The 225,992-nt window shown below is 64.1% G+C and carries 212 protein-coding genes, 1 tRNA gene, 2 other RNA genes and 1 pseudogene (2 of these 216 running past the window's edge); 120 read left to right on the top strand and 96 right to left on the bottom strand.

The window, feature by feature from the left end:
- From urtE to urtA, 5 genes are all read right to left on the bottom strand, one after another.
- Positions 1-27: the 5' portion of an urea ABC transporter ATP-binding subunit UrtE gene (gene urtE / locus ACLI1C_RS13680; protein ID WP_411397606.1), read on the bottom strand. The gene continues 678 nt to the left of window position 1, outside the view; 27 of the gene's 705 nt are visible here — the first part of the coding sequence; its start codon is at positions 25-27; its stop codon lies off the left edge, out of view.
- Between the two features lie 130 nt (positions 28-157).
- Positions 158-916, bottom strand: a complete 759-nt coding sequence (gene urtD / locus ACLI1C_RS13675; RefSeq protein ID WP_411397605.1) for an urea ABC transporter ATP-binding protein UrtD — start codon at positions 914-916, stop codon at positions 158-160.
- A 3-nt stretch (positions 917-919) separates the two neighbouring features.
- Complete coding sequence (gene urtC, locus ACLI1C_RS13670; protein WP_411397603.1) at positions 920-2,095, bottom strand: urea ABC transporter permease subunit UrtC; 1,176 nt, start codon at positions 2,093-2,095, stop codon at positions 920-922.
- Positions 2,092-3,723, bottom strand: coding sequence for an urea ABC transporter permease subunit UrtB (gene urtB / locus ACLI1C_RS13665; protein WP_411397602.1), 1,632 nt, complete (start codon positions 3,721-3,723; stop codon positions 2,092-2,094). The genes urtC and urtB overlap by 4 nt, the downstream gene beginning before the upstream one ends.
- A 73-nt stretch (positions 3,724-3,796) precedes the next feature.
- The gene (gene urtA / locus ACLI1C_RS13660) at positions 3,797-5,041 is read right to left on the bottom strand and encodes an urea ABC transporter substrate-binding protein (RefSeq protein WP_411398335.1); all 1,245 of its coding nucleotides are present in this window, start codon (positions 5,039-5,041) and stop codon (positions 3,797-3,799) included.
- Positions 5,042-5,846: 805 nt separating this feature from the next.
- On the opposite strand from urtA, the gene ACLI1C_RS13655 reads away from it, so the two are divergent.
- The 3 genes from ACLI1C_RS13655 to ACLI1C_RS13645 all read left to right on the top strand — a co-directional run bounded on the left by ACLI1C_RS13655 (position 5,847) and on the right by ACLI1C_RS13645 (position 8,650).
- Entirely contained in the window at positions 5,847-6,869 is a 1,023-nt protein-coding gene (locus ACLI1C_RS13655; protein WP_411397600.1) for an ABC transporter substrate-binding protein, read from the top strand.
- A 207-nt stretch (positions 6,870-7,076) separates the two neighbouring features.
- The gene (locus ACLI1C_RS13650; RefSeq protein WP_411398333.1) at positions 7,077-7,832 is read left to right on the top strand and encodes an ABC transporter ATP-binding protein; all 756 of its coding nucleotides are present in this window, start codon (positions 7,077-7,079) and stop codon (positions 7,830-7,832) included.
- Positions 7,829-8,650 (top strand): ABC transporter permease, encoded by an 822-nt coding sequence (locus ACLI1C_RS13645; RefSeq protein WP_411397598.1) that lies wholly within the window; start codon positions 7,829-7,831, stop codon positions 8,648-8,650. Before ACLI1C_RS13650 ends, ACLI1C_RS13645 begins: the two co-directional genes overlap by 4 nt.
- 3 nt (positions 8,651-8,653) lie before the next feature.
- On the opposite strand, the gene ACLI1C_RS13640 is transcribed toward ACLI1C_RS13645, so the two are convergent.
- Complete coding sequence (locus tag ACLI1C_RS13640; protein WP_411397596.1) at positions 8,654-9,172, bottom strand: MarR family winged helix-turn-helix transcriptional regulator; 519 nt, start codon at positions 9,170-9,172, stop codon at positions 8,654-8,656.
- A 140-nt stretch (positions 9,173-9,312) separates the two neighbouring features.
- Here ACLI1C_RS13640 and ACLI1C_RS13635 point away from each other — a divergent pair, with 140 nt between their 5' ends.
- Entirely contained in the window at positions 9,313-10,203 is an 891-nt protein-coding gene (locus tag ACLI1C_RS13635; protein WP_411397595.1) for a branched-chain amino acid aminotransferase, read from the top strand.
- Between the two features lie 49 nt (positions 10,204-10,252).
- Here the strand turns inward: ACLI1C_RS13635 and ACLI1C_RS13630 are convergent, their stop codons facing one another.
- The 7 genes from ACLI1C_RS13630 to ACLI1C_RS13600 form a co-directional block, all read right to left on the bottom strand.
- The gene (locus ACLI1C_RS13630) at positions 10,253-10,699 is read right to left on the bottom strand and encodes a molybdenum cofactor biosynthesis protein MoaE (protein ID WP_411397593.1); all 447 of its coding nucleotides are present in this window, start codon (positions 10,697-10,699) and stop codon (positions 10,253-10,255) included.
- A gap of 1 nt (position 10,700) precedes the next feature.
- A complete protein-coding gene (gene moaD, locus ACLI1C_RS13625; RefSeq protein ID WP_411397592.1) occupies positions 10,701-10,952 on the bottom strand; it encodes a molybdopterin converting factor subunit 1 in 252 nt (83 codons plus the stop codon).
- Positions 10,949-11,515 carry a CDP-diacylglycerol--glycerol-3-phosphate 3-phosphatidyltransferase gene (pgsA, locus tag ACLI1C_RS13620; protein ID WP_411397590.1) on the bottom strand — a complete coding sequence of 189 codons (567 nt, stop codon included), beginning with the start codon at positions 11,513-11,515 and terminating at the stop codon, positions 10,949-10,951. The genes moaD and pgsA overlap by 4 nt, the downstream gene beginning before the upstream one ends.
- Before the next feature lie 197 nt (positions 11,516-11,712).
- On the bottom strand, positions 11,713-12,786 hold the full coding sequence (locus tag ACLI1C_RS13615) for a 3-deoxy-7-phosphoheptulonate synthase (RefSeq protein ID WP_411397588.1): 1,074 nt from the start codon (positions 12,784-12,786) through the stop codon (positions 11,713-11,715).
- A 307-nt stretch (positions 12,787-13,093) separates the two neighbouring features.
- The gene (locus ACLI1C_RS13610) at positions 13,094-13,447 is read right to left on the bottom strand and encodes a YciI family protein (RefSeq protein WP_411397587.1); all 354 of its coding nucleotides are present in this window, start codon (positions 13,445-13,447) and stop codon (positions 13,094-13,096) included.
- Positions 13,448-13,652: 205 nt separating this feature from the next.
- A complete protein-coding gene (uvrC, locus tag ACLI1C_RS13605) occupies positions 13,653-15,533 on the bottom strand; it encodes an excinuclease ABC subunit UvrC (RefSeq protein WP_411397585.1) in 1,881 nt (626 codons plus the stop codon).
- Positions 15,530-16,315, bottom strand: coding sequence for an SDR family oxidoreductase (locus tag ACLI1C_RS13600; protein WP_411397584.1), 786 nt, complete (start codon positions 16,313-16,315; stop codon positions 15,530-15,532). Before ACLI1C_RS13600 ends, uvrC begins: the two co-directional genes overlap by 4 nt.
- A 190-nt stretch (positions 16,316-16,505) precedes the next feature.
- Between ACLI1C_RS13600 and ACLI1C_RS13595 the strand changes: the two genes are divergently transcribed.
- The gene (locus tag ACLI1C_RS13595; RefSeq protein ID WP_411397583.1) at positions 16,506-16,826 is read left to right on the top strand and encodes a hypothetical protein; all 321 of its coding nucleotides are present in this window, start codon (positions 16,506-16,508) and stop codon (positions 16,824-16,826) included.
- 76 nt (positions 16,827-16,902) lie between these two features.
- Positions 16,903-17,826: a DMT family transporter gene (locus ACLI1C_RS13590; RefSeq protein ID WP_411397581.1), complete on the top strand. Its 924-nt coding sequence runs from the start codon at positions 16,903-16,905 to the stop codon at positions 17,824-17,826.
- On the opposite strand, the gene ACLI1C_RS13585 is transcribed toward ACLI1C_RS13590, so the two are convergent.
- The 4 genes from ACLI1C_RS13585 to ACLI1C_RS13570 form a co-directional block, all read right to left on the bottom strand.
- Entirely contained in the window at positions 17,827-18,222 is a 396-nt protein-coding gene (locus tag ACLI1C_RS13585) for a DUF2177 family protein (protein WP_411397579.1), read from the bottom strand.
- 90 nt (positions 18,223-18,312) lie between these two features.
- Entirely contained in the window at positions 18,313-18,801 is a 489-nt protein-coding gene (locus ACLI1C_RS13580; RefSeq protein WP_411398332.1) for a pyridoxamine 5'-phosphate oxidase family protein, read from the bottom strand.
- A 347-nt stretch (positions 18,802-19,148) separates the two neighbouring features.
- Complete coding sequence (locus ACLI1C_RS13575; RefSeq protein ID WP_411397578.1) at positions 19,149-19,607, bottom strand: SH3 domain-containing protein; 459 nt, start codon at positions 19,605-19,607, stop codon at positions 19,149-19,151.
- Positions 19,608-19,703: 96 nt separating this feature from the next.
- On the bottom strand, positions 19,704-20,126 hold the full coding sequence (locus ACLI1C_RS13570) for a hypothetical protein (protein WP_411397576.1): 423 nt from the start codon (positions 20,124-20,126) through the stop codon (positions 19,704-19,706).
- Positions 20,127-20,370: 244 nt separating this feature from the next.
- On the opposite strand from ACLI1C_RS13570, the gene ACLI1C_RS13565 reads away from it, so the two are divergent.
- The 3 genes from ACLI1C_RS13565 to hemH all read left to right on the top strand — a co-directional run bounded on the left by ACLI1C_RS13565 (position 20,371) and on the right by hemH (position 24,052).
- Positions 20,371-21,270: a LysR family transcriptional regulator gene (locus tag ACLI1C_RS13565; protein WP_411397575.1), complete on the top strand. Its 900-nt coding sequence runs from the start codon at positions 20,371-20,373 to the stop codon at positions 21,268-21,270.
- An 18-nt stretch (positions 21,271-21,288) separates the two neighbouring features.
- On the top strand, positions 21,289-22,932 hold the full coding sequence (locus ACLI1C_RS13560; RefSeq protein ID WP_411397573.1) for a DUF1007 family protein: 1,644 nt from the start codon (positions 21,289-21,291) through the stop codon (positions 22,930-22,932).
- Between the two features lie 94 nt (positions 22,933-23,026).
- Positions 23,027-24,052: a ferrochelatase gene (gene hemH, locus ACLI1C_RS13555; RefSeq protein ID WP_411397572.1), complete on the top strand. Its 1,026-nt coding sequence runs from the start codon at positions 23,027-23,029 to the stop codon at positions 24,050-24,052.
- Positions 24,053-24,088: 36 nt separating this feature from the next.
- On the opposite strand, the gene ACLI1C_RS13550 is transcribed toward hemH, so the two are convergent.
- The 7 genes from ACLI1C_RS13550 to ACLI1C_RS13520 form a co-directional block, all read right to left on the bottom strand.
- On the bottom strand, positions 24,089-24,799 hold the full coding sequence (locus ACLI1C_RS13550; protein WP_411397570.1) for a FadR/GntR family transcriptional regulator: 711 nt from the start codon (positions 24,797-24,799) through the stop codon (positions 24,089-24,091).
- A gap of 115 nt (positions 24,800-24,914) precedes the next feature.
- Positions 24,915-26,114, bottom strand: a complete 1,200-nt coding sequence (locus tag ACLI1C_RS13545) for an aminotransferase class V-fold PLP-dependent enzyme (protein WP_411397568.1) — start codon at positions 26,112-26,114, stop codon at positions 24,915-24,917.
- Position 26,115: 1 nt separating this feature from the next.
- On the bottom strand, positions 26,116-27,003 hold the full coding sequence (locus tag ACLI1C_RS13540) for an ABC transporter permease (RefSeq protein WP_411397566.1): 888 nt from the start codon (positions 27,001-27,003) through the stop codon (positions 26,116-26,118).
- On the bottom strand, positions 27,000-27,929 hold the full coding sequence (locus tag ACLI1C_RS13535; RefSeq protein ID WP_411397564.1) for an ABC transporter permease: 930 nt from the start codon (positions 27,927-27,929) through the stop codon (positions 27,000-27,002). The genes ACLI1C_RS13540 and ACLI1C_RS13535 overlap by 4 nt, the downstream gene beginning before the upstream one ends.
- A 178-nt stretch (positions 27,930-28,107) precedes the next feature.
- Positions 28,108-29,865 (bottom strand): dipeptide ABC transporter ATP-binding protein, encoded by a 1,758-nt coding sequence (locus ACLI1C_RS13530; protein WP_411397562.1) that lies wholly within the window; start codon positions 29,863-29,865, stop codon positions 28,108-28,110.
- A 69-nt stretch (positions 29,866-29,934) separates the two neighbouring features.
- Positions 29,935-31,539: an ABC transporter substrate-binding protein gene (locus ACLI1C_RS13525; protein WP_411397561.1), complete on the bottom strand. Its 1,605-nt coding sequence runs from the start codon at positions 31,537-31,539 to the stop codon at positions 29,935-29,937.
- Positions 31,540-31,908: 369 nt separating this feature from the next.
- The gene (locus tag ACLI1C_RS13520) at positions 31,909-34,299 is read right to left on the bottom strand and encodes a transketolase (RefSeq protein ID WP_411397559.1); all 2,391 of its coding nucleotides are present in this window, start codon (positions 34,297-34,299) and stop codon (positions 31,909-31,911) included.
- Positions 34,300-34,412: 113 nt separating this feature from the next.
- Between ACLI1C_RS13520 and ACLI1C_RS13515 the strand changes: the two genes are divergently transcribed.
- The gene (locus ACLI1C_RS13515; protein WP_411397557.1) at positions 34,413-34,889 is read left to right on the top strand and encodes an Lrp/AsnC family transcriptional regulator; all 477 of its coding nucleotides are present in this window, start codon (positions 34,413-34,415) and stop codon (positions 34,887-34,889) included.
- Here the strand turns inward: ACLI1C_RS13515 and ACLI1C_RS13510 are convergent.
- From ACLI1C_RS13510 to ACLI1C_RS13465, 10 genes are all read right to left on the bottom strand, one after another.
- A complete protein-coding gene (locus ACLI1C_RS13510; protein WP_411397556.1) occupies positions 34,886-35,932 on the bottom strand; it encodes an ABC transporter ATP-binding protein in 1,047 nt (348 codons plus the stop codon). The two genes, ACLI1C_RS13515 and ACLI1C_RS13510, sit on opposite strands and share 4 nt — an antisense overlap.
- A 13-nt stretch (positions 35,933-35,945) precedes the next feature.
- Positions 35,946-36,788 carry a carbohydrate ABC transporter permease gene (locus ACLI1C_RS13505; RefSeq protein WP_411397554.1) on the bottom strand — a complete coding sequence of 281 codons (843 nt, stop codon included), beginning with the start codon at positions 36,786-36,788 and terminating at the stop codon, positions 35,946-35,948.
- A complete protein-coding gene (locus tag ACLI1C_RS13500) occupies positions 36,778-37,698 on the bottom strand; it encodes a carbohydrate ABC transporter permease (protein WP_411397553.1) in 921 nt (306 codons plus the stop codon). The genes ACLI1C_RS13505 and ACLI1C_RS13500 overlap by 11 nt, the downstream gene beginning before the upstream one ends.
- 125 nt (positions 37,699-37,823) lie before the next feature.
- Complete coding sequence (locus ACLI1C_RS13495; RefSeq protein WP_411397551.1) at positions 37,824-39,086, bottom strand: ABC transporter substrate-binding protein; 1,263 nt, start codon at positions 39,084-39,086, stop codon at positions 37,824-37,826.
- A gap of 30 nt (positions 39,087-39,116) precedes the next feature.
- Positions 39,117-40,727, bottom strand: a complete 1,611-nt coding sequence (locus tag ACLI1C_RS13490; RefSeq protein ID WP_411397550.1) for an FAD-dependent oxidoreductase — start codon at positions 40,725-40,727, stop codon at positions 39,117-39,119.
- A complete protein-coding gene (locus ACLI1C_RS13485) occupies positions 40,724-41,773 on the bottom strand; it encodes a LacI family DNA-binding transcriptional regulator (RefSeq protein WP_411397548.1) in 1,050 nt (349 codons plus the stop codon). The genes ACLI1C_RS13490 and ACLI1C_RS13485 overlap by 4 nt, the downstream gene beginning before the upstream one ends.
- 209 nt (positions 41,774-41,982) lie before the next feature.
- Positions 41,983-42,306, bottom strand: a complete 324-nt coding sequence (locus tag ACLI1C_RS13480) for an SH3 domain-containing protein (protein WP_411397547.1) — start codon at positions 42,304-42,306, stop codon at positions 41,983-41,985.
- Between the two features lie 430 nt (positions 42,307-42,736).
- Entirely contained in the window at positions 42,737-43,126 is a 390-nt protein-coding gene (locus tag ACLI1C_RS13475; RefSeq protein WP_411397545.1) for a hypothetical protein, read from the bottom strand.
- A gap of 111 nt (positions 43,127-43,237) precedes the next feature.
- The gene (locus ACLI1C_RS13470; protein WP_411397543.1) at positions 43,238-43,435 is read right to left on the bottom strand and encodes a hypothetical protein; all 198 of its coding nucleotides are present in this window, start codon (positions 43,433-43,435) and stop codon (positions 43,238-43,240) included.
- A 200-nt stretch (positions 43,436-43,635) separates the two neighbouring features.
- Positions 43,636-44,145 (bottom strand): pyridoxamine 5'-phosphate oxidase family protein, encoded by a 510-nt coding sequence (locus tag ACLI1C_RS13465; RefSeq protein WP_411397541.1) that lies wholly within the window; start codon positions 44,143-44,145, stop codon positions 43,636-43,638.
- 260 nt (positions 44,146-44,405) lie between these two features.
- On the opposite strand from ACLI1C_RS13465, the pseudogene ACLI1C_RS13460 reads away from it, so the two are divergent.
- From ACLI1C_RS13460 to ACLI1C_RS13450, 3 genes and pseudogenes are all read left to right on the top strand, one after another.
- A pseudogene (locus ACLI1C_RS13460) lies at positions 44,406-44,555 on the top strand (DUF559 domain-containing protein); the annotation flags it as partial.
- Between the two features lie 59 nt (positions 44,556-44,614).
- Positions 44,615-44,767 (top strand): DUF559 domain-containing protein, encoded by a 153-nt coding sequence (locus tag ACLI1C_RS13455; RefSeq protein WP_411397540.1) that lies wholly within the window; start codon positions 44,615-44,617, stop codon positions 44,765-44,767.
- Between the two features lie 192 nt (positions 44,768-44,959).
- Complete coding sequence (locus tag ACLI1C_RS13450) at positions 44,960-46,825, top strand: cold shock domain-containing protein (protein ID WP_411397538.1); 1,866 nt, start codon at positions 44,960-44,962, stop codon at positions 46,823-46,825.
- A 187-nt stretch (positions 46,826-47,012) separates the two neighbouring features.
- Here the strand turns inward: ACLI1C_RS13450 and uvrB are convergent, their stop codons facing one another.
- Positions 47,013-49,379, bottom strand: a complete 2,367-nt coding sequence (uvrB, locus tag ACLI1C_RS13445) for an excinuclease ABC subunit UvrB (protein WP_411398331.1) — start codon at positions 49,377-49,379, stop codon at positions 47,013-47,015.
- Between the two features lie 476 nt (positions 49,380-49,855).
- Entirely contained in the window at positions 49,856-51,148 is a 1,293-nt protein-coding gene (locus ACLI1C_RS13440) for a PQQ-dependent sugar dehydrogenase (protein WP_411397536.1), read from the bottom strand.
- A 239-nt stretch (positions 51,149-51,387) separates the two neighbouring features.
- Here ACLI1C_RS13440 and ACLI1C_RS13435 point away from each other — a divergent pair, with 239 nt between their 5' ends.
- From ACLI1C_RS13435 to ACLI1C_RS13425, 3 genes are all read left to right on the top strand, one after another.
- Positions 51,388-51,774, top strand: a complete 387-nt coding sequence (locus ACLI1C_RS13435) for a DoxX family protein (protein ID WP_411397534.1) — start codon at positions 51,388-51,390, stop codon at positions 51,772-51,774.
- Complete coding sequence (locus ACLI1C_RS13430; protein ID WP_411397532.1) at positions 51,771-52,307, top strand: GFA family protein; 537 nt, start codon at positions 51,771-51,773, stop codon at positions 52,305-52,307. Before ACLI1C_RS13435 ends, ACLI1C_RS13430 begins: the two co-directional genes overlap by 4 nt.
- Positions 52,308-52,600: 293 nt before the next feature.
- The gene (locus tag ACLI1C_RS13425; RefSeq protein ID WP_411397531.1) at positions 52,601-54,496 is read left to right on the top strand and encodes a diguanylate cyclase domain-containing protein; all 1,896 of its coding nucleotides are present in this window, start codon (positions 52,601-52,603) and stop codon (positions 54,494-54,496) included.
- Between the two features lie 3 nt (positions 54,497-54,499).
- Here the strand turns inward: ACLI1C_RS13425 and arsC are convergent, their stop codons facing one another.
- The 10 genes from arsC to ACLI1C_RS13375 all read right to left on the bottom strand — a co-directional run bounded on the left by arsC (position 54,500) and on the right by ACLI1C_RS13375 (position 60,722).
- On the bottom strand, positions 54,500-54,922 hold the full coding sequence (gene arsC / locus ACLI1C_RS13420; protein ID WP_411397529.1) for an arsenate reductase (glutaredoxin): 423 nt from the start codon (positions 54,920-54,922) through the stop codon (positions 54,500-54,502).
- A complete protein-coding gene (gene arsB, locus ACLI1C_RS13415) occupies positions 54,919-55,977 on the bottom strand; it encodes an ACR3 family arsenite efflux transporter (RefSeq protein ID WP_411397528.1) in 1,059 nt (352 codons plus the stop codon). The genes arsC and arsB overlap by 4 nt, the downstream gene beginning before the upstream one ends.
- 3 nt (positions 55,978-55,980) lie before the next feature.
- Positions 55,981-56,508, bottom strand: coding sequence for an arsenate reductase ArsC (locus ACLI1C_RS13410; protein WP_411397525.1), 528 nt, complete (start codon positions 56,506-56,508; stop codon positions 55,981-55,983).
- A complete protein-coding gene (locus ACLI1C_RS13405; protein ID WP_411397523.1) occupies positions 56,501-56,857 on the bottom strand; it encodes an ArsR/SmtB family transcription factor in 357 nt (118 codons plus the stop codon). Before ACLI1C_RS13405 ends, ACLI1C_RS13410 begins: the two co-directional genes overlap by 8 nt.
- A 94-nt stretch (positions 56,858-56,951) precedes the next feature.
- Complete coding sequence (locus ACLI1C_RS13400; RefSeq protein ID WP_411397521.1) at positions 56,952-57,356, bottom strand: hypothetical protein; 405 nt, start codon at positions 57,354-57,356, stop codon at positions 56,952-56,954.
- Positions 57,357-57,539: 183 nt separating this feature from the next.
- Positions 57,540-58,124 (bottom strand): peptidase inhibitor family I36 protein, encoded by a 585-nt coding sequence (locus ACLI1C_RS13395; RefSeq protein WP_411397520.1) that lies wholly within the window; start codon positions 58,122-58,124, stop codon positions 57,540-57,542.
- Between the two features lie 113 nt (positions 58,125-58,237).
- Positions 58,238-58,894, bottom strand: a complete 657-nt coding sequence (locus ACLI1C_RS13390; RefSeq protein ID WP_411397519.1) for an SH3 domain-containing protein — start codon at positions 58,892-58,894, stop codon at positions 58,238-58,240.
- A 136-nt stretch (positions 58,895-59,030) separates the two neighbouring features.
- Complete coding sequence (locus tag ACLI1C_RS13385) at positions 59,031-59,648, bottom strand: peptidase inhibitor family I36 protein (RefSeq protein ID WP_411397518.1); 618 nt, start codon at positions 59,646-59,648, stop codon at positions 59,031-59,033.
- Positions 59,649-59,733: 85 nt separating this feature from the next.
- A complete protein-coding gene (locus tag ACLI1C_RS13380; RefSeq protein WP_411397517.1) occupies positions 59,734-60,126 on the bottom strand; it encodes an acyl-CoA thioesterase in 393 nt (130 codons plus the stop codon).
- A gap of 2 nt (positions 60,127-60,128) precedes the next feature.
- On the bottom strand, positions 60,129-60,722 hold the full coding sequence (locus tag ACLI1C_RS13375; RefSeq protein ID WP_411397515.1) for a thymidine kinase: 594 nt from the start codon (positions 60,720-60,722) through the stop codon (positions 60,129-60,131).
- Positions 60,723-60,962: 240 nt separating this feature from the next.
- On the opposite strand from ACLI1C_RS13375, the gene ACLI1C_RS13370 reads away from it, so the two are divergent.
- Entirely contained in the window at positions 60,963-61,427 is a 465-nt protein-coding gene (locus ACLI1C_RS13370) for a DUF2147 domain-containing protein (RefSeq protein WP_411397514.1), read from the top strand.
- A gap of 26 nt (positions 61,428-61,453) precedes the next feature.
- On the opposite strand, the gene ACLI1C_RS13365 is transcribed toward ACLI1C_RS13370, so the two are convergent.
- The 3 genes from ACLI1C_RS13365 to ACLI1C_RS13355 form a co-directional block, all read right to left on the bottom strand.
- Positions 61,454-62,359 carry a DMT family transporter gene (locus ACLI1C_RS13365; RefSeq protein ID WP_411397512.1) on the bottom strand — a complete coding sequence of 302 codons (906 nt, stop codon included), beginning with the start codon at positions 62,357-62,359 and terminating at the stop codon, positions 61,454-61,456.
- Positions 62,360-62,524: 165 nt separating this feature from the next.
- Positions 62,525-63,757, bottom strand: a complete 1,233-nt coding sequence (locus ACLI1C_RS13360) for an aminotransferase class V-fold PLP-dependent enzyme (protein WP_411397510.1) — start codon at positions 63,755-63,757, stop codon at positions 62,525-62,527.
- A 168-nt stretch (positions 63,758-63,925) separates the two neighbouring features.
- On the bottom strand, positions 63,926-64,555 hold the full coding sequence (locus ACLI1C_RS13355; RefSeq protein WP_411397509.1) for a Spy/CpxP family protein refolding chaperone: 630 nt from the start codon (positions 64,553-64,555) through the stop codon (positions 63,926-63,928).
- Positions 64,556-64,673: 118 nt separating this feature from the next.
- Between ACLI1C_RS13355 and ACLI1C_RS13350 the strand changes: the two genes are divergently transcribed.
- Complete coding sequence (locus tag ACLI1C_RS13350; protein ID WP_411397508.1) at positions 64,674-65,063, top strand: GNAT family N-acetyltransferase; 390 nt, start codon at positions 64,674-64,676, stop codon at positions 65,061-65,063.
- On the opposite strand, the gene ACLI1C_RS13345 is transcribed toward ACLI1C_RS13350, so the two are convergent.
- Both ACLI1C_RS13345 and ACLI1C_RS13340 read right to left on the bottom strand, forming a co-directional pair.
- A complete protein-coding gene (locus ACLI1C_RS13345) occupies positions 65,060-65,488 on the bottom strand; it encodes a CBS domain-containing protein (RefSeq protein WP_411397507.1) in 429 nt (142 codons plus the stop codon). The two genes, ACLI1C_RS13350 and ACLI1C_RS13345, sit on opposite strands and share 4 nt — an antisense overlap.
- A gap of 133 nt (positions 65,489-65,621) precedes the next feature.
- Positions 65,622-65,924: a hypothetical protein gene (locus ACLI1C_RS13340; RefSeq protein WP_411397505.1), complete on the bottom strand. Its 303-nt coding sequence runs from the start codon at positions 65,922-65,924 to the stop codon at positions 65,622-65,624.
- Between the two features lie 143 nt (positions 65,925-66,067).
- Between ACLI1C_RS13340 and ACLI1C_RS13335 the strand changes: the two genes are divergently transcribed.
- Positions 66,068-66,487, top strand: a complete 420-nt coding sequence (locus ACLI1C_RS13335) for a DUF4864 domain-containing protein (protein ID WP_411397503.1) — start codon at positions 66,068-66,070, stop codon at positions 66,485-66,487.
- Between the two features lie 27 nt (positions 66,488-66,514).
- Here the strand turns inward: ACLI1C_RS13335 and ACLI1C_RS13330 are convergent, their stop codons facing one another.
- Positions 66,515-66,709 carry a hypothetical protein gene (locus tag ACLI1C_RS13330; protein ID WP_411397501.1) on the bottom strand — a complete coding sequence of 65 codons (195 nt, stop codon included), beginning with the start codon at positions 66,707-66,709 and terminating at the stop codon, positions 66,515-66,517.
- 153 nt (positions 66,710-66,862) lie between these two features.
- Between ACLI1C_RS13330 and ACLI1C_RS13325 the strand changes: the two genes are divergently transcribed.
- A complete protein-coding gene (locus ACLI1C_RS13325; RefSeq protein ID WP_411397499.1) occupies positions 66,863-67,930 on the top strand; it encodes a LacI family DNA-binding transcriptional regulator in 1,068 nt (355 codons plus the stop codon).
- A 58-nt stretch (positions 67,931-67,988) separates the two neighbouring features.
- Positions 67,989-69,191, top strand: coding sequence for a pyridoxal phosphate-dependent aminotransferase (locus ACLI1C_RS13320; protein WP_411397497.1), 1,203 nt, complete (start codon positions 67,989-67,991; stop codon positions 69,189-69,191).
- 43 nt (positions 69,192-69,234) lie between these two features.
- On the opposite strand, the gene ACLI1C_RS13315 is transcribed toward ACLI1C_RS13320, so the two are convergent.
- The 6 genes from ACLI1C_RS13315 to greA form a co-directional block, all read right to left on the bottom strand.
- Positions 69,235-70,335, bottom strand: coding sequence for a hypothetical protein (locus ACLI1C_RS13315; protein ID WP_411397496.1), 1,101 nt, complete (start codon positions 70,333-70,335; stop codon positions 69,235-69,237).
- Between the two features lie 719 nt (positions 70,336-71,054).
- Positions 71,055-71,222: a Thivi_2564 family membrane protein gene (locus ACLI1C_RS13310; RefSeq protein WP_411397495.1), complete on the bottom strand. Its 168-nt coding sequence runs from the start codon at positions 71,220-71,222 to the stop codon at positions 71,055-71,057.
- A gap of 627 nt (positions 71,223-71,849) precedes the next feature.
- Entirely contained in the window at positions 71,850-72,569 is a 720-nt protein-coding gene (locus ACLI1C_RS13305) for an HAD family hydrolase (RefSeq protein ID WP_411397493.1), read from the bottom strand.
- 108 nt (positions 72,570-72,677) lie between these two features.
- A complete protein-coding gene (locus ACLI1C_RS13300) occupies positions 72,678-73,571 on the bottom strand; it encodes a LysR family transcriptional regulator (RefSeq protein ID WP_411397491.1) in 894 nt (297 codons plus the stop codon).
- Positions 73,572-73,687: 116 nt separating this feature from the next.
- Entirely contained in the window at positions 73,688-74,638 is a 951-nt protein-coding gene (gene trxB, locus ACLI1C_RS13295) for a thioredoxin-disulfide reductase (protein ID WP_411397490.1), read from the bottom strand.
- A gap of 154 nt (positions 74,639-74,792) precedes the next feature.
- Positions 74,793-75,266, bottom strand: coding sequence for a transcription elongation factor GreA (gene greA, locus ACLI1C_RS13290; RefSeq protein WP_411397488.1), 474 nt, complete (start codon positions 75,264-75,266; stop codon positions 74,793-74,795).
- A gap of 201 nt (positions 75,267-75,467) precedes the next feature.
- Here greA and ACLI1C_RS13285 point away from each other — a divergent pair, with 201 nt between their 5' ends.
- From ACLI1C_RS13285 to ACLI1C_RS13275, 3 genes are all read left to right on the top strand, one after another.
- Positions 75,468-76,613 (top strand): PQQ-dependent sugar dehydrogenase, encoded by a 1,146-nt coding sequence (locus ACLI1C_RS13285; protein ID WP_411397487.1) that lies wholly within the window; start codon positions 75,468-75,470, stop codon positions 76,611-76,613.
- An 86-nt stretch (positions 76,614-76,699) separates the two neighbouring features.
- Positions 76,700-78,868 (top strand): FdhF/YdeP family oxidoreductase, encoded by a 2,169-nt coding sequence (locus ACLI1C_RS13280; protein ID WP_411397486.1) that lies wholly within the window; start codon positions 76,700-76,702, stop codon positions 78,866-78,868.
- Positions 78,869-79,035: 167 nt separating this feature from the next.
- The gene (locus tag ACLI1C_RS13275) at positions 79,036-80,136 is read left to right on the top strand and encodes a methyl-accepting chemotaxis protein (protein WP_411397485.1); all 1,101 of its coding nucleotides are present in this window, start codon (positions 79,036-79,038) and stop codon (positions 80,134-80,136) included.
- Positions 80,137-80,144: 8 nt separating this feature from the next.
- Here ACLI1C_RS13275 and ACLI1C_RS13270 read toward each other — a convergent pair whose 3' ends face one another.
- Together ACLI1C_RS13270 and ACLI1C_RS13265 are read right to left on the bottom strand one after the other, a co-directional pair.
- Positions 80,145-81,038 carry a TolB family protein gene (locus ACLI1C_RS13270; protein WP_411397483.1) on the bottom strand — a complete coding sequence of 298 codons (894 nt, stop codon included), beginning with the start codon at positions 81,036-81,038 and terminating at the stop codon, positions 80,145-80,147.
- Positions 81,039-81,110: 72 nt separating this feature from the next.
- On the bottom strand, positions 81,111-83,297 hold the full coding sequence (locus ACLI1C_RS13265; protein WP_411397482.1) for an AI-2E family transporter: 2,187 nt from the start codon (positions 83,295-83,297) through the stop codon (positions 81,111-81,113).
- A 166-nt stretch (positions 83,298-83,463) separates the two neighbouring features.
- Between ACLI1C_RS13265 and ettA the strand changes: the two genes are divergently transcribed.
- From ettA to ACLI1C_RS13245, 4 genes are all read left to right on the top strand, one after another.
- Complete coding sequence (gene ettA, locus ACLI1C_RS13260) at positions 83,464-85,119, top strand: energy-dependent translational throttle protein EttA (protein WP_411397480.1); 1,656 nt, start codon at positions 83,464-83,466, stop codon at positions 85,117-85,119.
- Between the two features lie 167 nt (positions 85,120-85,286).
- Positions 85,287-85,613 (top strand): hypothetical protein, encoded by a 327-nt coding sequence (locus ACLI1C_RS13255; RefSeq protein WP_411397479.1) that lies wholly within the window; start codon positions 85,287-85,289, stop codon positions 85,611-85,613.
- 10 nt (positions 85,614-85,623) lie between these two features.
- Positions 85,624-85,947: a hypothetical protein gene (locus tag ACLI1C_RS13250; RefSeq protein WP_411397478.1), complete on the top strand. Its 324-nt coding sequence runs from the start codon at positions 85,624-85,626 to the stop codon at positions 85,945-85,947.
- The gene (locus ACLI1C_RS13245) at positions 85,941-86,792 is read left to right on the top strand and encodes an alpha/beta fold hydrolase (RefSeq protein WP_411397477.1); all 852 of its coding nucleotides are present in this window, start codon (positions 85,941-85,943) and stop codon (positions 86,790-86,792) included. Before ACLI1C_RS13250 ends, ACLI1C_RS13245 begins: the two co-directional genes overlap by 7 nt.
- A gap of 158 nt (positions 86,793-86,950) precedes the next feature.
- On the opposite strand, the gene ACLI1C_RS13240 is transcribed toward ACLI1C_RS13245, so the two are convergent.
- Positions 86,951-87,400, bottom strand: coding sequence for a host attachment protein (locus ACLI1C_RS13240; RefSeq protein WP_411397476.1), 450 nt, complete (start codon positions 87,398-87,400; stop codon positions 86,951-86,953).
- A gap of 194 nt (positions 87,401-87,594) precedes the next feature.
- On the opposite strand from ACLI1C_RS13240, the gene rarD reads away from it, so the two are divergent.
- Positions 87,595-88,548, top strand: a complete 954-nt coding sequence (rarD, locus tag ACLI1C_RS13235) for an EamA family transporter RarD (protein WP_411397474.1) — start codon at positions 87,595-87,597, stop codon at positions 88,546-88,548.
- A 6-nt stretch (positions 88,549-88,554) separates the two neighbouring features.
- Here the strand turns inward: rarD and ACLI1C_RS13230 are convergent, their stop codons facing one another.
- Complete coding sequence (locus ACLI1C_RS13230) at positions 88,555-89,448, bottom strand: hydrogen peroxide-inducible genes activator (RefSeq protein WP_411397472.1); 894 nt, start codon at positions 89,446-89,448, stop codon at positions 88,555-88,557.
- Between the two features lie 97 nt (positions 89,449-89,545).
- Between ACLI1C_RS13230 and katG the strand changes: the two genes are divergently transcribed.
- From katG to rnpB, 8 genes are all read left to right on the top strand, one after another.
- Positions 89,546-91,747: a catalase/peroxidase HPI gene (katG, locus tag ACLI1C_RS13225; RefSeq protein ID WP_411397470.1), complete on the top strand. Its 2,202-nt coding sequence runs from the start codon at positions 89,546-89,548 to the stop codon at positions 91,745-91,747.
- A gap of 175 nt (positions 91,748-91,922) precedes the next feature.
- Positions 91,923-93,053 carry a DUF2336 domain-containing protein gene (locus tag ACLI1C_RS13220; RefSeq protein ID WP_411397469.1) on the top strand — a complete coding sequence of 377 codons (1,131 nt, stop codon included), beginning with the start codon at positions 91,923-91,925 and terminating at the stop codon, positions 93,051-93,053.
- A gap of 61 nt (positions 93,054-93,114) precedes the next feature.
- The gene (locus ACLI1C_RS13215) at positions 93,115-94,065 is read left to right on the top strand and encodes an ArsR/SmtB family transcription factor (RefSeq protein ID WP_411397467.1); all 951 of its coding nucleotides are present in this window, start codon (positions 93,115-93,117) and stop codon (positions 94,063-94,065) included.
- 12 nt (positions 94,066-94,077) lie between these two features.
- Positions 94,078-94,977, top strand: coding sequence for a methylenetetrahydrofolate reductase [NAD(P)H] (metF, locus tag ACLI1C_RS13210; protein ID WP_411397466.1), 900 nt, complete (start codon positions 94,078-94,080; stop codon positions 94,975-94,977).
- Positions 94,974-95,327, top strand: coding sequence for a GFA family protein (locus ACLI1C_RS13205; RefSeq protein WP_411397465.1), 354 nt, complete (start codon positions 94,974-94,976; stop codon positions 95,325-95,327). The genes metF and ACLI1C_RS13205 overlap by 4 nt, the downstream gene beginning before the upstream one ends.
- Before the next feature lie 190 nt (positions 95,328-95,517).
- Positions 95,518-96,315: a hypothetical protein gene (locus tag ACLI1C_RS13200; protein ID WP_411397463.1), complete on the top strand. Its 798-nt coding sequence runs from the start codon at positions 95,518-95,520 to the stop codon at positions 96,313-96,315.
- 122 nt (positions 96,316-96,437) lie between these two features.
- On the top strand, positions 96,438-97,193 hold the full coding sequence (locus tag ACLI1C_RS13195) for a TerB family tellurite resistance protein (protein WP_411397461.1): 756 nt from the start codon (positions 96,438-96,440) through the stop codon (positions 97,191-97,193).
- Positions 97,194-97,226: 33 nt separating this feature from the next.
- Positions 97,227-97,618: RNase P RNA component class A (gene rnpB, locus ACLI1C_RS13190), an RNA gene on the top strand.
- Between the two features lie 47 nt (positions 97,619-97,665).
- On the opposite strand, the gene ACLI1C_RS13185 is transcribed toward rnpB, so the two are convergent.
- From ACLI1C_RS13185 to ACLI1C_RS13175, 3 genes are read right to left on the bottom strand one after another with little or no spacing between them, the layout of a single operon-like run.
- Positions 97,666-98,703: a sensor histidine kinase gene (locus ACLI1C_RS13185; RefSeq protein WP_411397460.1), complete on the bottom strand. Its 1,038-nt coding sequence runs from the start codon at positions 98,701-98,703 to the stop codon at positions 97,666-97,668.
- Between the two features lie 2 nt (positions 98,704-98,705).
- Complete coding sequence (locus tag ACLI1C_RS13180; protein ID WP_411397459.1) at positions 98,706-99,152, bottom strand: response regulator; 447 nt, start codon at positions 99,150-99,152, stop codon at positions 98,706-98,708.
- Entirely contained in the window at positions 99,149-100,642 is a 1,494-nt protein-coding gene (locus tag ACLI1C_RS13175) for a sensor histidine kinase (RefSeq protein ID WP_411397458.1), read from the bottom strand. The genes ACLI1C_RS13180 and ACLI1C_RS13175 overlap by 4 nt, the downstream gene beginning before the upstream one ends.
- A 223-nt stretch (positions 100,643-100,865) precedes the next feature.
- Between ACLI1C_RS13175 and rsmH the strand changes: the two genes are divergently transcribed.
- From rsmH to ftsA, 13 genes are all read left to right on the top strand, one after another.
- Positions 100,866-101,867: a 16S rRNA (cytosine(1402)-N(4))-methyltransferase RsmH gene (gene rsmH / locus ACLI1C_RS13170; protein WP_411397457.1), complete on the top strand. Its 1,002-nt coding sequence runs from the start codon at positions 100,866-100,868 to the stop codon at positions 101,865-101,867.
- Entirely contained in the window at positions 101,864-102,247 is a 384-nt protein-coding gene (locus ACLI1C_RS13165) for a hypothetical protein (RefSeq protein ID WP_411397456.1), read from the top strand. The genes rsmH and ACLI1C_RS13165 overlap by 4 nt, the downstream gene beginning before the upstream one ends.
- Positions 102,247-103,956, top strand: coding sequence for a peptidoglycan D,D-transpeptidase FtsI family protein (locus tag ACLI1C_RS13160; RefSeq protein ID WP_411397454.1), 1,710 nt, complete (start codon positions 102,247-102,249; stop codon positions 103,954-103,956). The genes ACLI1C_RS13165 and ACLI1C_RS13160 overlap by 1 nt, the downstream gene beginning before the upstream one ends.
- A 25-nt stretch (positions 103,957-103,981) precedes the next feature.
- Positions 103,982-105,424 carry a UDP-N-acetylmuramoyl-L-alanyl-D-glutamate--2,6-diaminopimelate ligase gene (locus ACLI1C_RS13155; protein WP_411397453.1) on the top strand — a complete coding sequence of 481 codons (1,443 nt, stop codon included), beginning with the start codon at positions 103,982-103,984 and terminating at the stop codon, positions 105,422-105,424.
- Between the two features lie 183 nt (positions 105,425-105,607).
- Positions 105,608-106,999 carry a UDP-N-acetylmuramoyl-tripeptide--D-alanyl-D-alanine ligase gene (locus ACLI1C_RS13150; RefSeq protein ID WP_411397451.1) on the top strand — a complete coding sequence of 464 codons (1,392 nt, stop codon included), beginning with the start codon at positions 105,608-105,610 and terminating at the stop codon, positions 106,997-106,999.
- Positions 107,000-107,027: 28 nt separating this feature from the next.
- Complete coding sequence (gene mraY, locus ACLI1C_RS13145) at positions 107,028-108,113, top strand: phospho-N-acetylmuramoyl-pentapeptide-transferase (protein ID WP_411397449.1); 1,086 nt, start codon at positions 107,028-107,030, stop codon at positions 108,111-108,113.
- A gap of 155 nt (positions 108,114-108,268) precedes the next feature.
- Complete coding sequence (locus ACLI1C_RS13140) at positions 108,269-109,054, top strand: DUF4394 domain-containing protein (protein ID WP_411397447.1); 786 nt, start codon at positions 108,269-108,271, stop codon at positions 109,052-109,054.
- 162 nt (positions 109,055-109,216) lie between these two features.
- On the top strand, positions 109,217-110,386 hold the full coding sequence (locus ACLI1C_RS13135; protein WP_411398329.1) for an FtsW/RodA/SpoVE family cell cycle protein: 1,170 nt from the start codon (positions 109,217-109,219) through the stop codon (positions 110,384-110,386).
- Positions 110,383-111,495 carry an undecaprenyldiphospho-muramoylpentapeptide beta-N-acetylglucosaminyltransferase gene (murG, locus tag ACLI1C_RS13130; protein ID WP_411397445.1) on the top strand — a complete coding sequence of 371 codons (1,113 nt, stop codon included), beginning with the start codon at positions 110,383-110,385 and terminating at the stop codon, positions 111,493-111,495. Before ACLI1C_RS13135 ends, murG begins: the two co-directional genes overlap by 4 nt.
- Entirely contained in the window at positions 111,492-112,910 is a 1,419-nt protein-coding gene (gene murC / locus ACLI1C_RS13125) for a UDP-N-acetylmuramate--L-alanine ligase (protein ID WP_411397443.1), read from the top strand. The genes murG and murC overlap by 4 nt, the downstream gene beginning before the upstream one ends.
- Positions 112,911-113,106: 196 nt before the next feature.
- The gene (locus tag ACLI1C_RS13120) at positions 113,107-114,027 is read left to right on the top strand and encodes a D-alanine--D-alanine ligase (protein WP_411397442.1); all 921 of its coding nucleotides are present in this window, start codon (positions 113,107-113,109) and stop codon (positions 114,025-114,027) included.
- A complete protein-coding gene (locus ACLI1C_RS13115; RefSeq protein ID WP_411397440.1) occupies positions 114,015-115,007 on the top strand; it encodes a cell division protein FtsQ/DivIB in 993 nt (330 codons plus the stop codon). Before ACLI1C_RS13120 ends, ACLI1C_RS13115 begins: the two co-directional genes overlap by 13 nt.
- A gap of 11 nt (positions 115,008-115,018) precedes the next feature.
- Positions 115,019-116,317, top strand: a complete 1,299-nt coding sequence (gene ftsA / locus ACLI1C_RS13110; protein WP_411397438.1) for a cell division protein FtsA — start codon at positions 115,019-115,021, stop codon at positions 116,315-116,317.
- Here the strand turns inward: ftsA and ACLI1C_RS13105 are convergent, their stop codons facing one another.
- Genes ACLI1C_RS13105 through ACLI1C_RS13095 form a run of 3 tightly spaced genes read right to left on the bottom strand, consistent with a single transcriptional unit; the run spans position 116,318 to position 118,310 of the window.
- Entirely contained in the window at positions 116,318-117,121 is an 804-nt protein-coding gene (locus tag ACLI1C_RS13105; RefSeq protein WP_411397437.1) for a nucleotidyltransferase domain-containing protein, read from the bottom strand.
- 21 nt (positions 117,122-117,142) lie between these two features.
- The gene (locus tag ACLI1C_RS13100; protein WP_411397436.1) at positions 117,143-117,778 is read right to left on the bottom strand and encodes a LysE family translocator; all 636 of its coding nucleotides are present in this window, start codon (positions 117,776-117,778) and stop codon (positions 117,143-117,145) included.
- Between the two features lie 58 nt (positions 117,779-117,836).
- Positions 117,837-118,310, bottom strand: coding sequence for a VOC family protein (locus ACLI1C_RS13095; RefSeq protein ID WP_411397435.1), 474 nt, complete (start codon positions 118,308-118,310; stop codon positions 117,837-117,839).
- Between the two features lie 234 nt (positions 118,311-118,544).
- Here ACLI1C_RS13095 and ftsZ point away from each other — a divergent pair, with 234 nt between their 5' ends.
- The 8 genes from ftsZ to ACLI1C_RS13055 all read left to right on the top strand — a co-directional run bounded on the left by ftsZ (position 118,545) and on the right by ACLI1C_RS13055 (position 128,929).
- Positions 118,545-120,209: a cell division protein FtsZ gene (ftsZ, locus tag ACLI1C_RS13090; RefSeq protein WP_411397433.1), complete on the top strand. Its 1,665-nt coding sequence runs from the start codon at positions 118,545-118,547 to the stop codon at positions 120,207-120,209.
- Between the two features lie 111 nt (positions 120,210-120,320).
- A complete protein-coding gene (gene lpxC / locus ACLI1C_RS13085) occupies positions 120,321-121,277 on the top strand; it encodes a UDP-3-O-acyl-N-acetylglucosamine deacetylase (RefSeq protein WP_411397431.1) in 957 nt (318 codons plus the stop codon).
- A 90-nt stretch (positions 121,278-121,367) separates the two neighbouring features.
- Complete coding sequence (locus tag ACLI1C_RS13080) at positions 121,368-122,204, top strand: outer membrane protein assembly factor BamD (protein WP_411397430.1); 837 nt, start codon at positions 121,368-121,370, stop codon at positions 122,202-122,204.
- A 350-nt stretch (positions 122,205-122,554) separates the two neighbouring features.
- The gene (gene recN / locus ACLI1C_RS13075; protein WP_411397429.1) at positions 122,555-124,225 is read left to right on the top strand and encodes a DNA repair protein RecN; all 1,671 of its coding nucleotides are present in this window, start codon (positions 122,555-122,557) and stop codon (positions 124,223-124,225) included.
- A gap of 103 nt (positions 124,226-124,328) precedes the next feature.
- On the top strand, positions 124,329-126,530 hold the full coding sequence (gene ligA, locus ACLI1C_RS13070; protein WP_411398327.1) for an NAD-dependent DNA ligase LigA: 2,202 nt from the start codon (positions 124,329-124,331) through the stop codon (positions 126,528-126,530).
- A 19-nt stretch (positions 126,531-126,549) separates the two neighbouring features.
- Positions 126,550-127,836 carry a hypothetical protein gene (locus ACLI1C_RS13065; RefSeq protein WP_411397428.1) on the top strand — a complete coding sequence of 429 codons (1,287 nt, stop codon included), beginning with the start codon at positions 126,550-126,552 and terminating at the stop codon, positions 127,834-127,836.
- A 25-nt stretch (positions 127,837-127,861) separates the two neighbouring features.
- The gene (locus ACLI1C_RS13060; RefSeq protein ID WP_411397427.1) at positions 127,862-128,329 is read left to right on the top strand and encodes a DUF3828 domain-containing protein; all 468 of its coding nucleotides are present in this window, start codon (positions 127,862-127,864) and stop codon (positions 128,327-128,329) included.
- Between the two features lie 102 nt (positions 128,330-128,431).
- Positions 128,432-128,929 (top strand): hypothetical protein, encoded by a 498-nt coding sequence (locus ACLI1C_RS13055; RefSeq protein ID WP_411397426.1) that lies wholly within the window; start codon positions 128,432-128,434, stop codon positions 128,927-128,929.
- Between the two features lie 417 nt (positions 128,930-129,346).
- On the opposite strand, the gene ACLI1C_RS13050 is transcribed toward ACLI1C_RS13055, so the two are convergent.
- A complete protein-coding gene (locus tag ACLI1C_RS13050; protein WP_411397424.1) occupies positions 129,347-131,170 on the bottom strand; it encodes an aminopeptidase P family protein in 1,824 nt (607 codons plus the stop codon).
- A 112-nt stretch (positions 131,171-131,282) separates the two neighbouring features.
- Between ACLI1C_RS13050 and ACLI1C_RS13045 the strand changes: the two genes are divergently transcribed.
- Positions 131,283-131,417 carry a hypothetical protein gene (locus ACLI1C_RS13045; RefSeq protein ID WP_411397422.1) on the top strand — a complete coding sequence of 45 codons (135 nt, stop codon included), beginning with the start codon at positions 131,283-131,285 and terminating at the stop codon, positions 131,415-131,417.
- A gap of 120 nt (positions 131,418-131,537) precedes the next feature.
- A complete protein-coding gene (locus ACLI1C_RS13040) occupies positions 131,538-131,669 on the top strand; it encodes a hypothetical protein (RefSeq protein ID WP_263574796.1) in 132 nt (43 codons plus the stop codon).
- A gap of 200 nt (positions 131,670-131,869) precedes the next feature.
- On the opposite strand, the gene ACLI1C_RS13035 is transcribed toward ACLI1C_RS13040, so the two are convergent.
- From ACLI1C_RS13035 to ACLI1C_RS13025, 3 genes are all read right to left on the bottom strand, one after another.
- Entirely contained in the window at positions 131,870-132,739 is an 870-nt protein-coding gene (locus ACLI1C_RS13035; RefSeq protein WP_411397420.1) for a 50S ribosomal protein L11 methyltransferase, read from the bottom strand.
- A 128-nt stretch (positions 132,740-132,867) separates the two neighbouring features.
- The gene (locus ACLI1C_RS13030) at positions 132,868-133,185 is read right to left on the bottom strand and encodes a heavy metal-binding domain-containing protein (protein ID WP_411397419.1); all 318 of its coding nucleotides are present in this window, start codon (positions 133,183-133,185) and stop codon (positions 132,868-132,870) included.
- 18 nt (positions 133,186-133,203) lie between these two features.
- Positions 133,204-135,630 (bottom strand): ATP-dependent helicase, encoded by a 2,427-nt coding sequence (locus ACLI1C_RS13025; RefSeq protein ID WP_411397417.1) that lies wholly within the window; start codon positions 135,628-135,630, stop codon positions 133,204-133,206.
- A 208-nt stretch (positions 135,631-135,838) separates the two neighbouring features.
- On the opposite strand from ACLI1C_RS13025, the gene ACLI1C_RS13020 reads away from it, so the two are divergent.
- Positions 135,839-139,468 carry an AsmA family protein gene (locus tag ACLI1C_RS13020; protein ID WP_411397416.1) on the top strand — a complete coding sequence of 1,210 codons (3,630 nt, stop codon included), beginning with the start codon at positions 135,839-135,841 and terminating at the stop codon, positions 139,466-139,468.
- Here ACLI1C_RS13020 and ACLI1C_RS13015 read toward each other — a convergent pair.
- The 3 genes from ACLI1C_RS13015 to ssrA form a co-directional block, all read right to left on the bottom strand.
- A complete protein-coding gene (locus ACLI1C_RS13015) occupies positions 139,465-139,680 on the bottom strand; it encodes a ribbon-helix-helix domain-containing protein (RefSeq protein WP_411397414.1) in 216 nt (71 codons plus the stop codon). The two genes, ACLI1C_RS13020 and ACLI1C_RS13015, sit on opposite strands and share 4 nt — an antisense overlap.
- A gap of 10 nt (positions 139,681-139,690) precedes the next feature.
- Positions 139,691-140,179, bottom strand: a complete 489-nt coding sequence (locus ACLI1C_RS13010) for an SspB family protein (RefSeq protein WP_411397413.1) — start codon at positions 140,177-140,179, stop codon at positions 139,691-139,693.
- 96 nt (positions 140,180-140,275) lie between these two features.
- Positions 140,276-140,633: a transfer-messenger RNA gene (gene ssrA, locus ACLI1C_RS13005) on the bottom strand.
- A gap of 48 nt (positions 140,634-140,681) precedes the next feature.
- Here ssrA and ACLI1C_RS13000 point away from each other — a divergent pair.
- Positions 140,682-141,236 (top strand): hypothetical protein, encoded by a 555-nt coding sequence (locus ACLI1C_RS13000; RefSeq protein WP_411397412.1) that lies wholly within the window; start codon positions 140,682-140,684, stop codon positions 141,234-141,236.
- Between the two features lie 5 nt (positions 141,237-141,241).
- Here the strand turns inward: ACLI1C_RS13000 and ACLI1C_RS12995 are convergent, their stop codons facing one another.
- Together ACLI1C_RS12995 and ACLI1C_RS12990 are read right to left on the bottom strand one after the other, a co-directional pair.
- Entirely contained in the window at positions 141,242-141,481 is a 240-nt protein-coding gene (locus ACLI1C_RS12995) for a YdeI/OmpD-associated family protein (RefSeq protein WP_411397411.1), read from the bottom strand.
- Positions 141,478-141,876 carry a RidA family protein gene (locus ACLI1C_RS12990; protein WP_411397410.1) on the bottom strand — a complete coding sequence of 133 codons (399 nt, stop codon included), beginning with the start codon at positions 141,874-141,876 and terminating at the stop codon, positions 141,478-141,480. Before ACLI1C_RS12990 ends, ACLI1C_RS12995 begins: the two co-directional genes overlap by 4 nt.
- Positions 141,877-142,064: 188 nt before the next feature.
- Between ACLI1C_RS12990 and ACLI1C_RS12985 the strand changes: the two genes are divergently transcribed.
- The 7 genes from ACLI1C_RS12985 (at position 142,065) to hflC (ending at position 147,885) form a co-directional block, all read left to right on the top strand.
- Entirely contained in the window at positions 142,065-142,646 is a 582-nt protein-coding gene (locus tag ACLI1C_RS12985) for a DUF1003 domain-containing protein (RefSeq protein ID WP_411397408.1), read from the top strand.
- Positions 142,647-142,655: 9 nt separating this feature from the next.
- Complete coding sequence (locus ACLI1C_RS12980) at positions 142,656-143,450, top strand: thymidylate synthase (RefSeq protein ID WP_411397406.1); 795 nt, start codon at positions 142,656-142,658, stop codon at positions 143,448-143,450.
- A 149-nt stretch (positions 143,451-143,599) separates the two neighbouring features.
- Positions 143,600-144,607, top strand: coding sequence for a DUF4424 domain-containing protein (locus ACLI1C_RS12975; RefSeq protein ID WP_411397404.1), 1,008 nt, complete (start codon positions 143,600-143,602; stop codon positions 144,605-144,607).
- Between the two features lie 19 nt (positions 144,608-144,626).
- Complete coding sequence (locus ACLI1C_RS12970; protein ID WP_411397403.1) at positions 144,627-145,112, top strand: N-acetyltransferase family protein; 486 nt, start codon at positions 144,627-144,629, stop codon at positions 145,110-145,112.
- Entirely contained in the window at positions 145,109-145,633 is a 525-nt protein-coding gene (locus ACLI1C_RS12965; protein WP_411397401.1) for a dihydrofolate reductase, read from the top strand. Before ACLI1C_RS12970 ends, ACLI1C_RS12965 begins: the two co-directional genes overlap by 4 nt.
- 59 nt (positions 145,634-145,692) lie before the next feature.
- Positions 145,693-146,796, top strand: coding sequence for an FtsH protease activity modulator HflK (hflK, locus tag ACLI1C_RS12960; protein ID WP_411397400.1), 1,104 nt, complete (start codon positions 145,693-145,695; stop codon positions 146,794-146,796).
- Positions 146,797-146,799: 3 nt separating this feature from the next.
- The gene (gene hflC / locus ACLI1C_RS12955) at positions 146,800-147,885 is read left to right on the top strand and encodes a protease modulator HflC (protein ID WP_411397399.1); all 1,086 of its coding nucleotides are present in this window, start codon (positions 146,800-146,802) and stop codon (positions 147,883-147,885) included.
- A 74-nt stretch (positions 147,886-147,959) separates the two neighbouring features.
- Here the strand turns inward: hflC and serB are convergent, their stop codons facing one another.
- A complete protein-coding gene (gene serB / locus ACLI1C_RS12950) occupies positions 147,960-148,832 on the bottom strand; it encodes a phosphoserine phosphatase SerB (RefSeq protein WP_411397397.1) in 873 nt (290 codons plus the stop codon).
- 24 nt (positions 148,833-148,856) lie between these two features.
- On the opposite strand from serB, the gene miaA reads away from it, so the two are divergent.
- Complete coding sequence (gene miaA, locus ACLI1C_RS12945; protein ID WP_411397395.1) at positions 148,857-149,738, top strand: tRNA (adenosine(37)-N6)-dimethylallyltransferase MiaA; 882 nt, start codon at positions 148,857-148,859, stop codon at positions 149,736-149,738.
- Here the strand turns inward: miaA and ACLI1C_RS12940 are convergent.
- Positions 149,735-151,147, bottom strand: coding sequence for an MATE family efflux transporter (locus ACLI1C_RS12940; protein WP_411397394.1), 1,413 nt, complete (start codon positions 151,145-151,147; stop codon positions 149,735-149,737). The two genes, miaA and ACLI1C_RS12940, sit on opposite strands and share 4 nt — an antisense overlap.
- Positions 151,148-151,226: 79 nt before the next feature.
- On the opposite strand from ACLI1C_RS12940, the gene ACLI1C_RS12935 reads away from it, so the two are divergent.
- The 4 genes from ACLI1C_RS12935 to ACLI1C_RS12920 all read left to right on the top strand — a co-directional run bounded on the left by ACLI1C_RS12935 (position 151,227) and on the right by ACLI1C_RS12920 (position 153,072).
- Entirely contained in the window at positions 151,227-151,595 is a 369-nt protein-coding gene (locus tag ACLI1C_RS12935) for a DUF423 domain-containing protein (protein ID WP_411397392.1), read from the top strand.
- Positions 151,596-151,678: 83 nt separating this feature from the next.
- On the top strand, positions 151,679-151,954 hold the full coding sequence (locus ACLI1C_RS12930) for a hypothetical protein (protein WP_411397391.1): 276 nt from the start codon (positions 151,679-151,681) through the stop codon (positions 151,952-151,954).
- 292 nt (positions 151,955-152,246) lie between these two features.
- Positions 152,247-152,462: a cold-shock protein gene (locus ACLI1C_RS12925; protein WP_332691226.1), complete on the top strand. Its 216-nt coding sequence runs from the start codon at positions 152,247-152,249 to the stop codon at positions 152,460-152,462.
- A 136-nt stretch (positions 152,463-152,598) separates the two neighbouring features.
- The gene (locus ACLI1C_RS12920) at positions 152,599-153,072 is read left to right on the top strand and encodes an NUDIX hydrolase (protein WP_411397389.1); all 474 of its coding nucleotides are present in this window, start codon (positions 152,599-152,601) and stop codon (positions 153,070-153,072) included.
- A 12-nt stretch (positions 153,073-153,084) separates the two neighbouring features.
- Here ACLI1C_RS12920 and ACLI1C_RS12915 read toward each other — a convergent pair whose 3' ends face one another.
- Positions 153,085-154,587, bottom strand: coding sequence for an inorganic phosphate transporter (locus ACLI1C_RS12915; RefSeq protein ID WP_411397388.1), 1,503 nt, complete (start codon positions 154,585-154,587; stop codon positions 153,085-153,087).
- 392 nt (positions 154,588-154,979) lie between these two features.
- Between ACLI1C_RS12915 and ACLI1C_RS12910 the strand changes: the two genes are divergently transcribed.
- The 3 genes from ACLI1C_RS12910 to ACLI1C_RS12900 all read left to right on the top strand — a co-directional run bounded on the left by ACLI1C_RS12910 (position 154,980) and on the right by ACLI1C_RS12900 (position 158,164).
- Complete coding sequence (locus ACLI1C_RS12910) at positions 154,980-156,749, top strand: acetolactate synthase 3 large subunit (protein ID WP_411397386.1); 1,770 nt, start codon at positions 154,980-154,982, stop codon at positions 156,747-156,749.
- Between the two features lie 21 nt (positions 156,750-156,770).
- A complete protein-coding gene (gene ilvN, locus ACLI1C_RS12905) occupies positions 156,771-157,325 on the top strand; it encodes an acetolactate synthase small subunit (RefSeq protein WP_411397384.1) in 555 nt (184 codons plus the stop codon).
- A 95-nt stretch (positions 157,326-157,420) separates the two neighbouring features.
- Positions 157,421-158,164, top strand: a complete 744-nt coding sequence (locus tag ACLI1C_RS12900) for a pyridoxine 5'-phosphate synthase (protein WP_411397383.1) — start codon at positions 157,421-157,423, stop codon at positions 158,162-158,164.
- 45 nt (positions 158,165-158,209) lie between these two features.
- On the opposite strand, the gene ACLI1C_RS12895 is transcribed toward ACLI1C_RS12900, so the two are convergent.
- Positions 158,210-158,536 (bottom strand): hypothetical protein, encoded by a 327-nt coding sequence (locus ACLI1C_RS12895; protein ID WP_411397382.1) that lies wholly within the window; start codon positions 158,534-158,536, stop codon positions 158,210-158,212.
- Between the two features lie 313 nt (positions 158,537-158,849).
- On the opposite strand from ACLI1C_RS12895, the gene ACLI1C_RS12890 reads away from it, so the two are divergent.
- Both ACLI1C_RS12890 and ACLI1C_RS12885 read left to right on the top strand, forming a co-directional pair.
- Positions 158,850-159,464, top strand: coding sequence for an NADPH-dependent FMN reductase (locus ACLI1C_RS12890; RefSeq protein WP_411397381.1), 615 nt, complete (start codon positions 158,850-158,852; stop codon positions 159,462-159,464).
- Between the two features lie 154 nt (positions 159,465-159,618).
- Positions 159,619-161,553: a potassium transporter Kup gene (locus tag ACLI1C_RS12885; protein WP_411397379.1), complete on the top strand. Its 1,935-nt coding sequence runs from the start codon at positions 159,619-159,621 to the stop codon at positions 161,551-161,553.
- A gap of 82 nt (positions 161,554-161,635) precedes the next feature.
- Here the strand turns inward: ACLI1C_RS12885 and ACLI1C_RS12880 are convergent, their stop codons facing one another.
- The gene (locus ACLI1C_RS12880; protein WP_411397377.1) at positions 161,636-162,064 is read right to left on the bottom strand and encodes a hypothetical protein; all 429 of its coding nucleotides are present in this window, start codon (positions 162,062-162,064) and stop codon (positions 161,636-161,638) included.
- 119 nt (positions 162,065-162,183) lie between these two features.
- Entirely contained in the window at positions 162,184-163,317 is a 1,134-nt protein-coding gene (locus tag ACLI1C_RS12875) for an NADH:flavin oxidoreductase/NADH oxidase (RefSeq protein WP_411397375.1), read from the bottom strand.
- A 191-nt stretch (positions 163,318-163,508) separates the two neighbouring features.
- Between ACLI1C_RS12875 and ACLI1C_RS12870 the strand changes: the two genes are divergently transcribed.
- The 6 genes from ACLI1C_RS12870 to ACLI1C_RS12845 all read left to right on the top strand — a co-directional run bounded on the left by ACLI1C_RS12870 (position 163,509) and on the right by ACLI1C_RS12845 (position 171,513).
- The gene (locus ACLI1C_RS12870) at positions 163,509-164,399 is read left to right on the top strand and encodes an alpha/beta hydrolase family protein (RefSeq protein WP_411397373.1); all 891 of its coding nucleotides are present in this window, start codon (positions 163,509-163,511) and stop codon (positions 164,397-164,399) included.
- Between the two features lie 337 nt (positions 164,400-164,736).
- Complete coding sequence (locus ACLI1C_RS12865; protein WP_411397371.1) at positions 164,737-165,222, top strand: molybdopterin-dependent oxidoreductase; 486 nt, start codon at positions 164,737-164,739, stop codon at positions 165,220-165,222.
- A 48-nt stretch (positions 165,223-165,270) separates the two neighbouring features.
- The gene (locus ACLI1C_RS12860) at positions 165,271-167,205 is read left to right on the top strand and encodes a putative bifunctional diguanylate cyclase/phosphodiesterase (protein ID WP_411398326.1); all 1,935 of its coding nucleotides are present in this window, start codon (positions 165,271-165,273) and stop codon (positions 167,203-167,205) included.
- A 148-nt stretch (positions 167,206-167,353) separates the two neighbouring features.
- On the top strand, positions 167,354-169,633 hold the full coding sequence (locus ACLI1C_RS12855; protein WP_411397369.1) for a putative bifunctional diguanylate cyclase/phosphodiesterase: 2,280 nt from the start codon (positions 167,354-167,356) through the stop codon (positions 169,631-169,633).
- 78 nt (positions 169,634-169,711) lie between these two features.
- Positions 169,712-170,608, top strand: a complete 897-nt coding sequence (locus tag ACLI1C_RS12850; protein WP_411397367.1) for an amino acid ABC transporter substrate-binding protein — start codon at positions 169,712-169,714, stop codon at positions 170,606-170,608.
- Positions 170,605-171,513, top strand: a complete 909-nt coding sequence (locus ACLI1C_RS12845) for an amino acid ABC transporter substrate-binding protein (RefSeq protein WP_411397366.1) — start codon at positions 170,605-170,607, stop codon at positions 171,511-171,513. The genes ACLI1C_RS12850 and ACLI1C_RS12845 overlap by 4 nt, the downstream gene beginning before the upstream one ends.
- A 62-nt stretch (positions 171,514-171,575) precedes the next feature.
- On the opposite strand, the gene iolB is transcribed toward ACLI1C_RS12845, so the two are convergent.
- The 5 genes from iolB to ACLI1C_RS12820 all read right to left on the bottom strand — a co-directional run bounded on the left by iolB (position 171,576) and on the right by ACLI1C_RS12820 (position 177,633).
- Positions 171,576-172,376 carry a 5-deoxy-glucuronate isomerase gene (iolB, locus tag ACLI1C_RS12840; RefSeq protein ID WP_411397364.1) on the bottom strand — a complete coding sequence of 267 codons (801 nt, stop codon included), beginning with the start codon at positions 172,374-172,376 and terminating at the stop codon, positions 171,576-171,578.
- Positions 172,321-172,572, bottom strand: coding sequence for a hypothetical protein (locus tag ACLI1C_RS12835; RefSeq protein WP_411397362.1), 252 nt, complete (start codon positions 172,570-172,572; stop codon positions 172,321-172,323). The genes iolB and ACLI1C_RS12835 overlap by 56 nt, the downstream gene beginning before the upstream one ends.
- Positions 172,573-172,633: 61 nt before the next feature.
- Complete coding sequence (iolE, locus tag ACLI1C_RS12830; protein ID WP_411397360.1) at positions 172,634-173,551, bottom strand: myo-inosose-2 dehydratase; 918 nt, start codon at positions 173,549-173,551, stop codon at positions 172,634-172,636.
- Positions 173,552-173,724: 173 nt separating this feature from the next.
- The gene (iolD, locus tag ACLI1C_RS12825; RefSeq protein ID WP_411397357.1) at positions 173,725-175,572 is read right to left on the bottom strand and encodes a 3D-(3,5/4)-trihydroxycyclohexane-1,2-dione acylhydrolase (decyclizing); all 1,848 of its coding nucleotides are present in this window, start codon (positions 175,570-175,572) and stop codon (positions 173,725-173,727) included.
- 123 nt (positions 175,573-175,695) lie between these two features.
- Positions 175,696-177,633: a bifunctional 5-dehydro-2-deoxygluconokinase/5-dehydro-2-deoxyphosphogluconate aldolase gene (locus ACLI1C_RS12820; RefSeq protein WP_411397356.1), complete on the bottom strand. Its 1,938-nt coding sequence runs from the start codon at positions 177,631-177,633 to the stop codon at positions 175,696-175,698.
- 288 nt (positions 177,634-177,921) lie between these two features.
- Here ACLI1C_RS12820 and ACLI1C_RS12815 point away from each other — a divergent pair, with 288 nt between their 5' ends.
- From ACLI1C_RS12815 to ACLI1C_RS12760, 12 genes are all read left to right on the top strand, one after another.
- Positions 177,922-179,040, top strand: coding sequence for a Gfo/Idh/MocA family protein (locus tag ACLI1C_RS12815; RefSeq protein ID WP_411397354.1), 1,119 nt, complete (start codon positions 177,922-177,924; stop codon positions 179,038-179,040).
- Positions 179,041-179,128: 88 nt separating this feature from the next.
- Positions 179,129-179,776 (top strand): TetR/AcrR family transcriptional regulator, encoded by a 648-nt coding sequence (locus ACLI1C_RS12810; protein ID WP_411397351.1) that lies wholly within the window; start codon positions 179,129-179,131, stop codon positions 179,774-179,776.
- A gap of 24 nt (positions 179,777-179,800) precedes the next feature.
- A complete protein-coding gene (gene ilvC, locus ACLI1C_RS12805; RefSeq protein WP_411397349.1) occupies positions 179,801-180,820 on the top strand; it encodes a ketol-acid reductoisomerase in 1,020 nt (339 codons plus the stop codon).
- Between the two features lie 160 nt (positions 180,821-180,980).
- On the top strand, positions 180,981-182,753 hold the full coding sequence (locus ACLI1C_RS12800; RefSeq protein WP_411397348.1) for a B12-binding domain-containing radical SAM protein: 1,773 nt from the start codon (positions 180,981-180,983) through the stop codon (positions 182,751-182,753).
- 79 nt (positions 182,754-182,832) lie between these two features.
- Entirely contained in the window at positions 182,833-183,303 is a 471-nt protein-coding gene (locus ACLI1C_RS12795) for a GFA family protein (RefSeq protein ID WP_411397346.1), read from the top strand.
- 1 nt (position 183,304) lies between these two features.
- Entirely contained in the window at positions 183,305-183,796 is a 492-nt protein-coding gene (locus tag ACLI1C_RS12790) for a heme-degrading domain-containing protein (protein WP_411397345.1), read from the top strand.
- 8 nt (positions 183,797-183,804) lie between these two features.
- Positions 183,805-184,698 (top strand): PhzF family phenazine biosynthesis protein, encoded by an 894-nt coding sequence (locus ACLI1C_RS12785; RefSeq protein WP_411397343.1) that lies wholly within the window; start codon positions 183,805-183,807, stop codon positions 184,696-184,698.
- Between the two features lie 67 nt (positions 184,699-184,765).
- Positions 184,766-185,194, top strand: coding sequence for a hypothetical protein (locus ACLI1C_RS12780; RefSeq protein WP_411397342.1), 429 nt, complete (start codon positions 184,766-184,768; stop codon positions 185,192-185,194).
- Between the two features lie 96 nt (positions 185,195-185,290).
- Entirely contained in the window at positions 185,291-185,416 is a 126-nt protein-coding gene (locus ACLI1C_RS12775) for a hypothetical protein (RefSeq protein WP_411397340.1), read from the top strand.
- Positions 185,417-185,528: 112 nt separating this feature from the next.
- Positions 185,529-187,088, top strand: a complete 1,560-nt coding sequence (locus ACLI1C_RS12770; RefSeq protein WP_411397338.1) for a 2-isopropylmalate synthase — start codon at positions 185,529-185,531, stop codon at positions 187,086-187,088.
- 110 nt (positions 187,089-187,198) lie between these two features.
- Positions 187,199-187,600: a GNAT family N-acetyltransferase gene (locus ACLI1C_RS12765; RefSeq protein ID WP_411398325.1), complete on the top strand. Its 402-nt coding sequence runs from the start codon at positions 187,199-187,201 to the stop codon at positions 187,598-187,600.
- A gap of 48 nt (positions 187,601-187,648) precedes the next feature.
- Positions 187,649-188,632 carry an endonuclease/exonuclease/phosphatase family protein gene (locus tag ACLI1C_RS12760; protein ID WP_411397336.1) on the top strand — a complete coding sequence of 328 codons (984 nt, stop codon included), beginning with the start codon at positions 187,649-187,651 and terminating at the stop codon, positions 188,630-188,632.
- 5 nt (positions 188,633-188,637) lie between these two features.
- On the opposite strand, the gene ACLI1C_RS12755 is transcribed toward ACLI1C_RS12760, so the two are convergent.
- Entirely contained in the window at positions 188,638-189,744 is a 1,107-nt protein-coding gene (locus ACLI1C_RS12755; protein ID WP_411397335.1) for a pyridoxal phosphate-dependent aminotransferase, read from the bottom strand.
- A 403-nt stretch (positions 189,745-190,147) separates the two neighbouring features.
- On the opposite strand from ACLI1C_RS12755, the gene ACLI1C_RS12750 reads away from it, so the two are divergent.
- On the top strand, positions 190,148-190,354 hold the full coding sequence (locus tag ACLI1C_RS12750; protein WP_411397334.1) for a hypothetical protein: 207 nt from the start codon (positions 190,148-190,150) through the stop codon (positions 190,352-190,354).
- A 51-nt stretch (positions 190,355-190,405) separates the two neighbouring features.
- On the opposite strand, the gene ACLI1C_RS12745 is transcribed toward ACLI1C_RS12750, so the two are convergent.
- Entirely contained in the window at positions 190,406-191,296 is an 891-nt protein-coding gene (locus ACLI1C_RS12745) for a mechanosensitive ion channel family protein (protein ID WP_411397332.1), read from the bottom strand.
- A 94-nt stretch (positions 191,297-191,390) separates the two neighbouring features.
- Here ACLI1C_RS12745 and ACLI1C_RS12740 point away from each other — a divergent pair.
- The 4 genes from ACLI1C_RS12740 to ACLI1C_RS12725 all read left to right on the top strand — a co-directional run bounded on the left by ACLI1C_RS12740 (position 191,391) and on the right by ACLI1C_RS12725 (position 194,996).
- Positions 191,391-191,466, top strand: a tRNA-Lys gene (locus ACLI1C_RS12740).
- Positions 191,467-191,677: 211 nt separating this feature from the next.
- A complete protein-coding gene (locus ACLI1C_RS12735; protein ID WP_411397331.1) occupies positions 191,678-192,382 on the top strand; it encodes a YjbE family putative metal transport protein in 705 nt (234 codons plus the stop codon).
- A 110-nt stretch (positions 192,383-192,492) separates the two neighbouring features.
- Positions 192,493-193,674, top strand: coding sequence for a lipid II:glycine glycyltransferase FemX (locus ACLI1C_RS12730; protein ID WP_411397329.1), 1,182 nt, complete (start codon positions 192,493-192,495; stop codon positions 193,672-193,674).
- On the top strand, positions 193,671-194,996 hold the full coding sequence (locus ACLI1C_RS12725; RefSeq protein WP_411397327.1) for a lipopolysaccharide biosynthesis protein: 1,326 nt from the start codon (positions 193,671-193,673) through the stop codon (positions 194,994-194,996). The genes ACLI1C_RS12730 and ACLI1C_RS12725 overlap by 4 nt, the downstream gene beginning before the upstream one ends.
- Positions 194,997-195,008: 12 nt before the next feature.
- On the opposite strand, the gene ACLI1C_RS12720 is transcribed toward ACLI1C_RS12725, so the two are convergent.
- Positions 195,009-195,578 carry a hypothetical protein gene (locus tag ACLI1C_RS12720; RefSeq protein WP_411397326.1) on the bottom strand — a complete coding sequence of 190 codons (570 nt, stop codon included), beginning with the start codon at positions 195,576-195,578 and terminating at the stop codon, positions 195,009-195,011.
- Positions 195,579-195,757: 179 nt separating this feature from the next.
- On the opposite strand from ACLI1C_RS12720, the gene acs reads away from it, so the two are divergent.
- On the top strand, positions 195,758-197,704 hold the full coding sequence (gene acs / locus ACLI1C_RS12715) for an acetate--CoA ligase (protein WP_411397324.1): 1,947 nt from the start codon (positions 195,758-195,760) through the stop codon (positions 197,702-197,704).
- Here acs and ACLI1C_RS12710 read toward each other — a convergent pair.
- The gene (locus ACLI1C_RS12710) at positions 197,701-199,710 is read right to left on the bottom strand and encodes a hypothetical protein (protein WP_411397323.1); all 2,010 of its coding nucleotides are present in this window, start codon (positions 199,708-199,710) and stop codon (positions 197,701-197,703) included. The two genes, acs and ACLI1C_RS12710, sit on opposite strands and share 4 nt — an antisense overlap.
- 332 nt (positions 199,711-200,042) lie before the next feature.
- On the opposite strand from ACLI1C_RS12710, the gene ACLI1C_RS12705 reads away from it, so the two are divergent.
- The 4 genes from ACLI1C_RS12705 to ACLI1C_RS12690 all read left to right on the top strand — a co-directional run bounded on the left by ACLI1C_RS12705 (position 200,043) and on the right by ACLI1C_RS12690 (position 204,768).
- On the top strand, positions 200,043-201,134 hold the full coding sequence (locus ACLI1C_RS12705) for a glycoside hydrolase family 3 N-terminal domain-containing protein (RefSeq protein ID WP_411397321.1): 1,092 nt from the start codon (positions 200,043-200,045) through the stop codon (positions 201,132-201,134).
- Between the two features lie 84 nt (positions 201,135-201,218).
- The gene (locus ACLI1C_RS12700) at positions 201,219-202,016 is read left to right on the top strand and encodes a UDP-2,3-diacylglucosamine diphosphatase (RefSeq protein ID WP_411397319.1); all 798 of its coding nucleotides are present in this window, start codon (positions 201,219-201,221) and stop codon (positions 202,014-202,016) included.
- 261 nt (positions 202,017-202,277) lie between these two features.
- Entirely contained in the window at positions 202,278-203,471 is a 1,194-nt protein-coding gene (locus tag ACLI1C_RS12695) for an MFS transporter (protein WP_411397317.1), read from the top strand.
- Positions 203,472-203,565: 94 nt separating this feature from the next.
- Positions 203,566-204,768, top strand: a complete 1,203-nt coding sequence (locus ACLI1C_RS12690) for an MFS transporter (protein WP_411397315.1) — start codon at positions 203,566-203,568, stop codon at positions 204,766-204,768.
- A gap of 181 nt (positions 204,769-204,949) precedes the next feature.
- Here the strand turns inward: ACLI1C_RS12690 and ACLI1C_RS12685 are convergent, their stop codons facing one another.
- On the bottom strand, positions 204,950-205,483 hold the full coding sequence (locus ACLI1C_RS12685; protein ID WP_411397314.1) for a GNAT family N-acetyltransferase: 534 nt from the start codon (positions 205,481-205,483) through the stop codon (positions 204,950-204,952).
- A gap of 212 nt (positions 205,484-205,695) precedes the next feature.
- On the bottom strand, positions 205,696-210,873 hold the full coding sequence (locus ACLI1C_RS12680; protein ID WP_411397312.1) for a hypothetical protein: 5,178 nt from the start codon (positions 210,871-210,873) through the stop codon (positions 205,696-205,698).
- 368 nt (positions 210,874-211,241) lie between these two features.
- Between ACLI1C_RS12680 and ACLI1C_RS12675 the strand changes: the two genes are divergently transcribed.
- The 6 genes from ACLI1C_RS12675 to ACLI1C_RS12650 all read left to right on the top strand — a co-directional run bounded on the left by ACLI1C_RS12675 (position 211,242) and on the right by ACLI1C_RS12650 (position 218,159).
- On the top strand, positions 211,242-211,634 hold the full coding sequence (locus ACLI1C_RS12675; protein WP_411397311.1) for an Hpt domain-containing protein: 393 nt from the start codon (positions 211,242-211,244) through the stop codon (positions 211,632-211,634).
- A 318-nt stretch (positions 211,635-211,952) separates the two neighbouring features.
- Positions 211,953-212,939 (top strand): GlxA family transcriptional regulator, encoded by a 987-nt coding sequence (locus tag ACLI1C_RS12670; RefSeq protein ID WP_411397309.1) that lies wholly within the window; start codon positions 211,953-211,955, stop codon positions 212,937-212,939.
- Between the two features lie 65 nt (positions 212,940-213,004).
- Positions 213,005-214,786 (top strand): putative bifunctional diguanylate cyclase/phosphodiesterase, encoded by a 1,782-nt coding sequence (locus ACLI1C_RS12665; RefSeq protein ID WP_411397308.1) that lies wholly within the window; start codon positions 213,005-213,007, stop codon positions 214,784-214,786.
- A 217-nt stretch (positions 214,787-215,003) separates the two neighbouring features.
- Positions 215,004-216,605, top strand: coding sequence for a peptide chain release factor 3 (locus ACLI1C_RS12660; RefSeq protein WP_411397306.1), 1,602 nt, complete (start codon positions 215,004-215,006; stop codon positions 216,603-216,605).
- A complete protein-coding gene (locus tag ACLI1C_RS12655) occupies positions 216,539-217,789 on the top strand; it encodes a class I SAM-dependent methyltransferase (protein WP_411397305.1) in 1,251 nt (416 codons plus the stop codon). The genes ACLI1C_RS12660 and ACLI1C_RS12655 overlap by 67 nt, the downstream gene beginning before the upstream one ends.
- A 49-nt stretch (positions 217,790-217,838) precedes the next feature.
- Entirely contained in the window at positions 217,839-218,159 is a 321-nt protein-coding gene (locus ACLI1C_RS12650; RefSeq protein ID WP_411397303.1) for a 2Fe-2S iron-sulfur cluster-binding protein, read from the top strand.
- A 7-nt stretch (positions 218,160-218,166) separates the two neighbouring features.
- Here ACLI1C_RS12650 and ACLI1C_RS12645 read toward each other — a convergent pair whose 3' ends face one another.
- Entirely contained in the window at positions 218,167-218,604 is a 438-nt protein-coding gene (locus tag ACLI1C_RS12645) for a hypothetical protein (RefSeq protein ID WP_411397302.1), read from the bottom strand.
- Positions 218,605-218,810: 206 nt separating this feature from the next.
- Between ACLI1C_RS12645 and cysG the strand changes: the two genes are divergently transcribed.
- The 7 genes from cysG (at position 218,811) to ACLI1C_RS12610 (ending at position 225,812) form a co-directional block, all read left to right on the top strand.
- Positions 218,811-220,211: a siroheme synthase CysG gene (gene cysG / locus ACLI1C_RS12640; protein WP_411397300.1), complete on the top strand. Its 1,401-nt coding sequence runs from the start codon at positions 218,811-218,813 to the stop codon at positions 220,209-220,211.
- Between the two features lie 4 nt (positions 220,212-220,215).
- Complete coding sequence (locus ACLI1C_RS12635; RefSeq protein ID WP_411397299.1) at positions 220,216-220,539, top strand: DUF2849 domain-containing protein; 324 nt, start codon at positions 220,216-220,218, stop codon at positions 220,537-220,539.
- Positions 220,526-222,184 carry a nitrite/sulfite reductase gene (locus tag ACLI1C_RS12630; RefSeq protein WP_411397297.1) on the top strand — a complete coding sequence of 553 codons (1,659 nt, stop codon included), beginning with the start codon at positions 220,526-220,528 and terminating at the stop codon, positions 222,182-222,184. The genes ACLI1C_RS12635 and ACLI1C_RS12630 overlap by 14 nt, the downstream gene beginning before the upstream one ends.
- A complete protein-coding gene (locus ACLI1C_RS12625; protein ID WP_411397295.1) occupies positions 222,171-223,445 on the top strand; it encodes a phosphoadenylyl-sulfate reductase in 1,275 nt (424 codons plus the stop codon). Before ACLI1C_RS12630 ends, ACLI1C_RS12625 begins: the two co-directional genes overlap by 14 nt.
- 75 nt (positions 223,446-223,520) lie before the next feature.
- Entirely contained in the window at positions 223,521-224,546 is a 1,026-nt protein-coding gene (locus ACLI1C_RS12620) for an NAD(P)/FAD-dependent oxidoreductase (protein ID WP_411397294.1), read from the top strand.
- Between the two features lie 77 nt (positions 224,547-224,623).
- Positions 224,624-224,944, top strand: coding sequence for a 2Fe-2S iron-sulfur cluster-binding protein (locus ACLI1C_RS12615; protein WP_411397292.1), 321 nt, complete (start codon positions 224,624-224,626; stop codon positions 224,942-224,944).
- 103 nt (positions 224,945-225,047) lie between these two features.
- A complete protein-coding gene (locus ACLI1C_RS12610; RefSeq protein WP_411397290.1) occupies positions 225,048-225,812 on the top strand; it encodes an EAL domain-containing protein in 765 nt (254 codons plus the stop codon).
- 16 nt (positions 225,813-225,828) lie between these two features.
- Here ACLI1C_RS12610 and ACLI1C_RS12605 read toward each other — a convergent pair whose 3' ends face one another.
- Positions 225,829-225,992 carry the 3' end of a YcjF family protein gene (locus tag ACLI1C_RS12605; RefSeq protein ID WP_411397289.1) on the bottom strand. The gene runs 847 nt beyond the window's last position, so only the last 164 of its 1,011 coding nucleotides appear in the window; its start codon lies off the right edge, out of view; the stop codon is at positions 225,829-225,831.

The following is a 225,992-nucleotide window of genomic DNA, read 5'->3' as shown; positions in this document are numbered from 1 at the left end:
GGCGTTGATGGAGAGGGCGGTGCTCATTGCTCTTCCTTCTCCCTCCCCCTTGTGGGGAGGGCCGGGTTGGGGGTGATGGTGGGCCTGGTGCGTGTGGCCCACCCCCACCCTTGATCCCTCCCGACAAGGGGGAGGGAGTCTACTGCGAGTTCTGCCCTCATCGTCCCAGATACCTCTCGATCACCACCGGATTGGCGCTGACCTGGTCGAGGCTGCCTTCGGCGAGGACCGCGCCTTCGGCGAGGCAGGTGACGCGGGAGCCGAGTTCGCGGACGAAGCTCATGTCGTGTTCGACGACCACCACGGAGCGGGTTTTGGCTATGTCCTTGAGCAGCTTGGCGGTTTCGACGGTTTCGGCGTCGGTCATGCCGGCGACGGGTTCGTCGACCAGCAGCAGCTTGGGGTCCTGCGCCAGCAGCATGCCGATTTCGAGCCACTGCTTCTGGCCGTGGCTAAGATTGGCGGCATAGTCGTCCTTGCGGGCGATGAGGCGCACGGTTTCGAGGATTTCGGTAATGCGGGCGATGTCGGCATCGTCGGCGGTGTAGAACAGGGTGGCAAAGACGCCGCGCGGCTTTTTCAGTGCCATTTCGATATTGTCCCAGACCGTGTGGCTCTCGAACACGGTGGGCTTCTGGAACTTGCGGCCGATGCCGAGATTGGCGATGGCGGCTTCATCGAGCTTGGTGAGGTCTGTGCGGCCATCGAACAGCACCTGGCCGTCATCGGGCCGCGTCTTGCCGGTGATGATGTCCATCATGGTGGTCTTGCCGGCGCCATTGGGGCCGATAATGGCCAGCATTTCGGCCGGGTGGACGATGATGGAGAGGTTGTTGATGGCCTTGAACCCATCGAAGGCGACCGAGACGCCATCGAGATAGAGCATGGTGCCAAGCTTTTCTGCGGCTTCAGACATGGCTTACTCCGCCGGCTTGGGTTGGGGATCGGCGCCGGCTTCCACCTGCATGGGGGTGGGCGCGTCGCGATCATGCTGCTCGCGCCTGGTGGTCGCGGCGCGGTACTGGCCGATGAGGCCGACAATGCCCTTGGGCAGGAACAGCGTCGTCACCACGAAGAGCGCGCCGAGGGCGAAGAGCCAGTATTCGGGGAAGGCGCCGGTGAAGTAGGACTTGCCGACATTGACCAGGATGCCGCCGATGATCGGCCCGATAATGGTGCCACGCCCGCCGACCGCGGTCCAGATCACCACCTCGATGGAATTGGCCGGGTCGAATTCGGACGGATTGATGATGCCGACCTGGGGCACGTAGAGCGCCCCGGCAATGCCGGCGATGATGGCGGACACGACGAAGGCGAAGAGCTTCACATATTCGACGCGGTAGCCGAGGAAGCGGGTGCGGCTTTCGGCGTCGCGCACGGCGACCATGACCTTGCCCAGCTTGGAATTGACGATCATCGAGCAGGCGAGCACCGCAATCGCCAGGGCAATAGCCGAAGCGGCAAAGAGCGCGGCGCGGGTGGTCGGCGCCGAGATGGACTGACCCAGGATGTCCTTGAAATCGGTCAGGCCGTTATTGCCGCCAAAGCCCATGTCATTGCGGAAGAAGGCCAGCAGCAGGGCATAGGTCATGGCCTGGGTGATGATGGAGAGATAGACGCCGGTGACGCGGCTGCGGAAGGCGAGGAAGCCGAAGACGAAGGCCAGCAGGCCCGGAACGAGGACCACCATCAGCATGGCGATCCAGAAATTGTCCATGCCGTACCAGTACCAGGGCAATTCCTTCCAGTTCAGGAAGACCATGAAATCGGGCAGGATGGGGTTGGCATAGACGCCGCGGGTGCCGATCTGGCGCATGAGATACATGCCCATGGCATAGCCGCCGATGGCGAAGAAGGCGCCGTGGCCGAGCGAGAGAATGCCGCAATAGCCCCAGACCAGATCGAGCGCCAAAGCGAGCATGGCGAAGGTGAGGTATTTGCCAAAGAGAGGCACGGCATAGTTGGGTAGCCGCAGCGGGTGACCCTCGGGCAGCATCAGATTGGACATCGGCACCGCGATGGCGACGACCAGGAGGATGGCGACGATCCAGATGGCCTTCTTGTCGAGGGCGCGGAAGAGGGCCTGCGTAATCATGCTTCGATCGACCTTCCCTTGAGCGCGAAGAGGCCGCGGGGACGGCGCTGGATGAAGAGGATGATGAGGACGAGAATGATGATCTTGCCCAGCACGGCGCCGGCATAGGGCTCGATGAACTTGTTGGCGATGCCCAGGGTCAACGCGCCGACCAGGGTGCCCCAGAGATTGCCCACGCCGCCGAAGACCACGACCATGAAGCTGTCGATGATGTAGCCCTGGCCGAGGTTGGGCGAGACGTTGCCGATCTGGCTGAGCGCCACGCCGGCAAGGCCGGCAATGCCCGAGCCGAGGCCGAAGGTCATGGCGTCGACCAGGGGGGTGCGGATGCCCATGGCGGAGGCCATGCGGCGGTTCTGCGTGACGGCGCGCATGTGAAGGCCAATGGCGGTGTATTTGAGCACCAGCAGCAGGGCGACGAAGACCATGAGCGCGAAGATGACGATGTAGAAGCGGTTCCAGGTGATGGCGAGGCCGCCCAGCTCGAAGGAGCCGGACATCCATGTGGGATTGCCCACTTCGCGGATATTTGCGGTGAAGATGCGCTGGACGGCCTGCTGTATGATCAGCGACAGGCCCCAGGTGGCGAGAAGCGTTTCCAGCGGCCGGCCATAGAGGAAGCGGATGACGCCGCGCTCGATGGCAATGCCGATGAGGCCGGTGACGAGGAAGGCCAGGGGCAGGGCGATGGCCAGCGACCAGTCGAACAGGCCGGGGAAATTCTGGCGGATGACTTCCTGAACCACGAAGGTGGTGTAGGCGCCCAGCATGACCATTTCGCCATGCGCCATGTTGATGACGCCCATGACGCCGAAGGTTATGGCGAGGCCGATGGCGGCCAGCAACAAGACTGAACCAAGGGAAATCCCGAACCAGACATTCTGCGCCACATCCCAGACCGCGCGGTCGCGCGCCAGGCCGTCTATGGCGGTCTGGATCAGGGGTTTGACCGCTTCGGGCGCGGTGTTGAGCGCGGTGGTCAGCGTATTGAGCGCATCGCGGCCGCCGATGGCCTGGACCACGGGAATGGCGGCCTGCCAGTCCTCGACCGAGGCGTCCGGGGTCTTGAGGATAATGGCGGCGCGGGCCTGCTCCATGACGCGCCTGATGCCGGCGTCGGTCTCGGCGGCGATGGCGCTGTCGAGCAGTTCAAGCTGGGCCGGATCGGCATCGCGCAGGATGGACTGGGCGGCAAAGAGGCGGACGCCGGGGTCTTCGCTCAGCAGGGTCATCTGGCCGATGGCGGTGCGCAGCACGCGGCGCAGGCCGTTATTGACCTTGACCTTGTCGAGGCCGTCCTCGGTGAGATCGGGCAGTTCGGCGCCGGTGACCGGGTCGGAAATGGTGCCTTCGCCGCCGGCCTCCGACGTGAAGACGACCTTGCCGCTGGCCTCGTCGAAATAGAGTTCGCCCTCGAGCAGGACCTCGAGCACGGGCACGACGCGCGGATCGCCGGTGGCGACGAGAACGCCGATGGCGGCTTCGCGATCCTTGAAGTTGCCGGGGGCGAGAGCGTTGACCAGGGGCGTGAGCTCGGCGTCGGCCACCTGCGCCTGGGCGGGGGTGGCGAGGCCGAGAGTGAGAGCAAGGAAGAGCGCGATAGTGCGGAGAAGGCTGATTGCGTTCATCGTTGGCCTCATGCGTCGATCAGTCGGAAGACGAGGGCGGCAAGGCCGCCCTCGTCGGATGCAGCAGGCGGGCTTAGCTGGCGCCGCCGCAGGTCTTGGTTTCGGTATTGTAGTTGCCGCAGGAGATCGGGGCGGTCCAATCGGCCTCGATCATCTTGGATTCGGGCAGGAAGTCGGACCAGGCATCGCCGGGGACGAGTTCGGATTCCGACACGACTTCGAACTGACCGTCGGCCTGGATTTCACCGATCAGCACCGGCTTGTTGATGTGGTGGTTCGGAAGCATCTTGGCGACGCCGCCGGTCAGGTTCGGGGTTTCGAGGCCGATGATGGCGTCGAGCACGGCATCGGTGTCGGTGGTGCCGGCCTTTTCAACAGCCTGAACCCAGAGGTTGAAGCCGATGACGGTGGCTTCCATCGGGTCGTTGGTCACCTTGTCCGGGTTGCCCATGAAGGTCTGCCAGGATTCGATGAAGGCGGCGTTTTCCGGCACATCGACGGACTGGAAGTAGTTCCAGGCAGCCAGGTGACCGACCAGCGGGGTGGTGTCGAAGCCGGCGAGTTCTTCTTCACCGACCGAGAAGGCGACGACCGGGATATCCTCGGCCTTGATGCCCTGGTTGGCGAGTTCCTTGTAGAACGGCACGTTGGCGTCGCCGTTGATGGTCGAGACCACGGCGGTCTTCTTGCCGGTCGAGCCGAAGGTCTTGATGTCGGAGACGATGGTCTGCCAATCGGAATGGCCGAAGGGCGTGTAGTTGATCATGATGTCTTCGGCGGCAACGCCCTTATCCATGAGATACTGCTCAAGGATCTTGTTGGTCGTCTGCGGATAGACATAGTCGGTGCCGGCGAGCACCCAGCGCTCGACGCCTTCGTTTTCCATCAGGTAGTCGACGGCCGGGATGGCCTGCTGGTTAGGAGCAGCGCCGGTGTAGAACACGTTGCGCTGGGATTCTTCACCCTCGTACTGCACGGGGTAGAACAGGATCGAGTTCAGTTCCTCGAAAACCGGCAGAACCGACTTGCGCGAGGACGAGGTCCAGCAGCCGAACACGGCGGCAACGCCGTTGACTTCGATCAGCTCGCGAGCCTTTTCGGCAAAGAGCGGCCAGTCGGAGGCAGGGTCGACCACGACGGCTTCAAGCTGCTTGCCCAGGAGGCCGCCCTTCTTGTTCTGCTCGTCGATCAGGAACAGCATCGTGTCCTTGAGCGTGGTCTCGGAAATCGCCATCGTGCCCGACAGCGAATGCAGGACGCCGACCTTGATGGTCTCGTCCTGGGCGAATGCCGGAACAGCAATCGCGCCCATAGTCATAGCCACGCCCAGCCCCAGAGCCGCAAAGTTGCGGTTTACTACTGTCATGTTTTCCTCCGACAGATGTGTGTTTGCACCGCCGGACAAATTGCAAAGGCCGTGCCAGCACCTGGCATCGGTCCCTAAGGTGTTGATTCAATTCAGAACTAGTGGCGACTGAGTGGTGGCAAGCCGGTTTCATTGCATACACTTGCCCTAACAACTGCCAGTTCGGTGGGCAGGTGTCGCGGTGTCTGATCAATGTTTAGGCAGATGCCCGGCCCTGTGCTTTTTGAATGGGTAAACCGGAAGCGGCCGGCGTGACCTGTGCCACCGCCTGCGCTAAGCTGGCTTCACCGAAGGATTTACTTCGGCAGAGGTCGTTTGCACCGACAACCTCGGCCCCACGCCCCGGCGTGGGGCTTTTTGCTGCCGCCCGTCGGGCCTGGCCAGCATTGCTCGCACCAAAACCTCGATCACAGATTGCCTTGTTGGGAACCCTTGTCGGATAGCCCCGTTAATGGACCGAACCGGATGGTCGCAATTGCCTCCGGACCCCGTTTTGGTGTTCGTTCCCTCCGCGAACGCCAAGCGATCGGTGGACTGCTGCAGAGGCTGACGCTCCTTTGTGGTGTCTCCGGTGGGGGCGCGAAGCTTCGGCTTCGCGCCCTTTTTCTTGTGCGCTATCTGTCATCATCAAATCTTGCGCATAATGCCTGAAATTTGTGCAGGTGCCGCATTTGATGTCTTTATGGGCGATTTTTCTTGCGTGCCGCGCTGGGCTGCGCTTGTTTTCCGGACATAACAATTTCCGGGGACGTGTTTCATGCTCAATCGCAGGCTGTTTACTGCATCCATAGGGGCTGTTGCCCTGGCTGGCCTTGCCCAGCCGGCCTTCGCCCAGACCGCCGTCAAGCTCACCCTCGACTGGCGCTTCGAAGGGCCGGCGGCAGGCTTCCTGCTGGCGCAGGACAATGGCTATTTCGCCGCCGAAGGGCTCAACGTGACCATCGACACCGGCAATGGCTCGGTGGAAGCCATTCCGCGCGTGGCCACGGGGGCCTACCAGTTCGGCTTCGGCGACATCAATTCGCTGATCAAGTTTCTCGATGAAGATCCGGCCCAGCCGGTGACCTCGATCATGATGGTCTATGACAAGCCGGTGTTTTCGATCATCGGCCGCAAGTCGCTGGGCATTACCGACGATCCGAAATCGCTCGAAGGCAAGAAGCTCGGTGCGCCGCCGCCCGATGGTGCCTTTGCCCAGTGGCAGGCTTTCATTCCCGCCGCAGGGCTCGACGCTTCCACCATCACCATCGAGAATGTCGGCTTCCCGGTGCGTGAGCCGATGCTGGCATCGGGCGATGTCGATGGCGTGTTCGGCTTTGCCTTCTCGGTCATCCTCAACCTGATCGCCAATGGCGTGCCGGAAGATGACATCTCGACCATTCTCTTTGCCGATCATGGCCTCAATCTCTATGGCAATGCGATCCTGGTGAACGAGACGTTTGCCGCCGAGAACCCGGAGGCGGTTAAAGGCTTCCTGCGGGCTCTGAGCAAGGGCTTTGCCGATGCGGTGGCTGATCCGGCAGCCGGCGCCGCCGCCGTGCTGGCGCGCAACGAGACGCTCAATCTCGATACCGAGATTGCCCGCCTGACCATGGCCAACGAGATGAACATCAAGACGCCCTATGTGGTCGAGAATGGCTTTGGCGGGATCGACGAGGCGCGCCTGACCGCCTCGCTGGAAACGCTCAAGCTGTCCATGGGGCTCAAGGGCGCCGTGACCGCTGCCGACGTGTTCGACGCGCAATACCTGCCGCCGGCTGCGGAACGCATGCTGCCTTAGGCTTTCGTGCCTGTAGCACCCCCACCCTCATTCCCTCCCCACAAGGGGGAGGGAAGCCTGGTCGGTGGATGGTTACATATCGAGCTGAACCAAGGCACTGGTTGCGCGCCTCCCTCCCCCTTGTGGGGAGGGACCGAGGGTGGGGGTGGCCCCACGCACTGCACAAGGGATGATCCGATGCCCCTCGTTTCCATCGACAATGTCGACATGCGCTATGGCGGGCCCAATGGCACGCTGGCGGTCAGCGGGCTCGACCTGCATATCGACCGCGGCGAATTCGTTGCCGTGGTGGGGCCATCCGGATGTGGCAAGTCCACGCTGATGAAGCTGACGACGGGGCTGCATATTCCGCAAAGCGGTACGGTGATCGTGGCAGGGCAGGAGGTGACCAAGCCGGTTTCCATCGTCGGCATGGCGTTCCAGAACCCGACCATGCTGCCGTGGCGGACGACGCTGGAGAATATCCTGTTGCCGCTGGAAATCGTCGAGCGGCACCGCCACCGTTTGCGCAAGCACAAGCGCGAATATGTCGAGAAGGCCGAGGCGCTGCTGGAGACGGTGGGGCTCAAGGGGTTTGGCGACAAGTTTCCCTGGCAGCTCTCGGGCGGCATGCAGCAGCGGGCCAATCTCTGCCGGGCGCTGATCCATGAGCCGGAACTGCTGATGCTGGACGAGCCATTCGGGGCGCTCGACGCTTTTACCCGCGAGGAGCTCTGGTGCGTCATCCGGGACCTGCATGCCAGCCAGGATGTCACCATCGTGCTGGTGACGCATGACCTGCGCGAGAGTGTGTTCCTGGCCGACAAGGTGGTGGTGATGAGCGCGCGGCCTGGCCGCGTGGTTTCCGAGCATGTCGTGCCATTCGAGCGGCCGCGGCAGCTCGATATTCTCTACCAGCCGGCGTTCAATGACATGGTGCAGGCGCTACATGGCGAGATTGCCACGGCGAGGGCCGCAGCATGACCAGTCCTGAAACCGTCCTCGCCACCTCGACGCTGCTGCCGCCGCGCGACGCCTACAAGATCAGCTGGATCCGCCTGGCGCCGTTTCTCTACACGGTCGGGCTGTTTGTCGCCTGGGAGATCGGGGTGCGGATCTCGGGGCTGCCTCATACGATATTGCCGACGCCGAGCCGCATCTTCGAGGCGATCGTGCAGTACTGGTCGCCGATCTGGAAGAACTCGCTGCAGACGCTCTACACCACCGTGCTGGGCTTTCTGATCGCCGTGGTGGCCGGCCTGGGGATCGGGCTGTTCATCGGCTGGTCCAAGACCATCTATGCCGGGCTCTACCCGATCATGATCGGGTTCAACGCCATTCCCAAGGTGGCGCTGGTGCCGATCCTGGTGATCTGGTTCGGCATCGGCACCGTGCCGGCGGTGCTGACGGCCTTCCTGATCTCGTTCTTTCCCATCGTGGTCAATGTGGCCACGGGCCTCGCGACGATCGAGCCGGAGACAGAGGACGTGCTGCGGGCGCTGGGGGCGAAGAAGCTCGACATCATGCTCAAGGTGGGCATTCCACGGTCGATGCCGTATTTCTTCGGCTCGCTCAAGGTGGCCATCACGCTGGCCTTTGTCGGTTCGGTTGTCAGCGAGACGGTGGCCTCCAACAACGGGCTGGGCAATATGATGGCTTCGGCGCAATCGAACTTCAATGTGCCGCTGGTGTTTGCCGGGCTGCTGATGCTCGCGCTGGAGGGCATCGTCATGTATGCGCTGATGGCGTGGCTGGAGAAGCGCATGACCGGCTGGGCGCACCGCTCGACGATGAGCAATTAGCTTCTAGAGGCCCTTGGTGAGGTTGAGCCGGTCGAGCACGATGCGGTCGGCGGGATCGACCATGCCGACGAGAAAGCGCGTCACCACACGGCGGGAGTCGGGCGGCAGGCTGGCGATGGCGGCATTGATGCGGCTGGCCTGGCTGGTCGAGAGCGTGCCGAAGAACTGCTTGCCCTTGTCGGTGGCGTGCAGCAGGCGCTGGCGACGGTCAGCGTGACCGGTCTTTTGCTCGATATAGCCGTTGTCGATCAACTGCCGCAGCACGCGCGCCAGGCTCTGCTTGGTGATCTTGAGGATATCGAGCAGGTCGGCAACCGGCATGCCGGGGCGCAGATTGACGAAATAGAGCACCCGGTGATGGGCCCGGCCAAAACCCTGGCGCTCGAGCAGGGCGTCGGCGTCGCCGGTAAAGTCCCGATAGGCGAAGAAGAACAGGCCCATAATGTCGAGGGGCAGGGCCTCTCCGCCGGGCGGGGCGGAATTTATGTCAGCTATGTTGACATTTTTTTGGTGTGCTGCCATTGTCTTCCCATCAGGACGCCGCTGATGTCTTATCCCCCAGCCTTTGTGGTTTGCCAAGGCCTTGGGCCTGGGGCATGATTGGCGCCAAACAGGCGACGGTGCAAACGGCACCTCAACAAATGAGATTGCGGGAGAGGATCATGGCAGGCGTGCCCATGGACCAGCGTGAAGGCTGGATCTGGTTTGATGGCGAGTTCAAACCCTGGAAAGACGCAAAGATTCACGTGCTGACGCACGGGCTGCACTATGCCAGCTCGGTGTTCGAGGGTGAACGCGCATATGGCGGGGAAATCTTCAAGTCGCGCGAGCATACCGAACGGCTGATCCGCTCGGGCAAGACGCTGGATTTCACCATTCCCTGGTCGGTCGAGCAGATCGAGGAAGCCAAGCGCGAAGTGCTGGCCAAGAACGGCCTGGTCGACGCCTATGTGCGTCCCGTGGCCTGGCGCGGCTCGGAAGAGCTGAGCGTTCCCGCCCGCAACAATACGGTGCATCTGGCGATCGCAGCCTGGGTGTGGCCGAGCTATTTCTCGGTCGAGGAAAAGCTCAAGGGCATAAGGCTCGAATGGAGCAAGTGGAAGCGGCCTTCTCCCGAGACGATCCCGTCCTCGGCCAAGGCTGCCGGCCTCTACATGATCTGCACCCTTTCCAAGGACGCGGCGATGGCCAATGGCTATGCCGATTCCATGATGCTGGACTATCGCGGCTACGTGGCGGAAGCCACGGGCGCCAATGTGTTCTTCATCAAGGGCAAGGATATCACGACGCCGACGCCCGACTGCTTCCTCAACGGCATTACCCGGCAGACGCTGATCGAGCTGGCCAAGCGCAATGGCTATACGGTGACCGAGCGTCACATCATGCCTGAAGAGCTGAGCCAGTTCGACGAATGCTTCCTGACCGGTACTGCGGCCGAGGTTACGCCGGTCAGCGAGATCGGGGATTACAAGTTTACGCCGGGTGAGGGATGCCGCACGCTGATCGACGCGTATTCGGCAGAGGTTCAGCCCAAGCGGGTCGCGGCCGAATAGGCGGAATCAAGTTCTGAGGAAGCCGGGCCAAGTGCCCGGCTTTTTTTGTTTATTCCCAACGCGCCTTTGCCGCGTCGTCCTCAGCCTTGGCTTCGACCCAATGCGTTCCCCCAGGGCCGGTTTCCTGTTTCCAGAAAGGGGCGTCGGTCTTGAGGTAGTCCATGAGGAACTCGGCGCCCCGGAAGGCGGCTTCGCGGTGAGGCGACAGGGTCATGACCTGGACGATGGGTTCGCCCGGCGCCAGGGTGCCGTAGCGGTGGATCACCGTGGCGGCGAGGAGGCCGAAGCGGGTGGTGGCCTGCTCGACGATGGCGGTCAGCTGGTTGATGGCCAGTTCGGGGTAGCATTCGAGGGTCAGCGCGGTGACCGGGTCATCGGGCAGGGAGCGCACCACGCCGGTGAAGGTGACGGCGGCGCCCGCGCCCTTGCCGGCGGCCAGGAAGGCGTTGGTTTCGGCGCCGGGATCGAAGCGGGCAGTCTCTACGCGGACGGTCATGTCAGCCGCCGGTCATGGGCGGGAAGAGCGCCACGACAAGGGCTCCGGTGATGGGGGCATCATGGTTTACCAGTCTGGCGTCGACCGCCGCCTTGATCAGGGCGCGCTTTTCGACAGCAAGGGCGAAGGCCTCGTCGCGGGCGGCGAGCCAGTCGATCAGGTTGCCCACGGTGGCGACCTCGGCGGGGGGCGACACCTCTTCCTCGCCGCGATTGAGGCGTTCGCGCAACCAGGCGAAATAGAGGATCTTCATTTCGGTTCGTCGACCAGATGCGGCCAGCTGGCGCGGAGATATTGCCAGCCCGTCCACAGAGTGAGGGCGCCGGCGACCCAGAGCACGATGTCGCTGGCGAGGCCGAAGCCCGGGACGATGCGCTCGAACAGCACGATGGCGAGAGCCACCAGTTGCAGCGTGGTCTTCCACTTGGCCAGCCAGCTGACCGGCAGCACGACCTGGGTATTGCCGAGGAATTCGCGCAGGCCGGGGATGAAGAATTCACGGAACAGGATGGCGCAGGCGGGGATCATGTCCCAGCCCGAAAAGCTGCCGTCCCAGGCAAGGGCGGCGATGAGAATGCCGACCAGCAGCTTGTCGGCTATGGGGTCGAGCATGCGTCCGAGCGGGGAATACTGGTTCCAGGCGCGAGCCAGATAGCCATCGAGCCAGTCGCTGGCGGCGGCGATGACATAGATGATCAAGGCGACCAGGCGCAGGACGATATCGCCCTGCATGACCAGCCAGACGATGGGAATGATCGCCAGGATGCGGGCAATGGTGATCAGGTTTGGAACGAGGAGAAGCGGGTTTCTGGCCATGGGGGGAGAGAACAGGAATGGGGGTGGGGGGTCAAGGATTGAGTGGACTTGTGGGGCGGGCGCCTCCCTCCCCCTTGTGGGGAGGGATTGAGGGTGGGGGTGTCACACACGCCGTGTTCGTGAACGTCCCCCACCCGACCCCTTCGGGGCCACCCTCCCCACAAGGGGGAGGGAGGGTGTCGACTGCTAGCTTCGGCTCACGCCACGGCCTGGTTGGTTGCCGCGCGGCGTTCGGTGACGGCTTCGGCCAGAGCCTCGAGCGCAGTCACCGTCGTGTCCCAGTCGATGCAGCCGTCAGTGATGGACTTGCCGTAGACGAGGCTCCGGCCCTCGACGAGGTCCTGGCGGCCGGCGACCAGGTTGGATTCGACCATGACGCCGATGATGCGGCGGTCGCCCGCGGCCATCTGGGCGCCGATATCGGCGAGGACCAGGGGCTGGTTTTCCGGGTTCTTGGACGAATTGGCGTGGCTGGCGTCGATCATGATGACGGGCGGCAGGCCGGACTTCTCGGCGGCGGCTGCGGCGGCATCGATGCTGGCGGCGTCGTAATTGGCGGTCTTGCCGCCGCGCAGGATGATGTGACAGTCCTCATTGCCGGTGGTGGCGGCGATGGCCGAGCGACCGTCCTTGGTCACGGCCAGGAAATGGTGCGGCTGGCTGGCCGAACTCACCGCATCGAGCGCGATCTTCACATTGCCGTCGGTGCCGTTCTTGAAGCCGACCGGGCAGGAGAGGCCGGAAGCCAGCTCGCGATGGATCTGGCTTTCGGTGGTGCGGGCGCCGATGGCGGCCCAGCTGACGAGATCGGCAATGTATTGCGGCGTGGTCATGTCGAGGAATTCGCAGGCGGCGGGCAGGCCGAGGTTGGCAATGTCGAGCAGCAGGGCGCGGGCGGTGTGGAGCCCGGTATCGATGTCGAAGCTGCCGTCGAGGTTGGGGTCGTTGATCAGGCCCTTCCAGCCGACCGTGGTGCGCGGCTTTTCGAAATAAACCCGCATGATGATCTCGAGCCGGTCGCCCAGAGTCTCGCGCAGCGCCACGAGGCGTTTCGCGTAGTCCAGCGCCGCGGCGGGATCGTGAATGGAGCAGGGGCCGACGACGACGGCGAGGCGGTCGTCATTGCCGGCAAGGATATTGTGGAAGGCGTGGCGGGCGCTGAGCACGGTGCGGGTAGCGGCGTCTGTGCGCGGATGCTGGCGCATCACCTCGATCGGGGTGGTCAGCGGCTTGATGGCGGTGATGCGAAGGTCGTCGGTGGATTTGAGCACTTGATGGTCTCCTCGGGAACTTGTCGAATTCTGGGGAGGCGGCCAACAAAAAAGCCGCCTCGGGTGGGGCGGCTGGCTTCGGGTTTGGTCGTATCTTTGGAAGATCAGATCAAGCGCACGGTAGCCTCCGCCGGGAGCGGATAGCTAAACCAAAACGAAACGGTGGCGACTGAACGGATCATGGCGAGATGTGTAGCGCGGGATTCTGAGGTTGTCGACTCTGACTTTGGTAGGGGCGCGCGGAAGCGCCGCCTGGGGGGCGACCGAGTCACTTCCGCTGAACGGCGCCCCATCATGGAGGGACAGTTCAGCCGGGCATGCTGAAGGCGTGCAGTTGCTGGATGGTGATTTCGCCTTCCCATTGGGGCCAGTGCTGGCGGTGGAGGTCGGCGAAGCGTTGGGTCCAGGAGACGATGTCGGCCTGGTTGGGCAGGTCGTAGATGGCGTAGCCGCCGACCAGTTCCTTGGCCTCGGTGAAGGGACCGTCGGTGATGAGCTGGCTGCTGAGCACCTTGATGGTGGCGGTGTCGGACATGCCGCCAGATTCAACTAGGCCGGCGCCGGCCTCCATGCCGAGGGCGATGATGGCCTGCATCAGGGCTGGCGGGGGCGGGCCGGCTTCGGCTGGATTGGTGGTGGTGACGAAGGTGATGAACTTCATGGCTCTGCTCCGGTGTGTTCAACCTGGCGACGAATGGGCGGGGTGAATTTCGACAGTCTGCCAAGCACCCAGCGAAAAAGTACCCGCGATCTATCACGCGCAGGCGGATTATCGGGGCCCTTGGACAAGCGGCTCCCCCTCCACCGCCTATTGGCGGTCCCCCTCCCCCGCAAGGCGGGGGAGGTCGGGCACCGAGCGTGGGGGCTCAGGCCCGGTTGAAGTGGTCGTAGACCAGTTGGGCCATGGCTTTGGAGATGGTGGGGACGGCCTCGAGGTCGGCGAGTGAGGCGCGGCCGACGGCCTTGGCGGAGCCGAAGTGGTTGAGCAGCGCGCGCTTGCGGGTGGGGCCTATGCCCTCGATCTCGTCGAGCGGGTTCTTGATCTGGTCCTTCTTGCGCTTGGCGCGGTGGGTGCCGATGGCGAAGCGGTGGGCCTCGTCGCGCAGGCGCTGGACGTAATAGAGGACGGGGTCGCGATGGGGCAGCATGAAGGGCTCGCGGCCCTCCATGTGGAACTTTTCGCGGCCGGCATCGCGCTCCTCGCCCTTGGCGATGCCGATGAAGGTCACTTCCTTTGGCAGGTTGAGCTCGGCGATGACTTCGCGGACGGCATTGAGCTGGCCGGCGCCGCCGTCAATGAAGACCACGTCGGGCCAGTCGGGCATGCCGGTGGCCTCGTCTTCGGCGTCATCATCGCTTTCACTGGCGAGGCGGGTGAAGCGGCGGGTCAGCACTTCGCGCATCATGCCGAAATCGTCGCCGGCGGCGATGTCGGACTTGATGTTGAAGGTGCGGTAGAACTTCTTGGCAAATCCTTCCTCGCCGGCCACGACCATGGCGCCGACCATGTTGGTGCCCGAGATATGGGAATTGTCATAGGTCTCGATGCGGCGCGGCACGGAATCGAGGCCGAAGGTCTCGGCGACGCCTTCGAGGAGGGTGCGGTTGGTGGCGCCCTCGGCGAGCTGGCGACCCAGGGCCTCGCGGGCATTGTTGAGGGCGTGATTGACCAGATCGCGTTTTTCGCCGCGCCTGGGCTGCTCGATATAGACGCGGCGGCCGGCGCGGGTGGAGAGGGCCTCTTCCATCAGGGTGTGCTCGGCCAGCTCGTGGCTGATCAGCACGAGGCGGGCCGGGGTGCGGTTTTCGTAGAACTGGCCGATGAAGGCCTCGAGCACTTCGGCATCGGTGAGGCTGGCATCGGCGCGCGGGCGATAGGGGTAATTGCCCCAGTTCTGGAAGGCGCGGAAGAAGAAGACCTGCACGCAGAATTGGCCGCCTTCGTGATGGATGGCGAAGACGTCGGCCTCCTCGACGGTCTTGGCGGTGCCATCGCCCTGGGACTGGATGAGGGCCAGGGCCGAGAGGCGGTCGCGGAGCAGGGCAGCGCGTTCGAAATCGAGCTGTTCGGCGGCCTGGTTCATGTCGCGCTGCAGGTGGTCGCGCACGCCCTGCGACTTGCCGGAGAGAAACTGGCGGGCATCCTCGACCAGCTCGGCATAGCCTTCGAGGCTGATCTCGCGGGTGCAGGGGGCGGCGCAGCGCTTGATCTGGAACTGCAGGCAGGGACGGGTGCGGGCGGCGTAGAAACTGTCCGAGCAGTTGCGCAGCAGGAAGGCCTTTTGCAGGCTGGCAATGGTGCGGCCGACGGCGGTGGCCGAGGCGAAGGGGCCGAAATAGTGGCCCTGGCGGCGCCGGGTCCCGCGATGCTTGGTGAGTTCGGGCGCCTCATGATCTGTGGCTATAAGGATATAGGGGAAGCTCTTGTCGTCGCGCAGCAGCACGTTGAAGCGCGGCTTGAGCCGCTTGATCAGGTTGGCTTCAAGCAGCAGCGCTTCGGACTCGGTCTCGGTGCGCACGAATTCCATGCTGACCGTGGCGGCGATCATGCGCTGGAGGCGGATTTCGAGGCCGTCGGGGCGGGTATAGTTGGTGACGCGCGCCCTGAGGTTGCGGGCCTTGCCCACATACATGACCTCGCCCTGCGCATCGAGCATGCGATAGACGCCCGGGGCGGCGGGCAGGGTGCGCACGAAGGCCCGAATGACCTCGTGGCCGCTGGGCTTGGGTGTGGCGTCGTCGGTCATGCGCGCGGGGTCGGCTTGCTCTTGGGCAGATATTCGAGATGTTCGCCACCATCGAGGGCGAGCATCTGGCCGGTCATGGCGGGCGTGTTGAGCAACATTATGACGCCATCGGCAATGGCATCGGGCCCGGCATGGCGCCGCAGCGGCAGGGCGGCAACGGACCTGTCGAACTCGGCCTGGCTCTGCCGGCTATGGGGCAGGACGGGGCCCGGGCCGATAGCATTGACGCGGATGGACGGGGCCAGCGACTGCGCCAGGGTGCGGGTGGCAGTCCACAGCACGGACTTGGACAGGCTGTAGCTGAAATAGGCCGGCGTCGGATGCAGCACGCGCTCGTCGACGAGGTTGACGATATTGCCGAGCTGACCCTGGGGAAGCTGGGCAGCAAAGTCGCGGGCAAGGAAGATGGGCGCCTCGGCATGGATGGCGAAATGCTGGTCCCAGAGCTTTTCATCGACATCGCGGGCGCTGTCGGGGTCGAAGAGGGAGGCATTGTTGACCAGGACGGTCAGCGGCCCGAAATAGCCGGCCGCCTTGCCGATGAGGGCGGCGCGCTGGGGGCGTCTGGCGAGATCGGCCTTGACCATCTCCGCCTGGCCGCCATTGGCGCGGATGGCGGCGCGCACGGCGCGGGCGCCATCGGCATTGGAGCGATAGTGGATGACCACGGCATGGCCCGCGCGGGCAAGGGCTAGGGCGATGGCCGCTCCGATGCGGTCGCTGGCTCCGGTGACGAGCGCGACGGGCTGAGATGGCGATGGGGAGGCGGAACGATTCGACATGACGGGGACCTTGTGGCCGGACCATAGGCTGCTTTGGCGGGGTTCTTCAATGCCGGGAAGCCCGGATTTAGGGCCTCCTGCTGACAGGAACGGACAGCAGGCTTGTCCTTTTGTTGCACAAAATTTAGGCGTAAACTCGCGGTGTCGCCGCAAGGCTGACGGCCAAGCGGCATCCATGAGGGGGACTCAAATGGAAGTCATCGTGCCTATTCTCGTGCAGCTGGTTGCCGGCGGCGTCGGCGGCAACATCCTTGCACAACTCTCCAAATCGCTCAGCCTCGGGACGACTGGCAATTCGCTTGTCGGCGCGGTGGGCGGGCTTGCCGCGACCTGGCTGGCCGCGATGATTCCGGGGCTCGATGGCCTGGTGGGCGCGACTGCGGGCGCGGCCGGTGCGGCCGGCGGGCTCGACTTCGGCGCGCTGGCGGGTCAGGGCGTGACGGGCCTGGTCGGGGGCGGCATCCTGACCGCCATTGCCGGCCTCATCAAGTCGAGCATGGCCAAAGCCTGAGCTTTGCGATAGCGCTTCTGGCGCCCCGGCACCCTGAAGGGTCGGGGCGTTTTCATGTCCAGCCGATTGCACAAACATGTCCTCTTCCATTGCCGACAGCCGCACCGACAATGTCGGCCGGGCCATTGTCCTGACCCTGATCACCATTGGCGTGTTCGGCATTCAGGACGCGGTTTCCAAAGTGCTGGTGCAGACCTATTCGCCATTCCAGATCACCATGATGCGCTATTGGGGCTTTGCGGCCTTTTCGCTGGTGCTGGTGATGCGGCAGGCGCCCCTGCGCCAGGCGCTGAACTCGAAGGTGCCGCTGTGGCAGGTGCTGCGCGGCGTGTTGCTGATGGCCGATATCTGGCTGTTCGCGCTGGCGCTGAAGACGGTGCCGCTGGGCGAGTTGCAGGCCATTACGGTGGTCTATCCGCTGCTGGTGACGCTGTTTGCCATTCCCATCCTGGGGGAGAAGGTCGGCATCTTCCGCTTTGTCGCGGTCGCGGTGGGGTTCCTTGGGGCGCTGGTCATCGTGCGGCCGGGCGGGCTGCCGCTGGATTGGGGCGTGGCGTTCGCGCTGAGTTCGGCGACGCTTTATGCGATCTATATCGTCATCACCCGCAAGGTCAGCCAGTATGACAGCGCGGCGACCAGCATGACCTATGTCTCGATCATCGGGCTGGTGCTGTCTGGCATGATCGGGGTGTTCTTCTGGCAGCCGATGGGCTGGGGCGATGTCCTGCTGGTGGTCACCATCATGGGCACGACCTGCGCCGGGCACGGCCTTATGGTCTTTGCGCTGTCCATGGCCCCGGCCAGCGTGGTGCAGCCGTTCAACTACTTTTCGCTGCCCTGGGCCATCGTGCTGAGCGCGGTGGTGTTCAATCACTGGATCGACCCGATCTCGCTGATTGGCGCCGCCATCATCGTGGCGGCGGGACTGGTGGTGATGGCGCGGGAACGGATCAGGCGCGTGCCGGTGGTGGCCGACCCGCGCCTGCCGGGGAAGGAATGATCAGGCGAAGAACTTGGCGATCCAGACGCCACCCGCCGCGCTGACGGCGGTGAGGGCCGTGCCCCAGGCCATGTCCACCATCGCAACGGCGGGGGTGAAGCCGTTGACGGTCGACAGGTTGGTGAGGTCATAGGTGCCATAGGCGACAAAGCCGAGGACGGCGCCGAACAGCAAAGCCTTGAGCACATCGCCTTCGGCGGGCGCGGCAACAAGGGCCACCACGCCGACGAGGTAGGCCAGGTAGAACAGGCCGGCAATGACGAGATTGGGATTGGGCAGGAGCAGGCTGCCGAGTTCGCGCTGATAGAAAGTCTTGCCCATGGTGGACAGCCAGACGAAATCGAGCGGAAAGAATACGACAGCACAGGCTGCGTAGAGGATCAGGTATTTGGTCACTATGCAGTCTCCGCGCCGGGGTGATGGGCCAATCGTTCTCCAGCTGATGCTGGCCATTGGCTTTTGTTACGCATCACCCCGGCGGGAAGATCACAAGACGACTTTGGCGTTTTCGCCGATCTTGGGCGAACGGCCGGTCACGGCGGCGGTCAGCATGGACAGCGTCGTGACGATGCGGCCCGGGCTATCCCACAATTCGGCATCCTGCGGGACCATCTTGATGACGCGGATGGCCGGATCTTCCGGGCTGTCCCACCAGGCCTTGGCGAAGGGAGTCCAGAGCTCCTTGATGCGGGCGCGGTCATTGGAGACGGTCGCCTTGCCGGAGAGCGCCACATATTTGGAGTGCTTGTGATCGGCGAAGCTGACGCTGACATGGGGGAATTCGGCGAGTTGATCGTCCTTTTCGCCATTCACGTCGATGAGGAAATAGATGGCGCCTTCGTCCTTTTCGACGGTGGCGGCCAGCGGGCGGGCGCGCTGTTCCTTGCCATCCCAGGTCACGAACATGGCGATGCCGATGCGCTTGGCGAGCTCCCAGACGCGATCGACGTGATCGTCATGTTCCTTGCCGGTCATGCTGGAATCGCGGGACTGGCGATTGGCGGGCTGGGCGGCCCGATTGGCCGCGGCGGGCTTGGATGGCTTGGCAGTCTTGGGCTTGGACGCCGCCGGTTTGGTGGCCGGCTTGGCTGTCGCGGCCTTGGTGGTGCTGGACGATTTGGCGCTGGCTGGCTTGCTGCTGGCGGGCTTGGCGCTGGCAGTCTTGGTCGCGGCGCGGCGGGCGGGCTTCTTGTCGTCGGTGGTTGCGGCGGTGGCCATGGGGCAATCCTTCCTGCTGGTTGGTTGGACAACGAAAAAGGCAGGAGCAGGTTGCGCGGGACGTGAAAACGCCGCCCCGAAGGGCGGCGCATGTTTGGCGGCGCTTAGTTGCCCACGCAGAAGTAGCCGTTGGGGCCGTTGAAGCAGACGCTGCCGCCACTACCACCACCGTAGCCCGGCCAGGGCTGGGGACGCGGCGGACGCGGGTTCCAGTGTGGCGGACGCGGGGGACGCGGATTCCAATGCGGCGGGCGCGGGGGCGCGGGGTTCCAGTGGGGCGGGCGATCCCAATCGTCATCCCAGCCGGTGCGGCTGAGATAGTTGGCCGACACCCAGCCATCGGGGCCGCGCTTTTCGACATAGCACCAGCTGCCGCGGCACTGCTGCACATCGACGCGTTCGCCACGCTGAAGCGTATCGACGCGGCTGTAATGCGTGCCGGGGCCCGAGCGCACATTGACGTTCCCTGTCGCGTAGGCCGGGGCCGCGAAGGCCGTTGCAGTCGTCGCGAGAAGCGCCAGCGCTGCGAGGCCACCAGCCATGAGTTTCTTGCTCAATGCCATAGTAGATCTCCTTTGCCTGTTGGGCACCAAATGCCTGTGAGCCCAGAAGACAACTTTGCGGATGAACCCTAGCTGAACGGTCCGCTCAGAATTCGATCAGAGACGCAGCAGCTCCACAAAGCGCTTGAGACGCTCGCCCAGCTTCTTGCGGCTCTTGGGCTTGAGTTCGCCCATCAGGGCTTCCTCGAGCTGGGTCCAGTGATCGGCAAGGCCATTGCGGATACGGACGCCGCGCTCGGTCAGCGCCACGCCGGGGGCCAGTTCGGGGCCGACCGCCTGGCGGGTAACAAGGCCGCGATCAAGCAGCCGGGACAGGCGGATGGTGAGGGCGACTTCGTCGAGGCCCAGCTCGGCCGCGAGCTCGATCTCGGTCGTCCCGGCCCGGCCCAGCTCGAACAGGATGGCGTCATCACCGGGTTCGAGGCCCCGTTCGAGCAAAGGCAGCAGCAGCGCCTTGTGCGCGAGCTGCCCGGCTTCGATCAGCCGGTAGAGTGTGGAACGGGATGAAGGTCTGGACATAAGCGGGAAAATAGTCCGAACTCCTTGGGGACGTCGATTGGCCATTCCATCCTATCGTTAATCGAGGAAGGACCAAGACCAGTTATTGTTCGCTCCATGCAGATGAGTTATGCGTCCCTTACGCCGCTAGAGCCTTATGCGATTTGACTAAATCATGTCGCCGGCTCCTGGTTTTGGGTCGCAGGGTTGCAAGCGAAAGGCCGTTTCGCATCGTTTCGCGCCTTGCTCATGTGAACGGAACATCATGACGCAGGACCTCGCCCGCATCCGTGCTTTCGTCCAGGTCTTTGATTCTGGCGGGTTTTCTGCTGCGGCGCGGCAGCATGGCCGCTCCAAGGCGCTGCTCAGCAAATATGTCACCGACCTGGAAGATTATCTCGGCGTGCGGCTGATGAACCGGACTACGCGCAAGCTCAGCCTGACCGAGGCTGGGGAGGCTTATTACCGCGAAGCTAGCGCTCTGTTGCAGCAGCTGGACGATCTCGATGCCACGATCACCGACCAGACGGCCGAACCGCGTGGCCTGCTGCGGGTGTCGGCGCCACGCAATTTCGGCGAGACGACGCTGGCGCCGGCCATCTACGACTATCTCAAGAAGCATCCCAAGGTGACGCTCGATCTGCGGCTGGAGGATCGCTATGTCGACCTGGTCGATGAAGGGATCGATGTGGCGCTGCGGATATCGACGATGGCCGATTCATCGCTGATCGCGCGCAAGATTGCGGACATGCATGTGGTGGCCGGCGCCGCGCCAGAACTGCTCAAGCAGCATGGCGTGCCCAAGCATCCCGAAGACCTGCGGCACCTGCCATGCATTGTCGACGTGAACCTGCAGGGGCAATCGAACTGGCGCTTCATCGAGGATGGCAAGACCATATCGGTGCCGGTCAATGGACCGCTGCGGGTCAATTCGCCGCTTGCTGCGCGCAAGGCGGCGATAATGGGTCTCGGATTTGTCGTATTGCCGTCCTATCTGGCCGATCCCGCCGTGGCGAGCGGGGAACTGGTTTCGGTGCTGGAGGACTTCCTGCCGACCGGGCAGACGCTGCAGGCGGTCTATCCGCATCGGCGGCATCTGGCCGGCAAAGTGCGGGCGCTGATCGACCACCTGGTTGAGTGGTTCCAGGTTCATCCTATCCACTAGGCGACGTTGGGGCATGACTTGAATATTCGCAGCATGGGACGGCAGCTGGTCGCCGGGGCACTCGGTCTGCTTTGCCTGACGGCACCGGCACTGGCGCATCCACATATTCTGATCGATGCCAAGGTCGCGGTGATGTTTGACGCCAATGGCGCCGTGACGGGGCTGCGGCATGACTGGAGCTTCGACACCGCCTTTTCGGCCTGGATGATCCAGGGGCTGGACACCAATGGCGACCGGCAGACCAGCCCGGAAGAGCTGCAGGGCCTGGCGGACGAGAACATGGTCGGGCTGGCCGACTATGGCTTTTATACATATGCCGGGGAGGGGGACGCGCTCATGGCTTTCACCCCATCTGGCGACCAGCGCATGGTCTATGAGGACGGGCGGGTGACGCTGTCCTATTCGGTCGCGGCGGAAACGCCGCTGCCGGTTACGGGGCGCTTCGAGCTGGCGGTCTATGACCCGGAATATTACGTGGCGATCAGCTTTGCCGATGTGAGCGCGGTGACGCTGGACAATGCGCCCGCTGCCTGCCGCGCCGAACTCGAACCGCCCAAGCCGATGGACCCGGCCGTGGAAGAGCGGCTCTATGCGCTGGGGCCGGAAGTGCTGGAGTTGCCGCCGGACCTCGCCGCTGCGATGCGCGGCACCCAGGGGCTGATCGTGGTGACCTGTGATGGCGCCGTTGCCGCGGCACCGGCCACGGCGCTGGAGGCCACGGAAGAGGTGGCGCAGGCCAGGCCCAGCCTGCCATTTGGCGGGCCGCCTGCCGAGCCCGGCCTCAACCTGCCGCGCACCGGCTTTTTCGGCTGGCTGCAGGATCAGCAGCGCAGCTTTTATGGGGCGATGACCACTTCACTCGACGCGCTGCGCACTGACTGGACAGCCTTCTGGGTGCTGGGCGGGCTGAGTTTTCTCTATGGCGTGTTCCACGCGGCGGGGCCCGGCCACGGCAAGGTGGTGATCTCGTCCTACATGCTGGCCAATGAAACGCAGCTGCGACGCGGCGTTACGCTGAGCGTGGTGTCGGCACTGCTGCAATCGCTGGTTGCGGTAGTCTTCGTGCTGATTGCGGCGGGGTTGCTGGGCATGACCAGCGTGGCCATCGGCGACGCGGCCAACTGGATCGGCATTGCCTCCTACGCTCTGGTGGCGCTGCTGGGCCTGTGGCTGGTGGCGCGCAAGCTGTTTGGCTGGGGCCATCACCATGGCCACGACCTAGCCGACAAGGCGCATGCGCATCTGCATGCCGATGAACACCACCATCACGACCATGCGCACGAGCATGCCCATCATCACCATGACCATGACGAGCATGTGCATGTGGTGACACCGCAGGCGACCACGGGCAGCCTGCGTGAACAGCTGGGCGTGGTGCTGGCGGTGGGGCTGCGGCCGTGTTCGGGGGCGCTGGTGGTGCTGGTGTTCGCGCTGTCGCAGGGGCTGCTGGCGGCTGGCATCGCGGCGGTGTTCCTGATGGGCGTAGGGACGGCGATTACCGTGGCGGCGCTGGCGACTATCGCCGTGACGGCCAAGGGGCTGGCAAGCCGGATCGGGGGTGTGGACAATCCGCTGACGGCGGCCGTGGTCTGGTGGGTGGAACTGCTGGCGGCGGTGGCCGTGCTGGCGTTTGGCGTGCTGCTGCTGATCGCGAGCCTCTAGATCACCCAGGCATGCGCGACCCATCGCCGCCTTGCGGTTGGCGGGGGAGACGCTATGGTGCGGCCAGCCTAGAACCCCTCCAAACTGGCAATCCATGTCCGATCACCTGCCGCCCAACCACCCCGTCGTCAAGGCGCCCAAGATCGGCGTGCTGCTGCTCAATCTGGGGACGCCCGACGCTACCGACTATTGGAGCGTGCGGCGCTATCTCAAGGAATTCCTCAGCGATCCGCGCGTCATCGAGACGCCGAAATGGCTGTGGTGGCCGCTGCTGAACCTGGTGATCCTCTCGGTGCGGCCGCAAAAGAGCGGCCATGCCTATGCGCAGATATGGGACAAAGAACAGAATGCCAGCCCGCTGCTGGTGATCACGCGGCGGCAGACGGCGGCGCTGGCCGAGCGGCTGGCCGGGCATGACAATGTCATGGTGGATTTTGCCATGCGCTATGGCAACCCGTCGACGCAGAGCGTGCTGGAGCGGATGCATGCGGAGGGCTGCAGCAAGATCCTGCTGGTGCCGCTCTATCCGCAGAATTCGGCGACGACGACAGCCACGGCCAATGACAAGGCCTTCGATGTGCTCAAGACCATGCGCTGGCAGCCCGCCGTGCGTACGGCGCCGGCCTATTTCGAAGACCCCAAATATATCGAGACGCTTGGCAATTCCATTCGCGACGGCGTGGCGGCGCTGGACTTCGAGCCGGACGTCGTGCTGACCAGCTATCACGGCATGCCGGTGACCTATCTCGAGCGCGGCGATGTCTATCACTGCCAGTGCTACAAGACGACGCGACTGGTGCGCGAATATCTCGGCTGGCCCAAGGAAAAACTGATGGTGACCTTCCAGTCGCGCTTCGGCCCGACCAAGTGGCTGGAGCCCTATACCGACAAGACGCTGGAAGCGCTGCCGGGCAAGGGCATCAAGAAAGTCGCCATCCTGGCGCCGGCCTTTTCGGCCGACTGCATCGAGACGCTGGAAGAGATCGCCATGGGGGGCAAGGAAACCTTCATGGAGGCGGGCGGGGAGCAGTTCGCCTATATCCCGTGCCTCAATGACAGCCCGGCGGGCATGGACATGATCGAGGCGATGGTGCGGCGGGAATTGAGCGGCTGGCTCTGACTTACCTCTCCCGGGGGGTGGGCGCGGTAGGCAGAGTCAGATCAGCTTGCCGCCGTCGATGATGGCTTTGACTTCCACTTCCACCGTGTCGAGCAGGCGGTTGATGGCTGCGACGGCCTGCTCGGCGTCCTCGGCGAGGATGGCATCGGCCAGTTCGCGGTGGATGGGGAAGGATTCGAGGCCGAAATTGTCGGCGGCGAAGGGCGAGGTGCCGCCGCGCTCCAGAGCGTGGTCGAGATTGACCAGCAATTGCCCATACATGGGATTGCCCGAGGCGTCGTAGATGGCGCCGTGGAAGGCGTGGTCGGCCTTGCGCCAGGGGCGGCCGGCATTGACCTCAATCAGCAGCTGGTCGCACAGCTCGGAAATCTGCCGGCGCTGGCTGGCAGTGGCATTGATCGTGGCCTTGCGGACCACGTCGTTTTCCAGCGTGCGGCGGATTTCCATGAGACGGAGCAGGGCTTCGCCCTCGAGCCGCACCATGGTGGGCACGAGGCCGCGCGAGGTCTGGACGCGGGCGGAGAGATAGGTGCCGTCGCCGCGGCGGCGGCGGATGATGCCAAGGCCTTCCCAGCGGTTGAGCGCCTCGCGAATGGTGGAGCGGCCGACGCCGAGCGTGGCGGCCAGCGAGACTTCGGGCGGCAGGCGATCGCCGATCTTGAGGCCGGAGCGCTCAACCATGTCGGCCAGCGCGTCGAGCACCGCGACCCCCCTGGTGCGGGTTTCGAGCGGCTCAAGATAGCTCAATGCCCCTTGTCTCACTGCGCCATATCCTCCGGGAGCGGTTCACCGAACCGCGCCAATAGCTGTGCCATGCAATCGATACGACACACACCACAGTTCGCGCCGTTTGTCAGCCTCGCTATGAAACCCGGCGCTCGGCGGCGCCCTCGAGATGCAGCAGATCGGTCAGGGCCGTGAGCAGCAGGTCCATCTGCGGCTTGGAATTGTAGCCCTGCACCGACAGGCGGACGATGCAGGTGTCCTGCCATCTGAAGACGGGGATCTCGATGCTGTATTTGTCGAGCAGGGCATCCTTGATGGCGTCGACGTCGCAATCGGGCACCGGCATGGCGACCATCTGCGGGGCGCAGAATTCGGGGGCGCTGAGCGGGGCGAGGCCGGTCAGTTCGCCGAGGCGCCTCGCGGTGTCCTGCGCCAAAGCGTGGCAATGGGCCTGGACGCTGGTCCAGTCATTGTCGCGGCGATAGGCGAGCGCGGCGGGGACAGTGAGCCAGGGGGCGGGGTCGCGGGTGCCCTGCATTTCGAGTTCATCGATGAAGGGGGAATTGCCGAAGGCGCCCTTGGCGCCCGGTGTCTTCGAGTCGGCGGTCCAGCCGTGGCTGATGACGAGCGGGTTGATCAGGCCCTGAACTTCGGGGCGGGCATGGAGGAACGCGGAGCCCTTGGGAGCCATCATCCATTTGTGGCAGTTGCCGGAATAGAAATCGGCGCCGAGGGCATCGAGTTCGAGCTTGATATGGCCGGGCGTATGGGCGCCATCAATGACACTCCAGATACCGCGTTTGCGGGCCTCGGCGATGGACCGCTCGATGGGGAAGAGCAGGGCGGTGGGCGAGGTGATGTGGCTGAGGAACAGCACGCGGGTGCGGTCGGTCATGCCGGCGATGACCGTATCGGTGAACTGTGCCTCGGTGGTCAGCGGCATGGGGATATTGACCACGACGATCTCGGCGCCGGTGCGGCGCGCGACATAGGCCCAGGTCTTTTCGAGGGCCGAATATTCGTGGTCGGTGGTGAGGATCTGGTCGCCGGGCTTGAGGTCGAGCGACTGGGCGACGATGTTGAGGCCGAGCGTGGCATTGGTGAGGCCGACAATGTTCTCGGGGACGGTGCCCAGTTCGGCGGCCAGCGCGATGCGCGGCTGGCGCATGGTCTCGGTCAGGTGGCGGCCGAGGAATTCGACGGGCTGGCGCTCAAGCTCAAGCTGCCAGTTCTGATAGGCGGCAAAGACCGGGCGCGGGCAGGCGCCGAACGAGCCATGGTTGAGGAAGACGACGTCCTCGCGGATGAGGAACTGCCGGGCGAGATTTTCAGACACTTCAGCGGCCTTTCAAAGTCGGGTCGAGGGCATCGCGCAGGCCGTCACCGAAGAGCGTTGTCGCCAACACGGTGATGGCAAGCGCAGCTGTCGGGAAGACGGCCATGTGCCAATAGAAAAACATGAAATCGATGCCTTCATTGATCATCTGGCCCCAGGTCGGCGTGGGCGGGGGCACGCCGATGCCGAGGAAGCTGAGGCTGGCTTCGAGCATCATGGCCAGTGGAATGGCGAGCACGAAGCCGACAATGATCGGGGAGATCGAATTGGGGATGAGGTGGCGGCGGATGATGTACCAGGGCGAGGCGCCAAGGGCCTGCGCGGCGCGGACGAATTCTTTCTCGCGGAAGGCCTTGATCTGGGCGCGGACGAGCAGGCACACCTGCACCCAACCGAAGAGCGCGGCGATGAGCACGATTGTAAAGTAGCCACCGCGGGTGAGGGCGCCGAGCAGCATGGCGGCAAGCAGTGGCGGGACCACCGAGAACAGCTCGATGACGCGCATGATGAACCAGTCGGTCTTGCCGCCGAAATAGCCGGCCAGCGCACCGAGCGGAATGCCGATGAGGACGCTGAACAGGGCGGCGGTGAAGCCGATGGTCAGGGAGACGCGGGCGCCATAGACAACGCGGGTATAGAAATCGCGGCCCAGATCGTCGACGCCGAACCAGTGCTGCGCCGAGGGGAAGGCCAGCGCTTCGGTGAGGAAGAGCTGGGCCTCGGGCGGGCTGGGGGTGATCAGCGGGGCGAAGATGGCCATCAGGATGAGGATGGCCAGGACGACGCCGGCGGCGATGGCGGCTTTGTTGCCGATGAAGCGCTGCCAGGCGAACCAGAGCGGGTTGCGCTGACGATATTTCGGGGCGATGGCGGCACTATCCACGGTCATTGGCCGCCTCCGACGCGGATGCGGGGATTGATGAGGGCGTAGACCACGTCGCTGAGCAAGTAGGCGATGCAGTACATGAAGGTGATCATCAGCATCAGGGCCATTTCGAGCGGGTAGTCGCGCGTCTCGATGGAGGAGACGAAATAGGCGCCGAGGCCCGGCACGCGGAACATGGCTTCGACGAAGATCGAGCCGGTGGCGGTGCCGATGAACATGGGCAGGAAGACGGTGACCAGCGGGATGGCCGAATTGCGCAGCACATGCTGGAAGACGATGCGGCTTTCGCTGAGACCTTTGGCGCGCAGCACGGTGACGAACTGCTTGTTGAGGGTGTCCAGCATGGCCGAGCGGGTATAGCGGGCATAGGTGGCCAGCGGGATCAGCGCATAGGCGGTGATCGGCAGGATCCAGCGCTCGGGCTTGCCCCAGCCGCTGGCGGGGAGCCAGCCGAGCCAGACGGCAAAGACCAGGATTAGCAGCATGGAGGTGACGAAGACGGGGATGGTGAGGCCCAGCGTCGCCAGGGTCGAGGCGAAATAGTCGATCCAGGTGTTGCGGTTGAGGGCGGCGGCCATGCCGAGCAGGATGCCGAGCGGCGCGCCAATGAGCACGCCCAGGCCGCCGAGGACCAGGCTTGGAATCCAGGCGCGGGAGAGCAGCTGGGTGACGGTCTCGCCGGGGCTCTGGTAGGGCACGCCGAAATCGAACTGCAGCACGCCCCACATGTAGCGGGTGTATTGCACCCAGAGCGGCTGATCGAGGCCGAGCCGGGCCATCAGCTTGTCGCGCACGGCCTGGGAGACCGGCATGTCATTGCCATCGAAGGGGCCGCCGGGAATGGCGTGCATCATGAAGAAAATGATGAGCGAGACGACGAAGAAGGTGACGGCCACGGAGACGAGGCGGCGGAGGATGAAGAGGATCATTGTGGCAGTCGCTCCGCTGTTTCGAGCGCGTGGCTCCACCCCTTCCTACCTCCCCCATCAAGGGGGAGGTTTCTCTCCACTCCTGGAACGCTATAGAGGCCCAGCCACGGAACGGCACCTCGCCCTTGATGGTGGAGGCTGGGAGGGGGCGAACCGGGATGTTGCATCATCATCTCCCTCATGTCGTCACCACCGCTTCAACCTTGTGGCCTGGGGCGATGGTGACCAGTTGCGGGGTGGCGTTGGGGGCGAGGCCGGTCTGGATGGTGGTGTAGCGCGGGGTCTGGGCCTCGAGGTCGGCGGCGGCGAGGAAGGTGCGTTCGCGCTTGTCGCGCGGATTGGCGGCCGGGATCGCGTCGAGCAAAGCGCGGGTATAGGGATGCTGGGGATCCGAGAAGATACGCTCGGTGGGCGCCTGCTCGACGACGCGGCCGCGATACATGACGACGACGCTGTCGGTGAGCGATTTGACCGTCGACAGGTCATGGCTGATGAACAGGATGGAGAGGCCCATTTCGGCCTGCAGCTCCTTGAGGAGTCCGATGATCTGCGCCTTGACGGTGACGTCGAGGGCGGAGGTCGGTTCGTCGGCGACGAGGACGGAGGGGCCCAGGATCAGGGCGCGGGCGATGGCGACGCGCTGGCGCTGGCCGCCGGAGAGTTCGTGCGAGTAGCGCGAGCCGAAATTGCGCGGCAGGCCGACGCGTTCGAGCCAGTCGAGGGCCTTCTCGGTCTGCTCGCGGGCCGAGCCGATGCCATGGATATGCAGCGGCTCAGCAATGATCTGGCTCAGCGTCATCATCGGGTCGAGAGCGGAATAGCTGTCCTGGAAGACGATCTGCATGCGGCGGCGGAAGGATTTGAGTTCGTCGGGACCGAGGCCGGAGATGTCAGCGCCGTCGACGAGGATCTGGCCGGTGCTGGGTTCGGTGAGGCGCATGGCCATCATGCCGGTGGTGGTCTTGCCGGAGCCGGATTCGCCGACGAGGCCGACAATGCTGTTGCGGGGCAGCACGATGTCGACCGGGCGCACGGCGTGGAAATCGGTGTAGGTGGTGAAAAACCCGGAGCGGCGCTTGATGCGATAGGCCTTGGCAAGGCCGCGCAATTCGAGGGCGGGCGCGGTAGCGGTATCGTCCTCGCGCGAGGGATCGAAACTGGTGTTGAGGCTGGCGAGGAGGGCCTTGGTATAGTCGTGCCGGGGTGCGTCGAAGATCTGCTGCACCGGGCCTTCTTCCATCACCTCGCCGCCATACATGACCAGGACGCGGTCGACGGTTTCGGCAATGACGCCCAGGTCATGGGTGATCATGATCAGGGCCATGCCGAATTCGGCCTGCACCTTCTTGATGAGCTGGAGGATCTGCGCCTGGATGGTGACGTCGAGCGCGGTGGTGGGCTCGTCGGCGATCAGCACCTTGGGGCGGCAGGAGAGGGCCATGGCAATCATGGCGCGCTGCAGCATGCCGCCGGAGAGCTGGTGGGGGTAATAGCCAAGGATGTCCCTGGCGTTCTTGATCTCGACGCGGAGCAATAGCTGCTCGGCTTCGGCGAGGGCTTCGCGCTGGCTGACCTGGCGGTGCGCGCGGATGGTTTCGGCAATCTGGTGGCCGATCGTGAAGACCGGATCGAAGGCGGTCATCGGATCCTGGAAGATCATGGCGGCGGTGCGACCGCGCAGGCGAATGAGGTCTTCCTTGCCGGCCTTCAAGACGTCGATGCCGTCGAGGGTGATCTTTTTGGCGCTGACCCTGGCGGTGGCGGGCAGGAGGCGCAAAAGCGCGCTGCAGCTGACCGACTTACCGGACCCGGATTCGCCGACAATGCCGAGGCTCTCGCCTTCATTGACGGAAAAGCTCACGCCGCGGACCGCGTCGACCTGGCCGCCATACTGGCTGAAGCTGACCTTGAGATCTTCGATTTCCACGAGGGGCATGGGCAACCTGACTTTGGGGTGTGGGGCGCTTCCCGGCCTGGACGCCGGGAAGCGCATGCGCGATCGGGATTACTGCTTCGTCAGGTGCGTGAAGAAGTAGTGGCCGAGACGATCGAGCGAGGTAAAGCCCAGACCGTTGGGCGTCGAGGCATCGCCACCGAGTTCGTCGGAGATGACGGCGATGGTGATGGGGTGGACGAGGGGGACGATCGAGGCATTGTCGATCAGCACCTGCTCGGCCTGGGCATAGAGGTCGTAGCGCTCTTCCCAGACTGGGTTGGAGTCGGCGGCGGCAACCAGTTCGTCATAGGCTTCGATATGGTGATCGTGGCGACCGCCATTGTAGAAGATGCCGTAGAAGTTGGACGGATCAAGATAGTCGTATTCATAGGGCGCGATGAAGATGTTGTTCTCCTTGTTGAGGAGACCCTGCATCCAGTCCTGAGTGGGCAGGACGCGGATGTTCATGGTGATGCCCAGAACTTCCTTGAACTCGGCCTGCAGATACTGCGCCATGGCCGGGATGATAGCGCCGTTATAGCCGCCCTCTTCGCGATACCAGATCTCGATCTCGGGGAAGCCTTCGCCACCCGGGAAGCCGGCAGCGGCCATATGCTCGGCAGCCTTGGCAGGATCGAACACGGCCTGGGCGACGACCTCTTCATTGTAGCCAGGATAGCCGGGCGGCAGGATGGAACCGGCCGGGATGGCGATATCCTTGAGTACGGTCGAGGTCAGCTCGGCTCGGTCGACGGCATAGTAGAAGGCCTTGCGCACATCGACATTGTTGAACGGCTCGGAGTCGAGATCGAACGAGATATACGAGGTGGCAAAAACGGCATTCTTGCGGATGCCATCGGGATAGCGCTGCGTCGCCACAGGCACCTGGCCGGTATTGAGGAAGGAATAGTCCGCATCGCCGGCGAGGAAGGCTGGCAGGCCGACTTCCGGAGCACCGAGGGTGGGATCGACTTCGAGACGGTCGATCTGGGCTTGCCAGGGACCGGTATAGGTCTCGGACTTGGTCAGCACGACCGAGTTGTTGGACTTTTCCCAGCTCTCGAGATCGAAGGGGCCGGAGGAGACGATGGTGTCGACATTGACAGCCCAGTCATCGCCGAGCTCGTCCACCTTGTGCTTGGGCACCGGGTACCAGAGGCTGGTGACGGAGGGCAGGTAAGGCTTGGGCGCGACGGTGGTGACCTCGATGGTCAGGTCATCGACGGCCTTGAGGCCGAGGGTGGAGACGTCGGCAGTGCCTTCGGTGACTTCCTTCCAGCCCTTGATGCCGCCGGCAAAGTCCCAATACCAAGCAAAGTCATAGCCGGTGGTGGCGGCGCGCTGCAGGGCGAAGACATAGTCTTCGGCAGTCAGTGGCTCGCCATCGGACCAGACGAGGCCCGGGCGCAGCTTGAAGGTCCAGGTCAGGCCATCCTCGGACTGGCTCCAGCTTTCCGCCGCCATGGGCGTGAGCTCGAATTCCTTGTCGAAGGTCGCGATCGGCACCTGCAGCAATTCGGCGAAGGTGGCGCGGGCATAGACCGTCTTCATGTAGTCCATATAGGTGCCGGACGTGGACTGTCCGGGCGCGACGATGGTGGTCTGGGCCAGCGCCGGTATGGTCAGGGCCGTGGCGACAGCCAGTGCCGCGGTGATCTTCAGAGTTAGGTTCATTTAGAGACTCCCTCCTTGTTGCAGAGCCAGTTCTTGGACGTTTCCCATGCGCCGGTCCCTTGCCGTGGGGCCGGTCATTCTGCGTGCAGCAGAGCTGCGTTCGACAGATCGATTTCCCCTCGAAATCTGTCCAATGACATATGTCTGACAAATGCGAATGGGGTTGGCAAGGCGGTCTGTGGATAGAGTGCTCATTTCCTATGCCTCAGCGGTTGAGCGATGCGGAAATGGGCAAAGGGTGGCGGTAGTGTGGCTTGTGTTGGCCGCCGAGCCATTCCCGCGAAGGCCCGACCTGCTGTTCAGCACACGAGCGGAGCGAACCGAGATTCCCGCTCTCGTGGACACCGTGGTGGTGGGCAATTTCGTGCATCATCTGGGGCCAGCGATCAGGCTGCGAGCTGCCACCTCGATGGCGGCGGCGTCGATGCCGAAATGGGCGTAGAGGTCGTTGACGGTGCCGGTCTGGCCGAAATGTTCGACGCCCAGGGTGATGGTGCGGTGGCCGAGCACGCTGCCGAGCCAGCCCATTGTGGCGGGGTGGGCGTCGATGGCGGTGACAAGGCCGGCGCGGAAGGGGATATCGGCGAGCAGGGTCTCGATATGGCTGCGGGCGGCGGGGTCGCCATGGAGGCGCGCGCGCTGGGCGGCGTGCCAGCCGGCATTGAGGCGATCGGCGGAGGTGACTGCGAGAACGGCGACGTTGCGGCGGTCACCACCAATGCGGCCCGCGGCCTCAATCGCTTCGTTGGCGAGGACGCCCTGATAGGCGATGACGACTTCGCATTGCGGGGTGGGCGGATTGAGCCAATAGGCGCCGCGGATGATGCCATCCGACAGGGGCTTGTCCACGCTGCGGGACGGCTGCTCTATGCTTCTGGTGGACAGCCGGAGATAGACCGATCCGCCGGTGACGTCGCGCGGCCAGTCGGCCAGGTCGGGGCGGGCATCGCCGGAGCGCTGCATGTAGTCGAAGGCCCAATCCATGATGATGGAAAGTTCGTCGGCAAAGGCGGGCTCGAAGCTGGCGAGGCCATCCTGCGCCATGCCGATCAGCGGGCTGGCGATGGACTGATGCGCGCCGCCCTCGCCGGCCAGCGAGACGCCGGAGGGCGTGGCGACGAGCAGGAAGCGGGCATCCTGGTAGCAGGCATAGTTGAGCGCATCGAGGCCGCGGGAGATGAAGGGGTCGTAGAGCGTGCCGATGGGCAGCAGGCGCTCGCCGAAGAGAGAATGGCTGAGGCCGGCGGCGCCAAGGGCGAGGAAGAGGTTCATCTCGGCAATGCCGAGTTCGAGATGCTGGCCTTCGGGCGTGAAACGCCATTTCTGCGCGCTGGGGATGGCTTCCTTCTGGAAGACGTCGACCATTTCGCGGGCAGCGTAAAGATTGCGTCGGTTCACCCAGGTACCGAGATTGGTCGAGACGGTCACGTCGGGCGAGGTGGTGATGATGCGGCGGGCGAGATCGCTGTCGGTCTTGGCGATGGCGTCGAGGATCTTGCCGAAGGCGGTCTGGGTCGAGGTGGGCCCGGTGCCGACGAACTGGGGCCCGATGGTGGCCACGGCGGGCGAGGTGTGGCGGCGGCTTTCGGTGGTGTTGAAGGGCACTTCTGCAAGGAAGCGTTCGATGCCGGCCGGGTCAGCCATGCCTTCGAACTTGTCCCATTCGTGGCCGGGGCGGACATGCATCGACTGGCGCAGGGTATCGATCTGCGCGCCGGTCATCTGGCCGGCGTGATTGTCCTTGTGCCCGGCGAGCGGCGTGGCCCAACCCTTGACGGTGTAGGCGATGAAAACGGTGGGCCTGTCACTGCCGGCGGCTTCGAACTGTTCGAGCAGGCTCTCTGTGCAATGGCCGCCGAGGTTGGCCATGAGCTCGGCGAGCTCGGCATCGCTGCGGCGGGCCAGCAGGGCCGACACGTCGCCCTGGTCGCCGATCTCGTCATTGAGGCGCTCGCGCCAGGCGGCGCCGCCGCGGAACATGAGGGCTGAATAGATGGCGTTGGGGGCGGCATCGATCCACGCCTTGAGCTTGTCACCACCGGGTTCGGCGAAGGCGGCGCGCTGCAGGGCGCCGTATTTGAGGGTGACGACATCCCAGTCGAAGGCGCGGAAGATGGCTTCGATGCGGTCGTAAAGGCCCTCGCGGACGACGCCATCGAGGCTCTGGCGGTTGTAGTCGATGACCCACCAGGTGTTGCGCAACCCATGCTTCCAGCCTTCGAGCAGGCATTCGTAGACGTTGCCCTCGTCGAGTTCGGCATCGCCGACAAGCGCCACCATGCGGCCCTCGGGACGGGATTTGTCGGCCCAGGGCTTGGCGCGGACATAGTCCTGGATCAGCGAGGCGAAGGCGGTGAAGGCCACGCCCAGGCCCACCGAGCCGGTAGAGATGTCGACGTCGTCGGTGTCCTTGGTGCGGCTGGGATAGGACTGCGCGCCGCCGAAGGCGCGGAAGTTTTCCAGCTTTTCCAGAGTCTGCTTGCCGAAGAGATACTGGATGGCATGGAAGACCGGCGCGGCATGCGGTTTGACGGCGACGCGGTCCTCGGGCCTGAGCACGCCGAAATAGAGCGCGGCCATGATCGCGGCCATGGAGGCGGAACTGGCCTGGTGGCCGCCGACCTTGACGCCGTCGACATTGGGGCGGATGTGGTTGGCGTGATGGACCATCCAGTTGGAGAGCCACAGGGCTTTCCTGGTCAGCGCCGCGATGGAAGCGATACGCGTGTCCGTCGATCCGCCAATGCCGCCGCTATCCATGAGACCTCCCCAGTCATTGTCATGACTTTGCGCCTTGTCCAATGGCAGTTCTCGTCTATTTTGACCCTCCAAGTGCAGGTTTGCGCAGGATTTGAACAGTTCGGAGCACGAAAATGGCGGAAACCTCCAAGATCGAGCTGACGACCATTGACCGGAAGATCCTGCGGGCGCTGCAGGAGGATGGGCGGATGACCGTACAGGCCATCGCCGACCGGGTGGGGCTCAGTGCCTCGCCCTGCCTGCGGCGGATCCGGCAGATGGAGACGGCGGGGATCATCGCCGGCTATAGCGCCACGGTGGACCAGAAGGCGGTGGGGCTGCCCGTCTCGGTGTTCATCTCGATCAAGCTGGAGCGGCAGCGGGCGCATGAGCTGGATGCCTTCGGGGCGGCGATCAGCCGGTGGCCGGAGGTGATGGAGTGTTACCTCATGACCGGGCAGTTCGACTTTCTGCTGCGTGTCGTCTGCGCCGATCTCGAGGCCTATGAGCATTTCCTGCGCGAGAAGCTCACGCAGGTGGAGGGTGTCGCGTCCATCGAGAGCAGCTTCTCGCTGGGGCAGGTGAAGTATTCGCGGGTGCTGCCGCTCTAGTTGAGGCGCTGGCCCGTGTCGGCGTCGAACAGGTGGACCAGGTCGAGATCGGGCAGGACGTAAACGGTTTCGCCCGGCCTGGCGCGGAGGCGTTCGCGGAAGATGCCGATGACCTGGTGTTCGCCGATCTGCATGCTGACCTGGGTTTCCGAGCCCATGGGCTCGACCAGCAGGACTGTGGCGGGGATGCCTGCATCTGTCAGCGCGAAATGCTCGGGGCGGATGCCATAGACGGCATTGCTGGCAGGCAGGTTGCCGGCGGGCAGGGGCAGGGTGATGCCGGCAGCGGCGAAGCCTTCGGGCGTGATCCTGCCGCCGATGAAGTTCATGGCGGGCGAGCCGATGAAGCCGGCGACGAAGAGATTGGCCGGCCGGTCATAGAGATCGAGCGGGGCGCCGATCTGTTCGACGCGGCCGGCATTCATCACCACGATCTTGTCGGCCATGGTCATGGCTTCGATCTGGTCATGGGTGACATAGACCGTGGTAACGCCGAGGCGCTGGTGCAGGCCCTTGATTTCGCCGCGCATGACGACGCGCAGCTTGGCATCGAGGTTGGAAAGCGGCTCGTCGAACAGGAAGACCTGCGGATTGCGCACGATGGCGCGGCCCATGGCAACGCGCTGGCGCTGGCCGCCGGAAAGCTGGCGGGGATAGCGATCGAGCAGCGGCTTGAGGCCCAGAATGTCGGCGGCCCAGTTTACCCGCTCGGCGATTTCGGCCTTGCTGGCGCCGCGATGCTCCAGCGAGAAGGCCATGTTGGTGGCGACGGTCATGTGCGGGTAGAGCGCGTAGTTCTGGAACACCATGGCGATGTCCCGGTCCTTGGGCTCGAGCTCGTTGACGACGCGGTCGCCGATGGAGAGTTCGCCCTCGGTGATGGTTTCGAGGCCGGCAATCATGCGCAGCAGGGTGGACTTGCCGCAGCCCGAGGGGCCGACCAGCACGACGAATTCGCCATCGGTAATGTCGATATCGACGCCGTGAATGGTGGCGACGTTGCCGTAGTTCTTCTTGATGGATCTGAGGCTTACGGGAGCCATGGCAATCTCCTTGTCAGCCTTTGAGGCCGGTATGGGCAAGGCCCTCGACGAACTGCTTCTGGGCGATGATGAAGACGACCAGCACGGGAATGGCCGTCATGGTGGCGGCAGCGAGTTGGATGTTCCACATCGCGCCGCCATAGGCGTCGGTGAACTGGGTCAGGGCCTGGGGCAGGGTGAACATCTGTGTCGAGGACAGGAACACGATGGGTTCGAGATAGAGGTTCCAGGAATGGAGGAAGGTGAAGATGGCCACGGCGCCGAGCGCCGGCTTGGCCAGTGGCAGGGCGATGAGCCAGAAGATCTTGAACCGGCCCAGGCCATCGACGCGGGCGGCTTCCTCCAACTCGCCGGGCAGGGCGATGAAGAACTGGCGCATGACGAAGGTGGCAAAGACCGAAGGCGCGCCGAATACCGGCACGAGGATCAGCGGCCAATGCGTGTTGATCATGCCCCAGCCCAGGAACATCTGGAACAATGGGACGATGGTCACCTCGGAAGGGATCAGCAGGCCCAGCAGCACAATCATAAAGATGGTGTTGCTGAAGGGGAATTTGATCCGGGCGAAGGCGTAGCCGGCCATGGACGAGACGATCATCGTGCCAAGGGTGACGATGGCGGCGATATAGGCGGAATTCCAGTATTGCCGGGCAAAGGGCTGCAGCTCGAACACCTTGGCATAGGTGGAAAAATCGAACCGTCGCGGCCAGAGGTCCGGCGGGAAGGCAAAGATGTCGCTGATCGGCTTGACCGAGGACGTCAGCATCCACCAGGTCGGGAAGACGAAGGGGATGAGCAGCACGCAGAGCAACCCGTAAAGCGCGACCCGCAGGCGGGGGGAGAGGTCAGTTTTCATAGAAGACGATCCGCTTGCGCATCTGCCACTGGACGAAGGTGAGGACCGCCACGATCACGAAAAGCAGGATCGACAGGGTCGAGCCATAACCGAAGAAGTGAAACTGGAAGGCCTGCTGATAGAGGTAGTAGACCAGCACGGTGGTGGTCATTCCCGGGCCACCCTGGGTCAGCACGGCGATCTGCGCGAAGACCTGGAGCGAGCCGACAATGGTGATGATCGAGGTCAACAGGATGGTCGGCGAAATCATCGGCAGGGTGATGCGGCGGAACTGCTTGAAGTGCCCTGCGCCATCGACGCGCGCGGCTTCATAGAGTTCCTTGGGCACGCCCTGCAGCGCAGCGAGGAACAGGATCATGTTCAGGCCGACATTCTTGAACACCTGGACGACGATGACCGAGATCATCGCGGTTGTCGGATTGCGCAGCCAATTGGGGCCTTCGACGCCGATCATGGCGAGCATGCCATTGATGCCGCCATTGTTCTGCAGCAGGAAGCTCCAGACGATTGTCCAGGCGACGAGCGACACCACGACGGGCGAGAAGAACAGGGTGCGGAAGACGGTAATGCCCTTGAGCTTCTGGTCGAGCAGCACGGCCAGCAGCAGAGCCAGGCTCATATTCAGCACGACGAGGCCCACCGAGAAGATGGCCGAGGAGAGCAAGACCTGGGGCAGGGCGCGGTCAGCGAGCAGCATCTGGTAGTTGGCGGCGCCGACGAAATTGAAGGTGTTGGCGAGCACGTTCCACTCGTGCAGCGAATAGTAGAACACCAGGCAAAGCGGGATCAGCACGAAGGCGATGATGCCGATGAGCTGCGGCGCGATGAAGAGATAGCCGGCAGCGGCGTCACGGCGCGCCATCGTCCAGAAGGGACGTTTTCTTGGGGGTGTCTCTGTCATCAGGCTCATTTTCGGTGGTTCCAGCGTCTTCTTTTCCTGAGGGGCAGAGGTGGCAGCCAGGAGCATAGATTTTGCATGCCCACCCGACCCTTCGGAACCACCCTCCCCACAGGGGGAGGGTGTCGACTTTGCGATCAGCGCGCGAGCAGTGGGCCGACGCTGTCGCAAACCGATTGCAGGACGGCAGGAACGTCGGCATCGGCGACCCAGAGCGCGTCGAGCGAGGAGCGGACGGTCTGCTGGATCTGGGCAAAGTTGGTATGGCCGGGCAGGACCATGCCATAGGAAATGCCATCGATCACCACGTTCTCGATCTGCTCGGCTGAGAGCAGGGGATTGGTGGCGCCCAAGGTCTGGGCGTTGAGCAGGCTGGCACGGGCGGGCGGGAAGAACTGGGCCAGCTTCTGGCTGTTTTCCGGATTGGTCATGTAGCCGAGAAAGGCAACGGCCGTTTCCACATTGGGGCTGGCGGCGAAGGCGCCGACGCCGGCCTGGCCCACCACGGCATAGGTGCCGACCGGGCCGCTGGGCAGTGGGACCAGATCCCAATCGAAGGGATTTTCCTTGGGCAGCAGCGAGGCGCGGCTGATCTGGGTTATGGTCATGCCGGTCTCGCCGGCAAAGAAGTCGATATCCTCGCCGGGACCGGGCATGGCACCGTCAACGAAGATCGCCTTGTGGATGGCGGTCATGGCGTCGACCATGGGCTGGTCGGCAAAGGTGCAGGTCTTGCCATCGGCGCTCCAGGGCGTGGCGCCCCAGGCGTTCCAGATCGACGCCATGTTCTGCCAGACCTGATACTTGAAGTCGCGGACGACGAGGCCCGTCTTGCCGGAGTGGCCAATAGTTGCCGCAGTGGCAAAAGCGTTGTCCCAGGTCCAGGCATCCTCGGCGATCAGCTCGGCCGGGGTTTTGGCGCCCGCGGCCTTGATGACGTCGTTGTTGACGAAGATGGCGAAGGGCGAGGTGGAGAAGGGGTAGGCGTAGAGCTGGCCGTCCTTCTGCCAGAGCGCCGTGGCCTGCTCGCTGACATCGGCCATGTCATAGCCTTCGGTAGCGGTGAAGGCTTCGGTCAGCGGGGCCAGCGCGCCGGAATTGACGAAGTCGGCGGCGGTGGATTCCAGGATCCAGGCCAGATCGGGCGGGTTGCCGCCGGCGATCTGGGTGGTCAGCGTCGTGGTGTAGTTCTCGAACGGTATGGGTTCGAAGGCTATGCTGACATCGGGGTTGCTCGCCTTGAAGCCCTCGGCGATCTCGTTGAACATGGCCAGATGCGCCTCGTTGGCGCTCCAGATGGTCATGCGCAGGTTGACTGCGTCCTGCGCGAAGGTGGGGGCGGTGAGCCCGGTGGTGATCGCCAAGGCGACGAATATAGAGCCTAGGATAGTCCTGCGCATGGTTGTTTCCTCCCTGTTCATGCGTATTAGCTAGTAGCCGCGAATATCGGGCCAGTGCAGTTCGACGCCCTGGTATTCGAGGTGAGACTGGAATTCGGAGAGCCGTGTATCGTCGGCCTGCACGCCGTGCGGGGTGGTGCCGGCGTCGAGGCAGTGGGCGGCCAGCATGCCGGCGACTTCGCCGATGTTCCACTCGACCGGATGGAGCCGGTAGCAGCCATTGGTGATGTGGGTGGTGCCGACATTCTTGCAGGCCGCCAACAGGTTGGTCATGCGGCGTGGAATGAGTGCGCCCAGCGGGATTTCGAAGGGGCAGGCACCGACGTCGATATAATTGTCACCACCTGTCGATGGGTGCAGGTCGATGCGGTACATGCCGACACCGACACTGTCGCGATAGCGGACGGCGCCGCGATCGCCGCGCACGGCCAGGGACAGGTCCTGCTCGACGACGGTGGTGACGGCGCGGATGCGCCGGCTTTCGCGGATATAGGGGGCCATGGCAAGGCCATGCTCGGTGCCGGTGATATCGCCGCGCAGGCGCAGGCCCGGAAAGCCCTGGCCGCCATCGAGACGCGGCGCCTCGGTCTGCATCCAGTAGAACATGGAATAGGACAGGCTCGCCGCATCGGCGAGGCGATCGGCATATTGCTGCTCGCTGACATCGATGATGGGCTGCTCGAAATAGTCGATCATCGGCCAGTTTACGAGGCAGATATCGCTGTTGTAGGCGCCAGGGCGGAAGTTGCTGCGCGCGGCGATGCGGCGGAAGATCCACAGGCTCATGTCGCCCGCATCGCGACGCTGATCGGCAACCATGCGCGCGCCGCTTTCGACCGGGTTGGGGTCAAAGGAGCGGCGACTGCGCTCGAGCGTGCGCGGATTGGGCGAGTTCCAGTCGATCAGCGGGCCGCCCCAGAAATCGGGAGCGACAGCACGCCAGTGCTCATACTTGGCCGGCTTGTCGATGGTGTGATTGCCATCGACATGGTCGACGGCAAAGCAGATCGACACGGCCTGCTGGTTGTGCGGCTGGGCCTCGGCCGGCGCGTTGGGTTCGCCGGTTTCGGACTGGGCCTCGAAGCCGGTGACATATTCGGTGCCGGTCAGCGGCAGCAGGTCGCCCAGTTCGGTGGCGTCGATGACATAGTGGGCCGAGCAGGTGACAGTGCGGCCGGTGTCGCGGTGGCGCAGGGTGACGGCGCGGACCTTGTCGCCATCGACATCGGCCGACACCGCGCGGTAGGGCTTGAGAATGGTCAGCTTGCCGCCGGCGGCATAGGGCGCGAGCCAGGCCTGCATGACGGCGAGCGACACGCGCGGTTCATGGCAGAGGCGGGAGACATTGCCATTGCCCGGATTGAGCGTGGGATTGGCGCGGGCGGCATCGGTCAGCGGATAGTGGTCGCGGTAATACTGGCGCACGCCTTCGCGCAGGGCGCGGTAGCTGGCGGTGACGCCGAACTGCTCGACCCAACTATGCTCGTCGGGCGGCACGGCCTGGCTGGTGAGTTGCCCGCCAATCCAGTCATGTTCCTCGGTGAGGATGACGGTCCGGCCATTGCGCAGGGCGCCAAGGGCCGCCGCGACGCCGCCGAGGCTGCCGCCGACGACCAGGATATCAGCATGGTATTCGGTCAATTCGGGAAATCTTTCGTGGTTGTGGGTGGCGCGAGGGTTTCGCCGAGAACGAGCGCGCAATCGAGCAGGGTCTGCTGCACGATGGTGGGATCGACCAGGGTCTGGATCAGCATGGCGGTGGCCTGGCGACCCATGTCTTCGCGCGGGATGGCGTAGCTGGCGAAGGCGCGGCGGTTGCGTTCGATGCGCAGGCTGCTGCCGAGCGCGACGATGGACAGATCGCCCGGGACGGAAAGGCCGCTGGCACGGGCGCAATCATCAAAGGCGATGGCGTCGGCCAGTTCGCCGAAGAAGACGATGCTGGCGCCGGCCTGCCGAACGGCGGCCAGTTGCGCCTGCGGGGTCGAACCGGTCTGGCTGTCGAGATGCACCAATTGCCCCTGGCCCTGCAGCGCGGTCTTGAAACCCTGCCAGCGGTCGCGGACGGATTCGCTGATGTCCGTCTGGCCGATGAAGGCGAAGGCGCGGTGGCCCATGACGAGGGCGCGTTCGACCAGGGCGGCGGTGGCGGTGACATAGTCGGCGCCGACATAGCGCACCGGGCCACCGGCATCGTCGCGGCGGCCGACGGCGACATAGGGATAGTCGCTGGCGACCAGCTGGGCGAGCTCGTCGGGATCGAACTGGGCGCCCAGGATGAGGCAGCCATCGGCGAGGCGCAGGCGACTGTTGTCGCCGAACATGCGCTTGCGACCGGCGGCGTCGCGGCCGGCGCCGGTCATCAGCAGCAGGTCATAGCCGAACTGCTCGGCCGCCTCCTCGATGCCCAGCAGGAAGGGGGTGTAGAAATCGGCCTGGGCGGACGGAAAGGCGGGTTCGTAGGTGAAGACGCCGAGGATGCGGTTGAGGCCCTTGACCATGCGGCGGGCCACCGGATCGGCGACATAGCCGGTTTCGCGGATGACCTTGATGACGCGGTCGCGCGTCTCGGCCGGGATGCGGCCTTCGGCGGAGCTGGCGCCGTTGAGCACCAGCGAGACGGTGGCCTGGCTGACGCCGGCGAGGCGGGCGATATCGCGCTGTGTGAGGCGTTTGACGGCGGCCACGCGATCCTCCCCGATCCCGGTTCCATGCGCTAATGCGTATTAGCAAGTTATGCGTATTAACAGCATGGGGTGGGTGGGAGTCAAGGGGGAGGGAGGGGTATTTGCGGGTGGGTATATCTGCGGCGGCGGCGAGGGGGCGGCGAGGGGGGCGGCGAGGGGGCGGGCGCGGTGGTGGATCGCCCGCGGGGCCGGACCGGGGGTGAGCCGGGTTACCAGCCGAAGAAGCTGTCGTCGTCGTCCGGGCCGAGCAGGGGGCCGCTGAAGGTGGGCGGGGTGACGGGGATCTTGGCGGACCAGCCGACGAGATAGGAACTCAGCACCCAGCCGGTTCCGGTGACGAAGCACCACTGGTCGTCGCGGGTGCAGTAGTCGAGCGTTACCTCGCTGCCATTGGCGAGGCGCCCAATGGCGGGATAGTGGTAGCCCGGCCCGGTGCGCACCGCGATATTGCCGCCGCTGACCCGCGCAGTGGGCGCGGCCAAAGCGGGCGCCACGAGCAGCATACAGGCAAGGACAGCGAGGATCGCGCGCATCGAGGGCTCCGGAAACGGGGTTCCGGAGTCATGCATCGGGCAGGCGGCGGTTTCAAGGCACGGCGCGACGACGCACGGCGCGGACGCCTGCGGTTTCACGGTATGAAGCGGCTTTCGCCCCGACGGCTTGCGCCGCCTGTTTGTTCAGTTTGAAGAGGCGAAAGCCGCTTCACACGATCCGGTTTTTCCGGCGCACGCATCGAGCGGCCACCCGCTATCGGGGTTGAGCCCGGCGGGGTGGGGCGGTTGCCAATCAGGCCGAAGCCATCCCGGACCTCCTTTCTGCAAGGAGCCGCAGTTCCCCACACGCCAGACCGGCCGGTGGTCAGCATACACGCCGGTGCCAGGCGACCCCGGCTGCCAGTCCCCCCGCCCGATGCTTCGTCGGCACCGCGTGACTGGCGGGGATGGGTCCATTATGCGCCCGGCTTCAGAAGCGGGGATAAGTTTTTCGGTCTTCCCGAAAAGCCTCGATGCCCTCGATGGTTAGCCACTCATCGCCATAGTCGTTATCGTGGTCGCGATGGGCGTATTTGAACAGGTCGAGCTTGAGATCGGCATCGCGCAGCATGGTGGCGAGTTGCCGATGCGTGACGGCCTGTCGCGGATCGAGGCGGGGCAGGGTGCGGGCGCCCGGTTCGCGCGAAATCAGGCGATAGGTGTCGGCCAGCAGGGCGGCGGCGGCCGCAACGAGCGTGGGGCTGGCGACCGGCCCGGTGCCGTCGGTGGCGGCCCGGCCCAGTTGCCGGCGCAAAGCGACCAGCCGCTCGGAAAGCCGCTCATGCTCCAGGACTTTGAGAAATGAAATGATCTCGACCATAGGGGGTCTCCTTTCGCCCACAGCATGGGGGCGGAAAGGGCGAGGGGGATAAGTTTTTTCCTGGGGGCGGGAGAGCGGGCGGTGGCGGGGCGCCCGTTACCCGGCCGGCAATCACGACTGGCTTATGGTCAGCGTGTTGCGCTCGGGGACGATCACCAGCTCATAGGGCCGGCTGATGCGATAGCGGTTCTGCTCGGGATTGAATTCGGCGAACCTGAAGCCGGCCTCGGCCATCTGGCTGGCCTCGGCCAGGGTGAGCGGCAGCTCTCGGGTGGTGCGGTTGGCGAGTTCGGTGGTGAAACTGGGCATGGCGGCCTCGACAGGTTGTGTTCTGGTTTTGTTCTAATATGGGCTGAGGTGAGAGTCGAGTGGGGCGGTGATCACAAGATGTATAAGCTGGTTCGCCCGTCGGTCCTGTACGAGGTCAACCCAGCCGTTGATCCCGGCCTTCCCCGGAAGGACATCGCGTGCGGTCAGGCCGTCCCGCGTGGGCGGGGCGGCCTCAGCCGCTAGAGCTTGACCTCGGCATTGTCGCCCATTTTCGGGGCGGCGCCGGTGACGGCGGCGATGGCCATCTTGGCGAAGGTGACGGCGGCATTGGGGCTGTCCCACAGTTCGCCATCCTCGGGAGTGACGGTGATCAGGCGAATGGCCGGATCGTTCTCGTCCTCCCACCAGGCCTTGTCCCAGTCGGACCAGAGTTCGGCGATCTTGGCGCGGTCATTGCTGAGCTTGGCCGTGCCCGCGATCACCACATATTTGTGGCCGCCGCTATCGACCCAGGCGAGCGAGACGGTGGGGAAGCGCTCGATCTCGCCATTCTTGTGGCCTTCCACATCGACCAGGAAGTGGATGGCATTTTCTTCGCGGAAGACGCGGGCGGAGAGCGGTCGGCTGCGCTGGTTCTGCCCGTCCCAGGTGGTGAACATGCAGATGTCGATCTTCTTGGTCAGTTCCCAGATCCGATCGGTCACTTCGGCCGGGGTCTTCTGGTTGTCGTCGGGATGTTCCTTGGCCATGTCTGGGCCTCCTGCTGTGGACAGGGGTAATGGCCGGCGGGACGGGTGGTTGCCGGGGATATTTTTGGCAGGCGGGTGATCCAAACGGGGGGGTGGGTGCAACCCCCACCTAGCCTCCCCCTGAAGAGGGGGAGGGACCGATCCGGGGTGGGGCTCGGGCGGTGGCGAGCCCCGATGCCCCTCCTCCCCCTTCTTGAGGGGGAGGCCGGGTGGGGTTCTCTTTCTGCACCACTCATGCCAGCCTTCACCCCGGAGGCGCCATGGACGATCCCATCAGCTTTGCCCGCCGGTTGCGGCGCGACCAGACGGCGGCGGAGCGCCGCTTCTGGGCGCTGATCCGCCCCTGGCGCGACAGCGGCTGGCACTGGCGGCGGCAGGCGCCGATCGGACCCTATGTGGTGGACTTCGTCTGCAAGCGCATCAAGCTGGTCGTCGAGATCGACGGCGACAGCCACTATGCGCGGCGGGGATGGCCCATGATGCGCGGCGGACCGATGCTCTCAGCGGGCTCGGCTACACCGTGCTGCGCTTCACCAATAGTGACATGCTGGAGAATGCGGATGGCGCGTTCGACGTGCTGCGCGGCGCGCTGGGCGAGCCCGAAAAGGGACCCCCACCTTAGCCTCCCCTGAAGAGGGGGAGGGACCGGTCGGTGATGCGGCTCGGGCGGTGGCCTGGCCACGTACAAAGGGGAGGCCGAAGGGCGCCTTGTATTAGTGATCTCTAGATGCCCCGAACGCACCACAACAAACCAACCGTTGATGTTGTGGCTCGCCAATTCCCAAAACCCAATTTTTAGGCGACATTGAACAAAATGAATCTGACGCGAGGGCACAGGATGAAGCCGCTAAAGGACATAACGTTTGGCTTCTCAGATGCGGAGAATTACAAGCGGCGCGAAAATCGAGAGCTGTTCAACAAAATTTTTCTTCGGACAGATGCGCTTGACGAGATATGCGAGCCAAATATCTTTTTTCTTGTTGGTGAGAAGGGTACAGGCAAAACAGCGTATGCGGTACATTTCTCAAACACGACATATCGAGAAAATAGGTCCTTTCACAAATTTATTAGAGAAACTGACTACCTAAAGTTCATCAGTCTGAAGAATGACAACAGATTGGAGCTTTCAGACTACACTAGTATTTGGAAGGTGATCGTCTACCTTCTAATGGCAAAGGAAATCGATAGCGACTCTGGTCTTGTTAGGAAAATTTCGTCAGGTTGGAAATATTCTGCGATCAAGAGCGCAGTGGATGAGTATTACAGCAGTGCGTTCGCCCCCGAAATTCCGTCCGCACTGCAGTTTGTCGAGAACTCTAAGATTTCGGCGGAGATGCTTGCGAAGTACTTAGGCATCGAAGCGAAGGCTAACGCGTCAAACGAGTACACCGCCAAGACAGACAGCAGCGTATTTCAGACAAATCTACTCTATATCGAAAAGCATCTTGAGGACGCGCTAAAGTCAATTAAGCTGTCAGAAAACCACATATTGTTTATCGATGGCATCGATATTCGACCAGAAACTATCCCGTTTGGCGACTATCTCGACTGCGTCAAGGGTTTGGCGAATGCGGTTTGGGCCATCAACAATGATGTATTTCCGTCAATTAATGACTCAAAAGGGCGGATGCGGGTTGTTCTCTTGTTGCGCCCGGACATTTTTAACTCGCTGGGCCTTGTGAACAGAAATACCAAGCTGAAAGACAATTCGGTCGTTTTGAACTGGAATACGAAGTACCCAACTCATCGAGGTTCGGACCTGTTCAAATTAGCGGATAGGATGTTCCTGTCCCAACAGGATGAGCCGTCAGAAACAGGAGCGTGCTGGGATCACTATTTTCCATTTGACGCCGCAAATTTGAGTGCTGAAATCAGTGGCCGATCATCGTTTGTCGCGCTGCTTCGTTATTCTTTTCACAGGCCGCGAGACATTCTTACCATTCTCGATACGTTGTATGAGCTGTACGTAAAGAAATTTCCGGAGAAGCGCAGTTTTGAGTTACGCGATCTGAACAGCCCAGAATTTCGTGACTCCTATAGTAACTACTTTCTTGGTGAGATACGCGATAGTCTTTCGTTCTATTACAACACTGAAGAATTTGAGACATTCTTAAAATTCTTTGAGTATTTGGAGGGGAAGAAGGGTTTTACGTATGAGCAATTCTTGGATTGTTATACTCAGCTTACTGGTTTTCTCGCGGGCCAAGGGAAAGCGCCTCCAAGCTTTATGAAAAATCCAGAGGAATTTCTACAATTTCTCTATGATGTAAACGTAATTTCTTACATAGAACGCGCAGATGAAGAGCGATTTATTCACTGGTGCTTCATCGACCGGACTATCACTAATATCTCGCCAAAGGTAAAGGCGGGGCTCGAATATGAAATTCACTATGGATTGACTTCCGCACTAAACTTGGGGAAGCCCCTACACGAGCGCCAGAATTCTAGAAGTGCGGCGAAGCGGGAGAAATTCTTCTCCGCAGTAATCCAAAAGTACTTCCCTAAGAAAGGTTTTGGTTTTTTGGAGGCTGACGGTTTTCCGGCTCCTATCTTCTTCCATAAGACGGGGCTGTCTGTGGGATACGACGTAAAGGCTGGCGATAGCGTAGTGTTCGAGATGAAGCAAGACGGCCAGGGTCGGCTAGTAGCCACGGGGATTGGAAGGAAGGGATCGCGGTAGGTGCCATTTGGCGGATGCTGAGCTCCGCCGGAATGTCATTGTGAGTTGGCGCAGTCAGTGTCATGAACCCTCGGGTCGAGCCAGAGAGTAGGGCCGTCCTGGTTCGACAGCCTTCCTTCTCGTGATGTCTGCTAGAAGAACAAAGACCCCTCGGGTCAAGCCCGAGTGTGATGAGCGGTGGTTGGGGCTAACTTACCTCCCCACTCAACGTATCCAACTCCATCTCCCGTAGCCGCTTGACCTCATCGCGCAGCCGCGCCGCCTTCTCGAACTCCAGGTTCGTCGCAGCCTCCCGCATCTGGGCTTCCATGTCCTTGATGACGGCCGCCAAATTCGCGCCGACCTGGACCTGTTCCTTGCCGTCGCGACCCTTGCCGATCGAGATCGTGACGTGGTCCTGTTCGTAGACGCTGTCGACGATGTCGTGGATGTTGGAGCGGACGGATTGGGGGGTGATGCCGTTGGCTTCGTTATAGGCGAGTTGTTTCTCGCGGCGGCGGTTGGTTTCGGCGAGGGCGCGTTCCATCGAGCCGGTGATGCGGTCGGCATAGAGCACGACCTTGCCGTCGACGTTACGCGCGGCGCGGCCGATGGTCTGGATCAGCGAGGTTTCGCTGCGCAGGAAGCCTTCCTTGTCGGCGTCGAGGATCGCCACGAGGCCGCATTCGGGGATGTCGAGGCCTTCGCGCAGCAGGTTGATGCCGACAAGGACGTCGAAGGCGCCCAGGCGCAGGTCGCGGATGATTTCGATACGCTCGATGGTATCGACGTCACTATGCATGTAGCGGACGCGGATGCCCTGTTCGTGCAGGTATTCGGTGAGGTCCTCGGCCATTTTCTTGGTGAGGACGGTGAGCAGGGTGCGGTAGCCGGCCTTGTTGGTCTGGCGGATTTCGTCGACCACGTCATCCACCTGGGCCTTGGCGGGGCGGATTTCGACCGGGGGATCGATCAAGCCGGTGGGGCGGATGACCTGTTCGGCGAAGACGCCGCCGGTCTGGTCCATTTCCCATGAGCCGGGCGTGGCGGACACGTAGACGGATTGCGGGCGCATGGCGTTCCATTCCTCGAAGCGCAGGGGACGGTTGTCCATGCAGGAGGGGAGGCGGAAGCCGTATTCAGCCAGGGTCGCCTTGCGGCGCAGGTCGCCGCGATACATGGCGCCGAGCTGGCCGATGGTGACGTGGCTTTCGTCGACGAAGACCAGGGCATTGTCGGGGAGATATTCGAACAGGGTCGGGGGCGGCTCGCCCGGCTTGCGGCCGGAGAAGTAGCGCGAATAGTTCTCGATGCCGGCGCAGGAGCCGGTGGCTTCCATCATTTCGAGATCGAAAAGGGTGCGCTGCTCGAGGCGCTGGGCTTCGAGGAACCGGCCGGCGCCGTTGAGCTCCTGGAGGCGCGCCGCCAGCTCGGAGCGGATGGCCTTGATGGCCTGGTTCATGGTGGTGCGCGGCGTCACGTGGTGGCTGTTCGCGAAGACGCGGATGAAGGTGAGGTCGGCGGATTTCTTGCCGGTCAGCGGATCGAATTCGGTAATGGATTCGATCTCGTTGCCGAAGAGGCTGACGCGCCAGGCGGCGGCTTCATAGTGGGCGGGGAAGATTTCGACCGTATCGCCGCGCACCCGGAAGGTGCCGCGCACGAAGCCGGTGTCGCCGCGCTTGTATTGCAGGGCCACGAGCTTGGCGAGCAGCTCGCGCTGGTCGATCTTCTGGCCCTTCTGTACGTCGATGGTCATGGCGGTATAGTCTTCGACCGAGCCGATGCCGTAGATGCAGGAGACGGAGGCGACGATGATGACGTCGTCGCGCTCGAGGATCGCCCGCGTCGCCGAGTGGCGCATGCGGTCGATCTGCTCGTTGATGGTGGATTCCTTCTCGATATAGGTGTCCGTCCGCGGCACATAGGCCTCGGGCTGGTAGTAGTCGTAGTAGGAGACGAAGTATTCCACCGCATTGTCGGGGAAGAAGGACTTGAACTCGCCATAGAGCTGGGCGGCGAGGGTCTTGTTGGGGGCGAGGATCAGCGCCGGGCGGTTGGTGGCGGCGATGACCTGGGCGGCCGTGAAGGTCTTGCCCGAGCCGGTGACGCCGAGCAGGACCTGGTCGGTCTCGCCATTGTTGATGCCCTCCACCAGCTCGGCGATGGCGGTGGGCTGGTCGCCGGCGGGCTGGTAGCTGGTCTGCATGCGGAAGGGGCGGGCGGGGCTGCGCTTTTCGAGCCGGTTCTGCGCCTTGTGCGGCACCCAGGGGGATGAGCCTTCCACCTCCTTGCGGCCATGCAGGATGATCTGCTCGAGCGCCTTGACGGTGGCGGTGACGCCGACGGTCTGAGCGTTTTCGAGGCTCTCGCCCTTGCGGGCCTTGTTCTTCTTCACCGAAGCGTCGAGCGCCTCGCGCAGGCGGGCCTGGGCTTCCGGATCGGCCGCGGCGGCGCGGGAAATCTCGCGGGCCGATGGCTTGTGGCCGAAGCCGGCCTGGGCCGGTTCGCCCATGCCGTCGAAGTCGATGCGATCGACGGAGTTGATCTTGGTCTTGCTGGTCTTGGCCGACATGCCGGTGGCGGTGTCGTTGTTGGACTTGGTGGAGCGGCGCTTTTCCAGCGCGGTCTTCTTCTTTTCCGCCTGCTGGGCTGCCTTCAGCGCCGCCGCCTCGGCTTCGGCAGCGTCGGATGCCAGCTTCTGGTCGGCGCGGTCGAGCGCGCGCTTGTTGCGCATGCGCTCGGCATAGAGCGGCTTGGACGCGGCGATATCCTCGGCCTTCTCGATCTCGCCGAGGAAGTCGTCGATGGAGAATTCGGCTTTGCCGGGGCGGGCGGATTTGTCGGCCATGGGGATTGCTCGCGTTCGAGTTGTCGCGCTTCCGAACCGGATGACCGGTCACCACTTTACCTGGAAGCGCTCCAGCGCTGGATAAGGCGACTCAGATGGGGAACGAGGCGCGGTTGTGCAATGTCCCGGGCAGCATAACGGGTCTCTAACGGAGAGGGAACGGGGGCTGCTGACAGACGGTGGCAGCAGCCCGCGTGGGGTCAGTCGGCGCGGGTGACGCGGACAATGGTCGAGGTGCCGGCTTCCGGGTCCTCGGTTACGGCATAGACGGCGCCATCGGGGCCGACGCGCACGTCGCGGACACGGGCGTCGAGCGGCACACGTTCCTCGAAGGCAACGCGATCACCCTCGAGATGCGTAACGACAATGCCGGTCGCGACCAGACCGCCGATGAGGAAAGCGCCATTCCATTCGGGGAATTCCTCGCCCTCATACCAGGCCATGCCCGATGGGGCGATGACCGGATCCCAGTAATAGACCGGCTGCTGGGTGTCGGCATCGGCGGTGATGCCCTCGCCGATCGCCTCGCCGCTATATTCGATGCCATAGGCTACATCGGGCCAGCCATAGTTGAGGCCGGGCTCGGGCCGATTCAGCTCATCGCCGCCGCGCGCGCCGTGTTCGACCAGCCAGAGGCGGCCGTCACCATCGAGCGCCGCGGCCTGCACATTGCGGTGGCCGAGGCTCCAGATTTCGGGCAGGGCGCCCTCGGTGTCCGCAAAGGGATTGTCCGCCATGGGCTGGCCGTCGAGATCGACATGGAACACCTTGCCGAAGCCGCTGGCCAGTTCCTGGGCCTGGACGCGCGTCACCTCGTCGGAGCGCTCGCCGACGGTGATGTAAAGGGAACCGTCATCGGTCGGCACGATGCGGGAGCCAAAGTGCTTGTCGCCGTCATAGGTGGGCTGCTGCTGGAAAATGACGGAGACATCTTCGAGCGTGCCGCCGCCGGCATCGTCGAGGGCCAATGTGGCGCTGGCAACCGCGGTGCCGTTGCCGCCATCGCGCGGCTCGGCATAGGACAGGAAGATGCGGCCCGAGCTGTCGAAATCAGACGCCAGCGCCACGTCGAGCAAGCCCCCCTGGCCGCGCGCATCGACTTCGGGCACGCCGGGGATTTCCGGACCAAGCTCGCCGTCTTCGCCGACAATGTGCAGCGTGCCCTGCTTGGCGGTGACCAGCATGCGCCCATCGGGCAGGAATTCCATGGCCCAGAGCTGTGGCAGGCCTTCGGCCACCACTTCACTGGTGGTCTCGACCAGGTCGGCCGGCTGGGGAGCGCGGGTCTGGCCGGGGAAAGCCGGAACCTGATCGGGGGCATTGGCAGGCTGGGTCTCGACGGGTTCGCCCGCCGGGACTGCATCGCCTTCGGCAGGTGCGCTGCCTTCGACTGGTGCTTCAGGAGATGTCGCATCGGTCTGCGCCAATGCGGGAGTGACCAGCAGGGCCACCGAAAGTGCGGTGCCGGCCAGAAGGCGTGAGGTCTTCAGCATGATATATCCTATCCGGAATCATCAAATTGAGGGGCTTTGGCAGTCGCTGCATGCAGCGTGTGAGAGACCTAAGGCGTGAGGGCGCGGTCCGTTGCAGCGCCGGCGATCACTAATCCTCGAACGAGCGCAGGCGCCGCTGCAGGGCCGCCGAAGGAATTCGGCTGGGGCCTGTCGAAGGCGGCGGGGGCCGGTCGTCGTGGAAGCAGAGGGCGGCATGGGCTGCCGGTTGGGAGATGACGATGAAAACAGCGGGATGGGTATTGAGCGGGCTGATCGGCCTGTTCCTCGCGGGGGCCTCGGCGGCGCCGAAATTGCTGGGTCTGGCGGTGGCGCGGGAGCCCATGGAGGTGGTGGGGTGGCCGGCAAAGTACCTGGTGCTGATCGGCCTGATCGAGCTGGGATGCATGGTGCTGTTCCTGATCCCGCGCACGGCGCTGCTCGGCGCGGTGCTGACCACGGGGCTGCTGGGCGGCTCGCTGGCGGCCAATCTGCGGGTGGACAATCCGCTGTTCAGCCATACCTTGTTCTCCATCTATCTGGGGGCGGCGGTGTGGCTGGCGCTGTGGCTGCGCGACACCAAGGTCCGGGCCGTGTTTCCAGTGATCAAGAAGGGGGAACGGGCATGACCGACCTGCATTGCGGCTGCGGCAAGGTGCATCTGGACGTGCGCGAGGCGCCGATCATCGTGGCGGAATGCCACTGCACGTCCTGCCGCGAGGCGAAGCGGCGCATGGAGGCGCTGCCCGGTGCACCCAGGGTGACGGGCCAGAACGGCGGCTCGCTTTACGTGCTCTATCGCAAGGATCGCGTGCGCATCGTGGCCGGCAAGGAATGGCTGCGCAATTTCCGCCTCGGGCCCAAGTCGCATACGCGGCGGGTGATCGCCAGCTGCTGCAATACGCCGGTGCTGACCGAATTCCAGGGTGGCCACTGGGCGAGCCTATACGGCAATCTGTGGCCGGCCGGGACGCTGCCGGCGCCCGACCTGCGCACCCAGACCGGCAATGTGCCGGCGGGCGTGACGCTGGATGACAGCGTACCCGCGGGCGGCTGGGAGACGACGAAGTTCTACTTCGGCCTGCTGCTGGCCTGGGCGGCGATGGGTTTCAAGTCGCCGGCGCTGGCGCTGGATACGCCGGAGGTCGAGCTGCGGGGGTAGGGGTGTTTCGTCGACTGAATTCGCCCCTGGGCGCACCCTAAACAGCCGAAGCCGGACGGCTTCCGGAAGATGCCGGACGAGGCCCGGCCCGGGACGGACGGCTTGGCGCGGTTCCAAGTTGTCGGCACGTCGCGATGTGGTTCGCCAACAGCGATTACTGCATGCCTCGCTTGCTCGAATGAGCACGGTCTGGTTTAGGAATAGCGAACACTTCAATGATACTCATGCAGGCTAGCCCGGGTCTTGCCCGGGCCATGCGGGCCGTGGCGGTCCGGTGCGCGAGGTGAAGTGGTTTGACGTCCACTTGGCAAATCCTGATCGGCAATGTCGCCGTGGTGATGCTGGTCGTATTCGGCTGGGGCTATGCCCGCTCGCGGCTCTTTGGCCTGTCCGGCGCGATGCGCGGCGCGCTGTTTGGCGCGACCATGGGCGTTGGCGCCATTGCCACTATGGCCATGTCGGTGGAATTCGAGCCGGGCATGTATGTGGACATGCGGGCGACGCTGCTGGTGGTTGCCGGCCTGTTCGGGGGCCCACTGGCGGCTGTTATCAGCGGTCTGCTAGCGCTCGGCTGGCGCATCGGCATGGGTGGCGCCGGCATGGTGCCGGGCATCGTGGTCATCACCCTGTTCGTGCTGGTGGGCCTCGTTGGACGGCTGCTGATCGGCCGTCGCAGAACGAAAGTATGGCATTGCCTGGTGGCGGGGGGCGTTGCGGCCCTGGTCTGGATCGGGGCGCTGGTGGCAGTCTCGCAGGGGCCCATCGTGCCGCTGCTGCTCAATATCAGCGTGCCGCAGATGCTGCTCAATGTGGTGGCGACGGGGCTCGCCGGCATGGTGGTGCTGGAGGCGCGGCGGCGCTCGGCGGAACGCGACCTGCTGGCCGCCGCCTTGGCCCAATCGCCCGACTTCAACTATATCAAGGACCGGCATGGGCGCTTTGCCGCGGTGAACAATACGGTCGCCGAATTCAACGGCTTTGCGCGGCCGGCCGAAATGGTCGGCAAGACCGATTTCGACCTGACCACGCCCGAGCGGGCCAGCATGCTGTCGGCGCATGAGCGGGAAATCCTCAGCGGCGAGAAACCGCGGGTGGATTTCGAGGAATTGTTTGTCGACAAGAGCGGGCGGGAGCGCTGGTTTTCCACCTCGAAGGTGCCGTTGCACAATGCGGCCGGGCAGATCATCGGCCTAGCCGGCGTGACGCGGGACGTGACGGTGGACAAGACGCTGCGGCAGGAGCTGGTCGAGAGCCGGGATACGCTGTCCTATGCGCTGGCGGAGATGAGCGACGGGCTGGCCATGTTCGATGCCGAGGGGCGGCTGGTGTTCTGCAACGAGCAGTATCGCGCCTGTTTTCCCCACACCGGAAAGTTGCGGCAGCCGGGCGCCTATCTGCGCGACATCCTGCAGGCAGTGGTGGAGACCGGGGAGCAGATCACCGTGCCGCGGCACAATCCGGAAGCGTGGATCGACGCCATTGTCGCCAACCTCGCCGTGGAGAGCGAGGAGGAGATCAACCTGTTCGACGGCCGCTGGCTGCAATTGCGCACGCGGCCGACCAGTTCGGGCTCGACCATGGTGGTGATCGCCGATGTAACGCGCATGAAGCTGGCCGAGCTGGCGCTGCACACGACAACCAACCAGCTCAAGGAACTGGTGCGCACCGACAGCCTGACCGACCTGCTCAACCGCCGGGCTTTCGACGAGGCCATCGAGACCGAGACACGGCGCAGCGCCCGGGCGGGCACGGCGCTCAGCCTGTTGCTGGTCGATGTGGACCACTTCAAGGCCTTCAACGACCGCTATGGCCATCCGGCGGGCGACGAATGCCTGCGGCTGGTGAGCCAGCATCTCAAGGCCAGCATCAGGCGGCCGACGGACCTTGCCGCGCGCTATGGCGGCGAGGAGTTCACCGCCATCCTGCCCGATACCGATGCCGAGAGCGCCCAGCAGATTGCCGAGGCCTTCCGCAGGGCGCTGGCGGAGTCTCGGCTGCCCCACGAGTCGATCGAGCGTGGCTATGTGACGGCCAGCGTGGGGGTGGCCACTTATCCGCCGGAAAACCTGCATCGCGACCCGCTGGAGCTGGTGCGCACGGCCGATGAGGCGCTGTACCGGGCCAAGGCGGCCGGCCGCGACCGCGTGGTGGGCACGCGGATCATCGGCAAGGATCGCACGGCGGCCTGACGGTCAGACCAGGCGCCGGCCGGTCGCGTCGATGATGACTTCGCCATCTTCCTTGGTGAAGGGGCCGATGGCGGAATTTTCGAGGATATCGAGCACGACTTCGGAGGGCCGGCAGAGGCGTGTGCCCAGCGGCGTTTCGACGAAGGGCCGGTTGAGAAGGATGGGATGGGCCGCGATGGCGTCGAGCAGGGTATCGTCGCCCAAAGCGGGATCGGCCAGGCCCAGTTCGGCATAGGGCGTGTCCTTCTGCCGGATGGCGTCGCGCAGGCGCAGGCCGGCGGCGGTCACCAGCTGCATGATGCGCTCGCGGGAGGGCGGGGTCTGGAGATATTCGACTACGACCGGCTCGACGCCGGACTGGCGGATCATGGCCAGGGTGTTGCGCGAGGTGCCGCAACCGGGGTTGTGGTAGATGGTGACGGTCATTGCGCCGGCCTTTCCTTTTGCTCTTCGCGGGCATTGGCATCGAAGGCGGTGCGCGTCCGGTTGGCGAGGGCCACGAGGGAGAGCATGACCGGCACCTCGACCAGTACGCCGACCACGGTGGCCAGGGCGGCGGCCGAGGACAGGCCGTACAGGCTGATGGCAACGGCCACGGCCAGTTCGAAGAAGTTGGATGTGCCGATCATGGCGCAGGGGGCCGCGATGCGGTGCGGGATGCGCAGCAGCCAGGCGGCGCCGTAGGCGATGGCGAAAATGCCGTAGGACTGGATCACCAGGGGAACGGCGATCAGCAGGATCAGCAGGGGCTGGGCCAGGATGACATTGCCCTGGAAGCCGAAGAGCAGCACGACGGTGGCGAGCAAACCGGCCATGGAGGCAGGCTTGAGCCGGGCGGTGAAGGCATCGAGGCGGGCGGAGGAGGCGTCGGCCGCCAGCAGTTGCCGCCGCGTGACTATGCCGGCGGCCAGGGGCACGACGACATAGAGCAGGACGGACAGGAGCAGGGTTTCCCACGGCACGGGAATGTCGGTGACGCCCAGCAGCAGGGCAACGATGGGGGCATAGGCAAAGACCATCACCACGTCGTTCACGCTGACCTGCACCAGGGTATAGTTGGCGTCGCCGCGGATCAGTTGTGACCAGACGAAGACCATGGCCGTGCAGGGAGCAGCGCCGAGCAGGATCAGCCCCGCGATATAGCCATCGGCGTCGGCCGGCGGAATCCAGCCGGCGAAGACCCCCTTGAAGAAGACGACGCCCAGCAGGGCCATGGTGAAGGGCTTGATGAGCCAGTTGACGACCAGGGTCACGATCAGGCCGCGGGGTTGTTCGGCAATGCGGTGCAGGCTGCCGAAATCCACCGCGATCATCATCGGATAGACCATGGCCCAGATCAGCAGGGCGACAGGCAGGTTGACCTTGGCCACTTCGAGGGCGGCAAGAGCGGAAAAGACGCCCGGGAACAACTGGCCCAGGGCGATGCCGGCAACAATGGCCAGACCGACCCAGACGGAGAGATAGCGCTCAAATATGGACATGGACTAGGCGACTTCCCCGTGGCTGCCGGTGGTGCCTTCCATGGCGCCGATGTTGCGGAGCCTCGAGGCCATGGTCAGGCGGTCGATGCTGGACAAAGGCAGGCTCATGAAGGCGGTGATGCGGTTGCGCATGAAGCGGAGGGCAGCGTCGAAGGCGGCCTGCTGCTGGAAGGGCGTGCCATGAACCGCGGCGGGGTCCTCGATGCCCCAATGGGCGGTCATCGGCTGGCCGGGCCAGACCGGGCAGGTTTCGCCCGCGGCATTGTCGCAGACGGTGAAGACGAAATCCATGTTCGGAGCGTCCGGCTTGTCGAACTCGTCCCAGGCCTTGGACCGCAGGCCGTCGGTGGCGATGCCGGCGGTGCGCAGCGCTTCGAGCGTCAGGGGATGCACGTCGCCCTTGGGGCTCGATCCGGCGGAGAAGGCGCGAAACTGCCCCTTGCCGAGATGGTTCATGATCGCCTCGGCCATGATCGAGCGGGCGGAGTTGCCGGTGCAGAGAAACAGGACGTTGTAGATGCGCTCAGGCATGGCTGGAGACCTTTGGCGGACAGCACGGGGTGAAATCGGCGACCAGGGGCTCGCACAGCTGGGGCCGGCCGCCGCAGCAATCCTGGACCAGGAAGCTGGCGATCTCGCGCACCCGGTCGATGACGGCGCGATAGACGATTGAGCGGCCCTGGCGATCGGCCTCGATCAGGCCGGCGCGGGTGAGAATGGCCAGATGGGTGGACATCGTGTTCTGCGGCACATCGAGCCGGCGCGCGATCTCGCCAGCCGGCAGCCCCTCGGGCTCCTGCGCCACGATGAGCCGGAAGGCCTCGAGGCGCGTCGGCTGGGACAGGGCGGCGAAGATCTCGATGGCGATGCTGGATTCCATATATCGAGATTAATCGATATATGTGAGGTGTCAAGACGGGCTGATGGGCGGGAGGATGGTGATGCAGGCGGGCATTCCGCCTGCATCGGTGCAGCTATTCGGCTGCCCGCGGGGTGGCGTGAACCCCCGCGCCGGCAGGCATGAACACCACCCAGGCGAAGAGCAGGACGCCGGCGAAGGTGATCAGCGAGCTGGCGGCCACGATGGGCTCCATGCCCAGATTGCCCTGCAGGAGCAGGTAGAGAGAGCCGCCCATGATGACGACGCCAATGGTGTAGATGAAATACTGCACCATGGGCAGGCGGCCGGTGGCCTTGGCCGGGTTCAGCGCATAATAGCCGCCAAACAGGGCGCTGGTGACCCAGCCGAGCAGGTTGATATGGGCGTGGGCGCCGATGACATTGTGATTGCCGCTGACCGACATGTGGATGCCGACGCTGATGCCGACAATCAGGAACACAATGGCGCTGCGAAAGTAGAGATGTGACAGTCCTGGCATGCTGAGAAATCCCCCCTTGATGGCGCGAGGCGCCAGGATGGCGACTCGGGCGCACCAGCAGAAGCTAGCGCCGTCGCGGGGCGGGTGGAAGATGGTCGATTCGGGGTGCTGTGCCAGCGCAGTTACATCGGGCAGGCTGCGGAGGGCGGCTGCCGTGCCGCCCCCGAGTGTGGGCGAGACTGACTAGTAGACCCGGATGGAGGACAGGCTGCGGCGCAGGTAGCGGTCGAGGACCGGCTGGGAGGCGATGATGCGCTCGCAATAGCTCTGGAAGAAGCGGTCGCGGCAGACGGCGGCGGAAACGTTGCCGTCGATGCGGACCGAGGAGAAGCCGTTGTCGAGGCCGAGCAAAGCCAGATCCTGGATGACACGACCAGAGCCGACGCACAGCGCGGTGCCGGTATAATTGGTGCCCTGGTAGAAGCAGACACTGCCCGGGCCGCCGGAGGGGTAATCGGGATTGACGCCGCCGGGCCAGGGGGTGGGCGTCTTGCCGAAGGAAATGTGCCGCTTGTAGGTCCAGCCACGTCCGCCGTGGCCATCGACCAGGCACCAGAGCCGCTGGCAGCGCAGCACCTTGATCTCGAGCTTTCCGGCGATCTCGCCCGTCAGGTCATAGGCCATGCCCGGACCATTGCGCAGGGTCAGCGTGTCGGTACTCCAGGCGTGGGTCCCTGACAGCGACGCGGCCATGGCAGGTGCCTGGCCGAGAGCGAGGATGAACAGGAAGCTGGTAAGGGCGGTCAGCAGGCGGCCGAAGTGACGCATCGCAATAATCCTGTGCCTTGATGGGTGTTTACACTATCGCGGGAAGGGCTGGCCTCATAGGGGACAAAAAAGGGCGCAGCCGAGGCTGCGCCCTGTTGGTCCGGAGCGCTGGATCAGCGCACGCGAACAGAGACGACATAGTCGTCGAAATCGCCCAGCGAGGATGCGCTGGTGGTGTAGGTGCGGCAGTTGCGGAAGCTGCTCTCGGAGCAGACCTGAACCTGCAGGCCATCCTGGTTGTCGATCGAGGAAATCCGGTCGGCCCAGTCACCCAGGTTGCGGATGCTCTCACCCTCTTCGAGGCAGAAGCTGGCGCCGCGGAAGCGGGTGCGATCATAGAAGCAGGCTTCGCCGAAGGTCGGCTGGACGACCGGCGGACGGATGACCGGCGGCTGCGGCTGCTGGCCGATGCCGAAATTGAAGGTCGGGCCGCCCGGGCCGGTCGAGAAGCCGAAGGAGAGGCCGGGCTGCTGCGGATTGACGGGTGCACCGCCGCCAGCGCTCAAATAGTTGGCCGAGACCCAGCCATCAGGACCGGGCTTGGCGATATAGCACCAGGAGCCCTGGCACTGCTGCACGTCAACGGTGGTGCCGCGACGGACGGTATCGACCACGCCGTAATTGGTGCCCGGGCCGGAGCGCACGTTGACATTGCCGGTCACGGTGCCCGGCGCCGCATTGGCGGCAGGCAGGAAGACCACGACGGCGGTGGCGGCAACGGCGACGCCGGTGGCGATGTTCAGCAACATCTTGCGGGTATGGCGGTTCATTTCAGGCGCTCCTCTGCGCTGGGCCGGCCAGTCCCGGGGCGGGACGACGCTTGGTGACCGGAACCAGCCTTGTTTGTCTAAGAAACGGGGAGTCAGATGAAAGAGTTCCGGCTCCCCGGAAATTGCTCTGACGGGGTTAATACACGTCGATGGACGATGCCCTGCGATCAAGCTCGCTCGGCAGGCGCGACGTGTCGCGACGCAAGGTCACGCAGTAGCCGCGATAGTTGGAATCCGAGCAGAGATCGACACGGGCGCCGCCGAACACTTCCACCGAACGGATCATATTGTCCCAGTTGCGAAGGCGGGTGAAGGACTCGCCCTCGTCGATGCAGAAGCTCGTGCCGCGGAAATTGCGCTCGCTGTAAAAGCACGCGCCGGGGGCGTCATCGACGACCGGGGGGGGGGTCGGACGCGGTGGCTGCGGCTGTGGCCAGGGCCAGCCGGGATTGGGTTGAGGCTGCGGCAGGGGTTGCGGCTGAGGCTGCGGCTGCGGCTGGGGCGCCTGGGCAACATATTGCTGCTCGACCCAGATCGTCTGGGTCCCGTAGTAGACCATGCAGAAATTGCTTTCGCAGTGATCGAGCGTGACGGGCGTATTCGCGCGGATGGTCCCGGCATAGCCGGTTTCGAAACCCGGGCCCTTGTAGGCGTTGGTGTTGGCGGTGATGGTGACAGTCTGCTGCGCCATGGCGACAGCCGTGCCAGCGAGCACCATGAGGGCGGAAAAGAGACCAATGCGAACCGGTTTCACGGACAATACTCCGAAACTAAACGGCCAAATTTGACCTTACGTGCTTTGACCACACGCTAGCTGAACGCTGTCTGAACGGATTTGTTCAGGCGCCTGGTTCGATCCGGCGCTTGGAGCCGTCTTCGGCAAGGGCGACATAGACGAAGCGCCCGTCGGTGACCTTGACGCGGTCGGCGATGCGGTTGCGGCGGGCCCAGGCTTCCATGCTGATGGTGATGGAGGTGGTGCCGACGCGCTCGACGGTGGTGTAGACGCAGAGGATGTCGCCGACCTTGACCGGGGCGATGAAGGTCATGGCCTCGACGGCCACGGTGACGACGCGACCCTGGCTGCGCTCGACGGCGGCGATGGCGCCGGCGATGTCCATCTGGCTCATCACCCAGCCGCCGAAGATGTCGCCGGCGGGATTGGTATCGGCGGGCATGGCCAGGGTGCGGATGGTGAGGGCGCCGGTGGGCTCGGTGGCGGCAGGCTGCATGATCAAGGTCCTTTCACCGGCCAGCGGCCGACGGCTTCTTCCCAATGCTTGCGGCAGAGCGAGACATAGACGGACTTTTCGATCGACACCTGATCGCCGTCGGTCAGCACGCGCCCCTCGGTGTTCTGGCGCACCACCATGGTGGCCTTGGCCCCGCATTCGCAGATGGTGCGAATTTCCCGCAGCACATCGGCAATGGCAAGCAGCTGTTGGCTGCCGGGGAAGAGATTGCCCAGAAAGTCGGTGCGCAGGCCAAAGCACATGACGGGAATGCGCAGGCGGTCGCTGACGCGGGCCAGCTGCCACACCTGCTCCGGAGTGAGGAACTGGGCCTCGTCGACAAAGACACAATCGACCTTGCCGGCTTCCTGCTCGTCGCGGATCGACTGATAGAGATCATCGCCCGCCGCATAGAGCGCGGCCGGCTCGGAAATGCCGATGCGCGAGGAGATGAGGCCGACACCATCCTGCACGTAGAGCGAGGACGTATAGAGCAGCGGCCGCATGCCGCGCTCGCGGTAGTTGTATGCAGCCTGCAGCAGCAAGGTGGACTTGCCGGCATTCATCGCCGCATAGGAGAAGTAGAGCTTGGCCATGGCCACGTTGTGCCGGAGCGGATGGCGGTGCGCGAGCGGAAAGACGGGCGCTCCACAAAAAAGAGGCCGCCCAACCGGGGCGGCCAAAGATGCCGATCAAATCGGCGGAGAGCCGGGGTTGGCGGCCGAGCTCTCCAAAAGGCCGGGCGCGACGTTGGGGACGTGGGGCGCGGCGGGGGTCCGGGCCGAGTGGGGGAGGCCGGGAACACGATGACGCTAGCGGGCTTGTATGACGCGGGCATGACGCTGTTTGCTGGCGGCCGTTCAGCTGCAGTTCAGCTTGGCGACGGCAAGCTGATCATCCCCGGTATGGAGTGTGTTGCGATGCGGAAAGCGGTTCTTGTTGGTGGTGCATTGGCCATGCTGGCCCAGCCGGCGATGGCCTCGCCCGAGGGGACCTGGGAAATCGAAATGCGCGATTCCCGCTATAGCGTCGAGCTGTGCGGCGATGGCACGGCGCTGTGCGGCACGCTGATCTGGCTGGGCAATGGCGCCGACAATGCGGAAAACCTGCCCTATCTCAATACGCTGATGATCGACCATGCGCGGCAGGTGAAGCCCAACCAGTGGAAGGGCGACCTGCATATCTATGGGCAGACGGCGGGCGGCACGATCACCCAGGTGAGCGAGGACCAGATCACGCTCAAGGGCTGCGTGGCCTTCGTGATCTGCAAGACCTACCAGATGTATCGCTATCAGGAGTAGGGCGGCCCCCATTTCCTCCTTTTGGGTCAGTTGGTCGTCTTCGCCATATGCGCCTGTCGCCTTGACCAGAGCGGGGGGATGGCTTCGACGGCGACAATCGCCGCAAAGATCAGCGCCGCGCCGGCATAGCCGATGGGCGGCAGACGATCACCCAGCAGCAGTGCGCCGCCAATGGCGGCGAAGAGGCTCTCGGCCGAGAGGATGATGGCCGCATTGGCCGGCGGCACATATTGCTGGCCGATGGCCTGGAAGGTGAAGGCCACGGCGGTGGAGAGGATGCCGGCATAGGCGATCTCCAGCCAGCCGGCGCCGATGCCTTCCAAGGTCGGCGTTTCGATGACGAAGGCGAGGCCCAGCGCCACCGCGCCGGCAAACAGGAAGCTGACGGCGGAGACGAAGATCGGCAGGCCGGTGGCCCGCGCAATGTGGCCCAGCAGGATCACGTGCATGGCCCAGAACACGGCGCTGATGACGATGAGACCGTCGCCGCCATTGAAGCTGTCGAGGCCGCCCCCATTGAGGTAGTAGATGCCAACCAGGGCCAGCGGCACGCCGGCGAAGATGATCGGATGCGGGCGGCTGCGGAAGATCAGGAAGCCGAGCAGCGGCACGAAGAAGACGTAGAGCCCGGTGAGGAAACCGGCATTGGTGGCGGTAGTGGTGGCCAGACCGGTCTGCTGCAGCCAGGAGCCGATGAAGAAGACCAGGCTCATGGCGATGATCAGCGCCCAGTGGGTGGAGCTCAGCGGCGTGGGGCGGCGACGGCGTTCCCACAGGGCCAGCGGCAGCACCAGCAAGCCGCCCAGCAGGTAGCGGACGCCGGCAAAGGTCAGCGGACCCATGGAATCCATGGCGGATTTCTGCGCCACGAAGGCAAAGCCCCACAGCATGGTGCAGACCAGGAGCATGAGGGCGGCGAGAGGGCGGGACATTGGAATCGCCTTGTCAGAAAGGGATCGGGCACTTCACCTCTCCCTTGGGGGAGAGGTCGACCCGTCTTCGGGTCGGGTGAGGGGGCCTTGCTGCGGTGTGATGGAAAGGCCCCCTCACCCGACCTTCGGCCGACCTCTCCCCCAAAGGGAGAGGTGAAGAGGGGTCTACTTCAGTTCCGCATCCAGCGCCGCGATGAGCTGCTGGATCTCCTCCGGCGTGGTGTAGTGCACGAAGGACAATCGCAAGACGCCGTGATTGGGGTCGATGCCGAGGGCCTCGAGCAGGCGGTAGGCGTAGAAGTGGCCGCCGGCGGCCATGATGCCGTGGCGGGCCAGGCGCGCGGCGACGGCGGCGCCGGGTTCGGAGAGGCTGAGGGCGATGGTGGGGGCCCGGCTGGTGGGATTGTCGGGGCCAATGATGCGAATGGAATTCTTCTGGCGCAGATAATCGAGCAGGGGCGCGGCCAGGGCGATTTCCTGCGAACGCATGGCGGCGTGGGCGCGGCGGAAGGGATCGGCGCCTTCGACGCTGTCGCCGGCAATGGAAGCGACGGTTTCGAGATAGTCGACAATGCCCGAGCAGGCGGCGATCTGGGCGTGGTCGGGACCGGCCGGGGTCAGGCGATAGCGCAGCTTGGCGTCGTTGAAGTAGTGACCCTGGTTGGGCAAGGCCTGCGCCAGTTCGGGGCGGATGGCCATGATGCCCTGGTGCGGGCCATAGACCTTGTAGGCGGAGAAGAAATAGATGTCGGCGCCGAGCGCCTGAAGATCGGGCAGGCCATGCGGGGCATAGCTGACGCCGTCGATGGCGGTGACGGCACCGATCGCCTTGGCGCGCGCCGCGATTTCGGCGATGGGATTGATCTCGGCCGCCACGTTGGAGCAATGGGGCGCCGCGATCAGCCTGACCTTGCTGTCGAGCAGGGCATCGAGGGCGGCGAGCGACAGGCGGCCGGTCTGCGGATCGACCTGCCATTCGCGCACTTCGATGCCGGCCCTGGCCAGCTTGCGCCAGGCGCCGGTATTGGCCTCGTGATCCTGATTGGTGACGATGATCGCATCGCCCGGCTTCAGCCAGCCGGCAAAAGCATTGCCCAGCACATAGGTATTGGCCGAGGAGGAGGGACCGAAATGGATCCAGTCGGCAGTGACGTTGAGGGCCTGGGCGAGGCGCTCGTAGCTGAGATCCATCGCGGCGCCGGCTTCCTGGGAGGCCGGGTAGACCCCATAGGGCTGCACCTTGGTGGCGCGATAGTAATGGTCGAGCCGGGTGAGAACCGCCTGGGACGTATAGGAGCCACCGGCATTTTCAAAGAAGGCCTGGCCGCGCAGGGATGGTTCGGCAAAGGCCGGGAATAGCGCGCGGATGCGGGCCGGATTGAGGGGCAGGGTGGTCATGCAATATCCAGTCGGTGGGTCGCCGATTGGTAGAGGATGAGCGGGCAAAAGCAAACCCCGGCCGTTGAGGGCCGGGGCCTGCCCGACGCCTGCTCGGGGGCGACAGGCGTCGTCTGGCGGGTCCGCAGCCGAGAAGGAGGTCGGCAAGCGGCGGCGGACCCGAAGCGGCTAGCCGTTGGTCGGAGCTTCCGGAGCGGTCGCGGGCGCGCCCATCGGGCCCTTGTGCATGCCCTGGTGGCGCATGTTGCCCTTGCCGAAGCCGGGCATGCCATCGCGGCCGGGACGCTGCGGGGCCAGTTCGGCCTTCTGCTCGTCGGTGAGGCTGTCAAAGAAGGCCGTGGCCGCCGGCTGCACGGCCTCAAGGGCGGCCAGCTTGGCAGTCTCGAAGGCGATGCGGTTTTCGAGGCGCTCGGACATGTCGGGCAGCGCAGCGGCCTGGCCGGCAACCGGCGCGGCGGGGCGCAGGGAGTCGGTGGCGGCGGCGAAGTCTGCGGCGGCGTCCAGGGCGGCGGTCTTGAGAGTGTCGAACAGGCCCTGCTGCTCGTCAGTCATCTCGATGGCGTGGCTGAGGCGCACAAGGGCGATCTCGATGGCTTCGGCACCACGCTCGAAGCCGAGGACGTCGCCGCCGCCCATGCGGCCACCCTGGCGGGGGCCGTCATTGTGATGGCGGAAATTGCCCTGAGCTTCGGCCTGCGCGGGCGCAGCCATCTGCTGGGCATAGGTGGGCGCAATGGCGGTGAGGCCAATGGTTGCGGTCATCAGGGCCACAATGGCGGTCATGGGAAGCGTCTTCATGGTAGGTCCTTTGCATGGGAGCCGGGTGATCCGGTATGAGGACACTAGCGGGCGCCACATGGTCACGACCTTGCGGGCGCATGAAGACTTGGTCACATTGGTAAGGGAGGGTGCGCCCGTGCAGGACATTGTCGACGATCCATTTCCCGACGATGAGGCGATGCGCCGCCTGTGGCTGGCGGCCTGGGGTGACGCAGGGCCGGAGAGCTTTCAGCCCATTCTGGCGCGCAGCCTTGCCCATGTCTGCGCCCAGGACGGATCGAGATTGATCGGCTTCGTCAATGTCGCCTGGGACGGCGGCATTCACGCCTTCATCCTCGACACCTGTGTCGACCCCGACTACCGCCAGCGGGGCATCGCGCTCCGGCTTGTCGCGCGAGCGGCGGAGCTGGCGCGACAGCGCGGCGCGCAGTGGCTGCATGTCGATTTCGAGCCGCATCTGGAAGCCTTCTACCGCAAGGCCGGCTTCGGGCCGACGGCGGCAGGGCTGATGCGGCTGGCGCCCTAGCTGGCGATATATTCCTTGAGCACTTCGGCCTCGTGCTCGGCCTCCTCGATCTTGCGCTTGACCACGTCGCCGATCGACACGATGCCGGCCAGCTTGCCGTTTTCGGTGACCGGCATGTGGCGGATGCGCAGGCGGGTCATGCGCTCCATGACGTCGGCGATTTCGGTGGTGCGCGTGCAGGTGATGACGCCGCGCGTCATGCAATCGGCGACCGGCAGGGCAAGGGCGCTGGACACGTCCTCGCCGATGCGACGGACGATGTCGCGTTCGGACAGGATTCCGGTGATGGCGCCACCTGCGCCGACGATCACCAAGGCACCGATATTGTGGGCGTTGAGCGCGGCGACGGCCTGAGCCAGCGTGGCGGTATCAGGCAGGGTGTGGACAGCGGCGCCCTTGGTTTGCAGGATGGTATCGACAAGCATGCTGAAGTCCTCCTTGGCGAGAGTGTGGACCTGTCGCAGGCGGGCGGCAATAGGCTGATCGTCTGAGGAGACGGCAAAGAAAAGGGCCGGCGCGAGGCCAGCCCATGAGTGACTTTGGTCAGGAAACTGAAAGTCAGCCTTCGCGCTGGATGGGGGACCAGTGGCGGAGGGGGCGCCGGCGCGTCGGGGTTGTCTCGTCCGGCAGGGTGCCGCGCAGGGCAATGCGCGCAACTTCATACAAGACGGCGACCACCAGAATGGTCAGCGGCACCATGAATACGGCAATCTGGGCGTCCGGCTGTGCGGCGAGGTTGGCGGCCGTCGCGGGGGTGACCCCAGCCATCAGGGCCGCGGCAGCGCCGCCCGAGAGCAGGAGCGTCGTGGCAATGGCGAAGCGCTTGAAACTTTTCCGCCGGGGAGACGTAGATTTATGCATGGGATCGCCGTCTTCCTGCTCATCACGTTGGCCGCACTTAGCCATGTGAATGCGGTTCGAGTTTGGGTCGAATCTGGTCGGACGGGTACCATTTGAAGGCGAAACTGTGGCGGCCGGCCGAAATCGGCGGCAAGGAGGCGGGTATGCGCGTGCTTTTCGCAATGATGGTCCTGATCGTGTCACTGGGCGCTCCGGCCCTGGCTCAGGATGATGCCGCGCCCTGGCAGGCGACCATTACCGGGCAGGTCGAGGCGTTTCGTGCCGGGGACGGCGAGGCGGCCCTGAGCTTTGCCGGGCAGGGGTTCCAGACTCAATTCGAGGGGCAGCCGGAGGTGTTCCTGGGAGTCATCCTGGCATCGGGCTATGGCGCCATTGCCGAGTCCCGGTCGCACAGCTTTGGCGAATTCAACAAGGTCAGCGACACCGCGGTGCTGCAGGTGGTGAATTTCGTGGGGCGTGACCAAAGCCTCTATGAGGCGCTCTATCAGCTGGCCGACGAGCCGGGCGAAGGCTGGCGGGTGCAGAGCGTGGCGCTGCGCAAGGAGGCCGGCCTGGGCATTTGAGCCGCAGGCCGGAAATTGGCGCGGGTTTCACTCATAAACGTGACGGTGCGGCACGGTGCCGTTGTTTCCGCGGCGCGTCAGGACAGCGGCAATGGCGCTCGCGATAGGCGTCATCAGGCCATCGATGAACCGGCGGTTCTTTTCGATATGGGCCGAAGCTTCCGGGGGCTCCTCCCAATGCTGGTGATAGATGTCCTTGAACAGATAGCTGGCGGGGATCATGTCTTGCTCCAATCTTGAATCGATTCAATTAACAGCCGGGAAGGCGTCTTGAATCGGTTCAATCTGACTCTGCGAACGGGGCTGAGTCAAGCGAAAATTGAACCGATACAAAAGTCGTGCTATTGCGCTCGGTATCGGCAAGAGGAAGCAAGTGTGGCTAGACAGGCCCAGGCCAGTATCAAGCTCAAGGACGTCGCCAAGGCGGCGGGGGTGTCGCAAGGTACGGCGTCCAATGTGTTCAGCAAGCCAGATCTGGTTCGCGAGGAGGTCCGCGATCATGTGCTCACCGTCGCTAGAGAACTGGGATATGCCGGACCAAGTGTCACCGGGCGCCTGCTGCGGCAGGGCAGGGTCAATGCCGTGGGTGTCGCGGCCATCGAGCCGCTGAGCTACTTTTTCGAGGATTTGTGGGCTCGCCAGCTCATGGCTGAGATTTCCGACATCTGCGACGCGCGCGGGGCCGGGGTCGCGCTGGTTTCAGCGCGAAGTGACGAGCGGCTGGACTGGAATATCCAGTCGGCGCTGGTTGATGGGTTCATCCTGCTCTGCGTCGAGGGCGGCGAGCGGCTGGTGGAGATCACCCGGCAGCGGCAATTGCCCTATGTAGCGCTGGCCATCGGGGCTGAAGACCAATCGATTCCGGCCATCGGAGTGGACAACCGGGCTGGTGCGCGCGTGGCGGCCGAGCATCTGCTCGCCTTGGGGCACCGGCGCTTCGGCATTGTCTCGACCATGTTGAAGGACAGTCATGCCGGACGTGCAAACCAGGCGTTGGTGCGGCAGGCCCGGTATTCCACTTCACGCGACCGTGCGCTTGGCTATTGGGATGCGCTGGAAGCGGCGGGAATCGACATCGATGGAGTGCCGGTCTTCGGGACTCTGGAAGACGAGGCCAGTACGCATAAAGCTATGGCAGAGATGTTTGCAGTCAAAGTGGTGCCGACGGCCATACTCGCCATGTCGGACAAAATCGCCATGTGGGCGGTGGACTGGCTTTTCCGGTCCGGCCGGACGGTGCCGGGCGATGTATCGGTCGTGGGGTTCGATGGCGTGCCCGAAGGTGCAGTAGCGACGCCCAAGCTCACCACCATGGCGCAGCCGATGACCGAGATAGCCCGGCTGGCCGTGGAGGCGGCGCTGGAGGGGAGGCAAGTCGAGGGGCGCCGCGTCCTTTCCACCGAGCTGGTGGTGCGCGAAAGCACCGCTCCGCCCAAGGCATAGCTTGCCGGGCACGCCTCGGGGCCTTATCAGTCGGCCCGGCATTTCCGGGAGAGTTGATATGGGTTTTCTGTCCGAGGCATTGGAGCGCGTGGCGCCATCCGCGACGGTGGCGATCAGCCAGAAGGCGCGCAACCTGGCGCAGGAGGGACGTGACATCATCGCGCTCTCGGCCGGCGAGCCGGATTTCGATACCCCGCTGCATGTGCGCGATGCCGCCAAGAGGGCGATGGACGAGGGCAAGACGCGCTATACCAATGTCGATGGCATTCCCGAGCTCAAGGAGGCCGTGGCCGCCAAGTTCCGCCGCGACAACGGGCTGGACGTGACGGCAGCGGACTGTTTCGTCAGCTCGGGTGGCAAGCAGATCATCTTCAACGCGCTGATGGCGACGCTCAATCCGGGCGACGAAGTCGTGGTACCGGTGCCCTACTGGGTGAGCTATCCCGAGATCGTGCGGCTATGCGGCGCCGAACCGGTGTTCGCGGTGGCCGATGCCTCGACGGGGTTCAAGCTCAAGCCGGACGTGCTGGAAGCGGCGATCACGCCCAAGACCAAGTGGCTGATCCTTAACACACCGAGCAATCCGACGGGCGCGGCCTATACGGCCGAGGAGCTCAAGGGGCTGGCCGAGGTGCTGATGCGGCATCCGCATGTGCACATTCTCACCGATGATATCTATGAAGTGCTGGTCTATGACGGCGGCACCTTCGCCACCATTGCGCAGGTGGAGTCGAAGCTGCAGCCGCGCACGCTGACCATGAACGGCGTTTCCAAGTCTCATGCCATGACCGGCTGGCGCATCGGCTATTGCACCGGGCCGCGGCCCTTGCTGGCCGCCATGACCAAGCTGCAGAGCCAGTCGACGACCAATCCGAGCTCGGTCTCGCAATGGGCGGCGGTCGAGGCGCTGAACGGACCGCAGGATTTCCTCGCCGAATGGCGGCAGGTGTTCCAGGCGCGGCGGGACCTGGTGGTCAAGGGGCTCAACGCCAATACCGGGCTCGATTGCCTGACGCCGGAAGGGGCCTTCTACGTGTTCCCGTCCTGCAAGCGGCTGCTGGGCAAGACCAGCGCCGGAGGCAAGCGGCTTGAGACCGACGAGGATTTCGTCATGGCGCTGCTGGAAGAGACCGGCGTGGCGCTGGTGCATGGCACGGCGTTTGGATTGCCCGGGCATTTCCGGCTGAGCTATGCGGCGAGCAATGCCGAGCTGGAAGAGGCGGTGCGGCGCATCCAGGGGTTCTGTGCGGGAATTGTGTAGCGCGCTTTCACCTCTCCCCCAAAGGGAGAGGTGAAAAGAAGGCCTACTTTCCCATCCAGCTCAAGAATCCGGTGCTGTCGCCGCCGGCGTCAGCGAACATCTGCAGCAGCTGGTTGGTGGACTCGTAGCTTGCCGCGGCGGCCTGGTAGAACTGGTCGCTCCACCCGGCGGCCTGGCGTTCCTCGGCGCTCATCGAGGCATAGATGGCCATGATGTTCTGGCTGAAGGCCGTCGGATCGCTGGATTTGGCGGCGTTCTGGAAGCCGGCCAGCAGGGCGGCGCCGCTCTTGCTGCGCAGGGCGGCCTCGGCGTGGCGGACTTCCTCGGTGGTGAACTTGTCGCCGGTATTGAGCGCGATGGCCGAGAGGCTGCGGCTGTCGAACTTTGACAGGTCGATATAGGTGCCGACGGTGGTGGTCTTGTTGAAAGTGGGCGCCTTGCCGGCCTTGATCGCGTCGGCATAGAGGCTGTCGAGCGTCTTGCGGGCGGTGGCGGCGACATCGGCGATGTCAGTGGGCTTGATGGTCTCGCCGGCCTCGACCAGAGCGAGGTAAAGGGCCACCGGGTCCTCTTCGCCGGCGTCGGGCATGGTCTTGGGATTGGACTGCAGCTGCTTGAGCGCGTCGGTGACGGCAGCGCGGCCGGCAATCCAGTCCGCACCGGCCTTTTCCTCGGGGCCCAGGCCATCGAGATATTCCGCGGCGGCCTTGTAAAGTCCGGTTAGATTGCCGGTGACCTTGGCGAGAGCGGCAGGGCCGGCAAGGGCTGCCTCGAAGCGGCGCTGCATTTCGAGGCCGGCAGCCGTGCGCTCGTCCTCGGTGAAGCTGTCGTCGCTCGCCATGGCGAAGAGTTCGCGGGCATCGAGACTCGAGAGGTCGAGCGCCAGCTTGTCGTCCTGCAGTGGCGAGGTGCGTTCAGCCTCCGTCAACAGCGTGGCCAGCTTGGCGCGGGCGTCGGCCACGACAGTGGCAAAGTCCTTGGTCGCCAGGGCCGCAAGGGCGGCGTCAGAGAGGGTGACCGATGTCGCTGCCTGCTCGGTGGTGGTCGTGGCCGTTGTCGCGGTCTTGGCGCTGGCGGCCGCCTGGTTCGAAGCCGCTGCCTGATAATAGGTGTTGGTTGAATAGCCCGTATTGATGGCAACCATCGGACGCTCCTGCGATCGGTCAGAGACCGCCTTGCAAGCTGCGTGCCGACAAAAAACGCTGATGAATCAAGGGGAAGTCGGGGCGTTTGCGCCGTCGCGCGGCAGAATTTGCCGGGGCGAGGAGAAAATGCTGCCGAAAAATAGAAAAGGCCCCGCCCGAGGGGATGGGCAGGGCCCAGGGGTCAGCAGCCGAAGCGACTGACCTTGGAGGAGCGGCGCCACGACCGCCGCTAAACTGGTCGAAGCCACTATCCTATGCCGGGTGGAAACGCACAAACGCGCAATGGGAAGTGCTGCCATGCAGATTTGCAAATGGGCAAAAAAAGAGGCTCCAACCGAAGTTGGAGCCTAATGATAGGGCCGAAGCCAAATCGTAAGTATGGCCCAGCGCAAGGGAGGAGGATATGCGCCGAACCGGTTGGACCCAGGCCGAGGGAGGAGGATACGGCCGAGATCCGGTGTCGCAAGAAGCGGGTCCGAGGGAGGAGGATACGGAGCGGCTTCACCAGCGACATTGGCAATATAGGTTTTGACCGTTTGGTCAGCAATGCATAGGTCAACATGACTGCCATGCATTTTGCACAGCGACAAATTGTCAAGCCGACGCGCTGGCGGCGGGCCCCGGCCATACGGCCAGAGGCCTCAAATCGCTCCAGTGGAGCGATTTGCCCTGCGGGATGACTCCAGGTTCACCGGAGCGAATTCAGTCTTGCCGTCGCCTAGAAGACGGCGAGATACTTCAGCATGGCGATGATGCCGATGACGATGACCACGATCTGAATGATCTGGCGGATCTTGGCCTCGACCGGCAGGCGCTGAACCAGCCAGAGGATGAGGACGATCACCAGGAAGGTGATCAGGATGCTGATAAGGACGGAAGTGCCCACGGAATTCTCCAGGCGCATGGATCGCGCGTTCGGTAACGCGCTCGTGAGCAGATCGTTGCGTTGCTCCCAGCCCCAAGCGCGAATAGGCCCTGGCGCCGCGTGATGAGCAAAAAAAAGCCCTGTCCGAAGACAGGGCTGATGACTGGGCCGAAGCCAAATCCAAAGTGGGGCAGAGAGCAAGGGAGGAGGATATGCGCTCTGCCAGTGAACCTTGATCGAGGGAGGAGGATACGATCTCGGTTCGGTGTCGCGATACGGGGTCCGAGGGAGGAGGATACGGAGCACGCCTCAGCGACGCCGTTAATATGAACTCTATCGGCTCGGTCGACAATACAATGTCTGACATGTCAGCCATGCAGTTGGTGCACAGGCTTGGCCAAAAAAAGTGGCCCCGCTCGAGGGGAGAGCGGAGCCACAAAGTTGCGGGAACAGGTCCCGCAAGGAGGGAACGCAGCAGGGCGCAAGGGAGGGAGGAGAACGCACCCGCTGTGTATGCGGGCATATAGGAGGGTTGATCGTGCCCAACAATTGCGCAGGCAGCATACAAGCTATGCAGCGAGTGCATGCGATTTGGAATAATCGTGATAAATCAAACGACTATGGACGAAATCTTCGATCCTTGCAGGATCAAACCCTGGTGGCCTGGAGCCTGGCCTCGAAGCCTGCAAGGGCGCCTGTGAGTTCGCCCAGATGGTCGATTCTGGCATAGCGGGGTTCGTCGACCGGTTCCTCGGCATGTTCGTAGGACCAGGTCAGGTCGTGCGGGACATGGACGGCAAAGCTGCCGGCCTCCAATGCGGGCAGGATATCGGAGCGCAGGGAATTGCCGACCATGACGGTGTGTTCCGGCCCATCGGTATGGCGCTCGAAGATGCGCGCATAGGTGGCGGCATTCTTGTCGGCAACGATCTCGATGGCGGCGAAGTAGTCGGCAAGGCCGGAAGCGGCCAATTTCCGCTCCTGGTCGAATACATCGCCCTTGGTGACCAGGATCAGTCGATGGGTCTGCTGCAACTGGTCGAGTGCCTGGTCGACATAGGGCAGGGTCTCGATGGGGTAGGTCAGCAGTTCGCGTCCGGCGGCGAGGATTTCGGCAATCACCGTTCCGGGCACGCGATGGTCGGTTACGTCGAGCGCGGTCTCCACCATGGACAGGGCAAACCCCTTCATGCCGAAGCCATAGAAGGAGAGGTTCCTGGTGACGGAGGCGATCAGCCGATCGGTGAGATCGGGTGCGTCGGTATAATCCCGGAGCAGATCGGCAAAGCGCTGCTCGGTCAGGCGGAAGAACTGCTCGTTCTGCCAGAGCGTGTCATCGGCATCGAGGGCGATGGTGGTGATGGGCATGGGCGTGACCCTTGCTTGCGGAAGGAAGCGCTTCGCCATTCGGCCATAGGCCTCATGGCCTTCTGACCGAAGATCACGCCACTGGCGTGATCTTGCGCAAAGCGCCGGTCAGAAGCTCCACTCTCTCGCCTTGGCGACGAGGAAGTCGCGGAAGACGCCGACGCGCTTGGAGTTCTTGAGGGCGGGCGGATAGACGAAATAGGCTTCGTAGGCGGGCAGCTCGATCTCGGGGAGGACCTGGATCAGGTCGTCTTCCTTTTCGGTGACATAGTCGGGCAGCATGGCGATGCCGATGCCGGCGCGGCAGGCCTGCATCATGCCATAGATCGCATTGACCTTGAGGGCGGCGCGGCGCGGGCTGGAATCGGTACGCCCCATGCGCTCGAGGAAGTTGATGTCGCCCAGATAGGACGGAACCGGCTCGCCGAAGCTGATGATGCGGTGATTGTCGAGCTGTTCGGCGCTCGAGGGCATGCCGTGATCGTCGATATAGGCATTGGATGCGTAGAAGTGGTTGTGCACCGTGAACAGCTTGCGCTGGATCATTTCCGACTGGTTGGGGCGATGCAGGCGGATAGCCACGTCGGCCTCGCGCATGGCCAAGTCGAGCTCGGCGTCGTTCAGGCGGATTTCGAGCTGGATCAGCGGATAGAGCTTGAGGAATTCGTCGAGCCGCGACGACAGCCAGGTCGAGCCGATACCCACGGTGGTGGTGACGATGAGCGGGCCGGTCGGGACGTCCTGGCTTTCGGACATCTGGGTTTCGACCTGCTGCAGCTCCCAATGCATGCGGTGCGCAGTGCGGAACAGCTGTTCACCGACTTCGGTGAGAACGAGGCCGCGGGCATGGCGGATGAAGAGCTTGAGGCCGAGATCGTCTTCCAGCGCGGAAATCTGGCGGGACACGGCCGACTGGCTCATGCCCAGCTTTTCGGCGGCATGGGTGAAACTGCCCGACTCGGCGGCGGTGTGGAAGATCCGGAGCTTGTCCCAGTCGAGCATTTTTCTTGACGCTTTCTACTTGTCGATCAGCCGGGGTGCGGAACCTTGCCCGCCATCACGGCGGAGACATGGCAGGATGCAAAATGAGTGGAGCGTGGATCGCACATCCTGGCAATCTACTCCGCCGCTTCGGCAAGTTCGTGTTCGGCCAGGTATCGTTCGGCTTCCAGCGCCGCCATGCAACCCATGCCTGCGGCAGTGATTGCCTGACGGTAAACATCATCAGTCACATCACCGGCAGCAAAGACCCCAGGAACGTTGGTTTCGGTGGTCCCGGCCTTCACCTGCAGGTAGCCGCCCGGCTTCATGTCGAGCTTGCCGGCAAAGATCGCGGTGGCCGGTGCGTGGCCGATGGCGATGAAGATGCCGTCGATGGGCTGCTCATAGGTGCGGTTGGCCGCAATGTCGCGCAGGGTCACCGAATTGACCGAGGGTGGCATCGCAGAGCCGCCGATATCGGCGATCTCGGTATTCCAGCGCACTTCGATCTTGGGATTCTTGAACAGGCGATCCTGCAGGATGCGCTCGGCGCGGAATTCGCTGCGGCGATGCACCAAAATCACCTTGGAGGCGAAATTGGTGAGGAACAGGGCTTCCTCGACCGCGGTATTGCCGCCGCCGACCACCAGGACTTCCTTGTTGCGATAAAAGAAGCCGTCGCAGGTGGCGCAGGCAGAGACGCCGAAGCCCTGGAACTTCTGCTCGCTGGGCAGGCCCAGCCATTTGGCCTGGGCGCCGGTCGCGATGATCAGGCTGTCGGCGGTGTAGATGTCGCCGCTGTCGCCGGTCAGCACGAAGGGACGGCGGTCGAGATCGACGCTGACGATGAGATCATTGACGATCCTGGTGCCGACATGCTCGGCCTGGGCCTTCATCTGGTCCATGAGCCAGGGGCCCTGGATGACGTCGGCAAAGCCGGGATAGTTCTCGACATCGGTGGTGATGGTCAGCTGGCCGCCGGGCTGCAGACCCTGGATCATCACGGGCTCCAGCATGGCGCGCGCCGCGTAGATCGCAGCGGTGTAGCCGGCCGGACCGGAACCGATGATGATGACTTTCGCGTGCATCGCAACGCTCTCCGACAAAAGCGAGTACTCCTCGGCCGCTAGTTAAAGGGCGAAGGAGTAGTCTTTCAAGGCAAACTGTTCCGCCGCTGGACAAGTCCTGTGGAACAGACCGAAATGTCACACCCGACTTGGGCAAATGCCCAAGTTTTGAGCGTCACGCATACTTTATCTTGATGATTTCGTAGCTCCGGGCACCACCTGGAGCGGCAACCTCGAACGAATCGCCCACCGACTTGCCGATCATCGCGCGGGCGATGGGCGAGGAGATCGAGATGCGGCCGGCCGAAGCATCGGCTTCGGGATCGCCCACGATCTGGTAGGTCTTTTCTTCCTCGGTGTCCTCGTCGATATAGGTGACCGTGGCGCCGAACTTGACCTGGTCGCCTGAAAGCTTGCTGACGTCGATGACATCGGCGAGCGCGAGGATGGTCTCGAGTTCCTTGATGCGGCCCTCGTTGAGGCTCTGCTGTTCCTTGGCGGCCGAATATTCAGCGTTTTCGGACAGATCGCCATGGGCACGCGCTTCCGAGATCGCCTCGACAATGCGACGGCGCTCGCTGGCAGTGCGGTGCTCATATTCGGCGGCCAGGGCCTTTTGGCCTCCAACCGTCATCGGGATCTTTTCCATTATCGTCGCCTCCAATCGGCACGGCAGTTCAATAGCTATCCCCAGCCAAAATCCGTTCGGCGTGCGCTTCACGATTAGTTTTGCGGGGAGATGCGCCCAAATTGCCCGCCTGCCGCGTTCCGGTCAAGCGGTGTCGTCATGAAGATGGTCATGTCCACACCCGCATTCAAGTTTTGGGACTCCAAGCGTCGAAAGGCCCCAATGATGACCGATCATGTTTCCGTCGCCGTCGCGACTGCCCTTGCAACCCTCGCGCTGGCCATGCCGGCGCAGGCGCAGACGGTGGAGTCCAGTGCGGGCAATCTCAGTGCCACGGTGATTGCCGAGGGGCTGGATCATCCCTGGGCACTCGGCTTCCTGCCGGATGGCCGCGTGCTGGTCACAGAGCGGAGCGGACAATTGCGGGTCATCAACAACGGCATCGTCGGCGAGCCGATTGCGGGCGTGCCCGATGTCTATGACCAGGGGCAGGGCGGCCTGCTCGACCTGGCGCTGGCGCCGGACTTCGAGACCAGTGGCCGGATCTACCTTACCTTTGCCGAGCGCGCCCAGGATGCCGGCCAGCAGCGCGGGCAGGGTACGGCGCTACTGTCGGCGAGGCTGGTGCTGGAAGGTGAAGGGGGACGGCTGGAAGACCCGCAGGTGATCTTCCGCATGAATCGCTTCACCAATTCGAACCGGCATTTCGGCTCGCGGGTGGTGATTGGCAATGACGGCAACCTGTTCGTGACGCTGGGCGATCGCGGCGACCAGGATCGCGCCCAGGACCTGGGTGATCTGGCCGGCGCCATCGTGCGCATTGCGCCGGATGGTTCGGTGCCCGCCGACAATCCCACGCCGGAGGGCTGGGCGCCCGAGCTTTGGAGCAAGGGTCATCGCAATCCGCAGGGCGCGACGCTGCGGGCGGACGGGGCGCTGTTCACGGTCGAGCACGGCGCGCGGGGCGGCGACGAGGTCAACATGCCCCAGCCGGGCGCCAATTATGGCTGGCCCGTCATCACCTATGGCGTGGACTATTCGGGCATTCCCATCGGCGAGGGCACGGAAAAGCCGGGGCTGGAGCAGCCGCTGCATTATTGGGACCCATCCATTTCGCCGTCGGGCCTCGACTTCTACGAGGCTGAGTTGATCCCGGGCTGGGAAGGCGACCTGCTGTCGGGCGGCCTCAGCGGGCAGGTGCTGGTGCGGCTTGATATGGATGGCGACGAGATCGTGGGCGAGGAGCGGCTGTTTGCCGGCCAGCTTGGCCGCATCCGCGACGTGCGGGTGGGGCCGGACGGGGCGATCTACCTGCTGACCGACGCGGACAATGGGCGGTTGATCCGCGTGGCGCCAGAGGGCAACTAGGCGCCAGGGCAGAATGTGACGTCGCGCGGCTTGCTTGTCGCGCGGCGCCGCCAGACAATGCAGGGGCAGCAAGCCGGAGCAGTGCATTGGCCGATACCAGCCATATCGTCGGGGGCGGACCCAAGAAGGTTCTCTATACGCTGGCCACCATTGCCCGCATGGGCGTGGGCAAGGCGGGCAAGGCGCTGACCGCCAAAAATGCCTGCAAGGCCTGTGCCTATGGCATGGGCGGGCAGCGCGGCGGCATGACCAATGAACTCGATGAGTTTCCCTCCGTCTGCAACAAGAGCGTGCAGGCGCAGTCGACCGATATCCAGCCGGGCATTCCGCATGAGATATTCGCGCATCCGCTTGCCGACCTGCAGGAGCTGACCGGTCGCGAGATGGAGCATCTGGGGCGGCTGGGTACGCCGCTGTGGAAGGCGGCCGGCTCGGACCACTATGTGCCGGTGGACTGGGACTTTGCCATCGACCACGCGGCCAAGAACCTGGCGGCGACTGACCCGAAGCGGAGCTTCTTCTACTCGTCGGGGCGGTCATCCAACGAGGCGGGCTTCATCTTCCAGCTGCTGGCCCGGGCTTACGGCACGAACAATGTCAACAACTGCTCCTACTATTGCCACCAGGCGACCAGCGAAGGGCTGGCCACGACGATCGGCAAGGGTACGTCCAGCGTCGAACTGGAGGACCTGACCGGAGCGGACCTGATCTTCGTCATCGGCGCCAATCCATCGTCCAACCATCCCCGCTTCATCCACATGCTCAAGAACTGTCGCGAGCGGGGTGGCGAGGTCATCGTCATCAACCCGGCAAAGGAGCCGGGGCTGGTCAAGTTCGCGGTGCCCAAGTCGCCCAGTTCCATGCTCAAGGGTGGCAGCGAGATTGCCTCGGACTACGTGCAGCCGCGCATCGGCTCGGATATTGCCCTGATGAAGGGCATCGCCAAGGCGGTGCTGGACATGGGCTATGAGGACCGTGCGTTCATCGCGGCCTACAGCAGCGGCTTTGCCGGCTTCGAGGCCGATCTCAAGGCGCTCGGCTGGGACGAGATCACGGCCGCATGCGGAATCGGGGTCGATGAGATCAGGCATATCGCCACCCGATACGGTGAGGCCAAGCGGGTCGTGTTCGCCTGGGGCATGGGCATGACGCACCACATCCATGGCGTCGCCAATGTGGAGGCCATCGCCAATCTCGCGATTTTGCGCGGCATGGTGGGCAAGCGCTATGCGGGCCTGCTGCCGCTGCGCGGGCATTCCAATGTGCAGGGCATCGGCACGATCGGGGTCAAGCCGGTGCTGGCCAAGGATGTGCTGGCGAAGATGGAGGCCGAGTTCGGGGTGAAGTTCCCCGAGGAGAAGGGCTTTGATACCATGGCCTGCCTCAAGGCGGCCGAAGCGGGCGGGATCGATAGTGCCGTCATCATGGGTGGCAATCTGTGGGGCGCCACGCCGGACCGGGCCTTTGCCAGCCGGGCCATGGAGGCCATTGGTTTCAAGCTGTTCCTCACCACTACGCTCAATATGGGCCATGTGCATGGGCTGGGCGATGGCGACGTTCTGGTGCTGCCGGTGACGGCACGCGACGAGGAGTGGGAGCCCACTACGCAGGAGTCGATGTTCAACTATGTGCGGCTCAGCGATGGCGGCATTCGCCGGCTGGACAATGTGCGTCCCGAGAGCTGGATCCTGGGAGAGATCGGGCAGCGCCTGCTGCCCAATTCGCCGATCGCCATCAAGACATTCTGCGCCCATTCGAAGGTGCGCAATGCCATCGCCGCCATCGTGCCGGGCCTCGAGGAACTGGCCGACATCGATGTGGCCAAGCAGGAATTCCACATCAAGCACCGGGTGATGCATGTGCCCGAATTCGGCACGCCAGACGGCAAGGCACATTTCGTGGTGACGCCGCTGCCGATGTTGCAGCGCGAGCGGCTGACGCTAGCCACGATGCGCAGCGAGGGGCAGTTCAACACCATCATCTACGAGGAGAAGGACAGCTATCGCGGTGGGGCCGGGCGGCAGGCCGTGTTTCTCAATAGCCAGGACATGGCGGCGTTCGGCGTGCATGAGGGGCAGACGGTGACGCTGGCATCGGAGACCGGGCGCATGGCAGCCATTGCCACGGCATTTGACCTGCCGCGTGGCAGTGCGATGGCTTACTATCCCGAAGCCAATGTTCTGGTGGGCACGCAAGTTGATCCGCGTAGCAAAACGCCAGCATTCAAGTCAGTACCCGTGTGGATTGAGGCATAAGTACTGCCTAAATATTGGGCAGATCAGTATTTCCGCCCGTGTTTACAGAAAAGTTACCATAGAGGCGCAGCATCCCCACTCGGAAAGCATCGCGCTGCCGGATTGCCAGCCCTGCTGACAGGCGGTCCTGCACGGCGCGTTGTCCCACGGTGCAACTGGGATCAAGCATGAGCTCGAACGACACGTCAGCGGTCAATGCATCGCCCCGCGCCATGCGCGTGGTGATGGACGGCATCAGCGGGGAATTGCAGAGCTATTCGAACAGCAACCTGCAGATCGTCAAGCAGACCAAGCTCCTGGCCATCAATGCCATTATCGAGGCGGCGCGGGCCGGCGACGCGGGCAAGGGCTTCGCCGTGGTGGCTGACGAAGTGCAGCGACTGGCCGATCGTGCCGCCGATATCGCGGTACGCTTTCAGGACGTGCTGGTGGGGCGGATATCGCTGAGCCGAACCATGAGCGAGACCCTCGTCGACGAAATGGAAGGCGTGCGCCTCATCGACCTGGCGCAGTCGCTCGTCCAGCTGATCGTGCGCAATCTCTATGAACGAACGGCCGACGTGCGCTGGTGGGCCACCGATACGGCGCTGTGGCAGGCGCTGGACGAAGGGGCGGATCCCGACGCGGTGGCCTTTGCCGCCGAGCGGCTGGCCACGATCAACAAGTTCTACAGCGTCTATTGCGACCTCGTGCTGACCAATGCGCAGGGCAGGGTGGTGGCCAGTGCCAATCCGGCGCATGCGCGCGCCCTCATGGGCGTCGACCTGTCGCGCGAAGCCTGGTTTCGCGCGGCGCGCAACACGACGTCGGGCGACGACTATGCGGTGGGCGACGTGATGGAAAGCGCGCATCATGACCGGCAGGACGTGCTGGTCTACAGCACGGCGGTGCGGACCAACGGGCGGGCCAATGGCCAGGTGCTCGGCACGCTGGGGGTCTATTTCGACTGGCAGAACCAGGGCCAGTCCATTGTCGAGACCGAGGCGGCCCTGCCGCCCAAGATCGCCGAGCGAACGGAAGTCATGCTGCTCGATGGCAAGGGCAAGGTGATCGCCTCGACCCGGCCGGCCAGTCGCTTCACCACCTTCGACCTGCGCCATGAGGATCGCCAGCGCGGCAGCTATTACGACGGGCAGGGCAATATCATCGCCTTCGCGCGTACGCTGGGCTACCAGGAATATGACGGGCTGGGCTGGTGGGGCGTCGTCATGCAGCGCACCGAGCAGGATGACAGCATCCGCCAGGCCCTGGGCATCACCAGCCGCTAAACAGGCTCCTAGTGCTTCGGATAGGCGACGTAAGCCAGCCGCTGGCTGTCCGGTGCCCAGCTGTTGACGTTGATGGTGCCCTGGCCACCGAAGAAACTGGCCAGGGTGCGCATGGGGCCACCTTCCGGCGCCATCAGCCGCAGCAACACATCCTTGTCGGCGGGGTGGCCGGTGGTGCCCTGCGGATAGCTCAGCACCGAGACATGCCGGCCATCGGGCGACAGGTGCGGGAACCAGTTCACGTAGCTGTCGAAGGTCAGCTGTTCGAGCCCGCTGCCGTCAGCAGCGTTCATGCGGAACACCTGGGCATGGCCCGGGCGGCTCGCCGCCAGTTCCGAGTTGAAATAGATCCAGCGGCCATCGGGGGAATATTCGGGACCGTCGTTTGGCATGGACAGGTCGGTCAGCCGCGTGTCGGGCCCGCCGGATGCGGGAATGGTGAAGACGTTGACCTGCCGCTCGTCATGGCGCTGTTCCACCGCAACATAGGCCAGCGTTTCGCCATCGGGCGAAATGCCATGCAGATAGTAGTGGAAGGGCGTGTCATGCGTGTTGGAGACGCGGCGCGGCGTGCCACCGGCAAAGGGCACGGCATAGAGGTGGCCGTCGTCGGAGCTGACATAGATGGTGCTGCCATCGGGTGACAGCACATGGTCATTGTTGAGGTCGGCCAGCGCGCCGGTATCAATCTGCTCGGGGTCACCGCCCGTGGGGGCAATGCGGAACAGCCTGCCACCGGCATTGAAGACCAGCCAGCTTCCATCCGCGCTCCAGTTCGGCGCCTCGATCACCTCATCGGCGGTGTAGACCAGTTGCTGGCGGCCAGTCAGATCGATGACGATCAGTTCGGAGCGCTGGTCGGGCGCCAATGAGCGGCCACGACGCGGAAAAATGACGGACATGGAGAACCTGGAAACGAGGGCGAGACGGGGAGCCTAGAGGAGAAGACCCTCGCCCGCCAGCCATTGGCCGATCTATGCGGCTACGGCTCCGCCCTGGCCAAAGCGCTGGACCAGATCATCGGCTGCAGCCTGCAGCTGGGCGATGTCCTCGGGGCCGAATTCGCGAGGCTCGTAGTCGAGCAGCGCCAGGGCACCGATGCAGCTCCCGTCGTCGAGGATCAGCGGGACGGCGGCATAGAGGTCTATGCCATTGGTCTGCAGATAGGCATTGTCCCCCACCAGGGGATGCGGCGTCTGCGACTGGACGATCAGCGGCTTGCGGGTTTCGGCTACGATGGTGGTCAGGCGGAAGGCGGCTTCGTCTTCGGCGTGCCGATCGTCATGCAGCAGGTTGATGGTGGCGAAGGGAATGCCGAAGGCATCGGCAATCTGCTCGATGGCCTGGCCAAGCGCATCGTCCCCGCGGCCGGCGCCGGCGAAAGGCTCGACCTTGCCGCTGGCATGCAGCTCGCTGATTTCCAGCTGGTGCAGGTTGACCAGGGCGCCTTCGACGGCATCATCCATCGTGCGGAAGATGGTGTCCACATGCAGGGTTTCAGCGGATTCCTGGGCGCTGGACTCGTGCAGCGCGCAGACGATGACGCGCGTATCGGGTGCCATGCGACGGATGCGGCGGGCGGCATAGCGCGTCTGGGCACGAATATCGTCGCCCATGAAGACCAGCACGACGGCCTCGACGCCATCGAGATCGAGGCGGCCGATCGCCTCCTGCCGGATCGCCACCGGCGGCAATACGCGGCTGGCAATGCCTTCATTGGCGAGACGGATGCCCAGCAGCGTCGCGGCGCATTCGTCGATCTCAGTGCGGCCGCCGATCAGCAGCAGCGCGCTCTGCTCGGGCCAGTCGACCTTGGCGACTTCATCCACCAGGGCCTCGAAGGACTGCACCAGCTGGCGGCGCTGCGGCAGGGCCTCGGGGCCATCGGCCAGCTCGCTGCTGGCCAGGCGCAGCGCCGGCATCATGACCTCGTCGAGGTAATGCTGGGTGTCGTGCGCCTCGATATGATCCTCCGTCATCTCGATGGCGTCTTCGGTATTGCCCCGCAGCATGCGCTGGTAGAGCCGTTCTGGTGGTGACAGCACCGGCTCGCTGCCCAAGAGGGTTTCGAGGAACTGGAACTGCGGCAGGTGGCGCCCGATCACGACAAGGCACACTGTCATGGGCGTGGCGAGGATCAGGCCCACCGGACCCCACATGGTGGCCCAGAACATGGCAGAGAGCAGGATGGCTATGGCCGAGACGCCCGTGCTCGAGCCATAGAGGCGCGGCTCGATGACATTGGCGGTGGTCAGATCGAGCACCAGAAACAGGCCCACCGACATGAGCAGCATGTTCCAGCCCGGATCGACGGCAAAGGCGAGCAGGAACGGCACCATGGCGATGATCAGCGCGCCGACGAAGGGAATATAGCGGAAGAGGATGATGAGCAGGCCCCAGAGCACCGCGCTGGGCACGCCGATGAGCCAGAGGCCGATGCCGAATATGGTGCCATAGACGGTGTTCACGGCCAGCTGGATCAGCAGGTAGCGCCCGACGCGCTGGCTGGCGTCGGCAATGGCCATGTTGGTCTTCGAATAGCGCCCGGCGCTGACGAGGCGGATGAAACGCTCCTGCAGGTCGCCGCGACCCATGAGCAGGAAGATGAGGAAGACGGCGACGATGGCCACGGTGGCGACCGGGCCGATGATCGACCCCAGCACCGAGCTCAGGATGCCGAGCGGACCGATTTCGTTGGAAATGGTGACGGGAATGGGCGCGCCGGGCCGGGTTTCCCCGGCGCCTTCCATCTCGGTGGTGAGCCGTTCGATGGCGCCATTGATCTGGTCGATCAGGGAATTGTTGCCGAACTGCTCCTGCAGGCCGGACATCTTGGCAATGATGGTTTCCTGATAGCCCGGCAGTTCCGCGGCCAGCTTGGCGACCTGCGTGCCCGAGATGAAGGCGAAGCCGCCAAGGGCGGTAAGCGCCAGGGCCACCGCGAGGATGACCGCGACGGGGTCTGGCAGGTGCAGCCGCCGGTTGAACCAGGTGACGAGCGGCGCCAGGGCGAAAGCCAGCAGGATGGCGAGGACCAGCGGGACCAGGATGCCCGCGCCGAGATAGAGCAAGGCCGCGATCAGCGCGAATGTCGCCACGCTCTCGAATACGGAGGGGCGGTTGGGCATTTCGGACGGGAACGGCAGTTGACGCTGAGGCAAGGCTGTTATCTCCCGGCCACAGGTAACGCGGCAGTGGGGGAAATGTTCCGGCCGCCGGGGGCGTCGTGGTCCTGCCCAATGTGCCAGGGTGCCCGTTGCCCCTGCGCCCCTCTTGGCCTACATAGACGGCCAAATCCACGGAAGTCTCGAAGAGGTCCGCAAGCCTATGGCTCGCCAGTTCATCTACCACATGCACGGAATGTCCAAAGCCTATGCCGGCGGCAAGAAGGTCCTGGACAATATCCATCTCTCCTTCTACCCCGACGCCAAGATCGGCGTGCTGGGCCCCAATGGCTCGGGCAAGTCGACGCTGCTCAAGATCATGGCGGGCATCGACACCGAGTTTCAGGGCGAGGCCTGGGCCGACAAGGGCGCGCGCGTCGGCTACCTGGCGCAGGAGCCCGAGCTCGACCCGGCGCTGAACGTGCTGGGCAATGTGATGACCGGCGTCAAGGAAAAGAAGGCCATCGTCGATCGCTACAACGAGCTGATGATGGACTATTCGGACGAGACGGCCGATGAAGCCACGCGGCTGCAGGACCAGATTGACGCCGAGAATCTGTGGGATCTCGAAAGCCAGGTCGAAGTGGCCATGGAAGCGCTGGGCTGCCCGCCCGCCGATTCCGACGTCACCACGCTGTCGGGTGGCGAGCGGCGCCGCGTGGCGCTCTGCGCCCTGCTGCTGAGCAAACCCGACCTGCTGCTGCTGGACGAGCCGACCAACCATCTCGATGCCGAGACCACGGCATGGCTCGAACGCCACCTGCGCGAATTTGCCGGCGCCGTGCTGATCATCACCCACGATCGCTACTTCCTCGACAATGTCACCGGCTGGATCCTCGAGCTCGACCGCGGTCGTGGCGTTGCCTATGAGGGCAATTACTCGGCCTATCTGGGCGCCAAGGCCAAGCGCTTCGCCCAGGAGAAGAGCGAAGATGCTGCCCGCGCCAAGGTGCTGGAGCGGGAAAAGGAATGGATGGGCCAGAGCCCGCAGGCGCGCCAGACCAAGTCCAAGGCCCGCCTCAAGGCCTATGACGAACTGGTCAAGATCAACGAGGCGCGCACGCAGTCATCCACCGCGCAGATCATCATCCCAGCCGGCGAACGGCTGGGGAACAATGTCATCGACGTCGAGGGGCTGTCCAAGTCGTTCGGCGATCGCCTCCTGATCGACAATCTCAGTTTCAAGCTGCCTCCGGGCGGCATTGTGGGCATTATCGGCCCGAACGGCGCCGGCAAAACTACGCTGTTCAAGATGCTGACGGGCCAGGAACAGCCCGACGCCGGCACGGTGACCGTGGCCGAGAATGTGCATCTTGGCTATGTCGACCAGAGCCGCGACAGCCTCAACCCCAACAAGACCGTCTGGGAAGAAATCTCGGAAGGCGACGAGGTGCTGATGCTGGGCAAGCGCGAGGTCAATTCGCGCGCCTATACGTCCTCATTCAACTTCAAGGGCGGCGACCAGCAGCAGAAGGTGGGCAATCTCTCGGGCGGGCAGCGCAACCGCGTGCACCTGGCCAAGATGCTCAAGAGCGGCGCCAATGTGCTGCTGCTCGACGAGCCCACCAACGATCTGGACACCGAAACCCTGGCCGCGCTCGAAGAGGCGCTCGAGGAATTCGCCGGCTGCTGCGTCATCATCAGCCACGATCGCATGTTCCTCGACCGCCTGGCCACGCATATGCTGGCCTTTGAAGGCAACAGCCACGTGGAATGGTTCGAAGGCAACTTCGCGGACTATGAAGCGGACAAGATCCGCCGGCTCGGCGCCGACGCGGTGAACCCCAAGCGGGCCACTTACAAGCCGCTTACGCGGTAGTGATACTGGAAGGCCGGCGGGGCAACCGCCGGCCTTCATGTTAACGAACGCAGTCGAACCCCATTCCGATAATAGTGCGGGATGGCCAAAACTGTGCGACATAGATTTCAAACGGTATGATGACTGCCGGGCGATCCATTGGGTTCGCGCGTTGCTGTGGGGGCAAAATGAAATTTCTGACGGCGACCCTGATCTGGGCCGCGATGGTGGTAGCGGCCTCAGCGGCGCCGGGGCAGTGTTCGGTGACGGGGTATGACAGCTTCGATTGCGACGTGGCGCTGGATGGTGGCGGGCTGACATTCGAATTGCCCGATGGTGGTATTTTTGCCTTCACGGTGATCGAAGAAGACCTTGGCGAGGTTTACCTTATCGCGGCGGATGCGGCGCCGGGGCAGCCGCCACGGGTCTTGCGCGATTTCCGCCCGCTGGACGGGCAGCCGGGATGCTGGGCCCGCGACGAGGACTATCAGTTCTGCGTGCTGCTCGAGCAATAGGAGGCTTTCGATGAAGGTCTTGATGGCAGCGGGCCTGATGGCGCTGCTGCTTGCCGCGGAGGCGTCCGCCAAGGACGCACTGTGCGAAACCACCGATGATCTGGCCTATCCCTGCACTTTCGAAGTGCTCGACGATGCTGGGAGCTTTGAAATCTCGGCGAAAGGCAAGCCGACCTATCAGGTCTGGGTCGACGCGCCCGGGCTGGCCACGGTCGGCGCGGTGTTCGAGCCGGGCGGGCGCTCGGTGGCGCTGCCGGGTGTCTATCATCGGTCCGAGGACGATGGCGCCTGCTGGGTGAGCGACGCCACCGGGACGCAGATCTGCGCATGGTAGGCGAGGCATTTTCGGTGACGGTCGGCCAGGCGCGCCTGGCCGGTTGGCAGGCGGGCGAAGGCCTGCCCGTGGTGTTCCTGCATGCCGGGGTCTGCGACAAGCGGATGTGGGAAAGCCAGATGGCGGCCGTCGCCGAGGAGGGCTGGCAGGCCATCGCCTATGACCGGCGCGGCTATGGCGAGACCGTGAGTGCCGACGAGGCGTTCAGCCATGTTGACGATCTCGAGGCGGTGCTCAAGGCGCTCGACATTCATGCGGCGGTGTTTGTCGGCTGCTCGATGGGCGGCGGGCTGGCGCTGGACTTTGCGCTGCGCCATCCGGGCCGGGTGATCGGGCTGGTGCTGATCGGCACCTCGGTGACAGGGGCGCCCTGGAGCGCCACCGATGCCGAAAGCCAGATCGAGGCTGCCGAGGAGGACGCGTTCGAGCGTGGCGATCTCGACATGCTCAACCGGGTGCAGGCGCATGAATGGCTCGACGGGCCGCGCGCGCAAAGCGGTCGCGTGGGTGGTGCGGTGCGCGCCCTGTTCATGGACATGAATGCCATTGCGCTGGCCAAGCCGGCCCTGACTTTGGAAGAGCGTTCGCCCCATGCCTGGACGCGTATGGCCGAGGTGGGGGCGCCGACTTTGCTGCTGGTGGGCGACGAGGATTTCACCGCGCTGATCGACCGGCATGAGCATCTGTCGGAGGAAATGCCCAATGCCTTTGCGGCGGTGCTGGAGGGTGTGGCGCATATTCCCAGCATCGAACGGCCTGAACTGGTCAATTCCATGCTGCTCGAATTTCTCGACGCCATCGAAGGTGGCGACGACGAGGAAAACATCGACGATACAGACGATTAGGCAGTGGCGCTTTGCCTGGGCGGGCGGTTGCTTGCGGCCTGATTCAACGCGTTGCCATGCCGATTCAAGTCATTGAGAAGCCGATTCAACGCGATGAAACGTTGAATCGGCTTTTGTGTTTAGTTCGTTGAAAATGAAGCGCTTTTGCGGTCTGCGGTTCAGGCCGCAATAATCCCGTCCAGGTGCTGATCGAGCTCTGCCGTGGGCAGGTTGGTCAGGTCCTTGTTGAGCTCGGCAATGATGGTCTTCTTGACGGCCGGAGACACCGCCTTGCGGATTTCGCCCAGAGCATCCGGGCCGGCGGCGATCACCAAGCGGTCGAAATCGCCCTGCTGCTGATGGCGATCGAGCACGTCGGCCAGCGACTTGAGGAACTCGGCTTCACGATGTTCCACCGGGTCGGTCTTGGGTTCCATGGCGCTGCGGCCATGGCCGACGGCGGAGTGGCTGCGACCGGGCCGGTCGGACATGATATCCTGCGCGGAAAACGCACCGATGGTCCAGTCGAGTCCGCGAACCTGCTTGAGCCCCTTGCCCGGTCCGGTATTCTCGAGGACACGACCCTGCGTGCCGTCGGCGATCAAGACCCAGGTGACGGTTTTTTTCATGATGTGCTCCTGCTGGTGTCGGTCGTGGTGGGAGCGCCGGACTGGCGCTGCCCCCTCAACGCCCTTGCAGGTGAAAGGTTGGCCTTTCCCATCAGCAATGCAAGCCCGGCGGATCACAAACTCTGATTGGCGGCGCGGCGGGCGCCCTGCTATCAGGGCACTTTCAGGCACCCGATACGGGTGCGGAGTTTTTAATGTCTCTTCCCGAATCTGCTCCGGAGGCCATCGCGCCGCCTGCGGTGGCCGCACCCTCCCAACTCGCCAGCACCGATACACGCAATGGCGTGCTCGCGGCACTGGCGGCTTACCTGTTGTGGGGCTTCCTGCCATTGCTGTTCAAGCAGGTCGAGGCGGCCGGCTCGGTGCTGATCGTGGCAGAGCGTACCGTGTGGTCGCTGGTGCTGCTGGCGGTGATCCTGCGCTTTTCAGGTGGCTTCGGCGATGTGCGCGCGCTGCTCGCCGACCGGAAGCGGGCGCTGGGCACGCTGCTGTCGGCCGTGCTGCTGGCCGGCAACTGGCTGCTCTATGTCTGGGCGGTGGAAACCGGACAGGTGCTGGAAGCCAGCTTCGGCTATTTCATCAATCCGCTGGTCAACGTGCTGATGGGCATGATCCTGTTGGGCGAGCGGCAGAACCGCCTGCAGACCGTTTCCATCCTCATGGCTGCGGTGGCCATTGCCATCCAGGCGATAGCCCTGGGCACCATTCCCTTCATCGCGCTGGGCCTGGCCCTGTCCTTCGGCTTCTACGGCTATTTCCGCAAGACGGCGCAGTTGGGGCCTGCCTCCGGGCTGTTCGCCGAGACGGCCATGCTGACGCCGGCGGCGCTGGCCTTTGTCGGCTATAGCCTCATCACCACCGGTCCCGGCATTCATGCCGATCCCTATTTGATGACGTGGATGGTGCTTACCGGTCCGGCCACGGCCATTCCGCTGCTGCTGTTTGCCTTTGCCGTGCGGCGGCTGCGGCTGACGACGATCGGCATGTTCCAGTATCTGGCGCCGTCGATCCAGTTCCTGCTGGCGATCCTGGTGTTCGGCGAGCATCTCGACGGGTTGCGCCTGCTCAGCTTCGCGCTGATCTGGGTTTCGCTGCTGGTGTTCAGCTATGACAGCTTCCGCAGGCGGGGCCGGGCGGCAACGGCCTGACCAGCGTCAGCGCGCCTGGGTGGCCTGGATAACCTCGGCCATGCGTTCGAAGGTCTTGCCGAAGGGGGTCGCCTCGCGCCAGACCAGCGAGAGCACGCGCCCCGCGCCGGGTGAGCCCAGCGCATGAATGGCAATGCGCGGGTCGGTCGCCTCCTTGCGCAGGGCAATGCGCGGCAGCAGGGTGACGCCCTGGCCATTGGCGACGAATTCCACAATGGTCGAGAGCGAGGTTGCGGCGAAGGTGCGGGACGACGGGTCCCCGTTCAGCCGGCAGGCCGCAATGGTCTGGTCGCGGAAGCAATGGCCTTCGTCGAGCAGCAGGATGCGCTCGGGCGCCAGATTGGCGAGCGACACCGGCTCGATAGTGGTTTCGTCAAGGCAGGTGGCCAGGACGAAGGGATCGTCAAACAGCGGACGGCTGACCAGCCGAGGCGTGTGTTGCGGCGCCTCGGTGCCGATCAGGGCCACATCGAGCGTGCCATCAACCAGGCCGGCGAGCAGCGCATCGGTGCGGTTCTCGCTCACGGTGAAGTCGAGGTCGGGCAGGGCTGCGGTCAGTGCAGGAAAAATCTCGGGCAGCAGGTAGGGCGCGACGGTGGGAATGAGCCCGAAGCGGATGGGGCGGCCCGGCTGGCTGGCATGACCATGCGCGAAGGTGGAGAGGGCGTCCGCCAGGTCCACGATCTCCCTGGCCCGGCGCACGAATTCACCGCCAAACGGCGTCAGCTGGGCGCCGGTCTTGAGGCGATCGAACAGCGGCATGCCGCATTGTGCCTCGAGCGCCAGGATCTGCTGGGACAGGGCGGGCTGCGTCACGGCGCAATCCTGGGCAGCGCGGCCGAAATGACCCGTCCGCGCTACGGCGACCGCATAGCGCATCTGCTTGAGCGAAATTTCCAAGATAAGCCTGCCCTATCGAGATCGGAAGAATTATCGATTGGTCTAATCGATCAGGGCTTCCTATAGAAGCTCCCAGAAACAAATTTGGAGCCCCAAAATGGACGATAAGCCAAACGCCGAAGCGCAGGGCGCAGCCGCCGAAGCCAAGTGCCCGGTCAACCATGGCGGCGGCGGGGGCGGCAGCAAGAGCCGCGGCAATCGCGACTGGTGGCCCAAGCAGCTCGACCTGCAGATGCTGCACCGCAATTCGCCCATGTCCAATCCCATGGACGATGATTTCAGCTATGCCGAAGCGTTCAAGACGCTCGATCTTGAGGCGGTGAAGCGCGACCTGCATGCCCTGATGACCGACTCGCAGGATTGGTGGCCGGCCGATTTCGGGCACTATGGCGGTCTGTTCGTGCGCATGGCCTGGCACAGCGCCGGCACCTATCGCATCACCGACGGGCGCGGCGGCGCCGGGCAGGGGCAGCAGCGCTTCGCGCCGCTCAATTCCTGGCCGGACAATGCCAGCCTCGACAAGGCGCGTCGCCTGGTCTGGCCGATCAAGCAGAAATACGGCAACAAGATTTCCTGGGCCGACCTGATGATCCTGACTGGCAATGTCGCGCTGGAATCCATGGGCTTCAAGACATTCGGCTTTGCCGGCGGTCGTGCCGATGTGTGGGAGCCCGAAGAGCTGTTCTGGGGTCCGGAAGGCACCTGGCTGGGCGACGAGCGCTATAGCGGCGAACGCCAGCTGAGCGAACCGCTGGGCGCGGTGCAGATGGGCCTGATCTATGTCAATCCGGAAGGCCCGAACGGCAAGCCCGACCCGGTGGCAGCGGCGCGCGACATTCGCGAGACGTTCAGCCGCATGGCGATGAATGACGAGGAAACCGTGGCGCTGATCGCCGGCGGGCACACCTTCGGCAAGACGCATGGCGCGGGCGACCCGTCGCTGATCGCGGCCGAGCCGGAAGGGGCCGATCTCGAAGACCAGGGCCTGGGCTGGAAGAGCAAGCATGGCACTGGCGTGGGCGCCGATGCGATCACCTCGGGCCTCGAGGTGACCTGGACGCAGACGCCGACGCGCTGGAGCAACTTCTTCTTCGAGAACCTGTTCAAGTATGACTGGCAGCTGACCACCAGCCCGTCGGGCGCCAAGCAGTGGGTCGCCATGACGACCGATGCGGTGATCCCCGATGCCTTCGATCCGGCCCGCAAGCGCCTGCCGACCATGCTGACCACCGACCTGTCGCTGCGCTTCGATCCGATCTACGAGAAGATCTCCCGCCGCTTCCTCGAAAATCCCGACCAGTTCGCCGATGCCTTTGCCCGCGCCTGGTTCAAGCTGACCCATCGCGACATGGGCCCCAAGGTCCGCTATCTCGGGCCGGAAGTGCCGGCGGAAGACCTGATCTGGCAGGACGTGATCCCGCCGGTCGATCATGACCTGGTGGGTGAGCAGGAGATTGCCCAGCTCAAGGACAAGATCAGTGCCTCCGGCCTGACCGTGTCGGAGCTGGTGTCGACGGCCTGGGCGTCGGCCTCCACCTTCCGCGGTTCGGACAAGCGTGGCGGTGCCAATGGCGCGCGTATTCGCCTGGCCCCGCAGAAGGACTGGGAGGTCAACCGGCCGACCCAACTCGCCCGGGTGCTGGCGACGCTCGAAGCGATCCAGCAGGACTTCCAGACGAGCGGCAGGAAAGTGTCGCTGGCCGACCTGATCGTGCTGGCCGGTGGCGTGGGCGTCGAAAAGGCGGCAGCGGCTGCCGGGCATGCGGTCACGGTGCCCTTCACCCCCGGGCGCATGGACGCGTCCCAGGAGCAGACCGATGTGGCATCCTTCGCCGCGCTCGAGCCGCGCACCGATGGGTTCCGCAATTATCTCAGCGGCCGCCAGTTCATGGAGCCCGAAGAGGCCCTGGTCGACAGGGCGCAGCTGCTGCGCCTGACCGGCCCGGAAATGACCGTGCTGGTCGGCGGCCTGCGCGTGCTCAAGGTGGGCGTCAACAACCACGGCATCTTCACCGACCGACCGGAAACGCTGACCAACGACTTCTTCCTCAACCTCCTGGACATGGCCACCCAATGGGCGCCCAAGCCCGGCGAGAAGGGTGTCTATGAGGGGCGTGACCGCAAGACGGGTGCGTTCCGCTGGACCGGCACGCGTGTCGACCTGATCTTCGGCTCGCATTCGCAGCTGCGGGCGCTGGCCGAAATCTATGGCCAGTCCGACTCTGCAGGCAAGTTTGTGCACGACTTCGTCGCTGCCTGGGTCAAGGTGATGAACGCCGATCGCTTCGACCTGCGCTGAGCCTGACTGAATCGAGAACCTATCAAGGCCCCGCCAGCAGGCGGGGCCTTTGCTTTTCCGCTCCGGACACTCGTTAAAATTTGAATCAATTGCCCGCCTTTGCCTTCAGCCTGCGCAAGAAGGTCCCCCTGCATGCTCATGGTTCCTAGTACGGCAGAAGCCGGGAGTATTCAGAATGAGCGAACTTGACGAAGGCCTGCGGGCGTTTTCGAGTTTTCGCGTCTTGAATGGTGAGGACAACCATTCCGAACGCGAACAGTTGTTCCGAAACATGGCGCAGCTTTTCAGCTATGTGTCAGATCGGTGCGACGACGAGCAAGTCGCTCAATATGACGAGGTGCTGTGCCAGTTGGCGGCGCTGGTCGAGGTCGAGGCGCGGGTGCATGTCGCCAAGCTACTGGCCCCGCTCGAGCGAGCGCCCGGCACCGTGGTGGTCAAGCTGGCCAATGACGTCATCGAGGTGGCCAAGCCGCTGCTGGAATTCTCCAATGTGCTCTCGGATGACGACCTGATCGACATCATCGCCGGCCAGAGCGAGGAACATCGCGTCGCCATTGCCGGCCGCAATACCGTGCCCGAGCGGGTGGGCGAGGCGATTGTCGAGCATGGCGATCGGTCCTCGGTGGTTCGCCTCGTGCGCAATGCCAATGCCGAATTCGACAAGGCGACGCTGGAAAAGCTGGTGGAACGCGCGACGCGCGATGCCGAGATTGCCGCCGACCTGCGCAACCGCCACGATATCGACTGGAAGTCGCTGCGCGGGGAAATCGACTCGGTTTCCAACAAGGTGCTGGAGACGCTGGGCGAGGTCGACCGGCGCATCGATCCGGTGGCGGCCGGCAAGATCAACGCCGTCGTCTACAACCGCATGCGCAACCGCGCCGGCTTTTCTGCCAATGAATGGAAGGTGGCCTATAATCAGGTCAAGGCGCTCAGCGACCGCAAGCAGCTCAACGATCGGGCGCTGGCCCGCTTCGCGCGCTTTGGCTATGGGCACCATGCGGCCGCGGCACTCACGGTCATCCTGAGCGTGGCGCCCGAGGTCTTTGTCAAATGGCTCGCCAGCCAGGACTATGTAGCGGTCACGGTGGCCCTCAAGGCGGCCGGCCTGCAGCCGGACATGTTCGAGGCGATCCTGGCAACGCTGCCCTGGCGCGACCTGCCTTCGGAGGCCGACAAGAAGATGGTGGTGAGCCGCTTCGAGGCCCTCGACACCGATGAGGCGCAGGGCATTTTCGAGCTGTGGCGCGCCCATTCCTTCCGCAAGCGGGCGGTCAGTGAAGAACGCGGCCAGATCGTGGCCTAACATCCCTCTGGACCTCTCACGCAACTAGATATAAAGACATCTTTATATCTAGTGAGGGGCGATGGCGAAGCTCGAGGAATTGGTGACGGTGCTGAAGGCGGCGGGTGAGGGGACCCGGCTGCGACTTTTGGCATTGCTGGCCGATGGCGACCATTCGGTCAAGGACCTCACCGAAATTCTCAAGCAGAGCCAGCCGCGCGTATCGCGGCATCTCAAGCTCCTGGCCGATGCCGGGCTGATCGAGCGCAATGCCGAGGGGGCCTGGGCCTATTACGGCCTGGCGCAGGATGGCGATGCGGCCGCCCTGGCGCAGTGGCTGATTAGCCGCGTGGATGACAGCGATATCGAACGCAGCCGCGACATCGAGCGGCAGCAGGCGGCGCGCGCGCACCAGCTGGCGCGGGCCAGCGAGTATTTCGCCAAGGTGGCCGGCAGTTGGGACCTACTCAAGACCCTGCATGTGCCCGAGGAGGCGGTGGAGGCGGCCGTCGTCGAGGCGCTGGGTGGCCGGCGCGTCGAGACGCTCATCGATCTGGGAACGGGCACCGGCCGCATGCTCGAAGTGCTGGCTGGCTCCTATCGGCGCGGCATCGGTATCGATTCGAGCCGGGAAATGCTGGCCGTGGCGCGGTCGAGGCTCGCCAGCGCGGGCATCAATCATGCGCAGGTGCGGCTGGGCGATATCGGCGATGTCGACCTGACGGCGGGGCCGGCCGACGTCATCGTCGTGCATCAGGTGCTGCATTATTTCGACGATCCCGGCCGCATGCTGGCGCAGGCGCGACGCCTGCTCAAGCCGGGTGGCGAAATGATCATCGTGGATTTCGCCCCGCACGATCTCGAATTCCTGCGCAGCGAGCATGCCCATCGGCGGCTTGGCCTGTCGCAATCCCAGATGAGCGGTTGGGCCGCTGCCGCCGGTCTCGTTGTCGAGGCGGTGCGCGAGTTTCCCAGCCAGAGCAGTGAACGCGGACTGACGGTGTGCCTGTGGCGCCTCAGCGACAAGACCTGAACGGATAGACCCATGCTTGACGACAATCTCCGAGCCAGCCGCCAGACGGCGGGCCAGCGCCCCGAGCTGCAGATCTCCTTCGAGTTCTTTCCGCCCAAGACAGACGTCATGGAGGAAAAGTTCTGGGACAGCGTGCACAAGCTGGCGCCTCTCAAGCCGCGCTTTGTCTCGGTGACCTATGGCGCTGGCGGAACGACGCGCGAACGCACCCTGCGCATGGTCAGCCGGATCAAGGCCGAGACGGGCGTCGATGCCGCGGCGCACCTGACCTGTGTCGGCGCATCGCGCGACGAAGTCGATGCGGTGGTGCGGGGTTACCAGGCTGCGGGCATCAACCGCATCGTGGCCTTGCGCGGTGATCCGCCCGAGGGGGTGGGCCAGCCGTTCACGCCACATCCGCAGGGCTACCAGAATGCGGCGGACCTGGTCGGTGGGCTGCGCCGGATCGGCGATTTCGACATTTCGGTTGCCGCTTATCCTGAAAAGCATCCGCAAAGCCCGGACTGGGCGACGGAAATCGACAATCTCAAGCGCAAGCTCGATGCTGGCGCCGATCGCGCCATAACGCAGATGTTCTTCTCCAATGGCGATTACCTCCGCTATCTGGAGCGCGCCCGTGCTGCCGGCATCACCGCCCCGATCGTGCCCGGAATCCAGCCGATCCACAGTTTCAAGCAGATTTCGAGCTTTGCCGCGCGCTGCGGCACGTCGATCCCTGCCTGGCTGGCCGAGCGCTTCGACGGCCTCGAAGAAGAGCCCGAGACCCATGCGCTGGTGGCTTCTGCCGTTGCGGCCGAGCAGGTGACAGAGCTGCTGGATGAGGGCGTCACCGAGTTCCACATCTATACGCACAACCGCTCGCCGCTGGCGCTGGCACTGGCGCGCATTCTCGGACGACGCTCCGAACCATGAGCGTCGAGGCGTCCTGCCATTGCGGCGCGGTGCGGCTGGTGCTCGACACCGCGCCCGCAACGGTGACGGAATGCAACTGCTCGCTATGCCGGCGCTACGGCGTGCTCTGGGCCTATTACTCACCCAGTCAGGTCACAATGATACCCCCGACGCTGCCAACCGCGACATACCTCTGGAACGGGCGAAACGTCGCCTTTCACCACTGCACCAATTGCGGCTGCGTGACACATTGGTCGTCGGTCAATCCGAAACGCGATCGCATGGGCGTCAATGCCCGGCTGCTGGAGCCGTCCATTCTGGAGGCCGCAGAGCGTCACTATCTCGACAAACAGGATCGCCCGTCGGGCTGATTAACCTTGCGTTCACCATGATCTGGTGCCATCAGGCCACGGCCCGCGCCGGTGAGAAGCAGAATAGCGTCGTTCAGCTTCGGTTCAGCTAGCGGGTGGCATTGCTGGTAAAGTGCGCCATTTCACAAAATGGCCATGAAAATCCGGCTCATTCGCCCTTGGAGGGCGGAGCAAACGGGACGTAGGAACCATGACAATCGACCGCCGCATCACCAATGGCCTGGCCTGGGCTGGTGTTCTTCTCGTCGTTGGCGTGCCCACGGCAGACCTGCTGTCGGCGCAGTTTGCCGGTCCGTCCGCCACTGTCGTGCGCGAGCAGGTAGCCGACATCAAGCCCGTCGCCCCCATTCCGGCGCCGCTCAGCCAGCGGCCAGCCGCGCCTGTGGCCAAGCCTGTCGTTGAAGTCGCCGTTGCAGCGCCGGAAAAGCCGGCCGCACCCGCGACAAAGCCGACCGTGCGCCCCGCGGCCCAGACGGCCGATATCGTCGACAATTTCCTGCAGTCGGGCAAGCCGCTGCCCAGCTACATCACTGGTGGCGGTGCTTCGGCTGCGCCGGTCCAGGCCGCCGTGACCCCGCCGGTGCGCACGCCGATCGTAACCACTCCGGCAACCGAGCCGGTCGCCGTCGACCCGGTGCAGGTGGCCTCGATCGGGCCGCAGAAGGTGGCGCCGGTGCCGATGCCGCTCTCCATGCGGCCCCAGCCGGTGACGATGCCGGTTGTTGCCGTGGCGCCCGATGACATCATCCTGCCGCCCGCGCTGGTCCGCCCGCCGGCCAGCGTTACCGCCGACGAGCTGGCGGATTGGGAAGCCGGGCCGCTGTCGGAGTTCCTGGCGTCGCGCCAGCGGCAGGGCCAGCCTGCGGTGGTCGTGGATCCCGCATACGATGCCGACGGCTTCTTCCTCGATCAGGGCCCCAATCCCGGGCGCCGCGGCGATCGCGTCATCGGCTGGCAGGAAGAGTCCTTCTCCTTCTTCGCGGACTAAAGGCAAGGCGGCTATGCGCCGTCTGCGGTGGACCGGGTGCACCGCAATCGATAACATGCGCGTCCTGATCGGGCAGCCAGCCTGCACGATTCCCTCAAGAGGCGCTGCCGGTTCGGAAACGCATGCGCGAGCCTGAAGAGAACACCGACATGTGGCAGCGATTGAGCGACTTTGTCGGCTCGTTCAGCCAGCGCACGGGCCTGGCTGGCTCGCTGTGCAATGCGCTCGACCCCGATACCTGGCTGCCTGGCGGTCGCGACGCCGCCTTCACCCTGGCGCTGATTGCCCTGGCCGCGAAGATGGCCGTGGCCGATGGTGCGGTGACGGCGTCCGAGGAGCGCGCCTTCCGCGCCACGGTTGAAATCGCTGCCGGCCACGAGGCACAGGTGGAGCGGGTGTTCAACCTGGCCAAGCAGGATGTCGCCGGCTACGATTCCTATGCGCGCAAAGTCACGCGCTTTTTCCACGACAGTCCCGAAACGCTCGAGCATGTGCTCGACAGCCTGTTCTATATCGCTACCGCTGACGGCATGGTTCATGAGGCCGAACTGGACTATCTCAAGTCGGTCAGCGACATTTTCGGCTTCGACGAGGTGCGCTTCGAGCAGCTGGCCAGCCAGCATGTGCAGCTGGAGGCCGGGGTGGATCCGTACACGGTGCTGGGCCTTGCCCCCAATGCCGATCCCGCCGAAATCCGCCGCGTCTATCGCGTGCTGGTGGCCGAGCACCATCCCGACCGGCTGATCGCCAAGGGCGTGCCCGAGGATCTGATCGACGTGGCCACTGCGCGGATGAAGGCGATCAACCTTGCCTACCAGGCGCTGACCAAGCCACCCCAGCGTCCGCTGCTGGCCGCGCCGGGCACGGCCGACGCTTGACGCGGGGCGCTGCAACTCACTACATCACGCCAGCCAGTTGACCGGGTGACCGCTGGCAGTGGGGTAACCTGCTGCTGGAGGAAAGTCCGGGCTCCATCGAAACACGGTGCCGGGTAACGCCCGGCGAGGGCGACCTCAGGGAAAGTGCCACAGAAAGTAAACCGCTCCGGCATGCCGGAGTAAGGGTGAAAGGGTGCGGTAAGAGCGCACCGGGTGCCTGGCAACAGGGACCGCACGGTAAACCCCACCGGGAGCAAGACCAAATAGGGATGACGCGGGGCTTCGGCCCCAGCCGGTTTTGAGGCCAGATCATCCGGGTTGGTTGCATGAAGGCGTCAGCAATGGCGTCTCAAGATGAATGGTCACCACGTGCGCATCGCAAGATGCGCGCCCTACAGAACCCGGCTTACAGGTCAACTGGCTGTTGATTTTCTGGCGAGCCAAGAAGCGTCCGCCATGCCGGTGCGGGCGGTCAGGCCGAGAACTGCAGGCTCACCCGGGTGCCGGGGCCGCCGGTGCGGTAGGCGACGGTGGCGCCCAGGCTCATGGCCATGGCCTTGACGATGCGGCTGCCCAGGCCGGTGCCCTGGGCCTTGCCCTTGCCGTCCCAGCCGATGCCGTCATCTTCCACGGCCAGGTCTATGGTCCGGTCGGCATGGTGGGACATCAGGATGCGGATGTCGCCGCGGCCGATGTCGGCATAGGCATATTTGATGGCATTGGTGACGAGTTCGGTGACGATCACGCCGATGGATGCGGCCTTTTCCGTGGGAATGGAAAAGTTGTCTGCCTGCACCAGGATGCGGGTGTCGTTGCCCGTTGCCTTCATGGTGGTTTCGAGTTCGGCGGCGAGGCTATTGAGATAGTCGCCGATCTGCACCGAGCGCACGTCGTCGGACGTGTAGAGGTGGCGGTGCACCCCGGCAATGGCCTGGATCCGCGCCTGCGTTTCGGCCAGCGCGCGCTTGGCATCCTCGTTGACCACGGCATTGGCCTGCAGGCCCACCAGCGCCGCGACCATGGCCAGGCTGTTGGCAACGCGATGGTTGACTTCGCCCAGCAGCATTTCAGCGCGTTCGCGCGCTTCGCGCATCTCCAGCTCTGCCGTGGCCTTGGCCCGGTTGAGCTGGATCAGATCAACGGCATGCGCGATGGCGCTGCTGAGCAGCTCCAGGAAATCACTGTCGACCGTCTTGGTGACATAGTCGGCCGCACCGGCCTTGAGCGCCGCCACAGCGACAGCAGTCTCCACCGTGGCGGTGACATAGACCACGGCCGGGCGGTCGGGGAGGCCTTCCATCTGGGCCAGCACATCGAGGCCCGTTCCGTCCGGCAGGTAGTGGTCGAGGGCCACCACGTCGATGCCGCCCTGCCGGATGCGGGCCAGTCCGTCTTCGCCGGTCGTTGCCACGTGCACCACATAGCCACGCCGCTCCAGCGCCTTTTGCACAAGTCGTGCCAGGCCCGGATCGTCGTCGATATAGAGGACATTGGGCGTCCGGTTGGGCATGATCAGTCGGCTTCCGGAACCTGCATCACCGAAAAGAACAGGCCAAGCTGGCGGATCGCATTGGCGAAACCGTCATAGTCGACCGGTTTGGTGATGTAGACATTGGCACCCAGGTCATAGCAACGCTGGATTTCGCGCTGGTCGTCCGTCGTGGTCAGCACCACGACCGGGGAGCGCTTGGTATGCTCGTTGCTCTTGACCTTTTCCAGGATGTCGACGCCCGTCATGTCGGGCAGGTTGAGGTCGAGCAGGACCAGCAGCTGGCGGCCCTTGTTGACCGCGCCCGTGCCGTCGGGACCCATCAGGAATTCGAGGGCCGCCGTGCCATTGGTGAAGGGGATGATCTGGTTGGCGACGCCGGCCCGGCGGATATTCTTCTCGATGAGGCGCGCGTGGCCCTCGTCGTCCTCGATCATGATGATGGTGACTGGCTTGCCGTCATGGCTCATTTGGCCTGACTCCCGATAAAGCTGCGCAGGTCGCGTGGCAGGGTGATGATGAAAGTGGTTCCGACACCGAGTTCGGATCTTAGCGTAATATCGCCGCCCAGGCTGCGGACCAAGGTGCGCACATGCGCCAGGCCGATGCCTTCGCCCGGCTGGGTCTGCGTGCCGGCGCGGCGGAAGAGTTCAAAGACGCGCTCGTGATCGCTGGCTGCAATGCCGCGGCCATTGTCCTCGACTTCGATCTCGATGCGGTTGGCCGGTGCCTGGCGGCCGCGGATGACCACGCTCAGGGGACGGCCGGGCTGCTGGTACTTGACGGCATTGTCGAGCAGGTTGCCCAGGACCTGTTCGAGCGAGAGCTTGTCGGACACCAGGCGTGGCACGTGGATGTCGTGGGAAACCGAGCCGCCATTTTCGGCAACCTGGTGCTGCACCGTGGTGGCGGTCGCCTCGGCGATCTCGGCCAGATCAAGCGATTCCGGCTTGAGCTGGCGGCGGCCCTCGCGGGAAATCTTGAGAATGGCGTTGATCAGGCTGTCCATCTTGCGCGTGGCAGCGCGGATGAAGGTGATCGCCTCAGGCAGGTCTTCGGTGGCGGCGAGCTTGGCATCGGCGAATTTGGGGTCACCATCATCGGGGCGCTCTGCCATATAGGCAGAGAGTTCGCCCACGCTGGTTTCCAGCTCGCTGGTAAAGCCCATGATGTTGACCAGCGGCGCCCGCAGGTCATGCGTCACGATATAGGCGAAGCGCTGGATTTCCTCATTGGCGCGGCCGAGGTCGGAGGTGCGTTCGCGCACCCGCTCTTCCAGCGTGAGGTTAGCCGCTTCGATCTCGCGCCGGGCAGCGGCGATCTCGTTGGTATAGGTCAGAACGGTCCAGGCGGCGCCGCCCACCACGGCAAAGATGACGAAGGCGCCCAGAATGGTCACCCAGCGCAGGGCCGTGGCGGCATTGCGCTGGTCGGCAACGCCGGTGGTCAACCGGTCGTCGGCGGCGCGGATCAGCGCGTCGAAGAAGACACGCGAGCGATCCATGGCGGCCTTGCCTGCATCGGTCCGCACGATCTCCGCGGCCTCGGCAATCTGCCCGTTCCGGACCAGGCCGATGGTCTGGGCCATTTCGGCCAGCTTGATGTCGATGTCGTTGCGCAGGTCCGCCATGGGCTGGTCGGCCTGCGGATAGGGCTCCAGCACGCGGGCCAGGTCTTCGAGGCGCTGCCCGACGACCTGCAGGGCCGCCTCGTAGGGCTCGAGATAGACTTCGTCCGCCGTGATGATGAAGCCGCGCTGACCGGTCTCGGCGTCCTGCAGCGCCGTGCGCAGGTCGACGGTCGTGGTGCGCGCGTCACGCGCTTCGACCACTTCGTTGAAATAGACCTGGCTGCGCTCGACCAGCCAGATGGTCGTGCCGACAATGCCGGCCAGGGCCAGGAAGCCAACCAGCAGCAGGATGATGGTGGAGCGTACAAGGGTGGTCGATGAAATCGGCAAAGGCAGGGTCCGCGCGTGAGACATGTTCATGGCCCAGAAGCGGGTTGGCCACAATATGCAAATATTAATTCCCGCTGCGAATTTCCGGCCGTTTTCAGGGCGACATTTGACCAAAATTGCCCGCCCGGCAGCGCATGGGAAATAGAATCTTAAGCGTCCTCGGTCAGAGTGGCGCAAAGTTTACGAACCGGCGCCTACCAGCCGGAGTGGAGTAGTGGCATCTATGGGCAAGCGTTCCATGCCCGATACCAGCCAGTCTGCCGGCCCGCATGTTCCCGTTCTCATGGACGAGGTGCTCGCGGCGCTGTCTCCGCTTGCCGGCAAACGCATCGTCGATGGCACCTTTGGTGCCGGTGGCTATTCCCGCGCGCTGCTCGAAGCGGGTGCTATTGTCATAGCTATAGACCGCGACCCCAGCGTGCAGCCCTTCGCCGATACATTGATGGCCGAGTTCGAGGGGCGCTTCATCTTCGTTCCCGGTACCTTTTCCGAACTGGACACGCTGGCGGCAGAGCATGGCCCCATCGATGGCGTCGTGCTTGATATCGGGGTTTCCTCCATGCAGCTCGACCAGGCCGAGCGCGGCTTTTCCTTCATGCGCGACGGGCCGCTCGACATGCGGATGAGCGGGCAGGGCGAGAGCGCGGCCGATCTGGTCAACGGGCTCGAGGGCGAGGCGCTGGCCAACCTGCTCTATGCCTTCGGCGAAGAGCGCAAGTCGCGCCGCATTGCCCAGTTCATCGTCGCCGCGCGCGAGACCGCGCCGATTGCCACCACGATCGAGCTGGCCCGCATTGTCGAGAAGGCGATCGGGCGTAAACCCGGCGATGCCCATCCCGCCACGCGCACGTTCCAGGCGCTGCGCATTGCGGTCAACGCCGAATTCGACCAGCTGGTCGAAGCGCTCTTTGCCGCCGAGCGGCTGCTGGCCGAGGGCGGCCGGCTCGTCGTCGTTACCTTTCATTCGCTGGAAGACCGCATCGTCAAGCGCTTCTTCGACCCCGACAAGGGCGGCCCGGCCCAGTCGCGGCACATGCCGCAGGTGGAGACCGAGGCGCGGCGCTGGGTTGAGGTCGCCAAGGCACGCAAGGCCGGGGAGGCCGAACTGGGCCGCAATCCGCGTGCGCGCTCGGCCACGTTGCGCGCCGCCAGCCGGTCGGCAGCCCCAGCGCGGCCGGTCAAGTTCGACGGCCTGGGCGTGCCGCAGGTGCGGGGTGCCGCATGATCCGCAATCTCAACATCATCCTGATCTTTACCAGCGTCTTCATGCTGGCCGGCGTCTATGCGCTCAAATTCTCCATCGAGAATACGGCGAGCGAGCGCACCGCGCTGATCGCCGAGATCGATAGCCAGGAGGGCCAGCTGTCGCTGCTCAAGGCCGATGAGGCCGTGCTGGGCCAGCCCGGTCATATCGAGCCGATCGTGCGCCGGCATGAAATGGCGCTGGCCATTGCGCCGGTCAAGCAGGAGCAGTTCGGCGCCTTTGCAGCCCTGCCCATGCGCCCGGCCAAGCCCAATAGCGCCGCCATGGACTCCCTGTTCGAATCCCTGGCTGCCGGGGTTGATCCGATCGACGCCATCCTGGAACTTGAGGGGATCGAATAATGGCGGTTGTCGGCGAAGGCTTCGGCCCCACAATCGCGCTCGATGGCGCCCGCAAGGTGCGCGGCAACCTCACCCAGGCGCGCATTCGCTGGATGGTGCTGGCCATGCTGATGGGCTTTGGCCTGGTCGGTGGACGGCTGGTGCAGCTGGGCATGGTCGTGCCCGATTCCACCATCGAGGGTCAGGCGCGCGACGTCATTACCGCCACGCGGCCGCCGATCCTGGATCGCAACGGCCTCGAAATGGCCGTGGATATCCGCGTGCCGTCGCTGTTCGCCGAGCCCCGCCGCATCATCGACGTGGAAGAAGCCGTGCAGAAGCTGCGTACGGTCCTGCCCGATCTCGACGAGGCCTGGCTGCGCAACCGGCTGACGGGCGACAAGGGTTTCGTCTGGGTGCAGCGCGAGCTCTCGCCGGTCATCCAGGACCGGGTGATGCGGCTGGGCATTCCCGGCATCGACTTCATCACCGAGTCCAAGCGCTTCTATCCGGGCATGAACGAAGCCAGCCATATCCTGGGGTCGACCAATATCGACAACCAGGGCATTGCCGGCATCGAAGCGCATATGGATGGCGAGAATGTCGCCCTGCTGCAGGATCTGGGCCTGGCGCGGGGCAATGCGCTGGCGCCGGTGGAGCTGTCGGTGGATATGCGCGTGCAGCATGTGATGCACGAGCAGCTCATCGATGCCCTCGAGCGCTACAAGGCCGTCGCCGCGGCCGGCGTGATGATGGACATTCATACCGGCGAGATCATTGCCCTGGCCTCGCTGCCCGATTTCGATCCGAACCAGCCGGCGAGTGCCCTCGTCAAGGACAGTTTCAACCGCATCACCGCGGGCATTTTCGAGCCCGGCTCGATTTTCAAGACGGTGACCATGGCCGGTGCGCTGGATAGCGGCGCGGTCTCGGTCTCGGACCAGTTCGACGCACGCTTCGGCATCCGCTTCGGCCGCTTCACCATCGATGATTTCCACGGCAAGCACCGCATTCTCAGCCTGCCGGAAGTCTACAAGTACTCCTCCAATATCGGCACGATCCGCATCATGCAGGCCATGGGCAAGGAAGACTATCGGGCCTTCCTCACCCGCATGGGCTTTGACAAGCGCGTGCCGTTCGAACTGCCCGAAATGCGGCTGCCGACCGTTCCGAAGGACTTTTCCGAGGTTGGTGCGGCCACCGCATCGTTCGGCCACGGGCTTTCGGTATCGCCGCTGCACATGGTCGCGGCCTATGCCGCCTTCGCCAATGGCGGCAACCTGGTGCCGCCCACGCTCTACAAGCGGGACATTGCCGATACGGAGCCCTTCTACCAGCGCGTACTGCAGCCATCGACCAGTGATGCCCTGCGCTACCTGATGCGCCTCAATGCGCTTGAAGGTTCCGGGTCGCAGATGAACAAGGCCGCGCAGGGTTACCGGGTCGGCGGCAAGACCGGCACCGCCGAAAAGGTGGTCGACGGCCGCTATTCGGCCAGCAAGGTCACCAACTTCTTCGCCTCGGCCTTCCCACTCGACAATCCCCGCTATGCCATGGTCATCATGGTGGACGAGCCCAAGGCGGAAAATCCGCAATCGGGCACGACGGCCGGCTGGAATGCGGGCACGGTCACCGGCCGGATTGTGCAGCGGGTCGCGCCCATGCTGGGCATCGCCCCCGATTTTTCCGAAGTTCTGGACCAGAACCTCGTTCCACCCGCTCTCCGATAGATCTGATCCAGAAGGATTTGCCACCGTGTCACTCAGTGTAACACAACTGCTCGAAGGCTCTGGAGCCCGCCCCAAAAAGGGCCTGGGCGCCGTCTTCGGTCTCAATTCCGACAGCCGCCGGATCGAGCCGGGCGACATCTTCTTTGCGCTGCCGGGGCATAATGTGCACGGCAACCAGTTCGTGGCCGATGCGGTCCGTCGCGGCGCGCTGGCCGTCATCACCGATACCGCACCCGTGGGTGACCCCGGGGTGCCGGTGATCATCGTCAAGGATGTGCGCGCGTCCTATGCCCGCGCCGCCTCACGCATTTTCGAGCCGCAGCCGGAAATCACCGTCGCGGTCACGGGCACCAATGGCAAGACGTCCGTCGCATCCTTCGTGCGCCAGATCTGGAACTATGCGGGCATACCGGGCGCCAGCATCGGCACGCTGGGTGTCGAGACCGCCACGCGCCTGATCGAGGGCAGCCTGACCACGCCGGATTCGCGCACGCTGCATCAGTCGATGCGGGCACTCAAGGCGCAGGGCATCGACCACGTAGCGCTCGAGGCATCGAGCCATGGCCTCGACCAGCGCCGGCTCGACGGCATGCATTTCGAAGCTGTCGCCTTCACCAATCTCAGCCGTGACCACCTCGACTACCACGCCGACATGGACGAATACCGCAATGCCAAGCTGCGGCTGTTCACCGACCTGCTGGTCGATGGCGGCGCCGCCGTGGTCAATGTCGACGATCCGGAATACGAACCCTTCATGTTTGCGGCGCTCGGCGCCAGCGCCACGCTGCTGACGGTCGGACGCGAGGGCGCCTATATCGAAGTGCTGTCGGTCAAGCCGGAAGGCTATGGCCAGCGTGTCGAGGTGCGCCATGTCGGTGAAAAGCTCAGCTTCCACCTGCCGCTGACCGGCGAATTCCAGGTGTCCAACGCCATCGTTGCGGCGGCGCTCGCCATGTCGAGCGGCGTGGACAAGGCACAGGCCTTTCCCGCGCTCAGCGAACTGGTTGGCGCCAAGGGGCGGCTTGAACTGGTCGGCGAGCACAATGGCGCGGCGATCTTCATCGATTATTCTCACAAGCCGGTGGCGCTGGAATCGGCGCTTGCCTCGCTTCGGCCATATGCCAAGGGAAAGCTCAGGGTCGTATTCGGGGCAGGGGGCGATCGCGACAAGGGCAAGCGTCCGATGATGGGCGAAGTCGCCCAGCGCATGGCCGACGATATCATCGTCACGGACGACAATCCGCGCACCGAAGACCCCAAGACCATCCGCGCGGAAATCCTCGCGGCGGCCAAGGGGGCCAAGGAGATCGGCGACCGCAAGGCGGCGATCACCGCGGCGGTCAAGTCGCTCGAAGCCGGTGATGTCCTGCTGGTTGCCGGCAAGGGCCACGAGGACTACCAGATCATCGGAACGACCAAGCACCATTTCTCCGACCATGAGGTCGTGGCGGAGGCGATCAAGGGGTAAGAGATTGAGCGAGCCGGAGCCACCGAGACACACCTTTCCCTCTGGGGGAGAGGTCGGCGCGCAGCGCCGGGTGAGGGGGCCCTCCCCGCACACCGCGCCTGGCAAAGGCCCCCTTATCCGACCGAAGACGGTCGACCTCTCCCCCGGAGGGAGAGGTGAAGACGCTAGCGGCTATATCCGACTATGACCCAGCCCCTCTATACCATCGCCGAAATCCTTGCCGCCACCGGCGGGTCGTCCGACCTCGCCCCCGATACCCCCATCAACGCTATCTCCATCGATTCCCGTGAGCTGGGCCACGATGCGCTGTTCGTCGCCATCAAGGGTGACCGCTTTGACGGTCATGACTTCGTCGACAAGGCGCTGGACAATGGCGCGGTCGCGGCTCTCGTGCACAAGGGCGAGGGTGCCCGGCGCATCCACGTGACGGACGCGCTCGAAGGCCTGCGCGACATCGCGCGCGCCGCGCGCGCCCGCAGCCGGGCCATCGTGATCGGGGTCACCGGCAGTGTCGGCAAGACCACGACCAAGGAGGCCATTCGCGTCGTGTTCGAGGCAGCCGGGCAGACCCATGCCTCGATCAAAAGCTTCAACAATCACTGGGGCGTGCCGCTGATGCTGGCACGCTTTCCCGAGCAGGCAGAATTCGGCGTCTTCGAAATGGGCATGAGCGCGCCGGACGAAATCCGGCCGCTGGCGCAACTGGTGCGGCCCCATATCGCCGTCATCACCACCATCGCCCCGGCGCATCTGGAGGCCTTCGGCTCGCTCGATGGCATTGCCCGCGCCAAGGCGGAGATCTTTGCCGGGCTCGAGCCGGGTGGCACGGCCGTCCTCAATGCCGACCATGCCCAGATCGGCGTGCTGCTCGATGAAGCCAATGCGGCCGGCGTTGGCCGGGTGGTGACCTATGGCGAGGCCCGCGGTGCCGACTGGCAGATCCTCGACATCCAGACAATTGGCGAGCGCAGCTTTGCCACCATCGAGCATGATGGCGAGCGCCACGCGCTCGTTCTCAACGTGCCCGGCCGCCACATGGTGGCCAATGCTACCGCGGCGCTGGCCGTGGCCCATATTGCCGGCGTCGAGCCCGCCGTGGCGCTGCGGGCGCTGGCCGGCTTCGGTGCCCAGCCGGGGCGGGGACAGCGTAGCCGGCTGGGGCCGGACGATCGTCCGCTGCTGCTGACCGACGAGAGCTACAATGCCAACACCGCCTCGATGAACGCGGCGCTCGAAGTGTTTGCCGGCCAGGCTGCCCCGGGCGGACGCAAGGTGGTCATCCTGGGGGACATGCTGGAACTGGGGCCGCAATCGGCGAGCCTGCATGCGAGCCTGGCGCCCGCTGTCACCAATTCGGGCGCCGAACGCGTCTATCTGGTGGGGCCGGCAATGGCTGCGCTGGCCGAGGCGCTGGGCGCCGGGCGTGTGGCCGCCCATACACAGACGGCCGCAGAGATGGCGGAGATCGTGCTCAACGACCTTGCCTATGGCGACGCAGTTATGGTCAAAGGGTCCAACGGCGTGGGGCTTGCGGGCGTCGTCGACAAGATCCGCCAACGGTTCGAAAACACCTGATCCCACCCCAGCGAGGACGTTTCATTTCATGTTGTACTTTCTCGGCCAGCTGGGTGACGCGCTCACGGCCTTCAACGTTTTCCGCTACATCACCTTCCGCACGGCCGGCGCGGTCATAACCGCCCTGTTTTTCGTGTTCCTGTTCGGCCCCGGCATGATCGCGCTGCTGCGCCTCAAGCAGGGCAAGGGCCAGCCGATCCGCGAGGATGGTCCGGCCGGGCACCTGCTGACCAAGAAGGGCACGCCCACCATGGGCGGGCTGATGATCCTGTCGGGCGCGGTGTTCTCGACCCTGCTCTGGGCCAATCTCAGCAATGGCTATGTCTGGGTCGTGCTGTTCGTCACCGTGGGCTTTGGCGCCATCGGCTTTTATGACGACTATCTCAAGGTCAAGCGCATGAGCCACAAGGGCTTTGGCAGCAAGCAGCGGCTGCTGCTCGAAGCGCTGATCGGCGGCATCGCGGCCTTTGCCATCTCCCAGCTGGCCTCGGGCGCCTATGGCACCTCGATGCTGTTTCCCTTCGTCAAGGATCTGGCGCTCAACCTGGGCTATTTCTACATCCTGTTCGGCGGCTTCGTCGTCATGGCCGCCGGCAATTCGGTCAACCTGACCGACGGGCTCGATGGCCTTGCCATCGTGCCGGTCATGGTCGCGGCCGCCTGTTTCGCGCTTATCGCCTATCTGGTGGGTAGCGTGAGTTTCTCCGATTACCTGCTGCTCAACTACGTGCCCGGTACGGGCGAGCTCTCCGTCGTCTGCGGCGCGCTGATCGGGGCTGGGCTGGGATTCCTGTGGTTCAATGCGCCACCCGCACAGATCTTCATGGGCGATACCGGCTCGCTCGCCCTGGGCGGCGCCCTGGGCACGATCGCCGTCGCCACCAAGCACGAAATCGTCCTGGCCATCATCGGCGGGCTGTTCGTGCTGGAGACCGTTTCGGTCATCGTGCAGGTGACCTCCTTCAAGCTCACCGGCAAGCGGGTGTTCCGCATGGCGCCGATCCACCACCATTTCGAGCATCTCGGCTGGACCGAGAGCCAGGTGGTTATCCGCTTCTGGATCATCAGCTTCGTGCTGGCGCTGATCGGCCTGTCGAGCCTCAAGCTGCGCTGATTGCAGTCCGGGATCACGTCCTCGTGTTCCCGGCATTCGGCCAATTCCGGAAACTCCTGCCTCCGTCTCCCCGTAGCTGCACGGGACGATAGCACTTCGTCCCACAGCCATCCCTGGTCACAGAGTTCAACGTGGCCCAAACGAGGAGACTTCCCGTGACTGCTACCGCTCGCTACGCCCTGCGCGCTGCCCTGCTGCTCGGCACCGCCACGCTTGCCACCGCCGCCCATGCCGCCCCCGCCATCGGACTTGTCGGTGGCACGACCCTGGTGATGTTCGACACCGAGACCCGCGCCGTCAGCGGCACGATGGATGTCACCGGTGTCGATGGCCTTGCCGGCATCGATGTGCGCCCCGCCGACAAGCTGCTCTATGGCGTGACGCTGGCGGGCGAAGTCGTCACCATCGACACGGCCAGTGGCGCCGCCACGATGAAATCCACCCTGTCGGAAATGCTGCCCAGCTTCGAGGGCGCCATCGTCGACTTCAACCCCATGGCCGACCGCCTCCGCCTGATGGCGACCGATGGCACCAATCATCGCGTCAATGTCGATGACGGCATGGTGACGGTCGATGGCTCGCTCGCCTTTGAGGCCGGCGACATGCATGAGGGCGAGACCCCGGCCATCGTTGCCGCCGCCTATATCAATTCGATCGGCAAGCCCGAAGCCACGGCCATGTATGACATCGACGCCACCATCGCGGCACTGATCCAGCAGGTCTCACCCAATGACGGCACGCTGGGCGCCATCGGCGAGCTCGGCGTCGAGGGCTCGAGCTATGCCTTCGACATCGCCGCCACCGAGGCCCTGGAAAACACCGCCTATCTGGTGGTCGACAATGTGCTCCACACCGTCGATCTGGAATCCGGCGCCGCCACGGAAGTCGGAGCCATCGAGGGCGTCGACGGCATGATCAGCGATATCGCCATCCTCCAGTAGGGTCGGCAGCCTCACAGCAGGGGAAAGCGCGCGGATTTGCCGGTCCGCGCGCTTTTTGCTGTCGCGGAGTCGCAAAACGCAACGCGGGTTCGGAAATCGGTAACCAACCACCTGCTACAATTGCAGGCAGTTTGTATCGAGTAGCCCGGCGTTTCCTTCATGATGTTTTCCCGTGCCGAAAAGACGCCTCTGGCGGAGTGGTGGTGGTCGATTGACCGGGAACTGCTCGGCGCGCTGATCCTGCTGATGACCTGCGGCATGGTGCTGAGCTTTGCGGCCAGTCCGCCGGTGGCCGAGCGGCTGGGCCTCAGTCCCTGGCATTTCATCATCCGCCACGCCATGTTCTGCGTGCCGGCGCTGATCGTGCTGGTGGGCACCTCGTTTCTCAGCCATCGGCAGGCGCGCATCTGGGCGCTGGTGACGCTGGTGGTGAGCCTGCTGCTGCTGTGGGCCACGCTGCGCTTCGGCACCGAGGTCAAGGGCGCCCGGCGCTGGATTTCCTTTGCCGGCCAGTCGATTCAGCCCTCCGAATTCGTCAAGCCGGGCTTTGCGGTGATCGCCGCCTGGCTGTTTTCGGAATCCATGGTGCACAAGAATGTGCCCGGCAAGATCATCGCGACTGCCATCATGCTGGCGATTGTCGTGGGCCTGCTGCTGCAGCCCGATATCGGGCAGACGGCGCTGGTGTTGGCGACCTGGGCCGTGCTGCTGTTCCTCTCGGGCATTTCCTGGTTCATCATTTTCGGGCTGGCCGGGGCCGCGGGCGGGCTGCTGTTTGGCGCCTATATGTTCTTCCCGCACTTTTCGCGCCGCATCGATACCTTCCTCAACCCCGAGGGGGGCGGCAACACCTACCAGATCGATCGCGCGCTGCAGTCGCTGCTCGAGGGCGGCTGGTTCGGCCGTGGCCCGGGTGAATCCATCGCCAAGAAGCTCATTCCCGACGCGCATGCCGACTATGTCTTTTCCGCCGCCGCAGGCGAGTTCGGAATCCTGTTCTGCATGGTTCTGGTTGCGCTGATCGCCTTCATCGTGATCCGCGCCATGATGGGGGCACAAAGGCAGACGAGCCTGTTCGCCCGCCTCGCCGCCTCCACGCTGGCGATTCAGTTTGCCATGCAATCGGGGATCAACCTGGCCGTGAACCTCAACCTCGTTCCGCCCAAGGGCATGACGCTGCCCTTTGTCAGCTATGGCGGCACGTCCATGATTGCCATTGCCTTCGGCATGGGGTTGATGCTCGCCATGACCCGCACCAAGCCCGAAGAGCGCATGGCCACCGGCCTGCCCAGCTATCGCAGCGCCGTAGCGCCACTGGCGCCAGCAGAATGAAGAAATTCATGTTGATGGCAGGCGGCACGGGAGGACACCTCTTCCCGGCCATGGCGCTGGCGCAGGAGCTCATCCGGCGCGGGCACGCGGTCGAGCTGATGACCGACCACCGCGTCGAAAGCTATGGCGCCGATTTTCCGGCCAGTGCGATCCACATCGTGCCCTCGGCCACCCCATCGCTCACCAACCCGTTCAAGTTCCTCGCCGGTGGCTTCCGGATCCTGGGCGGCATTGCCGTCGCCTTCGGCAAGCTGCGCAAGGCCAGGCCCGATTGCGTCATCGGCTTTGGTGGCTATCCGACCTTTCCGCCCTTCGTTGCCGCGAGCCTCTTGGGTATTCCCGGCATCCTGCACGAGCAGAATGCGGTCATGGGGCGCGCCAATCGCGCCCTGGCCCGCTTCGCCGACATCCTGGCGATGAGCTATGACAGGACCAAGTTCGCCGACCAGTTGAGCCTTGAAAAGCTGGTAACGGGCAATCCGGTGCGTGACCGGGTGCGCGCGGTGGCCGGTACGCCCTATCCGGCGCTCGGCGGCGACAGCCCGATCCGCCTGGTGATCTTCGGCGGCAGCCAGGGCGCCAAGGCCCTCTCCGACATCGTGCCAGCCGCCATCGCGAGCATGCCCGAAGGGCTCCGGCATCGGCTTCACATCGTCCAGCAATGCCGCGCCGAAGACCTCGACCGGGTGGCCGAAACCTATCGGCAGGCCAAGGTCAATGTCGAACTGGCGGCCTTCTTCACCGATCTGCCCGAGCGCATGTCACGCAGTCACCTAGTGATCGGCCGCTCCGGCGCCTCGACCATTGCCGAGCTGACCGTATTGGGGCGCCCGGCCATCCTGGTGCCGCTGCCCGGCGCAGTGGATGCGGACCAGAAGAACAATGCCATGGTGGTCGATACGGCGGGTGCCGGCTGGCTGGCCGAGCAGGCCACGCTATCGCCGCAATCGCTAGGCACTCGCCTCACGAACCTGCTAGACGACCCCGCCACCCTGAACAGAGCGGCCGCTGCCGCCCGCGCGCTGGGACAGCCGCGCGCCGTGGAAAAGCTGGCTGACCTCGCCGAAATGCTGTCCGGCAAGAACCTCGAAGTGGATACTCGCTCATGAAAATGCCCCGCAATATCGGGCCCGTCCACTTCATCGGCATCGGCGGCATCGGCATGAGCGGCATTGCCGAAATCCTGCACAACCAGGGCTATACCGTGCAGGGCTCCGACGCCTCGCTCAATCCCAATGTGCAGCGCCTGCTCGACATGGGCATCAAGGTGGAGATCGGCCAGAGCGGCGACAATCTCGGCCAGGCCGAGGTGGTGGTCGTGTCCTCCGCCATCAAGAAGGACAATCCCGAGCTGGTCGCAGCGCGTGCCAAGGCCCTGCCGATCGTGCGTCGTGCCGAGATGCTCGCCGAGATCATGCGCTTCAAGACCGCCATCGCCATTGGCGGCACGCATGGCAAGACCACGACGACCACGCTGGTGGCGACCTTGCTCGATGCCGGCAACCTCGATCCGACCGTCATCAATGGCGGCATCATCAATGCCTATGGCACCAATGCGCGCCTGGGGGCAGGGGAGTGGATGGTGGTCGAGGCCGACGAGAGCGACGGCACCTTCATCAAGCTGCCGGCCGATGTCGCCATCGTCACCAATATCGATCCCGAGCATCTCGACCATTATGGCGATTTCGAAGGGGTCAAGAAGGCATTCCACCAGTTTGTCGAGAACGTGCCCTTCTACGGCTTTGCCGTGATGTGCCTCGATCATCCCGAAGTGCAGGCGCTGGTCGGCCAGATCAAGGACCGCCGCGTCATCACCTATGGCCAGAACCCGCAGGCCGATGTGCGACTGGTCGATCTGGAAACCATTGACGGCGTCAGCCACTTTGCCGTGGAGATCCGCGACCGCATCCGCCAGACCCAGTTGCGCATCAGCGGGCTCGAACTCCCCATGCCGGGCGTGCACAACGCGCTCAACGCCACGGCCGCCATTGCCGTGGCCGACCAGCTGCATGTGCCGGCCGAGGCGATCCGCAAGGGGCTCAAGGGCTTTACCGGGGTCAAGCGCCGCTTTACCCGGACGGGCGTGGTTGGCGGCATCACCGTCATCGACGACTATGGCCACCACCCGGTGGAAATTGCCGCCGTGCTGAAGGCCGCGCGGTCCTCGACCCGCCGCGATGTCATTGCCGTAGTGCAGCCGCACCGCTATAGCCGCCTCAACGACCTGTTCGACGATTTTGCCGCCTGCTTCAACGATGCCGATACGGTCATCGTCGCGCCGGTCTATGCCGCGGGCGAGCAGCCGATCCCCGGCGTCACCCATGAAGAGCTCGTCACCCGCATCCGCGCCCGCGGCCATCGCGACGCGCGCATCATCGACCGCGCCGAGGCGCTGGCCCCGCTGCTCGCCGGCCGCGCCGAGGATGGCGACTATGTCGTCTGCCTGGGTGCCGGCAACATCACCCAATGGGCCGCCGCCCTGCCGGCCGAGCTGGGCGCGCTGATCGGAAAAGAGCCGGAATGAGCATGCTGGTGTTTGCTCATCCAAACCCCTCACCCGTCCCGGCCTGCGGCCGATCCACCTTCTCCCGCAAGGGGAGAGGGGGAGCACAGTGCCTCCCCATCCCCGGAGCCCACCTTCTCCCCTTGCGGGAAAAGGTGACCGAAGGGCGGATGAGGGGTCTCTCGCTCGCTGCTTTCCGGAACATCAGGACCACCCCATGACCAAGCATGTCGCCGTCCTGATGGGTGGCCTGTCCAATGAGCGTCCCGTCTCGCTGAGCTCGGGTCAGGGCTGCGCCGAGGCGTTGCGCCGCGCCGGCTACCGGGTGACCGAGGTCGATGTCGGCTATGATATTGCCGAACGCCTGCGCGAGGTCGCGCCGGACGTGGCGTTCAATGCGCTGCATGGCCGGTTCGGCGAGGATGGCACCATTCAGGGCGTGCTGGAATTCCTGCGCATTCCCTATACCCATTCGGGCGTTCTCGCCTCCGCGCTGGCCATGGACAAGCACCAGGCCAAGATCATGCTCAAGGCCGCGGGCGTGCCGGTCACCGACCATGTCATCGCCTCCAGGGCCGAAGTGGGCCGCGCCCATGTCATGCCGGCGCCCTATGTGGTCAAGCCGGTTGCCGATGGGTCGAGCTTCGGCATCCTGATCGTCAAGGCCGACCAGTCCCATCCGCCGCAGGAAATCCTGGGCGAGGACTGGAAGGGCGGCGAGGAGCTGATGGTCGAGCGCTACATTCCGGGCCGCGAGCTGACCTGCGCGGTGATGGGCGACGTCGCCCTGCCGGTGACCGAGATCGTCACCGACCTCGCCTTCTACAATTACGAGGCGAAATACAGCGCCGGTGGATCACAACATGTTATCCCCGCTCAGATTTCACCGAAAATTTACGACAAAGTGCAGAAGATGAGCCTGAAGGCGCATGCCGCGCTTGGCTGCCGCGGCATCACCCGAACCGACTTCCGCTTCAATGACGCGGCGGGAGAAGATGGTGAGCTTGTCTGTCTGGAAATCAACACCCAGCCGGGCATGACCCCCACCTCTCTGGCGCCCGAACAGGCGCTATATGCCGGGCATTCCTTCGAAGAACTAGTCGCCTGGATGGTGGAGGACGCGAGTTGCAACAGGTAAAGAGCGAGACCTTTCTCGCCGGCGCTAGGATCGTTGATCCGCGCGCATTGCCTGTTCCTGTCCGCTCCCGCCAGCGCAAGCTGGCCAACAATATCGGCCGTGCCTGGGTGCTGCATCGCAAGGCGATGCTGCGCGCTGCTGGCGCGGCTGCGCTGCTGGTGACGGCAGGTCTGCTCTATCAACTGCGCGATCCGCTTGCCGCTGGTGCCACGGTGCTGGGCGAAGTGGCGCAGGGCCGGTTCGCCGATGCGGGCTTTGCCATCGGGGAAATCTCCATTACCGGCCAGGCGCTCACCAGCGAACAGGCCATCTTCGACGCGCTGGGCGTCGAACCCCATACATCCACGGTCTCCTTCGACGTGGAGGCGGCCCGCCAGCGCATTGCCGAACTGCCCGCCGTCAGCGCCGCCACCGTGCGCAAGACCTATCCGGGCGATGTCATCGTCTCGATCACCGAGAAAGTGCCGGTGGCGCGCTGGCATGTCGACGGCATCACCTTCGTGGTCGATGCATCGGGCGAGCAGATCGGCGAAGACCGCGGCGCCTATGGCGACCTGCCGCTGGTCGTCGGCGATGGCGCCAATGACGATGCCATGGTGATGATCCGCGCGCTCGACCAGCATGCCGCCCTCAAGGATGGCTTGATGGCGCTGTCGCGCATCGCCGACCGGCGCTGGGATCTCATCTATGACACGGGCCTGCGCGTGCAGTTGCCGGAGCTGGGCGTGGCCCGGGCGCTGCGGCACCTCGAAAGCTACCAGGCCGACTATCAGCTGCTGGACCGCGACCTGACGGTGATCGACATGCGCGTCGCCAGCCTCGTTGCCGTTCGTCCGACCAAGACCGAAGAGGAACTGGCCAAGGACGAGGAGGAGCGCAAGGCGGCCATTGCCGAGCGCGCCCGCTCGACCCAGCCCTATCCGCTGCCGCCCCGCAATCTCCCCTCAACAACCCTGTTTCAAGCGACTACCCCGCAATGATGACCGATGCCATGACCTCCCGGCTTCGCCCCGTCCAGCCCGGCAAGACCACGCTGGTGGCCGTGCTCGATATCGGCTCGACCAAGATCTGCTGCGTGATCGCCCGGCTGACGCCGCGGGCCGAGGGCAGGGCGCTGCGCGGCCGCTCGCACCAGGCCGAAGTGATCGGCTTTGGCTACGGCCCGTCCTCGGGGGTCAAGAGCGGCGTCGTCACCGACATCGAAAAGGCCGAGCAGGCCATCCGCTCCGTGGTCGGCATGGCCGAGCGGGCCGCAGGGCTGACGCTGGAAAGCGTCATTGTCAATGTCACCGCCGGCCGGCTGGGCTCGGAGACCTTCTCGGCGGCCGTGTCGCTCGATGGGCAGGAGGTCGAGAGGGCCGATATCCATCGCGTCCTGCGCGCCGTCAACGAGCGCTCGGTGCGTCCGGAACGCTCCATCATCCATGCGTTACCCATCGGTTACGCGATCGATGGCCAGAAGGGCATCCGCGACCCCAAGGGCATGGTCGGCGACAAGCTGGGCGTCGATGTTGCCGTGATCAGCTCGGAAACCCTGGCCATGCGCAATCTCGAACTGGTGCTGCACCGCTGCCACCTGCAGATCGAGGCGCTGATCGCCACACCCTATGCCTCGGGCCTGTCGGTGCTGGTCGACGATGAATCCCAGCTCGGGGTTGCCTGCATCGACTTCGGCGGCGCGACCACGACGGTTTCGGTCTTCAATGACGGCCATCTGGTCTATGCCGATGCCATCGCCATCGGCGGGCATCACCTCACCCTCGACATCGCCCGCCAGCTGTCGGTCAGCGTCGACGATGCCGAGCGCCTCAAGACCTTCTACGGCTCCGTCCTGCCCGGCCAGGCCGACGAGCGCGACCTCATCGCCATCAATCCGGTCGGCGCCCAGCATGACGAAGCGCCGGGGCAGGTGGCCCGTTCGGTGCTGACGCGCATCATGCGACCGCGCATCGAGGAAATCCTCACCGCCATCCGCGACCGCATGCAGGCCACCGGCATGATGGATGTCTGCGGCCGCCGCTTCGTCTTGACGGGCGGCGCCAGCGAGATGACCGGCCTGCCCGAAGTCGCCCGCCGTACTCTCGCCCGCAATGTGCGCACCGGCCGGCCCATGGGCATTGCCGGCCTGCCCGAAATGGCCAAGGGCGCCGCCTTTGCCACGGTCGCCGGCATGCTGATCTATCCGCAGGTCTGTTCGCAGGAATATTCCGAGCCGCGCAGCAGCCGCAAGCTGACCGGCACGGACGGCTATTTCGCCCGGGTCGGGAACTGGCTCAGGACCAGCTTCTAGTCACCATGCCCGCCCGGCCGCTTCTCCCAGTGTCAGTGCAAGCCGTCGCCGAGTTGCCGCCTCGAATTCTTCCGGCCAGGCGAGCCCAAGTCGTTCCGCCATGGCACGTGCCCTGGGCATGAATTCGCGGGCAATGGCGAAATTGGCTTCGATCAGCGCGTCCCGTTCGGGTCCGGGATAGGGCAGGGAGGCCAGCAGGGCCATCTGTTCTGGCGACAGGAGTGTGGATTGATGCAGGATGCCGCCCGGATCTGGCGCCGTCACGTCCTGCATCAGCAGGGTTTCAAGATGCCCGCGCATCATGCCCACGCCAAGCACCATGGTCACATATTCGCCGCGCCCCGCGCCGACGGGCATAAGCCCCAGCATGCGGATGAACTCGTGAATGAGATAGTGCACGGTGCCCGCATTCGGCTCTCTTGGCGGCAGGGCATCGGGCAAGGCTTCGTATAGTCCATCGCGGTCGATGAGCGGCTTCACCGTATTCCTGGCGCGTTGACCGAAGCCCGTCGGCGGCACGATGATCAGGTCGCAGCGTAGCCAATCCTCGGAAACGGCATTGATCAGCAGGCCGCCTCGCGACAGTTCCTGCCAGAATACGATCGGCGTAATGGACTGCAGCAGCTGGCGCCAACTGGCCGCCAGCGCGGCGTGATCATCCGGTGCTGCAAGTGCAACGAGATCGACATCGCTCCATTCGTCGGCCGTCCCGCGGCCGAAACTGCCGGCGAGGAAGAGGCCGCGCAGGGCCTCCTGGTTCGCCATTTTCTCGGTCACTGCCGCGATTAGCCCATGCTGGTCCATTCCGCCCTCCCGGTTGTTCCTCTAGCTCCGCAGGTCGCGGATGCCCCAGACCAGCAGCGTCGCGCCCAGCGCCCCGAAGGCGAGGCCGAACGCGGCCTCGATTGCGCGCCAGAAGCGGGTATAGGCGCGCATGGCAACGCCGGTCGAAAACAGCAGCCCATAGGCGCCGTAGATGGTCATGGCGGAAATGGCGACCACAGGTCCGAAAGCCAATACCTGCGCGCTGTCGAGGCCCGCGCCGAACAGAAAGGTCGCCACGGCCGACCACATCAGCGCCGCCTTGGGATTGGTCATCACCACGAAGAAGCCGCGCCGCCAGGCGCCGAGATTGCTCAACGGCGTCCTGTTGGCCGTCACGGTCGAGGTTGTGCCTGCCAGAATGGCGCGCAGCGCTCTATAGGCGATCAGCAGCAGATAGAGCCCGCCGGCGAATTTGAGCAGGGTGAGGAGCAGCGGAAAGGCCGCGAACAGCGCCCCGAGCCCCAGCGATACCGCGGCCGCCCAGACCAGCGTGCCGGTGCCGATGCCGGTGACCAGCAGCAAGGCGGGCTTGCGGCCCTGGCCGAGGGCGACGCTGGCCACCGCCATCATATTGGGGCCCGGCGAGGCCTGGGCGAGGGCCACGCCGATCCAGGCGGCGAGGAATGCTTCGAGCATGACGGGGACTCAGGTGACGTGCGCGCCAGCCTAGCCCGCCGCCAGTGCCCAGTCCAACTCAGCCCGCATAGGCCTTTTCGAGATCGGCCACGATCAGCTTCTTCATGCCCAGCATGGCCTGCATGGCCCGGCCGGCCCCGGCCTGGTCCGCGCCAAAGACCGTGCTGAAAATCTGCCTGGGCACCACCTGCCAGGAGAGGTCGAACCTGTCCTTGCACCAGCCGCACATGCTTTCCGCGCCGCCATTGCCGACAAAGGCGTTCCAGAAATAGTCCACCTCTGCCTGGTCGGCGCAGTCGATCATGAAGCTCACCGCTTCGGTGAAGGGAAAGCGGGTCGGCTCGCCGCCCTGGCTGCCATTGAGCAGCATGAACTTGTGGCCCTCGAGTTCGATCACCGCGGTAAAGGCCGGGCCGTCCGGGGTCTGGCGCTTGATGTCGTGCACCTTCGCCGATCTGAAGGTGCTGGTGTAGAAATCGATGGCCTCATCGATGCGGTTGTCGAACCACAGGCAGGGCATGATCTTGGTCACGATTTTTTCTCCGCTATACAGAACCAATACGTTATATTGCTATTTGGTTATATTAAGCCTGTCAAGCTGGTGTGCCGCATCCGGCAACGCCGGAGCGTGGTTAACGGGCGGTCAAAGGGTAACCGGCAAGTGTCGCAAATTGCGATCACGTTAACACCGGCGGGACAATTGTTAGGGGCCGGTTAACGTTTGGGAGGGTAAATCTTTACCAACCAAGCCACTATGAGGCCACCTATGACCATCAACCTCACCATCCCGGACATTCAGGAACTGAAGCCGCGCATTACCGTCTTCGGTTGCGGTGGCGCCGGCGGCAACGCCGTTAACAACATGATCGAATCCGGGCTCGATGGGGTGGACTTCGTTGTCGCCAACACCGACGCCCAGGCTCTGGCGCTCAGCAAGGCGCAGCGCATCATCCAGCTCGGCGTCGGCGTTACCGAAGGCCTCGGCGCTGGCTCGCATCCCGAAGTCGGCCGTGCGGCGGCCGAGGAAAGCTGGGACGAGATCAATGATCACCTCTCCGGCAGCCATATGGTGTTCATCACCGCCGGCATGGGCGGTGGCACCGGCACCGGTGCGGCGCCCGTCGTGGCCCGCGCGGCCCGCGAGCAGGGTATCCTGACCGTTGGCGTCGTCACCAAGCCGTTCAATTTCGAAGGCAATCGCCGGGCGCGTCTTGCCGAAGACGGCATCGACGAGCTGCATCGCCATGTCGATACGCTGATCGTCATTCCCAACCAGAACCTGTTCCGCGTTGCCAACGAGAAGACCACTTTCGCCGACGCTTTCGCGATGGCCGACCAGGTGCTGTTCTCGGGCGTTGCCTGCATCACCGACCTGATGGTCAAGGAAGGCCTGATCAACCTCGACTTCGCCGACGTGCGCGCCGTGATGCGTGGCATGGGCAAGGCGATGATGGGTACGGGCGAAGCCTCGGGCGAAGATCGTGCCCGCCACGCCGCAGAAGCCGCCATTGCCAATCCGCTGCTCGACGATGTGTCGATGCATGGCGCACGGGGCCTGCTGATCTCCATCACCGGCGGTCCGGACCTCACCCTTTATGAAGTCGACGAAGCGGCCAGCCGCATCCGCGAGGAAGTCGATCCCGATTGCAACATCATCCTCGGCGCGACCTACGATCCGAGCCTTACCGGCACGATCCGCGTCTCCGTCGTTGCCACCGGCACCGATGCGACCATGGTGCAGGCGCTCGAGCCGGCCAAGCCGCATGCCTCGCGCACGCCGCTGGAAGTGCGCCGTCACGTGCCGGTCGAGCCGACCCGTGCACAGGTCGAACGTGCAGCTCCCGCTGCGCCGGTGCAGCAGGCCATCGAGCATCAGGTCGAAGCCGCCGTGGCCGAAGCCTTCAGCTTCGACATGTCCGCTTCCACCTATCACGATCAGGAAGATGACGGCGTTTCCGTCGAGCCCTACATTCCCGCCGCTGAAAGCGTGCAGGAGGCAGAAGACGCCCATGTCGTCGATGAGTCGCCGATTCCCAGCGTCTATGTGCCGTCCCATGCCGCCCGCCCCGAAGGTCAGCGCCGCATGCCGCGCACCGAGGAGCTGCCGATTGTTGCGAGGCGGTCACAGGAGCCGCAGGAACGTCATGATCCGGAGCCGCGCAATGCGCGTGCCCTGTTCAAGAAGCTTGCTTCCAATGTCGGCCTCAATCTGGGTCAGCCGGCTGCGCCGGTCAAAGACGAAACCGCCTATTCCGCCGCCGATGATGCCGCTGCCCGCAGTGCCATAGAGGCCGGTGGCGCAAGGACTTCGCGCGTTGCGCCGCCCATCGAGGGTGCCCGTGGCACGCTCGATCCGCATGGTCGCCAGCCCGCACCGGCGCCGCAAAAGGACAGTCTGGAAATCCCGGCTTTTCTGCGCAAGCACGGTTAATCCGGGGTGACGATATCCTCAGAACATTGCTCGGTGCGACTTTCGCACCGAGTTTTTTTTGGCTAACACAGATTCCGGGCGTATGGGGCTTGGGGTCGGAGTTATTCGCGTATGCACAAATTGTCCACGCGCCAGCGTACCCTCGCGGCGGCGATCAGCTTCGCCGGTTACGGCGTTCATAGCGGCCAGCCCGTCACGCTGACCATCAGCCCTGGCGCTGCCGACACCGGTCTTACCATCTGCCGCCAGCAGGGCGATGGCTCCACCACAACGCCCGTGGCCGTCCATTTCTCGCGCGTCACCCGCACCACGCTGTGCACCACGCTCGACCTGGGCGACAGCGTCAGCGTCGCCACCATCGAGCATGTCACCTCCGCCCTCAGCGGCATGGGCGTCGACAACGCCGTGATCACCCTTGATGGCGGCGAATGCCCGATCCTGGACGGCAGCGCGCGGCCTTTCGCCGAAGCCATCCTGCAGGTCGGCATGGAAATCCAGCCGGCGCAGCGCAAGTTCCTCAAAGTCATCCGCGCCGTTACCGTGCGCAACAACGATGCCTTTGCCGCCCTCGAGCCCTACAATGGACGCGCGCTCGATCTCGAGATCGATTTTGACAGCAAGGTCATCGGCCGCCAGCGCATGATCTTCGACTGGACGCCGCGTCGCTACTATGAAGACGTTTCGCGGGCCCGCACCTTTGGCTTCGTGCGCGATGCCAAGATCCTGCGCCAGGCCGGCTACGCGCTGGGTTCCAGCCTCGACAATTCCATTACCGTGCACGAGGACAAGATCCTCAATCCGGGCGGCCTGCGCTACGAGGACGAGTTCGTCCGCCACAAGCTGCTCGATGCCATCGGCGATCTGTCCCTGGGCGGTCTGCCGATCTGGGGGCGCTTCCGCTCCTACAAGGGTGGGCATGCCCTTAACGCCCATGTGTTGAGCGGTCTATTTGCCAGCGAGGCCAACTATGAGATAGTTGGTGCTGAAGACCTGCCGCTCGAATTCGAGGCGTTCGATGATCAGCCCGACGGGTTGGCGGTCAATCACTATCTGCGGTCCGTGCGCTGATCCCTTCCGGGTCGGCCTTGCGGCGCCACAGTTTTGATCCATTTGCTAACTACGCCGCAGCCAGCGGTTCCTATAATGACGGGGCAATTCGTGACAGTTGACGCATTTGGTGGTTTCACCAGCCGGGCCACCCGGTTCCTGACGATTGCCATTCTCACCGCCGTTCTGGCCGGCTGCAGCATGTTCGGTCCGCAGAAGGTCAAGGAAGCGCCGATCATTCCGGCCGCGACCCTCTACCAGTCTGCGCTGGACGACATGGATCGCCAGTATTTCCAGACCGCGATCAAGTCGCTGGAGCAGCTTGACCGGCAGCACCCGCGCGACCCGCTGGTCGAGAAGTCCAAGCTGATGCAGGTCTATGCCAACTATCGCAGCGGCGAGCTGGAAGAGGCGATCCTGGCGGCAGACCGCTTCATGGCGCTCTATCCCAACGGCAAGGACGCCGCCTATGTTCTCTATCTCAAGGGCAATGCCTACTTTGCCCAGATCAAGGACATCACGCGCGACCAGCAGCTGTCGACCGACGCGATCGAGACCTATCGTCTGGTGATCTCCACCTATCCGAATTCCGAATATGCCGAGGACTCCAAGGAAAAGCTCCTGGTGGCCTATGACCAGCTCGCCGGCAAGGAAATGTCGGTTGGCCGCTACTATCTCGGCAATGGGCAGTATACCGCCGCCATCAACCGCTTCCGCGTCGTGGTGGAAACCTGGCAGACCTCGACTCACATCGAGGAAGCCCTGTTCCGCCTGACCGAGGCCTATCTTTCGCTCGGGCTCACCAATGAGGCCGCCACGGCCACGGCCGTTCTGGGTCACAATTACCCGTCGAGCACCTGGTACAAGCAGGCCTTCGAGCTGCTGGGCAAGCAGGGCGTAGCCCCCTCTGTCAACAGCGGCAGCTGGATGGCGTCGCTGCGGAGCTGAGGATTCTTACGTCTCCCTTTGAGGGAGAGGTCGGCTTGCGTAGCAAGACGGGTGAGGGGGCCTTCCCCGACCCACTGCACGCGTAAAGGCTCCCTCACCCGATCCAAGAGGGTCGACCTCTCCCCCAAGGGAGAGGTCAAGAAGTAATCTGTTGCTAGTTTGTTCCGGGGCGCTACAATGCGCCCCGGTTCGTTTGTATTCGTCAGGCCCAATGGGCGGCTGGCGAGACAGGCGCGCGGTGAGGTCTGTTGAGAAGTCGGTGCGACCGTTCGCGGTGATGACGCGGCAATGGTAGGATACCGCAGTCACAAGTGTCGCCGGGCGACACGAAGCTTGGGAATAGTCCGCGCATGCTGAACGCGCTTTCGGTTCGCAACATCGTCCTCATCGACCAGCTCGATCTGGCTCTGGACGGCGGCATGACCGTGCTGACCGGCGAGACCGGTGCTGGCAAGTCCATCCTGCTCGATGCGCTCACCCTGGCGCTTGGCGGGCGGGGCGACGCCTCGCTGGTGCGCAGCGGGCAGGAGAGCGGCCAGGTGGTTGCCGTGCTGCAGCTGGCCGCCGACCATCCGGCCCGCGCCGCCTTGCGCGACAATGCCATTCCCGACGACGAAGACGTGATCCTGCGCCGGGTGCAGTTTGCCGATGGCCGCACCCGCGCCTTCATCAATGACCAACCGGTCTCGGCAGCCTTGCTGCAGCGGGTCGGCAGCCAGATCGTCGAAATCCACGGCCAGCACGATGATCGTGCGCTGGTCGATGTTGCCACCCACCGCGCGGCGCTCGATGCTTTTGGCGAGCTGGAAGGCGCCGTCGCCAAGGTGCGGGATGCCTTTGCCGAGGTGAGCGACGCCCAGGAGGCGGTGGCGGCGCAAAAGGCGCTGGTGGCCCAGGCGCTGGCCGCCGAGGATTATGCCCGCCATACCGTCGAGGAGCTTTCCAAGCTCAAGCCGGTCCCCGGCGAGGAAGAGGAACTCGCCGAGCGCCGCCAGCACCTGCAGCAGGTCGAGCGCTCAGCCTCGGACGTCACCGAGATCGATGAAATGCTCAATGGCCCTTCGGCGCCCGCGCCGTCCCTGGCCAGCCTGATGCGCCGGCTGATGCGCAAGATCGATGGCGGCTCGACGCTGTTCCAGCCCATTGTCGACACCATCGATGCATCGCTGGTGGCGCTTGACCGCACGAGCGATGCGCTCGAAGAGCTCAAGCGCGAAATGGCCTATGATCCGGCCGAGCTGGAGGGCGTCGAGGAACGCCTCTTCGCGCTGCGCGCTGCCGCCCGCAAGCATCAGACCAGTTGCGATGGTCTGGTCGACGTGCTCGCCAAATACAGCGCCGATCTCGAAACGCTGCAGGGCGGGGAGACAAGGCTTGTGGCCCTGGAGTCCGCTGAGGCCAAGGCACTGGAGGCCTATCGCAAGGCCGCCCAGGGGTTGAGTGCCGGCCGGGCCAAGGCCGCCGGTGCGCTGTCCAAGGCCGTCGGCGCCGAATTGCCCGATCTCAAGCTCGGCTCGGCCAGGTTCATCGTCGATCACCAGGTCGATACGGCGCGCATTGCCACCGCCGGTTTCGACCAGATCGCCTTTCACGTGCAGACCAATCCGGGCACGGCCGCCGGTCCGCTGCTCAAGGTGGCCTCGGGCGGCGAGCTCAGCCGGTTCCTGCTGGCGCTCAAGGTGGTGCTGGCCGATCGCGGCTCGGCGCCGGTGCTGATCTTTGACGAAATCGACACCGGGGTGGGCGGTGCCGTCGCCGATGCCATCGGCCGGCGCCTGGCGCGGCTGGCGGGCAAGGTGCAGGTCCTGGCCGTGACCCATGCACCCCAGGTCGCCGCGCGGGCGCAGCGACATCTGCTGATCGAAAAGCAGGCGGTCAAGGAAGGCGCCTTCATGCGCACCCATGTCAAACCGCTCGACGTGGCCGCGCGGCAGGAGGAAGTCGCCCGCATGCTGGCCGGCGCCAAGGTAACCGACGAAGCCCGCGCCGCAGCGAGCAAGCTGCTGAGCGAAGTGGGGTAGGCCCACCCCTTTCTTCCCTTCTCCCCTTGTGGGAGAAGGTGGCGCGCAGCGCCGGATGAGGGGGCGCGATGGCCAATCAATGCATGAGCAAGCAATGACCGACCTGTCCAGCAAACCCGTCGACGATCTCACCGAGCAGGAGGCCGATAGCGAGCTGGCGCGGCTGGCCAAGGCCATTGCCGAAGCCGATATCGCCTATCACCAGAAGGACGCGCCCGAGATCACCGACGCGGCCTATGACGAACTGCGCCGCCGCAACGACGCCATCGAGGAGGCCTTTCCCAACCTGGTGCGCGAGGACAGTCCCTCGCTCAATGTCGGCGCCCCGCCCGCCGAGGGTTTTGCCAAGGTGCGCCACGCCGTGCCGATGCTGAGCCTCGCCAAAGCTTATACCGATGATGACGTGGTCGATTTCATCGAGCGCGGCCGGCGCTTCTTCCAGAAGGACGAGGGGCTGGAAATCGCCTTCACCGCCGAGCCCAAGATCGACGGGCTGTCCGCCTCCTTGCGCTACGAGAACGGTGTCTTCGTGCAGGGCGCGACGCGCGGCGATGGCAGCGTGGGCGAGGACATCACCGCCAATCTGCGCACCATCAAGGACATTCCCGAAAAGCTCGCCGGCACGGGTTGGCCGCAGAGCATAGAGATCCGCGGCGAGGTCTATATGACCTATGCAGAGTTCCAGGCGCTCAAGGCCCGCTCCGCGGCCGCCGGCGGGCAGGATTATGTCAATCCGCGCAACACGGCCGCCGGCTCGCTGCGCCAGAAGGATGCCGCGGTCACCGCCAGCCGCAACCTGCGCTTTTTCGCCTATGCCTGGGGCGCCACCACCGAGGATCCGGCGCCCACCCAGTATGAAGCCGTGCAGAAGTTCCGCGACTGGGGCTTCCAGGTCTCCCCGCTGATGGTGCGGGCGAAATCGGTGGACGAGCTGATCGCGCATTATCGGCGGATAGAGGAGCAGCGCTCTTCGCTGGGCTACGATATCGATGGCGTGGTCTACAAGGTCGACCAGCTCGAACTGCAGCGCCGCTGGGGCTTTGTCACCGGCGAGCCGCGCTGGGCCGTGGCGCATAAATTCCCCGCCGAACAGGCGACCACCGTGGTCAAAAAGATCGACATCCAGGTCGGGCGCACCGGCACGCTGGCGCCGGTGGCGCGGCTCGAACCCGTCACCGTCGGTGGCGTCGTGGTCGAGAATGTGACGCTGCACAACGAGGACTATATCAAGGGCTTCGACAGCAATGGCCTGCCGATCCGCGAAGGCGTCGATATCCGCATCGGCGACACCGTGGTCATCCAGCGGGCCGGCGACGTGATCCCGCAGATCGTGCGCGTCGTGCTGGACAAGCGGCCGGCCGATGCCGTGCCCTACGAATTTCCCGAAACCTGCCCGGTCTGCGGCTCGCCGGCCACGCGCGAAATCAACGAGAAAACCGGCAAGGAGGATTCCCGCCGCCGCTGCACCGGGGAGTTGATCTGCCCGGCCCAGGCGGTGGAGGGTCTGCGCCATTTCGTGTCGCGCGGCGCGCTCGATATCGAGGGGTTGGGGGCCGAGAATATCGAGCTCTTCTTCTCCAAGGGGCTGGTCAAGACCGCGGCCGATCTCTTCACCCTCAAGGATCGTCGCCCCGAAGTGCAGCAGGCGCTGGCCGAGCGGCGCGAGGAACAGGCGCGGCTCCGCGAAGCCGCCTCGGGCAAGACGCGCAAGGCCATACGCAGCGTCGAGGACCGCAATTTCGAGGGCCTCGACAAGCTCTTCGCCGCCATCGATGCGCGGCGCGAGCCGGAGCTCGACCGGTTCATCTTCGCCTTGGGCATCCGCCACATCGGGGAGACCACGGCCGCCGTGCTGGCCCGTACCTTCGGGACCATGGAAGAGCTGATCCGCGTCGGCAAGGCCACCGCCGCCGCAGAGGACCCGCTATCCGTGTTCCCCTCGGTGGATGGCATTGGCGGCACGGTAATCGAGGCGCTGGTGGATTTCTTCGGCAATGAGCGCAATGATGCGGCGCTCGATGCCCTCCTGGCCCAGGTCAGGCCGAAGGAATACAAGGTCGTGGTTTCGGCCGACAGCGTCGTCGCCGGCAAGACGGTGGTGTTCACAGGGTCGCTGGAAAAGATGTCCCGCTCGGAAGCCAAGGCCATGGCCGAACGCATGGGCGCCAAGGTGGCTGGCTCGGTCTCGGCCAAGACCGATATCCTCGTGGCCGGGCCGGGGGCGGGGTCCAAGCTGAAATCGGCCGAGGCGCTGGGCGTCGAGGTGATCAGCGAGGATGAATGGTTCGCGCGGGTGGGCAAGTAGCGTGATGCGGGAGAGCGCGATGCGGAAACTGCGAGTACTGGCCCTGGCGGCGGCGATGCTGCCGGGCATGGCGTCGGCCAGCGAGGTCGGCGAGCAGCTGGCGCAACGGCTTTATGATGGCAACCTGGCCGAGATCGGCGATCTCGCGCTGCAGCGTTGCGAGCAGCTCCACACCGATGCCTGCTTCGCGCTGGGCCTGCTCGATCTCGTCACCGCCTATGAGGATCTGGCGCAGGCCATGTACCGCCATGGCGCCACCTCGCCCAATTCGCCGGCCATGGCCATGCTGTTCGGCATGGGCTTCGACATGCCCGCTGCGTCCGCCAATACCGATCCCGAGCCACTGAGCTATCAGGGGCTGGTGGACATCTTCGAACGGTTCACTGCAACGCTCGATGTGGCCTCCGGGCATTTCCAGATGGCCGAGGTCGGCGCCGATTTCGTCATCCCCATCGATCCGCTCAGAGTCCGCATCGATCTCGACGGCAATGGCACGGCCGAGGCCGGCGAAACGCTGGGCACGCTGATGGGGGCAGTCGGCAATTTTGCCGATATCCCCACGCCCGATGCGCCGCCACCGGGCGGCAAGAGCAAGACCAAGGACAGCGCATCGGCCCCCGACGCCACGATCGGCTTCGACAATGCCGATGCCATCTGGTTTGCCGGCTACAGCACCGTGGTCAGCGCGCCGGTCGAGCTGCTACTGGCGCATGATTTCTCCGAATTCTTCGATGCCTATCTGCATCGCGTCTTCCCCAAGGCCGGCCTGCCGATGCAGGAGCATGCGCAGGGCGGCACCCTGTTCATGGATGCCGACAGCGATGCCTTCATTGCTGATATCATCGCCGCGCTGCATACCGCCGATTTCCCGGTGACCGATGCGGCGCGCCTGGCCGGCGTGCGCGAGCGATTGCAGTCGATCACCGCTCTGTCGCGCAAGAACTGGGAGCTGATCCTGGCGGAAACCGACGATGACCGCGAACTGGTGCCGTCGCCCGCCCAGACCTCGCTGGTGCCGGACATGGCAGTGACCGAAGAAACCGTCGCGGCCTGGATGGCAACGCTGGACCGGCTCGACCAGATCCTGGCGGGCGAGCTGCTGCTGCCGCATTGGCGCTTCAGGCAGGGCTTTGATCTCAAGGCCTATTTCGAGACCGCCACCGAAACCGACCTGGTCATGCTGTTCGCTGGGCAGGGCGCGCTGTCCTTCATCAAGCCCGGCCCCATTGCCGATGCCCAGAGCTTTGCCGAAGCCAACCGGGTCTTCGGGGATAACTGGCCCGGTTTCGCCCTCTGGTTCAACTGATCCGCCCTTCCTCCTGGAGACGTCCATGCGCCTTGCTGCCTATGCTGCCGGCCTCGTTCTGGCCTTTACCGGCCCCAGCGCCGCCCAGCCCTTCGAGACGCCCGAGGCGCTGCTCGAGGCCTTCTACGAGCCCTATTTCATTGGCGAATTCTATGACGACGAGAGCGTGTTCCGGTCGCAGGACCTGCAGGCGCTCTACGACAATGATGCCGAGATCACGCCGGAGGGCGAGATGGGCGCCATCAGCTTTGATCCCTTTGTCGACGGGCAGGATTTCGAGATCACCGATTTCGACATCGGCGCTGCCGGCATTGCTGGCGACTATGCCTCGGTCGACGTGACCTTCAACAATTTCGGCCAGCCGCGGAGCCTGGTTTATGAACTGGTGCTGGAAGACGGCGGCTGGAAGATTGACGATGTGGTCTCCACGAGCCCGGAAAATCAGTATCGCCTGAGCGAAATCTTTGCCGAGGCGGCGGCGATCTACCAGTAGATTACCGACAATTTAGCCTGCCGCCGCAAATTCGCCACCGCCCGATCACAGTCGCGCCGCGCCCGATCGCTAGCGAATTGGGCAGCATGATGTGAGGGCATAATGATGCGATTGAATCCGGCAGTGGTGGTGGCGGCGCTGATGCTGTCGCCTACGGCCTGGGCGGCCGAGACCTTCAACGACCCCAAGGCCTTGGCCTCGGCCATCTACGACGACTATCACCTGGGGCGCGCCGTGGCCGACCCATCGGTCTATTACTCGGCGCGCCTCAAGGGCCTGTTCGACCAGGCCATCGAAAACGATGTCTTTGCCAGCGATGCGGCGATGAACGGGTCCGAATTCACGCTCGACGCGGTGTTCAACCCCTTCCTGCCCGACCTCAACGCCCTGCTGTTCGACGTGGCGATCGGGGAGGCGGCCATTATCGACGACCGCGCCGTGGTCAATGTCAGCTACCACAATTTCGACCAGCCCCGCCTGCTCAGCATCGCCATGATCCGCGAGGCCGACGGCTGGAAAGTCGACGACGTGGCCTCCATGGGCAGCGAAGAGCACTGGCTGCTCAGCTGGGCCCTGACCTATGATCCGTTGGGCTTCTAGCCGGCCCGCAGGGCAAAATCGCTCCAGTGGAGCGATTTTAGGCTAGAAGGCCATGAGGGCTATGCCCGAATGGCGGGGCACGCGGCCCGCAGGGCAAAATCGCGCCAGTGGCGCGATTTTAGGTCAGAAGGCCATGAGGGCTATGCCCGAATGGCGGGGTGCCGGGCCACAGGGCCGGGTGAGGGCATGGCCCGCTTCCCTTCTCCCCTTGAGGGAGAAGGTGCCCGAAGGGCGGATGAGGGGTCTCTTACTTGGCGACTGGCATGGGATGACGCAGCACCCCTCACCCTGACATTTCTGCTCAACGCAGAAATGTCGTCCCTCTCCCTCAAGGGGAGAGGGGGATCCAGTGGCGAACATAATCTTCCCAAGTCACCGGGCGAACTCCTCCCCCTTCAGGGGAGGCTGGGTGGGGGCCTACAGCGCAGAAGTCGCGTCCTTGAGCCAGTCCCTGACCTTGCCCGTCACCTTGGGCCCGATCTCCTTCCAGACGCGCTGGTGATAGGCATCCAGCCACTGCCGCTCTGCGTCCGTCAGCAGCTTCATGTCGATCAGCCGCTTGTCGATCGGCGCCAGGGTCAGGGTCTCGAATTCGAGATAGCCGGGAAAGGCCTTGCTCTCGATCACGGTGACGAGGTTTTCGATGCGGATGCCGTATTCCCCGGTCTTGTAGTAGCCCGGTTCGTTGGAAATGATGTTGCCGACCTCGAAGGGCGTGGTGTAGCGCGACGAGATGCCTACCGGGCCCTCATGCACGCCGAGATAGGCGCCCACGCCATGGCCGGTGCCATGGTTATAGGTCACCCCGTCCTGCCAGAGGAATTGCCGCGCCAGGATATCGAGCTGTGCGCCGGTCGTGCCCTTGGGGAAGCGCGCCATGGAGATGGCGATCATGCCCTTGAGCACGCGGGTATAGCGATCCTGCTGCTCTGCGGTCGGCTTGCCGGTCGCCAGGGTTCTTGTGATGTCGGTGGTGCCTGACAGATATTGCGCGCCGCTGTCGACGAGCATGATTTCGCCGGGCGCGAGGCGGCGGTCGGTCTTCTCGCTCACCCGATAATGCACGATGGCGCCATTGGGGCCGGCGCCCGAGATGGTGTCGAAGCTGGCATCGACGCAGGTCTCCTCCTCGCGCCGGAAGGCCTCGAGCGCGGTGACAATGCCGATCTCGGTCAGCTCGCCCCCGGGCGCAGTGGCGTCGAACCAGGCAAGGAACCTGGCCAGCGCCACGCCGTCGAGCAGATGGGCCTCGCGCATGCCTGCCAGTTCGGCGGCATTCTTGCGCGATTTGGGCAGCAGCACCGGATCGCGCTTTTCCACCAGCTTTGCGCCGGCATCCTTGAGTGTGGAAGCGATGGCTTCCGGCGCTGAGGCCGGGTCGATCAGCACGGCCTTGCCGGCCTGGCCCAGCTTGGCCAAAGCTGCCGGCAGGGTTTTGCTGCTGGCAAGCCTGGCGACGCCATCGAGCGATTTGCGGATATCACCGGTGATCTTGGCCGGGTCGAGATAGAGCGTGGGCTGGCCCTTTTTCGGCAGGATGGCGAAGCCCAGCACGAAGGGCGTGTTGGGCACGTCGCGGCCGCGCATGTTGAGCAGCCAGCAGATCGATTCCGGCAGCGTCAGCACTGCGGCATCGGCATGGTCGGCGGCGATGGATTTCTGGATTTCGGCGATCTTGTCGGTGGCCGTCTGGCCGGCGCGGTTGTGGCCGAGAAATTCCACCATGCTGACTGGTGCGCCGGGGCGGTCGGTCCAGATGGCATCGACCAGGTTGGCGCCGGGGACGAGCCGGGCGCGGTCGCCGAGCTTGGCCGCCAGGTCGCGGATTTCTCCCGGCGTATGCAGCCAGGGATCATAGGCAATGGTGCCGCCCTTGGGCACATAGTCGGCCACTTCGGGCGAGATCCCGCCCAGCAGCCATTCATGCACCTTGACCTTGGCCGTGTCGGTCTGGGCCGGGGCCTGCAGCGTATAGCGGCTGTCGACGAAGAGACCCGCCTTGCGCGCACCGACGACGGCCAGCCCGGCCGATCCGGTAAAGCCGGTGACCCAGGCCAGGCGGGCTTCGCTCGCCGGCACCGACTCGCCACGATGCGCATCGGCGCGCGGGATGAGGAAGGCATCGACCCCGGCCTTGGCCATCGCCGCGCGCAGCGCCGCGAGGCGGGGGGCGACATTGGTCTTGTCGGCCTTCTCCTCAAAGCTCTGGAACTTGGCGGGCGGGAAGGTCTGGGTGGTCATGGGCAGGAATCCTCGTGCCGGAGTGCGCTCCGGTCATGGCTGGCGTGCTGTGGCGGGGCTGGCATATCGCCGGCTGCGGCCTATCTTAGAGGCACAGCACAGGAGAACGAAGATGGCACAGGACAAGAATTTCATGGCGCGGGCCTTTGACGCGCTGCTGGCCGGTCGCCAGCGTCAGGCAGAGCGCTACGTCGAGCGCTTCGAGCGCGAATTCGGCAAGATGAACAGCAAGTTAACGAAGCGGTAAGGCGGCCTGCGCGCCTTGCAGGGCTGGTCTGACCAGAGACCCCTAACCAAGTGCAGCGCAGAAGCCTACATAGATCGTGACGGGGGCAATAGACCGTCGTCAACGTGCATGGAGACTGAAATGACCGAGAGCAAGAACGATTTCCGCAAGGCACTGGGGTCCGTCATCGACGCCCGTGGCCGTGAATCGAGCCGCCAGGTCAGCTATCGCATGCAGCACCAGCTGATCGGCGCATTCACCAAGCGCCCATAAGGCCGCTGCAGGTAACTGCTGACGATTTTGTTTGATCCCCGGAGCCTGCTTCGGGGATTTTGCTTTTGTACCTCTCCCTTGGGGGAGAGGTCGGCGCGCAGCGCCGGGTGAGGGGGCCTTTACCCGGTGCGGTGTTTAGGAAGGCCCTCAGCCGACCCAAGGAAGTCTACCTCTCCCTTCGGGGGAGAGGTCAAGAAGGCCTAAGGCATTTCCAGAATCAGCGTGGTCCAGTCCTTGCGCTGCAATTTCTGGTTCAGCACCATGCCCTGGCGCGCATAGGCATTGATGACGCCGCGCGCCTGGTGCTGCAGAATTCCCGACAGGATCACTACGGCGCCCTTCCGGGCAATCTTGCCGATGGCGGGCGCCAGCGCCATCAGCGGGCCGGCCAGGATATTGGCGACGATCAGGTCATAGGGCGCATTGCGCTGGATGGTGGGATGGTTCACCCCGGTCGCTTCCAGCGCCACGATCTGGGTGCCGACCCCGTTCTGGGCGGCGTTCTCGATCGTCGTCGTCACCGAGATCGGGTCGATATCGCTGGCGATGACCGTGCTGCGCGTGCGCTTGGCCAGCGCGATGGCCAACACGCCGGTGCCGGTGCCGACATCGATCATGTGCCGCGGCTTGCGGCGCTTGAGCACCTTGTCGATGGCCTCAAGGCATCCGGTCGTGGTCTCATGATGCCCGGTGCCGAAGGCCTGGGCGGCGTCGATCTTCATCGGCGTCAGTCCGCCCGGCACGGGGCCGGTCTCGTGGCTGCCATAGACATAGAAGCCCCCGGCGATCACTGGCGCCAGGCCCTCGAGAGAGCGGGCGACCCAGTTGATCTCGGGGTCGATCGGGGCAACGGAAAAGTCCACGGCCTCGCCGAGCGTCTGGCGCGCCAGTTCGACAAATGACTCGACATCGGGCGGGCTCTCGCAGGTGGCTTCGAAAAACCACTCGCCGGTCTCTTCATTCTCGTGCGCCGAGGCGGTCAGCGCCAGGTCATCGCGCTCCATGACGGCATCGACAAGCGCATAGGCCTGGTCCTTGGTGAGCGGGGCCGAAAGCTGGTCGACGGGCATGGGCAGGCCTCTGGAATTGATTTTGCCTTGTTGCGGCAGCCGTCACGACAAGTCAATGCGACCGAAATTGTCACAGAGACAATTATCGGCGTCATGACCCGTTCAGACTGGGGGCGACAATGTGGCGGCTAGAGCTTCACCGCAGTGCCCGAGATCGAGACCATGAGCATCGATCCGCCCTGGCCGACCACCTCGTAATCGAGGTCCACACCCACCACGGCGTCGGCCCCCATGCGCTCGGCCTCGTAGCGCAGCTCGTCATAGGCCTGCCGCCGCGCATCGCGCAATGCGCCCTCATAGGCGCCGGCCCGGCCGCCGACAATGTCGCGGATGCCGGCAAACAAATCCTTGAAAATGTTGGCGCCGACAATGACTTCGCCGGTGACAATACCAAGATATTCCCGCACCGGGCGGCCTTCGAGCGTGGGGGTGGTCGAGATGATCATGCGGGTCTCCTCGGGCCATCAGCCCTTCTTAACAAAGCTCTCCAGCACCTTCTTGCGGCCGGCCTTTTCGAAATCGATGGTCAGCTTGTTGCCCTCGATGTCGGTTATGGCGCCATAGCCGAACTTGAGGTGAAACACGCGCTCACCCAGCCCAAAGGCGGATTTATCCCCGCCCAGATCAACCGACCGCGCCACCAGATCGCCATCAATCGTCAGCGGTCCGCCGCCCTTGCGACTGGCCTGCTGGTTGCGGGCGCGCTGCCAGCCGGGGGTTTCGTAGACACTCTCGAACGGGTCGGCCTTGTTGAAGCGCGACGAAGCGCCCCCACCATAGCCATAGCCGCCATAGGACGAGCCGGTGTCGACAACCTCGACGGCGTCGGCCGGCAGTTCGTCGAGAAAGCGCGATGGAATGGCCGATTGCCAGAGGCCGTTGATCCGGCGATTCTGTGCCACCGAGAGGCGGGCGCGCTTGCGGGCCCGGGTGATGCCGACATAGGCGAGGCGCCGCTCTTCCTCGAGGCCGGCACGGCCGCTCTCGTCCATGGTGCGCTGGCTGGGAAACAGGCCTTCCTCCCAGCCCGGCAGGAAGACGGTATCGAATTCCAGGCCCTTGGCAGAATGCAGCGTCATGATGGACACGGCGTCGTCGGCCTCGGCGGTATCGCGGTCCATGACCAGCGATATGTGTTCGAGGAAGCCGCCCAGGGTCTCGAACTCTTCCATCGAGCGCACGAGTTCCTTGAGGTTTTCCAGGCGCCCCGGGGCGTCCGGGGACTTATCGTCCTGCCACATCTTGGTGTAGCCGCTCTCGTCGAGGATCTGCTCGGCCAGCTGGTAGTGCGGCACTGGGGGCAGCACGTTCTCCACTTCCACGACCTCGCCGTTATCCCCTTCGGCCGTCTCAATTGCCACACGCTCGTGCAGCCGCGAGGACCAGTCGTCGAACTGGTTGATGAGGTCGCGCAAGGTGCTCCGCGGCTTGGCTTTGAGCTCCTCGGTCTGCAGCAGCATACGGGTGGCGGGCAGAAGCGCTACATTGGCTGCACGCGCAGCGTTGTGCAGCAGTTGTACCGTTGTGTCGCCCAGCCCGCGCTTGGGCGTATTGACGATGCGCTCGAAGCTGAGACCGTCAGAGGGGTTGGAGACGACGCGCAGATAGGCGATGGCGTCGCGGATTTCCTTGCGCTCATAGAAGCGCGGGCCGCCAATGACCCGGTAATTCAGCCCCAGCGTGATGAAGCGCTCTTCGAACGAGCGCATCTGGTGCGAGGCGCGCACGAGAATGGCCATGGAGTTCAGCGCTTCACCCTGGCGCTGGTAGGTCTCGATCTCGTCGCCGATGGTGCGCGCTTCTTCCTCGCTGTCCCAGACCGAGGTGACCGAAAGCGGCTCGCCTTTTTCGACGGAGTCGTTGTGCAACGTCTTGCCCAGGCGATCTTCGTTGAAGGCGATGACGGCGGAGGCCGCCCGGAGAATATTGCCGGTGGAACGATAGTTGCGCTCCAGCTTGATGACCTTGGCGCCGGGAAAGTCCTTTTCAAAGCGCAGGATGTTGTCGACCTCGGCGCCGCGCCAGCCATAGATGGATTGGTCGTCGTCGCCCACGACGCAGATGTTGGCTTCGCTGGCGGGCTTGCCCTGGGCAAGCAAGCGCAGCCAGAGATATTGGGCGGTGTTGCTATCCTGGTATTCGTCGACCAGCATGTATTTGAAGCGCCGGTGATAGTCGGCGAGCACATCGGGGTACTCGCGGAACAGGCGGATACATTCGAGCACCAGGTCGCCGAAGTCGGCCGCGTTGATCACCTTCAGCCGCGCCTGGTAGTCGGCATAGAGCTTGGCGCCGCGGCCATTGGCGTAGGCACCACTGTCCGCCGGCGAGACGTCCTTGGGCAGCAGCCCCCGGTTCTTCCACGCGTCCATCATTCCAGCAAACTGCTTGGCCGGCCAGCGCTTCTCATCGATGTTCTCGGCGTCGAGCAGCTGCTTGATCAGGCGGATCTGGTCATCGGTGTCGAGGATGGTGAAGTCGGACCGCAGGTCCACCAGTTCCGCATGGCGGCGCAGGATACGGGCGCCGATAGAGTGAAACGTGCCGAGCCAGGGCATGCCCTCGACGCCCGCGCCGACAAGTTTGCCGATGCGCTCCTTCATCTCGCGGGCGGCCTTGTTGGTGAAGGTCACCGACAGGATTTCGGACGGCCAGGCGCGCTTGGTGGTGAGGATATGGGCGATGCGGGTGGTCAGGACGCGCGTCTTGCCAGTACCAGCGCCGGCCAGCACCAGCAGAGGCCCGTCGATCGTCAGCACAGCCTCGCGCTGCTCTTCATTGAGACCCTGGAGGTAGTCAGGTGCCGCCTGCCTGCTGAACTGGCTAGTGATCGCGCCAGCGGCTGGGCGGGGAAGTGGGTGGTTTGCACCGGACATAAAGGGCCTTTCCATCGCTGCATGCCGGGGCTGGCGGGTGCAGCGCGGGGATTGACGAATCTTATTTTGTTCTCATTGGCAATATAGGGGCTGGCAGGCCCGGTGTATAGGATGGGGCGTGTCACCGAACTGTGCGTGCGCGCGTGTATTGAGTGCACTGGCGGGGTTGCGCAGGGCGCGCGCTTGCCTACACTCTGCGCGACGAACCGGGTGACCAAGCGCCGTGCTGAACCGCATCTATATCATTGTCGGCTCGCTGGCGATCATCGTCCTCGGCGGTGCTTTCATCGCTCCCTATTTCATCCATTGGAGCGATTATCGCAGCCGCATGGAGGAGTTGGCGACCAGCGTGCTCGGAACGCCCGTAACGGTGCGCGGCGAGATCGATTTCACGCTGTTGCCGCAGCCTCGGCTGCGCTTTTCCGACGTGCTGGTGGGCGAGCCCGAGGAGCCGGCGGCGACCGTGGACAGCGTTGAAGCCGAATTCTCGCTGATGGACTTCCTGCGCGACAACTACAACGTCACGCGCCTCGTGCTGCGCCAGCCGGTGATCGATTTCACCATCGATGAAAGCGGCTTCTTTGGCAGCGGCGTCTCCGTTGCCTCGACCAGCGGCGTCGGCCTGGGAAATGCGAGCATTGTCGGGGCCACGATCCGGCTGATGGACCGCCGCTCGGGCGAGAATTTCGTGGCCAACGACGTCACGGGCGAGTTGGGCCTATCCAGCTTCAGCGGTCCGTTTTCCTTCGTCGGCACCGGCAGCCATCGCGACGAGGACTATAGTCTTCGGCTCAATTCCAGCGCCACCGACGAGACGGGAAACTCCCGCATTTCCCTCTTCCTCCAGCCACAGTCTGCGGCCTTCTCCTTTGCGGCGGAGGGCATGCTGTCGCCCGGCATGGCGCCGAAATTCAATGGGGACGTCGTCTTTCGGCAGAAGCCCCCACTGGCTGACGCTGCCGAGGACATAAGGGGCGACCTGGTGCTGGAGAGCAAGGCCACCGGTTCGACCGACCGGATCGTATTGTCCGGCTACACGCTGCAACCTGACGAAAACCGCGCCGGCATGCGCCTCACCGGCGCGGCGAGCATTCAGCTCGGCGATGTCCGCAGTTTCGACGCCGTTATTTCGGGCGGGGTGTTTTCGCTGCCGCCGCGCGACGCCAAGGAAGATGCCACGACCCTGCCTTACGAGGCGGTGCGCCTGCTGGCGGAGCTGCCGGCCCCCGTCATTCCCCCCATGGCGGGCCGCGTCGGCATCGACCTGGCGGAGGTCGGGCTGCGGGGGTTTGCATTGCGCAATGTGCGGGTGGACGCACGCACCGACGGCACGATCTGGCAGATCGAGCAGCTGCTCGGCCAATTGCCGGGCGATACGGAGCTGCGCGCCAGCGGGCGGCTGGAAAGCGAGAATGACCGCCCGGCCTTCCGTGGCGACCTGTCCTTGACGAGCGCCAGGCTTGACGGGCTGGCGGCGCTGTGGCGCAAGCCGGGCGACAACAATCCCCTGTTCAACGTGCCGGGCACGCTCACGGGCAGCATCATGCTGGCCGGAGACGCGGCCGCCCTCGCCGATGGCGTGCTGAACCTGGCCGGCGCAAACCACAGCCTTGAAGCACGGCTCGGCTTTGGCGAGGAAAAGCGGCTCGATCTGGTCGCGCATTTCGATGCGCTGGGCGCCGATGGCAGCGCCATGGTGGCGGCCCTGCTGCCCAGCATTGCGGTCGAACCGGCCTTCGGCATCAGCTTTCCCTTTGGCAGCTTTTCGCTCACGGGCACTGACGCGCGGGTGCTGGGGCTGGATGGCACGGGCCTTGTCGCGGAAGGGCAGTGGGGCAGCGGTCGGGTCAACTTCTCCCGGCTTGCGGCAGCCGACTGGGGCGGCGTCGGCTTCGACGCGACGCTGGTTGCCGGTGGCACGGTGGCCGAACCCGACATATCCGGATCGGGGCTCGTCCGGGTCAGCGCGGGTGACGGGGCGGCCCTGCTGGGCGCCTATGACCTGCTGGAGGTGCCGCAGAGCTGGCGCGAATTCCTGGCGAACTCGGCGCCGGCGGACCTGCTGGTCGATATCAGTGAACCGATTGATGGCGGCCAGACCATTACCCTGAGCGGAGCGCTGGGGGCGGGCGATCTCAACCTGCGTGCCGAACTGGACGGCGGCATCGGTGCACTGACCTCTGCGCCGCTGCAGGTCACTGGCGGACTTGAATCAACCAACATAACCGCATTCACCCGCCAGCTCGGTTTCGGCGAGACCGAGCTTTTTGGCGGGGATGGCTCGATGCTGCTGAGTTTCAGCCTCGAAGGCGAGCCGGGCGACGGCCTTGCAAGCAGCCTCACGGCGAGCCTTGGCGATGAACGGGTCAGCTTCGACGGCACATTGCAGGCAGCGGGCAGTGGCCAGATCGAGGGCACCGGCACGCTCGATGTTGAGCTGGACGATGCGGGTGGACTGGCCGGACTGATTGGCGCCCATGGGATGACCCTGCCGGCCGCCAATGGCCGTGCCGAGCTGCATTTCGAGGGCGATCGTCTCGCCCGGCTGACGGAGATTGCCGGCACCTCCGGGGAGACCGCTTTTTCTGGCGAACTCTCGCTGTCGCGCACGGGGAGTACCGCGGCCATTGCCGGCGCCATTGGCGTGGACATGGTTTCGGCGGAGGGGCTGGCCGCCGCGCTGTTTGGCCCGGCGGCCCTCGTCGCCGGCGATGCCGTCTGGCCGGAAGGTCCGATCGTGCTGGGCGAGCAGGGCAGGCAGACGCGCGGCGCGGTTGCGGTTACTGCGGGAGCCTTGGCGGCCGGTGGCGTCGAGCGCATGGGCGCGACCAGTTTCGAACTGAGCTGGGATGAAACAAGGACGCGGCTGGCGCGCTTTCAAGCGGTGGCGGGCGAGGGCCGGCTGGGTCTCGATATCGCCGTATGCTGTGCCGGTCCCTTGGTCGACAAGACCGTCAGTGGCCGGATAACCCTCTCGGACATGCCGATCGAAACGGTGGCGACGCCAGCCATTGCGGCGGCGCTGGATGGCGTGCTCGATGGCGGCGTGAGTTTTGAGGGGAATGGTCCCAGTCTCGCCGAGATCATGGCCGCGGCGTCGGGGGAGGGCAATTTCACGCTGACAGGGCTTTCGGCAGCGCAGCTGTCGCCAAGTGTCTTTCCCACCGTGGCCGGTCTAGATGACGTGCTCAATACCGAGCCTGACGCCATGGGCGCCATCATGGGCCTGGCGCTGGGGCAGGGGCCGTTCACGGCGCCGACAGCGACCGGGGCCTTCACCCTTGCCGGCGGCGTGGTGCGGCTGGCCAATCTCATTGTGGAGGGCGAGGGTGCGGGCCTTGCCGGCAGTCTCAACCTGGCACTCGCTTCGCTTGGGCTCAATGGCAGTTTCGTCATGACCCCGCGCGATTTCGAAGATGCCAATGGGCTGGTCGGACCTGACACGTCCCGCATTATCACCCGCCTGGCGGGTACCCTCCTGGCGCCCGAGGTGACGCTCGACCTCGACGAGATGATTGCGGCCGTGCTGGTGCGTGCCAATGAACTGGAAGTCGATCGCCTCGAAATCCTGCGGGCCGAGGACGAGGCGCGCCAGCGCGCTGCGGCGGCCGAACGCAACCGGCTGATCGAGGAGCAGCGGCGGCGGGCTGCCGAAGAGGCGGAAGCGGCGCGGCTGGCGGCCGAAGAGGAAGCAAGACGGCAGCAAGAAGAAAGATTGCTGCAAGAAGAACAGACGAATCTGCCAGCAGAACCGCAGCAAACTCCGCCATTCTCGGGCCCGCTGGACCTGGGTCTGCCGCCGCCCCAGGTCAATCAGCCCCTCGGTACGGGCGTCAACCAGCCGCTGTTCTAGCCGCCCTCGAGCTGGCGCTGGTACCAGCGCAGCACGGCCAGCCGGGCAGCCGATGACAGGTTTTCCGTCTGCCGGTTTTCGTCGATGTCGCGGATCAGGCCGGCCATGGGCTGGGCCTTTTCGGCCGCCATGGCTTCAAGCGCCGCCCAGAATTCGGGCTCCAGCGCGATGGATGTGCGGTGACCGGCGATGGACAGGGAACGTTTGTCCATCCGTGGCTTATCAGGGTTTCTTGCGGAAAGCGTCTAGGCTCACGACCTTTTCGCCCGGCTTTTCCTCGCCGCCCTCGGAGGCGGAAGCTGCCGCGGCGACCGCGTCGTCGGCTTCCGATTCCACCGCTGCAGCGCCGGGCGCCGTCGCCGGATCGAACTGCAGGCCGAACTGCACTGAGGGGTCGAAAAAGCCCTTGATGGCCGAGAAGGGAATGACCAGCGTCTCGGGAATGCCATCGAAGGACAGGCCGACTTCAAAGGCCGTCTCGTTGACCTTGAGGTCCCAGTACTGGTTCTGCACGACGATGGTCATTTCCTTGTCGTACTGGCCAAGCAATTTCTCGCTCAGCCGCACACCGGGCGCGCGGGTCAGGAAGGAAATGAAGAAGTGATGCTCGCCGGGAAGGCCGGTCTTGGCGACTTCGGACAGCACCTTGCGCACGACGCCGCGCAGGGCTTCCTGGGCGAGAATGTCGTATCGCATGTGATCTTCAGCCATCGGCAACCTTCCAGTTTGGGGACAGAATCCCGAACGATCCATATCAGCCTCACGTTCCGTGAGATTTCAAGGCCAAAGGCGCGGAAAGAGCGTGAAGGTGCAGGCTTCTGTTGCCAGGTGCCTGCGGACCCCGCCTGTCACCCGGCTAGGGGTGGAGGACTTAATTTCCCAATGCTAGCACTGCTTACGCAGCGAGAGCGACTGGAGCCTTATGGTTGTCATTTGCAACTATAAGTTTTGGACCGATAACGGTGGTACCTCACCGAGCAAAAGCACACCCTTTACGCCCTCGTCGATCCTGTTTCGCCCCCATTGGCCGCCCCCTTGCGGGGGGAGATGGTGGAGGCGCCGGGTACTGCCCCCGGGTCCGAAAGGTTTATTACGATGACAGTTTATCGCCATAGCTCTTGCGAGCCCTCCCTATATAGGTGACCCTGCCATCGGGTGCAACCGATCGCCCCTTCACAGTCGTGAATGGGGGAGGGGCAAGGGAGGTCGGCTAGTGTTGCCGCAGAGGCTGGAAGGCAAGACCTGCGGCACATGCACGGCATGCTGCGAATTTCCGCCCATTCGCACGCCCAGCCTGCAGAAGCCCACCAATGTGCTGTGCCCGCATTGTGATCGCGGCAGCGGCTGCACGGTCTATGATCGGCGGCCAAGCGAATGCGCCGGCTGGTATTGCGGCTGGTTCTACCTGGCGGGGCTGTCCGACGCCTGGCACCCTACACGGAGCGGCGTGGTCCTCAGACCGGAGGCCCTGGCACAAAATGAAATCACCGTGGTCATCCTGCGGCAGTCGGCATTCCTGCTTTCGGAGGAGTTTGCGGGCGTCATAGGCGCCTGGGTCGAGGCGGGCGTCATCGTGCATTTCGAGCGACTTGGGCCGCCCGGGCACCTGCCGGCCAAGATGGCGGTCAATGAACTGCTTGCCCCGGCCATCGCCGCTCGCGATCTGCGGGAGATGCACAAGGTGTTCTCCTGGGCCATCGCCTATATGGACACTGAACACAGCTGGGAACCGGATGGCATCGTGTTGACCAGCAGCCTGAGTGCCTGACGGCGTCAGCCGCCCCATTTCATGCCCATATAGACGCCACCTGCTTCGAGTTCATCGAGCATCTGCTCGAGATGCCCGCGCTTGGTCTCGTCGCGCTTCGCCTTGTTGATCCACAGCAGGTAATCATTGCGCTGGTAGGGCGGACGCGCGTCATACCTGTCGCGCAGGCCACGAGCAGCGAGTGCCTGGCTGACAAAATCGGGCATGACTTCCCGCTTGCGCAGCGGGCGGAGCACCGGGCTCATGGCAGTACGGCTTGAGCCTCGATTTCGATGAGGAAATCGGGATTGGCAAGGGCGGCGACGCGGAGGGCCATCACCGTGGGTGGATTGGGGCGCTGTCCCCACACCGCCATCCAGGCGCCAAATCCGGCCCGCAGGTCGGCATCCTGGTGGATCACAATGGTCATCTTCACCAGGTCTTCGAGGCGCGCGCCGGCGGCGTCGAGCACCATCTGCAGGTTAACCAGGGCTTGCGCGGTTTGCGCGGCGATGTCGCCCTTGCCAATGACCTCGCCCTTGGCATCGACGCTGTTCTGGCCGCCGATCAGCAGTATCCGGGCTCCTGCCGGTATGACGATGCCCTGCGAGAAGACGGGGCTCTTGTACATTCCATTGGGATTGAGATGCTCAACCAACATGATCGTCTCTCCTTGATGCAACAGCCAATGGCTAGAGGCGCGCGGTGACAGCGCCTGTCAGGACGTGTGACGGTATTCACTTACCTCAATACGCGGCGGCACAGGGCTGCTGGCGTTGCAGGCCACGGCCGCACCAATGCGCTATTGTAGTCCCGCCAACTGCCCCGCCAAAGAGAGTCGATTGGACCATGACCGACACATCATCCGAAAAGCTGATCCACGCCGCCGAGACCTTTCTGGGCAAGGGTGAAACGACGCTGAGCGCGGAGGAGCGGCGCGTTCTCCAGCAGGCCATCGGCAAGAAGGCCGTGTCGGTGGATACCAGTATGGTGTTCGATGACGAGTCAACCTTCGGCCAGCGGCTGGCGGACGGCGTGGCGTCCTTTGGCGGCTCCTGGACATTCCTCAGCATTTTCGGCGCCGTGCTGGTCGGCTGGGTCGGCCTGAACCTGCTGCTGGCCCAGATGGCGCCCGACCCCTATCCCTTCATCTTCCTCAATCTGCTGCTTTCGATGCTGGCCGCCGTGCAGGCGCCGGTCATCATGATGAGCCAGAACCGGCAATCGGCCAAGGACAGGCTGGTCACGGCGCATGACTATGAGTGCAACCTCAAGGCCGAGATCGAGATCATGGCGCTGCATGACAAGGTGGACCAGATGCGCAATGACGATCTCAAGCAGCTGATCACCAAGCAGCAGGAGCAGATCGAGCTGTTGATGCGGCTGGTTGAGGGGCGCGCCGGGGAGGCAGCCCGGCCCGAATCGCAGTAGGATTGCGGCATGCAGCCTTATCTCAAGCTTCTTTCCGATATCCTCGAACACGGCGCCGACAAGTCCGACCGTACCGGTACCGGCACGCGCAGCCTGTTCGGCTACCAGATGCGTTTCGATCTCGCGCAGGGCTTCCCGCTGCTGACGACGAAGAAGCTGCATCTCAAGTCGATCGTCTATGAACTGCTCTGGTTCATCCGGGGCGAGACCAATGTGCGCTGGCTGCAGGAGCGCGGGGTCAAGATCTGGGACGAATGGGCCGACGAGAATGGCGATCTCGGACCCGTCTATGGCTCGCAATGGCGCAGCTGGCCGGCGCCGGATGGCCGCAAGATCGACCAGATCGCCAATGTGATCGAGAGCATCAGGACCAAGCCCGATTCACGCCGGCACATCGTATCGGCCTGGAACCCCGCCGAGGTCGACGAGATGGCGCTGCCGCCGTGCCATTGCCTGTTCCAGTTCTACGTGGCCAATGGCAAGCTGAGCTGCCAGCTCTATCAGCGCTCCGCGGATACGTTCCTGGGCGTGCCCTTCAACATCGCCTCCTATGCGCTGCTGACCCATATGGTGGCGCAGGTCTGTGAGCTGGAGGTCGGCGATTTCGTCCACACCTTTGGCGATGTGCATCTCTATTCGAACCATTTCGACCAGGCGAAGCTGCAGCTCACGCGGGAGCCGCGGCGACTGCCCGTGCTCAAGATCAATCCCGACGTGAAGCGGCTGGAAGACTTTGTCTTCGAAGACTTCACCTTCGAAGGCTACGATCCGCATCCGCATATCAAGGCGGCCGTTTCTGTGTGAGCCACGGACCTGCTTCCTCTGCGGCGCTGGCTTTTCAAGCACCTTTCGCGCTGCTGCCAGAACCGGCTAGATAGTCCTGGTTGGAGCTCCGGCACAGAATCCGGACTGTCGGGCAAGGGCCTGAAACACGAGTGCTTCTGGAGGGTTTCATGCGGTCGATTGCTGCGATTGGATTGGTGATGCTGGCTGGCGCGCCCGCGCTGGCCAATGACACATCGGCCGTGCTGACCACGGGTGGACTGGAATTCGTCACCAACCAGGACATCGTGATGGAGAGCGAGGAGCTGTTCATCTCGAAGGAAGAGATCCGCGTGGTCTACCAGTTCCGCAATACGGGCGAGGTGGACCAGAATATTCTCGTCGCCTTCCCCATGCCCGACATCGTGCCCAATTTCTTCTCGCCGGTGGCCTTTCCCATGGGGCCGGACGACAACCTGTTCGAGTTCGAGACCACGCTCAATGGCGAACCGGTCGAAACCACCCTGCATGAATATGCCTATGCCTTCGGGGTGGATCGCACCAAGCTGATCAAGCAACTGGGACTGCCGCTTGTGCCGATTACCAGCGCGGCCAGTGAAGCCACGGATGCGCTGGATGATGAGACCACGGCACGGCTGCTGCATCTGGGGCTGGTGGCGCCGGATGAGTATGACGCCGGCGAAGGCTGGGAGAAGCACCATTGGCCAGCCTGGACCTACAAGGCGACCTATACCTGGGAGGGCGATTTCCCTGCCGGGGAGACGGTCACCGTCGAGCATCGCTACAAACCCAGTGTCGGCGGCACTGTGGGCGTGAGCTTTCTCAGCGAGCCCTATGAGGACTACGATCCGGCCAAGGAATATGCCGACAAATACTGCACCGACGAACCGTTTCTTGCTGCCGTGCGAAAGACGCTGACCAATCCGGACGAACCGTGGTCGGCCCCCTTCTTCGAAAGCTGGATTTCCTACATCCTCACCACCGGCGGCAATTGGGGCGGCAATGGCATCGGCACGTTCCGGCTGGTCGTCGACAAGGGAAGCCCGGACAATCTGGTCTCGTTCTGCGGCGAAGGCGTCAAGAAGATCGGACCAACGACCTTCGAGATGGTCAAGACCGACTTCTGGCCGGATCGGGAACTGGAGATTCTGATCCTTGAGCGGCAGCCGACCCAATAGTGGCACGACCAGGCGAGTAATGACTGATTTGTTGAACATCCGCCCCGCCACACCCGCAGATGCCGGCCTCATCATCCAACTGATCTCCGCGCTGGCGGAGTATGAGAAGCTGGGCCACGAGGCCAAGGCGAGCGAGGCCGATATCGTGCGCGACCTGTTCGGCGCCGATCCCAAGGTGTTCTGCGAAATCGCCGAGTGGGCAGGCAAGCCGGCGGGCTTCACGCTCTGGTTCTATACCTATTCCACCTTCCAGGGCCGGCACGGGATCTGGCTTGAGGACCTGTTCGTCGATCCGGCCCTGCGCGGGAAGGGGATCGGCAAGGCATTGCTGGTCAATCTGGCGCGGCGCTGCGTTGCCGAGGGCTTGGGGCGCTTTGAATGGTGGGTGCTCGACTGGAACGAGCCCTCGATCGACTTCTACAAGTCGCAGGGCGGCGTGATGCAGGATGAATGGACCAAGGTGCGCGTCGATGGCGAGGCGCTGCTGAAACTGGGTGCGCCATGACCGTCAAGATTGCCATGATTGCCGGCGTGGCCGAGAACGGCGTAATCGGCAGCGACCAAACCATTCCCTGGCGCGTGCCGTCCGACATGGCCTTTTTCAAGCAGACCACGATGGGCAAGCCCATCGTGATGGGCCGCAAGCAGTTTGAGACGGTCGGCAAGCCACTTCCGGGGCGCACCAATATCGTCATCACGCGCCAGCAACACTACCAGCCCCACGGCGTCTTGGTGTTCCACGATATCGAGGCAGCCCTTGCGCAGGCCCGGCAGATCGCCGAAGCCGACGGCGTTGACGAAATCATGATCATCGGCGGGGGCGAGCTTTACGCGCAGCTGATGGACCGGGCGGATCGGCTCTACATCACTCATATCGATCTGTCGCCAGCGGGAGACGTGCGGTTCCCGACCATTGCTCCGGAACAATGGACGGTCGTCGACCTGCCCGAAGTGGCGCCGTCGCACCGGGATGAGGCGACCTACCGCGTCAAAGTGTACGAGCGCCGTGGCGACGCGGCGCATTGATCGCGCCGAGTGCTTGCCTATATAAGTCCCCATGAAACAAAATATCCGAAAGGGACGCGATGCCGTGGGAGAATAACGGAGGCGGGGGTGGCCGCAACAATAATGGCGGTCCCTGGGGTCAGGCGCCAGGTGGCGGCGGTGGCCCGCGTCGGCCAGGCGGCGGCAACACGCCCAATCTGGAAGATATTCTCAACCGCGGTCGCGACCAGTTTCGTGGTGGCATTCCCGGCGGCCGTTGGGCGCTGGTGGGTGGCGTGCTCGCCCTCATCGCGTTCTGGGGCCTGAATTCGATCTATACGGTCGATCCGCAGGAAGTTGGCGTCGAGCTGCGCTTCGGCGCGCCCAAGCCCGAACTGTCCATGCCGGGCCTGCATTTCCACCTGTGGCCGATCGAGACCGTCGAGCGCGTCACGGTGACCGTCAACCAGACGACGATCGGATCGCCGGCAGCGGCGGGCACTCGCACCACCGGCGATGACGGCCTGATGCTCTCGGGCGACCAGAACATCGTCGACGTTCGCTTCTCCGTGTTCTGGGCTGTCGCCAATCCGGTCGAATATCTGTTCAACGTCCGCGACCCGGAAGACATGGTGCGCAACGCTGCGGAAAGCGCGATGCGTGAAGTGGTCGGTCGCCGGCCTGCCAATGACGTTTTCCGCGACGACCAGGCGGGCATCGAAGCGCAGGTCCAGGAGATCACCCAGACCATTCTCGACAGCTATGGCCTCGGCGTTGCCGTCAGCCAGATTTCCATCGAAGGCGCAGCGCCGCCGGCCGAAGTGGCCGATGCCTTCAACGAAGTGCAGCGTGCCGAGCAGGATGAGGACCGCGTGCAGGAAGAAGCCCGCTCCTATGCCAATACGCTGCTGGGCGACGCCCGCGGTCGTGCAGCGGCCCTGCGCGAAGACGCAGCCGCCTATACCAACCGCGTGGTGCAGGAAGCAACCGGTGAGGCCGAGCGCTTCAACGCGATCTATGCCGAATATGTCAACGCCCCCGAAGTGACCCGCAAGCGCCTGTTCCTGGAAACCATGGAAGAAGTGCTCGGCGGCTCCGAGAAAGTGCTGATCGAGAACGGCGCCAATGGCCAGGGTGTTATTCCCTACCTGCCGCTGCCCGAATTGCGCCCCGGCGCATCGACCACCACGACGACGGGGAACTAAGCCATGAACAATCGTCTGATCATCATTGGCGTCGTCGTTCTCGCCGCTCTCTACATCTTCTTCTCGACCATCTACGTGGTCAACGAGCGCGACCAGGCCATCGTCACCCGCTTCGGCCAGATCACCGATGTGCGGACCGAGCCGGGCATCTATTTCAAGATCCCGACCGATATTGTCGACAGCGTGCAGATCATCGAAGATCGTCTGCTGCGCCAGGACATCAGCGACCTGCGCGTGCAGGTATCCGGTGGCGCCTTCTACGAAGTGGACGCCTTCCTCACCTACCGCATCACCGACCCGCGCCTGTTCCGTGAACGCGCACAGGGTCAGCTGGCTGTGGTCGAGGATCGTATCGCGACCCGCTTCGCCGCCGTGCTGCGCCAGGTCTATGGTCTGCGCGAATTCAACGCCGCTCTCTCCGAGCAGCGTCCCGAGATGATGCTGGAAGCCCGCGACCTTATCCGTCCGGACGTCGAGCAGCTTGGCATCGAAGTCATCGACGTGCGTATCCTGCGCACCGACCTTGCCGCCGATGTTTTCGAGCGCACCTATGAGCGTATGCGGGCCGAGCGCCTGGCCGAGGCCGCCCTGCTGCGCGCCCGTGGTCAGGAACAGGCCCAGAGCCTGCGCGCCATTGCCGATCGTCAGGCTGTGGAAATCGTGGCGGCGGCAACCCGTGATGCGGAAATCATCCGTGGTACCGGCGACGCCGAGCGTAACCGGCTGTTCGCGGCTGCCTATGGCCAGGATGCGGAATTCTTCGAGTTCTATCGCTCGATGGAAGCCTATCGCACCGCACTGACCGGCACCGGAACCACCATGGTTCTGTCGCCTGACAGCGAGTTCTTCCGCTACTTTGGCTCGAACGGCTCGATCCCGGAGGCCAATACCAGCCTGGCCACGCCAATCCAGCCGACGGCGACCCCGATCACCGCGCCGGCCACCGATGAGCCGGCCCTGGATGGCCTGGGCATCGAGGAAGTGACCGTTCCCAGCATCACGCTGGAGGATGGCTCGGAGCTCTCGCCGACCGTCGGCACCGATGTCCCGGCGCCTGTCGAAGAGCCTGCGGCGGCTCCGGCGCAATAACGCCGGATGGCATGAAAACGAAAGCCGGCGCTCAGCGCCGGCTTTTTTGTTTCCGCTCTCTTGAGGCGAAGAGCCTAGCGCACGATCTCTTCGTCGCTATAGCCCTGCAGGTAGAGCAGGGCCGTGAGGTCGCCATGGTCGATGCGAATGCCGGCCTCGGCCGCAACGGCAGGCTTGGCATGCAGCGCGACGCCGAAGCCGGCAATGCGGATCATGTCGAGGTCGTTGGCGCCATCCCCGACGGCGATGGTCTGGCTCAGCGGCACATTGCGTTCGGCGGCCAGGGCGAGCAGGCGCTCGCGCTTGGTGTTCTTGTCGACAATGGGCTTGCCCACAGTGCCGGTCAGCGCGTCGCCGTCGAATTCGAGCACATTGGCGATGGCTTCGTGAAAGCCGATGCGCTTGGCGAAATAGTCGGCAAAGAAGGTGAAGCCGCCCGAGACCAGCGAGGTATAGGCGCCATATTCCTTCATGGTCTGGACCAAGGCCCGCCCGCCGGGCGCGAGGGTGATCTGCTCGCGGCGGACTTCCTCTATCACCTTGCGTTCCAGCCCTTTGAGCAGGGCAACGCGGGTGTCGAGCGCCTGCGCGAAATCGAGCTCGCCGCGCATGGCGCGGTCAGTAATGTCGGCAACCTGGTCCTTGATGCCAAGGGCGGCAGCGAGTTCATCGATGCATTCCTCGTTGATCATGGTGGAATCCATGTCGGCGATGAGGATTTGCTTGCGGCGGTTTTCGCTGGGCAGCAGGGCCGCATCGACGCGGTGGCTGCCGATCACCTCACGGGCCACGGCCAGTGCATCGGTTGACTTCGGCTCGATGATCTCGCAGGCAATGGAATGGTCGAGCCAGTTGAGCTCGCCGCCCGTCTGCTTGAGAACGGCCGCGGCCAGGGCCGGGTCGAGTTCGGAGTCGATTGGATTGGCGATGAGGCAGAGGACGGGCATGGGGACTTTTCAAAGGAGGAATGCGTGACAGGCCGCAGGCGCGCCGTCCTGATAGCGGGTCCGACTGCCAGCGGCAAGTCGGCGCTGGCGCTTGGCCTGGCGCAGGCCGGGGATGGCGTGGTGATCAATGCCGATGCCATGCAGATTTACGATACATTGCAGGTGGTTACGGCCCGGCCGAGCGAGGCGGACATGGCGCTGGCCGAGCATCGGCTTTATGGCACGGTGCCGGCTGCGGTGCGGTTTTCGACGGGGCAGTGGCTGGCTGCCGTTCGCGCGGTCATCGAGAGTGTCGACCCGGCGCGACCGCTGATTTTCGTTGGCGGAACAGGGCTTTATTTCGATGCGCTGCTAAACGGATTCGCGGATATTCCGGAGGTGCCGGCTGCGCTGGCGCTTGAAGTTCAACAAGAGATTCAAGCGCTTGACGGGGAGCAGCGGCTGGCGCTGCTGCGCCGGGAGGATCCGGTTGCGGCGGCGCGCCTCAAGGTGGCGGACCCGCAGCGGCTGACCCGGGCCCTGGCGGTCAAGCGGGCCACGGGCCGCACGCTTTCCAGCTTCCAGCAAGAATTGTCTGCCAGCATGCTGGCGGATTTCTTGTCGATTGATCGCATGGTGCTGGACCCCGACCGGGATGTGCTGCGCGCGCGCATCGGTGACCGGTTCGAACAGATGTTTGCCGGCGGCGCGGTGGAAGAAGTGAGGGCGCTGCGCGCGCTCAACCTCGATCCGTCGCTTCCCGTGATGAAGGCTATCGGGGTGCGCGAAATCGGCGACTGGCTCGATGGCGTCATCGGTCGCGACGAGGCGATCGCACTGGCGACGATTGCCACCCAGCAATATGCCAAGCGGCAGCGGACGTGGTTTCGCAACCGGTTCGGCGACTGGCCGCGCCGGGCCGCCTAGCGGGGGCGCAGCAGGCCCAGGCGCTCGCGCATGGCGAAGCGGATCACCAGCACGACGGCAACGAAGGCCAGCCCCGCGGCCAGCCCGATCCAGATGCCGACACCGCGCCAGCCGACGACGAAGCCGAGGATATAGGCAATCGGCAGGCCCACGGCCCAGTAGCCGAGGATGGCGAGGACCATGGGGATCTTGGTGTCGCTGAGGCCACGCAAGGCATGGGCCGCCACGACTTGCGCGCCGTCCACGAGCTGGAACACGCCGGCGACCACGAGGAAAGTGGCCGCCAAAGCCAGTGCATTGGCGTTTTCCGGCAGGCGCGGATCGAGGAACCAGGTCACGATGGTGGGGCCGGCCGTGAGGAACAGCACGCAGGAAAAGGCCATGAAGCCAGTGCCCAGCACAAAGGCGGTCCAGCCCGCCTTGCGGATGCCTTCAGGATCACTGCGGCCATAGGCCATGCCGACGCGCACCGTGGCGGCAATGCCGAGGCCAAGGGGCACCATGAAGGCCATGGAGGCGCATTGCAGGGCGACGGCATGGGCCGCCACCTCGTCGGTGCCCAACAGTCCCATCAGCAGTGCTGCGGCGGTGAAGAGCCCCACTTCGGCCAGCACCGTGAGCCCGATGGGCGTGCCGATGCGGAAGATTTCACGGAAACGCACCCAGTCCGGCCTCCAGAAGCGCATCAGCACGTAGAAGCGCTTGAAGCGGCGGTGGCGCAGCACATAGGCCAGCATCAGGCCGAACATGAGTATGTTGGACAGCACGGTCGCAAGGGCGGCGCCGCGCAGCTCGAGCCGGGGCATGCTGAAATTGCCGAACATCAATGCGTAATTGGCCAGCGCGTTGACGATGACGCCGCCGATGGTGATCAGCAGGATGATGCGGGTGGCGTCAAAGGCGGATAGCAGCGAGCGCAGGGCAACCATGGCCAGCGCGGGGAACAGCATCCAGACGCCGACCTGGATATACTGCTCGGACATGATGGCAGTATCCGGATTCTGGCCGAGCACGGCGAAAATCGGACGGATCTGCAGCAGGACCGGCACCATGAGCGTGGCCAGCAGGATGGCCGCCCACATGCCCTGGCGAACGATGCGGCGGACGGCCCTGATATCGCGCGCGCCCCGCGCCTGCGCGACGAGAGGGGCCACCGCGCCGACAATGCCGATGCCGCCCACGAAGAAAGGCATGATGAATGTCGTCGCCAGCGTGCCCGCGGCGAGATGACTGGGGCCGAGCCAGCCGAGCATGATGACGTCGGTTGCGGTCAGGGCGTTCTGGGCCAGCTGGGCGATGACCAGCGGCCAGGCCAGCGCGAAGGTCGCGCGCAGCTCGGCGCCCCAGCCGCCCCGTGCGGGCGCGGAATTGACGGCGGCGCCGGGCGCAACCGTGACTTGCTCGCTCATGTCAAAATGTCCTACTCGCGGGGCATTGCTCTAAAGGAAACCGCCCAGTAGCGGAAGAGGGCGGCACAAGGAGCGGGCGATGGCTGGCGAAACCGACGGGATGGGACGGCTGGTTCTGGGCGTTGCCGGGCTGGTCGGGGCCGTGGGTGTGGCTGCTGCCGCAGCTGCATCGCATGACGGCAATTCGCGCAGCCTGGCGGCCATTGCGGCCATCTGCCTGGCCCATGGTCCGGCATTGCTGGCCTTGGCGCTGGCGGGGCGGGGGCGCGTGCTCAGCCTTGCCACGCTCCTGCTCGCCGCAGGCACATTAGTGTTCGCCGGCGACCTGGGCATGCGCGAATGGCTGGGGCATGGCCTCTTCCCCGGTGCGGCGCCACTGGGCGGCGCCGGCCTGATCGGCGGGTGGCTGGTCATCGTCGCCGGGGCGCTGTTCCGCCGCGCCGGTTAGCTGCCTAAAATTTTGTTAAATTGCGCCGGGAACCAATGTCGCAACAGCGCATTCTTGCCCTCGATAGTTCTGGAGGGTTTTCCATGCATAAGATTTTGATCATCGCCGCGACGTGCCTGTCTCTTGCTGCCTGCACCACCACCCAGCAGGGTGCCGTGGTCGGTGGCGTTGGTGGTGCCGTCATTGGTGCCAGCGCGACTGGCGGCAGCCTGCTCGGTACGGCAGTCGGCGCCGGCGTCGGCACTGTGGTTGGCGCGGCAGCCGGCGAAGTGCTCGGCCGCTCGTCGAACAACCCCGACATCTGCATCTACGAGCGCCGCGACGGCACCCGTTATCGCGATACTTGCCCGCGCGGCTAAAGAAAGTTGCAGCATCGCCCCATGCTGCAGGCGCCGTAAGGCGTCGGAGCACCCGGTTCGGATTCATTTCCGAATCGGGTGCTTTTCATTGACCAGTGAAATCGCCTTGAAATTTGGACGGCTAGCGGACATATTTTCGGTCCTACGACCACTATCTCGCGCTATCTGATCGACCGGCAGAAGCCGGGAACTTGGCTACCTGCTGATCGGTGAATCGTTTAGGCCGGGCTCCAAAAGGCTCGTTTTCAACCCTGACCGCTTCGGCGGTGTCCACTAGCGAGGACCAATTCCTATGGCTGCCATCACCGGTACCGTAAAATTCTTCAACACCACCAAGGGCTTTGGTTTCATTTCGCCCGACAATGGCGAGAAGGATGCCTTCGTGCATATCTCGGCTGTCCAGCGTTCGGGCCTGCAGGGCCTCTACGAGGGCGACAAGGTGACCTATGAGCTCGAGACTGGCCGCGACGGCAAGGTTTCGGCCACCAACCTGACCCTGCTCAGCTAAGCGCGACACACAGCGTATCCGAAGGGCCCCATGGGGCCCTTTTTTGTTGGCTTATGCACAGGCCCCGCCGGACCAATCGACAGCGGCGCGGCCGGCATGCGATTGTGCCGCCCGATCAAACAATCGGAGACCCGCCATGCTGCGCGAGTTCTTGAGCAACTGGAGCCCCAGGGTTGCGACGACGCCGGGTATGCGGCAGTCCGGCGCCTTGCCCTATTCGGTCATCGATGGCCGCGTGGTCTTCCTGTTGATCACATCGCGGCGCACCGGGCGCTGGATCTTTCCCAAGGGCGATATCGAGCCGGGCATGACGCCATGGGAGAGCGCGGCGGTCGAGGCGATGGAAGAGGCCGGGGTCAGCGGCGAGATCGCCGTCGAGCCCATTGGCAGCTATCGCTCCAGCGCCAGCGTGGACGGTTCGAGCCTGGTCGATGTCGACCTCTACCCGCTCAAAGTGGTGTCCCAGCTCGATGTCTGGAAGGAAATGGACCAGCGGCTGCGGCACTGGGCGGTGCTGCCCGAAGCGCGGCGGCTGCTCAATGATACAGCGCTGTCGCGGCTCGCGGTGAAGCTGCAGGGACAGTTGCGCGGCCCGCGCCAGACCCGCTGACGGCGCCGGCGTTCAGGCGCCGATCACCAGATCAAGGATCCAGAACAGGGCCGCCGCCACGACGGCGGAGGCCGGAACAGTGATGATCCAGGCTGCGGCAATGCTGGTCACGTGCTGACGGCGGACCAGCTTGCGCCGTTCGCTCTTGCGCTCCTTGGACAGGGCGTCTTCGGGGGTGGCGTTGAGCGCGGCCGGATCGACATGGCGGGCGTGAACGGGCACGGCGGTGAAATCGAGATCCTTGCGCGAATAGTATTCACGCAGGAAGCCCACGCCGAAAATGCCACCGACGGCGATATGCGTGGATGAGACCGGTAGGCCCAGCGCCGAAGCCACCAGCACCGTGACAGCGGCTGCCAGCGCCACGCAATAGGCGCGTACTTCATTGAGCTTGGTGATCTGCTCGCCCACGGTGCGGATGAGGCGCGGCCCGAACAGGGCCAGGCCCAGCGAGATGCCGATGGCGCCGATGGCCAGCACCCAGAAGGGCAGGGTAATGCCCGCCGCCGCCGACTCCCCTGACTGCAGGGTGGTGACGATGGCGGCGAAAGGTCCGACCGCGTTGGCGACGTCGTTGGCGCCATGGGCGAAGGAGAGGAGGGCGGCGGCCACCACCAGTGGCAGGCGGAACAGGGCCGCGACATGCTTCTTGCGGTTTTCCATGCCGATGGACTGCCGGCGCACCAGCGGCATGGCGCCCAGCCAGCCGAGCAGGGCAAAGGTGACCCCGAGCGCAAGCACGACATGCAGTTCGGGCTTCCACACACGGCTCAGGCCCTTGGTGGCGATATACATGGCGAAGATGCCGGTCATTGCCGCGACCAGCACGGGCACCCAGATCCGCGCGGCGGAGACCTTGTCGATGCGGTCGGTGATGGTGTGCTTGATGAAGGAGAGCAGCAATGCTGCGATTGCGCCGCCCAGCACCGGGGAAATGACCCAGCTGGCAGCGATGGTGCCGATGGTCGGCCAGGCCACGCTGCCCCAGCCGGCCGCGGCTATGCCGGCGCCCAGAACGCCGCCGACGACGGCATGGGTGGTGGAGACCGGGGCGCCGAGATAGGTGGCTAGGTTGACCCAGAGCGCGGATGCCAGCAGCGCCGCCATCATCAGCAGCACGAAGCGTTCGGCCTCGATGGCTTCGCCGGTGAGCAGGTCGCGCGCCACGGTGTTGACCACGTCGCCGCCCGCCAGCAGCGCGCCGGCCGCTTCGAAAATGGCGGCGATGACCAGGGCGCCGCCCATGGTCAGGGCGCGCGAGCCAACGGCCGGACCCATATTGTTGGCCACGTCATTGGCGCCGACATTGATCGCCATATAGCCGGCGATCGCCGCCGCGATGACCACGAGGTAGCTCATCGGGCCGTCAGTGACGACAAAGCTGGCCCAGACCGCCGCAAGCAGCAGGAAGACCAGCGCAAGTCCGGGGGCCGCTATCGAGCGGGCGAGATCATGGGTGGCGTTTTCCAACCCCGACACACGCTGCAGGTCCTTGTCGAGGGCGCTCTTGGCCATGTGTCATCAAACCGTCACAAAACTCACCTTCTGCGCCAATAGCATTGTCTGTCGCATTGGCCACGTCTTTTGCGTGTCCGGGGGCATTGCTCCACGGATTTTGGCGCCAGCGGCGGTGACTTGCGCCTTCCGGGTCATCAACAACCGCCAAGAGGTCCGCCGCCCCTTGACACCTTTGCGGTCTTGCACCTATCAATGCGGCCACAATTTCATGGAGAGGTCCCGTGCGGGCACTCATTCTCGTAGTAGGCAGGCGCATCGGCAACGTGGGATAAAATCCCGCGCGATAGCTGGTGCGCCGAAAACAGGTCCCGAACGGGGCCTTTTTTATTGCCCGGTTTTCGCCGCTACGAGACTGGGCCAGATCAAGTGGACTGAGGAAGGAACTCACGATGGCCGAACAAATGACCGGCGCTGAAATGGTTATACAGGCGCTGACCGACCACGGGGTCGAGCATGTCTTCGGCTATCCCGGCGGCGCCGCCCTGCCGATCTATGATGCGATGTTCCAGCAGGATGCGGTGCAGCATATCCTGGTGCGGCATGAGCAGGGCGCAACGCATATGGCCGAGGGCTATGCGCGCTCGACCGGCAAGCCGGGCGTGGTTCTCGTCACCTCCGGTCCCGGGGCCACCAATGCGGTGACCGGCCTCACCGATGCGCTGATGGATTCCATCCCGCTGATCTGCATCACCGCGCAGGTGCCCACCACGCTGATCGGTTCGGACGCCTTCCAGGAATGCGATACGGTCGGCATCACCCGCAGCTGCACCAAGTACAATTACCTGGTGAAGCGCGTGGAAGACCTGCCGCGCATCATGCATGAGGCCTTCCTCATCGCCACGACGGGCCGTCCGGGTCCGGTGGTCATCGACATCCCCAAGGATGTGCAGTTCGCGCTGGGCGACTACTACAAGCCCGATCTCGATACGCTGCGCCACCAGAGCTACCGCCCGCAGCTGGACGGCGACGCCGCGGCGATCGAGGCTGCGGTCGACCTCATGCTCAAGGCCGAGCGGCCGATCTTCTACACGGGCGGCGGCGTCATCAATGCCGGGCCCGAAGCCTCCGAGCATCTGCGCGAGCTGGCGGAGCTGACCGGCTTTCCGGTGACCTCGACCCTGATGGGCCTGGGCGCCTTCCCGGCGTCCAATTCGCAGTGGCTGGGCATGCTGGGCATGCACGGCACCTACGAGGCAAACCTGGCGATGCATGACTGCGACGTCATGATCAATATCGGTGCGCGGTTCGACGACCGCATTACCGGCCGGATCGACGCCTTCTCGCCCAATAGCCGCAAGATCCATGTCGATATCGATCCCAGCTCGATCAACAAGGTCGTGCGCGTCGACGTGCCGATCATCGGCGATTGCGAGCGGGTGCTGTCGGAAATGGTTCGCGTCTGGCGCAGCCGGACCAACCAGCCGCGTACCGAGGCGATCGGCGCGTGGTGGAAGCAGATCGGCACCTGGCGGGCCGTCAATTCGCTCGGCTTCAAGAATTCGGACACCGTCATCAAGCCGCAGCATGCCATCCAGCGGCTCTATGAGGCGACCCGCAAGCAGGGCAAGGAAGTCTACATCACCACCGAGGTGGGCCAGCACCAGATGTGGGCGGCGCAGCACTTCCACTTCGACCAGCCCAACCGCTGGATGACCTCGGGTGGCCTCGGCACGATGGGCTATGGCCTGCCGGCCGCCGTGGGCGTGCAGGTGGCCCATCCCGATGCGCTGGTGATCGACATTGCCGGCGAGGCCAGCGTGCAGATGACGATGCAGGAGCTTTCGACGGCGGTGCAGTATCGCCTGCCGATCAAGATCTTCATCCTCAACAACGAGCGCATGGGCATGGTCCGGCAGTGGCAGGACCTGCTGCATGGGTCGCGCTACGCCCATTCCTATTCGGAATCGCTGCCCGACTTCGTCAAGCTGGCGGAAGCCTATGGCGGCAAGGGTATCCGCTGCTCGAACCCGGCCGAGCTCGACGCGGCCATTGCCGAGATGCTCGACTATGACGGCCCGGTGCTGTTCGACGTCATCGTCGAAAAGGACGAGAACTGCCTGCCCATGATCCCCTCGGGGAAGCCGCATAATGAGATCATCCTGCCCGATACGGCCAATATCGGCGACATCATCGACGAGAAGGGACGGCAGCTCGTCTAGGGCGCTGCGGAGGACACCACCATGAACGCACATCTGCAGCCGACCGGTTCGGCCTATTTCATCACCAAGGATACCCAGGAAACCGAGCGGCATACGCTTTCGGTGCTGGTCGACAACGAGCCGGGCATTCTCGCCCGCGTCGTCGGCCTGTTCTCGGCGCGCGGCTACAATATCGAAAGCCTGACCGTCAGCGAGACCGAACACGGGCGGCGACTTAGTCGCATCACCGTTGTCGTCATCGCCACGCCCAAGGTGCTGGTGCAGATCAAGCTGCAGCTCGAGCGGCTGGTGCCGGTGCACAAGGTGCATGACCTGACGGCCGAGGGCGCGTCGCTGGAGCGTGAGCTGGCGCTGATCAAGGTGGCCGGCTCGGGCGACCATCGCGCCGAGACACTGCGGCTGGCCGATGCCTTCCGCGCACAGATCGTCGACGCGTCGGTGGAGAGCTTCGTGTTCGAGATCACCGGCAAGCCGGCCAAGATCGACAGCTTCATCGCCCTGATGCAGCCGCTGGGGCTGGTCGAGGTGGTGCGCACCGGGCTGGCGGCGATCTCGCGTGGTCCGCAGGGCATGTGACCCGGCCAAAAGCTGATCGCTGCCATCACAAGGTTCGATTGGGCGGCTCGCCCAGTCTGGTATAAAGCAGGGACATCTTTCGCCGAGTCCCGCCCATGACCCTGCTTTCCGTCAATCTCAATGCCGTCGCCCAGCTCCGCAACCGGCGCAACCTGCCCTGGCCCAGCGTGGTGGGGCTGGCCCGGGTCGTGCTCGATGCGGGCGCCAGCGGGATTACCGTACACCCGCGACCGGACGAGCGGCATATTCGCCGCACCGACGTGTTCGACCTGGCGGAACTGCTACGCGACGACTATCCCGCGGCCGAGTTCAATATCGAGGGTTATCCAAGCGAGGACTTCTTCACGCTGGTCGAGGCGGTCAGTCCGGCGCAGGTGACGCTGGTGCCGGACGATCCGGCGCAGGCGACGTCCGACCATGGCTGGGATTTCCGCGGCAAGGGCAATTTCCTGACCTCGGTGGTGCAGCGGCTCAAGGCGCCCGGGCGGAGGATTTCGCTGTTCTGTGATCCCGATGCCGGCGTTGACGGGGTCGCGGCGGCCAAGGCGACCGGCGCGGACCGCATCGAGCTTTATACCGGGCCCTATGGCGGCTGCTATGACGATCCCGACCGGGCCGTACGCGAGCTGGCGGCGCTGGCGCATACCGCGCAGGCCGCGCATGCGGCGGGGCTGGGCGTCAATGCCGGGCATGACCTGACGCTGGCCAACCTGCCGGCATTCCAATCGGCGGTGCCGCATGTCGACGAAGTGTCGATCGGGCATGGCATAACGGCAGATGCGCTGCTGATGGGGTTTGCCGAAGCGGTGCGGCAATACCGGGTCGTGCTGGGCAGCTAGCGGGAGAAAGTGGAAGCGCTGGATCGCTCCAGCGCTTCTATTGTTTTAGTCCGTGAAGTTGAACTGGCTGAGTTCGCAGACATTGTTGTCGGCGGAAATCACTTCGTCGCCATCTTCGAACACGGCAAGGAAATCATACTTGCAGTAGCCGCTGCCATCATCGATGTTGATCATTACGCTGCTGCCGGATGGAAGGATGTCCTTACCAAGGATATCTTCCTCCCACGACTTGCTGCCGGTGTTTGACGCATAGAATTCCATGATGTTGTAGGATGAATTGTTGTTGATCTGCACCCGACGATCGAGTGCTGCGGCCTGAACGACCCCGAATGCCAGTACGGCCAAAGCAAAAGCGGCCGATAACGTCTTCATTTTTTCCCTCATTGCTTGGGATTTGTCCCCATCCAGCAATAGACATGCGGCTCAGAAGTCCGCAACGGGATTCTGGGGCAGGGCGGATTGGACCTGCAGCGTTGAACAGTGCGTTGCCGCGGTGCTCCCAAAGCCCCTCAGTCCTGGGCCAGGCAGCCCATTCAAGGCAAAAAACCTAAGCCCCACCTATACTTACAGATTTGTGCCCTAGGCAGGTAACTGTCGCCGCACCACAGAAACGTGCCCCCTTGCGAGGATCGTTCACAGGCACATATATCGCCTCAGTTACGATTTGTTACCAAGGAGGGCTCAAATGTCCAAACTCAAGATTGCCGTCATCATCTCGTCCACCCGCCCGACCCGCTTTGGTGAAGTCCCGGCGAAGTGGATCCTCGAAAAGGCCAATGCACGTCCGGAAATCGAGGCCGAAATTGTCGACCTGCGCGACTTCGACCTGCCGTTCTTCGACGAAATGGCCTCGAACGCCTGGATGCCGTCGTCCAACCCCAATGCCGTCAAGTGGCAGAACAAGGTCGGCGAATTCGACGGCTTCATCTTCGTGACCGCCGAATATAACCGCGCCATCACCGGCGCGCTGAAGAACGCGCTCGATCAGGCCTATGTCGAGTGGAACAAGAAGGCGTTTGGCGCCGTCGGTTACGGTACCGTGGGTGGCGCGCGTGCAGTCGAGAACCTGCGCACGATCGGCATCGAGCTGCAGATGGTCTCGACCCGCTCGGCCGTTCACATTGCCGGTGCTGATTTCATGTCCGTGCATCCCGGCTTTGGCGGCACCAAGTCGCTGAACGACCTGGAAGCCTCGATCGGCAACTCGGCCAAGGACATGCTGGACCAGCTGATCTGGTGGGGCCATGCCACCAAGGCTGCCCGTCAGGAAGAGGCCGCAGTGGCCGAAGCCGCCGAATAAAGCTCCGAAGACCTCCAAAGCTTCGTTTGCCGGCAAGGGTCGCTCCGAAAGGGCGGCCCTTGTTGGCTTTGCCCATTGTGGCCGCAAGGTGTTGTGTGTGACGATTGCCGGGTGTATAGCGGCCCCCGCCTTCGACCAAGAGAGCACAAGGTTTATGACGCAGACGAACCCAGCCGGCGCATCTCCCGCCGGAGTCGATGCGAGCGACCACACCAGCCACTCACATTCCGCAAAAGACCTGCCCCTGCTGATCATGGGCGCCATCGGCGTGGTCTATGGCGACATTGGTACGAGCCCGATCTACGCCTTCCGGCAGGCCATGCAGGTCCGCCCGGGCGCGGCGGCAACGAGCTCCGAAGTGCTGGGATTGCTGTCGCTCATCGTCTGGGCCCTGACCCTGACGGTTGCTGTCAAATATGTGTTCTTCGTCACCCGCGCCGACAATAATGGCGAAGGTGGCACGCTCTCGCTCATGGCGCTGGCGCGCAAGACCTTCACCAATCCACCGATCTGGATCACCGTGCTCGGCGTCATCGGGGCGGCCATGTTCTTTGGCGACGCCATCATCACGCCTGCCATCTCGGTGCTATCGGCGGTCGAGGGCGTGCAGCTGGTGACGCCGGGCATGGCACGCTGGGTGGTGCCGATCACCCTGGTGATTATCCTGGGCATTTTCTTCGTGCAGCGCTTCGGCACGGCCAAGGTATCGATCGTGTTCGGCCCTATCACCGCCATCTGGTTCCTGGTCCTGGGGTTTTCGGGCCTCGTCCACATCATCGATTATCCAGCCGTGCTGTGGGCGCTCAATCCCTATCTGGGCATCGAGTTTCTGGTGACGCATTTCGGCATCGCCTTCGTCGTCGTCGGCGCCATCTTCCTCGCAGTGACGGGCGCTGAAGCGCTCTATGTCGATCTCGGCCATTTCGGCCGCAAGCCGATCGTGCTGGCCTGGTTCGGCCTGGTCTTTCCATGCCTGCTGCTCAACTATTTCGGGCAGGGCGCCTTCGTGCTGGAAGTGGGCGTGCACAACGTACAGAGCCCGTTCTTCGAAATGCAGCCGGAATGGGCGCTGCTGCCGTTTGTCGGCCTCGCCACCATGGCGACCATCATCGCCAGCCAGGCGGTTATTTCAGGCACCTATAGCCTCACCCAGCAGGCCATCGCCCTCAACATGCTGCCGCGCATGGTGGTGGAGCATACGTCCGAGACCCAGAGCGGCCAGGTCTACATGCCGCAGATCAACACCATGCTCATGCTGGGCGTGCTGGTCCTGGTGGTCTCCTTCGGCAGTTCAGAGGCGCTTTCAAACGCCTATGGCATTGCCGTCTCGGGCGTGATGATCGTTACCCTGTCGCTGCTTGTCGTGGTGATGTGGCGCAACTGGAAGTGGCATCCGGCCGCGGTCATCGCCTTCGGGCTCATGTTCCTGTTGATCGACGGCGGCTTCTTTGCGGCCAATGTCGCCAAGCTGTTCCAGGGCGGATGGGTGCCGGCCGCGGTTGCGCTGGTAGTATCCCTGATCATGTGGAGCTGGATGGCTGGCCGGCGCCGGCTTGCCGAAAAGACCCGTCGCGACGAGGTGCCACTGCAGTTCCTCGTCGACAACCTGGCCAAGAAAAAGCCCATGCTGGTTCCCGGTACGGCGGTGTTCCTCACCAGCGACATCGAGGGCGCGCCGACGGCACTGCTGCACAGTCTCAAGCACTACAAGGTGCTGCATGAGCAGAATGTGATCCTGACCGTCCGCACCTCGGCCTCGCCGCGCGTGCCGGACGACGAGAAGGTCACCATCGATGCCTATAACGAGCTGTTCAGCCGGGTGGTCGTGACCTTCGGCTATATGGAGAGCCCCAATATCCCCAAGGCGCTGGTGCTGGCCCGCAAGCTGGGCTGGAAGTTCGACATCATGTCGACTTCCTTCTTCCTGTCGCGGCGCTCATTGAAGCCGGGCCCCAAAGCGGGCAGCCCGCTGCGTTACTGGCAGGACCGGCTGTTTACCCGGCTCGCCAAGAATGCCAGCGACGCGACGGAGTATTTCCATATTCCGACCGGCCGCGTCGTGGAAATCGGGACGCAGGTGGTGCTTTGACCGCCACTCGACCATAGGTCTCAGGGCCTTCTAGCTCAAATCGCTCCACAGGAGCGATTTGCCCCTTCGGGTCGCGGCGAAGCTACTTCACCATGTCCGGGCAGACATAGGGCACTTCGGCGGTCACGAAGCGCTGCTCCAGAACATCGCTGCCGAGCTTCAGGCTGAGCACCAGCTCGGTGGGGCTGAGGCTGGTGATGTCGGCATTGATGGTCATGCCATCCTCGTCCCAGCTGATGGCGCTGTCCGAGACCTGCTGCCACTTCGAGAGCCGGTAGGTCTCCCAGCAGCTGTCGCTGACCAGCGTGCCATCGCCGAGAAAGATCTGCATGGGGCCAGGCTGGTCCGGATCGGCATCGGCGCGGATCCAGACCTTGTTGAGCAGCGGATTTGCCGTCTCGTCGCCCGCTTCGGCCGCGTCGGTGGCTTCCTGCGCATTGGCGGGCAGGGTGACGCAGGTGCCGACGCCCCAAACACTCATGAGGGCGAGGATTGCGGCCTTGGTATCCATAAAACGACTCCCTGTTCACCGCTCATCTGGTGACTCTTTAAAGATGCGCAAGAGTGGGGGAGCAATCGCGGCAAATTTGCGTTGCCGCGAAGGTGTTTCGGGGAAGTTGCGTTACCGATTTATGACGCTGCGTAGCCCCGCAGGCCCAGCGAGCGGTCGCGGCTGGCCACCCGGTCGGTCTGGACCGGCCAGAGGTCATAATCGGTGCCGCCCAGTTCGTGATAGGCATGCACGGCCCAGTTGGGGTCGTCCAGCGCGCCGCGGGCCAGGGCGATGAAATCGGCCTCGCCATTGGCCAGGATGGCCTCGGCGCCGTGGATGTCGCCCAATAGGCCAACGGCCATGGTGGGGATATCAGCGCCGTCGCGCACGGCCTTGGCAAAGGGGACCTGGTAGTTCGAGACGGCGTTGATCTTGGCGCCGTCAAAGCCGCCGCTCGAGCAATCGATGGCGTCCACGCCCAGCGCCTTGAGCTCACGCGACAGCACGACGCTGTCTTCGACCTGCCAGCCATCGGGATGCCAGTCGCTGACCGAGAGGCGCACCAGCAGCGGCTTTTCGGCGGGCCAGACGGCGCGGACGGCGGCGGTGATCTCGAGCACCAGGCGCATGCGGTTCTCGCGGCTGCCGCCATATTGATCGGTGCGGTGATTGGCCAGCGGCGACAGGAACTGGTTGAGCAGGTAGCCGTGGGCAGCGTGGATTTCGACCGTATCGAAGCCGGCAGCGTCGGCGCGTTTCGCCGCGGCGACGAAGGCCTCGATCAGGGCGGCAATGCCAGCGGCATCGAGCGCCGTGGGGGTCTGGAAGCTGTCATCGCTGGGCGAGTGGGCAATGGGGCTGGGCGCGACCGGGGTCCAGTGCTGGTAGCCAACCGCGGCCTTCTCGGCCTCGGACATCCTGGCGGTGTCATTCCAGGAAACCGGAGTCGACGCCTTGCGGCCGGCATGGGCCAGCTGGATGCCGGCGGCGGCGCCCTGGGCGTGCAGGAAATCGACAATGCGGGTGAGGGGGGCGATATGCTCGTCCTTCCACAGCCCCAGATCGGCATAGGAAATGCGGCCCTCGGCGGTAACGCCAGTGGCTTCGAGGATCACCAGGCCAAAGCCGCCAATGGCGAAGCGCCCGAGATGGACCAGATGCCAGTCATTGGCGAAGCCGTCCTGCGCCGAATACTGGCACATGGGGGCGACGACCGCGCGGTTGCGCAGGGTCAGGCCGCGCAGGGTGGTCGGGGTAAACAGCTTGGACATGAAATACTCTTGTCGTTATTCGGCGGGAAGATTGGCGCATAGATGCATCCTTCGCGCTCTATCGGCAAGTGCCGATGATTAAACACTGTGTTGCGGTCGGCACATGTCGCGCGATTGTGAGCCTGGTCGCGGCGCGCCTTTTCCAGGATGACGGCAGAGTCTAGGGTCGTGCGACTTCAAAGGATTCGCACATGTCCCTGACCCGCCAGCGCTTTCGCGAACTGATCGGCCTCGCCGAACCCGAGGTGGCGCTGGTGTCGCGCCGCGCCGAACCGGCAGGCGACCATGTGGTCGAGCATCTGGTGCTGCGGCTGGGCGATGTCGCGGTGCGCGGCATTCTCACCCGCCCCACCGACACTGCGGGCCGCCTGCCGGCGATCCTTTATGGCCACTCGCATGGCGGCGGCTATGCCATCGGCGCGCGGGAACTGCTGGACGGAAGGGAATATCTCGTCGACCCGCTGGGGCCGGCCTTTGCCCGGGCGGGCTACGTGACGCTGTGCATCGACATGCCGGTATTCGGCGAGCGCGCCACGGTCTCCGAGAGCGCCGCGGCAAAGGCGCTGCTGTGGCATGGCCAGTCCCTGTTCGGGCAGATGCTGTCCGACCATGCGGCGGCGCTGACCTATCTCTGCAGTCGCGACGATGTGGATCCGGCGCGCATCGGCGCCTTCGGCATTTCGATGGGCTGTGTGCTCAGCTACTGGCTGGCCGCCATGGATGAGCGCATTGCGGCAGTGGCCCATCTCTGCTGCTTCGCCGATTTCCGCACCATGATCGAGCTGGGTGCGCATGACGGGCATGGCATCTATCTGACGGTGCCGGGCCTGCTCAGGGAGGCCGACGGGGGCAATATTGCCGCCCTAGTCGCCCCGCGTCCGCAACTGGTGTGCATCGGGGAGGCGGACAGCCTGACGCCGCCTTCCGCGGTGGCGCGGGCCTGGGCCGAACTGGAACCCGCCTATGACGGGGCAGGGGCGCTTCTGCAACTGGTGAGCGAACCCGGCATCGGCCATCGCGAAACGCCGCGCATGCGTGAAGCCACGCTGGCATTTTTCGCCACCCATCTGGCGGGCGCCTGACCCGGGGGCAAGCTGCCACGGGCCCGACTGCGGATCATTAGGATTGTTGGGAGCCGGGTAAGCATCCCTTGATACGATGCGCGTAACGTTGGCCTGCTCGGAATCCGAACCACGGCCGCCACGGCCATCCGAGCGCCGCGATGAGCCCCAGAGGTGAATGCGCTGCGACGGTCGCCAGCCAATGGGCGACGCCGCACTTTAGGTCCAGAAGGTCCAGGCGAAATAGCTGAGCAAGCAATGGCTCAGTTGATTTCCACACGCGTGAAATTCTTATGGTTCGGATTCATGACTTATTCGTCGGTCGCTGTGTAACATATTGAACAATATGGAGAAGAATATGAGTACAACTCTACGCGCAATGGCCTTGGGACTTGTGCTGTTCCTCGTGCCGGGCCTGGCCCTAGCGCAATCCGAGCCCGTTATTCTGACCATTGACGGCGCCATCTCTGGCGGCGTGCCGGTGGACATGACGCGCACCCAGCTCGAAGCGCTCGGGTCGGCGTCGGTCGCCACGAGCACGCCCTGGCATGAAGGCGCCCCGCAGTTCGAGGGCGTACCCATGAGCGCCTTGCTCGAGCATGTGGGTGCGACCGGCGAAGTGGCCGAGGTGCTGGCGCTCAACGATTACCGCACCACCATCCCGGTCAGCGACTTCATGGACTACCCGGTCATCCTGGCGCTCAAACAGGATGGGGAATACATGTCGGTACGCAACAAAGGCCCCCTGTTCATCATTTATCCATTCGATGAGTTCGATGAATTGCAGGCCGATATCTATTATTCTCGCTCGGCTTGGCAGGTTCGGCGTATTACCATCAAGTAATTCGAAAGCTGGCCATCCATGTTGCCACTCGCGTGGTTTCGCCAATTGGTGCTCGTGATCGTTGCCGTGCTGGGCATTTCAGCAGTCCTGCACGCACGGGTCGTGCAGGATTCTGCCGATGCGGTCGGCCGGTCCATGCGATTCGACGTGTCCTGGATTGGTGCGCATGGCCGCATCGAGGCGGCGCAACTGGAAGTTCACCTGGCGCGCTATGCGGCCCTGCGGCTGCCGGCCGACGCGGAGAGTGCCGAGCTCTACTACCAGATCCTGCTCGGGCGCCTGGATTCCTGGGATGTCGGCGGCTATCGGGAATTCCTCGATTCTTCTCCGGCCAACCGGGAGACGTTCGACCGGCTGCGACTGCTCGTGGAGTCGTTCGAGACGGAGTTTTCCGACCTGTCGCAGGTGGAATCGCTGCCCGCGCTGCTCGAGGCCTGGCGCCCGGTGGGGCCGGCGATCGACCAGATCGGCGCCGAGGCGACGACCTCCGCCGTCAGCAAGGCCGCTGAAATTCGCGAGACGCTGACTGAGCGGCAGGCGGTGCAGAACTATCTGGTGGTCACGCTGCTGGGGGCCGGGCTCTTGCTGCTGGTGCTGCTGCTGCTGCAGAATCGCTCCCTGCGGCGCGCCCATGCCGATGCACGCCGAGCCGCGGACAATTTCTCCTATGTCGCGCGGCATGACTCGCTGACGGGCCTGCCCAACCGGAACGCCTTCGTGGCCTACGAGGAAACCGCTGTCCCCAACGGCAAGCAGCTCGCGGTTATTGCCCTCGATCTTGATGGCTTCAAGCTGGTCAATGACACCTGGGGCCATGTGTTCGGGGACAAGCTGCTGGTTCAGGTCGCCCAGCGGCTGGAGGCCGCCATCCGGGGCAAGCCGGGCGCCCTGGTCGCGCGACTGGGCGGCGATGAATTCGTGGTGCTGACCTATCCGCGGACCGCGCGGGAAGCCAAGGGGTTTGCCGAAAAGGTGCTGGCCGACATCACGCGGCCCTATGACATCGATGGCGGCAAGGTGACCATCGGCGCCACGGCGGGGCTTGCCCTGGCCGAGGACCAGCGATGGGACGCGATGACGCTGATGGCCGATGCCGACCTGGCCCAGAACGAGGCGAAGGTGAGCAAGAAGGGTTCGGTCGGCCTCTACAACGCCACCCTGCGGCAGGGCGTCGAGCGCCGGCTGCGGCTTGAAAATGCCTTGCGCGACGCCATCGGGCGGGGTGAGATCGTACCGAATTACCAGGTCCAGGTGGATCTGCGCAGCAATGCCATCGTCGGGGTGGAGGCACTGGCGCGCTGGCAGCATCCGGAGCTGGGCTCGGTGTCGCCCGCCGAGTTCATTCCCATTGCCGAGGCCTCCGGCCAGATCGCCCATATCGGGCGCTACATGATCGAGCAGGCGTGCCGCGATGCCATGCTGTTGCCTGACGATATCCACGTAGCGGTCAACCTCTCGGTCATCCAGATCATGCAGGGCGAGGTGATCGAGACGGTCGAAAATGCGCTGCGGGCCAGCGGCCTGCCGGCGCAACGGCTCAAGCTCGAAGTGACCGAGTCGGTGCTGATGGTGAACCCCAAGCGGGTCATCGAAGTGCTGGAAGGCCTGCGCTCCCGAGGCATTGCCATCGCGCTCGATGACTTCGGCACGGGTTTTTCGTCCCTGTCCTATCTCAGCACCTTTCGCTGGGACGAGCTCAAGATCGACCGCAGCTTCCTGCAGAACCTGGATGAGGATACGCTTGGCCTCGCCATCATCCAGGCCATTCTCGTCATGGCCAAGGAACTGGGCGCCAAGGTCATCGTCGAGGGCATTGAAAGCCCCAAGCAGGTGCAACTGCTGGAGCATACGGGCTGTGATATCGGTCAGGGCTTCCTGTTCGGGCGACCCGAGCCAATCGCGGCGGTGCGCGCCACCGTCCTCAAGGATCGCGGACCGGCCACGCAGCCGGCGGTCGGCACGACGGACCAGGAGACGGCCTGACCCATCTGGCAGGGCCTCCAAACCAGTATATCTCCCTCTCGCTGCAGTGAATCCGCTGACTCCATCTTAAGTCTTTGGCCCGATACTGCATGGCAACTTGGTTGTCCGCAGCGTCCAGCTGGCGGCTGGAGACGTAACGCGCAGCGCAATGAGCGATCGGGTACAGCTAGACGGCACCAAATCCCTCGCGACCGGTACTGCCGATGGCCGGAAGGCAGGTCGGCCCGGTCCGGGCGTCCCGGCACGCGCCTGGCGCAACTCCCTTTTGGGCAAGACCACCTCGATCTTCCTGATCGGCGTCGTCTTCGCCTATGCGCTGGGTGCGCTGGTCGGCTGGCAGATGTTCACGACGGCGGCGCTGGAGCAGTGGCGCAATCAGGCCCGGATGAACACCCAGATCGCCAGCGCCACGCTGCGCAACATCTATACCTATATCGCCGTCGACGTGGACGAGACGGGCCACATCAACAGGATCATGACCGACAAGCCGATCGGGGATGATGAATCGGTGCTCTATACCGGCTTCAATCCCGGCGACGTGCTGGCGCTGATCGCCACGCAGACCAAGAACGACGCCTGGATATTCCGCTACGATCAGGGCAGGGGCGCCTTCGAACAGATTGCCGCCACCGCAACGGGCGACGCGGAAATGCTGCCGCCTGATGCGGCCCTGTTTGCAACGGACGGCGCCGCGGGCGACTTTGCCACCGGCTTCACCACGATCGGTGGCGAGCGGCACTATGTGGGCCTGCTGCCCATTGTCCGGCCCGGCGGCGAAGTGCTGGGCGCCGTGGTCGCCAGTATCGGCAGCGAGGCGGACCTTAATCGCACGCTCGGTGAACTGCTGCGCAACTCGCTGATTGCGCTGGTCGTCGTGCTGGTGCTGGCTGCCATTGTCGGCACGCTGGTCGCCAATCGGCTGTTCAAGCCGGTGCCGGCGCTGATCCGTGCGACGCTGCGCATTGCCAATGAACAGACCGACATGCCGACGCCATTCCAGAACCGCCGGGATGAGATCGGCGATCTGGCCGTGGCGATCGAGACCCTGCGCGGGGCCGTGGTCGAGCGCGGTCATCTGCGCGATATCCGCGACATGGCCGTGGAACTGGCCCACATGGCCCATCACGACCCGCTGACCGGACTGCCCAACCGGGCCCTGCTGATGAAGACTCTCGAAGAGGCGGTGGCCGGTCTGGAGACTGGCCAGCGCTTCAATGTGATCATGCTTGATCTCGACCGGTTCAAGTCCATCAACGACACGCTGGGCCATGCCAGTGGCGACAATCTCCTGATCAGCACGGCGCATCGCCTTGTTGCCGTTGTCGGGCCCAGGGATGTCGTCGCCCGGCTGGGTGGCGACGAATTCGCCATCATCCAGACGGTTTCGCGCAATCCGCTGCTGGAAGCCCGCAAGCTCGCGACGCGCCTGCTGGAAGCTGTCGCTTCGGGGATTGTGCTCGATGGGCTTGAACTGGTCGTTGGCACAAGTATCGGCATTGCCTGCGCGCCCATGCATGGCGCCGAAGCTACGCAATTGCTCAAGAAAGCCGATCTGGCGCTCTACCGTTCCAAGGCCACCGGGAGGGGGATATTCAACTTCTTCGAAGAAGGCATGGACATGGACGTGCAGGACCAGCACGCGCTGGAGCTTGACCTGCGGCTGGCCCTGCAAAGGGAAGAATTCGAGCTGCATTACCAGCCCATCGTCAACCTTGCGACCATGGCCACGTGCGGCTTCGAGGCCCTGGTGCGCTGGCGCCACCCGCAGCGTGGCATGGTCCCGCCCGACCAGTTCATCCCCCTTGCCGAGGAGACCGGGATGATCGTGCCGCTGGGCGAGTGGATCCTGGGCCGCGCCTGCAGTGACGCGGCGCTCTGGCCGAAGTGCTATACGCTGGCGGTCAACCTGTCCCCGGCGCAGATCCAGAAGGCGGGCCTCGTCAGCGCGGTCGAGCGCGCGCTCAAGACGTCGGGTCTGCCTGCGGCGCGGCTGGAGCTGGAAGTGACCGAGACGGTCGTCCTCGCCGGCGCGGAGAGCATTGCCACGCTGGGCGCCCTGCGGGCCAGGGGTATTGCCATCGTGCTGGACGACTTCGGCACCGGCTATGCCTCGCTGAGCAACCTGGTGAGCCTGCCCTTCAGCAAGATCAAGATCGACCGCAGTTTCGTCGCCAACCTGACCAGCCAGCAGAACTGCCGCGCCATCGTGGCGGCGATCACCGGCCTGGCGCGCGGGCTCGACGTGGACGTGACCGCCGAGGGCGTCGAAACGGCGGACCAGTTCACCATTCTGCAGGCGGCGGGCTGCACCAATATGCAGGGCTATTATTTCGGCCGGCCGCTGCCCATCGGCGAGATCGACCTGGCCAATCCGATTGCCGATCGGGCGCGGGCCGACAAACGGGGGCGGGGACATGCATCAAGTTGATCAAATTTGTCGGCAAGTTTCGGCAAATCCTCAAGGGATTTGCCCGCAGAATTTGACTGCATTTGTTGGAGGCACGCTATGAACCGCATGATCCCGGCGCTGTCGCTGCTCCTGGCCATGGCACTGCCCGCTGCTGGCGAGCCCGCGGCGCTGGATGGGACGCTGGCCAAGATCGCCGAGACCGGCGTCATTGCCATCGGCTATCGCGAAGCCGAACCGCCCTTCTCGTTCCAGGATGCGGATGGTGCGGTGGTGGGGTTTTCCATCGATCTCTGCCTCAAGATCGTTGACCGCGTGCGTGCGCAACTGGGGCGCGAGGACATCGCTGTCGACTATGTCGTCGCCACCCCTGCAACGCGGTTCATCCTGGTCAAGACCGGACAGATCGATCTCGAATGCGCCGCCACCACCAACAATGCCGAGCGGCGGGCGCTGGTGGATTATTCCTATCCCCATTTCATGACCGCGACCCATTTCGTCTCCCGGCGGGCCGACAATATCGGCGGCATTGCCGATCTGGCGGGGCGCTCGGTCGCTTCGGCGTCGGGGACGGTCAATATCGATCAGCTGAACGCCCTCAACCGGGCGCAAAATCTCAACATCGCCGTGCTGCCGACCAAGAGCAACGAGGATGCCTTCGCCCTTGTGGTGAGCGGGCGCGCCTCGGCCTTCGTGATGGACGGCATCCTGCTGGCCGCCATGGTCGCCGAGACACCGGATCCTTCGGTCTATGTGCTGTCCACCGATACGCTGAGCCAGCCGGAGCCCTATGGCCTGTTGCTCAAGCATGGCGACAGCGCCTTCAAGACCTTGGTCAACGAGACGCTGGCGGCGATCTATACCAGCGGCGAAATCGAGGCCATCTACGCCAAGTGGTTCACCTCGCCCATCCCGCCCCATGGCGCCAATCTCAACCTGCCGCTGTCGCCCGACCTGGCGGCCGCGTTCCGCACACCCGTGGAGTATCTGGAATGATGGCGCGAAGCTGGATTGCCAAAACTTGCCTGGGCGCCCTGCTGATGCTCGCGCCGGTCACCGCTGCCAGCGGCCAGGCGCCGATCTCGACGCTGGACCGCATCGTCGAGACCGGCACGCTGCGCATCGGCTATAGCGCCGATTCCGCCCCGTTTTCCTATCTCGATGCCGATGAAAGCATCATCGGCTATTCAATCGACCTGTGCGGCCGCGTCGCCGAACGGCTGCAGCAGCAGCTGGGCCTGGCGGAGCTCAAGATCGCCTATGTGCGGCGCACGACCAGCGACCGAGTCGCCCTGCTCAAGAATGGCGATATCGACATTGAATGCGTGGCCAGCACCAACAATGCCGAGCGACGCAACAGCGTGGCCTTCAGCTATCCCCATTTCATGACGGCGGTCCAGTTCGTGGCGCTCAAGGCCGGCGGCCTGCGCGCCGTGGCCGATCTCAAGGGGCGCACGGTGACCTCCACCTCAGGCACCACCGTGATCAGCAGTCTCAATGCCATCAGCCGCGAACGTGGCCTCAGCATCGCCGTCATGTCCACGCCCGATCATGAAACCGGCTTCGACCTGATGGCGACGGGGCGGGTCTCGGCCTTTGTCATGGATGGCATCCTGCTGGCGGCCATGGCTGCCAATGCAACAGATCCGGGCCAGTACATCCTCTCCAGCGACGCATTGGGCCCGCCCGAGCCTTATGGGCTCATGCTGCGGCGCGATGATGCGGCTTTTGTCGATGCGGTGAACGCGGCGCTGTTCGAGATCTATACCAAGGGCGAGATCGAGCCGATCTACGAAAAGTGGTTCATGCAGCCGGTGCCGCCGCACGGGGTCAACCTGCATTTCCCCATGTCCGAGGCGCTGGCCGCAGCCTTTGCCACGCCGGTCGTGGTGGGGGACTGACCCGATCAAGCAAAAGGCCGCCTTCGGGGCTGCCTTTTCGTATTCCGGCGCAGGGCAGGCTGCTACTGCAACAGCCATTCATGCTCGGCGGCATTGTGGAACTTCCACACCCGCTTGGGACCCGCCATGACGTTGAGATAGTAGAGATCATAGCCCGCCGTGGTCGCCACCGGGTGGTAGCCCCTGGGCACCAGCGTCACGTCGCCATCCTCGATCACCAGCGCTTCGTCGAGGCTGCGGTCATCGGTATAGACGCGCTGCATGGCAAAGCCCTGCGGCGGGTTGAGGCGGTGGAAGTAAGTCTCTTCCAGCATGCTCTCATGCGGCAGGTTGTCCTGGTCATGCTTGTGCGGCGGATAGGACGAGGTATTGCCCTGCGGGGTGATGACCTCCACCACGAGGAGCGAATGGGCCGCGCCGTCATCTTCGGGCATGATGTTGTAGACATGGCGCACATTGGCGCCCTTGCCACGGGTGATGCGCGGATGGCGGCCGGGGGCAATGACATGCGCCTTGTAGTCGCCCCCACCGGGCGCCGCGCAGACTGCAAGCTCGAGCGGCGTGGCGGCCTCGGCTGTCCACGAACTGCCCATCGGCACATAGACCGCATGGGGCGCGCCCTCGAAAGGCGTCATGCGCTCGCCGATCTCGCCGAAATCCTGGCCGTCGACGGCGATCCGTGCCTTGCCGCTGACCAGCACGAGGCAGAGTTCCTTTTCGCCTGCTTCGCCGCCGGCCTGTTCGCCTTCATTCAGCCTGTGCAGCGCGAAGCCGACATAGGTCCAGCCGGCCGAGGCCGGGGTGATGTCATGAACCTGACCCGTCGTTCCCTTCGGGCGGATTCGGAGGTTGGATTTGCTCATTGGCCGGATCCTCCTTGGGGAAGGCATAGAAGAAATTATAGAGGGTATAGGCGAGGGCGGCGCCCACCAGGAGCGCCCAGAACGTATCGCGGCTCCAGAGCAACTCCCAGGCCAGCCAGGCCGTCAGGAACACGGCCACGGCGACGCGTCGCCACATCGGCCGGAACCAGGTGAGGTCATTCTGCTTGAGTGCCATCGGTTTCCCCTCGAACGAATAGGTCGTTGCGCGCATCCCTAGCACAGGACGGCGCCCCGTCTCACCCTTTCGGAAAGCCCTGCGTCTCGACGGTATAGCCCGCAGCCGTCATGACGCGCATCAGCTCCTGGTAGCCGACCTGCGCCATTCTGAGCGGCGGATTGGGCCTGGGGTCCTGCTCGGCTTCGACGACGAACCAGCCCTCATAGCCATAGTCGGCGAATTTCTGCACGATGGCGGCGAAATCCAGCGAGCCATCGCCCGGCACGGTGAAGGCGCCCAGCGCCACGGCATCTAGGAAGGACTGCCTGGTCCGGTCGAGCTTGTTGATGACGTCCATGCGGACGTCCTTGACATGCACGTGGTTGATACGGGCGTGGTGGTTGTCGATGGCGCGCAGCACATTGCCGCCGGCAAAGGCCAGGTGGCCGGCATCGAGCAGCAGCGGGATGCCCTCGCCGGAATGGCGCATGAAGGCGTCGAGCTCCGGCTCGGTCTCGACCACGGCGGCCATGTGGTGGTGGTAGGAGAGGGGCATGCCCTGCTCGGCGCACCATTCGCCGAACTGGGTGACCTTGCGGGCATAGGCCTTCATCTCGTCGTCGGAGAGCCTGGGCTTCTGCGCGAGCGGGATATCGCGCCGGCCCTGGATGGAGCGGCCCACCTCGCCATAGACGATGCAGGGGGCGTCGACCGCCTTGAACAGCTCGATCATCGGCTGGATGCGCGCCTGGTTGGCGGCCAGATCCTCATCGACCAGCGTGCCGGAAAACCAGCCGCCGCACAGCGTCACGTCCGCAGCCTTGAGGATGGGCAGCATCACCGCCGGATCATCGGGGAAGCGGCGGCCCTTTTCCATGCCGGTGAAGCCGGCCGAACGCGACTGGCGCAGGCATTCCTCCAGCGAGACGTCGTCGCTCAGTTCCACCAGATCGTCGTTCCACCACGCGATGGGCGACATGCCGAGTTTGGCTTTCAATTTATGCTCCTGAACATTCTTCGATTTCGCGGCCCCCTCATCCGCCCTTCGGGCACCTTCTACCACGAGGGGAGAAGGGGACTCGGGTGCTAGACTAAAACTGGGAGCCGCCCCTCTCCCCTCGTGGGAGAGGGTGGATCGGCCGAAGGCCGAGACGGGTGAGGGGGTCTTACTTACCCCGCCCGCTGCGCCTTCAGCGCCTTTACATAGGCTTCGCGCGCCGCATTCACCTGCGGCCGGTCACTCACCTCCGGCACGGCCACATCCCACCAGTGGCCACCCTCGTCGGTGGTGATCAGCGGATCGGTGTCGATGACGATGACCGTGGTCCGCTCGACGCTTTCGGTTTCCTGCAGCGCCGTTTCCAGCTCGGCGATGGAGCTCACCTTGCGCGATACCGCGCCCATCGCTGCGGCATGGGCCGCGAAGTCGATGCCGGGCAGGGTGACGTGGTGCGTGTCGGCCAGGAGGTTATTGAAGTTGGCGCCGCCGGTGGCCATCTGCAGCCGGTTGATGCAGCCATAGCCGGCATTGTCGAGCAGCACGATGGTCAGCTTGGCGCCGAGCATGATGGCGCTGGCGATTTCCGAGTTCATCATCATGTAGCTGCCGTCGCCGACCATGACGACCACGTCATCCTGCGGCCGCGCCAGCTTGACGCCGAGCCCGCCGGCAATCTCGTAGCCCATGGTCGAGAAGCCATATTCCATGTGGTAGCTTCCCGGCCCGCGGGCCTTCCACAGCTTGTGCAATTCGCCCGGCAGGCCGCCCGCGGCACAGACCAGCGTGGCATTCTCGCGGGCACGCTGCACGGCGCCGATCACCTGGGCGTCGGAGGGGAGTTCGGCATTGGTGGTGGCGGTGGCCCTGTCGGCAGCCATCAGCCATTGCTCCTTGCCCGCGGAGGCCTTGTCGGTCCAGGCCGTATCGGCCTGCCAGCCGGTCAATGCCTGGTTGAGGGCTTCGAGGCCGGCCCGGGCGTCGGCGACCAGCGGCAAAGCGCGGTGCTTGTGCGCGTCGAAGGGCTGGACATTGAGCCCGACGATCTTGAGGTCGTCATTCTTGAACAGGGCCCAGGAGCCGGTGGTGAAATCCTGCAGGCGCGTGCCGATGGCGAGCACCACATCGGCCTCCTCGGCCAGCGTGTTCGAGGCGGAGGTACCGGTGACGCCCACCGAGCCCATGTTGAGCTTGTGATCGTGCGGCAGGCTGGATTTGCCGGCCTGGGTTTCCAGCACCGGCACGCCATAGCGCTCGGCAAAGCTGCGCAGCGCCTGGCTGGCTTCCGAATAGAGCACGCCGCCCCCGGCAATGATCACCGGCTTCTTGGCCTGCAGCAGTGCCGTGGCGGCCGCGGCGAATTCATTGGCGTCGGGCATGACGCGGCGAATGGACCAGACCTTCTCCTCGAAAAAGCTCTCGGGATAGTCATAGGCCTCGGCCTGCACGTCCTGGCAGAGGCTCAGCGTCACCGGGCCGCATTCGGCGGGGTCGGTCAGCACGGCCATGGCGCGGCGCAGGGCCGGAATGATCTGCTCGGGGCGGGTGATGCGGTCGAAATAGCGGCTGACCGGCTTGAAACAGTCATTGACCGTTGCCGTCCCGTCGCCGAAATCCTCCATCTGCTGCAGCACCGGGTCGGGCAGGCGGTTGGCGAAGACATCGCCGGGTAGCAGCAGGACCGGCAGGCGGTTGACATGCGCCAGCGCGGCAGCGGTGACCATGTTGAGCGCGCCCGGCCCGATCGAAGTCGTGCAGGCCATGAAGCGGCGGCGGAAACTGGCCTTGGCATAGGCGATGGCGGCATGGGCCATGCCCTGCTCGTTCTGCGCGCGATAGGTGGGCAGCACATCCTTGATGCCGTGCAGCGCTTCGCCCACCCCGGCCACGTTGCCGTGGCCGAAAATGGCAAACACACCGCCAAAGATCGGCACGATCTCGCCGTCGATCTCGGTCTTCTGCATGGTGAGGAACCGGGCCACGGCCTGGGCCATCGTCAGTCGGATTGTTTTTTGGCTCATGGCTTTGTACCTCAAAAATTACTGAGCCATCGGCTCTTTCGCCTCCCTCCCCCTTGTGGGGAGGGGCGCGAGATGGGACTTAGCTTAAGCTAAGTCCGTTGAATCGAGCGGGGTGGCAGCGCCCTAAGCCGCCTTGCTGTCTCCCAGCCGCTCCCAGACGTCTACCAGTGCACCGAATTTGCGCGCCATGTCGGCGACCGCATCCTCGTCGCTGATTGTACCGGCAAGCCAGGCCTTTGCCGACTCCGCAAAGATGGTGCGGCCGACGGCAAAGCCCTTGACGGTGCGGGACGATCGCGCGGCGGTGAAGCCGGCCTCCAGCACGTCATGGCTGGCCTCGAGGCCCAGCAGCACCACGCCGCGGCAATGGGGGTCGCGCGCCTCGATCACCTGGTCGATGGCGGCCCAGGCCGATCGGCTGGCCTGCGGTTCGAGCTTCCACCAGTCGGGCTTGATGCCGGCGTCATAGACCTCGCGCAGGGCCTGGGCGATCGTGTCCTCGCCCAGCGCCCCATGCTTGCCGGCGATGATCTCGATCAGGATGTCGCGCCCCACCTTGCGGGCCGCTTCATAGGCGGTGCGGAGCTTGTCGAGCTGGACGCGCTTGAGCTCGGCCGGATCGTCGGGGTGATAAAAGCACAGCACCTTGATGCAGTGGTCGACCGGCCAGTCGATCAACCGCGAGCCGAGGTCCTGGCTGAATTCGAATTGCAACGGCCGCGAGCCGGGCAGTTCGATCGGCTTGGCGATCCAGAAATCCTTTTCGGCGCCGGCCGCGAACAGGGCGTCGCGGCCATATTTGTCGTCGATCAGCATGCCGAAGCCAGGGCGGCCATTGGCGACGCGCGACGCGGCCTTGACGGCCAGCGTCTTGAAGGCAGGGATGCGCGCCAGCAGCCCGGCATCGCCATTGGCCAGGTCTTCGAGCTGGCTGCGATGGTCGATGGCCAAAGCCATGAGGCTGGGGATTTCCCGGCGGCGGTTTGTGGCCCAGTGCAGATGGTTGAGCTCGGGGTCCTTGCGCAGGGCGCGTTCGGAGCTGCCGTGATCGAGGAAATAGTTGAGTTCGATCCAGCTCGGATATTCCGGCGCGCAGAGCAGGCGGGAAACGGCGAAGGCGCCGCAGGCATTGGCCCAGGTGGCGCTGGTGGCATGCGGCTCGCCCTTGAGCCAGCCGCGCAGCCAGCCGCTCATGAAGGCGTCGCCGGCGCCGAGCACGTTGTAGACCTCGATGGGAAAGCCCTTGCCGACAATGCCGTGCTCGAGGTCGTCCGGAATGGGACCGTCATAGACGATGCAGCCCATGGGGCCGCGCTTCAGGACGATCGTCCCGGAGGACAGGGAGCGGATGGTCCTGAGCGCGGAGAGAAGGTCGGCCTGCCCGGAGGCGATGAGCACTTCCTCTTCGGTGCCGACGATGAGGTCGCAATCGGGCAGCACAGACTGGTATTTCTGCGAGACGATGTCGGACGCCACATAGCGCGAGAAGCCGGCATCGTGCCCGGCCAGGCCCCACAGATTGGGGCGATAATCGATATCGAAGGCGACGCGGGCGCCATTGGCCTTGGCGAGGCGGATGGCCTTCTTCTGCGCTGCTTCGCTGTTCGGACGGGAAAAATGCGTGCCGGTGACGACGATGGCCCGGGCCGAGGCGATCAGGGCTTCGTCGATATTGCTCTCGTCGAGCGCCATGTCGGCGCAATCGGTGCGGTAGAAGATCATCGGCGAGACGCCTTCGGCCTCGACCGACAGCAGCACCAGCGCGGTCAGCCGATCCGGGTCGGTGGCGATGCCAGCCGTCTCAACGCCCTCGCGGTCGAGCTGCTCGCGGATGAAGCGGCCCATCTGCTCGTTGCCAACGCGGGTGATCAGCGCCGACTTAAGGCCGAGCCGGGCCGTCCCCACGGCAATATTGGTGGGGCAGCCGCCGACCGATTTGGCGAAGCTGCCGATATCCTCCAGGCGCGTGCCGATCTGCTGGCCGTAGAGATCGACGGAAGCGCGGCCGATGGTGATGACATCGAGGGGTTTCGCCCCGTCATCGGGGTGCGCATTCGTCACAGCGATCCTCCCATGTGGCCTTGAGCCGATATGCAATCATCCACACGCAGCTCGGTGCCTGCAAACCACCGGCATGCTGCCGGCAAGTCGCGAGCATGCTGCTGGCGTGCTGGTGGGCATTATGAAACATAGGTTCCGACTATTCGTCAACGTGGAATGTTCGTTCCAATTGTGGAATCGTGGTCAGGGGACCTATCGCACGAGTCGCCGAATTCCGAAGGCCGCCTGGAAGCCTGTTCCGGTCGCCATGCGGATGGATTATGCATCGTATCGGCAGGGGAGTGGTGAATGCAGTCAGCCATCGGCGTAGGCCTTATCGGCACCGGATATATGGGCAAGTGTCACGCGCTGGCGTGGAATGGGGTGAAGGCCGTTTTCGGCGATGGCCCCCGGCCCGTCCTGGTCCATCTTGCCGAAGTGAATGAAGAGCTTGCCCGACAGAAGGCCGACGAGTTCGGTTTTGCCAAGGCAACTGGGGACTGGCGCGACCTGATCGCCGACCCGGATGTGGATGTGGTGTCGGTAACCACGCCCAATGCCTATCACGCCGAAATGGCCATAGCAGCGCTCGAGGCGGGCAAGCATGTCTGGTGCGAAAAGCCGATGGCCGTGGCGCTGGCTGACGCCGAGCGCATGGCGGCGGCGGCCGGGGCCTCGGGCAAGGTCGCCGTGCTGGGCTACAACTACATCCAGAACCCGTTGATCCGGCAGATCGGTACGATCCTGGCCGATGGCACCATCGGCACCGTCAACCATGTGCGCCTTGAAATGGATGAGGATTTCATGGCCGATCCGGAAGCCCTGTTCTACTGGAAAAGCGAAGCAAGCTCAGGCTACGGCGCACTGGACGACTTCGGCGTGCACCCGCTAAGCCTGCTGCAGGTGCTGTTCGGGCCGGTAACCAGGGTATTCGCGCACCTGTCCAAGCCCTATGCAGACCGGCCGACCAGGGAGGGTCCGCGGCGAGCAGTCGAGACCTTCGATACGGCCAGTGTATTGTTCGAAGTGGGTTCGGATATCAGCGGCGTCATGGCGCTCAATCGCTCGGCCTGGGGACGGAAGGGGCGCATTGTGCTGCAGATCTTCGGCAGCAAGGGCTCGATCGTCTATGATCAGGAGCGCATGAACGAATTGCAGCTCTATACGGCCAGTGATCGGAGCACGGAGCAGGGCTTCCGCACGATCCTGGCGGGCCCGCAGCATCGGCCCTATGACCGGTTCATTCCCGCGCCCGGCCATGGGCTTGGCTTCAACGATCTCAAGATCATCGAGTGCCATGAGCTGCTGAACGCCATCAGTGGGGCCAGCGCCCGCGTGATCGATTTCAGCACGGGGCTGATTGTCGAGCAGGCCGTACACGCCATGTTCGAATCCCACCGCCGCGGCGGCTGGGTCATCTGCGGCTGACAAATAGCACTTGCATCGAACCGTACCGTACGGTACGCCTGCGGGCGAAATTGGCCGAAACCGTTCGGCCGCGACCCGAGGCGATGCCGTGCCCCTGACCATCAAGGTCAACGAAGAGACGTTCACCCCGCGCCAGCAGGCAGTGCTGACCGCGGCGCTGGACCTGCTCGTCGAAAACGGCGAAGGCCTTACCATGACAGCCGTCGCGCGCCGTGCCTCGTGCAGCAAGGAAACGCTCTACAAGTGGTTCGGCGACCGCGACGGGCTGTTGACCGCCACGGTGCAGTGGCAGGCGGCCAAGGTGCGCATGCCGGTGGTCGATCGCTCCCATCTCAACGCCAAGGCCTTGCGCCTCAGCATCGAGCAGTTTGCCCGCGACCTGCTGACCGTGATCACCGGGGAAGTATCCGTCACGCTCAACCGCACCGCGGTAACGCATGCGGCGCAGGAAAAGGATAGCCTGGGCATCATCGTGCTCGAGAATGGCCCGCTGGCCATCCGCCGGCGCCTCAAGCCCATTCTCGAAGCCGGGCGCGATGCGCGACTGCTGCGCTTCACGTCGAGCGAAGATGCCTACCGCACCTTTTTCGGCCTGGTCGTGCGCGACGTGCAGATCCGGCTGCTGCTGGGCGACAAGTCGCTCACCCAATCCAATATCGAGGCCAATATCGAAGCCGACGTCAAGGCCGCGACCGACCAGTTCTTCGCCCTCTATGGGGCGAAAGCCAACCCATAACACTGCAGTTCCAGGGAGAAACCCATGCGCGTTTATTATGATCGTGATGCCGATCTCAACATCATCAAATCAAGGAAAGTCGCCATTGTCGGCTACGGCAGCCAGGGCCATGCCCATGTGCTGAACCTGCGTGACTCGGGCGTCACCGACGTCGTCGTCGCCCTGCGTCCCGGCTCCCCCTCGGCGCAGAAGGCCGAAGGCGAAGGCCTCAAGGTCATGTCGGTTGCCGACGCCGCCAAGTGGGCCGACGTCATCATGATGCTGACCCCCGACGAGCTGCAGGCCGACATCTACAAGCAGCATATCGAGCCCAATATCCGCGACGGCGCGGCGCTGGCCTTCGCCCACGGCCTCAACGTCCACTTCAACCTGATCGAGCCCAAGTCGACCGTCGACGTGATCATGATCGCCCCCAAGGGCCCGGGTCACACCGTGCGTGGCGAATACCAGAAGGGTGGCGGCGTGCCGTGCCTGATCGCCGTGCACCAGGACGCATCGGGCAATGCCCATGACATCGCGCTGGCCTATGCTTCGGGCGTTGGTGGCGGCCGTTCGGGCGTCATCGAAACCAACTTCCGCGAAGAATGCGAAACCGACCTGTTCGGCGAGCAGGCCGTGCTCTGCGGCGGTCTGGTCGAGCTGATCCGCGCCGGTTTCGAGACGCTGGTGGAAGCCGGCTATGCACCGGAAATGGCCTATTTCGAGTGCCTGCATGAAGTGAAGCTGATCGTCGACCTGATCTACCAGGGCGGCATCGCCAACATGAACTACTCGATCTCCAACACGGCCGAGTGGGGTGAATATGTCACCGGCCCGCGCATCATCACGTCGGAAACCAAGGCCGAAATGAAGCGCGTGCTGTACGACATCCAGTCGGGCAAGTTCACTGCCGAGTGGATGCAGGAGATCAAGGCCGGCGGTTCGCGCTTCAAGGCCACGCGTCGCCTGCATGACGAGCACCAGATCGAGGAAGTCGGCGCCAAGCTGCGCGACATGATGCCCTGGATCAAGGCCGGCGCTCTAGTCGACAAGGCCAAGAACTAAACCAGTTACGTTCTCCCTTGAACGTTGCGGCGGGGGTCCTTCGGGGCCCCCGTTCTTTTTCACCGGCCTTGCCGGATTTCACCGTCTTTCATTCCGGAGGCAACGAGGCTAGTCTTCGCGCAGCGTCTTCTGTCCAGACTCCTTCAACCGTGGGTGATCTATGGCGGCGACTACGCGCAAATTCTGTCTCTACCTGATCAAGCCGTCGCACTATGACGACGACGGTTATGTGATCCAGTGGTGGAAATCTCCCATCCCTTCCAATTCGCTGGCGGCTGTCTACGGCCTGACGCAGGACTGCATCGACCGGCAGGTGTTGGGACCGGATACCGAGATTACCGTCCACGCCATGGACGAGACCAATACCGAGGTGCATGTCGACCGCATCGCGCGGGACGTCGAGGCGGCCGATATCGGCATGGTCATGCTGGTCGGGGTGCAGTCCAACCAGTTTCCGCGCGCCCTCGATATTGCCCGCCCGCTGCGTGCGCGCGGCATCCAGGTGGGCATTGGCGGCTTTCACGTCTCGGGCGTCATCTCCATGCTCAATGGCGAAGATGCGCGCTTCAAGGAGGCGCAGGCGCTGGGCATATCGCTGTTTGCCGGAGAGGCGGAGGGGCGGCTCGAAGAGGTGCTGCGCGACGCCAATGCGGGGGCGCTCAAGCCGCTCTACAATTTCATGAATGACCTGCCGGGCATCGAGGATACGCCGGTGCCCTTCATGCCGGCCGGGCATGTGGGCAAGACGGCCTACAACCTCACCAGCTTCGACGCGGGCAGGGGGTGCCCCTACCAATGCTCGTTCTGCACCATCATCAATGTGCAGGGGCGCAAGTCACGGCGGCGGTCGCCCGATGACATCGAGAAGATCGTGCGGGCCAACCTGGCGCAGGGCGTCTACCGCTTCTTCATCACCGACGACAATTTCGCCCGCAACAAGGATTGGGAGCCGATCATGGATCGGCTGATCCATATGCGGGAGGTGGAGAAGCTCCACTTCAACTTCATCATCCAGGTCGACACGCTCTGCCACAAGATCGAAAATTTCGTGGAAAAATGCGCACGCGCGGGGGTTAAGCGCGTGTTCATCGGCTTGGAGAACGTCAATCCGGCCAACCTGATGGGCGCCAAGAAGAAGCAGAACAAGATCACCGAATACCGCACCATGCTGCTGGCCTGGAAGGCGCATCACGTCATCACCTATGCCGGCTATATCCTGGGCTTTCCCGGCGATACGCCCGAGCGGATCATGCATGACATCGACGTCATCAAGCGCGAGCTGCCGGTCGATATTCTCGAATTCTTCTTCCTGACGCCATTGCCGGGCTCGGAGGATCACCAGAAGCTGCACCGGGCGGGCGTCGCCATGGATGCCGATCTCAACAAATATGACCTCAACCACATGACCACGGCTCATCCGATCATGAGCCGGGAGCAGTGGGAGGGCATCTATGCCCATGCCTGGGACCGCTACTACACGCCCGAACATGTCGAGACGATCATGCGCCGGGCGATCGCCAGCGGGATTGCGGCATCCAATATCCTCTTCCTCGTCACCTGGTTCGTCGGCTCGGTGAAGATCGAGGGTGTGCATCCGCTGGAGGGCGGTGGCGTTCGCCTCAAGTTCCGCCATGCGCGGCGGCCCGAACTGGGTCTCGAGCATCCGCTCATATTCTATCCGCGCTATTGGGGCGAGACGGCGCTCAAGCTGTTCCGCTGGGCCCAGCTGTATCTGCGCTTCGGCATGGTCTATCGCCGGGTGGAGAAAGACCCCAACAAACATGCCTATACCGACACGGCCCTGACGCCGGTGAGCGACCATGAGGAAGACCTGGAAATGTTCCAGTCGGCCGATGCGCAGGAATGGCTCAACAAGGAAAAACACCTCGAAAAGGTCCGCCATGGCGTGGCCGAACCGGCGGGGCCTGCATAGCGGGATTGATGGTGCAGTCCTTCTGTCCGGCGCCAACTTGGTCTAGAACCCTCGACCAAGGTCGAGTCGGGAGGGCGCGATGGATTTGCCGAAATTTCCGGTCGAGGGCGGGTGTCAGTGCGGCGCGGCGCGCTATCGGCTGAAGGCCAGCCCGCTATCGGTCTATAATTGCCACTGCAAGGATTGCCAGCGCTTCTCGGGCGCCGCCTGGTCGATGTCGATGATCGTCAAGGACAGCGATTTCGAACTGTTGTCGGGCGAGATCGCGCAATATCGCAAGACGGCCGACAGCGGCAATGCGATTGTCATGAACTTCTGCGCCCGCTGCCATGGCTGGCTGTGGAACGACCCTCCCGCACCGGGCATCAAGGTCGTCCGGGCCGGGACGCTGGACGATCTCGACTGGGCTGCGCCGGTGGGTAATATCTGGACGGACAGCAAGGCCGTCTGGGTGCAGATCGACCCGGCCCAGGTCAACTTCCCCAAGGGCGCGACCGATCGTACGCCACTGTTCGACGCCTGGACCCGCTCGACGCACAAGGACAGCTGACATGGCCGCCGCCGAAGACATTGCGCTCGTCAAGAAGCAGGAAGCCGAACTGGTGCTGGACCAGTTCGACGAGGCCGTTGCCTTTGCGCTGGGCAGCGCCATTCGCGAGCGGGCCCTGGCCGAGGGGATGAGCCTTGTGGTCGATATCCGCACCTGGGACCGGCAGGTATTCTTTGCCGCGACGCCCGGCACCAGCGCGGACAATGCCGAATGGGTGCGCCGCAAGATCAACACGGTCCGCCGCTTCCAGCGCGCCAGCTACCGAATGGTGCTGGAGCGGGGCGAAGTGCCGTTCAGCCCGCAATCGGGCGCCGACCCGGCCGACTACGTCATTGCAGGCGGCGGCTTCCCCATCCGGGTCAAGGGCGCCGGCATTATCGGCTGCCTCACCATTTCCGGCCTGCCCGGTCGTTCGGACCACGGCGTCGCGGTCGATGCGCTTTGCGATCATCTCGGGCTTGATCGTGCCATCTACGCCCTGCCGACCCAATAGGAGCGAGCATGAAGCTCAATTATCTGCTGCTTGACGTGTTCACCCGCGAGCGCCTCAAGGGCAATCAGCTCGCCGTGGTGTGCAAGGCCGATGGCCTGCTCGACGGGGAGATGCAGGCCATTGCCCGCGAGTTCAACCTCAGCGAGACCGTCTTCATCCTCAAGCCCCAGGCCGAGCGCAACACCGCCGCGGTCCGCATCTTCACCCCCGAGGTGGAATTGCCGTTTGCTGGCCACCCCACGGTCGGTGCCGCGGTGGTGCTGGGCCTGCAGAACAAGGTCTCTGCCGTTCGCATCGAGGAAAAGGTCGGTCTCATCACGGCCCTGTTCGAGAAATCGGACAAGCGCTCCGGCGAGGCGCGTTTTGCGCTGCCGCGCCTGCCCGTGCGGATCGCCTCGCTTGATGATCGCGCGGCGCTGGCCCTGGCGCTGGGCATCGAGCTGGACGAGCTTGGCTGTGGTCCCTATCAGCCGGCAGTGTTCAGCGCGGGCGTGGAATTCCATCTGGTGCCGGTGCGCGATCCGGGCGTGCTGGCGCGCATCGCCATCAATATGGGGCAGTGGGCTCACACGTTCCCGCATGGCCACAACTCGGTCTACGTCTTCACCGAGACGCCCGGGGAAAAGGACAATGACCTGGCGGCGCGCATGTTTGCCCCCGGCATGGGGCTGGGAGAGGACCCTGGCACGGGCGCTGCAGCGGCGGCGCTGATCGGGCTGCTGTCCGAGCAGGCCGATATCGGCACCGGCCAGGCCGATTTCGTGCTGCGCCAGGGCCACGAAATGGGCCGGCCCTGCCGCATCACCATCCAGCTGCGCAAGGATAACGATGTGCTCGTGCATGGCGGCATTGGCGGCCATGCGGTGGTCGTCGCCGAAGGCGTGCTCGACCTGGACGACTAAGCGGCGGCTTGGCCGTTTGTCGCGAACCGTGCTACTTTTGGAGCGGGTCTGAACGGGGGAGTGGGCGATGGACGTCGTCATCAATCTGCTTATCTGGATACACATCCTGGCCTTTGTGGCCGGCGGCTCGAACAGCGTTGTCGGGCCGGTCATCGGCGCCCGGCTCGCAACGGCGACGCCCGAGATGCGGCAGGGCTATTTTGGCGTCATGAACAGGCTGTCGCAGGTCGGCAAGGTCGCCATGGTGGCGCTGCTGGTCACCGGCCCGCTGATCCTCTGGCTGCGCTATGGTGGGCTCGAGGGAGCCAACACCTGGTTCTGGATCAAGATGCTGCTTGTGGCGGTCATGCTGGCCGCGATCATCTATGGTGGCATCAACTTCAAGAAGTCGCAGGCAGGGGACGTCGAGGCAGGGCGCCGCGCGGGCGTTGCCCACAAGGTGACCGGCCTCGCCTTTGCCGGAGTGCTGCTGTCGGCGGTCCTGGCCTTCAACTAACCGCACCGACTGTAGCAAAAAATCAACTGCGGCCATTGTGCGGGCTTGCACGGGGCGGAGGATTCGCGCATTCTGGCCGAAATCGGAACCGGACCCATGCAGCGCAAGCGCGCAATTGCCATTGCCATGACACAACGCCAGGAGCGCGTGCGCGTTCTGGCGCTTGCTGCTGGCCTGCTGTTGCTGCCTGCTGCGCTTCTCCTCCTTCTTATCAGCCCCTGATCACCTTCTGCTCGGCAACCGAGCGGGTCGTCAGGGGATAGAGCCACAAGCCGTACAGTCAATGTCCGGCCTGCAGAGCCGTCGCTCCGGGCCGACCGATAGGAATACCGATATGTCTGCGACCACCGATACCAATAAAGACCGCGTCTTCATCTTCGACACCACGTTGCGCGACGGCGAGCAATCGCCCGGCGCCACCATGACGCTGGAGGAAAAGCTCCAGGTTGCCGAGGCGCTCGACGAAATGGGCGTGGACATCATCGAAGCGGGCTTTCCCATCGCCTCCAATGGCGATTTCGAGGCCGTGGTTGCGGTGGCCAAGCAGGTCAAGCGGGCGACTGTGGCGGGTCTGGCCCGTGCCATCACCGCCGATATCGACCGGGCCGGCGAAGCGGTGCGCCATGCCCGCAAGGGGCGCATCCACACCTTCGTCTCCACCTCGCCCATCCATCTGGCCCACCAGATGAAAAAGACCGAAGACGAGGTCATCGAGATCATCTCGCGCACCGTGGCGCAGGCGCGCAACCTGATTGACGATGTCGAATGGTCGGCCATGGACGCCACCCGCACGCCGATGGAGTTCCTCAAGCGCTGCGTCGAGGCGGCCATCAAGGCCGGCGCCACCACGATCAACCTGCCCGATACGGTGGGCTATGCCGTGCCCAACGAGCATTTCAACATGTTCAAGACTATCATCGAGTCGGTGCCCGGCGCCGACAAGGCGATCTTCTCGGTGCATTGCCACAACGACCTGGGCCTGGCCGTGGCCAATTCGCTGGCCGGCGTGGCGGGCGGTGCACGGCAGATCGAATGCACCATCAACGGGCTGGGCGAACGCGCGGGCAACGCCGCCCTCGAAGAGGTCGTGATGGCCCTGCGCACCCGCGCCGATGCCATGCCCTATCACACCGAGATCGAGACCACCCATCTGGCCCGTGCCAGCAAGATCGTCTCGGCGGCGGCCAATTTCCCGGTGCAATATAACAAAGCAATCGTCGGCAAGAATGCCTTCGCGCATGAAAGCGGCATCCACCAGGATGGCATGCTCAAGAATGCCGAGACCTATGAAATCATGACACCGGCCAGCGTCGGCATCAAGGAAACCACCCTGGTCATGGGCAAGCATTCCGGCCGCGCTGCGTTCAAGGACAAGCTGCGCGAGCTGGGTTACGAGCTGGGCGACAATGCCTTCCAGGAAGCCTTCGTGCGCTTCAAGGATCTGGCTGACCGCAAGAAGCATGTCTATGACGCCGATATCGTGGCGCTGGTCGATGATGAAGTCGGCTCGGTTGGCGATCGCATTCGCCTGGTGGACATGGAAGTGGTCAGCAAGACCGGCGGCGTCCACAAATGCACCATGACCCTGTCCATCGACGGCGAGGAATCCGCGGTGACCTATGAGGGAACCGGCTCGGTCGATGCCATCTTCAACGCCATCAAGCAGGGTGTCGGGCAGGAACCGCATCTGGTGCTCTATGCAGTGGATGGCGTCACCGGCGGCACCGATGCGCAGGCCTCGGCCCATGTGCGCCTGGAAATGAACGGCCGTATCGTCTCGGGCAATGCGGCCGAGCCGGATACGCTGGTGGCCTCGGCCCGCGCCTATCTCAATGCCTATAACCGCCTGCTCATCGAACGCGGCGCCTCGGCGCAGGGCGCCATGGCCGGCTGACAAAGCAATCGTGTGCCCCGTGCCCCGACCCATCGTGGCCGGGGCAGGGAGGACGCCAATGGGCTATGAACTCGTCGAGGTAACCAACCCCGCCGGACGCGTATCACGCCATCCGCCGGCAGGAGCTGTTCGAGGCAAAGGGCCGGTTCGGCATCTATGATCCCAACTATCCGGGCGAGCGGCTGCCCAACATGCATCCCTATCTGCTCAAGCTCGACGGGAGGCCGCTGGGCACGACGCGCCTCGACATTCGCGAAGATGGCACAGCAATTTTCCGCCTCGTCGCGATCACCGCGTCAGAACAGGGCAGGGGACACGGGCGTGTGCTGAGTCGCCTCGTGGAAGAGCGGGCACAGGCCTTCGGTGCGCAGATGCTGTTCGTCAATGCTGCGGACACGGCGGTTGGCTATTACGAGGCCACCGGTTGGCGCCGCCATATCTGGGACGAGAGCGAGCTCGTGGGCATTGCCAGCAGCTGCATCCAGATGTGCAAGCCGATCACACAGGCATAGGTGCCTCATGGCTGATCTGCCGGCCAGCGTCTTGCCCGGTTCATCCATTTGGGCCACCACTATCGCGCGGTCCAACACGGCAGAGCCAAGCTGACGATTCTTTCCGAAATCCGTGGCGTGCTGAGCGGGCTGGCCTTCGTGGCGGTGCTGCTGCTGCTGGCCGTCAGCTTTCCGTTCGGCATACCCGGGCAGGAACTGCTCAGCACCCTGCGCTTCCATATTGGCATAGCGCTACTGGCGCTGCCGCTCCTGCTGGCGCTGGCCGGCGCGCGGCTCCGGGCGCTCGTGGTGCTGGGGCTGGTTCTCGCCAGCCTGGCGCAGGGCGCCGGCATTGTCGTCATGCAGCAAGGCCAGCGGGCTTCTCTTGCCGACCTGTCCCCCAAGGCCAGCTTTCGCGCGCTGAGCTTTAACGTGCTCGCCACCAATTCCCGTCGGGCGGACGCCGCCCGCTACATCATCGACAGCGGCGCCGACGTGGTCGCGGTTCTGGAGGGCGATGGTCTGTCCGGACTATGGCCGGAAGTCATGCAGGCCTATCCCTATCGGCTGGGTTGCGAGCCGGACATCTTTTGTGACCTGGCCATCCTCTCCCGCACGCCCTTCGTCACGGCGGAGCGGCAGGTGCTGCATGGGCTGGAACGCTGGCGGCTGTCACAGGCGAGCGTGATGGTGGGCGGAGAAATGGTCACGGTGGTCGGGCTGCACCTGACCAAGCCCTATTTCGACGGCTTTGCCGCACTGGAGCTCGAACAGGCGCGCTGGGTCATCGCGGCCATCGAGGGACCGGTGCTGGTGATGGGCGATTTCAACGCGGCGGCATGGTCGAACCAGGTTGCCGGCTTTGCCGACGCGCTCGACCTCGTGCCACCACCCTTCTATCCGGCCACCTGGCCGGTGGAACTGGGACCGCTTGGCCTGCCCATCGACAACATGTTCACGCGCGGCTCCGCGCTGATCCGGACGATAGAGCCGACGCCTGAGGCATTTGGCTCCAATCATCTCGGGTTGCTGGCGACAGTGGCGCTGTTCTAGCGGATTTATCGGGCCAGCGTGGCCAGCACGTCGCCCAGGGCCCGGTCAAGCAGGGCCCGGTCCTGCTCGGTCCCGGCGCTGACCCGGATGCAGCGGTTCAGTCCGGTCACACCCGGCATGCGGATAAACACGCCGTGCTGGGCCAGGCCATCGACAATGGCCCTGGCATGGACGCCATCGCGGCCGCAGTCGATAGCGACGAAATTGGTCGCAGTAGGCAGGGGCTCCAGCCCATGGCGTCGGGCAATGGCGGCCGTATCGTCCAGTGCCGCCCGCACCGCCGCCATCGACCATTGCAGGTGCGACTCGTCCGCCAGCGCGGCGATGGCGCCAGACTGGGCCACGTTGCTGATGCCGAAATGGTTGCGGATGCGGTTGAAAGCCGAGACGTTCTGGCTATCACCCAGCACATAGCCGACCCGTGCGCCGGCCAGGCCATAGGCCTTGGAAAAGGTGCGCATGCGGAGGAGATTCGGGCGGTCGAGGTCGAGCGGGGGCAGCGTGCCCTCCGGCGCGAATTCGCCATAGGCCTCGTCCAGCACGATCATGGTGCTTTCCGGGATGGCGGCAATGAAGCGCTCTACCGACGCGGCATCCCACCAGCTGCCCATGGGATTGTCGGGATTGGCCAGATAGACCATGGCCGCCTCGGTCTCGCGCGCTGCCCGGGCCAGGGCGTCGATGTCTTCGCGGTCACCGATATAGGGCACGGTGTGCATGCGGGCGCCATAGCCGGCGATGTGGTAGTTGAAGGTCGGGTAGCCGCCCAGCGAGGTGACAACTGTCGACCCAGGCGCCGCGAAGAGCCGCACGGCCATGCCGAGAATGGCATCGACGCCTTCACCGGGCATCACATTGGCGGCCGGAATAGCCAGGTGGTTGGCGATGGCGACGCGCAGGTCGTGATTTTCAGGATCCCCGTAATGCCAGCTCTCCCGGGCCGCGGCCGCCATGGCCGCGATCACCGACGGGGCGGGGCCGAACGGGTTCTCATTGGCGCCGATCCGCGCCTGGAGCGCCACGCCGGTCTGGCGCGCAATGGCTTCCGGCCCGACAAAGGGCACGGCTTCGGCAAGAAGAGCGGTGATGGGCGACAGCTGAGGACGGGGCACGTTTAGCGACTCGCTTGTGAGGGGACGATCTTAGCGGTGCCGCGCCCCCACTAGCCAGCACCTGACGAGATCAGCACGTAGATTGCGTAGATGATGATCCAGGGCAGAATCGCCAGCGCCAGATAGAGCCAACCGCGACGTCGCATGCCTGTCCGTTCCTCGCATCTGGCAGCCAGAGATTGTCGGGAGAGCGCGACTGCAACGGTTTTGCACAGGCCGTCATCACGACCGGCTGGCGCGAAGGCGCTGAATCAGGGGCTTTCCGAGACGTCAGCAAATGCATCGCTTTTGCATCAATAGCGACGGATTCCGGCAAGTTTGAGGAAGGCATGTGGGAGCACCCTCTGGCTCGCGTCACCTCCCTGGCGTTTTCATTGAAACGGTTCCAAAGGAGCTCCCTGCTATGCCGCCTACCTATGTTCTCGCCCGAGACCACCTGCAGCGCGCAGCGACGATCCTGCAAGGCGCGGACAGCTACTCGCGCCAGTTGCGTTATATCATCGAGCGTACCATCACCCTGATGAGCGACGTGCGCCAGCCAGAGCCGGTCCGGGCCAGCAATGTTCTGGATTTCTCGGCCTTCCGCGAAAGTCGCGCGGGCTTTGACTGACTGACCCCTGTGCCGGCGGCCTGACCGCCGGCACCGCTTTTCGACCTGCCGTCAGCTGCCCGACTGGGTCTCGGGGCTTGGATTGGCAGGGTCGGGCACCACCGTAATGCCCGCCTTCTCCGCCTTGGTCCCGATCAGTTCGCGGTTGAGCGCGATCTTGGCCTCCTCGGTCAGGCTGTAGAGCGCCTCCAGGTAATCCGGCGTGGCAACCCAGGCCCGCAACTGCAGATTGACCGCCGCCCCCGAAAAGCCGTCCACATGCACGCTGGGCGCCGGGTCAGCCAGGACGCGGCTGTCGCTGGTGGCGACCCGCAGCAGGATGTGGCGCGATTTGCCGATATCGATGTTGTCGGGCACGCTGACATTGACGTCGATGCGCCGCCGCGGCTCGCGGCTGTGATTGGTAATGGCCGAGGACCAGAGCTTCTGGTTGGGCGTGAAGATGTAGAGCCCGCTCGACGAGCGCAGCCGCGTGCCGAAGAGGCCGATTTCGACCACCACCCCGGCCACCCCGTCACCCTGGATGAATTCACCAATGGCGATCGGCCGCAGCCAGATCAGCATGATACCGGCGGCGATATTGGCCAGCGTGCCTTGCAGCGCCAGGGCGATGGCCAGGCCCGCCGCGCCCAGGACGGTGAGAATCGAGGTGCTGGACACCCCCAGCAGATTGAGCGCCGTGACGATGGCAAAGATGAAGATGCCGTAGCGGGCCACCTGCGACAGCAGCGGCGCGAAGTTCTTGTCCACGCCATAGGCCAGGGGCAGCAGCTGGCGGATGGCCCTTGCCGCCAGCCGGGCCAGGTACCAGCCGGCAACCAGAATGGCGAGGGCAGCCAGCAGGCTGATTGCATTGGCTGCCAGCCAGGCAGCCGGGATGATCAGAAATTCGGGAATGGTCGTGCCGCCCTGGTTTGGCGACGCAAGCTGCGTCTGCGACACTCTAGCAAACCATCACAATGAGGAAAGTGGTCTGAGGCGCTAGACAGCACGGAATCCCTTTGATAGAGAGGCGCCACTTTGGAAGCTCCAGTAGGGGCGAGTAGCTCAGCTGGTAGAGCAGACGACTCTTAATCGTCGGGTCCACGGTTCGAATCCGTGCTCGCCCACCAAAGTCCCCCCTCCCGTAGATTGGCGTTTCCCGCACTTGATCAAGCAATGCCTGGTCAGGACGGTCCAGTCTGTCGCCAAGCTGTCAGTTGGCCCGCAAAGGCGCAGATTTCCTCAGACTTTGGTCGATTCCCGCTGAGTTGGTCTTCCCAGCCCGCGGGCGGAGCGCTATAGGGCGGCATTCCCTTCCGGCCCCCTGACGAGGATCCCCTCATGTTCGGTCTCGACCCGAGTTTCGTTAGCTCGCTCATTCAAGTCATCCTGATCGACCTCGTCCTGGCGGGCGACAATGCCGTGGTCATTGGCCTGGCTGCGGCGGGCCTTGCCTCCGATGTGCGCCGCAAGGCCATTCTGATCGGCATTATTGCCGCGACCCTGCTGCGCATCTTCTTTGCGCTGATCACCACCCAGCTGCTGGCGCTGGGCGGCGGCCTGCTCATCGCCGGTGGCGTGCTGCTGCTCTATGTCTGCTGGAAGATGTATCGCGAGCTGACCGTCTCGCAGGGCGAGGAGCACGAGGCTCAGGAAGCGCTCGAAGACCATGACACCAATGCCGATGGCACCGTGGCCGGCAAGGCGCCGCGCAAGACGCTGCGCCAGGCCGTCATCCAGATCATCATTGCCGACGTCTCCATGTCGCTCGACAACGTGCTGGCCGTGGCCGGCGCCGCGGCCCACCATTTCGAGGCCCTGATCATCGGCCTGGCCCTGTCGGTGGTGATGATGGGCGTTGCCGCCACCTTCATCGCCGGCCTGCTGCACAAGCATCGCTGGATCGCCTGGGTCGGCCTGATCATCATCCTGTTCGTCGCCATCCGCATGGCGCTCGAAGGGCTCGGCGCCTTTGTCGCCATCCCCGAAATCCCGCTGCTCTATACACCGCATGCCGTTGGCGAAGCCGCAGCTGCCACGCATTAGCCTTTGGTAACCAGTGTTCCAAGTTTGCGGCATTTGCCGCCGTGGAATAGGGATTTGAACACCTCGACGCACTAACTTCCCGCTCACGTACAAGAGCGGGAAGTCCTACGATGTCCGTCATCGCCGATAGCGTTGTCCGTGCGGGGAATGCCAGCCAGGCCGTCCTGCGCACCAGCGCAGTTTCCTCCGCCCGGCTGCAGACCAGGATTGTCAGCGGCTCGGAATGGGATCACACGATCGCCGGTTTCGACGAGGTCTGCCAGGAGCAGATGCACGCCTTTGCCGCCACGCGCTGGCCCTCGGTCGTCCAGGAGCCGATGCTGTTCCTGGCGGATGGGGACGTGGTTGGCGGCGCTCTCGTCATGGTGCAGAAGTTGCCGCTGGGCCTGGGCAGGATTGCCGTTGCGAAATGGGCGCCGATGTTGCGCGACGCAGCGCGTCCCGATGCCGATGCCATCCGCGCCAGCATGGTCGAGGCCATGATCGCCGACTATGCCGATGCCCGGGGCATGATGCTCTCCGTGCTGCCGCGCGCCGCCATCCACACGGATAACCGGGATTACGAGCGGCTCGTGGCCCGCGGTTTCAAGCGCGGCTCGGAACTGGGCTTTCCCGATCGCTATATCGTCAATCTGCGCCTCTCCGACGACGAGCAGCGCAAGAGCTTCCACCAGACCTGGCGGCGTCAGCTCACCAAGTCGGAAAAGGTGGGCCTGAGCTTCGAGCGCGCTGCGCCCGAGGCGATCGAGGATTTCAATCGGCTCTACAATGCGATGACCGACCGCAAGCAGTTTGCCGATTACTCCGCTTATGAAACCGTCCCGGCATTGATGTCGATCGCCGTGCCAGCCCTGCGGCCCGAGCTGTTCTTCGTGCGCCACGAGGGGGAGCTCGTGGCGGGCGGGCTGATCTTCAAGGCGGGCGACCGCGCCGTCTATCTCTATGGCGCCACCAATGACAAGGCGCTGCCGCTGCGCGCCGGCTATTTCATGCATTGGCACATCATCCGCTGGCTGCGCGATAACACTGCCGCCACCTGGTACGATCTGGGCGGCACCGATGGCTTCCAGGGACTGCACCAGTTCAAGAAGGGCATGGTGGGCGAAGCTGGCGTCATCCGCCCGGTGCCGCCGGTCGCCAACTATGCCAGCAAGCCGCTGGCCTACCTGTCTGGTGCGGGGGCCTTCGCGGCGCGCGATGCCATGCACAAGGTGCGCCGCGCCATTGCCGGCTGGCGCAATCCCAAGACGCTGCCCACGCAACGGCGGGATGCCGGCGAGTCTGCCGAATGAGCGTACACAAGCGCCTGGCCTCGCAGTCCGGCATCATCTTTGGCGCCCGCCTGGTCGGCGCCGGCCTGATCTTCCTCGCGCAGGCGCTGATCGCGCGCATCTGGGGGCCGGAACTGCTCGGCGAGTATCTGATCGTCATTGCCACGGTCAATTTGATCGCCGTGACCATGCCGCTGGGCTTTCACACGGTCGGCACCTATTTTGCCGCGGAATACCGGGCGCGCGGCGAGCGCAAGCAGTTGATCGTCTTCCTCATGCGCTCCTATGGCCATGTCGTGGGTGCCATGGTGCTTCTGCTGCTGGCCGGTCCGTTGCTGCTCGGGCCGCTGGGGCAGGGGCAGAGCGCGCTGGCCCACCATTTCGTGCCCATCGTGCTGCTCGCCTTCAGCGCTGCCCTGGTCTATGTCAACGGCGCCCTGCTGGTCGGGCTCAAGCGCCCATTTGCCGGCTTTTTTGCCGATACGATCTTTCGCCCGATGATGGTGATGGGCGCCTTCCTCGTCACCATGGGAATTGCCGCGCCGGTCGAGGGTTTCGCCCTCATGCTGTGGATCTTTGCCATCGGCTCGGTGACCATCTCCCTGGCCCATTTCGGTTTTGTCATCACCTCGCTTGATCGCGTCCCCGACGTGAACCCGGCCCGCCCGGACGAGTCGCGCCGCTGGTGGCGCTTTGCCCTGCCATGGGTGCTGATTTCACTGGCCACGGACTTCTTCTTCGATATCGACCTGCTGCTGCTCAGCCATGCGCTGAGCCGCGAGGAACTGGCCATATTCGGCGTCTGCACGCGCCTGTTTTCGCTGATCTCCTTCGGCGTGGCGGCGGTTTACGCCGTCACCATGCCGGACATGTTCGAAAGCGAAGCCAATGCCGACCGCGCAGCGTTCAAGCGCAAGGTGGGCGATGCCAATTTCGTTGCCAGCGTGATTTCCATCGCCCTGTTTGCCGGCATGGCGCTGGTGGCGCCGTTCCTGCTCATGCTGTTCGGCCCGAGCTTTTCGGCCGGCGCGGCGCCCCTTGCGGTGCTGTGCCTGGCGCTGGTCATCCGTTCGGTCATGGGTCCGGCCTCGCTGGTCCTGTCCATCCACGATCGTCCCTATGCCAGCCTGCCCTTCGTGGCGCTGGGCATCGGCTCGCTGGTGGTGGGCAATTGGCTGCTGGTGCCGCCGATGGGCCTGATGGGGGCAGCGCTGTCGGCCATTATCGCGATTTCGGTGTGGTCGGTCGGCCAGTGGTGGATCGCCCTGCGCACGGCGGGCATGGACGTTTCCATCATGCAGTGGTTCCGCAACCGGCGCCTGGCGACAGTTGCGGCGGAGTAGGGGTGGGGGCGGTCAGGCCGCCCGCACCAGGCCTTCCAGCCGCTGTTTCAGGCGGCCGAGGCGCCCGATATTGACGCCGCTGTCATAGTCCTCGGATACCTTGGTGTAGGCCTTTTCGATCAGCAGGTAGTCCTGCCCGAAAATGTGCTGCTCCAGCAGGCAGGTTTCCTTGTAGCCGTAGCGCTTGAGCAGCATGCGGGCCACGGCGTTTTCCGGCCGCACGAAGGTATAGGCCTTGTGGAAGCGGGTATTGTCCCAATGCTCGTCGAAAGCGCGCATGCCGAACATGCCGAGCTTGGTCTGGCGATGGCTTGGGAAGACCCAGCTCCAGTAGCGGAAGATCGAACCGCATTCAGGGCCCGAGACCATGGCGCCCCCCGGCGTGCCATCAGCGCACATGATCATGATGTGCCAGGGGTCGAGTGCGATCAGGTTGCGCAGGAAGGTCTTGTTGAGGCGACCCATTTCGTGGGCCTTGAAGCGCTCGCTGTAATATTCGGATGTCGCGATCACATCCATCAGTTCGCGATGGATCAGGTCGATGTCGGCCGGCGTAGCGGCACGGATGGTCATCTCTGCCATGGTGAAGCTCCCTCTGTACCCGGACAATACCAAATCCCGGCCCGCGGCCGAAGCATCCTAGCTGCGGGCGGTTAATGGCCGGTACCGCCCACACTACCCATTAAGTCGCAGCGACAAGGCCTTGCCCGGCGCAGGGTGGGTCACTAGAACGGAGGGCGGGAGAGATAAGGGAGGACAGTATGAGCGAGCAGCTCGTATTCCAGCCAAGTGCGGCTGCGATCGCACGCACCCACGTCACGAAAAACCAGTATGACGAGATGTATGCGCGTTCGGTCAGCGATCCGGACGGCTTCTGGGCGGACCAGGCCAAGCGCATCGACTGGGTGAAGTTCCCGACCAAGATCAAGAACACCACGTTCCAGTACCCGGACGTCTCGATCAAGTGGTTCGAGGATGGCGTGCTCAATGTCGCTGCCAATTGCATCGACCGCCATCTCACCGAGCATGGCGACGACATCGCGATCATCTGGGAACCCGACGATCCCAATGCGCCGTCGGAACACATCACCTATCGCACCCTGCATGAAAAGGTGTGCCGCTGCGCCAACGTGCTCAAGTCACTGGGCGTGCGCAAGGGCGACCGGGTCACCATCTACCTGCCGATGATCCCGCAGGCTGCCTATGCCATGCTGGCCTGCGCGCGCATTGGCGCGGTGCATTCCGTGGTCTTTGGCGGTTTCTCGCCCGATGCCCTGGCCGGTCGAATCAATGACTGCGACTCGGCTGTCGTCATCACGGCCGACGAAGGCCGGCGTGGCGGCAAGGTCGTGCCGCTCAAGAAGAATGTCGACAAGGCCCTCGAGGATTGCCCCGGCGTCAGCAAGGTGCTGGTCGTGCACAATACCGGCGCGGATGTTGCCATGAAGGGCAGCCGCGACGTCTGGTGGCACGAGGCTGCCGCTGGCGTCGAGCCGTTCAACGATCCCGAGCCGATGAATGCGGAAGACCCGCTCTTCATCCTTTATACGTCCGGTTCCACCGGCAAGCCCAAGGGCGTGGTTCACACCACCGGCGGCTACATCCTCTACACGGCGCTGACGCATGAGCTGAGCTTTGACTACAAGCGCGGCGAAGTGTTCTGGTGCACGGCGGATGTGGGCTGGGTCACCGGCCACAGCTATATCGTCTATGGCCCGCTGGCCAATGGCGCGACCTCGCTGATGTTCGAGGGCATTCCCACCTATCCCGACGCCAGCCGGCTCTGGCAGGTGGTGGAAAAGCACAAGGTCAACATCTTCCACACCGCGCCCACCGCCATTCGCGCGCTGATGGGAGCGGGGCCGCAATATGTCGAGAAATACGACATGCCGACCCTGCGCCTTCTGGGCACTGTGGGTGAGCCGATCAATCCGGAAGCCTGGATGTGGTACTACAACCAGGTCGGCAAGGGTCGCTGCGAGATCGTTGACGCCTGGTGGCAGACCGAAACGGGCGGCCACATGATCGCGCCGTTCCCCGGCGCGATCAGCACCAAGCCGGGTTCGGCGACGGTGCCGTTCTTCGGCATCCAGCCCGAAGTGCTCTCGCCCGAGGGCCGGCTGCAGGAGCAGACCAAGGCCGAGGGCGTACTGGCCATCAAGGATAGCTGGCCCAGCCAGGCCCGCACCATCTGGGGCGATCATGGCCGCTTCGTCTCCACCTATTTCGAGACCTACAAGGGCTATTACTTCACGGGCGACGGCTGCCGTCGCGATGAAGACGGCTATTACTGGATCACTGGCCGCGTCGATGACGTGCTCAACGTCTCCGGCCACCGTCTCGGCACCGCCGAAGTGGAAAGCGCGCTGGTCAGTCATCCCAAGGTGTCCGAAGCCGCCGTCGTCGGCTATCCGCATGATCTGAAGGGGCAGGGCATCTATTGCTATGTCACCCTGATGGCCGGCGAATCCACCAGCGACGAACTGCGTGCCGAGCTCAAGAACTGGGTGCGAAAGGAGATCGGCCCGATCGCCACCCCGGACCTGATCCAGTGGGCGCCCGGCCTGCCCAAGACCCGAAGCGGCAAGATCATGCGCCGCATCCTACGCAAGGTGGCCGAGAACGACTTCGGCTCGCTGGGTGACACCTCGACGCTCGCCGATCCGGGCGTGGTCACCGATCTGATCGAGAACCGGCAGAACCGCTAGGGCTGCGGGGTTTCGGCCTCAGTCGCGGGTGCTGGAACAAGGGGCTCAGTCTGGTCAACAGGCTGGGCCTCTTCATTTGCCGGGGGCATGTCCGGCCTGACGTCGATGCGGGCCGTCGCGACCGGTGCGCCACCCGGTGCGAAGTGTTGCAGCACGAGGTAATAGGTTTCCCCCGCGATCAGCTCGGCGCGTAGTCGCGGAAAGCCGCCCTCGCCACCATCATCGTCCGCCGCCAGTGACTCGACCGCTTCACCCGACTTGCGGAACAACTCGCCCGTCAGGTCTGCATCAGGTCCGCCATTGGGCATCACATCGATGACATGGGGGCCGCCGGCTTCGGCAACGAACTGGAAGACGGCGCCGAGCGGCGGAATTTCGACCGATTCCGCAATGGGTACCGCAGGCTCCTCCCGAACCAGTTGCTCGGCCGAAATCAGTTCGATCCGCGTTTCGCGCTCAACCCGCAGGATGGCATTGCCGGCGCTGTCCAGCGTGGAGGCGCGCGCGACGTAAACCTGGCCAGGCGCCACGCGAATGCTGAGCGCCGAATCGAACACGCCGGGGCCGCCATCGTCATTCTCGGCGAAGATGGTGCCCTGATCGTCGACCACCTGCAGGAACGGATCGACGCGATCCAGCGCGACGAGCGAAACCAGATAGTCCCCCGGTGGCAGTTCCAGGCGGATGGATTCGGCCAGTTGGGAGATGGCGATGACGATCTCATCGGGCGCCGAGGTCAAGGTCCGCTCCGAGCGGGACGCACTGGCCCCCACCATGACGGGCGATGCCGTGTCGGCAACGTTGATCGCGACACTGGCCTTCGCGTCGGCACAGGCCAGGCCCTCATTCTTGAAGATGACCTGGCTGCCATATTGGGTAATGTCGAGGGTCTGGATGTCGCCATAGGGGAAGTCGATCAAGCCTTCGCCGGCCAGGTAGGAAATGTGCTCGGCAACCAGCTTGTTGCTGGAATTGGTCGATATCAGCGCATCCTCCTTGTCGTGGCAGATATCGACAAACAGCGGCCATGCCCCGATGCGCTTCACCCGGTCGCCGACGATGTTGTAGATGACGCTGGAAATGCCGGCTTCGATCGAGTTCGACAGCGCGTCGCGCTGGGCGTTGGACATGTCGTCTGTCAGATCGCGCAGCGCCGGGGCGTTCTGGACGGCGGTCGCGATCTGGTTGGCCATGTCGTCTTCGACGCGCACCAGGGGCCGCTGCGGCAGGTAGTCTTCGACCTTCCTGTCGCCGCCGAACATCATGGCCGAGATGCGCATCAGATCATCGGTCGGCACCACGAGGGCTGCAATCACCACGAGGCCGAAGGCAAAGGCCAGGCTGCCGAATTCGAGCCGCCCCCGATCCTCCTGGGCTTCGAGCGCCGCCGCGACATGCTCGCCGCTCGCCTGGCTGGCCGGCAGCACCATGGCTGTGGTGCGGCGCAGGGTGATCAGGACAATGATGGCGCTGACCGCGGTGAGCTTGAGCAGCAGTTCGATGGCCGCCAGCAGGTAGAGACCGTGTGCCACTTCTGCGGCCGCCATGATGGCCAGCGCGACATAGATCAGGATGCCCACCGTGGCGGCGCCGGAAACGACGAAACAGGCCACGGCGGCGCGGTGTATGGACAGCAGGTGGCGAAAGCCACGGCCGATCATCTGGGCGTTGGCGTTGCTGAGCCAGGCGAAGACCAGCGTAACAGCGATGGCGATCAGCAGCGTGTTGAGGACGTGCAGGGCCAGCAGTGGATTATGGCCGGTAAGTCCGTCTGTCGGAGTGGCGACCACGAACAGCGCGATGATGATCGCGGCCAGAGCCAGCGCCATGAACACCAGGATTGCCGCATTCTGCAGCGTCCATAGGTGCCATCCGAAGGCGTGGCCCGACGGCGGCCCGTTGGGCGGCTCGGGCGGGGGCGGAGGTGGGGGCGGCGTGTCGGGTTGTGGTGGCGGTGGTGTTCCGCCATCTCCACCGGCTGTCTTGGCTGCTTCAGGATCGCTCATGCCCCCGTCCTCCCCCCTTCTGCAATAGGGGTGCGACGCGGCGGCGAGAAGTTGGGCCTACTACTATACGCAATCGCAGACGGGAGGATCTTGCCCCCTGCAAAGCATCACGGGCGGAGATCCCAAGATCCCCGCCCGATCAAGGCAACGGCTTTCATCGGCCGGAAGGTTGAAAAACGGCCAGTGCTCCAAGTCGCCCCGGTTACATTGCCATATTTGCCGGTGATCCACACCCCTCATTAGCAGAAGTGGTGCGGCAAAAGCGCTTGGTCATTGTTTCGGCTGTATTTGGCGGTCATCGTCGCGCAACGATTCCCCCACCGGACATGAACGTGACCTCTATTTTCAAATGCCTTGCCGCCGGCCTTGCTCTGCTCGCGCTCCCCGTTGCGGCCCATGCGGCGACGCTGGAAGAGATGGCTGGCCAGATGATTGTCGTGGGTTTCCAAGGCGATGCCGTCGACGATGCCGACGTGGTCGCCCTGCGCGAGGAATTGGCCGCCGGGCGGCTGGGCGGGGTCATGCTGCTCAAGATCAACGTCAAGAGTCTGGGGGCCGTTGGCGCCATGAATGCTGCCTTCCGCGCCGCGTCGCCGGACCTGCCGCCATTCATCACCCTGGATCAGGAGGGGGGCGCGGTCGAGCGGCTCACCAAGGATGTCGGCTTCCGCGAAATTCCCAATGCCGCTTCGATAGCCGCCAACAACAGCCCGGCCCAGGCTGCCGCCATCTATTCCACCATGGCCGCATCGATTGCCGAGCTCGGTTTCAGCGTCAATTTCGGCCCCGTTACCGATATCAACCGCAATCCCGACAACCAGATCATCGCCAAGTTCGGCCGGGCCTTCGCCAAGGATGCGTCCACTGTCGCGGCCTACAGCGAAGCCTTCATCACCGCCCATCATGCGGCGGGCCTTCTGACCGCGCTCAAGCATTTCCCCGGCCATGGCTCGTCGACCGGTGACAGCCACGAGGGGTTCGTGGACATCACCCAGAGCTGGGAGCCCAGCGAGCTCGATCCCTATCGCACGCTGATTGCCGCCGACATCGTCGACATGGTGATGGTGGGCCACCTCTATCACGCCGACTATTCCGACGCGGGGGCGCAGACACCGTCCTCGCTGTCTCCGCAATGGATCACCGGCGTGCTGCGCGAGGAGCTCGGCTATGATGGCGTGGTGATCAGCGACGATCTGGAAATGGGCGCCATCCGCGACCACTTCACCCTCGAACAGACCGTCACCATGGGCGTGCGCGCCGGCATGGATGTGCTGCTGTTCTCGAACACAGCCAAATACCGCCCCGGTCTGAACCGCGAGATTCTGGCCATTCTGCTTGCCGAAGCCGAGGACGACCCGGCCTTCGCGGCGCGGATCGAGCAAAGCTACGAACGCATCGTGGCGCTCAAGTCGCGCATCCGCTGAGCCCCACCATTTCGTCACCAGCACAGGTTTCCTCCCGCTGCTTCCGCAGATAAAGTGCGGCCACGAAGCAGGAGTCGTTGCTTGATGGCGGTTGACCGCGAAGTCCGACAGGTCCGGGCCATTTTCATCTCGGACGTCCACCTGGGCATGAAGCCCATCAGGGTGGGGCAGCTCATCGAATTCCTGCGCGCGCATGAAGCCGAGACCATCTATCTGGTCGGCGACATCGTCGATGGCTGGCGCCTGGCCAAGTCCTGGCACTGGCCCAGCGAATACAACATCCTGGTGCAGGTGCTGCTCGACAAGGCCAGTTCGGGCACGCGGGTGGTCTACCTGCCGGGCAATCACGACGAGTTCCTGCGCGAATATCTCGGCACCTATTTCGGCGAGGTCGAATTCGTCGACCGAACCGTGCATACCTCGGCCTCGGGCAAGACCTATCTGGTCATCCATGGCGATCAGTTCGACGTGGTGGTGATGAATGCCAAGTGGCTCGCCCATGTCGGGGACTGGGCCTACAACGCCGCCCTGCGCGTCAATATCGCCATCAACTGGGTGCGCCGCCGGCTGGGACTGCAATACTGGTCGCTGTCGGCCTGGGCCAAGCAGAAGGTCAAGAATGCCGTTTCGGTCATTGGTCGCTTCGAGGAAGCGCTGGTGCACGAGGCCAAGGAATCGGGCGTCGACGGGGTCATCTGCGGCCACATCCATTTTGCCGACATGCATGACCGGCTGGGCATCCACTACATCAATACCGGCGACTGGGTGGAGAGCTGCACCGCCATCGTCGAGACGGCCGATGGCGCCTTCGAGCTGGTGAAGTGGACGGAAATGGTCGTCGGCGAACCCCGCAAATTCCGCCTGCGCAAGGCGGCCGGGTAGGCGCTGAGCGCCTCCGAGCAGAACGCCGAGGGGACTTGGCGAGGCCGTGCGCCGGTTTCTGAGGCCGGAGCATGCCAGCGAGTGCGTCGCCTGGGTGACAAGCGCGTCACAGGATCCGTCCACGCTTGAATCGCCGTATGTGCCCATGTGGCAACTGGTGGCAAGCGGCCAGTCGCAACGTTGCACAATCGGCCTTGCTTTGGCAGGCAATGCGAGTCACCAAGGTTTCCGGGCGCTGATTTGCCCGGAGTTCGTTTTTCCATGCCATCGGTATATTCGCGCTCGGCCAGCCCCGAGCTGCGCGCTTCCATTTATCAGTTCACCGTCTATATCCCCGGTGGCGTGGCCTCGGTCTTCCTTGGCATCTGGCTCAGCGAACATGGTGTGCCGGCCGATCAGATCGGCATCATCAATGCCCTGCCGACCCTGTGCCTGCTGTTGCTCAACATCATTGTCGGCCGCATCGCCGACAAGGCCGATGACTGGCGCACGGCGCTGATCGTCATCTCGCTGGCCTCCGCGCTGGCGCCGCTGCCGCTGTATTTCGTGTCCGAATTCTGGGGCATCCTGCTGGTCTGGGCGCTCTGCGCCACCAGCAACGGCCTCGTGGCGCCGGTCATCGACGCGGCCACGGTGCGCATGACGCGTCGCAACGGCACCGATTTCGGTGCGGTGCGGGCATGGGCCACGGTGGGCTATGTCTTCGCGGCGGCGGGGATTGGCCTCTTGCTCAACGTGCTGGGCTCGGGTGCCTTCGTCACGCTCTATGTCGCGACCGTCGTGGTGCGCGCCGCGCTGGCCTATCTGCTGCCGCGCTTTCGGACGCCGGCCCCCAAAGTCACTCTGGCCAATATTCCGGGGCCTGCGCCGCAGCGCACGCGGCTCAAGGATTCGCTGCAGCTCTGGTTCGTCCTGCCCTTGCTCGCCTTTGCGCTGGTCAATTCCAGCAATTCCATCATCGGCAGTTTTGCCGCTCTGCTCTGGCACGAGAATGGTATCCCCACCTACTTCCTGGGTCCACTGCTGGGCATTGCGGCGGTCGGCGAGGCCATCCTGATGTTTGGCTGGCGCCGGTTCGGCGGGCGGGTCACTGCGCGCAACATGATCCTGGTGGCGGCGCTGGCGGGCCTGTTGCGCTTCACCGTGATGGCGTTCAACCCGCCGGTGGAGGTGCTGTTCCTCACCCAGCTCCTGCATGCCTTCAGCTTCGGCATGGGCTATTTCGGCGTGGTGCACTTCATCGCCAACTGGACCGATGAGTCCAATGCGGCCGAGGCGCAGGGCTTTGCCAATATGCTCAATATGGGCGCAGCGATGATGGCGCTGGTCGTGTTCGGCGTGCTGGTCGAGTATTTCGGGTCCTATGCCTTCTTCTACTCCACCATCACCGCCCTCCTGGCCGTCGTCTGCGTGCTGGTTTCGCTGCGCATCCGGCCGCCCAAGGATGCACATTGACTGCCCCGCCGAAATCGATATGGCTGGACACATACTGACCAGCCACTGATCTCCCGCCGGTGCTCCCGGTGCAATCGAACCTCGAGTACAGTCCATGTCGCTCGCCGTGGCGCCTGCGCGCCTGACGCCCGAATTGCGCACGACGGCCTTCTACTTCACCTATTTCATGGGGCCGGGGGCGGCGGTGATGTTCCTGCCCATCTGGCTGAGCGAGAAGGGCATTTCGACCGAGCAGATCGGCCTCATCAACGCGGTCCCGGTCTTTGTCATCCTGGCGCTCAACCTGGTGGTGGGGCGCCTCGCCGATCAGGCCAAGGACTGGCGGCAGGTGATCGTCATCGGCGCAGTCATCGCCGGCATCGTTCCGATCGGACTGTTCTTCGTCAACGAGTTCTGGGGCATCCTGCTGTTCTGGACCCTGGCCAGCCTGCCGGGCGGGGCGATCGGGCCGGTGCTGGACGCCGCCATCATGCGCATGACGCGCCGCAATGGCACGGATTTCGGTACGATCCGCGCCTGGGGCACGGTGGGCTACATGCTGTTCAATGCGCTGACCGGGTTCCTCGTCGGCTGGTTCGGATCAGATATTTTCGTTCCGCTTTTCGTTGGTTTGGCCTTGTTGCGCGCGGCGGTCTCGCTGCAATTGCCCGCCTTCCGCGCGCCCGCAGGGCTGCCCACCGTTGCGGCGGCCCAGCCGGTCGCCGGCAAGCTGCGCGAGATCATCACCAAGCCATGGTTCATCCTCCCGCTGATCGGCTTCTCGATCGTTTTCGGCACCCATATCGTGCTCAACGCCTTTGGCTCGCTGCTCTGGAAGGAGCAGGGCGTGCCCGAAAGCATTATCGGCCCGCTCATCGCGCTGGGCGCTGCGGCAGAGGCCGGCATGATGTTCGTGTGGAAGCGCTTTGGCGGCACGATATCGGCGCGGAAACTGATCCTGGCCTCGGCCCTTGTCTCCGTGCTGCGCTGGGTCGCCATGGCCTTCTCGCCCCCGGTGGCCATACTGGTGCTGCTGCAACTCACCCATGGCGTCACCTTCGCCCTGGGCTATCTCGGCTGTGTGCATTTCATCGCCAACTGGACCAGCGAGGACATCGCCGCCGAAACGCAGAGCCTGTTCAATGTGCTGCAGCAGGTCACGTCGGTCATCGCGCTGGTCGGCTTCGGCTGGCTGATCGGCCTGTTCGGTCCTCATGCCTACCTCTTCGCCGCCCTTGCCGCTACGCTGGGCGCGCTCTGCATCTGGCTGTCGCTCCGGATGATGCAGCCGAAGCCCGATGCGATTGTGACGGGGTAGGGGGCAGGCTTGGCCGCCAGGCCCACCTCAACCAGCACCACATCGTGGGTCTTCACGTTGTGGTCTGCTCCCAAAAGCTCGGCGCTTTGGCTAGCGCTGAACGCGCCCCTAGGATCTGTCCACGAGGACACATAGGGGTAAGGTCCAGACATCCCTTACAAAGCGGCTCAAGCTGAGATGATCAATTTGATCGTGTCAGTTGAAATCGACGCTGAGTGATCTCCTCGTTGCGAGACATGGAGAATACTCGAACGTCCTCCAACCGGCTGAACCCTAGCCGCGTGAGAATTGCGGCCGAAGCGGGGTTGTCGTCAGCGCACCCCGCTCGTAGCGCGTTCAGGCCGACATCTTTCATCGCGAACCCTACCAGCCGTTCCGCGGCCTCAAGGCCGAAGCCGCGACCCCACATTGGCCGGTCGAGCCAATAGCCAATCTCCCCCTCGTCATCCGCGATATCGAACACATCACAGACGCCTATAAAACGGCCCTCGAAGGTGATCGCCAGGCGATAGGCGCTACCGTTACGCCACTCCTCAGCGTGGCCCCGAAACCAGTTCGTCATTTTCTCTGGATCGGGCGGGATCGTTGCCGAAACGAGGTTGCGAGCGACTTCGTGGTTGGATCTGATTTCGAGCGCGCGCGCCACATCCTCCGGTTGGGTTGGGCGAAGGGCAAGGCGCTCGGTCAACAAACGGAAGGAAGGACTATGATCCATTGTTGACCTCTGAAGCGGTTAGATCGGATGGGAGCTCTGAAGCGACACAAGCCTGGGGCAGCGCTGTTGGCACACTAGGGCGATCAGCGAGTGTCCGGCAATGGGGTGCCGCTCCCGCCAACAGGCCGCTTCTCGGGTTGACCTGATCGCGCCAGCCACAAACGAAACGGCCCCGGTTTCCCGGGGCCGTTTTCAATTCAGTCGGGTGAACCTCAGTTCAGCCTGCCACTCGCATGGGCGAGGGTGGTGTAGACCTTGCCGCGGTCCGAGAGCAGGTATTCGCGCGTTTCGGCGGCCGGGTTGGCGCCGGCGGCGGCGCGCTTCAGCAGCTGCTCGAATTCCGACATATAGGCCTGCGCGGTGCGGGCGAAGTCGGGTTCGCGCTGCAGCTTCTTGCGCACTTCGTCATAGGTGCCCTGGCCGGCCAGCGTGTAGATGCGGCGCGAGAACACGTTGGATTCCCCGGCCTGGTAGCGGGCCCAGGCATCGGCCAGCGCATTGTCGTCGATCGAGCGGGCGATTTCTTCGGTCAGCCCGGAAAGGCCCGACTGCTGCGGCTGGGGCTGGCTGCCCTGCTGCTTGGCTGTGGCATTGCGCAGCACGTCACGCAGCCACCCGCCTTCGCCCGGGGCGACGGGTTCGGCCTCGGCGACGGCGGCCGGCTCGGCGTGACGCACCGGCTCGGCATGCCGTACCGGTTCGGGGGCGCGGAAGGGTTCGGGCTGGCGCTCGACGGTGCGGATCGGGTCGACCAGCGTCTGGCGGGCCGGCTCCGGGCGATAGGTTTCGCGGGCCGGTTCGGGCTGGCGCGGCGGCGGCTGGTAGGCCGGCGCCTCGTTGCGGGGCTCGGCGCGCAGGGCAGGGCGCTGCGGGCGGCGGTCATTGAGGTCATGCGTCGCCGGCTGGCTGCGCACGATGGCGTTGAGCTCGCTGAGCGCCTCGATCTGCTCGGCCACGACGCGGCGCATGGCAGCGGCGCTGGCACGGGTTTCCTCGGGCAGTTCGTTGACGCCGCGGGCCAGTTCGGCGCGGGTGGCTTCCAGTTCGCTGCCCACTTCGCGGGCGGTTTCGCGCATGGCGCGCGCCGTGTCGTTGAAGCGCAGGGTGGCTTCCTCGATGGCGCGCTGCATTTCCTCGGCCATCTGCTGCTGGGCCTGCTGCAGGGCTGCGGCGGCGCGGCGGCTTTCGGCATCGGCGGCCTGGCGGAAGCCGCCCATCTTTTCGTTGACTTCGCCCGTGGTCTCGTCCAGCGCGCGGCGGAAGGTGCCGGCATTGGTAGCCACGGCGTTGCGCACCGAGGCGGAGCTGTCATTGATGGTTTCGGCCAGCGTGCTGGTGGTGGAGTTGAGCACGTCGGTCACGCTGCCTGCGGTGGACGCCAGCACTTCGCTGACATGGCTGGCATTGTCCTCGAGCGCCAGGCGCACCGAGGATGCGGTCTTGTTGAGCGCTGCGGCGGCGGCGTCAGCAGCGCGCTGCACGGCGCTGTCGACCTGGCTGGCATTGGTCTGCAGCGCTTCGGTCACGGTGCTGGTCGAGGCCTCGATGGTCTCGACGATGGTGCCGGTGGTGGCGGACAGGGCGTCATCCATAGCGCGGCGGGCCCCGATCAGGCGGCGCTCGGTGTCATTGACCGTATCGGCGATCGACTGCGCGAACATGCGCATGCGGCCATCGATATCGTCGGCGCGGGCGGCAAAGCTCTGTGCCAGCGCGTCCATGGCGCCGCGGCGGTCTTCGAGGGTCTGCAGTGCGCCGTCGCTGGTGGTGGCCAGTTCGGTCGAGGCGCGGGTCATCTGCTCGGCTTCCGCGTCGAGGCGCCCGAGCACGGTCGAGAACTCGTCGACCATGCTGCGGATGGTGGTCTGCAGGGCGCCGACATGCTGGCTGACCATGGCGCCGGCCTGTTCGGTCTGGCCGATGGCGTCGCGCACCGTGTTGGAATAGGTGGCGGTCTGCTGGGCAACGCTGGTTTCCAGGTTCGCCAGGTTGGCCGTCGAGGCGTCGAGCACGCGCTGCAGCAGCAGGTTGGAGTCGTTGAGCTTGCCGAGTGCAGAAGTGACGTCGGTGAGGATGCGCGAGGTGGAAACCGCCATGATGGCTTCGGCTTCCCTGGCATTCTCGCCCAGGGCGTCACGCAGCAGATTGCCATGGCTCATCAGCGCGCCCTGCAGCTGCTCGGACTTCTCGGTCACGAGGGTGGCGAAGGCGCTGGTGTGCTGTTCCACGGAGCGGTTGATGTCGCTGAGACGGGTCTCGATGCTGTCGACCGCGCCCACGGCCTTGACGGTCAGCAGGTGATCGATGTCGGTTGCGGCGATGCGGATCTGCTCGAGCGCGGTGCGGACCGCGCTGTCCATGTGGTTGGCCGTGTTGGTGATATCGGCCACGATGTTCTGGCTGGCCGCATTGATGCGGGTAGCAATGGTTTCCTCGATGCGGTCGGCGCCAGCCTCGAGATCGGTCATGGACTGGGTGATCGAGGTGTTGATCGAGGCATTGAGCGCGGCGAGGCGCTCCGCCGTGATATCGGCGCGGGCCGTGATGGCCTCGGGCAGGGTGCCCAGGCGCTGGTCCACCATTTCGGTGATGGCGTCGCGGGCCGAGTTGACGCCGCTCTCGATGAGCAGGGCGGCGCGGCGGGCGCTTTCGCTGACCGAGGTGCTGGCCGAGTCGATGCGCGCAGTGACGCCGTGTTCGGCATCCGAGAGGCGGGCGATGGCGCTGTCCAGGCCCTGGCCCAGATTGCTGTTGAGCTCGGCCACCCTGTCGGCGATCAGCGTCGACATCGAGGTCACGCGCTCGCCCATATTGTCGGTGGCCTCCCGCAGCGAGCCGTCGATCTTGGCGCGGGCTTCCTCGCCCTGCAGGGCGATGGTGTCGGCAAGCTCGGTCGTGCGCATGCCGATGGTCTCGCCGATCGAGGCCGTGTGAGTGGCAAGCGTATCGGACAGGGCCTGGGTCCGCTGGCCGAGCGCTTCGGACAGCTGCTGGGTGCGGGTGGTAACGGCCTGTGCCAGCTGCGCGGTGCCGCCATCAAGGGCGGAACGCAACTCGAGCGAGCGGCTGTCGAGTTCGCCGGTCAGCGTGCCGGTGCGCTCCTCGATCTGCGCGACGAGAGAGGTCGTGCGTTCGTCGAGCTGGCTGGACAGCGTGCCGGTGCGTTCATCGAGCTGGGTGACCAGCGTATCTGTCCGGTCCTCAATCTGGCTCACCAGCGAGGTGGTGCGTTCGTCGAGCTGGCTGGCGAGGGTGCCGGTACGGTCCTCGATCTGGGTGACCAGTGCGATGGTCCGCTCTTCCAGCTGGCTGGACAGCGTGCCGGTGCGCGAGTCGATTTCGAGCGACAGCGCAGTGGTCTTTTCCGACAGCGTATCGGCAAGCCGCTGGGTGCGACCGGCAATGGCCTGGTCGAAGGCGCCGGTGCTTGTGGTCAGGGTCTCGCCCAGTTCCTCGCTGCGCGCGCGGATGGTGTCGCTGAGTTCCTTGGTCCGGCCGTCCAGCGCTTCGGCGATGATGCCGGCATGGCCTTCCAGCGATTCCGAGATTTCGCGGGTGCGGTGGCTCAGGCTCTCGGTGATGGCCTTGGTCCGTGCGCCCAGCACTTCGCCCATTTCGCGGGTGCGCTCGGCAACCACGTCGTTGAAGCGGCCGGATTCCTCGTTCAGCGCCATTTCGAGCACATTGGCCCGGGCGGCAAAGCTGGTGCCCTGCTGTTCGAGGCGGGCGATCAGCGCGTCGCCCTTGTCGCCGATGACATCATCCAGCGTGTGCAGGCGGGTGTCGAGAATGCTGGCAATTTCGGTGAGGCGTGCGTCGAACTGGCCCAGGGAATCCTGGCCAGCGGTGGCCAGCGTGATGCGGGCGCGTTCGGACGTATCGTCCAGCGCGCCGTTGATCTCGATCACGGCCGACTGCAGGCGGCTGTCCATCGCGTTGAGCTGGATGGAGACGGATTCGTCGAGCTGGCGCGTCAGGGCGCTGAGCAGCACCTCGGCTTCGCGCGAGCGGGCGGTGATGTCCTCGGCAATACGCTGGCCGATCATGTCCAGCCCGCCGGTCACTTCGTGGCCGCGGTCGCGCAACTGGTCGAGCAGGGAAGCGCCGCCATCGGTGAGGAGCGTCGAGAGGGCCGCGGTGCGTTCGTCCAGGGCGGAAGCGAGCTCGCCGCTACGGGTTTCGATCAGGCCGGCAATGGCCTGGCTGCGGTCTTCGAACGTCCCGGTCAGGACAGCCGTGCGCTCCTCGATGGCCTGGGTGCGCGAGTCGATGGCATTGGCGATCGAGCTCGAATGCGCGTCCAGCGCATTGGTCAGCGAGGCGATGCGGCTCTCGACGCCATTGTTGAGTTCGGCGGCGCGCTCATCGAGCGTACGGGCCATGGTGGCGGTCTGGTCTTCAAAGGTCAGCGAGAGGCGGCTGGCGCTCTCGTCCAGCGCGCCGATGAAGTCGGTCGTGCGATTGTCCACCAGAGATACGAAGCTCTCGGTGCGCTCGCCAAAGGTATTGGTCAGCGTATTGCCGGCCGTCTCCAGCGCGCGCGTCAGGCTGCCGCCGCTCTCCACGATCGTGCCGGCAATGCGCTGGCTGATCATGTCGAGGTCGAAGACCAGGCCGGTATGGCTCTCGGTAATGGCTTCGCGGACGCGTTCGGTATTGGTCAGCACGCTTTCGCGCTGGCTGGCCAGTTCGGCGATCAGCGCACGCATGCGTGATTCATTGTCCGAATAGGTGCGTTCGAGCGCGGTGACCTCGTTGTGGATCATCACTTCGAGTTCGCCGGCGCGCGAGAGGGCGCGCTCCAGGCCATCGCCCAGGGCGTTGACTTCGCGGCGCACGGCCTGGCCAACCGAGGCGACCTTGTCGGCCGCCGTCACTTCCGGCTCGGCCAGGCGCATGGCGGCCTGGGTGATGGAGGAGGCAGCATTGCGCAGGTCCTGCGCGCGGCGGAACAGGGTGGCGACGGCGAAGAAGCCAAGCACAGGCAGGAAGGCGATCGCCACCAGGGCGATGAAATCGATCGTGCCGACAAACTGGCCGAAATTGGACAGCTGCGGCCCGTAGCGCAACCAGGCGCCGGCGCCGGCTACGGCGAGCCAGATGATCGAGAGCAGCAGCGCAATCCAGGTCGGCGTGGCCGAGGAGCGGCTCTGCAGGTTGTAGAGAATCTTGGAGGTCGGGAAGCGGTCGTCATTGGCGACGGGGCCGGCATGCTGGGCGATCTTGTCGGCGGCGCGCAGGCGTTCGGACCGGACGCTGTCAGACGATCGCTTTTCGGCGGCCTGCTGCGGCGCGCTATCGAGGCTGAATACCGATTCCTTGAGAGCGTCTTCAACCGCTGAGAAAGCCAGCGCTGCGGGATCGTTACTGGGGGTCGGATTCTTCGCCATACTCTTTACAACTCTCGCGTCGGCTTCACAGCAACAAGGCGGACAGTAGGAGTTGTTATGACACCGCACCCGTTTCCGGTCGCATGGTCAAATGGAAACAATTCGATGCAATTGCCCCGCATCGTCCCCCCAACCCTCGCCGCCGCGCGCTGGTTCAAAGCCCATTAATACATTCAATTTGATGCAATCCGAGCGTTTTCTTACCCAAAGGTTAATTTTTTGGGGAAGAAGCGGGGCCATCAAAACCGCTCAACCAAGGCGAAGATATGGCTTAATCACCTGTTCACCCGGTCCCACTAGGCTGGCCTCGTGTGGTATTGTCCGTTGGTGCGGACGCGTCGCCACATCCAGTGTGTGGAGCAGCCAGAATGGCGTTGAAAGCAATAGCGGTCGAAAAGCTCGACACGATTGGCCAGGTGCGTGCCGCGCGGCCCATCGATCTGGTTCATCTGGCCAAGCAGTGCCTGGGCGACGAGAATCTCGAAGTCGAAGTGCTCCGCCTGTTCGACACCACCATCAAGACCTATTTCGGCCGGCTCGAACTGGCCGCCAGCTATGACGATCTGGCGCTCAACCTGCATTCCATCAAGGGTGCTTCCGCCGGCGTCGGCGCCTGGACCATTGCCGATCTGGCCAAGGCCTGTGAAGTCGAAATCCAGGCCGGTCGCCCGCTCGCCCCCGAACGCATTGCCGATCTCGGCATGGCGGTAGAGGAAGTCCGCGGCTTCATCGCCGACATGCTGGGCAAGCAGCAGGACTGACGGCGAGCCATTGGCGCCGTTCCGGATGTGTGCCCGCTGAGATCGGGAAACCAAGCGCTCGGGGTCATTGCCACGCCCACAGCGGAGGTCTACGTGAATGGCGGGCTCAGCTGTCTTCAGCCTTGTGGTGCGTGGTTGGGATAAGGTGTAGCCTGCTGCGCAACGAGCGGCTCTCCCAACGACGACCGAGGTCGAGCGTATGGGGGCGTGGCAACCAGATCCGGAGCTGTTTCTCTCGATCCGACAGCGAATTGCTGCGACTGGCCGGCGGCCAGCCGTCGGAAATGCACACTTCCACCTTCCGTGCGGAGGCATCGGATGCAGGTCGTCATCTTCGTCCCATCCAACGTTCACGCCCTGGAGCTTGCGGGCTTGACGGACGTGTTCGCTGAGGCAAACGCCCGCGCCGCCGAGAAGTTCTATGAAGTCACGATCGTCGCAGAGGACGACAGCCCCGTGCGCTGTGGGTCGGGACTGACGGTCCTGCCTGACATCGCCTACTTCGCCAGCCAGGGCACTCCGGATACGCTTCTGGTGGCAGGAAGCGTCGGAGTGCCCACTGCACCCGGACAGGCCGTAGTCGCCTGGCTAGCCCAGATGGCCCCACGTACGCGACGCTACGGTTCGGTTTGTACAGGTGCCTTTATCCTGGGCGACGCAGGCCTGCTTGTCGATTGCCGGGTAACCACGCATTGGCAGTTCGCATCCTTGCTCGCGGAGCGATTCCCCGATGCCCGGGTAGAGGGTGACCACGTGTTTGTCCGCGACGGAGCCTTGATCACATCCGCTGGCTCAAGCGCGGCGATTGACCTGGCCCTTTCGCTCGTCGAAGAGGATCTCGGCCGTGAAGTCGCGCTTTACGTGGCGCGCCGCCTTGTAGTGTTCCTGAAGCGACCTGGCGATCAGTCTCAGTTCAGCGTGCATCTGGCCGCGCAGGCCCTTGATCGCAGCCGGCTGAACCGAGTGCAGCAATACATCCTCAATCATCCGACGGCAGATCTGTCCGTCGATGCCTTGGCCAAGATCGCTGCAATGAGCGTGCGCAATTTCACACGCGTCTTCAGCCAAGAGATCGGAATTCCACCTTCCGAGTATGTCGACCTTACCCGGATCGATGTCGCACGCCATCTCATCGAAGGCAGTCGGCTGACTGTCGATGCAATCGCCATGAAGGCCGGATTCGGATCAGCACGGGCGATGCGCCGCGCGTTTCTCGCCCATCTCGGGGTGACACCATCGGAGTACCGGGAGCGCTTTGTGACCTCGGGGAATGGCGCAAGATCACCTTTGTCCGATCCCGTCTGACGATTGGCTGGAAACGACCGGTGCCTTGGATTGTCCTGTGACGCCGGGCACCCCACTCTTGGGCCATGGAACAGTTCGAGAAATTGGTGGCGGCGGAATATGCCCGGTCCGTCCGGCTGGTCGGCGGCGATCCCGGTCCGGCGGCTCACGACACTCCTCAGTGGAGTTTGCCGAATCTCCTGGACGCTTTGCCCGATGGCGTTGCCATTGCGCGGGTTTCGGACGAGGGCGCGCCGCTTGCCTACGTGAACGCGGCCTTTGAGGAGCTGACCGGTTATGCGCGTGAAGAGGCGGTGGGCAAGGACTGTCGCTACCTCCAGGGCAGCGAACGCGATCAACCAGAGGTCGCGCAGATCCGCGACGCCATGAAGGCCGCCGCGCCGGTAGATGTCACCCTGCGAAACTACCGCAGGGACGGATCGGCCTTCTGGAACCGCCTCAGCCTCAGGCCGATCGACGTTGGAGGAGACCTTCTCTACCTCGCCGTTCTGCGCGACGTCTCAGCCATCCGCGAGGCGGAAACGGCGCTGGGTCGCGCCGCCAACATCGATGCTGCGACCGGGTGCCTCAACCGCCAGTCGTTCATCGTCAGGGCGGAGCAGTGCTCCACCCATCCCGGCCCAGTGCTGATCGTGAAGGTCGATGCTGTCGGCTTTCACGACGTCAATACCAGCTATGGTTTTGATGTCGGGGATGCCTTGCTGCAGGAGACCGGGCGCCGGCTGCGGGGCACCGGCGCGGGGCTGGTCGCGCGGATGGGCGCGAACGAGTTTGCGCTGGCATTCGAGCTGGCTGATGAGGCGGTGGGGCTCAAAGTTGTCGGCAACGTTGCCGCCGTGCTCGATCCCGATTTCGCCGTCCCGGGGGCCAATATCTCGCTGCGCTTTGCGATCGGCTATGCCATCGGCGAGCGAAACGGCAGTTCGCTTTCCCTGCTCAGGAATGCCGGCACAGCGCTGCGGGCGGCCAAATCGGACCCGCTCGGAGGGCCGCGGCAGTTCAGACGAGCAGACGCCGAAGAGGCATCGCGCCGGGTGCGGATGACCAGGGAGCTCAAAGTCGCCATCGCAAACGACGAGTTCGTCCACCATTTCCAGCCCCAGATTGACCTGATCACAGGCGATTGGGTGGGCGCCGAGGCGCTGATCCGATGGAACCACCCGCTATTCGGCAGCCAACCACCAGCGCGCTTCATCGAAGCTGCCGAGCGCACGGGTCTCCTGCTTGACCTCAGCGAGCAGGGGCTTGCTCGCGTCGCCGCCTTCGCCCGTCGGGTGAATAAGCGGCGCGAACGGCCGTTGCGTTTCTCGTTCAACGTGTCTGCGACCGAGTTTCTGCACCGCGACATGGCGGCGCTACTGGATCAGATCCTGCGCCAGGCAGATGCCGAACCCAGCTGGCTCACGCTGGAGATCACCGAAAGCGTTTTGCTGGAGAGCAGCCCGCACGTCCTGGACGCGCTTCGCCGGCTGCGCGGTCTAGGTGTTGGTCTTTCAGTGGATGATTTCGGGACAGGCTATTCCAGCCTGCGACTGATCGAGACATTCCCGGTGACCGAGATCAAAATCGACCGCAGCTTCGTGACCGACCTTGTCGGTAGTACATCCAAGACGGTGATTGTGCGGTCCATCATCGATCTCGGACGCGCGCTCGGCCTTGCCGTGGTGGCTGAGGGGATCGAGGACGATGCGCAGCGAACGCTATTGGCCGGCATGGGGTGCCCGATTGGACAAGGCTACCTGTTCGCGCGCCCCATCGACGCTGAAGACTTTGCCGCAGCCTGCGCGGGCAATGAAGCAACCGAACACGGTGATCGTACCGGAGCCATCGATCGGCCTTGGCCGTAGAGAGGTCCTCGCGCCAGATGGACCTGGATGGAGCCCCGAACATCTCTGTGACCGAAACCTTCCCGTCTGCTACCCACCCCGCTTCGGACGCGGCACTGACCGGGCTCACTTCTTCGACTGTCTGCCGCCCTCCAATTTGACCCTCTCCCCACCATCCCCTATATAGCGGCGCAACCTTGCCGCGCATGTGCTGCGGCCACACAGTCCAGCAGTTTCCATGTCCCTGTCTTCCGCTGCCGAGGCCGCGCCCCGGTCCAATGCCGAACCCTTCCGCACCCGTCGTACCTTTGCGATCATTTCGCACCCGGACGCCGGCAAGACCACGCTGACCGAGCGCCTGCTCGCCGCGGCCGGCGCGATTCAGTCGGCCGGCGCGGTGCGCGGCAAGGCGGGCACGCGCTCCACCCGCTCGGACTGGATGGAGATGGAGCAGCAGCGCGGCATTTCCATCACCTCGTCGGTGATGACCTTCGACTATGACGGGCTGACGCTGAACCTGCTCGATACGCCCGGCCACTCCGACTTTTCGGAAGACACCTATCGCACGCTGACCGCCGTCGACGCCGCCATCATGGTGATCGACGCGGCCAAGGGCATCGAGAGCCAGACGCTCAAGCTGTTCGAGGTCTGCCGCCTGCGCGACATCCCGATCATCACCTTCATCAACAAGGTGGACCGGGAGGGCCTTGCTCCGCTCGACCTGATCGACGAGATCCAGGGCAAGCTGGCGCTCGATCTCACCCCCGTGCTGTGGCCGATCGGGCAGGGCGTCGACTTTCATGGCTACCTCGACCTGCTGGAAAAGCGCGTGCTTTCGCCCCAGGGCAAGCCCGTTGCCGAATACAACGAGATCGAAGACCTGCTCGACAACGAGGCCCTGGTTGATGATCCGGTCTTCATGATCGCGCTCGAGACGCTCGAAATGGCGCGGGCCATGCTGCCGCCCTTCGACCTCGAAACTTTCCATGCCGGCCACCTGAGCCCGGTCCTGTTCGGCTCCGCGCTCAAGGGCATTGGCGTTGCCGAATTGCTCCGCACCCTGGGCGAATGGGGCCCCGAGCCGCGGCCGCAGCCAGCCATTCCTGCGCCGATCGAGCCGTCCGACAAGAAGGTCACCGGCTTCGTGTTCAAGGTGCAGGCGAACATGGACGCCAATCACCGCGACCGTATCGCCTTCGTCCGGCTCTGCTCAGGCACCTTCACCCGCGGCATGCGCCTCAAGAACGTTCGCTCGGGCAAGGACATGGCGGTGTCCAATCCGATGTTCTTCTTCGGCAATGACCGTGAACTGGCCGAGCAGGCGGTGGCCGGCGACATTGTCGGCATTCCCAACCACGGCACGCTGTCGGTGGGCGACACGCTGACCGAGGGCGCCACGATCAATGTCACCGGCATTCCCAACTTCGCGCCGGAAATCATCCGTCGCGTCCGTCTCACCGATCACATGAAGACCAAGCAGATGGCCAAGGCGCTGTCGGACCTGGCCGAAGAAGGCGTTACCCAGGTGTTCCGCCGCGTCGTCGGCGCCGACTGGATCGTCGGCGTGGTCGGCCAGCTGCAGCTGGAAGTGCTGAGTTCGCGCGTCGCCAAGGAATACGGCGTGCCGATCACCTTCGAAAGTCTCAACTACGAAGTGGCCCGGTGGATCGAGAGCGACGACCCCAAGGAGCTCGACCGCTTCATCGCCGCCCAGAAGATGAACATTGCGGAAGACCGCACCGGCGCGCCGGTTTTCCTGGCGCAGAATGCCTGGTGGGCCGATCGCGCCAAGCAGGATTTTCCCAAGATCCGCTTCCTCACGACCAAGGAACGCCATTGAGCGCCCCCGAACGCATTGAGGAGTTCCTCTCGGCTGTCAAATCCGCGTTCATTAGCGGTTCATTGTTGCGGCTGAAATTGGGCGGCTATCACGGCCAGGAGCCGGATCTGAAGTCGATCGACGTCAAGAAGATCGCGGTCAAGGGCGGGGATAAGTTCAGCTTCACCTTCCACTACAAGACGCGCGACATCATCAAGAACCACATCCAGCCCGAGGCGATCGGCCATCTGCGCACGGCGCTCCGGGATGAGTTCCGCAGCGCCCAGCTTTCGACCACCGAGTTCGACATGAGCTTCGAGCGCAATGGGGACAAGGTGCGGCTCAAGCGCAGCGAAGTAGCCGGCCGCGAGGCGCCTTCGACCGAGCACAACCGCGCCAAGAACCGCCCGCTTGCCACCAGTGACAAGCCCTATCTGCAGGCCCTGGGCATTACCGGCAAGGACGGGGTCGTCCGTAACGATGCGCAGGATAAGTTCAGGCAAATCAACAAGATGGTCGAGATCTTCGCGCCATTGATTCAAGCGATCAAGGCCGAAAAACCGCGCATCGTCGATATGGGGGCGGGCAAGGGCTATCTTGATTTCGCCCTTTATGACTACCTCGCCAATGTGGCCCAGCGCCCCGCCGAAGTCATCGGCGTCGAGATGCGGGACAAACTGGTGGAAGACGGCAATGCTACGGCAGCCCGGTCCGGATTTGACGACCTCAGTTTCGTGCCCGGCACCATTCTCGATTATGACGCAGCCGGCGCCGATGCGGTCATTGCGCTGCATGCCTGCGACACGGCCACCGACGACGCGATCTTCAAGGGGATAAGTGCCGGCGCATCCCTGATCGCCGTCGCCCCCTGCTGCCACAAGCAGATTCGCCGCCAGATGGAGGCCGGAAAGCCCGAGGACAAGTTGGCTATCCTCCTCCGGCACGGCATCTTCATGGAGCGTCAGGCGGAGATGGTCACCGACGCCTTGCGGGCTCTGCTGCTGGAGCTAAACGGCTATCGCACAAAGGTTTTCGAGTTCGTTTCGGATGCGCATACGCCCAAGAACAACCTGATCGTCGGCGAAAAAGACGGTCGGGTCGGTCGCGACCGGGATTCTATCCTCAGGCAGATCGCCGAGACCAAGGCGATGTTCGGCATCGAGAAGCATTACCTGGAAGAGCTGCTGGGGCTCCAGCCTTCCTAAACCTCCTGCCATCCCCTATATCCGTCCGACACAGCAAGCCCTGAGACCCATGACCAAGATCACCTTTGTCCAGCAGGACGGCGAACGCATTGAAACTGAAGGCCAAAATGGCGCCACCGTGATGGAAACCGCCATCATGAACGGCATTCCCGGCATTGTCGCGGAATGCGGCGGCGCCTGCACCTGCGCCACCTGCCACGTCTATGTCGACGACGCCTGGACCGAAACGGTCGGCGGCCCGTCGAACATGGAAGAAGACATGCTCGACTTCGCCTTCGACGTGAAGGCACAGAGCCGTCTGAGCTGCCAGATCAAGGTCAGGGACGAACTCGACGGACTGGTCGTGCATGTCCCGGTCCGGCAGGGATAAAACGGGACTAGTCGCAGCGCGTGAACGCGAACGGCTCGCCCCAGTCGGCCTCAGGCTCCACATCCGCCTCGTACAAATGGAAGCGGTCGCGATCCACCCAGACGGAGAAGTATTCCGGGCCGCCCGCGATAGGGCGCCAATGGGTGCGTCCGTCGCGCGCCATTAGTTCGGTCGCCGCTTCGGGCTCCGGATCCTTGGGGCCAAGATAGAATATGTGCGTCTCGTCGGGCGCTTCGATGCGGACGGGCAGGGCGCAGGTCGCGTATGTGGTGGTCGGCTGGCCGGCCTGTTGCATCGACCATTGGCCGGCAAAGGGCGCCGACTTGCCGTCTTCGACGTCGATAATGTTCGCGCGTGGCCACGGCGTCAGGCCCAGTGGCGTTGGTACGGCAGTGACCAGGAAAACCAGGGCAAGAGTGGACCGTATCGCGTGCCGCCGCCGCATTTCATCTGCTCCATGGCCATCGCCCAACGCGCAAAATTTTCTCATGGCATCCCAAGCAAAGATTCTTTTAGCGGCTCTGGCCTAAACCCATGCGTCGCGTTCCAAGCGGGAGCCCCGCAGGGAAATATAAAAGCTATTGAATTTCAACGCCTTGTCCCGCGGGGCTGGTTTGGATTATTTTCCCAGCATTCATCATCAGGGTTCCAATGGGTCAACTCAACACATTTCCGTTGAGCTACAAGGTTCAGGGTCTGCGCATCGTCATCGTCGGCGGTGGTGAAGAAGCCCTCAACAAGGTCCGGTTGGCAACTAAGACTACCGCCCAGGTCGTGATTGTGTCGCGCCACATCGAGGCTGACTTCAGCGGCTTTGCGGTGAAGCAGGTCGAGCGTGCTTTCGAGCCAGCCGATCTTGATGGCGCAGCACTGGTATTCGTAGCCGAAGAAGGTGTCGACGCCGAGCTGGCCAAGGCCGAGGCCCGCGCCCGTGGCATTCCGCTCAATGTGGTCGACGTTCCTGCCGAGTGCGACTTCTATACACCCTCCATCGTTGAACGCGCGCCGCTGACCATCGCCATTTCCAGCGAGGGCAATGCCCCGGTGCTGGCGCGGCTGGTGCGGGCACGCATCGAGGCCATGCTGCCGCCCGGCTTCGGCAAAATCGCGAGTTTGGCCGGTCGGTTGCGCCAACGGGTTGAGAGCGTGATTCACGATGGCGCTGCCCGTCGCCGCTACTATGAGGCACTGGTGACGTCGCCGCAGGTCGAATCCGCCGTGGCCGCCAGCCCGATTGCCGGGCAATACCAGGCTGAACTGCTGCTCGAGCAGCATGTCCAGGCTGGTTCAGCCAAGGGTGTTGTCTGGCTGATCGGTGCCGGACCCGGCTCGGAAGACCTCCTCACCCTGCGCGCGCAGCGGCTGCTGCAGGAAGCCGATGTCATCGTGTATGATCAGCTCGTTCCCACTGTCGTTGTCGATATGGGCCGTCGCGATGCCGAGCGGATCGATGTCGGCAAGGCCAAGGGTCATCACAGCTTCTCGCAGGCCCAGATCAACACGTTGATCGTCCGGCTGGCGGGGCAGGGCAAGCGCGTGGCGCGTCTTAAGTCCGGCGACCCGATGGTGTTCGGCCGGGCCGGCGAGGAAATATCCGCGCTCCGCAAGGCGGGGATACCCTATTCCATCGTCCCCGGCATCAGCGCGGCCTTGGCGGCCGCGGCCGATACGGCGACGCCGGTCACCCTGCGGGGTGTGTCGAGCGGCTTCATCATGGCGACGGCGCATGGCGCCGATGACAGCGACCTGCAGCACTGGGCGGCTCTGGCGCGATCGGGCCTGACCTTGGCGCTCTATATGGGCAAATCGATTGCATCCGACGTCGCAGGACGCCTGGTCGCGCATGGCGCGAGCCCCCTCACGCCGGTGGGCATTGTGGTCAATGCGGGACGTCCCGATGCGACAGCATATGGCGGCACCCTGCGATCCCTGATGGATGGCGACGGTACATTTGTGGATGGCCCGGCCATCATTCTGGTGGGCGAAGCGGTCGCGGCGGGAGATTGGGCTGCGGCGGCCCAGTTCTCCGCGCAGAACTTCAAGGTAGCGTGACGACATGGAAATTCTGACTGGCAATGAGCTGATTTCGGGGGCGACGGTCTATCTCGACGCGTCGGGTACCTGGGTCGAGGACCTGCAGGCGGCGCGCATCTTTTCCAAGGAAGAGACTGCCGAGCGCGACGCAGCCCTCGCCGCGACCAAGGCCACCGGCCGCGTGATCAGCCTCGAAATCGAAGAAGTGACGCAGGACCAGGGACGTATCGTTCCCAAGCGCCTGCGCGAACGCATCAGGGCAGCGGGTCCGACCGCGCCCTTGACATTGAACGGCGAGATCTACGACCGCCAGCATCTGGGTGAGGACGGTCATGTATCGATATGACGAATTCGACGCGGCTTTCGTTGCGGGCCGCACCGCGCAGTTTTCCGACCAGGTGAAACGCCGCCTGTCAGGCGAGCTGACGGAAGACCAGTTCCGCCCGCTCCGCCTGATGAACGGGCTCTATCTGCAGCTGCATGCCTACATGCTCAGGATCGCGGTACCCTACGGCACGTTGTCGTCCAAGCAGATGCGCATGTTTGCCCATATTGCCCGCACCTATGACCGCGGCTATGGCCACTTCACCACGCGCCAGAACATCCAGTTCAACTGGCCCAAGCTCAAGGATATTCCCAAGATCCTCGAAGAGCTGGCGAGCGTGGAGATGCACGCCATCCAGACCTCGGGCAATTGCATCCGCAATGTCACGGCAGACCATTTTGCTGGCGCGGCCGCCGACGAGATCATCGATCCGCGCCCGATCGCGGAAATCCTGCGCCAGTGGTCGAGCCTGCATCCCGAATTCTCGTATCTGCCGCGCAAGTTCAAGATTGCCATTACCGGCGCGCCGAACGATCGCGCCGCCATCCGCTTCCACGATATCGGCCTGCAGGCCGCGACTAATGCTGCTGGCGAAATCGGCTGGGAAGTCTGGGTCGGTGGTGGTCTTGGCCGCACGCCGATGATCGGCAAGCTGATCAACAGCTTCGTCCCCAACGAGCACCTGCTGGCCTATCTCGAGTCGATCATGCGCGTTTACAACCGCTATGGCCGCCGGGACAACAAGTACAAGGCGCGCATCAAGATCCTGGTGCATGAGGAGGGACTTGAGACCATCAAGGGGCAGGTGGAGGCCGAGTTCGCCGAGGTCCGTGGCGGCGTGCTCACTCTGCCGGCAGAGGAGGTCGATCGCATCACCGCCTATTTTGCGCCGCCCCAATTTACCGCGCAGCCGGCAACCAAGATTGATGTTGCCTACCAGTCGATCATCGATCCTGCCTATGGCCGCTGGCTCGACCACAATATCAACTCGCATCGCGAGCCCGGCTATGCCTCGGTCACCATTTCGCTCAAGCCCGTTGGCGGTGCTCCGGGCGACGCGACCGACAAGCAGATGGACGATATAGCCGATATTGCCCAGCGTTACGCGTTCGACGAACTTCGCGTCACGCACGAGCAGAACCTGGTCTTGCCGCATGTCGCCGTGGCCGATCTCCGGGCGGTTTATGAAGCTCTCGTCGCAACGGGTCTGGCCGAAGGCAATACCGGGCTGATCACCGACATGATCTGCTGCCCGGGCCTCGATTTCTGTGCCCTGGCCAATGCGCGCTCGATCCCGCTGGCGCAGGAAATCTCCCGCAAGTTTGCCCAGCCAGAGCGGCAGGCGGAAATCGGTGATCTCAAGATCAAGATTTCCGGCTGCATCAATGCCTGCGGCCACCACCATGTCGGCCATATCGGCATTCTCGGCGTCGAGAAGAAGGGTGGCGAACTCTACCAGATCACCCTGGGCGGCGACGCCACGGAGAGCGCATCGGTGGGCAAGATCATCGGGCCGGGCTTCGAAGCGGAAGCCGTGCCGGGCGCCATTGAAACGCTGGTCGATACTTATATCGCAAAGCGCGAGAGCGCCGGAGAGACGTTCATTCAAGCATATCGGCGTCTAGGGGAAGCGCCATTCAAGGAGGCCCTCTATGGCGCTACCTAAGCTTGCACATACCCCCGCCGCGCACGACAAGCTGCGCGCGCTGGGTATTCTGGCCCTCAACGGCATGTTCGACGAGATGGATGCCGTTGGCGTGTTGCGCCAGGCAGCCACCGATGTGCTGCCCGGCGACCTTGCCATCGTTTCGTCCTTCGGCGCGGATTCGGCCGTGCTGCTGCACCTGGTGGCGCAGGTTGATCCCAGCCTGCCGGTCTATTTCCTCGAAACCGGCAAGCACTTTGCCGAGACGCTGGACTATGTCGAGACGCTCAAGAAGCACCTTGGCCTGATCAACGTCCACGCCATCCACCCCAATGCCGCCGATGTGCAGCGCTTTGACCCCAATGGTGATCTCTGGGAGACCGACCCGGATTCCTGCTGCCATATCCGCAAGACCGAGCCGCTGGAGCCGATCACCGAGCAATATGGCGGCTGGGTGACCGGGCGGAAGCGCTTCCAGACCAAGGAACGCGGCGTGCTGCCGCATTTCGAATTGACCAGCGATGATCGCATCAAGGTCAACCCGCTGGCCTATTTCAACGATGCCGATGTCAACCAGTACAAGATAGACCACGGCTTGCCCGAGCATCCGCTGTTCGCTAAGGGCTACAAGTCGATCGGTTGCGCGCCCTGCACCTCGGTGGTTGCCGAAGGGGAGGACCCGCGCGCCGGACGGTGGCGCGGCCTCAACAAGAAAGAGTGCGGCATCCATTTCGATTTCAACGGAGCGATTGCCTCGCCGATGACCGCTGCCACCCGACATACGCTGTGGAAAGACGGCGCCTTCATTGCCGACCCCTTCCACGAATGGGCCGATGACAGCGATCCGGCAACCGCCAACTACAAGCACGTGCCGCTTGCGGTGTTCCTGGCCAATCGCGATGCCTTCCTGGCCAATCCGCACCCGCTTGGGCTGCTGGTGGTACCGGGTGATCGCATCGAGGATGTCGAGGCCGACCTTGGCCGCTTTGCCTCGATCGCCATCAAGTTCCCGGCCTTTTCGGACGGGCGTGGCTATTCCACGGCGCGCCTGCTGAGCGAGCGCTTCAACTATTCGGGCGAAATCCGGGCGGTCGGCGATGTGCTGCAGGACCAGATCCCGCTGATGCGCCGCTGCGGCATCAATGCCCTTGTGGTGACCCACGAACCGACCCGCGCCGCGCTACTCGAGAACCGCCTGCCAGAAGTGGCGATCTTCTACCAGCCGGTGGGCACCACCGAGGTGCCGGTCGGCACGCGCCCCTTCCTCCGCCGCGTTTCCTAGGCTAAGCGGATCGCGTCGCTCATATATTCAACCCGGGGTCCTTGAAACTCCGGCGAAAACGGACTTCGAGACGAAATGACCACTGAAATCACCACCGATGTCGTCGTCATCGGCGCCGGCCCCTGCGGGCTGTTCGCGGCCTTCGAACTGGGCCTGCTCGATATCAAATGCCATTTCATCGATATCCTGGACCGTCCCGGCGGCCAGTGCGCCGAGCTCTATCCGGAAAAGCCGATCTACGACATTCCCGGCTTTCCGGTGGTGACGGGCCAGCAGCTGACGGACAACCTGATGGCGCAGATCGCGCCCTTCGCTCCCGAATTCCACTTCAATCGGATGGTCAATTCGATCGACAAGCAGGACGATGGCAGCTTCCGGCTGGCGACTGATGCGGATGAGATCTTCCACACCAAGGTGGTGGTGATTGCCGCCGGCGGTGGTTCCTTCCAGCCCAAGCGCCCACCGGTCGATGGCATCGAGGAATTCGAGAACAAGTCGGTGTTTTATTCCGTCCGCAAGATGGACGACTTCCGCGGCCAGGACGTGGTGATTGTCGGCGGCGGGGACTCCGCGCTCGACTGGACGCTCAACCTGCAGCCCATCGTGCGCTCGCTGACGCTGGTGCATCGCCGCGCGGTGTTCAAGGCGGCACCGGCTTCGGTCAACAAGATGCAGGAGCTGGTGGGCGAGGGTAAGATCAATTTCCTCACTGGCCAGATCGCCAAGCTCGACGGCGAAAATGGGCAGATCAACCATGTGCATCTCACAACCGATGCGGGCGATCTGTCAGTTCCCGCAACGCGCTTGCTGCCTTTCTTCGGGTTAACCATGAAGCTTGGCCCGGTCGCCGACTGGGGGCTCGAGCTCAACGACAACACCATCGTGGTCGATACCGAGAAGTTCGAAACCTCGGTGCCTGGCATCTTTGCCATCGGCGATATCAATTCGTACCCGGGCAAGCTCAAGCTGATCCTCAGCGGCTTCCACGAGGCCGCTCTGATGGCGCAGGCTGCCAAGGCCATCGTTTCGCCAGGCGAGCGCGTGGTGTTCCAGTACACGACTAGCTCCACCAAGCTGCAGAAGAAGCTGGGCGTCGCCTAGGCCCAAGGATGTAGGGTGCTTCCCTTGCGGGAAGCATCTGTGCGGGGTATGGACGCCCCGTTGTTGAGGACATGCGCATGATCATCCACGTCACCGACCAGGCCGGGGAAAGCCACGAGCTCGAAGGGCTCGATGGCTGGCGCGTGATGGAGGTCATCCGGGACTGGGGCCTCAACATCAAGGCCGAGTGTGGCGGCGCGCTGAGCTGCGCCACCTGCCATGTCTATGTCGACAAGGATTGGCTCGATGTGGTCGGCGGGCCCAGCGACGAGGAAGAGGACATGCTCGACAGCGTCGGTGATGTCCGCGCCAACTCGCGCCTCTCCTGCCAGATCCTGATGAGTGACGCGCTGGATGGACTCAAGCTCACCCTGGCGCCGAGTGCCGCCAAGGATTGACCTTCAGTCCTGCAAATAAAGCCGCATTGGCAATTGTTTAAGGTCTCTTTGGCAGGGTGTCTGTAGCGTCGCTATTGTCATCTTTTCGGAGCCAGATTTTTCAATGGCCGCTGCTGGTTGCGCAGGTTGTCGCAATGCCGACGCCTCCGCCTTTTCCATCCCCTTCACCATGGCTTTCCAGCCAATCGTCGATCTGAGTGCTGGCAAGATCTGGGGCTACGAAGCCCTGGTCCGCGGTGTGGCCGGCGAGGGCGCGCCCACTGTCCTCAGCCAGGTCACCGATGAAAATCGCTATACGTTCGACCAGGCCTGTCGCGTCAAGGCGATCGAGCTCGCCGGCAGCCGCATCGCCGGTGGCGACAGCAGGCTCAGCATCAATTTCATGCCCAACGCCGTCTATGAGCCCAAGGCATGCATCCGTGCGACGCTGGAAGCGGCCAACCGCATGCAGTTCGATCCCCGCCGCCTCATGTTCGAGTTTACCGAGAATGAGCGCATGGAAGATGTTGGCCATGTGAGCCACATCGTCGCCGAATATCGGCGCATGGGGTTCATGACGGCGCTCGACGATTTTGGCGCCGGCTATGCCGGGCTTGCCCTGCTCTCACGGTTCCAGACCGATCTCATCAAGATCGACATGGAGCTGCTCCGCGGCGTGGAAGCGTCCGGGGTCAAGCAGGCCATCATCCGCGGACTTGTCGGGATCGCCGCCGAACTCGATATCCTGTTGCTCGCCGAGGGCGTTGAGAGCGAGGCGGAGATGCAGATGCTGAAGTCAGCCGGCATCCACCTGTTCCAGGGCTATTATTTTGCCCGGCCTCAGTTCGAGACCTTCCAGACAATGCAGGAACTGACCAGCCTGACCTAAGTCGAACTCCGCGTGCCTATTTGGCGGCGTCCCCGGTCAGCCTGGTGAGCTCGGGAATGAAATCCCGTACCACCGGCTGGGGCTGTGTTTCGAAGGGCAGGGGCCGGACCACGCGCATGGCCGCGATACCGACGCGTACCGTCATCAGGCCGTTGACCACGCCTTCGCCCAGCCGCGCTG

This window comes from Devosia sp. XGJD_8 (assembly GCF_046614475.1).
Taxonomy (GTDB): Bacteria; Pseudomonadota; Alphaproteobacteria; order Rhizobiales; family Devosiaceae; genus Devosia.
This window is presented reverse-complemented; position numbering and strand designations above follow the sequence as displayed.

Excerpts from the sequence above, each read along its gene's own strand:
- iolB (WP_411397364.1), bottom strand. The coding sequence starts at position 172,376 with ATGAGCAAATCCAACCTCCGAATCCGCCCGAAGGGAACGACGGGTCAG.
- ACLI1C_RS12675 (WP_411397311.1), top strand. The coding sequence starts at position 211,242 with ATGGCGTTGAAAGCAATAGCGGTCGAAAAGCTCGACACGATTGGCCAG.
- ACLI1C_RS12645 (WP_411397302.1), bottom strand. The coding sequence starts at position 218,604 with ATGCGGCGGCGGCACGCGATACGGTCCACTCTTGCCCTGGTTTTCCTG.
- ACLI1C_RS13135 (WP_411398329.1), top strand. The coding sequence starts at position 109,217 with ATGTTTTCCCGTGCCGAAAAGACGCCTCTGGCGGAGTGGTGGTGGTCG.
- ACLI1C_RS13655 (WP_411397600.1), top strand. The coding sequence starts at position 5,847 with ATGCTCAATCGCAGGCTGTTTACTGCATCCATAGGGGCTGTTGCCCTG.
- uvrB (WP_411398331.1), bottom strand. The coding sequence starts at position 49,379 with ATGTCGGCCAAGACCAGCAAGACCAAGATCAACTCCGTCGATCGCATC.
- ACLI1C_RS12925 (WP_332691226.1), top strand. The coding sequence starts at position 152,247 with ATGGCTGCCATCACCGGTACCGTAAAATTCTTCAACACCACCAAGGGC.
- ACLI1C_RS12910 (WP_411397386.1), top strand. The coding sequence starts at position 154,980 with ATGGCCGAACAAATGACCGGCGCTGAAATGGTTATACAGGCGCTGACC.
- ACLI1C_RS13180 (WP_411397459.1), bottom strand. The coding sequence starts at position 99,152 with ATGAGCCATGACGGCAAGCCAGTCACCATCATCATGATCGAGGACGAC.
- ACLI1C_RS13160 (WP_411397454.1), top strand. The coding sequence starts at position 102,247 with ATGGCGGTTGTCGGCGAAGGCTTCGGCCCCACAATCGCGCTCGATGGC.
- mraY (WP_411397449.1), top strand. The coding sequence starts at position 107,028 with ATGTTGTACTTTCTCGGCCAGCTGGGTGACGCGCTCACGGCCTTCAAC.
- ACLI1C_RS13015 (WP_411397414.1), bottom strand. The coding sequence starts at position 139,680 with ATGGACAAACGTTCCCTGTCCATCGCCGGTCACCGCACATCCATCGCG.
- ACLI1C_RS13220 (WP_411397469.1), top strand. The coding sequence starts at position 91,923 with ATGAGCGAACTTGACGAAGGCCTGCGGGCGTTTTCGAGTTTTCGCGTC.
- ACLI1C_RS13530 (WP_411397562.1), bottom strand. The coding sequence starts at position 29,865 with ATGCCCCTCGTGGAAATCGAAGATCTCAAGGTCAGCTTCAGCCAGTAT.
- ACLI1C_RS12895 (WP_411397382.1), bottom strand. The coding sequence starts at position 158,536 with ATGAAGACGTTATCGGCCGCTTTTGCTTTGGCCGTACTGGCATTCGGG.
- ACLI1C_RS13050 (WP_411397424.1), bottom strand. The coding sequence starts at position 131,170 with ATGACCACCCAGACCTTCCCGCCCGCCAAGTTCCAGAGCTTTGAGGAG.
- ACLI1C_RS13010 (WP_411397413.1), bottom strand. The coding sequence starts at position 140,179 with ATGGCTGAAGATCACATGCGATACGACATTCTCGCCCAGGAAGCCCTG.
- ACLI1C_RS13030 (WP_411397419.1), bottom strand. The coding sequence starts at position 133,185 with ATGATCATCTCGACCACCCCCACGCTCGAAGGCCGCCCGGTGCGGGAA.
- ACLI1C_RS12880 (WP_411397377.1), bottom strand. The coding sequence starts at position 162,064 with ATGGATACCAAGGCCGCAATCCTCGCCCTCATGAGTGTTTGGGGCGTC.
- ACLI1C_RS13315 (WP_411397496.1), bottom strand. The coding sequence starts at position 70,335 with ATGGTTGCCATCAATACGGGCTATTCAACCAACACCTATTATCAGGCA.
- ACLI1C_RS12795 (WP_411397346.1), top strand. The coding sequence starts at position 182,833 with ATGGATTTGCCGAAATTTCCGGTCGAGGGCGGGTGTCAGTGCGGCGCG.
- ACLI1C_RS13300 (WP_411397491.1), bottom strand. The coding sequence starts at position 73,571 with ATGCTCGACTGGGACAAGCTCCGGATCTTCCACACCGCCGCCGAGTCG.
- ACLI1C_RS13465 (WP_411397541.1), bottom strand. The coding sequence starts at position 44,145 with ATGGCCAAGGAACATCCCGACGACAACCAGAAGACCCCGGCCGAAGTG.
- ACLI1C_RS13470 (WP_411397543.1), bottom strand. The coding sequence starts at position 43,435 with ATGCCCAGTTTCACCACCGAACTCGCCAACCGCACCACCCGAGAGCTG.
- ACLI1C_RS12920 (WP_411397389.1), top strand. The coding sequence starts at position 152,599 with ATGCTGCGCGAGTTCTTGAGCAACTGGAGCCCCAGGGTTGCGACGACG.
- ACLI1C_RS12735 (WP_411397331.1), top strand. The coding sequence starts at position 191,678 with ATGTTCGGTCTCGACCCGAGTTTCGTTAGCTCGCTCATTCAAGTCATC.
- ACLI1C_RS13240 (WP_411397476.1), bottom strand. The coding sequence starts at position 87,400 with ATGAAAAAAACCGTCACCTGGGTCTTGATCGCCGACGGCACGCAGGGT.
- ACLI1C_RS13650 (WP_411398333.1), top strand. The coding sequence starts at position 7,077 with ATGCGCTATGGCGGGCCCAATGGCACGCTGGCGGTCAGCGGGCTCGAC.
- ACLI1C_RS12980 (WP_411397406.1), top strand. The coding sequence starts at position 142,656 with ATGCAGCCTTATCTCAAGCTTCTTTCCGATATCCTCGAACACGGCGCC.
- ACLI1C_RS12730 (WP_411397329.1), top strand. The coding sequence starts at position 192,493 with ATGTCCGTCATCGCCGATAGCGTTGTCCGTGCGGGGAATGCCAGCCAG.
- ACLI1C_RS12875 (WP_411397375.1), bottom strand. The coding sequence starts at position 163,317 with ATGTCCAAGCTGTTTACCCCGACCACCCTGCGCGGCCTGACCCTGCGC.
- ACLI1C_RS13285 (WP_411397487.1), top strand. The coding sequence starts at position 75,468 with ATGATGACCGATCATGTTTCCGTCGCCGTCGCGACTGCCCTTGCAACC.
- ACLI1C_RS13575 (WP_411397578.1), bottom strand. The coding sequence starts at position 19,607 with ATGGCATTGAGCAAGAAACTCATGGCTGGTGGCCTCGCAGCGCTGGCG.
- acs (WP_411397324.1), top strand. The coding sequence starts at position 195,758 with ATGAGCGAGCAGCTCGTATTCCAGCCAAGTGCGGCTGCGATCGCACGC.
- cysG (WP_411397300.1), top strand. The coding sequence starts at position 218,811 with ATGGGTCAACTCAACACATTTCCGTTGAGCTACAAGGTTCAGGGTCTG.
- ilvC (WP_411397349.1), top strand. The coding sequence starts at position 179,801 with ATGCGCGTTTATTATGATCGTGATGCCGATCTCAACATCATCAAATCA.
- ftsA (WP_411397438.1), top strand. The coding sequence starts at position 115,019 with ATGACCTCCCGGCTTCGCCCCGTCCAGCCCGGCAAGACCACGCTGGTG.
- lpxC (WP_411397431.1), top strand. The coding sequence starts at position 120,321 with ATGCACAAATTGTCCACGCGCCAGCGTACCCTCGCGGCGGCGATCAGC.
- ACLI1C_RS13405 (WP_411397523.1), bottom strand. The coding sequence starts at position 56,857 with ATGGAATCCAGCATCGCCATCGAGATCTTCGCCGCCCTGTCCCAGCCG.
- ACLI1C_RS12615 (WP_411397292.1), top strand. The coding sequence starts at position 224,624 with ATGATCATCCACGTCACCGACCAGGCCGGGGAAAGCCACGAGCTCGAA.
- ACLI1C_RS13120 (WP_411397442.1), top strand. The coding sequence starts at position 113,107 with ATGACCAAGCATGTCGCCGTCCTGATGGGTGGCCTGTCCAATGAGCGT.
- ACLI1C_RS13505 (WP_411397554.1), bottom strand. The coding sequence starts at position 36,788 with ATGAAAACTGACCTCTCCCCCCGCCTGCGGGTCGCGCTTTACGGGTTG.
- ACLI1C_RS13045 (WP_411397422.1), top strand. The coding sequence starts at position 131,283 with ATGGCACAGGACAAGAATTTCATGGCGCGGGCCTTTGACGCGCTGCTG.
- ACLI1C_RS12850 (WP_411397367.1), top strand. The coding sequence starts at position 169,712 with ATGAACCGCATGATCCCGGCGCTGTCGCTGCTCCTGGCCATGGCACTG.
- murC (WP_411397443.1), top strand. The coding sequence starts at position 111,492 with ATGAAAATGCCCCGCAATATCGGGCCCGTCCACTTCATCGGCATCGGC.
- ACLI1C_RS13600 (WP_411397584.1), bottom strand. The coding sequence starts at position 16,315 with ATGTCGAATCGTTCCGCCTCCCCATCGCCATCTCAGCCCGTCGCGCTC.
- ACLI1C_RS12800 (WP_411397348.1), top strand. The coding sequence starts at position 180,981 with ATGGCGGCGACTACGCGCAAATTCTGTCTCTACCTGATCAAGCCGTCG.
- ACLI1C_RS12780 (WP_411397342.1), top strand. The coding sequence starts at position 184,766 with ATGGACGTCGTCATCAATCTGCTTATCTGGATACACATCCTGGCCTTT.
- ACLI1C_RS13340 (WP_411397505.1), bottom strand. The coding sequence starts at position 65,924 with ATGCATAAATCTACGTCTCCCCGGCGGAAAAGTTTCAAGCGCTTCGCC.
- ACLI1C_RS12695 (WP_411397317.1), top strand. The coding sequence starts at position 202,278 with ATGCCATCGGTATATTCGCGCTCGGCCAGCCCCGAGCTGCGCGCTTCC.
- ACLI1C_RS12775 (WP_411397340.1), top strand. The coding sequence starts at position 185,291 with ATGCAGCGCAAGCGCGCAATTGCCATTGCCATGACACAACGCCAGGAG.
- rarD (WP_411397474.1), top strand. The coding sequence starts at position 87,595 with ATGTCTCTTCCCGAATCTGCTCCGGAGGCCATCGCGCCGCCTGCGGTG.
- ACLI1C_RS13320 (WP_411397497.1), top strand. The coding sequence starts at position 67,989 with ATGGGTTTTCTGTCCGAGGCATTGGAGCGCGTGGCGCCATCCGCGACG.
- uvrC (WP_411397585.1), bottom strand. The coding sequence starts at position 15,533 with ATGACCGACGACGCCACACCCAAGCCCAGCGGCCACGAGGTCATTCGG.
- ACLI1C_RS13610 (WP_411397587.1), bottom strand. The coding sequence starts at position 13,447 with ATGAAGTTCATCACCTTCGTCACCACCACCAATCCAGCCGAAGCCGGC.
- ACLI1C_RS13105 (WP_411397437.1), bottom strand. The coding sequence starts at position 117,121 with ATGGACCAGCATGGGCTAATCGCGGCAGTGACCGAGAAAATGGCGAAC.
- ACLI1C_RS12815 (WP_411397354.1), top strand. The coding sequence starts at position 177,922 with ATGCAGTCAGCCATCGGCGTAGGCCTTATCGGCACCGGATATATGGGC.
- ACLI1C_RS13475 (WP_411397545.1), bottom strand. The coding sequence starts at position 43,126 with ATGGTCGAGATCATTTCATTTCTCAAAGTCCTGGAGCATGAGCGGCTT.
- ACLI1C_RS13245 (WP_411397477.1), top strand. The coding sequence starts at position 85,941 with ATGGTAGGCGAGGCATTTTCGGTGACGGTCGGCCAGGCGCGCCTGGCC.
- ACLI1C_RS13305 (WP_411397493.1), bottom strand. The coding sequence starts at position 72,569 with ATGCCCATCACCACCATCGCCCTCGATGCCGATGACACGCTCTGGCAG.
- ACLI1C_RS13205 (WP_411397465.1), top strand. The coding sequence starts at position 94,974 with ATGAGCGTCGAGGCGTCCTGCCATTGCGGCGCGGTGCGGCTGGTGCTC.
- urtA (WP_411398335.1), bottom strand. The coding sequence starts at position 5,041 with ATGACTATGGGCGCGATTGCTGTTCCGGCATTCGCCCAGGACGAGACC.
- ACLI1C_RS13360 (WP_411397510.1), bottom strand. The coding sequence starts at position 63,757 with ATGACCACCCTGCCCCTCAATCCGGCCCGCATCCGCGCGCTATTCCCG.
- ilvN (WP_411397384.1), top strand. The coding sequence starts at position 156,771 with ATGAACGCACATCTGCAGCCGACCGGTTCGGCCTATTTCATCACCAAG.
- pgsA (WP_411397590.1), bottom strand. The coding sequence starts at position 11,515 with ATGGCCAGAAACCCGCTTCTCCTCGTTCCAAACCTGATCACCATTGCC.
- ACLI1C_RS12630 (WP_411397297.1), top strand. The coding sequence starts at position 220,526 with ATGTATCGATATGACGAATTCGACGCGGCTTTCGTTGCGGGCCGCACC.
- ACLI1C_RS13060 (WP_411397427.1), top strand. The coding sequence starts at position 127,862 with ATGCGCCTTGCTGCCTATGCTGCCGGCCTCGTTCTGGCCTTTACCGGC.
- ACLI1C_RS12985 (WP_411397408.1), top strand. The coding sequence starts at position 142,065 with ATGACCGACACATCATCCGAAAAGCTGATCCACGCCGCCGAGACCTTT.
- urtD (WP_411397605.1), bottom strand. The coding sequence starts at position 916 with ATGTCTGAAGCCGCAGAAAAGCTTGGCACCATGCTCTATCTCGATGGC.
- ACLI1C_RS13450 (WP_411397538.1), top strand. The coding sequence starts at position 44,960 with ATGAATCTGACGCGAGGGCACAGGATGAAGCCGCTAAAGGACATAACG.
- murG (WP_411397445.1), top strand. The coding sequence starts at position 110,383 with ATGAAGAAATTCATGTTGATGGCAGGCGGCACGGGAGGACACCTCTTC.
- ACLI1C_RS12620 (WP_411397294.1), top strand. The coding sequence starts at position 223,521 with ATGACCACTGAAATCACCACCGATGTCGTCGTCATCGGCGCCGGCCCC.
- ACLI1C_RS12680 (WP_411397312.1), bottom strand. The coding sequence starts at position 210,873 with ATGGCGAAGAATCCGACCCCCAGTAACGATCCCGCAGCGCTGGCTTTC.
- ACLI1C_RS12750 (WP_411397334.1), top strand. The coding sequence starts at position 190,148 with ATGCCGCCTACCTATGTTCTCGCCCGAGACCACCTGCAGCGCGCAGCG.
- ACLI1C_RS13640 (WP_411397596.1), bottom strand. The coding sequence starts at position 9,172 with ATGGCAGCACACCAAAAAAATGTCAACATAGCTGACATAAATTCCGCC.
- ACLI1C_RS13455 (WP_411397540.1), top strand. The coding sequence starts at position 44,615 with ATGGCCCATGATGCGCGGCGGACCGATGCTCTCAGCGGGCTCGGCTAC.
- ACLI1C_RS13645 (WP_411397598.1), top strand. The coding sequence starts at position 7,829 with ATGACCAGTCCTGAAACCGTCCTCGCCACCTCGACGCTGCTGCCGCCG.
- ACLI1C_RS13410 (WP_411397525.1), bottom strand. The coding sequence starts at position 56,508 with ATGCCTGAGCGCATCTACAACGTCCTGTTTCTCTGCACCGGCAACTCC.
- ACLI1C_RS13590 (WP_411397581.1), top strand. The coding sequence starts at position 16,903 with ATGTCCTCTTCCATTGCCGACAGCCGCACCGACAATGTCGGCCGGGCC.
- ACLI1C_RS13185 (WP_411397460.1), bottom strand. The coding sequence starts at position 98,703 with ATGCCCAACCGGACGCCCAATGTCCTCTATATCGACGACGATCCGGGC.
- ACLI1C_RS12965 (WP_411397401.1), top strand. The coding sequence starts at position 145,109 with ATGACCGTCAAGATTGCCATGATTGCCGGCGTGGCCGAGAACGGCGTA.
- ACLI1C_RS13515 (WP_411397557.1), top strand. The coding sequence starts at position 34,413 with ATGGCGGAAACCTCCAAGATCGAGCTGACGACCATTGACCGGAAGATC.
- ACLI1C_RS12885 (WP_411397379.1), top strand. The coding sequence starts at position 159,619 with ATGACGCAGACGAACCCAGCCGGCGCATCTCCCGCCGGAGTCGATGCG.
- ACLI1C_RS12625 (WP_411397295.1), top strand. The coding sequence starts at position 222,171 with ATGGCGCTACCTAAGCTTGCACATACCCCCGCCGCGCACGACAAGCTG.
- ACLI1C_RS12660 (WP_411397306.1), top strand. The coding sequence starts at position 215,004 with ATGTCCCTGTCTTCCGCTGCCGAGGCCGCGCCCCGGTCCAATGCCGAA.
- urtB (WP_411397602.1), bottom strand. The coding sequence starts at position 3,723 with ATGAACGCAATCAGCCTTCTCCGCACTATCGCGCTCTTCCTTGCTCTC.
- ACLI1C_RS13430 (WP_411397532.1), top strand. The coding sequence starts at position 51,771 with ATGACCGACCTGCATTGCGGCTGCGGCAAGGTGCATCTGGACGTGCGC.
- ACLI1C_RS12710 (WP_411397323.1), bottom strand. The coding sequence starts at position 199,710 with ATGAGCGATCCTGAAGCAGCCAAGACAGCCGGTGGAGATGGCGGAACA.
- ACLI1C_RS12890 (WP_411397381.1), top strand. The coding sequence starts at position 158,850 with ATGTCCAAACTCAAGATTGCCGTCATCATCTCGTCCACCCGCCCGACC.
- ACLI1C_RS12935 (WP_411397392.1), top strand. The coding sequence starts at position 151,227 with ATGGCTGGCGAAACCGACGGGATGGGACGGCTGGTTCTGGGCGTTGCC.
- ACLI1C_RS12725 (WP_411397327.1), top strand. The coding sequence starts at position 193,671 with ATGAGCGTACACAAGCGCCTGGCCTCGCAGTCCGGCATCATCTTTGGC.
- ACLI1C_RS12900 (WP_411397383.1), top strand. The coding sequence starts at position 157,421 with ATGACCCTGCTTTCCGTCAATCTCAATGCCGTCGCCCAGCTCCGCAAC.
- serB (WP_411397397.1), bottom strand. The coding sequence starts at position 148,832 with ATGCCCGTCCTCTGCCTCATCGCCAATCCAATCGACTCCGAACTCGAC.
- ACLI1C_RS13200 (WP_411397463.1), top strand. The coding sequence starts at position 95,518 with ATGACAATCGACCGCCGCATCACCAATGGCCTGGCCTGGGCTGGTGTT.
- ACLI1C_RS12990 (WP_411397410.1), bottom strand. The coding sequence starts at position 141,876 with ATGTTGGTTGAGCATCTCAATCCCAATGGAATGTACAAGAGCCCCGTC.
- ACLI1C_RS13275 (WP_411397485.1), top strand. The coding sequence starts at position 79,036 with ATGAGCTCGAACGACACGTCAGCGGTCAATGCATCGCCCCGCGCCATG.
- ACLI1C_RS13565 (WP_411397575.1), top strand. The coding sequence starts at position 20,371 with ATGACGCAGGACCTCGCCCGCATCCGTGCTTTCGTCCAGGTCTTTGAT.
- ACLI1C_RS13250 (WP_411397478.1), top strand. The coding sequence starts at position 85,624 with ATGAAGGTCTTGATGGCAGCGGGCCTGATGGCGCTGCTGCTTGCCGCG.
- ACLI1C_RS13195 (WP_411397461.1), top strand. The coding sequence starts at position 96,438 with ATGCGCGAGCCTGAAGAGAACACCGACATGTGGCAGCGATTGAGCGAC.
- ACLI1C_RS13335 (WP_411397503.1), top strand. The coding sequence starts at position 66,068 with ATGCGCGTGCTTTTCGCAATGATGGTCCTGATCGTGTCACTGGGCGCT.
- ACLI1C_RS13395 (WP_411397520.1), bottom strand. The coding sequence starts at position 58,124 with ATGCGTCACTTCGGCCGCCTGCTGACCGCCCTTACCAGCTTCCTGTTC.
- ACLI1C_RS13480 (WP_411397547.1), bottom strand. The coding sequence starts at position 42,306 with ATGCGCGCGATCCTCGCTGTCCTTGCCTGTATGCTGCTCGTGGCGCCC.
- ACLI1C_RS12970 (WP_411397403.1), top strand. The coding sequence starts at position 144,627 with ATGACTGATTTGTTGAACATCCGCCCCGCCACACCCGCAGATGCCGGC.
- ACLI1C_RS12635 (WP_411397299.1), top strand. The coding sequence starts at position 220,216 with ATGGAAATTCTGACTGGCAATGAGCTGATTTCGGGGGCGACGGTCTAT.
- ACLI1C_RS12940 (WP_411397394.1), bottom strand. The coding sequence starts at position 151,147 with ATGAGCGAGCAAGTCACGGTTGCGCCCGGCGCCGCCGTCAATTCCGCG.
- ACLI1C_RS12915 (WP_411397388.1), bottom strand. The coding sequence starts at position 154,587 with ATGGCCAAGAGCGCCCTCGACAAGGACCTGCAGCGTGTGTCGGGGTTG.
- katG (WP_411397470.1), top strand. The coding sequence starts at position 89,546 with ATGGACGATAAGCCAAACGCCGAAGCGCAGGGCGCAGCCGCCGAAGCC.
- ACLI1C_RS13165 (WP_411397456.1), top strand. The coding sequence starts at position 101,864 with ATGATCCGCAATCTCAACATCATCCTGATCTTTACCAGCGTCTTCATG.
- ACLI1C_RS13525 (WP_411397561.1), bottom strand. The coding sequence starts at position 31,539 with ATGAACCTAACTCTGAAGATCACCGCGGCACTGGCTGTCGCCACGGCC.
- urtC (WP_411397603.1), bottom strand. The coding sequence starts at position 2,095 with ATGATTACGCAGGCCCTCTTCCGCGCCCTCGACAAGAAGGCCATCTGG.
- greA (WP_411397488.1), bottom strand. The coding sequence starts at position 75,266 with ATGGAAAAGATCCCGATGACGGTTGGAGGCCAAAAGGCCCTGGCCGCC.
- ACLI1C_RS12700 (WP_411397319.1), top strand. The coding sequence starts at position 201,219 with ATGGCGGTTGACCGCGAAGTCCGACAGGTCCGGGCCATTTTCATCTCG.
- ACLI1C_RS12610 (WP_411397290.1), top strand. The coding sequence starts at position 225,048 with ATGGCCGCTGCTGGTTGCGCAGGTTGTCGCAATGCCGACGCCTCCGCC.
- rsmH (WP_411397457.1), top strand. The coding sequence starts at position 100,866 with ATGGGCAAGCGTTCCATGCCCGATACCAGCCAGTCTGCCGGCCCGCAT.
- ACLI1C_RS13370 (WP_411397514.1), top strand. The coding sequence starts at position 60,963 with ATGACGCTGTTTGCTGGCGGCCGTTCAGCTGCAGTTCAGCTTGGCGAC.
- ACLI1C_RS13055 (WP_411397426.1), top strand. The coding sequence starts at position 128,432 with ATGATGCGATTGAATCCGGCAGTGGTGGTGGCGGCGCTGATGCTGTCG.
- ACLI1C_RS12790 (WP_411397345.1), top strand. The coding sequence starts at position 183,305 with ATGGCCGCCGCCGAAGACATTGCGCTCGTCAAGAAGCAGGAAGCCGAA.
- ACLI1C_RS13510 (WP_411397556.1), bottom strand. The coding sequence starts at position 35,932 with ATGGCTCCCGTAAGCCTCAGATCCATCAAGAAGAACTACGGCAACGTC.
- ACLI1C_RS12770 (WP_411397338.1), top strand. The coding sequence starts at position 185,529 with ATGTCTGCGACCACCGATACCAATAAAGACCGCGTCTTCATCTTCGAC.
- ACLI1C_RS13390 (WP_411397519.1), bottom strand. The coding sequence starts at position 58,894 with ATGAACCGCCATACCCGCAAGATGTTGCTGAACATCGCCACCGGCGTC.
- ACLI1C_RS13345 (WP_411397507.1), bottom strand. The coding sequence starts at position 65,488 with ATGCTTGTCGATACCATCCTGCAAACCAAGGGCGCCGCTGTCCACACC.
- arsB (WP_411397528.1), bottom strand. The coding sequence starts at position 55,977 with ATGTCCATATTTGAGCGCTATCTCTCCGTCTGGGTCGGTCTGGCCATT.
- ACLI1C_RS12720 (WP_411397326.1), bottom strand. The coding sequence starts at position 195,578 with ATGGCAGAGATGACCATCCGTGCCGCTACGCCGGCCGACATCGACCTG.
- ACLI1C_RS13025 (WP_411397417.1), bottom strand. The coding sequence starts at position 135,630 with ATGGAAAGGCCCTTTATGTCCGGTGCAAACCACCCACTTCCCCGCCCA.
- ACLI1C_RS12670 (WP_411397309.1), top strand. The coding sequence starts at position 211,953 with ATGCAGGTCGTCATCTTCGTCCCATCCAACGTTCACGCCCTGGAGCTT.
- ACLI1C_RS13580 (WP_411398332.1), bottom strand. The coding sequence starts at position 18,801 with ATGACCGGCAAGGAACATGACGATCACGTCGATCGCGTCTGGGAGCTC.
- ettA (WP_411397480.1), top strand. The coding sequence starts at position 83,464 with ATGGCTCGCCAGTTCATCTACCACATGCACGGAATGTCCAAAGCCTAT.
- ACLI1C_RS13500 (WP_411397553.1), bottom strand. The coding sequence starts at position 37,698 with ATGAGCCTGATGACAGAGACACCCCCAAGAAAACGTCCCTTCTGGACG.
- ACLI1C_RS13375 (WP_411397515.1), bottom strand. The coding sequence starts at position 60,722 with ATGGCCAAGCTCTACTTCTCCTATGCGGCGATGAATGCCGGCAAGTCC.
- ACLI1C_RS13440 (WP_411397536.1), bottom strand. The coding sequence starts at position 51,148 with ATGCTGAAGACCTCACGCCTTCTGGCCGGCACCGCACTTTCGGTGGCC.
- ACLI1C_RS13400 (WP_411397521.1), bottom strand. The coding sequence starts at position 57,356 with ATGCCAGGACTGTCACATCTCTACTTTCGCAGCGCCATTGTGTTCCTG.
- ACLI1C_RS13330 (WP_411397501.1), bottom strand. The coding sequence starts at position 66,709 with ATGATCCCCGCCAGCTATCTGTTCAAGGACATCTATCACCAGCATTGG.
- ACLI1C_RS13365 (WP_411397512.1), bottom strand. The coding sequence starts at position 62,359 with ATGTCCCGCCCTCTCGCCGCCCTCATGCTCCTGGTCTGCACCATGCTG.
- moaD (WP_411397592.1), bottom strand. The coding sequence starts at position 10,952 with ATGAAGATCCTCTATTTCGCCTGGTTGCGCGAACGCCTCAATCGCGGC.
- ACLI1C_RS12690 (WP_411397315.1), top strand. The coding sequence starts at position 203,566 with ATGTCGCTCGCCGTGGCGCCTGCGCGCCTGACGCCCGAATTGCGCACG.
- ACLI1C_RS13255 (WP_411397479.1), top strand. The coding sequence starts at position 85,287 with ATGAAATTTCTGACGGCGACCCTGATCTGGGCCGCGATGGTGGTAGCG.
- ACLI1C_RS13495 (WP_411397551.1), bottom strand. The coding sequence starts at position 39,086 with ATGCGCAGGACTATCCTAGGCTCTATATTCGTCGCCTTGGCGATCACC.
- ACLI1C_RS12975 (WP_411397404.1), top strand. The coding sequence starts at position 143,600 with ATGCGGTCGATTGCTGCGATTGGATTGGTGATGCTGGCTGGCGCGCCC.
- ACLI1C_RS13520 (WP_411397559.1), bottom strand. The coding sequence starts at position 34,299 with ATGGATAGCGGCGGCATTGGCGGATCGACGGACACGCGTATCGCTTCC.
- ACLI1C_RS12650 (WP_411397303.1), top strand. The coding sequence starts at position 217,839 with ATGACCAAGATCACCTTTGTCCAGCAGGACGGCGAACGCATTGAAACT.
- ACLI1C_RS12870 (WP_411397373.1), top strand. The coding sequence starts at position 163,509 with ATGTCCCTGACCCGCCAGCGCTTTCGCGAACTGATCGGCCTCGCCGAA.
- ACLI1C_RS13595 (WP_411397583.1), top strand. The coding sequence starts at position 16,506 with ATGGAAGTCATCGTGCCTATTCTCGTGCAGCTGGTTGCCGGCGGCGTC.
- ACLI1C_RS13035 (WP_411397420.1), bottom strand. The coding sequence starts at position 132,739 with ATGCCCGTCGACCAGCTTTCGGCCCCGCTCACCAAGGACCAGGCCTAT.
- ACLI1C_RS13040 (WP_263574796.1), top strand. The coding sequence starts at position 131,538 with ATGACCGAGAGCAAGAACGATTTCCGCAAGGCACTGGGGTCCGTCATC.
- ACLI1C_RS12855 (WP_411397369.1), top strand. The coding sequence starts at position 167,354 with ATGAGCGATCGGGTACAGCTAGACGGCACCAAATCCCTCGCGACCGGT.
- hflC (WP_411397399.1), top strand. The coding sequence starts at position 146,800 with ATGAACAATCGTCTGATCATCATTGGCGTCGTCGTTCTCGCCGCTCTC.
- ACLI1C_RS13150 (WP_411397451.1), top strand. The coding sequence starts at position 105,608 with ATGACCCAGCCCCTCTATACCATCGCCGAAATCCTTGCCGCCACCGGC.
- ACLI1C_RS13270 (WP_411397483.1), bottom strand. The coding sequence starts at position 81,038 with ATGTCCGTCATTTTTCCGCGTCGTGGCCGCTCATTGGCGCCCGACCAG.
- metF (WP_411397466.1), top strand. The coding sequence starts at position 94,078 with ATGCTTGACGACAATCTCCGAGCCAGCCGCCAGACGGCGGGCCAGCGC.
- ACLI1C_RS12665 (WP_411397308.1), top strand. The coding sequence starts at position 213,005 with ATGGAACAGTTCGAGAAATTGGTGGCGGCGGAATATGCCCGGTCCGTC.
- ACLI1C_RS12835 (WP_411397362.1), bottom strand. The coding sequence starts at position 172,572 with ATGGCACTCAAGCAGAATGACCTCACCTGGTTCCGGCCGATGTGGCGA.
- trxB (WP_411397490.1), bottom strand. The coding sequence starts at position 74,638 with ATGCACGCGAAAGTCATCATCATCGGTTCCGGTCCGGCCGGCTACACC.
- ACLI1C_RS13100 (WP_411397436.1), bottom strand. The coding sequence starts at position 117,778 with ATGCTCGAAGCATTCCTCGCCGCCTGGATCGGCGTGGCCCTCGCCCAG.
- ACLI1C_RS13435 (WP_411397534.1), top strand. The coding sequence starts at position 51,388 with ATGAAAACAGCGGGATGGGTATTGAGCGGGCTGATCGGCCTGTTCCTC.
- ACLI1C_RS12685 (WP_411397314.1), bottom strand. The coding sequence starts at position 205,483 with ATGGATCATAGTCCTTCCTTCCGTTTGTTGACCGAGCGCCTTGCCCTT.
- ACLI1C_RS12930 (WP_411397391.1), top strand. The coding sequence starts at position 151,679 with ATGCATAAGATTTTGATCATCGCCGCGACGTGCCTGTCTCTTGCTGCC.
- ACLI1C_RS13635 (WP_411397595.1), top strand. The coding sequence starts at position 9,313 with ATGGCAGGCGTGCCCATGGACCAGCGTGAAGGCTGGATCTGGTTTGAT.
- ACLI1C_RS13540 (WP_411397566.1), bottom strand. The coding sequence starts at position 27,003 with ATGACCGTGGATAGTGCCGCCATCGCCCCGAAATATCGTCAGCGCAAC.
- ACLI1C_RS13355 (WP_411397509.1), bottom strand. The coding sequence starts at position 64,555 with ATGAAGACGCTTCCCATGACCGCCATTGTGGCCCTGATGACCGCAACC.
- ACLI1C_RS13630 (WP_411397593.1), bottom strand. The coding sequence starts at position 10,699 with ATGACCGTCCGCGTAGAGACTGCCCGCTTCGATCCCGGCGCCGAAACC.
- ACLI1C_RS13570 (WP_411397576.1), bottom strand. The coding sequence starts at position 20,126 with ATGTCCAGACCTTCATCCCGTTCCACACTCTACCGGCTGATCGAAGCC.
- iolD (WP_411397357.1), bottom strand. The coding sequence starts at position 175,572 with ATGAGCCAAAAAACAATCCGACTGACGATGGCCCAGGCCGTGGCCCGG.
- hflK (WP_411397400.1), top strand. The coding sequence starts at position 145,693 with ATGCCGTGGGAGAATAACGGAGGCGGGGGTGGCCGCAACAATAATGGC.
- ACLI1C_RS13535 (WP_411397564.1), bottom strand. The coding sequence starts at position 27,929 with ATGATCCTCTTCATCCTCCGCCGCCTCGTCTCCGTGGCCGTCACCTTC.
- recN (WP_411397429.1), top strand. The coding sequence starts at position 122,555 with ATGCTGAACGCGCTTTCGGTTCGCAACATCGTCCTCATCGACCAGCTC.
- ACLI1C_RS13065 (WP_411397428.1), top strand. The coding sequence starts at position 126,550 with ATGCGGAAACTGCGAGTACTGGCCCTGGCGGCGGCGATGCTGCCGGGC.
- ACLI1C_RS12995 (WP_411397411.1), bottom strand. The coding sequence starts at position 141,481 with ATGAGCCCGGTGCTCCGCCCGCTGCGCAAGCGGGAAGTCATGCCCGAT.
- ACLI1C_RS12865 (WP_411397371.1), top strand. The coding sequence starts at position 164,737 with ATGAGTACAACTCTACGCGCAATGGCCTTGGGACTTGTGCTGTTCCTC.
- ACLI1C_RS13380 (WP_411397517.1), bottom strand. The coding sequence starts at position 60,126 with ATGCAGCCTGCCGCCACCGAGCCCACCGGCGCCCTCACCATCCGCACC.
- ftsZ (WP_411397433.1), top strand. The coding sequence starts at position 118,545 with ATGACCATCAACCTCACCATCCCGGACATTCAGGAACTGAAGCCGCGC.
- hemH (WP_411397572.1), top strand. The coding sequence starts at position 23,027 with ATGTCCGATCACCTGCCGCCCAACCACCCCGTCGTCAAGGCGCCCAAG.
- ACLI1C_RS13215 (WP_411397467.1), top strand. The coding sequence starts at position 93,115 with ATGGCGAAGCTCGAGGAATTGGTGACGGTGCTGAAGGCGGCGGGTGAG.
- arsC (WP_411397529.1), bottom strand. The coding sequence starts at position 54,922 with ATGACCGTCACCATCTACCACAACCCCGGTTGCGGCACCTCGCGCAAC.
- ACLI1C_RS12845 (WP_411397366.1), top strand. The coding sequence starts at position 170,605 with ATGATGGCGCGAAGCTGGATTGCCAAAACTTGCCTGGGCGCCCTGCTG.
- ACLI1C_RS12785 (WP_411397343.1), top strand. The coding sequence starts at position 183,805 with ATGAAGCTCAATTATCTGCTGCTTGACGTGTTCACCCGCGAGCGCCTC.